The 230,686-nt window shown below is 48.3% G+C and carries 49 protein-coding genes (2 of these 49 cut by a window edge); 3 read left to right on the top strand and 46 right to left on the bottom strand.

All coding sequences use genetic code 11. The features are described from left to right. Together ACO6VG_RS24115 and ACO6VG_RS24110 are read left to right on the top strand one after the other, a co-directional pair. On the top strand, positions 1-329 hold the 3' portion of the coding sequence (locus tag ACO6VG_RS24115) for an AAA family ATPase (protein ID WP_422476023.1). Its footprint begins 295 nt before the window's first position; only the last 329 of its 624 coding nucleotides appear in the window; its start codon lies beyond the left edge, outside the window; it ends in the stop codon at positions 327-329. A gap of 2 nt (positions 330-331) precedes the next feature. Then, positions 332-565 (top strand): hypothetical protein, encoded by a 234-nt coding sequence (locus ACO6VG_RS24110; protein ID WP_422476021.1) that lies wholly within the window; start codon positions 332-334, stop codon positions 563-565. Positions 566-1,289: 724 nt separating this feature from the next. Here the strand turns inward: ACO6VG_RS24110 and ACO6VG_RS24105 are convergent. From ACO6VG_RS24105 to ACO6VG_RS24085, 5 genes are all read right to left on the bottom strand, one after another. Beyond that, on the bottom strand, positions 1,290-1,523 hold the full coding sequence (locus ACO6VG_RS24105) for a hypothetical protein (protein WP_422476019.1): 234 nt from the start codon (positions 1,521-1,523) through the stop codon (positions 1,290-1,292). Positions 1,524-1,556: 33 nt separating this feature from the next. Then, positions 1,557-7,226: a hypothetical protein gene (locus tag ACO6VG_RS24100; protein ID WP_422476017.1), complete on the bottom strand. Its 5,670-nt coding sequence runs from the start codon at positions 7,224-7,226 to the stop codon at positions 1,557-1,559. A 97-nt stretch (positions 7,227-7,323) separates the two neighbouring features. Next, positions 7,324-13,128 carry a hypothetical protein gene (locus ACO6VG_RS24095; RefSeq protein WP_422476015.1) on the bottom strand — a complete coding sequence of 1,935 codons (5,805 nt, stop codon included), beginning with the start codon at positions 13,126-13,128 and terminating at the stop codon, positions 7,324-7,326. Further along, positions 13,125-18,020 carry a hypothetical protein gene (locus tag ACO6VG_RS24090; RefSeq protein WP_422476013.1) on the bottom strand — a complete coding sequence of 1,632 codons (4,896 nt, stop codon included), beginning with the start codon at positions 18,018-18,020 and terminating at the stop codon, positions 13,125-13,127. Before ACO6VG_RS24090 ends, ACO6VG_RS24095 begins: the two co-directional genes overlap by 4 nt. A 272-nt stretch (positions 18,021-18,292) precedes the next feature. Continuing rightward, a complete protein-coding gene (locus ACO6VG_RS24085; RefSeq protein ID WP_422476011.1) occupies positions 18,293-22,690 on the bottom strand; it encodes a hypothetical protein in 4,398 nt (1,465 codons plus the stop codon). Between the two features lie 68 nt (positions 22,691-22,758). Here ACO6VG_RS24085 and ACO6VG_RS24080 point away from each other — a divergent pair, with 68 nt between their 5' ends. Beyond that, entirely contained in the window at positions 22,759-22,965 is a 207-nt protein-coding gene (locus tag ACO6VG_RS24080) for a hypothetical protein (protein ID WP_422441918.1), read from the top strand. A gap of 127 nt (positions 22,966-23,092) precedes the next feature. Here the strand turns inward: ACO6VG_RS24080 and ACO6VG_RS24075 are convergent, their stop codons facing one another. The 41 genes from ACO6VG_RS24075 to argF all read right to left on the bottom strand — a co-directional run. Continuing rightward, on the bottom strand, positions 23,093-28,876 hold the full coding sequence (locus tag ACO6VG_RS24075) for a hypothetical protein (RefSeq protein WP_422476009.1): 5,784 nt from the start codon (positions 28,874-28,876) through the stop codon (positions 23,093-23,095). A 71-nt stretch (positions 28,877-28,947) separates the two neighbouring features. After that, on the bottom strand, positions 28,948-35,076 hold the full coding sequence (locus tag ACO6VG_RS24070; RefSeq protein WP_422476007.1) for a hypothetical protein: 6,129 nt from the start codon (positions 35,074-35,076) through the stop codon (positions 28,948-28,950). Positions 35,077-35,381: 305 nt separating this feature from the next. Further along, positions 35,382-41,633 (bottom strand): hypothetical protein, encoded by a 6,252-nt coding sequence (locus tag ACO6VG_RS24065; protein ID WP_422476005.1) that lies wholly within the window; start codon positions 41,631-41,633, stop codon positions 35,382-35,384. A 78-nt stretch (positions 41,634-41,711) separates the two neighbouring features. Further along, positions 41,712-48,554: a hypothetical protein gene (locus tag ACO6VG_RS24060; RefSeq protein ID WP_422476003.1), complete on the bottom strand. Its 6,843-nt coding sequence runs from the start codon at positions 48,552-48,554 to the stop codon at positions 41,712-41,714. 293 nt (positions 48,555-48,847) lie between these two features. Further along, positions 48,848-55,663 carry a hypothetical protein gene (locus ACO6VG_RS24055; RefSeq protein ID WP_422476001.1) on the bottom strand — a complete coding sequence of 2,272 codons (6,816 nt, stop codon included), beginning with the start codon at positions 55,661-55,663 and terminating at the stop codon, positions 48,848-48,850. Positions 55,664-55,751: 88 nt separating this feature from the next. After that, entirely contained in the window at positions 55,752-61,211 is a 5,460-nt protein-coding gene (locus ACO6VG_RS24050; protein ID WP_422475999.1) for a hypothetical protein, read from the bottom strand. Between the two features lie 63 nt (positions 61,212-61,274). Beyond that, on the bottom strand, positions 61,275-69,050 hold the full coding sequence (locus tag ACO6VG_RS24045) for a hypothetical protein (protein WP_422475997.1): 7,776 nt from the start codon (positions 69,048-69,050) through the stop codon (positions 61,275-61,277). Between the two features lie 116 nt (positions 69,051-69,166). Beyond that, a complete protein-coding gene (locus tag ACO6VG_RS24040) occupies positions 69,167-75,976 on the bottom strand; it encodes a hypothetical protein (protein ID WP_422475995.1) in 6,810 nt (2,269 codons plus the stop codon). 169 nt (positions 75,977-76,145) lie between these two features. Beyond that, a complete protein-coding gene (locus ACO6VG_RS24035; RefSeq protein WP_422475993.1) occupies positions 76,146-81,659 on the bottom strand; it encodes a hypothetical protein in 5,514 nt (1,837 codons plus the stop codon). 123 nt (positions 81,660-81,782) lie between these two features. Then, positions 81,783-87,098: a hypothetical protein gene (locus tag ACO6VG_RS24030; protein WP_422475991.1), complete on the bottom strand. Its 5,316-nt coding sequence runs from the start codon at positions 87,096-87,098 to the stop codon at positions 81,783-81,785. A gap of 87 nt (positions 87,099-87,185) precedes the next feature. Further along, a complete protein-coding gene (locus ACO6VG_RS24025; protein ID WP_422475989.1) occupies positions 87,186-93,662 on the bottom strand; it encodes a hypothetical protein in 6,477 nt (2,158 codons plus the stop codon). 266 nt (positions 93,663-93,928) lie between these two features. Further along, positions 93,929-97,306 carry a hypothetical protein gene (locus tag ACO6VG_RS24020; RefSeq protein ID WP_422475987.1) on the bottom strand — a complete coding sequence of 1,126 codons (3,378 nt, stop codon included), beginning with the start codon at positions 97,304-97,306 and terminating at the stop codon, positions 93,929-93,931. A gap of 83 nt (positions 97,307-97,389) precedes the next feature. Next, a complete protein-coding gene (locus ACO6VG_RS24015) occupies positions 97,390-103,512 on the bottom strand; it encodes a hypothetical protein (RefSeq protein ID WP_422475985.1) in 6,123 nt (2,040 codons plus the stop codon). A 98-nt stretch (positions 103,513-103,610) separates the two neighbouring features. Further along, positions 103,611-109,442 carry a hypothetical protein gene (locus ACO6VG_RS24010; RefSeq protein ID WP_422475983.1) on the bottom strand — a complete coding sequence of 1,944 codons (5,832 nt, stop codon included), beginning with the start codon at positions 109,440-109,442 and terminating at the stop codon, positions 103,611-103,613. Between the two features lie 124 nt (positions 109,443-109,566). Further along, complete coding sequence (locus tag ACO6VG_RS24005; RefSeq protein ID WP_422475981.1) at positions 109,567-115,992, bottom strand: hypothetical protein; 6,426 nt, start codon at positions 115,990-115,992, stop codon at positions 109,567-109,569. Between the two features lie 86 nt (positions 115,993-116,078). Then, positions 116,079-121,838: a hypothetical protein gene (locus ACO6VG_RS24000; protein ID WP_422475979.1), complete on the bottom strand. Its 5,760-nt coding sequence runs from the start codon at positions 121,836-121,838 to the stop codon at positions 116,079-116,081. Between the two features lie 262 nt (positions 121,839-122,100). Further along, positions 122,101-128,739 carry a hypothetical protein gene (locus ACO6VG_RS23995; RefSeq protein WP_422475977.1) on the bottom strand — a complete coding sequence of 2,213 codons (6,639 nt, stop codon included), beginning with the start codon at positions 128,737-128,739 and terminating at the stop codon, positions 122,101-122,103. 88 nt (positions 128,740-128,827) lie between these two features. Then, positions 128,828-133,837 carry a hypothetical protein gene (locus ACO6VG_RS23990; RefSeq protein WP_422475975.1) on the bottom strand — a complete coding sequence of 1,670 codons (5,010 nt, stop codon included), beginning with the start codon at positions 133,835-133,837 and terminating at the stop codon, positions 128,828-128,830. An 86-nt stretch (positions 133,838-133,923) separates the two neighbouring features. Next, the gene (locus ACO6VG_RS23985) at positions 133,924-140,238 is read right to left on the bottom strand and encodes a hypothetical protein (RefSeq protein ID WP_422475973.1); all 6,315 of its coding nucleotides are present in this window, start codon (positions 140,236-140,238) and stop codon (positions 133,924-133,926) included. Positions 140,239-140,319: 81 nt separating this feature from the next. Next, positions 140,320-146,637, bottom strand: a complete 6,318-nt coding sequence (locus tag ACO6VG_RS23980; RefSeq protein WP_422475971.1) for a hypothetical protein — start codon at positions 146,635-146,637, stop codon at positions 140,320-140,322. 168 nt (positions 146,638-146,805) lie between these two features. Then, positions 146,806-151,206 carry a hypothetical protein gene (locus ACO6VG_RS23975; protein WP_422475969.1) on the bottom strand — a complete coding sequence of 1,467 codons (4,401 nt, stop codon included), beginning with the start codon at positions 151,204-151,206 and terminating at the stop codon, positions 146,806-146,808. Positions 151,207-151,215: 9 nt separating this feature from the next. Continuing rightward, positions 151,216-156,480, bottom strand: coding sequence for a hypothetical protein (locus ACO6VG_RS23970; RefSeq protein WP_422475967.1), 5,265 nt, complete (start codon positions 156,478-156,480; stop codon positions 151,216-151,218). Positions 156,481-156,489: 9 nt separating this feature from the next. Then, positions 156,490-161,820 (bottom strand): hypothetical protein, encoded by a 5,331-nt coding sequence (locus ACO6VG_RS23965; RefSeq protein ID WP_422475965.1) that lies wholly within the window; start codon positions 161,818-161,820, stop codon positions 156,490-156,492. 248 nt (positions 161,821-162,068) lie between these two features. Beyond that, entirely contained in the window at positions 162,069-168,677 is a 6,609-nt protein-coding gene (locus ACO6VG_RS23960; protein WP_422475963.1) for a hypothetical protein, read from the bottom strand. An 87-nt stretch (positions 168,678-168,764) separates the two neighbouring features. Continuing rightward, positions 168,765-174,128 carry a hypothetical protein gene (locus tag ACO6VG_RS23955; protein WP_422475961.1) on the bottom strand — a complete coding sequence of 1,788 codons (5,364 nt, stop codon included), beginning with the start codon at positions 174,126-174,128 and terminating at the stop codon, positions 168,765-168,767. 88 nt (positions 174,129-174,216) lie between these two features. Continuing rightward, the gene (locus tag ACO6VG_RS23950) at positions 174,217-180,126 is read right to left on the bottom strand and encodes a hypothetical protein (RefSeq protein ID WP_422134612.1); all 5,910 of its coding nucleotides are present in this window, start codon (positions 180,124-180,126) and stop codon (positions 174,217-174,219) included. An 89-nt stretch (positions 180,127-180,215) separates the two neighbouring features. Continuing rightward, the gene (locus ACO6VG_RS23945; protein WP_422475958.1) at positions 180,216-186,452 is read right to left on the bottom strand and encodes a hypothetical protein; all 6,237 of its coding nucleotides are present in this window, start codon (positions 186,450-186,452) and stop codon (positions 180,216-180,218) included. Between the two features lie 290 nt (positions 186,453-186,742). Then, positions 186,743-193,639 (bottom strand): hypothetical protein, encoded by a 6,897-nt coding sequence (locus ACO6VG_RS23940; protein WP_422475956.1) that lies wholly within the window; start codon positions 193,637-193,639, stop codon positions 186,743-186,745. A 71-nt stretch (positions 193,640-193,710) separates the two neighbouring features. Next, positions 193,711-198,492 (bottom strand): hypothetical protein, encoded by a 4,782-nt coding sequence (locus ACO6VG_RS23935; protein ID WP_422475954.1) that lies wholly within the window; start codon positions 198,490-198,492, stop codon positions 193,711-193,713. A 180-nt stretch (positions 198,493-198,672) separates the two neighbouring features. Then, complete coding sequence (locus ACO6VG_RS23930) at positions 198,673-199,053, bottom strand: hypothetical protein (protein ID WP_422134608.1); 381 nt, start codon at positions 199,051-199,053, stop codon at positions 198,673-198,675. 121 nt (positions 199,054-199,174) lie between these two features. Beyond that, on the bottom strand, positions 199,175-207,649 hold the full coding sequence (locus ACO6VG_RS23925) for a hypothetical protein (RefSeq protein ID WP_422475952.1): 8,475 nt from the start codon (positions 207,647-207,649) through the stop codon (positions 199,175-199,177). Positions 207,650-207,973: 324 nt separating this feature from the next. Then, positions 207,974-213,736: a hypothetical protein gene (locus ACO6VG_RS23920; RefSeq protein WP_422475950.1), complete on the bottom strand. Its 5,763-nt coding sequence runs from the start codon at positions 213,734-213,736 to the stop codon at positions 207,974-207,976. A gap of 152 nt (positions 213,737-213,888) precedes the next feature. Then, positions 213,889-221,769 (bottom strand): hypothetical protein, encoded by a 7,881-nt coding sequence (locus ACO6VG_RS23915; RefSeq protein ID WP_422475948.1) that lies wholly within the window; start codon positions 221,767-221,769, stop codon positions 213,889-213,891. Positions 221,770-222,246: 477 nt separating this feature from the next. Continuing rightward, the gene (locus ACO6VG_RS23910) at positions 222,247-224,106 is read right to left on the bottom strand and encodes a V-type ATP synthase subunit A (protein WP_422134604.1); all 1,860 of its coding nucleotides are present in this window, start codon (positions 224,104-224,106) and stop codon (positions 222,247-222,249) included. A 90-nt stretch (positions 224,107-224,196) separates the two neighbouring features. After that, entirely contained in the window at positions 224,197-224,898 is a 702-nt protein-coding gene (locus ACO6VG_RS23905; protein ID WP_422134603.1) for a DUF2764 family protein, read from the bottom strand. A gap of 62 nt (positions 224,899-224,960) precedes the next feature. Beyond that, positions 224,961-225,647 carry an ATPase gene (locus ACO6VG_RS23900; RefSeq protein ID WP_422134602.1) on the bottom strand — a complete coding sequence of 229 codons (687 nt, stop codon included), beginning with the start codon at positions 225,645-225,647 and terminating at the stop codon, positions 224,961-224,963. Between the two features lie 51 nt (positions 225,648-225,698). After that, positions 225,699-226,148, bottom strand: a complete 450-nt coding sequence (locus ACO6VG_RS23895; RefSeq protein WP_317145793.1) for an ATP synthase subunit C — start codon at positions 226,146-226,148, stop codon at positions 225,699-225,701. A gap of 2 nt (positions 226,149-226,150) precedes the next feature. Beyond that, the gene (locus ACO6VG_RS23890) at positions 226,151-227,959 is read right to left on the bottom strand and encodes a V-type ATP synthase subunit I (RefSeq protein ID WP_422134601.1); all 1,809 of its coding nucleotides are present in this window, start codon (positions 227,957-227,959) and stop codon (positions 226,151-226,153) included. Next, a complete protein-coding gene (locus ACO6VG_RS23885) occupies positions 227,949-228,605 on the bottom strand; it encodes a V-type ATP synthase subunit D (RefSeq protein ID WP_422451436.1) in 657 nt (218 codons plus the stop codon). The genes ACO6VG_RS23890 and ACO6VG_RS23885 overlap by 11 nt, the downstream gene beginning before the upstream one ends. A 3-nt stretch (positions 228,606-228,608) precedes the next feature. Further along, positions 228,609-230,012 carry a V-type ATP synthase subunit B gene (locus ACO6VG_RS23880; protein WP_422475946.1) on the bottom strand — a complete coding sequence of 468 codons (1,404 nt, stop codon included), beginning with the start codon at positions 230,010-230,012 and terminating at the stop codon, positions 228,609-228,611. A 537-nt stretch (positions 230,013-230,549) separates the two neighbouring features. After that, on the bottom strand, positions 230,550-230,686 hold the 3' portion of the coding sequence (gene argF / locus ACO6VG_RS23875; RefSeq protein ID WP_422475944.1) for an ornithine carbamoyltransferase. The gene runs 865 nt beyond the window's last position; only the last 137 of its 1,002 coding nucleotides appear in the window; the start codon falls outside the window, past its right edge; it ends in the stop codon at positions 230,550-230,552.

Below are 230,686 nucleotides of genomic sequence, written 5' to 3'. Positions count from 1 at the left end.
ATACTTTAATCCGCAACGGATTCCTCACAGAAAATTCCATAATCTTTATCGACGAACCTGAGTCAGCATTGCACCCGACAGCCATTACCAAGCTGTTTAATATTATTGATGCCCTTGCCAGACTGGGCGTACAGTTTTTCATCGCCAGCCACTCCTATTTTGTGGTGAAAAAGCTTTACATCATGGCGCAGCGGGAAGAGATGGACATCCCGGTCATGATTTGCAACGATGGGCAGTGGCAGCAAACCTCTCTGAATGAGGGTATGCCGGATAACGAAATCATCAACGAATCCATCCGACTGTTTGAGCAGGAAATAGGGGTAGCCTGATCTTGGAGTTTACAGAATCCGGTTTGTCGTTCCATTTTGAGGATGACCGTTGTTACCGTATTGAGAACGCTCAGGGAGCCATTGGCGTTGGTGAAGGGATAAAAAAGGCCGAGTTTCTTTACATCGACGCTGGTAATAACTTATGGGTGTTGGAAGAAGTGAAACAGGACATCCATATAACCGCCTTTCACCACCCCTATCATGAAAGAGTGAAACAGGACATCCAAGAAGAGTGAAACAGGACATCCAAGTAAAACAGGACATCCATATAAAAAATAAAATACAGCCCATAAACCGTGACCCCATGACTCAGCTGGTCAGCAGCAAGTTAACTCTGAACATGAAGCGGGCCTGTGAACAAGCATGTCCAGCGTTCAAGGACTTCATCACGCGTTCACTCCTGGGCAGGTTGCTGGTTGATATGCAATACAACTTGGCAGTAGTTCGACATAACGGCATAGGCACAGACTTCAATTGAAAAGACAGAGATTAGCTCCCTCAACTTGTCTACTACCCACTGACGACGATGCTCGTATTTTTTGCCAGTCAGATTAACTTCACCACATAGATGAGCCCTGCGAACACACCATGCCACACAGTGTCATTAAAGCGACGAGCCGTTGATCTATCAGGCAGCTTTGAGCTCGGGTCATAACTCCTCCTGTTTGAAAAACTCAGGGACAGGAAGAAAGATCGTAGCTGAACTCGTCGATTAGTCGAATTTTATGGATGTCCTTATTTTTCTCCCATCAAGCTTCGATGCCAGGGTGCTTGTTCTTCTACATAGTTTTTGATCCGCTGGGTTTTTTTCTCTCTCCGAGCCTGGACATCATTGCTCACTGCGCTAATCGCCAGTTCAGCGGCAGACACTTCAATCTCTGACTGGGCAATCCCAAAGTCTAAGTCACTGTCTTTCTTTTCCTTTTGAAAATCAAAACCACCACGCTCCAGGGAAACGTGTTAGTCAAGATACTCACCAGAAACATAGACTTTGATAATAAAGTTTCTGTCTGTTTTTTCCTTACCCATCGCTTTTTGATAGAACTCATCAATAAATTCTGGAATATAGTTGTGTAAAGAGTTCACTGTAACTTCGCGACGATGTGCAACCAGACTGACTTTACTGGTTTTTTCCCTTGGAGAGTAAAGGGACCCACAGGGCCTGAAAGCATGGGAACCAGAGTTTTGCAACACCCTCCATCATGAAGGCACTTCAGCCAAGTAATCTCACTTCTGCTCAGTTTCAGACTGAGCGCCTGAGTCTACAGTCAGAAAGCTTGGTTGAGAGATACCTCTGTTATCATGAACAGGAACTATCTGATCATAACCCTGTCGCCACTTGTAGAAGGCTCCCAGAGTGTAGGAGTAAGGAATGCTTTCTGCATGGGAAAATGACCATTCAGGCACATTTTCCCTGAAGTATTTCTCCCAGCTATTCTCGAATAGCTTCATGGTGCGATCCCGGCGTTCACGGAACTGCAGGTAATTTTCGTGTCGGGTCCAGCCGTGCGTACTGTTGCTTGCTTTAACACGGTTTGCATAGTCTTCATCGGTTTCAGTGAAGCGTTGAGGCGAAGCAACAGCGGTACGTTTCCCATATTCATCGTCTGTTTCGCCCATGCCTATCCAGCGATTAATTTTGTCCAGACTGCGACCCAAAGGTCCACCCAGCCATTGAGTGAGCATCTTGTTGTCGTTCATAAAGAAGTCGAAAGTAAGACTCGACGCCAGCGCGAATGCGAATGTTTGGGTATAGGTAAACCCTGATAAAAGGCTATGGACGTATGCACCGGCAGTGGTTACCGGACCCAGCACCAGACCGGCTGCGGCGGAGGCCAGCGTTTTCACTGTTTGTGGTGTCACCCTGTGCAGCAGCGGTACCTGAATCCCTTGTCGGGAACCCATGGATTTCACTATTTCCGGCACCAGACGGAAAATGCTGCGATACATTTGAGGGTTGGCGTTGTGCTGTCTGGCAAACAACATAGAGCCGGTTCTCAGCAGAATGACTGCAGAAGCGGCCTTGCCCAGTGGCATGGCCAGTCCGCCCAATTCAGAGATTTGTTCAATTCTGCTGTGGTAGGCATATTGGCTGGTTCGGTCAAGATCAGCACCGTAGCCTTGCAACCAGTGCTGGAAAGGTGTGAGCATTCTGTGCAAATAATCGCCCCTGTTGGTCAGGTCCAGAAGATAAAGAAACGACATGTTTGACAGGGACAGCCCGGCAGCCTGCCAGGCGCTACGATCTACCAGAAGCGGTTTGTAGCTGGAGTAGTACCAGGTGACAGCCTGTACCAGAAAGGCTGAAGGTTTGACCCAGTAATCCTTTAGCTGCTGCTCAACCGCTGCGGCATGGGCCTGCATCAATGTGTCATGGATAGCCTTGATCAGTTCTGATTCAGATATTCCAACAGCATTGGCATAAGGTGTCAGGGTATCCTGAACGTTGGCCAGGAATGCTGCTGTTCTACGGCCATTGTCAAAGGCAATATCGTCAAGCACATAATTGGCGATAACAGCAACTGCATACTCTTTCATGCCAGCAACCGACTCTTTCATACCTGTCGGACCATTGGCAGTCAGGGTCTCAGGAGTCAAGACAGCCTGCATGAACTCCTCAACACCCTTGTCGGACAGCATTTGTACAACCCTTTTGAACTCAGGCACCCTGATGCCGTGTTTATAATCAAGGAAGTGCTCAAATTCATCCACTGTCTGATAACCGTCGACCCCTCTGACGGCTTTCATGTAGTTCTCAAGTTCAACCTTACTGATCAGACCTTCACGCAGCAGAGCTATGATCTTGTTGCCACTGGCAGAATGGGCAGCGAAATATTCCGAGAAGCCTTTCTGGTCCTTTGGTTCATGCTCGACGAAGTGAAGGGCTGTTTTACCCATGCTGTAAATTTCGTCGTCGTATTCTTGTGCTCCGGTTTTTATCTCGTTTCTGGCTCTGTGCACCAGAATCTGAACTTCTTCCAGGGCCGTCAGAGAACTCGTTTTCAGGCGCTTGAAGAGTTCCACAAGTCGACTGGCCTGGGCAAACGTCAGTTCGTCACCCACCAGTGCCTGCATGCGAATCGGTGCAAATTCGTTGTCAAAATCGAAACTTGTAAGACTGGGTATTGTGTTACCGCTTTTTACTGCTGATTCTGCCAGAGCAAATGCGGCTTCCAGAGCTTGTTTATTGAGAGCGTGCTGCTGCGCGAATGTCTGGATAGCGTCCCGAACTTCTGCCTGTTTCGGCGTGCACTGGAAGGGACCAGGATTATTTTCGACGGCTTTCCCGGCATTACTCAGGACTTCCTTCATTTTCTCAATGTCTGATTCCCTGGTTCTAATCTCACCTTCCAGACAGGCCTGTTCCCGTACCGTCAGCTTACGTTCAGCTTCTTCTAATACTCGTTTCGCGATGGCCAGCTCACGCTCGAGAACGTATCGGGGTTTAGGTCCCAGGCGCGCTATTTGCCTGTCAAGCTCATTCTCAATGAATGAGATACGCTCATTAACATCAGGCCGACCCCCTCTGAAAGCAGCTTCATTAAGCTGTAAGAGTTTTTCTGTAATCAGACTGTTCTGTTCCTCAACAGAGGCATGAACTTTAAAGTCTTCGATGTTGAGTTGATGAGCCAGTTCATTGTTTCTGAGTCTTTTGACACTTTCATCTTCATAGTTTTCGTTTACCTTATCCATCAGTACAAAAGTTTTGATACATAGATCACGCCTGCGCTGAAACAGGCTGAGATCCTTTTCAAATTCTACCCCCAGATCATCGGCCAGCTTAGCCGTTAAAGCCATGCCTTTTTCCATAGCAGTAAAGCTTTTATAAGGGTCGATTTTTAGCTCTTCTTCTATAGTCATTAGATAAAATGCCTGTTTTACTTCGGCTCGCTTATCCGACTCTTCGACTTTAAAGGTAAGACGCTCACGAATATTGTCGAGTCTGACCCTGGCCACCATCTTCTCCGAAGCTGTGCTGCCATCTTCCCAAAGGACTTTATCCATCTGATCCAGCATGTATTCCGAAATCGCATCGCCAGCAAGTTTTATACGAACCAGGTCTAATCTTGCAGTTTTGTCATCACCTTCATTGATTTTGATGTTGAATAATTCTTCGAAGGTTTCCAGTATCTTCAGGGCCTCTTCCTCCGACCTTTGTCTGGCTTCTTTGATGTGGGTCTGCATAACATCAGAAATCGCCCGGCGTCGGAGATAGGCATCGTCCTCTACAGAGAAGAGATCCATCTTCAGGGCTCTTTCCACGGTTTTGAGTTTCTCAAGTACTTCAGGCATGGCTTTGGGGGGGGCGGGGTTTCTGATGTCATCCAGTTCTTTTTTCAGCTCTACAAGCTCGAAGAGCTTGGCATTGACTGTTGATTCCAGAAGGTCACGGCTTTCTGGTGTGTTGTCTGGACTCAGCTCTTTACCAAGTACCGCTGCCAGAGCATCTTTTCTGGCCCTGGTGTAAGAATTCTCCAAATATTGTTGATTGCTCAATTTCTGAGTTTTCTCAGCCAAAGACTCATGATTCTCGTACATGATGTCTTCGTAACTCTCCATTGTCTTAAGTTTTTGAAGCAGAAATTGTTCTTGGACAGCCATTGTCTTAATTCTTTGGAGCAAGCATTTTTGCTGAAAGTCAATATCTGCATCGACATCAAAATCCTCAACATTTAAATGTACGGCAAAGGTTTTATATTGGCTTTTTATTGCAGCCACTGTGCTGGTGGCCAGAAGATGCCGTTGTAACCGATCAAGAATGGCCTGGCGACGTGCTACCAGATCAGCTTCGTTATCTGGTGCCAGATTGAGCTGACTTTCAATGCGCGCCAGTTTCAGGCAGACTGCGTCATCAGAAGGGTCTGGCATTTGTTGCATATGCTGTTGAATGGTCTGATAGCGGGTATCCGGATCGTTTTCATCCACCGGGGTAATACCGAACTGGCCTTCAATGACGGCCAGTTCTGCAGTCAGAGTTTCCTGACTGGATCTTCCTGCTGCCATCCATTGTTTGATTTCATGAATTTTCTTTCTGATGAGCCTGGCTTGTTCTTCTGGTGGCTGGGCATCATCCCAGTTATCAATACCAAGCTCTGCGGCCATTTGAGTGTTAACTGCGTTTGTGGCTTCTGACCTGATATTACGAACTTGTTTTTCCAGCTCCGGGATTCGTTGAACTTGCTGCAGAATTTTCAGTTCCTGATTTTCCAGATCTTCCAGCTCGATTTGAACCCTTGCAAGCTCCTCCTCAACTTCCCGATAGCGCCGCTGTGCTCTCAGTTTTTCCTTCTGACTGACATTCGCTCTCTGGGTTGTGCGCCGTAAGTTGTTATGAAGTTGGACGAGTTCCTCTTCTTCTGCCTGTAGCTCCTCCAGTTTTTCAAGCAGCTGTCTGGTCATATCTCTTATGACTTTGGCAGCAAACTTTTTGTCGTTTCCACGAGAACCGGTCTGCACCTGGTTGATATCGTTGATAACGGGTACAGAATTCTGAATATTCCTAGCAAAATGAGGGTTAATCAGAAGGTTTCTGAGTACAGGTTTGAAACCGAAGTGTTTTACCAGTTGAGTATGCACCCAGGGTGAGGTGATGACCGACGAAGCGACTCTTATGTGTTCCAGTGTGAATTCAAATTCACTGGCAAAAATCGTATAATCGGGAGTCGCACTGGCTAATGCCTGCTGGAGATATTCGTAGTAAACAAGCGCATGCATTGCCGGTTTGTCTTCGTTTGTGAGCGTCGTCGGCAGCTCAGCACCGTGTCGCGCAACAAACTCCTCCAGTATTGCCATCTGCATGCTTCGAATGGCGTACCGGTAGCTTTTGGCCTTATATTTTTTAACCTGTGTTACCAATGCGGCGGCGTGGGTATGACCCTCAACTTCATTCCATAGCTCATAGAGGTTTTCTACATAAACGATTTCATGGGGGTCCAGCTTCTGTCCATGGAAAACAATCATCTTCCCCGGAACTTCTGCGACTTCCAGCTTTGGATAACCCGCAGGCACAGGATAAACCTGCTTGTCATCCACGACATGTACAACGTAGCCGACGGGTTTGCTGTGTGCTAACAGTTTATTAAGAGCCTGCTGTTGTAACTCCTCTCCCAGGACATGAACCTGGATATAGGCAGAGGTGGCAGCTGCCAGGAGAACATCGTCATTGACAAAGAGTGATTGACCCAGGCGCCGCAGTTCAGGGGGCTGATCTTTCGAAGCGATATGACGCATGAAGGTGCGCCCGTTCACTGCAACTTTTTCTACTTCAATGGTGGCAAGGGCAACATAGTGATCGCTGGTGCCGAGATTTCCTGTTCTGTCATAGACAGTATTCAGCAAATCATTGAGTCGAAAGGGGTTGGCGATTTTCGTTAAGGGCTCTAAAGATTGGGCTCCGTGAAGTGGCCAGGGAAATCCAGCACGAACCGCCTCAACGGAATCCTGATCGGTCATTCCGGCCCTGACTTCAATGACCAGTTCCTTTCCTTCAAGGTTATGGGTGAACCTGAAGACTCCCTCATCACCTACCTTCAGTACTTTGGTGTATTTCTGAGCCACGTCATTCTCGTCTGTTTCAAACAGATCAACAATGGACATGACGCCATCAACAAAAGAAAGAACTTGTGTAAAGCTTACAGCAGGAAGGACCTGGTTCTCCTTGTCTGCAGCCAGGGCAATGTAGGTGGTTGTACAGGATTTGGGTATTGGCTGCTGGTCAGGGTCTAAAGTTGGCCGAACCATGGCTTCACTATGGGTAAACTCCATATGTCCATTGACCAGAATATTGATAGATTTTGTCCGCAGCTTCCGATCGGCCAGTGTCTGTGTGGCAATGATCGAAGAGCTGATTACAATAGCTACTGCAAGGCTTAATGCCCTGGGGCGAGCATTCGTCATTCCAATACCTCAGAGGTCTGTGGGCTCAGAAGGAGAGGCTTGATTGCGGGGCATTTGTTTTTTCATGAACAGGCGCTTTCTCATTATCGCTCTTTTATCATTGGTAAAAGGCTCCAGGAGTGTAAGAGTATGGAATGCTTTCTGCGTGGGAAAACGACCATTTAGGTACATTTTCCTTAAAGTATTTCTCCCAGCCATTCTCAGACATCTTCATGGTGCGATCACGGCGTTCACGAAACTGCAGGTAATTTTCATGTAGAGTCCAGCCATACATCATGTTGCCTGCTTTAACACGGTTGGCATAGGCCTCATCGGTTTCATTGAAGCGTTGAGGCGTGGCAATAACCGTACGTTTCACATATTCATCCTGCGTTTCACCGATGCCTCGCCAGCGATTAATCCTGTCAAGAGTGCGGCCCATAGGACCACCCAGCCATTGAGTGAGCATCTTGTTGTCGTTCATAAAGAAGTCGAAAGTGAGACTCGACGCCAGGGCGAATCCGAAGGTTTGAGCATAGGTAAAACCGGATAAAAAACCATGGGCGTATGTTCCGAAGGTGGCTACCGGTCCCAGCACAAGACCGACCGTGGCAGAAGCCAGAGTTTTTACTTTTTGTGGTGTCACCTTATGCAGCACAGGTACCTGAACCCCTTTCCCGGAACCCATGGAATTGACTAGTTCGGGCACCAGACGGGAAATGCTGCGATACATCTGCGGGTTGGCGTTGTACTGTCGGGCAAACAACATGGAGCCGGTTTTCAGCAAAATGACGGAGGAAGCGGCTTTACCCAATGGCATGGCCAGCCCACCCACTTCAGAGATTGTTTCAATTTCGCTGTGATAGGCATATTGCCCGGTTCGGTCGAGATCAACACCGTAGTCTTCCAGCCAGTGCTGAAAAGGTATGAGCATTCTGTGCGCGTAATCCCCCCTGTTGGTCAGATCCAGAAGATAGAGGAACGCCATGTTTGACAGGGACAGCGCGGAAGCCTGCCCGGCGGTACGAGTCGCCAGTAGTGGTTTGTAGCTGGAGAAGTACCAGGTGACAGCCTGTACCAGAAAGGCCGAAGGTTTGACCCAGTAATCATTGAGCTGCTGTACGACCGCTGTGGCATGAGCCTGCATCAATGTGTCATGGACAGCTTTGATCAGTTCTGATTCAGAGAGTCCGGCAGCATTGGCGTAAGGTGTCAGGGTATCCTGAACATCGGCCAGAAACGCTGCCGTCCTGCGGCCATTGTCAAAGGCAATATCGTCAAGAACATAGTTGGCGATGACAGCAACTGCGTACTCTTTCATGTCGGCAACAGAAGCTTTTATACCCGCCGCGCCAGCCACCGTCACAGGGTTAAAGGCACTTTCCAGGAATTCATCAATCCCCCTGTCGGACAGCATCCGGATGACCTTCCTGAACTTAGGCACCTTGACGCCGTGTTGGTAACCAAGGAAATGTTCAAATTCGTCCACTGTCTGATAACCGTCGGCGCCTTTGACGGCCTTTATGTAGTTCTCAAGTTCAATCTTGCTGATCACGCCTTCACGCAGCAGAGTTATGATCTTGTTACCACTGGCAGAATGGGTAGCGAAGTATTCCGAGAAATCTTTCGGTTTCCCTGGTGCATCTTTGACTAAGTGAATGGCTGTTTTGGCCATGTCGTTAATTTCGTTGTTGTATTGTTGAGACCCGGTTTTCATCTCTTTTCTGGCCCTGTTTGCCAGAGTCTGGACTTCTTCCAGAACATTCAAAGGCCAATCTGCAACAGGTTCGGAAGGGCATTCCGGGAAGTTTGTTTTCAAACTCGTGAAGAATTCCACAATTCGACTGGCCTGACCGAACGTCAGATCATCTCCAGCCAACGCCTGCAAGCGAATTGGCGCAAATTCATCGTCAAAATTGAGCTTTTTAAGGAGGTGTATTTTCTCAGGGTTTTTTGCTGCTAATTCTGCCAGACCCAATGCGGCTTGCAGAGCTTGTTTCTTGAGAGGGTGCTGCTGCATGAAGGTGTGCATATCGGTCAGAACTTTTAACTGCCCCGGCGTGTACTGGCAGTGACTACCCTCATTTTCGAGAGCTTTCTCTGTAGCCCCCAGGGCTTCCTTTAACCTCTCAATATCTGCTTGCCTGGTTTCAATCTCCTCTTCCAGGCGGGCCTGTTCCTGAGTCAGTTGTTGGATATAGCCGCCAGTACCATCATCACCGCCCAGCTCTGCCTGCCTGTTTCTCAGGGCATTAACCCGGTATTCATTGGTGTCAGTGGCGTCTGGTTTAAGACCGATGAGTCTTTCCATCGAGTCAAGACGGGCTTCAAGATCCGTCAGGTCCTCTTCTGCTTTTGCTACAGCCTTACTTTTCTGCTCCAGGGCTTTATTCAGCTGAACTATTTCTTTCTTGTATACGATTTCAGTCTTCTCATCGGTGTTTTCAAAACGCTTAATTTCCTCTTTCTTAAGTTCCAGATTCTCTCGTGCATTCCTCTCTTCAAGCAGTGCACTGGTCACCTGCCTGTTTTTCTTGTCGTGACGACGCAGGAATTGTTTGACTTGAATGTACTTTGCCTTGGCCAGAGGCAGTTCACCCAATGGTTCAGCAACTTTATCATCTTGGTCTTGATCATTATTATCTGGATTGCTCCGAAAGATAAAAAAGTAATCATCATCTTCCCGAAAACTTTCGACATCTCCTTTCATCTCGAGGTTCGTATTTGTTTTGGCTCCCAGTTGCTCAATGATTTCATTCCGTGTCGCTTTACTGTATCTCCCCAGGAAATGCATGATGTCCTCAATTCGCCCAGCAGGTCTTTGTTCATCACCTGCAGCCAGGCCAAGGCCGGTCTGCAATTGTTTCATTGCCTTAGTTAAAAGCGTGTCGTCTTCATCGGAGATATGTTGGACGTCAGCACGGTTCCCCGCAAATAACACATTTTTGCCACGAATTTCATTCAGTTTGCGATGAACATCATTCAGCTCGCTTTCAGCTTCTTTTAATGCTTGACTGGCCATGGCCAGATCACGATCAAGGACGAATCGAGGCTTAGGTCCCAGGCGCGCCATTTGCCTGTCAAGCTCTTCATTAATGGCTGCGATACGCTCATGAACGTCGGGCTGATCTACTTTTAAAACGATTTCATGCAGATATTGGAGAGTTTCTTTAATGAGATTGGACTGAACATCCACAGCGGCATCGTCTTTATAGTTCCCAATGCCAAGGCGATGTGCAATCTCGTTATTTCTGGTTCTTATAATACCTTCGTTATCGTAGAGTTCGTCTAGCTGATAAATCAGTGCCTGAATTTTGGCTGCCATAACTTCCTTCTGTTCATTCAGGCTGGCATCTTTTTCAAATTCTATTTCTAGAGCATCGGCCAGTGTAGCAATGAAAGTCTGGCTTGCTTTTTTAGCAGCAACGTTTTTACTTGTGTCGATACCCAGCTCGTCTTCTAGAGTTTCAAGCATCCTTGTCTGTTGATGTAAGGCTCGATGACCGGCGCCTTCGATATAAAAGACAAGACGCTTACCAAGCCTCCGAATTTTATCTTTCCAGTATTCGTTCTCAGGTATGAAGTCTTCTTGCCTGAAGGCATGCTCTATATGATCCAGTTTTTTTTCGGTGATGTCATCGCTGACAAGTTTTGTAAGAATTCTGTGAAGTCGTTTTTCGTTGTGATCGCCTTCATTGACCTCGATCCCGAGGATTCCTTCGGCGTTTTTCAGTAACTCCAGTGCCTCTTCCTCTGTCCGCTGTCTGGCTTTTGTGATGAATGTCTGAATTTCTTCAGAAATGGCCTGACGACGACTGTACTCATCGTCTTCTCTATCGAGGACATCCATGTCCAGGGCTGCTTCCAGAGCACTCAGTTTATGAAGTACTTCAGGCTTTAATTCGGGGGGATTTTCCACACCTGCAAGTCTGTCGACCCCGCGCCTAGTGTCTTCTGACAGTACCTGACGGTCTTCTAACGTGTTGCGTTCACTCAGTGCAAGACTAAGAACCTCCCTCACGGAATCTTTCCTTAATTTGACGAAAGCTTCGTCCTCAGTGACTTGAGCATTCAGGGTCTGAATGCTCTGAATCAGGCGCTCTTGTTGAGCGTCAATATCTGCATTGCTATCAAAATCCTGAATGTTTAAATGTTCGGCAAGAGCTGCAAAGCGGGCTCTGATTTCAGCTGATTTTTCAGTCTCTGTGCTGGTGCTTTGTTGCCTCTCTGTCACCAGTGCCAGTTTCTCCGGGTCGGACAGGTCTGTCTGTTGTTGCCGATACTGTTGAATGGAGTGAGCGTTGGCAACCGCTCTGTGCATGTCGTTAATTTTCTCCAGGAGACGAATGGCTTGCTCATCCGGTGACCAGGTATCATCCCAGTCATCTATGCCAAGCAGTATTGCCATTTCAGAGTTGTAAACACTTCTGGCATCACGGACTAGTTGTTCCGGCTGGTCGTCGACCTCAGTCAGCTGTCGGTCCATGTTGTTGGCGGAACTGACGACAGTGGGTATATAGCTCAGCATCTTCTGAACAGAATGCTGATCAGTCAGAAGATCTCTGAGTACAGGTTTGAAGCTGAAGTATTTTAAGAGTTGGTCCTGCATCCAGGCTGGCGTGATCACTGACGAAGCAGCTTTGATGTGTTCCAGTGTGAACTCAAATTTATGTGTTTGATCCGGAGTCGCACTGCTCAATGCCTGCTGCAGAGATTCATAGTTGGCAAGCGCAAGCGCCGTCAATTTATCTTCCTGTGCAAGCGTCATTTGATCTTTGTTAACTCCGGCTTCGTGCCGTACAACAAACTCTTCCAGTACTGCCAACTGCCTGCTTCGAATGACGTATCGGTAGCTATTGACCTTATGTTCTTGAATCTCTGTTGTTACTTTATGAACGGGGTCATTACCCTCAGCTTCTTTCAGGAGGTTATTGAAGGTTTCTACAAAAGCGATATCGGTCGCGCTCTGTTTCTGACCATGGAAAACAATAACCTCTCCGGGGGCCTCGGTCACTTCGAGTTTTGGATAACCGGCAGGCACAGAGTAAGTCTGCATGTTATCCTCGACGTGTACTATATATCCGACGGGTTTATGGTATGACAGCAGCTTGTTGAGAGCTTCCTGTTGTAACTCTCCTGCCAGTATATGAACCTGTATATAGGCAGAGGTGGCCGCCGCTAGGAGAACCTCATCATTGACAAAGAGCGATTGTCCCAGACGCTCCGGTTCTGGAGGCCGTTCACCCCCCGAGATAAGCCGCATGAAGGTACGCCCACTGACATCAACCTTGTCTACTTCAATAGTGGCAAGGGCAACATAGTGATCACTCGAGCCGAGGTTTCCTGCCCTCTCATCAACGCTTTCCAGCACTGCTAACATCTGTGTGGGTCTGGCGATTTTCGTTAAAGGTTCCAGGGATTTCATGTCAGCCCATTGAGAAAGAACCATCTCAACAGAGTCCTGATCGGTCATTCCGCCTCTGACTTCAATGACCAGTTTCTTTTCTTCAAGGTTATGGCTGAACCTGAAGACTCCCTCATCTCCCACCTTGAGGACTTTGGTGTATTTCTGAGCAACGTCATTCTCGCCGGTTTCAAACAGATCAACACTGGAAACATGACAATCGAAATCAGAAAGAATGTCTGTAAAGCCTCCGGCAGGGCTGACATAGCCCACTCTGAGTCCAGAGAAATCAGGATCAGGGTAGGTAGTTGTAAAGGATTTAGGTATTGGCTGCTGGTTATCATCTAAAGTTGGCCGAACTATGACCTCACTTTGGGTAAACTCCACATGTCGGTCGCCCTGAATATCAACAGATTTTGTCTGCAACCTGCGGTCGGCCAGTGCCTGTGTAGCAATGATGGAAGAATTGATTGCAATCGCCATTGCGAGGCTTAATGCACTGGGGTAAGCATTTGTCATTCTACTACCTCTAACAAAGCATCCAAAGTGTAGGAGTAAGGAATACTTTCTGCATGGGAGAATGACCATTTCGGCACATTTTCCCTGAAGTATTTCTCCCAGCCATTGTCAAACGGCTTCATGGTGCGATCCCGGCGTTCTCGGAACTGCAAATAGTTTTCGTGTCGAGTCCAGCCATGCATCGTGTTGTTTGCTTTAACACGGTTTGCATATTCTTCATCGGTTTCATTGAAGCGTTGAGGCGTGGCAATAGCCGAACGTTTCACATATTCATCGTCGGTTTCGCCGATGCCTCGCCAGCGATTTATCCTGTCAATACTCCGGCCCAGAGGTCCGCCCAGCCATTGAGTGAGCATCTTGTTGTCGTTCATAAAGAAGTCGAAAGTAAGACTCGATGCCAGTGCGAATCCGAATGTTTGAGCATAGGTAAACCCGGATACAAGGCCGTGAACGTATGCTCCGATAGTGGCTACTGGACCGAGCACCAGACCGGCTGTAGCAGAGGCCAGTTGTTTTACTTTTTGCGGTGTCAGCCTGTGCACCAGTGGCACCTGAACCCCTTGCCCGGAACCCATGGATTTCACTGTTTCGGGTACCAGGCGGGAAATGCTGCGATATCTGTAAGGATTGGCGTTGCGCTGTCTGGCAAAGAGCATGGAGCCGGTTCTTAGCAGAATGACTGAGGAAGCGGCTTTAGCCAATGGCATGGCCAGTCCGCCCACTTCAGAGACTTGTTCAACTGCACTGTGGCAGGCATATTGAACGGTTCGGTCAAGATCAACACCATAGCGTTCCAGCCAATGCTGGAAAGGTGTCAATATCCTGTGCGTATAATCGCCCCTGTTGGTCAGATCCAGAAGATAGAGGAACGACATATTCAAGAGGTGCAGTTCGGCAGCCTGCCGGGCACTGTAGGTCACCAGCAGGGGTTTGTAGTTGGAAAAGTACCAGGTCACAGCCTGTATCAGGAAGGCTGAAGGTTTGACCCAGTAATCCTTTAGCTGCTGCTCAACCGCTGCGACATGAGCCTGCATCAAGTTGTCATGGATAGTCTGGATCAGTTCTGATTCAGATATTCCGGCAGCATTGGCATAAGGTGTCAGGGTATCCTGAACATGAGTCAGGAAAGCTGCCGTCCTGCGGCCATTGTCAAAGGCAATATCGTCAAGAACATAGTTGGCGATGACTGCAGCAGCGTACTCTTTCATGCCGGTAACAGACTCTTTCAGAGCCGTCGGGTCAGCCCCGGTCACAGGAGTAATGGCACTCTCTATGAATTTCTCAACGTCTTTGTCAGACAGCATCCGTAAGGCGGCCTTGAAGTGAGTCAACTGGACGCCGTGTTTGTAGCCAAGGAAGTGTTCAAATTCATCCACTGTCTTATAATTATCGACTCTCCTGATGGCCTTTATGTAGTTCTCAAGTTCAACCTTGCTGATCAGTCCTTCATGCAGCAGAGCCATGATCTTTTTACCGCTGGCAGAATGTCTGGCGAAGTATTCCGTGAAGCTATTCAGGTCACCTGATTTATGATCAACGTAGTGAATGGCGGTTTTGCCCATGTTGTGAATTTCTTCGTCGTATTGTTCAGGCCCTTTCTGTATCTCATTCCTGGCCCTTTGCACCAGCGACCGGATTTTTTCCAGAACATTCTGTGACTGATCCTCCATAAGCTCGGGAGAAGGTTCCGGGAAGCTGGTTTTAAAGCTCCTGAAAACGGCCACAATCCGGCTGGCCTGGGCAAACGTCAGTTCATCGCCGACCAGTCCCTGCAAGCGAACCGGTGCCAATTCATTGTCAAAATCGAAACTCGTAAGGCAGGGTATTGCCTTACCGCTTTTTGCTGCTGATTGTGCCAGACCCATTGCGGCTTCCAGAGCCTGTTTCCTGAGAGAGTGCTGCTGCACGAAGGCGTGCATATCGGCCCGAACTTTTTCCTGTCTTGGCGTGAACTGGAAGGGGCCGCCGTCATTTTCGATGGCTTCCACTGCAGACTTCAGGACTTCTTTCATTCTCTCAACGTCTGCTTTTCTGGCTTCAACTTCAGCTTCCAGGCGGGTCTTTTCCTGAGTCAGTTGCTGGCTCATCTTGCTGCCAGTACCACCATTACCGCCCGCTTGTGTCTGTCTTTTTCCCGGGGCCTTAACCGGTTGTTCACTGCTATCAGTAGTGTCCAGTTCAAGATCCACGGCTTCTTCAATGGTGCTAAGAGTGGGTTGTTGCGAGATACGTCGGAGGTAGGCACGGGTCCCGGTAAATACAAGTTGTTTGATGCGCATAACATCCAGTTTTTGATGAGCAGTTTTCAGCTCATTTTCAGCTTCTTCCAATAAGCGCCTGGCTGTGGCTAACTCACGATCAAGAGCGTATCGGGGTTTAGATCCCAGGCGAGCCATTTGCTTGTCAAGCTCGTCCTCTATAGCCGCAATGCGCTCATTAACATCAAGCTTGCCCGCCCCGAGAACTTCTTTACGCAGCTGTGTGAGTTTTTCTTTAATAAGACTGATCTGGTCGTCAATAGTGGCATGATCCTGATAGTCTTCAATGTTGAGTTGATGGGCTATTTCATTGTTTCTGTCTCTTTTGATACTTTCATTTTCATAGACATCTGAGACTTCATCAGTGAGTGCCCAAACTTTGGCTAATAGAATATGCTTCTTGTCAGAGAGGTTGATATCCTTTTCAAACTCCACCTGCAGATCATTGGCCAGTCTGGCAGTCAGAGTTTTGCCTTTTTCTATAGCGGCATCGCTTTTATAAGGGTAGATCTCCAGCTCATCTTCTACAGACGAAAGATAATAGGTCTGTTGTTCTTTGGCTCGTTGTTCCCATTCTTCGACTTTAAAAGTAAGACGCCCATGAATCGAGTTGAGTCTGACATCCCTTCCTTCCAGATCTTCCGGGGCTGTGCTGAAATCCTCCCAGAGGATTTTGTCCATCTTATCCAGGTCGTCAGCTGAGACATCTCCGCTATCAAGCTTTTTATAAACCCTCTCAAGTCTTGCTGCTTGGTCATCACCTTCATTGATTTCGATGTTGAACATTTTTTCTATGCTTGCCAGTATGTTCAGGGCCTTTTCCTCTGAACGCTCTCTGGCTTCTCTGATGTATTTCTGTATGTCTTCAGAAATGATCTGTTGATGGAGATACTCATCGTCTTCACAACTGAGGCGGTCGTCCTCAAGGGCTCTTACCACGGCTTTCAGTTTATTGAGTACTTCAGGCCTGGCTTTGCGGTGGCCTGGGGTTTGGGTTATTGTTTCTTCCGGCTTTTCAAGCTCATTCCCGTCTTCCCAACAGGGACTTCGTGCTTTCTGTTTTTCCTTATCACCGGCGTCGGCTCTTTCCGTTTCGTGCTGCAACTGACTTTTAAGCTGGGAGAGCCTGGCCTCTGAGATCTGTAGCTGTTCTCGCCTGCTGTCCAGTTTAATATGCTCTTTGGCCATGTCACTCAGGACTTTGGCAGCAAACTGTTCGTCTTCGTAAAAAAAATCGGCCATTAAATGGGAGTAGACAGGTATGGTATTGAGAATATTCTGAACAAAATGCTGGTTAGTCAGAAGATTTCTAAGTGCGGGTTTGAAACTGAAGTGCTCTGAGAGTTGAATCTTCAACCAGGTTGGCGTCATGACCGACGAAGCAATTCTGAAGTGTTCCAGTGCGAACTGAAATCCCTCTGCCTGATCTGAAGTAGCACTGGTCAATGCCTGCTGGAGAGATTCGTAGTAGGCCAGCGTAATCAGTTGACTTTCGTCAAGGTCGGCAGCAGCCAACTGAGCAGCAATCTTTTCCAGCACTGCTATCTGCCTGCTTCGAATGACGTACTGATAGCTTTTGACTTTATGTTTATTAACCCGGGCTGTTGCAGGAGCCGGGTGATTAGCCCCAGTTTGTGCCTGGGGTTTATAGAGGTTTTCTACAAAAGCGACATCATCCGGACTCTGCATCTGACCATGAAAAACAATCACTTCCCCCGGAGCTTCTGTCACTTCCAACTTTGGATAACCGGCAGGCACAGGATAAACCTGTGTGTCATCCTCGACGTGTACAACATATCCGACGGGTTTGCTGTGTGCCAGCAGTTCATTAAGCGCCTCCTGTTGTAAATCCTCCTGCAGGACATGAACCTGAATATAGGCAGAGGTAGCTGCTGCCAGGAGAACATCATCATTGACAAAGAGTGATTGACCCAGACGTTGCAGTTCAGGAGGCTTATTACCTGCGACGAGAGGACGCATGAAGGTACGCCTGTTCACTTCAACTTCTTCTACTTCGATGGTGGCAAGGGGTACGTAGTGATCACTCGCGCCGAGCTTTCCTGCCCTGATACTGGCTGCTTCGAGCACATTAGCCAGTCTTCCGGGCCCGGCAATTTTCGTCAGCGGTTCTAATGGTTCGATGCCAGGAAAACGATCACGCACAGTCTCAAGGGTGTCCTGATCGGTCATTCCGCCTCTGACTTCAATGACCAGTTCTTTTTCGTTAAGGCTATGGGTGAACTTGAAGACTTCCTCATCACCTACCTTCAGGACTTTGGTGTATTTCTGAGCAACATCATTCTCGCCTGTTGCAAACAGGTCGACGCTGGAAACGTCAGCACTGATGGCAGAAAGAATGTTTGTAAAGCCATCAGAAGGAACGATATAGCCCTCTCTGGCTGGCGTCAGATCCGGGTAGGTGGTGGTAAAGGATTTGGGTATTGGCTGCCGGTCTTCAGCTAAAGTTGGCTGAACCCTGACCTCACTCCGGGTAAACTCCACTTGTCCATCTTTCACAATATCGATAGATTTTGTCAGCAGCCTGCGCTCGGCCATTGCCTGTGTAACGATAATGGAAGAGCTGACTGCAAGGGCCACAGCAAGACTGAATGCATTACGGCGGGCATCTGTCATTCTATTACCTCAGAGCTGAGTACCGTGAAAAGCGATTTTCACACCGGGAGAGGTAGCGATTTTTAATCGCTCAAGGCTGTCAATCGCTCAAGGCTGTCAATCCTTCATGGTTGTGGCGGTAAGCTGTTGAGTGAATTTAGTTCACAGTGGCAAATACGTTAAGCTGGTGAGTGAATTTAGCCGATAGCCCATTCTGAAAGAAACCAGTATGTAGTCCCTGATACTGGTTCCATTTGGATAGTTATGAAGGGGGCATCCACTGGTTTCTGATATCAAAGTTCGTCGCGGGTATTCTTGTCATGATCGAACTTCTCAACCTTGTGATCAGTCAGCGCTGCTTTTGGCTCGAAGAAGGCACCCAGCGTGTAAGAGTAAGGAATACTTTCTGAGTGGGAGAATGACCATTTAGGCACATTTTCCCTGAAGTATTTCTCCCAGCCATCGGCAAACAGCTTCATGGTACGATCCCGGCGTTCACGGAACTGCAGGTAATTTTCGTAACGCGTCCAGCCATGCATTCTGTTGCTCGCTTTAACACGATTTGTATAGGCGGCATCGGTTTCATTGAAGTGCTGAGGCGAGGCAATAGCGGTACGTTGCACATATTCATCCTGCGTTTCACCCAGGCCTGTCCATCGATTCATCTTGTCAAGACTACGACCCAGAGGCCCACCCAGCCATTGACTAAGCATCTTGTTGTCGTTCATAAAAAAGTCGAAAGTCAGACTCGACGCCAGCGTGAGTCCGAAGGTTTGGGCGAAGGTAAACCCGGATACAAGGCCGTGGACGTATGCACCGACAGTGGCTACCGGACCCAGCACCAGACCGGCGGTGGCAGAAGCCAGAGTTTTTACTTTTTGTGGTGTCGCTCTGTGTAGCAGCGGAATCTGAACTCCCTGTCCTGAGCCCATGGATTTCACTATTTCAGGCACCAGACGGGAAATACTGCGATACCTATGAGGATTGGCATTGTGCTGTCGGGCAAATAACATGGAGCCGGTTTTCAGCAGAATGACTGAGGCTGCGGCTTTACCCAATGGCATGGCCAGTCCGCCCACTTCAGAGATTTTTTCAATCCTGCCGTGGCAGGCATATTGTCCGGTTCGGTCAAGATCTACACCGTATCGTTCCAACCAGTGCTGGAAAGGTGTGAGCATTCTGTGCAGATAATCACCCCTGTTGGTCAGGTCCAGCAGATAGAGGAATGACATGTTTGCAAGGGACTGCGTGGTAGCCTGCGAGGCGGGATGAGTCACCAGTAGTGGTTTGTAGCTGGAGTAGTACCAGGTCACTGCCTGCAGCAGGAAGGCTGAAGGCTTGAGCCAGTAATCATTGAACTGCTGCTCAACTGCGGCAGCATGAGCCTGCATCAATGTGCCATGGATAGTCTGGATCAGTTCTGATTCAGATATTCCGGCCGCATTGGCGTGAGGTGTCAGGGTATCCTGAAGATGGGTCAGGAAAGCTGCTGTCCTGCGGCCATTGTCAAAGGCAATATCGTCAAGAATGTAGTTGGCAATGACCGCAGCTGCGTACTCCTTCGTGCCGGTAACAGACTCTTTCATACCTGCCGGAGCGGTTGCGGTCACAGGAGTGAGGGCAGTCTGTATGAATTCCTCGATACCTTTTTCTGACAGCATCTGGATAACGGATTTGAACTCAGCCACCCCCATGTCGTGTTTATGGCCAAGGAAGTGCTCAAATTCCTGCTCAATCTCGTAACCGCCGACATCTCTGGCGGCCTTCATGTAGTTTTCAAGTTCAACCTTGCTGATCAGTCCTTCATGGAGCAAAGTGATGATCTTGTTGCCACTGGCAGAACGGGCAGAGAAGTATTCCATGAAGCTTTTCAGATCTTCTGGCTCATGTTCAACGTAATGAATGGCTGCTGAGTTCATGTCCAGAATTTCATCGTCGTATAGCTGTGTGTCTTTTCTGGCATGGCTGAAAGAATCTGTCTGAGCATCAAAATCCTGCATGCCTGAGTGTGCGGCAACCGGTGTTGGGGTAACCGGTGTTGCGACAACCGGTGTTGGGGCAATCGATGTTGGGGCAATCGATGCCGGGGTAACAGGTTGACTGATTTCATGAATGTTCTGGTGGCTGAGTCTGGCTTGTTTTTCTGGTGGCTGGGTACCATCCCGGTTATTAATACCAAGCTTTGCCGCCATTTGATTGATGTAATCTTGACTGATTTCTTCTACAGCGACACTAATTACTCTTTTCATAGGTGGGATTCGATCGGTTTGCTCCTGAAGACTCTTTAACCAGTTTCTCCGTTCTGTCATTTCTTTTGCCATCTGAAGGCCCTGTAACCTGATGTGTTGATGAATGGCCTGGCAACGGATTTCCGGGGCCTTTTCGATATCCGGAACCAGACCGAGCTGAACTTCAATGTGAGCCAGCTTCTTATGGATTATCCGATCGGTTAGTTCTTTCTTTTGTTGCAGGTATTGTTTAAAGGACTGAAGGATACGCAGGTCACCTTTATTGACCGAAGCTATATCTCGCTTGCCTTCTGTGGCCGGTGTTTTTGCTTTTACAGCTTCTTCATCAGGCTTAACTTCAAAGACAGCCAGTCTTTTCGGGACTTTCTCATTGGTTACTTGTATGTCTTGTTGCAGCAGTTGTCGAATGAACTGAAGGTAACCCAGACCGTTTTCATCGATCGAAACAATACTGCACTCGCCTTCAGTGGCTACCGCTTTTGCTTTGACAGCTTCTTCATCAGACTGCCCTGTTACGGTAAATAGTGCGGCAACCAATTGGTTGATTTTGAGCACTTTTTTTTTGATGAGTCGGTCTTGTTCTCTAAATGGCTGGATATCATCCCAGTCATCAATACCAAGCTCTGCCGCCATTTGAGCGTTGCGAGCTGTTGTCAGGTCAAAACGCATTTGTTGTTTCTGCTCTGGAAATCGTTCAACTTCCGGCTGAAGTTTCTGTAACAGGTTGTTCTGTTGTTGCTGCTCATAACGAAGCTGCATAAGCTCTTCATCAATTCGTTTTTTGAGTTGAGCTATTCTGAGATGTTCTTTTTCACTGGTAGTGGTTTTTTCTATTTTAAACAGCACTTGCCGTCTAAGATGGGTGAGACCGTATTCTTTTAACAGCAACATTTTCTGATTATTTTCCGTCTCAATTATCTGTCTGGTAGTCTCGCTTCCGACCTTGAAAACAAGCTTTTTTTTAGTCTCAGGAGTATCACCCAGCTCTTGGTTGATACGATTACAAGCAGGCATCAGGTCATGAATGTCCTGAATAAAGCGCTGGTTATTCAGAAGATTTTCAATTGCAGGTTTAAAGTTGAAGTTTTTTTCGAGTTGATTAAACATCAAGGCAGGCGTGAAGGCCGACGAAGCGACTCTAATCTGTCCTATTGAGAGGTCGAATTCATCTGCTCTATCTTGCGTAGCAACGATCAACGCTTCCTGAAGATATTCATAGTATAAAAGCGTCGTCAGTTGCTGCTCGTATGAAAGCATTGACAGTTGCTTTTTGATGGCAAGTGTCGTTTTTCCACCTTTGGCATATTCAGGATTGTGCTGTTCAGCTATCCTCTCCAGCAGAGCCATTTGCTTGCTTCGAATGATTTTTTCGTAGCTTTTGACTTTGTCTTTTTTAACTCGTGTTATTGCTTCAGAAGGGGGGCAATTGCAGTCATACCATTGCAACCAGATGTCATATAGAAGCTCTACAAAAGCGACATCAGCCGGGTTCTGCTTCTGACCATGGAAAACAATAACCTCTCCCTGAGCCTCAGTCACTTCCAGTTTTGGACAATTCTCAGGCACAGCATAAGCCTGTGTGTCATCCTCGACGTGTATAACGTATCCGACGGGTTTATGGAATGATAACAGATCGTTCAGAGCTTCCTGTTGTAATTCTTTTCCCAGAACATGAACCTGGGTATAGGCAGAGGAAGCTGCTGCTAAAAGTGCTTCATCATTGATAAAGAGCGTTTGACCCAGACGCTGCAGCCCGGGAGGTTGATCGCCGACAGCGACAAGACGCATGAAGGTACGCCCATTCACTTCAACCCGGTCTACTTCAACTGTGGCAAGGGCAACATAGTCATCAACTTCGCCAAGCTTTCCTGCTCTTCCATGGGCCCCCTTCAGCACTGCAGCCAGTTGTTCGGGGCTGGCGATTTTTGTTAACGGATCTAATGGTTGAATGTCACCTGACTGAGTTCGAACAGCCTCAATTGAGCCCTGATCGGTCATTCCGTTTCTGACTTCAATGACCAGTTTCTTTTCTGCAAGGTTGTGGATGAACCTGAAGACCCCCTCATCACCCACCTTCAGGACTTTGGTGTATTTCCGGGCAGCGTCATTCTTGCCTGTTTCAAACTGATCAACGCTGGAAACGCCGCCATCAATGCCGGGAAGAACATCCGTGAAGCACTCATAAGGAAAATGATAGCCCGTTACGGTCTGAGTCTGGTAAGGGTAGATGGTTGTGAAAGATTTGGGTATTGGTTGCCGGTCGTCACCTACCGTTGGCTGAACTATGACCTCGCGCTGGGTAAACTCCACAGGTATTTTGGCATAAATACCGACAGATCTTGTCTGCAGTCGGCGTTCGGCCATTGCCTGTGCAGTAATGATGGAAGAGCTGATTGCAACGGCCACTGCAAGTCTTAACGCATTGGGGCGAACATTTGTCATTCTACTACCTCAGAGCTGCCAAACGCTCATGGCTGTTCTGTTAAACTGTTGAGTGAATTTAGTTCAGGATGGCAAAGTTGGATATTCCCGGTTTTACTCCCGTCATTCCCGGTTTCACTCCCGTCATTCCCGGTTTCACTCCCGTCATTCCCGCGAAGGCGGGAATCCACACTGACTCACCACCAGAACCATACTGCCTGGTTCCCCTGGCCTCGTCATTCCCGAGAAGGCAGAGATTCACCGTTGGCGCTGGATTCCCGCCTTCGCGGGAATGACGACCTTAGAGCATGAGAACGAGCTGTTGGAGTTTTGCGACACCCGCCTTCGCGGGAATGACGACCTTAGAGCATGAGAACGAGCTGTTGGAGTTTTGCGACACCCGCCTTCGCGGGAATGACGACCTCAGAGTGACTCGAAGAAGACACCCAGAGTGTAGGAGTAAGGAATACTTTCTGTATGAGAGAACGACCATTTAGGTACATTTTCCCTGAGGTATTTCTCCCAGCCATCCGCAAACAGTTTTATGGTGCGATCACGGCGTTCACGAAATTGCAGATAATTTTCGTGTCGCGTCCAGCCATACATCCTGTTGTTTGCTTTAACGCGGCTTGCATACTCTTCATCGGTTTCACTGAAGCCTTGAGGTGATGCAATAGCGGTACGTTTTAAATACGCATTGTCCGTTTCGCCAAGACCCCGCCAGCGATTAATTTTGTCAAGACTGCGTCCAAGAGGTCCAGCCAGCCATTGAGTGAGCATCTTGTTGTCGTTCATAAAAAAGTCGAAAGTGAGACTCGACGCCAGGGCGAATCCGAAGGTTTGGGCATAGGTGAACCCGGATATAAGACCATGGGCGTATGCTCCGACAGTGGCTACCGGACCCAGCACAAGCCCGGCGGTGGCAGAAGCCAGAGTTTTTACTTTTTGTGGTTTCACTCTGTGTAGCAGCGGTACCTGAACCCCTTGTCCGGAACCCATGGATTTCACTATTTCGGGCACCAGACGGGAAATACTGCGATACCTCCGGGGGTTGGCGTTGTGCTGTCTGGCAAACAGCATAGAGCCGGTTTTCAGCAGAATGACTGAGGATGCAGCTTTACCTAATGGCATGGCCAGTCCGCCCACTTCAGAGATTTGTTCAATGCTACTGTGATAGGCATATTGGCCGGTTCGGTCAAGATCAACTCGGTAGCGTTCCAGCCAGTACTGGAAAGGTGTGAGCATTCTGTGCAGATAATCCCCCCTGTTGGTCAGGTCCAGCAAATAGAGGAACGCCATGTTTGAGAGGGACAGCGTGGTAGCCTGTGAGGCGGTATGAGTCGCCAGTAACGGTTTGTAGCTGGAGAAGTACCAGGCGACAGCCTGTACCAGGAAGGCAGAAGGTTTGACCCAGTAATCCTTTAGCTGCTGCTCAACCGCTGCGGCATGGGCCTGCATCAATGCGTTATGGATAACCTTGATCAGGTCTGATTCAGACAGGTCGGCAGCATTGGCATAAGGTGTCAGGGTATCCTGAACATGGCTCAGGAAAGCTGCTGTCCTGCGGCCATTATCAAAGGCAATATCGTCAAGCACGTAGTTGGCGATGACTGCCGCTGCGTACTCTTGCATGCCGACAACCGATTCTTTCATTCCCGCCGGACCGGATGCCATTACGGTCACAGGCATAAAGGCACGCTGCATAAGTGCCTCAGCACCCTCATCGGACAGTTTCCAGACATGGCTCTCGAACTCAGACAATCTGACGCCATGTTGGTAACCAAGAAAGTGTTTAAATTCATCCACTGTCTGATAACTGTCGATTCTTTTGACGGCTTTTATGTAGTTCTCAAGTTCAACCTTGCTGATCAGACCTTCACGCAGCAGAGTGATGATCTTGTTACCAGTGGCAGAATGGCTGGCGAAGTATTCCGAGAAGCCTTTCAGGTCAACCGGTTCATGCTCGACGGAGTGAATACCTGCTGAGCCTGTTCTTTTAATCAGGTCGTCGTATTGTTGAGCCCCTGTTTTTATCTCATTCCGTGCTCTTTGAACCAGATTCTGAATTTCTTCCAGGATATTCACGTGCCGATCTTCTGAAGGCTCTGAGGGGTTTACCGGAAAGTTCCTCTTCAGACTTTTGAAGAATTCCACTACCCGGCTGGCCTGGTCAAACGTCAGATCTTTGCCAACCTCTGCCTGCAAGAGGATGGTTGCAAATTCATCGTCAAAATCGAAACCCTTGAGATATACCAGCCTCTTGCTGTTTGCTGCAAATATTTCCAGGCCTATTGCGACTTCCAGAGCCTGCTTCCTGAGAGGGTGCTGCTGCATGAATGTGTGGATGGCGTCCAGAACTTTTACCTGTTTCGGTGTGTACTGGAAGGGGCCACCGTCATTTTCGACCGTTTTCTCCGCAATCGCCAGGACTACTTTCAGTCTGTCAATGTCTGCTTTCCTGGTTTCAATCTCAGCTTCCAGCTGAACCTGAAGGTCAGTGCGGCTCCCTTCACACAACTTCTGATCGCGACGAAGAATAGCCAGTTTTAACTTCAGCACACTTTCAACCCATTCTATTTCCTCTCTGGCGCTGGCCACCTCACGATCAAGAACATATCGGGGCTTAGGTCCCAGGCGGGCCATTTGCCTGTCAAGCTCATTCTCAATGACGGCTACACGCTCATAAACGTCAGGCTCACCCGCCTTAAAAACTTCAACATCCAACTGTCGGAGTTTTTCATCAATCAGATCGGTCTGGAGGTCGATAATGGCATCATCTTGATAGTCTTTAATGTTGAGTTGATGAGCCATTTCATTATTCCAGGCTCTTTTGGCAACTTCATCATCATAGTCTTTGTGAACTTCATTCAGTAATTCACGGATTTTTTCTCTCAGAACAGACTTCTGACGACGCAGGCTGATATGGTTTTCTGCAAAGGTTACCTCCAGGTCACTGGCTAGTTTTGCAGTCAATGCCAGACCTCTTTCTTTAGCTGCAACGTTTTGATCAGAGCAGATTTTCAGTTTGCGTTCTGCATCGGTAAGATCAGGATAATAGCCATATCCTTCAATGGCTCGCTTATCGACCTCTTCGACTTTATAGGTAAGACACCTGCGAAGCATATCAAGCCATTTTGGCCGCCTTTGCTTCCCACGAGAAAAGGTAATATGAGCATCAGGGCTTTCAGGTTCGGGATCCTCTTTGAAGTACACAAGTTCAAAGGCCACACGCAGGTTGTCTGTCTGCCAGATATTTTGTAGTTTATCCCGCATGTACTCCGGGATATTATCGTCATTGAGCCTTGCACGAACCCTGGCAAGTCTTGCTGCATTGTCATCATCTTCATCGATTTCGATGTTAAATACTTCTTCTATGGCTTCCAGCAGGTCCTCAGCTTTTTCCTCTGCCCACTCTCTTGATTTTGTGATGAGTTCCTGCATTTCTTCAGAAATAGACTGGCGACGGAGATACACATCGTCGTTTTGATTGGGGTCATGTATCTCCATGGCTTCTTCTACGTCACTCAATATCTTGAGTACTTCAGGCATGGCTCTGGGGTGGCCTGGTGTTCTGATGTCTTCCAGTTGTTCTTCCAGCTCTTTAATTCTGGAGAGCTTGTCTCTTATTGTCGACTCCAGGATGGCGCGGTTGTCCAGTGTGGTGTCTTCCCCAGAGTGTGCTGTTGCAGCAGTTGATGTTGCGGCAACCATCGTTGCGGCAACCGCTGTTGAGCTAACCGGCGCTGTGCTAGCCGGGGTTGGGGCAATTGATGTTGTGGTAACCGGTTGCCTGATTTCATGAATTTTCTGGTTGATAAGCCTGGCTTTTTTTTCTGGTGGCCTGGTATTGTCCTGGTCATCAATACCGGGGTCCTCTGTCGTTTGAGCATTGAGAGCTTTTATGGCATCTGCTCTGGCATCATGAGTTTGTTGTTTCGGCGCTGTAATTCGATCGGTTATCTGCTGAAGTTTTTGTAACGGGTTTTTCTGTTCTTCCTGCTCTTGTCGATTCTGATCCGGTTGTTGAATGAGCTTAATCGCCTTCTCGTGAAGGTACTGCAGAATTTCCTGGTGACGGGCTTCCAGGTCGTTTTCGCTTTTCGGAGTCAGACCGAACTCTTCTTCAATTTCAGCCAGCCGAATCTCTTCATCGATGGGGTCTGTATTCCGTTGCAGATGTCGTTGCATGTACTGAAAGAGGGCTCCCTGATCGATTTCATCGCTCAGGATAGGACCAAAACGGCCTTTAATGGCTGCATATGTTACTTTTACAGCTTCTTCATAAAACGGTCCTTTTCCAGTAATTGCTGCGACCCCCGTCTGATGGATTTGATCAATTCTTTTTTCGATGCATCTGGCTTGTTCTTCGAGTGGTTGGGTATCATCCCAGTCATCAATACCCAGTTCTACTGCCCTTCGGCTGTTGTAAGTTTTTCTGGCCTCTTCTCTGGCATCACAAAGTTGTTGTTCCAGCTTTGGCGTTCGTTTGATTTCCTGCTGAAGTTTATTTAACTGGTTTTGCAGTTCTCCTATCGCTTTTCGGGTCTCTGCAAGCCCATTCTCAATTCCCTGATTGAGCACAATTGCTAAGGGTTTTTCCGTTTCGGTGGCAGCGTCTTTCTCCGTGGCGTGTTTTAAGTGGACTCTAAGCTGGATCATTTGTCTTTCTTGTGTCTGCTGGGCTTCCAGTTGGCTTTCCACCTCAATCAGCTGTCTGGAAATATCTCTCATGACTTTGGAAGTAAACTTTTCCAAGTCCCCGGGAACATCGGTCTGTGCCTGATCGGTATGACTGCCATCCGGTATCACTTTCAGAATATTCTGAATAAATAACGGGTTAGTCAGAAGATTTCCAAGTGCAGGCTTGAAGCTGAAGTGTTTTTCGAGTTGATTATGAATCCAGGTTGGCGTGACGACCGATGAAGTGACCTCGATGTGTCCTATTGTGAGTTCAAATTCATCCACTCCATCCGAACTAGCACTGGTTAACAATGCCTGCTGGAGATATTCATAGTATGACAGTGTTCTCAGTTCATCTTCGTAAGCAAGCGTCGTTTGTCCACCTCCGTCAGGTTTAGCATTGTGCCCTGCAGCTAACTCTTCCAGCAGTGCCATCTGCCTGCTTCGAATGGTGTACTGGTAGCTTTTGACCTTGTCTTTTTTAACCTTTACTGCTGTTTCAGAGGAGGAGGTGCAGGCAAATCCTTTCGCCCAGGTGTCGTAAAGGCCATCCACAAATGCGATATCGGCCGGATTATGTTTCTGACCATGGAACACAATAGTTTCACCCGGAGCCTCAGTCACTTCCAGTTTCGGATAACCAGCAGGCACCGGATAAACCTTTGTGTCATCCTCAACGTTGACAACATAGCCGACGGGTGGATGATATGAAAACAGATCATTCAGGGCTTCCTGTTGTAAATCTTTCCCCAGAACATGAACCTGGGTATAAGCAGAGGTGGCTGCCGCGAAAAGTGCCTCATCATTGACAAAGAGCGATTGACCCAGGCGCTGCAACCCGGGAGGCTCATCGCCCGCTGCGATAAGACGCATGAAGGTGCGCCCGTTCACTTTCACGTCATCTACTTCAATGGTGGCAAGGGCAACATAATGATTAACTTCGCCAAGGTTTCCTGCTCTTTCATTCGCGCCTCTGAGTAATCCGGTCAGTTGTTGTGGGCTGGCGATTTTTGTTAACGGTTCTAATGGTTGGATATCACCTGATTGCGCACGAACAGCCGCAATTGAATCCAGAAGGGTCATTCCGTTTCTGACTTCAATGACCAGTTTGTCGTCTTCAAGGTTATGGCTGAACCTGAATACCCCCTCATTGCCAACCTTCAGGACTTTGGTGTACTTCAGAGCAGCATAATTTTCGTCTGTTTCAAACTCGTCAACACTGGAAACGCTGCCCTCAATGCCAGAAAGCACATCCGTGAAACCTTCAGAAGGAACCCTATAGCCTGCTCTTGCCCGAGTCAGATCAGGGTAGGTGGTTGTAAAGGATTTGGGTATAGGCTGCTGGTCATTCCCCAAAGTTGGCTTAACTATGATCTCACTCTGGGTAAATTCCACATGTCCAGTGCCCTGAATATCGACAGACCTGACTTGTAACCTGCGATCGGCCACTGCCTGTGTAGCAGCAATGGAAGAGCTGATTGCAATTGCCACTGCAAGTCTTAATGAATTGGGGCGGGCATTTGTCATTCTGCTGCCTCAGAGCTGGGTACTCTTATTACCGTGAAAAGTGATTGCCACAACCGGAGTGAAAGCAGCTTTCAATCAGGGTGGTCTGCCGGGGCGGCAAGTGGAAAGCTTGATTGAGGAGCATTTCTCTTGTCATGACCCTGAACTTTCTGATCATCGCCCTGTTGCTGCTCATAGAAGGCACCCAGAGTGTAGGAGTAGGGAATACTTTCTGCATGGGAAAATGACCATTTAGGCACTTTTTCCCTGAAGTATTTCTCCCAGCCATTCTCAAACAGTTTCATGGTGCGATCACGGCGTTCACGGAACTGCAGATAATTTTCGTGCAGAGTCCAGCCATACATGGTGTTATTTGCCTTGACTCGGCTTGCGTACTCTTCATCGGTTTCAACATAGCGCTGAGGTGTGGCAATGGCCGTACGTTTCACATAATCGTCCTGCGTTTCACCGACGCCTCGCCAGCGATTAATCCTGTCAAGGCTACGACCCAGAGGTCCACCCAGCCATTGAGTGAGCATCTTGTTGTCGTTCATAAAAAAGTCGTAAGTGAGACTCGATGCCAGAGCGAAGCCGAAGGTTTGAGCGTAGGTAAACCCGGATACCAGACCGTGAACGTATGCCCCGACAGTGGCTACCGGACCCAGCACCAGACCGGCTGTGGCAGAGGCCAGAGTTTTCACTTTTTGTGGTGTCACCCTGTTCAGCAGCGGCACCTGAAACCCTTGTCCGGAGCCCATGGATTTCACTATTTCGGGTACCAGACGGGAAAGGCTGCGATACATGAGGGGGTTGGCGTTGTACTGTCTGGCAAACAGCATAGAGCCGGTTCTCAGCAGAATGACTGAGGAAGCGGCCTTGCCCAATGGCATTGTCAGCCCTGCGACTTCAGAGACTTGTTCAATGTCATTGTGTTCGGAATATTGGAAGGTTCGGTCAAGATCAATACCGTAGTGTTGCAACCAGTGCTGGAAAGGTGTCAGCATCCTGTGCAGGTAATCCCCCCTGTTGGTCAGATCCAGAAGATAGAGTAACGACATGTTTGAGAGGGAGAGTAAGTTAGCCTGCCAGGCGTTATGGGCTACCAGTAGCGGTTTGTAGCTCGAGAAGTACCAGGTAAAAGCCTGTACCAGAGCGGCTGAAGGTTTGACCCAGTAATCATTGAGTTGCTGTTCAACCGCTGCAGCATGAGCCTGCTTCAAGGTGCCATGAATAACCCGGATCAGTTCTGATTCAGATATTCCGGCAGCATTGGCGTAAGGTGTCAGGGTGTCCTTAACATTGGTCAGGAAAGCTGTCGTCCTGCGGCCATTGTCAAAAGCAATATCGTCAAGAACATAGTTGGCGATGACTGCAGCAGCGTACTCTGTCATGTCGGCAACCGACGCTTTCATAGCCACCGGGCCAGTTGCTGTCACAGGCGTAAAGGCATCCCGCATGAATTCCCTGGCAGCCGTGTCGGACAGCATCTGGACGGCATCTTTGAAGTGAGGCACATTGATGCCGTGCTTGTAGCCAAGGAAGTGCTCAAATTCTGCCACTGTCTGATAACCATAGGCGCCCCTGATGGCCTTGAAGTAGTTCTCAAGTTCAACCTGACTGATCAGACCTTCACGCAGCAGAGCTATGATCTTGTTACCGGTGGCAGAATGGGTAGCGAAGTATTCCGAGAAGCTGCTTTTCAGGTCTTCTGGTTCACGCTCGACGAAGTGAATGCTTGCTAAGCCGATGGCGTAAATATCGTCATCGTATTCTGGTGCTCCTGTTTCCATCTCATGCTTGGCCCTGTGTACCAGATTCTGGACTTCTTCCAGAATATTCACAGGCTGATCTTCCGCAGGCTCGGAAGGGTAGGCCGGGTAATCCCTCTTCAGGGCCTTGAAGACTTCCACAATCCGACTGGCTTGTTTAAACGTTAAGTCTCCGACCAGTGTCTGCAAGTGAATGGGCGCCAATTCATCGTCAAAATTGAAATCCGGAAGATGGGGTATTGTCTTACCGTTTATTACTGCCAGACCCATTGCGGCTTGCAGAGCTTGTCGTTTGAGAGGTTGTTGCCACGTGAATGTCTGGATAGCGTCCAGAACTTTTGCCTGCTTCGGCGTGTACTGGAAGGGACCGCCTTGATTTTTGACGGCTTTCCGGGCAGCCTCCAGGGCAGCCTTCGCTCTTTCAATGTCTGCTTTCCTGGTTGCAATTTCATCATTCAGGGAGGCCCTTTTCTGAATCAGTTGCCAGACCTTGCCGCTGATAACGTTTTCACTGCCCAGTTGTAACTGTCTGTTTCTCAGGGCATCAATCCGTTGTTCCAGGGGGGCAGTAGCGTCTGGTTTAAGACCCACGGCTTCTTCGACGGTTTCAAGAGCTGTTTTATGATAATCCGTTAGAGCGACTTCTGCTTTTGATACAGCTTCACTTTTCTGCTTCAGGGCTGAACCTGGATCCATGTCTCCAGAATGGATAATCTCCTGTCTTTTAGCAACCAGACCCTCCTGCGCATTCCCCTCTTCAAGCCGGGCATTGGTCAATTCCATACTTTTCCTGTCGTGCTCATTCAGGAATACTGTGACATCATCGTACTTTTTCCTGATTAAACTCTGTTCATCAAATACCTCATCGATTTCATCGATTGCTTTGTGAATAATCCTGTCTCTATAATTGCTGTCAGAATGAATGGAGGAATAAGCTTGTTTCAGTAAAATGGTGTCATCTGTTGTCTGAGTTTCATGATCTATTCTGGCTTTCACTTTCTGAGCGATTTCATCTCGACTTCCTTTGAAACTCCGCAGGAAATGTTTTACGGTTTTTTTTCGCTCTAACAGGAAGTGCTTGAAGTCCTTTGCTCGCTCTTCAAGGGTTTGCTCATCACTTGTAGTCTGACCCCACTCGACCTGAAGTTGTTTTATTGCCTGATTGAGAGCTTCTTTTTCTTCATCCAAGATTCCTTGGCGGACAACAGGGTTCAAGCTAAGCAAAAGCTGTGTGACATCAATAGCATCCCGTTTTTGATAAGCAGACCCCAGCTCACTTTTAGCTTTTTCTACTGCTTGCTCGGCTCTGGCTACCGCACGATCAAGAACGTGTCGGGGTTTTGGTCCCAGCCGGGCCATTTGCCTGTCAAGCTCATTCTCAATGGCCGTGATATGCTCATTAACCTCAGCAAAACCTGCCTGGTATACTTTTTGATCCAGCTGTTGCAGTTTTTTACTGATTAGAACGTTTTGGTCTTCTATGGTGGCGTCATCTTTATAGTCGTCAATGTTGAGTTGATGAGCAATTTCATTGTTTCTGTTTCTTCTGACATCCCCATGGACATAGGCTTCGTCAACTTCGTCCATTAATGCCATAATTTTTTCGCTAATTTGATACTTGTTGTAAGTCATGTGAGCATCGTTTTCATATTTCACCCCCAGATCATTGGCCAGCCTGGCAAGGAAGGCTTTACCCTTTTCTATAGCCTCATTTTTTACAACGGAGTCGACCTGCAGTTTCTCTTCTATTGCTATAAGCAGCTTTTTCTGTTGTCTTCTGGCTTGCCTGTCCGGCTCCTGGACATGAAAAGTAAGACGCCGATGAAGCTTCTCGCGTTGCAGATCCCTTTGGTCGGCAGGTGTGATGTCTTCTTTGCAGAGGGTTTGCTCTATGGTATCCAGAGTGGCTTGCGAAACACCATTGTTGTCAAGTTTTGTACAAACCCTTTCAAGTCGGATTGCTTTGTCATCAGCTTCGTTGACATTGATCTTGAGTATTTCTTCTGCGGTTTTCAGAGCAACCAGCGCTTGTTGCTCTGCCCTCTGGCTGGTTTCTGCAATGTATGTCTGAATTTTCTCAGAAATGGCATCACGACGGAGGTACTCACCATCGTTTTCATCAACGTCATTTATCTCAAGGACATTTTCTACGGATCTCAGTGTCTCGAGTACTTCAGGCCTGGCTCTGGGGTGGCCAGGGGTTATGATGTCTTGCAGTTCTGCTTCCAGTTCTGCAAGCCTGTGGAGCTCGAAGTTTACCCTTGATTCCAGTGTCTTGCGGTGGTCTTCTGGCGTGCTGTCTTCACTCAGCTCAATACCAGAAACGGCTACCAGAGCAGCTTTTCTGGCCCTGGTGTAAGAATTCTCTATATCCAATTGATCATTCAATGTCTCAACTATTTGCAGCAGGCTTTTTTGTTGCGCAGCCATTGTCTCGATTTTATCAAGCAGGCATTCCAGCTGAACGTCAATATCTGCATTGCCATCAAAATCCTGAATGTTTAAATGTTCGGCAAGGGTTGCAAAGCGAGCTTTGGTTGCCGCTATTTTTTCGGCTTCAGCCGCCAGACTGGGTTCTACAGTTTCTTGCTGACGCGGTTCTGTTGCGACAACTGCTGCGAAGATGTCATTAATTCTTTCTATGATGCGTCTGGTTTGCTCTTCTAGTGGCAGGGAATCATCCCAGTCACCTATGCCAAGCTTTGCTGCTTTTTCAGAATTGTAAACATTTCTGGCATTATGAAATTGTTGTTCCAGGGCTGGAAGTCGTTTACTTTCCTGCCGAAGTTTCTGTTCCTGGTCTTTCAGGGATGCCAGTTTGAAACGGAGCTTTTCAAGCTCATCATTGATTCGTACCTTGATTTCCAGTGCTTCGAATTTTTCCTTTACTCCAGCAACCTGCGTATCCACTGCATGCTGCAACTCATTGTTGATCTCCAGGATTTTGGCTTCTTTTATATGTAGCTCCTCCATTAAGTTGTACATTTCAGGCAGCTGTCTGGCCATGTCGCTAATGACTTTGGTAGCAAACGGGTCGTCACCTGGAATATCAAGCTGCTCTTTGTTAATCACGTTGACAACAGGTATTAACGTCCAAAAAGAGAGATGATCAGCCAGAAGATTTTTAAGTACGGGCTTGAAGCCGAAGTGTTTTTCGAGTTGAAAATGCAACCAGGATGACGTGATGACAGACGAAGCGGCTGTGATCTGTTCTAATGCGAATTCAAATTGAGAGGCACTATCGGGAGTAGCACTGGTTAATGCCTGCTGGAGATATTCATAGTATGCAAGCATCGCCATTGGATACCGGCTAAATTCACCATCGTGATGTTCGTATTTTGCAGCCATCTCCTCCAGCACTGCCATCTGCCTGCTCCGAATGATGTACTGGTAGTATCTGGTTTCATAGCTTTTAACCTGTGCTTTTATTGCATCAGGCAGGTTTTTACCATCAGCTTCTCGCCAGAATTTAAGGAGGGTTTCTATAAAAGCGACATTGGTCGGATACTGTGAATAACTCTTGAACACAATAACCTCCCCCGGCGCTTCTGTTACTTCCAGCTTTGGATAGCCGACAGGTACAGGGTAAGCCCGCGTGTCATCTTCGACGTGCACAACATATCCGACCGGTTTGCTGTGTGCTAACAGTTCATTAAGAGCCTGCTGTTGTATATCCCGTTCCAGTACATGAACCTGAAAATAGGCAGAGGTGGCGGCTGCCAGCAAAACATCATCATTGACAAAGAGTGACTGACCCAGACGCTGCAGATCAGGAGGGGAATCGCCTGCAGCGACAAGACGCATGAAGGTGCGCCCATTCACTGCAACCTTGTCTACTTCAATGGTGGCAAGGGCAACATAATGATCACTTGTGCCGAGTTTTCCTGCCCTGTTTCCGGCAGCTACGAGCACTTCGTCCAGTATGTAGGGTGAGGCAGTTTTTGTTAAGGGTTCCAGTGATTCGAAGCCTTCCATTTGCTCAAGCACAGCGGCAACTGAATCCCGATCGGTCATTCCGGCCCTGACTTCAATGACCAGTTCTTCTTCTTCAAGGTTATGGGTGAACCTGAAGACGCCCTCATCACCCACCTTCAGGGTTCTGGTGTATTTCTGAGCAACGCTATTCTTATCTGTTTCAAACAGATCAACAATGGAAACGCCCTCGTTGATGCCAGGAAGAACGCCTATAAAAGTAGGAAAGATATAGTCGTCACTGAAATGAGACATATCAGGGTAGGTGGTGGTAAAGGATTTAGGTATTGGCTGCTGGTTATCATCAAGAGTTGGTTTAACTATGACATTACTCCGGTAGAGCTGCACTTGTCCATTGTCCTGAATACCGACAAACTTTGTCTGAAGTCTGCGTGTCGCCAGTGCCTGTGTTGCCATGATGGAAGAGCCGATGGCAATGGCCACTGCAAGGGTTAATGCACGGGGGCGGGCATTTGTCATCCGGATACCTCAGCGCTGGGTAGAAAGTTTGATTGAGGGGGCGTTTCTCTCATTACCCTGTCGCCATTCGCAGAAGGCTCCAAGAGTGTAGAAGCAAGGAATACTTTCTGCATGGATGAACGACCATTCAGGCACATTTTCCCTGAAGTATTTCTCTCAGCCATTGGCAAACAGTTTTATAGTTAGGGAACTTCAGATAATTTTCGTGCCGGGTCCAGCCAGCCATTGAGTGAGTATTTTTTTTTACTGTGAAAAGTGCATATCAGGCGAGGAAGCCACTGTTCTGTTACTTGTGCCCATGGCTGTCAATTGTCCATGGCTGCTGGTGGAAAGCCTGATTGAGGGGCGTTTCTCTTATCATGATTGTGAAATTTTTGATCATCGCTCTTTTGCGATTCGTAAAAGGCTCCGAGAGTGTAGAAGTAAGGAATACTTTCTGCATGGGAAAACGACCACTTAGGTACATTTTCCCGGAAGTATTTCTCCCAGCCATTTTCAAACAGTTTCATGGTGCGATCACGGCGTTCACGGAACTGCAGGTAATTTTCGTGCCGCATCCAGCCATACATGGTGTTGTTGCCTTTAACACGGCGTGCATATTCTTCATCGGTTTCACTGAAGCCCTGTGGTGAGGCAATAGCGGTACGCTGCAAATACTCATTGTACGTTTCACCCAGGCCGCACCAGCGATTAATTTTGTCAAGACTACGTCCAAGAGGTCCACCCAGCCATTGAGTGAGCATCTTGTTGTCGTTCATAAAAAAGTCGAAAGTGAGGCTTGACGCCAATACGAATCCGAAGGTTTGTGCATAGGTGATTCCGGATAAAAGTCTATGAACGTATGCTCCGAAAGTGGCTACCGGACCCAGCACCAGACCAGCTGTGGCCGAGGCCAGAGTCTTTATTTTTTGAGGTGTCGCCCGGTGCAGCAGAGGTACCTGAACCCCTTGCCTGGAACCCATGGATTTTACTATTTCGGGCACCAGACGGGTAATACTGCGATACATATGCGGGTTAGCATGGTCTTGTCTGGTAAACAGTATAGCGCCGGTTGCCTGCAGTATGAGTGAGGATTCGGTCCTGCCAAAGGGCATGGCCAGCCCAAGCATTTCAGAGACTTGTTCAACTCCGCCGTGATAGACATATTGGCCGGTTCGGTCAAGATCAATACCATAGTGTTCCAACCAGTGCTGAAAAGGTATGATCATTCTGTGCATGTAGTCCCCCCTGTTGGTGAGATCCAGAATGTAGATGCACAGAGTTTTTAACAGGGACACTTCGACAGCATCCCAGGTCTTGGTCGATGCCAGCAGTGGTTTGTAGCTGATGTAGTACCAGGTGACAGCCTGTACCAGAGAGGCTGAAGGTTTGACCCAGTAATCCTTTAGCTGAAGCTCAACTGCGGTGGCCTGAGACTTCATCAATCTGTCATGGATAACCTTGATCGGTTCTGATTCCAATATTCCGGCAGCATTGGCGTAAGGTGTCAGGGTATCCTGAATATTGGCCAGAAATGCTGCTGTCCTGCGGCCATTGTCAAAGGCAATATCATCCAGCACGTAGTTGGCGATAACAGCTGTTGCGTACTCCTTCATACCGGCAACAGACTCTTTCATACCTGTCGACCCGGTTGCAGTCACGGTCACGGGAATAAAGGCGCTGTGCATAAACTCTTCAGCGCCTTTTTCGGACAGCGTCCTGACAGCCCTCCAGAAGTGGTGCGTGTCGACGCCGTGTTTGTGGCTCATATAGTAACCAAGTTCGCCCTGTGCCGGATAACCGGGGGCACCTCCCTTGACGGGCTTTATAATTCTGATGATCTTTATGTAGTTCTCAAGTTCAACCTTGCTAATTAAACCTTCACGGAGCAAAGTCATAATCTTGTTACCACTGGCAGAATGGCTGGCGAAGTATTCCGGGAAGCTTTTCAGGTCCCCCGGTTCATGCTCTACGAAGTGAATGGCCGCTTTGCCCATGTCGCTAATGACATCGTCGTATTGTTGGGCCCCTGTTTTTTTCTGATGGATGGCCCAAGACGACAGAGATTCGACATGTTCGATGGCACTCTGAGGTCGAAATGAAATAGGCTTGAGAGTTGATTTCGGGAAGGTCTTCAGGCTCTTTAAAGCTTCCACAATCCGACCGGCTTGTGCAAACGTAATTTTGTCTCCGACCATTCCCTGCATGCGAATCGCTGCAAAATCATCGTCAAAATTGAAAGTCGAAAGCATCACTGTCAACTTACCGCTTTCTCTTGCCGCTTCTTCCAGGCCAATTGCGGCTTCCAGAGCCTGTTTTTTGAGAGGGTGCTGCTGCGTGAATTTACGGATAGTGTCCAAAACTTTTACCTGTTTCGGCGTGTACTGGAAGGGACCAGAGTCACTGTCGACAGCTTGCTCTGCAGCCTTAAGGACTCCTTTTATTCTCTCAATGTCTGCTTTCCTTAATTCAATCTTGCCTTGCAGATCAGCCTGTTCCTGAATCAGGTGTCGGACAGTGCCACCATAACCATCATTTCCTCCATACTCTACCTTTCTGTTTCTCAGGGCATTAAGCCTTTGTTCAAGGGTGTCAGCAGGGGCTGGTTCAAGACCCACGTCTTTTTCAGTGGTTTCAAGAACCGCTTTATGAAAATCCGTCAGAGCGGTTTCTGCTTTTGATACCGCATCACTGGATTGCTCAAGGGCTAAATTCAGCCAGGCCATTTCGTTTTCCCGTTCGGCTTTAGCCTGCTCATCGAAGTCTCCTGGATCGATAACCTCGCATTTTTTACGCTCCAGATACTCTTGTGCATTCTTTGCATCGGCCACTTTCATACTTTTCCTGTCGTGTTCACGCAGGAAGTCTGTGAGCTGAGTGTACCTTTTCCTGTTATAAAGCAGTTGACCCAAGGCTTCATCGTCTTCGTTCTGACCATGAGAATCTGCATAGGATGCGGTGGCAATCAAATAATCAGATGCTTCCTCTAAACCGGGGTCACCTGTTGTCTGGATGTCCAGACCTGATTTGATTCTCAGTTCCCCAAGGATTTCATCTCGTTTTTCTGCACTGCATTCCTGCAGGAAATGCCTGATGTCTTTTAGTCGTTCTTTAGTGGTTTGCTCGTCACTTGCAGCCAGACCCAACTCGATCTGAACTTCTTTCATTCTCTGGTTGAGAGCCAGGTTTTCTGTATCCGGGATATGTTGGAGATCAGCAAGGTTCCCCGCAAATACCAGGTTTTTGCCACGAAGCTTATTCAGTTTGTGATGAAAAGCTGCCAGATCATTTTCAGCTCCTTTAATTTCTCGTTTGGCCAAGGCGACATCACGATCAAGGACGAATCGGGGCTTGGGTCCCAGGCGAGCCATTTGTCTGTCAAGCTCATTCTCGATGGCTGCGATACGCTCATTAACCTCAGGCTGACCCGCTTTGAACACTTCTTTATCCCGATGTTGAGGTGAGATATTTAGCGCGTCTTCCAAAGCGATAAGCTGATTTGCCTGTCGTTTTCTGGCTCGCTGATCCGATTCGTTGATCAATAAGTTGAGACAGTCACGAATATCGGAGAGTAAGGCATCCACTGGCACCGGATCACCCTCCAGATCTGGCCTGTCAGTTGCCATCCGGAGAAGCTGGTCTATGTCAGCCAATTGGTCATTTGAGACATCACCGCCATCAAGTTTTGTACGAACCCTTGCCAGTTTTGCTTCTGTGCTATCACTTTCACTGACTCTGTGACCGATGCCGAGTTTGTCTTCCAGGAGTTGCAATATGATCCAGGCCCCTGACTCTTCCCGCTGTCTGGCCTCAGTGATGTATCGACGTATGTCTTCAGAAATGATCTGACGATTGTAATATATATCTTCCCTTTCATTGATGTGACTCTGCTGCAGAATTCTTTCTGCGGCACGAAGTGTCTCAAGAACTTCAGGCGTGGCTCTGGACTGGCCTGGTGTGATGATGTCTTTCAGTTGCTCTTCCAGTGCTGCATTCCTGAGAAGCGTGGAATGCATTGTTGACCTCAGAGCATTGAGTTCTTCTGTCGTGATGACTTCATTCAGCTCACTCTGGTCTTGGCCAGGGGGCGCTGCCAGAGCAGATTTTTCGGGCCTGGTGTAAGAATTCTCTGAGTCCTGTTGTTTATTGATTGTTTGAGTACTGTGATGCAGGCGTTCTGGTTGGACATTCATTGTCTTGATTTTTTCGAGCAGGCATTCTTGTTGAGTCTCAATATCTGCATCGCTATCAAAATCCTGAATGTCTAAACGTGCGGCAATGGTTGCGAAGCGGGTTTTGATTTCAGCTGCTTTTGCAGTATCTGTTCTGGTGCAATGTTGCTGAAGATGTTGAAACACCTCCGATCCCTGCTGCCGAATGCGCTGCTGAATGGCCCAGTGACGGGCTTCAAGGTCAGCGTCGTTATCCGGGCTCAGACCGAGCTGACCTTCAATGGTAGCCAGTCTGCGCCGGGTTCTCTCATTGGCCAGTGTTGCCTGATGTTGCATATGCTGTTGAATAGACTGAAAGCGGGCATCCAGATTGTTTTCATCGACCGGGGTGATACTGAGCTCGCTTTCAATGGCTGCCAGTTTTGCTTTTACAGTTTCTTTATCAGGCTGTCCACTTGCAGTAAATGTTGCGGCTTTGGCCTGATTGTTTTCATGGATTTTATTTTTGATGAGTCTGGTTTGTTCTTCGGGTGGCTGAGTATCATCCCAGTCAGCCATGCCAAGCTCTATTGCCAGTTCTGTGTTGCGAGCCCTTATGGTTTTTGCTGCAACGTCAAGCACCTCTTGTTTCAGGTATGGAATTCGATCGACTTCCTGCTGAAGCATCTGATTCTGATTTTTCAGATCTTTCAGTTTGGTACAATGCAGTTCAATATTATCCTCAAGTCTCTGTTCGAGCTCCTCTACTCTGAGCTTTATCTCATTATGTTCAATGGCAATAGCCCTTCTTTCAACGGCTTCCGACATTGCGTGAAGTGATTTTTTGTTTTGCTCGTTGAGTTCGGCCGTTTTTGCCAGCTGCTCTTTCAGCGTGTCCAGCTCGGCGAGTTGGGCCTCTTTTGCCCGCCGCTCTTCCGGCGTGTTTTCTAACTCAAGATGCTGACGGGCCATATTACCCATCACTTTTTTAACAAATGTTGTATCTTCTCCAATAGCAAATTGCTGCATCAGTTTGTTGACAAAGTCTGTACCTTTTTGAACGTTGTGAAGAAAATGTCGACTCGTCAGAAGATCCTTGAATGCGGGTTTGAAACTGAAGCGTTTTTCGAGTTGAAACAACATCCAGCCCGGCGCAATAGCCGATGACGCAGCACCGACATGTCCTACTTTGAGTTCAAATTCATCGGTTCCGTATGAAGTAGCAATGGTTAATGCCTGCTGAACAGATTCATAGTACGCAAGCAATACCATTTTATCCTCTTCAAGTTCAGCATCGTGCTGTATAGCTAAATCAGCAGCAAACTTCTCCAGCAGCTCCATCTGCCTGCTTCGAATGACGTATTGGTAGCTTTTGACCTTACCTTTTTTAAACTGTGCAATGTGGTCATTATCATTAAGGTCGAATCCATCCAAGGGGGCATAGAGGCTTTCCACAAAAGTGAGATCGGTCGGATTCTGCTTCTGACCACGGAAAACAATAACCTTTCCCGTAGCCTCAGTCAGTTCCAGTTTTGGATAACCCCAAGGCACAGGATAAGCCTGAGTGTCATCCTCGACAGTGACAACATAGCCAAGAGGCTGATTGTAGTAGAAGAGCTTATCCAGAGCTCGCTGTTGTAAATCTTCTCCGAGAAGATAAACCTGGGTATAGGCAGAGGTGGCTGCTGCGAAAAGCGCCTCATCATTGACAAAGAGCGATTCACCCAAACGCTCCGGTTCAGGAGGCTGATCGCCTGCAGCGATAAGACGCATAAAAGTGCGCCCGTTCACTTCAATCTCACCTACTGTAAGGGCGGCAAGGGTGACATAGTGATCAGCTTCGCCAAGATTTCCCGCTTTTTCATGCGCGCCTTTCAGCACCCCGGCCAGTTGCTCGGGACTGGCGACTTTTGTTAACGGTTCCAATGGTCGGATACCACCTGGTTGAGTGCGAACAGCCTCAATTGAATCCTGACGGGTCATTCCGTCTCTGACTTCAATGACCAGTTTGCTGTCTTCAAGGTTATGGGTGAACCTGAATATCCCCTCATTACCCACCTTCAGGATTTTGGTGTACTTCTGAGCAACGTCATTGTCGTCTGTTTCAAACTGATCAACAGTTGAAACGCCACCCTGGATGTCAGAAAGAACGTCTGTGAAGCCTTCGGAAGGAACGTCATAGCCTGCTCTGACTTGAGTCTGATCAGGGTAAGTGGTGGTAAAGGATTTGGCTATTGGCTGCTGGTCATGATCCAAAGTTGGCTTAACCATGACCTCACTCTGGATAAAATCCACATGTTTATTGCCCTGAATATCGACAGATTTTATCTGTAGCCTGCGATCAGCGAGTGCCTCTGTTCCAATAACAGAAGAACTGATTGCAATGGCCACTGCAAGGCTTAATGCATTGGGGCCGACATTTGTCATTCTGCTGCCTCAGAGTAGGGTGCTTTTATTGCTGTGAAAAATATTGCTGTGAAAAATGATTGGACGGACAAGCAGCTTTTAATCAAGACTGTATGCCGCCGAGGTTGCAGGTAAAAAGCCTGATTGAGGGGCATTTCTCTTATCATGATTGTGAAACTTCTGATCATCGCCCTTTTGCGATTGGTAAAAGGCGCCAAGAGTATAGGAGTAAGGGATACTTTCTGCATGGGAAAACGACCATTTAGGTGCATTTTCCCGGAAGTATTTCTCCCAGCCATTCTCAAATAGTCTCATGGTGCGATCACGGCGTTCACGGAACTGCAGGTAATTTTCGTGTCGAGTCCAGCCATACATCGTGTTGTTGGCTTTAACACGGCTTGCATATTCTTCATCGGTCTCACTGAAGCCCTGAGGCGAAGCAACAGCGGTGCGTTGCAAATACTCATCGTTTGTTTCACCCAGGCCCCACCAGCGATCAATCCTGTCAAGACTTCGCCCCAGAGGTCCACCCAGCCAATGAGTAAGCATCTTGTTGTCGTTCATGAAGAAATCAAAAGCGAGACTCGACGCCAGAGCGAATCCAAAGGTTTGAGCATAGGTGAACCCAGATAGAAGTCCGTGGGCGTATGATCCGACTGTGGCTACCGGACCTAATACGACACCGGCTGCGGCAGAGGCAAGCGTTTTCACTTTTTGTGGGGTCACCCTGTGCAGCAGCGGCACCTGAACCCCCTGTCCGGAACCCATGGATTTCACTATTTCGGGTACCAGACGGGAAATGCTGCGATACATCCGGGGGTTGGCATGGTGCTGTCTGGCAAACAACATGGAGCCGGTTCTGAGCAGAATGACTGAAGAAGCAGCCTTACCCAGCGGCATTGCAAGCCCGCCCAGTTCAGAGAGTTTTTCAAGTTCAGTGTGCCGGAAATATTGGCCAGTTCGGTCAAGATCAACACGGTAGCGCTCCATCCAGTGCTGGAAAGGTGTCAGCATCCTGTGCGTGTAATCACCCCTGTTGGTCAGGTCCAGGAGATAGAGGAAAGACATGTTTGTGAGCGATAGTACTGCAGCCTGCCAGGCGTCAGCCAACACCAGTAGAGGTTTGTAGCTGGAGTAGTACCAGGTGACAGCCTGTACCAGAAAGGCTGAAGGCTTAACCCAGTAATCCTTTAGCTGGCGCTCAACCGCTGCAGCATGAGCCTGCATCAATGTGTCATGAATAGCCTTGATCAGTTCTGATTCCGATAGTCCGGCAGCATTGGCGTAAGGTGTCAGGGTATCCTGAGTATTGGCCAGAAATGCTGCTGTCCTGCGGCCATTTTCAAAGGCAATATCGTCAAGCACGTAGTTGGCGATGACAGCCGCTGCATAATCTTTCATACCGGCAACAGACTCCTTCATACCTGCCGGGCTAGGGGCAGTCACGGTCACAGGAATAAAGGCACTCTGCATAAACTCCTCAGCACCCTTGTCGGACAGCATCCTGACAACCTTGCAGAAGTGAAGAATGTCGGCACCGTGTCTGCAGGCAATAAAGTGTCCAAATTCACCCTCTACCTCATAACCATCGACACCTCTGACGGCCTTCATAAAGTTCTCAAGTTCAACCTTGCTGATCAAACCTTCACGGAGCAAAGTGATGAGCTTGTTACCACTGGCAGAATGGCTGGCGAAGTATTCCGGGAAGCTTTTCTGGTCCCCTGGTTCATGCGCTACGTAATGAATGGCTGCTGAGCCCATGCCAAAGATTTCATCGTCGTATAGCTGTGTGCCTTTTTTCAACTCCATTCTGGCACTGTCCATCAGACGCTGGACTTCTTCCAGAGCACTTAGAGGCTGATCTTCCAGTGGGGTTGCCGGGGATTGAGTCTTCAGACTCCTGAAGATTTCCACAATCCGTCCGGCCTGATCAAACGTCAGGTCGTCTCCGACCATAGCCCGCAAGCGAATCGGTGCAAATTCACCGTCAAAATTAAAAGTCGCAAGGTAGGGTACTAACTTACCATTCCTTTCTGCAGACTCTGCCAAACCCATTGCGGCTTCCAGAGCCTGCTTCTTGAGAGAGTGCTGCTGCATGAACAGGAGCATAGCTTTGCGGGCTTTTTCCTGCTTCAGTGTAAACTGAGAGGGGCCACCCTCATTCTGGACGGCGTTTTCTGCAGTCTTAAGAGTTTCCTTCATTCTTTCAATGTTTACTTTCCCGGCTTCAATCTTGGCTTCCAGACGAGCCTGTTCCTGAATCAGTTGCTGGATCTTGCCACCAGTACCATCAATCCCGCCCAGTTCTATCTGTTTGTTCATCAGGGCAATAAGCCGTTGTGCTCTGGTGTCAGAAGCACCTGGCTTGAGGCCCAGGGCTTTTTCAGTGACCTCAAGAGCCTCTTCATTCTCCGACAGAATTTTTTTCGCTCTTGAAAAAAATTCACTTTTCTTCCTCGGGGTGGGAATCAGCTGCTCTATTTCGTTCTTATTTCTGGTTTCAGCCTTCTCATCAATGCTTCCAAAATCGGTAGTCTTCTGCTTTTCAGGATCCGGATTCTCTTGTGCAGAATTCACTCCAATCAGTTCAGAGGCCAGACCGATAATTTTCCTGTCGTAATCACGCAGGAATTGCGTGATCAGAGAGTACTTTTTCCTGGTTAAAGGCAGTTCCCCCAATGCCTCATCGACGGTATTGATTTCGTCAGGCGTATGAGAACTTGTGGAGACTTTAATGAGATAACCAGATGCTTTCAGTGATCCGAAGTCATCTTTTATCTGGATGTTCAGATCTTTTGCGGCAGCTTCCAGTGTATCAATGGCCTGATCTTGTAATTTGGCATCGATCATCTCAATTAAACGTGTTAGGTAGTCTAAACGTTCTTCGAGGTTTTTCTTATTATCTGTATACAGAACCAATTTGCTCTGAGTTCGTTTCGTTACCTGATTGAGAGCCCTGCCGTCCTCATTCGAGACAGGCTGGACATCATCGTGAATCTCAGACAACCATGGTTTGCGATGAGGAGTCAGAGTCGCCAGTTTACGATGATCATCTGTCAGTTCACTTTCAGCTTCATTTATTGCTCGCCTGACGGTGGCCAGTTCACGATCAAGAACGTATCGGGGTTTAGGTCCCAGGCCTGCCATTAGCCTGTCAAGCTCATCATCAATGGCGGCGATACGCTCATCGACATCAGGCTCAGCCGTTTTTTTAACTTCGACATCCAGCTGGTACAGTTTTTGCCCAATCAGACTGTTCTGTTCGTCGATGCCGGCATCGTCCTTATAGTCTTCAACGTTGAGTTGACGAGCCATTGCATTATTTCTGTCTCTTCTGACACTTTCATCTTCATAGACTTCGTTTACTTCATCCAATAATGCGTAAATTCTGGCTTTCAGAACATCCTTCTGGTCAGACAGGTTGGTATCTTTTTCTAATTCCACCTCCAGATCCCTGGCCAGTCTAAAAACCAATACCTCGTCTCTTTCTTTGGCAAAAGCGTTTTCATCCGGTTTGATGTTCAACTTTTCCTCTATTGCTTTAAGCCATTTTGTCTGTTGATCTCTGGCTCGCTCCTCCCAACTCTCGACTTTATAGTCAAGACGCACTCGAAGCCAATCGAGTTTCATAGCCTTCTCATCCAGTAGTGTTCTGACTTCTACTCCGAGGGCATTATGTATCTGATCCAGCAGGTCTTCTGAAACATCTTCGCCGTCAAGTTTTAAGCGCACGTTGCAAAGCCTTGCTGCTTTGTCATCATCTTCATTGACTTTGATGTTGAGTATTTCCTCCATTGTTTCCAGTATTTCCAGAGCCTCTTCCTCTGCCCGCTGGGCAGCTTCTTTGATGTATGTCTGCATGTCATCAGCAATAGCCTGACGACGGTGGTAGACATCGTCCTCTTCATTGAGGTCTTTCATCTTCAGAGCTTTTTCTACAGCACCCAGTTTCCGGAGGACTTCCGGTTTGGCTCTGGGGTGCCCCGGAGTTCTGATGTCTTTCAGTTTTTCTTGCAAATCTGCAAACTCGATAACCTTGCTATAGGCTGCATCTATCAGGGCGCTTCGATCCTCTAATGTGCGCTCTTCATTCATCTCTATACCGAGAATGTTCGCCAGAGCATTTTCCCTGACCTTGAGGGAAGCTTCTTTCATCCCGTCCTGAACATTGATTGCCTCAAGTTTCTTAAGCCTGTGTTTTTGATGAACATTGATGGTCTGTAGTTTCATAAGCAGGCGATCCTGCTGCGCAAAAATTTCGGCATTGCCGTCAAAATCCTCAATGTTTAGTTGCGCAGCAATGGTTAAATAGCGGGCTTTGACTGCAGTCAGTTCTTCAGTATATGTTCCGGTGCTCTGAAGAAGTTCCTTATCGACCTGAGCCAACTTCAGCTTCTGCTTCAATTGTTTTTGAATGGTCTGGCAACGGACTTCCGGCTCATTGTCGTTATTCGGGATCAGTCCGAGCTGATCTTCAATGGTAGCCAGTCTGTTGTCGATTGCCTTATCAGTGAGTTCTAACTTTTCTTGCAGGTGCTCTTGAATAAAATGGTAGCGGGCATCCAGATCGTTTTCACTGGCTGGATTAATCTCAAGCTCGTTTTCAATGGCTGCCAGTTTTGCTTTTACAGCGTCTCCCCGAGGCTGTTCTGTCGGGGCATCTGTTGTCGCAACAGGTCGGCTGATTTCATTAATTTTCTGTCTGATGAGTCTGGCTTGCTCTTCTGGTGGTTCAGTATTATCCCAGTTCTCAATACCAAGCTCTTTTGCCATTTGAGTGTTGTAATCTTCTCTTTCTGTCAGTATTGAGTCACGAAATTCTTTTTGCAGCGCTGGAATTCGACTGACTTCTTCCTGAAGATCCTTTAACCATAATCGGTTTTCCAGTTGTTGATGCTGAAAAACTTGATGACCTGCCTGAGCTACCCGTTGCTCAAGTTGCTGATTAATGGCCTGATGACGAGCTTCCAGATCATCCTGGTTATCCGGATCCAGACCCAGCAGATCCTCAATAGCCGCGAGTTTTGTTTTAACTGTCTTTTCCTTAGACTTTTCTGTTACGGCAGCTGTTGAGGCAACTGCTCTGATGATTTCATCAATCCTCTCTATGATGAGTCTCTCTTGCTCATTGTCGGGCTGGGTATCATCCCAGTCATCAATGCCAAGTTCTGCTGCCAGTTGAGAGTTGCGAAATTTTGTGGCTTTCGCTCTGGCGACACGAACTTGTTGTTCCAGCTCCGGGATTTGATCGGCTTCCTGGCGAAGTTTATCGACCCATTTTTTCACGTGTTTCCAATCTTGAAAAAGCCATTCCAGCTGCTCGTCAATTAGCCTCTTGAGTTCTTGTGCTCTCTGCTTTTTCGCTACGCTGATATTGGCTATTTCACTTAAATACTGTAAGAAGTTTTTAAGCTCGCCGAGTTTGCCTGCTTTTAAACTCAGCCCCTCCAGCTTGTCTTCCATCTCAAGCAGCTGTCTGGTCATGTCGCCAAAGACTCGGGTAGCAAACCTGGCGTCGTCTCCAAAAGTATCGGCAGACAATTCCGTTGCAACGGGTATAACTTTCTGAACTTGTTGAACAAATTGCTCGCTGGTCAGAAGATCTCTCAGTAACGGTTTGAAGTTGAAGTGCTTTTCGAGTTGCACCTGTATCCAGATTGGCGTCATGACCGAGGAAGCGACTTTGATATGTGCTGGTGTGAATTCAAATTCATCTGCATTATCGGGATTAGCACTGGTCAATGCCTGCTGAAGCGCTTCATAGCGTGCAAGCATCAACAGTTTATTTTCTTTAAATTCAACACCGAAATAGGCAGCCAGATCCGTAGCAAACTCCTCAAGCATTGCCATCTGCCTGCTTCGGATGATGTACTGATAGCTTTTGAGCCTGTCTTTTTTAACCTTTACCCTGACTGCTGGAGCGGGGGTATCAGCGATATCTTCCTCTCTCAGGTTTAAGAGGCCTTGTACAAAAGCAATATCGGTCGGATTCTGCTTCTGACCCCGGAAAACAATAATCTCCCCCGGAGTCTGTGTCACTTCCAGTCTTGGATGACCATCAGGCACATAATAAGCCTCTGTTTCATCCTCAGCGTGTACAACATATCCGACAGGTTTCTGGTATGCCAAAAGTTCATTCAGAGCTTCCTGTTGTAAAATCTCTCCCAGAACATAAACCTGGGTATAGGCTGAGGTGGCTGCGGCTAAAAGAACCTCATCATTGATATAGAGCGATTTATCCAGCCGCTGCAGTTCAGGAGGCTGATCGCCTGAAGCGACGAGACGCATGAAGGTGCGCCGGTTCACTTCAACGTCGTCTACTTTAATGGAGGCAAGAACAGTGTACTTATCCGCTGCGCCAAGGCTTCCTGCTCTTTCACTGGCGGCTTTCAATACTCCGGCCAGTTGTTCGGGGTCGGCAATTTTTGTCAGAGGTTCTAAACGTTCGGTGTCGGCCAATTGAGCGCGAACAGCCCTGATTGAATTCCGGGATGTCATCCTGTCTCTGACTTCAATGATCAGTTCCTTTTCTGCAAGGTTATGGGTAAACCTGAAGATCCCCTCATTACCAACCTTCAGAACTTTGGTGTATTTCTGAGCAACGTCATTGTCACCTGTTTCAAACTGATCAACACTGGAAACACCACCCTCGATGCCAGAAAGAACGTCCGTGAAACCTTCAGAAGGAACGTTATAGCCTGCTCTGGCCAGAGTCTGATCAGGGTAGGTAGTTGTGAAGGATTTGGGTATGGGTTGCTGGTCATCACCTAAAGTTGGCTGAATCCTGACCTCGCTGTGGGTAAACTCTACATGTTTATTGTCGGAAATATCGACAGATTTTGTCTGCAGCCTGCGATCGGCCAGTGCCTGGGTAGCAATAATGAAAGAGCTGATTGCAACGGCCACTGCAAGGCTCAGCGCATTGGGGCGAGCATTTGTCATTCTACCACCTCAGAGCTAAGTATTTTCAGTACTGTGAAAATCGATTGCCACAAATTGCCACAACCAATGAGGAAGCGGCTTTTAATCGCTTGTTTGATTGGCTTCAGACTTTGCTGGCTCAGAAGTCGGGCTCAGAAGGAAAGGTGACACTTGACGTTAGCGTCTTAGCGGTCATTGCAGGTCGTTGCCTGTTGCCTGATTAATTCAACAGGACTTTTCCGCTTATGCGACTTTTCCTGCTTGCCCCACTTGTCATCAGTTTCGAGCTCGCCTGAGGTGGTCGATATAAAGCTTTATTGAGATGCGTTTCTCTTACCATGAACAGGCGCCTTCTTGTCATCGCCCTGTTGCCAATTGTAGAAGGTGCCCAGAGTGTAGGAGTAAGGAATACTTTCTGCATGGGAAAACGACCATTTAGGCACATTTTCCCTGAAGTATTTCTCCCAGCCATTCTCAAACAGTTTCATGGTGCGATCACGGCGTTCACGAAACTGCAGATAATTTTCATGTCGAGTCCAGCCGAACATCGTGTTGTTTGCTTTAACACGGTTTGCGTATTCTTCATCGGTTTCAGTGAAGCGTTGAGGAGAGGCAACAGCCGTACGTTGCAAATATTCATCGTGCGTTTCACCCACGCCCCGCCAGCGATTAATCTTGTCGAGACCTCGGCCCAAGGGTCCACCCAGCCATTGAGTGAGCATCTTGTTGTCGTTCATAAAGAAGTCGAAAGTGAGACTCGACGCCAGTGCAATTCCTAACGCTTGAACGTAGGTAATTCCGAATATAAGACCATGAGCGTATGCTCCAACAGTGGAAACCGGGCCCAGAACCAGACCGGCTGTGGCGGAGGCCAGCGTTTTCACTGTTTGTGGTGTTACCCTGTGCAGCAGGGGTACCTGAACCCCCTGTCCGGAACCTATGGATTTCACTATTTCGGGCACCAGACGGGAAATACTGCGATACATATGCGGGTTGGCATGGCACTGTCTGGTGAACAACCTGGAGCCGATTGTCAACAGTATGACTGAAGAAGCAGTCCTGCCATACGGCATGTACAGCCCGCCGAGCACTTCAGAGACTTTTTCAACTCCGCCGTGGTAGGCATATTGGCCGGTTCGGTCAAGATCAATACCGTAGTGTTCCAACCAGTGCTGAAAAGGTATGATCATTCTGTGCGTGTAATCACCCCTGTTAGTGAGATCCAGAATGTAGAGATCCACCGTGCTTAACAAGGACGCTTTGGCAGCTTTCCAGGCCCCAGTCACTGCCAGTAGTGGTTTGTAGCTGGTGTAGTACCAGGTGACAGCTTGTACCAGAGAGGCTGAAGGTTTGACCCAGTAATCCATTAGCTGGTACTCAACCGCAGCGGCGTGAGCCTGCATCAATACGCTATGGATAATCTTTATCAGGTCTGACTCAAACAGGTCAGCAGCATTGACGTAAGGTGTCAGGGTATCCTGAATATTGGCCAGATAGGCTGCCGTCCTGCGGCCATTTTCAAAGGCAATATCATCAAGTATGTAGTTGGCGACGACAGCGGTGGCATACTCTTTCATGCCGGCAACAGACTCTTTCATCGCTACCGGACCAGTTGCGATCGTGGGCACAGGTGTAAAGGCACTTTTCATAAATTCCTCAACACCCTTGTCGGACAGCATCCGGACAACCATTTTAAACTGATGCACATGGACGCCTTGTCTACAGCCAATGAAGTGTTCAAATTCGTTCCCTGTCAGATAACCATCAATACTTCTGCTGATCTTCATATAGTTCTCAAGTTCAACCTTGCTGATCAGACCCTCCCGTAGCAGAGCTATGATCTTGTTACCACTGACCGAATGGCTGGCGAAGTATTCCGAGAAGCCTTTCAAATTCTCTGTTTCGTACCCGAAGTGTTGAATGCCTGTTGAGCCTATGCGTTTAATGACATCGTCGTAATGTTGAGCCCCTGTTTCCATCTCATTCCTGGCTCTGAAAACCAGATACTCGAGTTCTTCCAGCGCATCCACAGGCTGATTTTCCAGAGGCTTGTAAAGGCTTACCGGGAAGTCCCTCTGCAAAATCCTGAAGACTTCTACAATCTGACTGGCCTGCTCAAACGTCAGTCTGTCTCCGACCAATGCCTGTAAGCGAATGGGTGCAAATTCATCGTCAAAATGGAAAGTTGTAAGGAAAGGTGTTCCGTACTCTATTGCTGCTTCTGTCAGGCCAAATGCAGCCTCCAGGGCTTGTTTTTTGAGAGGGTGCTGCTGCATGAATTCGAGGATAGCGTCCAAAACTTTTACTTGTCTCGGCGTGTGTTGGAAGGGAGCGCGATAATTTTCGACGGCTTCCTGAGCAGTCTTCAGGTTTTCCGTCATTTTCTTAATGTCTGCTTTCCAGGCTTCTCTCTCAAATGTCAGACGGGCCTTTTCCTGAATCAGTTGCTGAATCTTGCAGCCATGACCATCATTACCACCCAGTTCTACCCTTTTGATTCTAAGGGCATTAACCCTTTTTCTGATGTCACTGGTGCCTGGTTTGAGACCCACGGCTTCTTCAGTGGTTTTAATATCCGCTTCATGAGCCTCCAGAACTTCCAAAGCTTTTGCTGCAGCGTCACTTTTCTTCTTCAGGACTGCATTCAGCGGTTCAATTTCGTTCTCAGTCTCCTCACTACTATGATCCGTATTCTTCAACGCAATACTCTTTTGAAATTCTGCTAATGCCGCGTCCATACTTTCTCGGTCATGCTTATCCAGGAATTCCCTGACCTGAGGTTTGTTTCTCAGGGCATTAACCCGTTTTCTGTTCTCAGTAAAGTCTGGTTCAGGACCCTGTGCATCTTCAGTGGCTTTAATCTCTGCCTCATGAGCCTCCGGGGTTTTCAATGTTTCTGGTTCAGTGTCACTTTTTTGTTCCGGGGCTGTCTTCGGCAGTGCCATTTTGTTTTCAAGTCCGGTTTTAGCCTTTTGATCTGCGTCTCCGAAACGGTTAATCCCCTCCTTTTTAAGATCCAGATTCTCTTGTGCACTAATTTTTTGCAACAATGCAAATGCTGCGTCCTTAGCTTTTCTGTCATGCTCATGGAGGAATTCTTTGGCCTGAGAATATTTTTTCCTGGTTAAAGGCAGTTCACCCAATGCTTCATCGGCTGCATTGATTTCGTCCCAATCATGAGCCTCTGCAGAGGCGGAAATGGCAATAATGTAGTCAGCTTTTAGCGGTGATCCCGGGCCGCCTTTTATCCGGATGTTCAGAGCTTTTGCGACAGCTCCCAGTTGCTCAACGATTTCATCTCGTCTATCTGCACCTTGCTCCCCCATGAAATGTCTGATGTCGTCTACTCGTTCTTCAGGGGTTTGCTCATCACCCACAGGCAGACCCAGTTCGGTCTGAATATGTTTCATTGCCTGATTGAAAGCTCTGTCGTCTTCATCCGAGATGGGTTCAACGTCATCACGACTCACAAAAACGACTTGTTTGTGACCAATAGCATTCAGTTTGCGATTAACATCTGCCAGTTCACTTTCAGCTTCTTCCAGTCCTCGTCTGGCTTTAGCCAGACAACGATCAAGCACGAATCGGGGCTTGGAACCCTGAGGAGCCATTCGCCTGTCAAGCTCATCTTCAATGGCGGCGATACGTTCATCAATATCAGGCTGGCCCGCTACAATGACGTCTTTGTCCAGCTGTTGGAGTTTTGCATCAATCAGACTGTTTTGGTCGGCTATAGTGGCATCATCCTGATAGTCTTCAATGTTAAGTCGATGAGCAATTCTGTTGTTATAGACTCTCTTGATAGATTCATCATTTTTATCTTTAACGGCTGTGTTTACTTTATTCCGTACTACCTTAATTCTGCGTCTCAGATCATACTGATGGTCAGACAGGCTGGCACCTGTAGCAAACTTTACCTCTAGAATACTGGCCAGTTTAGTTGTCAAAGTTCTTCCTCTTTCTTTAGCGGCAGGGTTTTCATAAGGATCGATATTTAGCTCATCCTCCACAGTGGCAAGATATTCTGCCTGTTTTTCTCTGGCTCGTTGCTGCGATTCTTCGACTTTAAAGGTAAGACGCTCACGAAACCTGCCGAGTCTGATATCCCTCTCTGCCGGATCCTCCTGAGCAGTGCTGTCAGCTTCCCAAAACAGGATCTTGTCCATCTCGTCCAGCTCATAGGGCGTGATATCACCACCATCATCAAGCCTTGTACGAAGCCTTTGAAGTCTTACTGCTTTGTCATCCCCTTCATTGATTTTGATGTTGAATAAACTTTCCAGGTTTTCCAGTACGATCAGGGCTTCTTCCTCTGAATGCTTTCTGGCTTCTCTGATGTATTTCTTGATGTCTTCAGAAATGACCATGCTATGGAAATACAAATCTTTTTCTTCACCGAGGCGCTTCTGCAAAGCCATTTTTAAAGCTCCCAGCTCTCTGATGACTTCAGGCCTGGCTTTGGAAGGGGGCGGTCTCCTGGTGTCGTCCAGTTGTTCTTTAGAATTTGTAGGACTGTAGGAACGGCCATGTATTCCTTCTATCAGCGTGTCGCGTTGTTCTATTGTGCTTTCTTCATCCATTGGAACGGGTAAATCTTTTGCCACAGCATCTTGCTTGACTTTGACGTCATCTTCTTGCGAACTGTATTTGGTATCGGGTTTCCGAATACTCCAAAGCAGCTTTTCCAGATATTCGTCGATTGCAGCATTCATTGATTGAAATCTGTTAAACAGTTGATCTTGTTCAACATTCATTTCATCAAGACGCTTTAATGCAGCATTCAGTGACTTAAATCTGTGAAACAGCCGCTTTTGTTGAGAGTCAATGTCTGCATTGCTATCAAAATCCTTAATGTTTAAATGTCTGGCAGTGGCTGCATTGAAGGCTTTGATTTCAGCTTCTTTTTTAGCATCTGTTCTGGCGCCCTGTTGCGGAAAAGAATGTTCCTGGTCGAGCGGAACTGTCGACTGCTTGAGGCACTGCTCAATGGCCTGATAAATGGCATATTGACGGCCTATCAGGTCATCATTGTTTTTCGGAGCCAGACCCAGCACTCTTTCAACGATACCCATTTTCTCAAGGAGCACCTCATGGTTCTGTTCTGCGTATTTATGAAATTGTCTTTGAATGAACTCAAAGTGGGCAGCCGGATCCTTTTCAGTGACCAGAAAAATACCAAGCCGTAATTCCAGGGCCGCCAGTATTTCTTTGGGAGAATCTCCCACAGGCGGATCCATTGAGGCCGTCAGCCTGAAGACTTCATCAATTTTTTTTCTGATCAGTCTGACTTGTTCTTTGAGTGGCTTGCTAGTATCCCAGTCATCAATACCAAGATCGTCTGCCAGTTCAGCGTTGAATGCTTTTTTGGCATTTGCTCTGACAGCTGCGATATCTGCTCTGGTATCACGTACGCGTTGTTCCAGCTTTGGAATTCCTCTGACTTCCTGCTGAAGTTTCTGTGACTGGTTTTGCAGTCCTCTCATCAGGTTACGAACCTCTAAAAACTCATCCTCAACTTGTTTCCTGCGTTGAAGAAGTCTGACTTTACTCTTTACATCATCAGAGACTCTGTTCCTTATGAGCATTAACTCCTTTTCAAGCTGGATGAGTCTGACTTCTTTTACCTGCTGCTGCTCTTCCAGCTCGCTTTCTATCTTATTCAGCTGTCTGGCCATGTCGTCTGTGACTTTGGAAGCAAACTTTCTGTTGTCTTCAAAGACATCGGCCTGCACTTCGTTGATACGGCTTATAATGGTTGTTACTTCCTGAATATTCTGAATAAAGAGCTGACTGGTCAGAAAATTTTTAATGGCGGGTTTGAAACCGAAGTGTTTTACGAGTTGACTGTGCATCCAGGTTGGCGTGACCATTGACGAAGCCAATCTGATGTGTCCTGATGCGAATTCAAAGTTATCTGTTTTTTCCGGAGTAGCACTGCTTAATGCCTGCTGGAGAGATTCATAGTATGCAAGCGTAATCAGTTTTGCTCTGCCAGGCTCACTATTGAGCTGAACAGCTATCTCCTCCAGCAATGCCATTTGCCTGCTTCGAATGACGTACTGGTAACTTTTGACCTTATCTTTTTCTACCTGAGCTGTTGCCGGAGGAATGCTGTTGTCAGTGATGTCTTTTTGAAGGAGGTTATAGAGGCTTTCCACAAAAGCGATGTCAGTCGGATTCTGCTTCTGACTATGGAAAACAATAGCTTCCCCCGGAGCCTGTTTCACTTCCAGCTTTGGATAACCAGCGGGCACAGGATAAGCCTGTGAGTCATCCTCAATGTATACAACGTAGCCGATGGGTTTATGGTAGGACAACAGATCATTCAGGGCTTCCTGTTGTAAATCCTTCCCCAGAAGATGAACCTGGGTATAGGCAGATGTGGCGGCTGCGAAAAGAGCTTCATCATTGACAAAGAGCGATTGACCCAGGCGTTGCAGATCCGGGGGCTGATCGTCGGTTGCGATAAGACGCATGAAGGTACGCCCGTCAACTTTAACTTCGTCTACTTCAATAGTGGCAAGGGCAACGTAATTATCAACTTCGCCAAGGTTTCCTATACTTCCACTGACGCCTTTCAGTACTGCGGTTAGTAGTTCGGGGCTGGCAACTTTTGTTAAGGGTTCTAATGGTTGGGTGTCGCCTGATTGAGTTAAAATAGCTTCAATTAAATTCTGATCGGTCATTTCGTTTCTGACTTCAATGACCAGTTCCTTTTTGGCAAGGTTATGGGTAAACCTGAAGACCCCCTCATTACCTACCTTGAGGACTTTGGTGTATTTGCGGGCAACGTCATTCTCGTCTGTTTCAAACAGATCAACACTGGAAACACCTCCCTCGATGCCAGAAAGGACGTCCGTGAAGCCTTGAGAAGGAACCTCGTAGCCTGCTCTGGTTTGAGTCAGATAAGTGTAGGTGGTTGTGAAGGATTTGGGTATGGGTTGTCGGTCATCACCTAAGGTTGGCTGAACCATGACCTCGCTCTGGGTATACTCTACGTGTACACTGTCCAGAATATCGACAGACTTTATTAGCAGCCTGCGATCACCCAGTGCCTGGCTGGCAATGATGGAAGAGCTGATTGCAACGGCCACAGCCAGGCTTAATACATTGAGGCGAGCACTTGTCATTCTACTACCTCAGAGCTAAGTATTTTTAGCACTGTGAAAAGTGACTGGCACAACAGGTGGGGAAGCGGCTGCTAATCCCTTATGGCTGTCAATCGCTTATTTTCTGTTCATCGCCCTGTTGCAAATTGTAGAAGGCACCCAGAGTGTAGGAGTAAGGAATACTTTCTGCATGGGAAAACGACCATTTAGGCACATTTTTCTTGAAGTAATTCTCCCAGCCATTCTCAAACAGTTTCATGGTACGATCACGACGTTCACGGAACTGCAGGTAATTTTCGTGTCGAGTCCAGCCATGCATCATGTCATTTTCTTTAACACGGTTTGCGTACTCTTCATCGTTTTCACTGAAACCTTGAGGTGAGGCAATAGCCGTACGTTTCAAATATTCAGCGTCCGTTTCACCCACGCCCCGCCAGCGGTTAATCTTGTCGAGACCTCGGCCCAGAGGTCCACCCAGCCATTGAGTAAGCATCCTGTTGTCGTTCATGAAGAAGTCGAAAGTGAGACTCGACGCCAGAGCAAACCCGAATGTCTGAGCATAGGTGAACCAGGAGACAAGACCATGAGCGTATGCTCCGAAAGTGGCTACCGGACCCATCACCAGACCGGCAGTAGCCGAGGCCAGAGTTTTTACTTTTTGTGGTGTCAGACTGTGCAGCAGCGGTACCTGAACCCCTTGTCCGGAACCCATGGATTTCATTATTTCCGGTACCAGACGGGAAATGCTGCGATACCTGTGCGGGCTGGCGTTGTATTGTCTGGCAAACAGCATGGAGCCGGTTTTCAGCAGAATGACTGAGGAAGCCGCCTTGCCCAATGGCATGGCCAGCCGCCCGGCCGCTTCAGAGAATTTTTCAATTCCGCTGTGGTAGGCATATTGCCCGGTTCGATCAGGATCAACACCGTAAAGTTCCAACCAGTGCTGAAAAGGTGTGAGCATTCTGTGGGCGTAATCACCCCTGTTGGTCAGATCCAGAAGATAGAGTAACAACATGTTTGAGAAGGACAGCTCGGCAGCCTGCCATACGTCATGGGTCACCAATAGTGGCTTGTGGCTGGAGTAGTACCAGGTCACAGCCTGTACCAGAAAGGCTGAAGGTTTGAGCCAGTAATCATTGAGCTGTTGCTCGACCGCTGTGGCATGAGCCTGTAACAATGTGCCATGAATGGCTTTGATCAGTTCTGATTCAGATATTCCGACAGCATGGGCATAAGGTGTCAGGGTATCCTGAGCATTGGCCAGAAATGCTGCCGTCCTGCGGCCATTTTCAAAGGCAATATCGTCAAGAACATAGTTGGTGATGACAGCAGCGGCATACTCTTTCATGCCGACAACCGACTCTTTCATAGCGGCCGGGCCAGTTGCAGTCACGGACGCTGGTGTAAAGGCACTCAGCATGAATTTCTCAGCACCCTGGTCGGACAGCATCCGGACAGCGGCTTTGAAGTGAGGCACATTGACGCCGTGTCTGTAGCCAAGGAAATGTTCAAATTCGTCCACTGTCTGATAACCATCGAGACCTCTGACTACCTTCATGTAGTTCTCAAGTTCAGCCTTGCTGATCAGACCTTCATGTAGCAAAGTGATTATCTTGTTGCCACTGGCAGAATGGCTAGCGAAGTATTCCGGGAAGCTTTTCAGATCCTCCGGTTCAGGATCTTCGCTGTGAATACCTGCTAAGCCTATACCGTGAATTTCGTTGTCGTATTCTTGTGCCCCATTTCCTGTCTCATCCCATGCCCGGTGCGCCAGAGAGTTGACTTCTTTGATGGCATTCCGGGGTTGCTCGAGAGTGGGGGCTGGGAAGCTTGTCGTCTTCAGTCTCTTGAAAATTTCTACAATCCGGCTGGCCTGTTTAAACGTCAGTTTGTCTCCGACCCCTGCCTGCAAGCGAATCGGTGCAAACTCATCGTCAAAATCGAAAGTGACAAGGCCAGGTAATGCCTTACCGCTTTCTTTTGCTGCTTTTCTCAGGCCAATAGCGGCTTCCAGAGCCTGTTTTATGAGAGGGTGCTGCTGTGTGAGTTTGTGAATGTCCTTCAGAACTTTTGCCTGTTCCAGCGTGAACTGGAAGGGACCGCCGTCACTTTCGATGGCTTTCTCTGTCGCCATCAGGACTCCTTTCATTCTCTCAATATCTGCTTTCCTGGTTTCAATCTCGTCCTCCAGACGGGCCTGTTCCCGCTCTGGGAGGGTTTGCAATTTACCAGACAGATTCAACTCGCTCTGAAGTGCCTTAATGCTTCGTATACTGTCATTGTCGTCTTTATTGTTACTAAGCCTGTTTAGTCTGCAATGAACATCTGCCAGCTCGCTTTCGGCTTTTGCTATCATTCGTCTGGCTCTGCCTGCATCACTGTCAAGAATGTATCGGGGTTTAGGTCCCAGACGAGCCACTTGCCTGTCAAGCTCTTCATCAATGGCTGCCAGACGCTCATTAACGTCAGGCTGACCGGCTTTGAAAACTTCTTCATCCAGCTGTTGGAGCTTTGCTCTAATTAAACGGTTCTGGTCGTCGATGCTGGCATCATCCTCATAATCTATAACCTTGAGTTGATGTGCAATGTTATTGTTCCAGGCTCTCCTGGCATCTTCATCTTCATGGACTTCAAGCAGTTCATCCCGTAATTCCTGAATTCTGCCTCCCAGAGCATACTGCCGGTCAGTCAGTTGTGCATCGTCTTCAAATCCTATATTCAGATCACTGGCCAGTTTGTCTGTTAAACTTTTGCCTCTCCCTCTGGCAGCAGGGTTTTCATAAGGGGCGATATTTAACTGGTCCTCCAGAACGATAAGATGACCTGCCTGTCGTATTCTGGCCCGCTGATCCGGTTCTTCAACAACATACCTGAGGCGATGACGAATGCTGTTGAGCTTGATTTTTATCTCTTCTGGATTCCCCTCCAGATCTCTCCAGCCTGGCCCGCCAGCTTCCCAGAGTATCCTTCGCATTTCATCCAGCTCAAAATTTGAAACATGACGGGCATCAAGTCTTGCAAGAAGCCTTTCCATTCTTGCTGCTTTGTAATCACTTACATTGACTTTGATGTTGAGTAATATTTCCAGGCCGTGCAGTGCGTTCAGGGCCTCTTCCTCTGACCGCTTTCTGGCTTCTCTGATGTGTAGATGCATTTTTTCAGAAAGGGACTGACGAAGGTCATAGACATTCTCCTTTTCTCTGAAATGGAAATAATTCTTTCCCTCCAGACCTGTTAACGTCGCAAGAAGTGTCTCCAATACTTCAGGCATGACTTCGGGATGGCCTGGTGTTTTGATGTCTTCCAGTTCTGTTTCCAGCTCTGAAAGCTCGAAGAGCATGTCATTTACCTTTGATTCCAGGCTGGCACGGTCCTCCAGGAGGGGATCTTCACCCGGATTGATCCCAAGAACCTCTGCCAGAGCGTCTTTTCTGGCCCTGGTGTAAAAAGCTTCCCTATGGAGTAGGTTTCCCATTGCGCTAAGTTGTTCGCGCAGACTTTCTTCCTGAGCACTCATTGCCTTAAGTTGCTGACGCAGAGTTTCTCCCTGAACATTCATTGTCTTAAGTTTTTGAATCAGGCGTTCTTGTTGAACTTCAACATCTGCATCGCTATCAAAATCCTGAATGTTTAAATACCTGGCAACGGTTGCACAGAGGGCTTTGATGTCAGCGTCATTTTCAGACTCTGTAATGCTGCTCACTTGCGTGTCCATTTTGTTATCAGGGACCAGACCAAGCTGACCTTCAAAAAAGATAGCCAGTTTATGCTGGACTGGCCCATGGATTAGTCCTTCATTTTGATGCAGGTATTGTTGGATACCCTGATAGCGTAAATCCAGATCGTTTTCATTGTCAGGAGTGATTTCGAGTGTGTTCTCAAGATCCGTCAGTATTTCTTTTATAGCTTTTTTCCGAGACTTTCCTGTTGCAGGAACCGGTCGCATTTTCTTTCTGATGAGCCTGGCTTTTTCTTCGGGGGGTTGGATATCGTTCCAGTCATCAATACCAGGCTCTGCTGCCATTGCGCGAAGCAATTTTTTGTTTGGCTTACGTATTTCGGGTTGTTTTGCCCTAAGCTCCTCCAGTTTGTTGTAAATTTCAAGCAGCTGTCTGTCCTTGTTGTTCATGACTTCGGAAGTAAACTCTTCGTATTCCTCGGGAATCCTTGTTCGATTGATATCGGCGAGAAAGGTTGTGATCTCCTGAATTTTCTCAACAAAGTGCGGATTATTCAGAAGATTTCTGAGTCTGGGTTTGAAGCGGAAGTGTTTTGCGAGTTGAATTTGCAGCCAGCTTGGCGTGGTGACCGAGGCAGCGACTCTGATATGTCCTAATGTCAATTCAAATTCATCTGCCTTGTCTGGAGTAGCAATGATCAATGCCTGCAGAAGAGATTCATAGTACGCAAGCATCTCCGGTTGATATGCATCAAATTTAATATCCTGATATGCAGCTAATTCCTCCAGCATTTGCATCTGCCTGCTTCGAATGGAGTACTGGTAGCTTCTGAGCTTGTCTTTTTTAACCAGTGTTGTTATCGCAGGATCGGGGTCATCGCCGAGATATTTCTCCCAGGTGTAAAAGAGAGTTTCCGCAAGAGCTATGTCGGCTGGATTCTGTTTCTGACCACGGAAAACAATCATCTTTTCCGAAATCTCAGCCACTTCCAGTGTTGGATAAAGTTCAGGTACATGATATGCCTGAGTGTCATCCTCAACGTATACAACATAGCCGACGGGTTTATGATCAAACAACAGATCCTGCAGGACCTGCTGTTGTATATCTCCCCCCAGAACATGAACCTGGGTATAGGCAGAGGTGGCTGCTGCAAAAAGCGCCTCATCATTGACAAAGAGCGATTGTCCCAGGCGTTTAAGTTCAGGAGGCTGATCGCCTGCAGCAATAAGACGCATGAAGGTGCGCCCGTTTACTGCAACCTTTTTTACTTCAACGGTGGCAAGGGCAACATAGTGATCAGCTTCGCCAAGACTTCCTGCTCTTTCGTTGGCACCTTTGAGCACTCCGGCCAGTTGTTCGGGATTGGCAATATTTGTAAAAGGGTCTAATGGTTGAATGTCACCTGATTGAGCACGAACAGCCGCAATTGAATTCTGATCGGTCATTCCTTTTCTGACTTCAATGACCAGTTTATCCTCTGCAAGGTTATGGGAGAACCTGAAGACACCCTCATCGCCGACCTTGAGAACTTTGGTGTACTTCTGAGCAACGTCATTCTCGCCGGTTGCAAACAGGTCAACGCTGGTAACGCCACCCTCGATGCCAGAAAGAATGTCTGTGAAGCCTTCAGAAGGTACGTCGAAGCCCGCTCTGACTTCTGTCTGATCAGGGTAGGTGGTGGTAAAGGATTTGGGAATGGGCTGCTGGTCATCACCTGGAGTTGGCTGAACCAGGACCTCACTCTGGATAAACTCCACATGTTCACTGCCCGAAATATCCACAGATCTTGTCTGCAGCCTGCGATCGGCCAGTGTCTGTGTACTAACGATGGAAGAGCTGATTGCAACGGCCACTGTAAGGCTTAATGCATTGGGGCGAGCATTTGTCATTCTAAAACCATAGAGCTGAGTATTTTTATTACCGTGAAGAGTGATTGTCACACCCGGCGGGTTTTAATTAAGTGAGTCTGCTGAGGCAGCAGGTAGAAAGCTTGATTGAGGGGCATTTGTCTTTTCACCAGCAGGTGCTTTCTTATTATTGCCCTGTTGCCAGTCGTAGAAGGTTCCGAGAGTGTAAATGTAAGGAATACTTTCTGCATGGGAGAATGACCATTTGGGCAAATTTTCCCTGAAGTATTTCTCCCAGCCATTCTCAAACAGTTTCATGGTGCGATCCCGGCGTTCACGGAACTGCAGGTAATTTTCATGTCGAGTCCAGCCATACAGGGTGTTATTTGCTTTAACGAGGTTTGCATAGGCTTCATCGGTTTCATCGGAGTGTTGGGGTCTGGCAATAGTCGTACGTTTCACATAGTCGTCTGTCGTTTCCCCAACGCCTGTCCAGCGATTAATCTTGTCAAGACTGCGGCCCAGAGGACCACCCAGCCATTGAGTGAGCATCTTGTTGTCGTTCATAAAGAAGTCGAAAGTGAGGCTCGACGCCAGAGCGAATCCGAAGCTCTGAGCGTAGGTAAACCCGGATATCAGACCCTGGGCGTATGCTCCGACAGTGGCTACCGGACCCAGCACCAGACTGGCTGTGACAGAGGCCAGAGTTTTCACTTTTTGTGGTGTCACCCTGTGCAGCAGCGGCACCTGAACTCCCTGTCCTGAACCCATGGATTTCACTATTTCCGGCACCAGACGGGAAATGCTGCGATACATTTGAGGATTAGCGCTGTGCTGCCGGGCAAATAACATAGAGCCGGTTCTCAGCAGAATGACTGAGGAAGCGGCCTTGCCCAATGGCATGGCCAGCCCGCCCACTTCAGAGATTTGTTCAATGCCACTGTGATAGGCATATTGGCCGGTTCGCTCAGGATCAATGCCGTAATGTTGCAACCAGCGCTGGAAAGGTATGAGCATTCTGTGCAGGTAATCACCCCGGTTGGTCAGATCCAGAAGGTAGAGGTACGACATACCTGAGAGAGACAGTTTGGCAGCATTCCGGCTGTCAGTGGTGGTCAGCAGCGGTTTGTAGCTGGAGTAGTACCAGGTGACAGCCTGTACCAGGGAGGCAGAAGGTTTGACCCAGAAATCCGACAGTTGCCGTTCAACTGCGGCGGCATGAGCCTGCTTCAACGTACCATGGACCACCTTGATCAGGTCTGATTCAGACAGGCCAGCAGCATTGGCATAAGGTGTCAGTGTGTCCTGAACATTGGTCAGGAATGCTGCCGTCCTGCGGCCGTTGTCAAAGGCAATATCATCAAGCACGTAATTGGCGATGACAGCAGCGGCGTATTCTTTCATGCCGGCAACAGATTCTTTCATACCCGCCGGACCAGTTGCTGTTATGCTCACAGGAGTAATGGCACTCTGCATGAATTTCTCAACCCCCTTGTCAGACAGCATCTGGACAACGGCTTTGAAGTGGGGCACATTGACGCCGTGTTTGTAGCCGAGGAAGTGTTCAAATTCAGCCACTGTCGGATAACCTTCGACAAATCTGACGGCTTTTATATAGTTCTCAAGTTCAACTTTACTGATCAGACCTTCCTGTAGCAGGGCTATGATCTTGTTGCCACTGGCAGAACGGGTATTGAGGTATTCCGAGAAGCCTTTCAGGTCCCCTGATTCATGTTGGACGTAGTGACTATCTGCTGAGCCCATGTCACGAATTTCTTCGTCGTATTCCTGTGCTCCTGTTTCTATCTCTTGCCTGGACAATTGCACAAGCCTGTGGACTTCTTCCAGGACATTCAGGGTCCGATATCCTGCAGGCTCGTCAGGGCTTTGCGGAAAGCTGGTTTTCAGATTCCTGAAGACCTCCACAATCTGGCGGGTCTCATCAAAGGTCAGAGCGTCTCCGGCCATTGCCTGCAAACGAATGGATGCAAATTCATCGTCAAAATCGAAAGCCGTAAGGAGTGGCATTGGTTTACCGCTCAGGGTTGTTGCCTCTGCCAGAACCATTGCAGCTTCCAGGGCTTGTTTTTTGAGAGGGTTTTGCGTGAATCTTTGGATAGCGTCCAGAACTTTTACCTGTTCCGGCGTGTATTGAAAGGGCCCGTCATCATTGTTGACGGCTTCTTCGGCAGCCTCCAGGACTTTTTTCAGTCTCTCTATGTCTGCTTTCCTAACTTTAATCTCAGCTTTCAGACGACCATGACGGACCAGTTCCTGAATCGGTTGTCGGATCCTGCGGTCGTTAACGCCCAGTTGTCTCTGTGTGTTTCTGAGGGCATTAATCCGTTGTTCATGGGTGCCAGAGGGGGCTGGTTTAAGGCCCAGGGCTTCTTCAGTGGCGTCAAGAGTCGCTTCATGATGATCTGCCAGAGCTTTTTCTGCTTCTGATACAGCTTCTCTTTTCTGATCCAGGGCTGAACTCAGCAGATCCCACTCGAGCTTATTTGAGCTTGTCGATTGCTCATTAATGTTTTCAGATTCGAACATCTCCGGTTCTTTAGGAACGGTATTCGCTCGCGCAAAAATCTCCTGCTCTTTACGAACCAGATTCTTTCGCGCAACAGCTTCTTCAGTGATTGCCTCGGCTAAATCCTTACTTTTCCTGTCGTGCTCACGCAGGAATTCTGTGACCTGGGCGAACTTTTTCCCGGTTAAAGGCAATCCATCCCGCGCTTCATCGATTTCATCGGTTGTGTCCCGGCCATGACTATCTGAATTGTATTCAATAGACATAATGCATTCACCTTCTCCCACTGATTCGGGGTTGGGATGCATCTGGATGTTCAGATGGGTTCTGACTCTCAGTTCCTTCAGGACTTCATCTCGTATTTCTGCACTCTGTTCCAGCAGGAAATTCTCGATCATGAGTAATCGATCTGCATCGGTTTGCTCGTCACCTGCAGGCAGACCCAGCTCAATCTGAATCTTTTTTACCGGCTGATTGTCAGCCGGGTCATCTTCATCCGAGGGATGTTGGAGGTCTGCAGGGCTCTGTGCAGATAGCCATTGTTTGCGACCCATAGCATCCAGTTTGCGATGAGCTGTCTCCAGCTCACTTTCGGCTGCTTTCAGTGCTCGCCTGGCTCCGGCTACTTCACGATCAAGAACGTATCGGGGCTTGGGCCCCAGGCGGGCCATTTGCCTGTCAAGCTCATCCTCAATGGCGGAGATACGCTCATTAACATCAGGTTGACCCGCTTTGAAAACTTCTTCATCCAGCCATTGAAGTTTTGCATTAATCAGGCCGTTCTGGTCGTCGATTCTTTCATGCCCTTTATAGTCCCAGATGTTGAGTTGATGAGCTATTTGATTGTTCCGGATTCTTTTCACAGCTTCATCGTCATAGACTTCGTTGACTTCATCCCGAATTGCCTGAATTCTGGCTGTTAAAGCATCCTTCAGGTCAGACAGGCTGACGTCGTGTTCAAACTTTACCTGCAGAACACTGGCCAGTTCAGTAGTAAAAACCTTGCCCCTTTCTCTGGCAGCAATGTATACAGAAGGGTATATCTCCAGATTGTACTCTACGGCTGCAAGCAAACGATTTTGTTGTTCCCTGGCACGCTGATCCACTTCTTCGACTTTATAGGTCAGACGCCTGGCAATCAGATCAAGCCATTCTTGCCTTCCTTTTTTCTCATCAGGAAGAGTAATACTTTTGTGAGGGCTCTCGACCACGGGTTTGAAGTTTTTCATCATCACCAATGTGTCGTCTTGCCAGAGAATGTTAACGATCTCATCCAGCATCTGTTTTGAGACGTCATCGCCACCAAGTCTTGCACGAACCCTGACAAGTCTTGCTACTCTGTCATCATCTTCATTGACATTGATGTCGAAAACCTGTTCTATGGCTGCCAGTAGGCTCAGAGCCTTTTCCTCTGCCCGCTGTCTGGCGTCTGCGATCTGTGACTTGATGTCGTCAGAAATGGCCTGGCGGCGTTGATACTGATCCTGCTCTTCACTGGGGGGATTCATCTCCAGGGCTTTTTCCACGGCAAGCAGCTTCCCAAGCACCACAGGCGTGGCTTTGGGGTGGCCTGGTGTTCTGATGTCATCCAGTTCTTTTTCCAGATCTCTAAGCCTGAAGAGTTTGGAGCGTATTGTTAACTCCAGGCCGGCGCGATCTTTCAGTGTCTTGTCTTCAGTCAGATCAACATCAGGAACCGCTGCCAGAGCATTTTTTCTGGCCATAGTATAGGAATTCTCTGAATCCTGTTCCAAGGCCATTATATAAAGTTGTTGACGCTGCCGTTGCAGTTGAGCCTCCATTGTATTAAGCCGTTGAATCAGGCGTTCGTGTTGAGCGTCTTTATCTGTATTGCTATCAAAATTCTCAATGTTTAAATGTGCGGCAATGATTGCATAGCGGGCTTTTATTTCAGCGTCTTTTCCAGTCTCTTTGCTGGTGCTCCCTGGCTGCGGGTGCTGTTGAAGGAACTGATGGCGGGCATCCGGATTGTTTTCATTGTTTGGGGTAATACCGTGTTCGCTTTCAATGGCTACCAGTTTTGCTTTTACGGCGTCTTCGTCGGGTGTTGCGGCTAAGAACGGGTTGACTTCAGCAATTCTTTCTCTGATCAGCCTGGCTTGTTCTTCGGGTGGCTGGGCATCATCCCAGTCATCAATACCAAGCTCTGCTGCCAGTTGCGCGTTGCGGGCTTTTATGGCATCTGCTCTGGCATCTTGAACGAGTTGTTCCAGCTCTGGAGTTTGTCTGGCTTCCTGTTGTTGATCCTGGAAAGGTTGTTGAACAATTTCGGTCGCCTGCTGCTTCAGGTGCTGCGCAATGGCTTGGTGACGGGCATTAAGGTCATCTTTATTTTCCGGAACCAGACCGAGATAATTCTCAAAGATAGTCAGCCTTTCCAATACTTCCTGCTCGGGTCGTATAATGTTTTGTTGCAGCCGTTGTTGAATGAACAGAAGGGTGCGCGGATTGATTTTATTGACCGGAGCAATGCCTCGCCAGCCACCAATAGCCGTTGGTTCTGCGGCTAGAGTTTCTTCATCAGGCTGCCCTGTTGCGGCCATCGATCTGTAAATTTCATTAATTATCTTTTGTATGAGTGTGAATTGTTCGTCCAGTGGCAGGGTATCATCCCAGTCATCAATACCCAGCTTGGCTGCTGTATAAGCGTAGTGAGTTTTTCTGGCAATTTTCCTGACGGTAAGAAGTATCCTTTCCAGGTCGGGAACCTGATCGGCTTGCTGCTGAAGTTTCTGTAACCGGTTTTTCAGTTCTGCGTGCTGCTCAAAGTTTTCCAGAAGCCTCTCGTGACGAGCTTTCAGGTCATCTTCTTTATCCGGGACAATGCCCAGCTGAGCTTCCAAGGCCGCCAGCTCATCTTCATTGACCAAAATAAAGCAATCCTTGTTTCCAATGCCCGCCGTTTTTGCTTTTACAGTTTCTTCTTCAGACTGTTCGGTAACCGATGGATTTATTTCCTGGATTTTATTTCTGATGAGTCTGGCCTGTTCTTCGAGTGGCAGGGCATCATCCCAGTCATCAATACCAAGCTCTGCTGCCAGTTGAGCGTTGCGGGCTTTTATGGCACCTGCTCTGGTATCCCGAACGAGTTGTTCCAGCTCTGGAGTTTGTCTGGCTTCCTGTTGTTGATCCTGGAAGGGTTGTTGAACGATTTCGGTCGCCTGCTGCCTCAGGTGCCGATGAATGGCTTGGTGTCGGGCATTAAGGTCATCTTTGTTTTCCGGAACCAGACCGAGATAATTCTCAAAGATAGTCAGCCTTTCCGATACTTCCTGCTCGGGTCGTATAATGTTTTGTTGCAGCCGTTTTTGAATGAACAGAAGGGTGCGCGGATTGATTTTATTGATCGGAGCAATGCCTCGCCAGCTAGCAATGGCCGTTGGTTCTGCTGTTAGAGTTTCTTCATCAGGCTGTTCTGTTGCGGCCATCGATCTGTATATTTCATTAATTTTCTTTTCTATGAGTGTGAATTGTTCGTTGAGTGGCAGGGTATCATCCCAGTTGTCAATACCAAGCTCTGCAGCCATTTGAGCGTTAATCGCTTTTGTGGGCTCTGTTCTGATAATATGAACTTTTGTTTCCGGATTCGGGACTTGTCGAACTTCCAGCAGACGTTTCAGCTTCAGATTTTCCAGATCTTCCAGTTCGACATGAAGCTTTGCAAGCTTATCCTCAATTTTCCGATACTGGCATTGTGCTTTCAGTTTTTCCTTTCGACTGACATAGACTTGCTCCAAAGTGTCCTTTAAGTTGTTTCGAATTCCGAGGAGTTTATTTTCTTCTTCCTGCAGCTTGTCCAGTTTCTTTAACAGCTGTTTGGCCATGTCTCCTATGACTTGGGCAGCAAACTTTTTGTCCTTCTCAAGAGGACCCGTCTGCGCATAGTTTATATCTTTGAAAAAGGGTATAAGATTCTGAAGATTCTGAACAAAATGCAGGTTAATCAGAAGATTTCTAAATGCGGGTCTGAAGCCGAAGTGCTCTACCAGTTGAGTTTGCATCCAGGGCGGCGTGATAACCGCCGAAGCAACTCTGATGTGTTCCATTGTGAATTCAAATTTACTGAGATCCGTCGAGCGAGCTGCACCAGCACTCGCTAATGCCTGCTGGAGATATTCGTAGTCAACAAGCGCACGCATTGCCAGTTTATCTTCGTTTGTGAGCGTCATCGGTTGATCTTCGTGAACTTCAGCCTCGTGCCGCGCAACAAACTCCTCCAATATTGTCATTTGCCTGCTTCGAATGACGTACCGGTAGCTTTTGACATCATGTCTTACTACTTTTGCTGCCACTGCAGGGGCGAGGGCGAGGTCATTAGCCTCAGCTTCTTTCCAGAGGTTATAGAGGCTTTCTACAAAAGCGATATCATCCGGTTTCGGCATCTGACCATGAAAAACGATGACCTCTCCCGGAGCTTCTGTAACTTCCAGCTTTGGATAACCCGCAGGCACGGGATAAACCTTTGCATCATCGTCGGCGTGTACAACATAGCCGACGGGTTTGCTGTGTGCCAAGAGTTCATTAAGCGCCTGCTGTTGTAAATCCTTTCCCGCAACATGAACCTGGTAATAGGCTGAGGTGGCTGCTGCCAGGAGGGCATCGTCGTTGATAAAGAGTGATTGATCCAGCCGCTGTAATTCAGGGGGGTGATCGCCCGAAGCGATAAGACGCATGAAGGTACGTCCGTTCACTGCAACTTTTTCTACCTCAATGGTTGCAAGGGCAACATAGTGATTGCTTGCGCCCAGGTTTCCTGTTCTCTCATAGACAGCTTCCAGTAATCCAACCAGTCCTAAGGGGGCGGCGCTTTTCGTCAAGGGTTCTAATGCTTCAGCATCATCTACCCAATGATATGCACTAACAGCATCAACTGAATCCTGATCGGTCATTCCGGCCCTGACTTCAATGACCAGTTCCGTTTCTTCAAGGTTATGGGTGAACCTGAAGACTCCCTCATTACCTACCTTCAGGATTTTGGTGTATTTCTGAGCAACGTTATTCTCGTCAGTTTCAAACAGATCAACAATGGAAGCGTCGCCATTTAGACCAGAAAGAATTTGTGTAAATGTTAACGAAGGACGGTCAGGGTTTATGCTTATTCTGTCTACAGCAGGGTAGGTGGTCGTAACGGACTTGGGTATTGGCTGCTTGTCATGACCTAAAGTCGGTCGAACCATGATTTCACTATTGGTAAACTCCTTATGCCCATTGACCAGAATATCGATAGATCTGGTCTGCAGCTTCCGATCGGCCAGTGCCTGTGTGCCAATGATGCAAGAGCTGATTACAGCGATTACAGCAAGGCTTAATGCATTGGGGCAAGCATTTGTCATTCGACTACCTCAGGGCTGGTAGATTGATTACCGTGAAAAGTGATTTTCACAGCAGGCAAAGAAGCAACTTAGAATAGACCATGGCTGGCAACCCATACCTTATCTCGCGTGTAAAATCAGTTTTTCACCTGGGGGTATGCATTCCCACGCAGAGCGTGGGAACGAGTTGTATGACCGTGGACTTTTTTATCATCGCCTCGTCGCCATTCGTAGAAAGTTCCGAGGGTATAGAAGTAAGGAACACTTTCTGCATGGGAAAACGACCATTTAGGTACATTTTCCCTGAAGTATTTTTCCCAGCCATTCTCAAACAGTTTCATGGTGCGATCACGGCGCTCACGGAACTGCAGATAATTTTCCTGTCGAGTCCAGCCATACATCGTGCTATTTGCTTTGATCTGATTTGCATAGGCTTCATCGGTCTCACTAAAACCCTGAGGCGAGGCAATAGCCGTACGTTTCAAATACTCATCGTCCGTTTCACCTTCGCCCCACCAGCGATTAATTTTGTCAAGACTACGTCCAAGAGGTCCGCCCAGCCATTGAGTAAGCATCTTGTTGTCGTTCATAAAAAAGTCGAAAGTGAGACTCGATGCCAGAGCAAACCCGAAGGTTTGTGCATAGGTGAATCCGGATATAAGACTATGAGCGTATGCTCCGATAGTGGCTACCGGTCCCAGCACAAGACCAGTGGTGGCAGAAGCCAGAGTTTTCACTTTCTGTGGCGTCGCCCTGTGCAGCAGCGGTACCTGAATCCCTTGTCCGGACCCCATGGACTTCACTATTTCGGGCGCCAGGCGGAGAATGCTGCGATACATCTGCGGGTTGGCGTTGTGCTGTCTGGTAAACAGCGCAGAGCCGGTTTTCAACAGAATGACTGAGGACGCGGTTTTACCCAATGGCATGGCCAGTCCGCCCACTTCAGAGATTTGTTCAATGCCACTGTGGCAGGCATATTGCCCGGTTCGGTCAAGATCAACACCATAGCGTTCCAGCCAGTGCTGGAAAGGTGTCAGCATCCGGTGCAGGTAATCCCCTCTGTTGGTCAGATCCAGAAGATACAGGAACGACATGTTTGAGAGGGAGAGCGCTCTGGCCTGCCAGGCAGTATGGCTTACCAGTAGCGGTTTGTAGCTGGAGAAGTACCAGGTGACAGCCTGTACCAGAAAAGCTGAAGGTTTGACCCAGTCATCATTGAGCTGCCGCTCAACCGCTGCGGCGTGAGCCTGTATCAACGTGCCATGGATAGCCTTGATCAGTTCTGATTCAGAAAGTCCGGCCGCATTGGCATAAGGTGTCAGGGTATCCTGAACATTGGCCAGAAACGCTGCCGTCCTGCGGCCATTATCAAAGGCAATATCGTCAAGAACATAGTTGGCGATGACCGCAACTGCGTACTCTTTCATACCGGCAACCGACTCTTTCATTGCTGCCGGGCCAATCGCAGTCACGGACACTGGTGTAAAGGCACTGTGCATGAATTCCTCAGCACCTTTGTCGGACAGCATCCGGACAACAGCCTTGAAGTGAGGGACATTGACGCCCTGTTTGTAGCCAAGGAAATGTTCAAATTCGTCCACTGTCTGATAACCATCAATTCCTCTGACGGCCTTTATGTAGTTTCCAAGTTCAATCTTGCTGATCAGTCCTTCACGCAGCAGAGCCATGATCTTGTTGCCACTGGCAGAACGGGCGGCGAAGTATTCCGAGAAGCCTTTCAAATCCCCTGGTTCATGCCCGACAAAGTGAATGGCTCTTTCGCCCATGCCGCGTATTTCGTCGTCGTATTGTTGAGCCCCGGTTTTCATCTCATTCCTGGCCCTGGCTGCCAGAGTCTGGACTTGTTCAATGAGATTCCGGGGCTGACCTTCCAGAGGCTCGACAGGGGAGGGCGGTAAGCTCGCCTTCAGGTTTTTGAAGACTTCCACAATCCGGCTGGCCTGGTTAAACGTCAGATCGTCTCCGACCTTTGCCTGCAAGCGCATCGGTGCAAATTCATCGTCAAAATCGAAAGTTGCAAGGTCTGGTATCAGCTTACCGCTGTTTACTGCTGATTCTGTCAGGCCGATTGCAGCATCCAGCGCTTGTTGCCGGAGAGACTGCTGCTGCGTGAAGGTGTTTATAGCGGCCAGAACATTGACCTGTCCCGGTGAGAACTGGAAGGGGCCACCATCATTTTCGACAGCTTCCTGTGCAGCCTTCAGGGTTTCCTTCATTCTCTCAAGGTCTGCTTGTCTGTTTTTAATCTCCCTTTCCAGACGAACCTGTTCCTTGGTCAGTTGCTCGATTTTTCCGCCGGTGCCATCATGTCCACCCAGTTGTATCTGTTTGTTTCTCAGGGCATTAATCCGTTGTTCATTGGTGTCAGCAGGATCTGGTGTAAGACCCACGGCTTTTTCAGCAGCGCCAAGAAGTGCTTCCTGATTCGCCAGAGCCTTTTTCGCAACGGATACATCTTCACTTTTCTGATCCAGAACTGAATCCAGCATAGCTATTTCGTTCTTATGGACGGTTTTAGCCTGCTTAGCGGTGTTTTCAGGGTTGCTAAACAGCTTTTTTTTTCGATCCAGATTCTCCTGTGCAACAGCTTCTTCAAGCAGTGCAAGAGCCACTTCTGCACTTTTCCTGTCGTGTTCATGGAGGAATTTTGTGACCCGATTGTAGTTTTTCCTGGTCAAAGGCAGTTCACCCTCAACTGCATGGGTTTCATCACGACCACAGGTTTTTTCAGAGGCTGTATTGGCACTAAAGTAATCAGCTTCTTCCGGTAAACCGAGCTCACCTTTTATTCGCAGGTTCATGGCTTTTGTGGTTTTCTCAATGACTTCATCGCGTTTTTCTGCACTGCATCCACTCAGGAAGTATTTGATGTCGTCTACTCGCTCTTTGAAGGTTTGCTCATTATCTGTAGCCAGTCCCAACTCAGTCTGAATATCCTTCATTGCCTGATTGAGGGATGTGTCGCCTTCATCCGGAACAGTTTGGAGGTCAGTATGGCTCTGGGCGAATACCCAATTTGTGCTACGAATAGCATCCAGTTTTTGACGAGCAGCTTCCTGCTCACTTTCAGCGTCTTGTACTGCTTGTCTGGCTACTGCAAGCTCACGATCAAGAACGTATCTTGGTTTAGGTCCCAGGCGAGCTATTTGCCTGTCAAGCTCATTTTCAATGGCTTCTGTACGATCATAAATATTAGGCCAACTCATCATGCAAATTTCTTCATCCAGCTCCCGAAGTCTGTCTTCAATGAGGCAAGCCTGTTCATCCTCAGAGGCATCATCTTTATAGTCCTCGATGCACAGAAGACGAGCAATTTCATTGTGTGTCTCTCTTGTGAGATCCTCATTGTCGAAGAGGTTGTTTAGTTCTTCCTTTAATGCCAGAATTTTGCCTCTCAGGGCATCCTTCTGGTCATTCAGGCTGGCTCCTTCTTCAAATTCCACTTTTAGATCCGAAGCCAGTTCAGCAATAAAATCCATGTCTCTTCTTCTGGCAGCAGGATTTTCACTTGTGTCAATGTTCAGCTCTTCCTCTATGGCTTCAAGCATCTTTCTCTCTTCTCTTATGGTGCGTTCATCCAGATCCGGGATTTCGATATAAAAGGAAAGACGCCCTTTAAGTTTCTCGAGTTTTCTTTCCCATTTTTCCCTCACAGGTGGGATGTCTTCTTGCCAGAGGGTATCTTCTATCTCATCCACCATGGATTCTGAGAAATCACCTGTGTCCAGTTTTGTAAAAATCCTCTCAAGCCTTGCTGCTGTGTGATCATCTTTGTTGACATCGATTTTGAATATTTCTTCTACTTTTTCCAGTATTGCCAGAGCCTCTTTCTCTGCCTTCTGCCTGAATTTTGCCATGTACAACTCCATTTCCATAGGAATGGCGTTACGACGTTTATACACATCGTCCTCGCCATTGAGGTCATCCATCTTCAGGGCTTTTTCCAGGGCAGCCAGTTTAGCAAGTACTTCAGGCTTGACTCCGGGGTGGCCCGGGGGCTGACCTATTTCTTCTTCCAGGTCAGCAAGCCTGAGCAGCCTGGAATGTACTGCCAATTCCAGGGCTTTGAGACCTTCTGGTGTGATGTCATCACTCAGCTCAACACCGGGCATCGCTGCCAGAACACCTTTTTTGGCCCGATTGTAAACATCCTCTGGGTCTGGTTGCTCACTCGTTGACGGAACTTTCTGAAGCAGGAGCTCATATTGAGCATACATTGTCTTAATTTGTTGACGCTGACGTTCATCCCGGGCTTTCATTGTCGTAAGTTTTTTAAGCAGTTGTTCCTGTTGAGCGTCAACATTTGTATCGCTGTCAAAATCCTGAATGTTTAAATGTGCGGCAATAGTTCTATAACGGGCTTTGATTTCAGCATCTGTTCTGGTGCCCTGCTGCTGACGAAGGTGTTGAGCGACCAATGCTTGCTGTTGCCCGAGCTGTTGCTTAATGATCTGTCGACGGACTTCGGGGTCCTTTTCGTTGTCTGAGGCCAGACCGAGCTTACTTTCCAAGTCAGTCAGTGATTTCTGAATGGCCACATTGTTCAGTTTTTCCTTTTGTTGCAGCTGTTGTTGAATGGACTGATAGTAGGTATCCAGATCATCTTCATTGTTCAAAGTAATGTCTAACCTGCTTTTAATGGGCGCCAGTCTTGCTTTTACAGCTTCTTCCCATGGCTGTCCTGTTGCGGCATTTCTTTCGTCAGGAGATGTTTTGATTTCAAGAATTTTCTCCCTGATGATTCTTTCTTGTTCCTCCAGTGGCCGGGTATCGTCCCAGTGATCAGTACCCAGCTCTGCTGCCAGTTGAGTGTTGATATCTACTCTTGCTTTTGCTGCGGCATCACGAAGGTTTTTGTCAATCGTTGGAAGTAGATTGACCAGGTGCTGAAGTTGCTGTAGATGACTTTTCTTTGCTTCCAGTTTTTGTTGATATTGACGCTGAAAATGTGGCTGTTGACCCACCTTGGCCAGTCTTAGCAGAAGGTGCATTCGAATGATCTTTTGACGGGCCGCCGGGTCATCTTTCTTAGTTGGAGCCAGACCGAGCTGACCTTCGATTATCGTCAGTTTATCCCCGAATAACTCACCAGTCTGGTCTGGATGTTGTTGCAGATGCTTCAGAATGAGATCAGTGCGACCACCCAGATCGTCTTCATTGTCTGAAACAATGCCGAGCTGGCCTTCAATCGCTGCCAGTGTTTTTTTTGCAGCTTGCTCCGGAGTCAATTCTGTGCCGATAAATGTTGCCGCCACCGACTGGTTTATTTCATCAATTTTCTTGCTGAGGAGTCTGGCTTGTTCTTCTGATGACCAGATATCATCCCAGTCATCAACACCCAGTGCTGCAGCTATATGAGCGTGGCGAGCTTTTGTGACATCTGCTGAAGAATCAGTGACTTGTTCTGCGGTCAGTTCGGCCTCTTTTGCCCGCAGCTTTTCCAGCGTTCTTACCGTCTCAAGCATCTGTGTGGCAATGTCGCCCACAACTTTTTGGGAAAATTTTGTGCCTTTGCCAAGCGCAACCGCGTTTATCATTTCGGTGACATAGGGCATCAGGCTCTGAATATTCTGAATAAAATTATGGTGAGTCAGAAGATTTTTAAGGACGGGTTTGAAGCTGAAGTTTTTTATGAGTTGAAACTGCACCCAGGTGGGCGTGATGACTGATGAAGCCTCCCTGATGTGCCCTGTTGCGAATTCAAATTCATCGGTTTCATCTGGAGTAGCACTGGTTAATGCCTGCTGAAGAGATTCGTAGTAGGTAAGCTTCGACAGTTTATCCAGGTCAAGTCCGGCATCTTGCTGTGTGGCCAACCCGGCAGCAAGCTCTTCCAGCAGCGCCATCTGCCTGCTTCTGATCACGTACTGGTAGTTTTTGATTCTGGCTTTTTTAACTTCTGCAGTGAGTTCTTGAACACTATATACATCCCATAATTCATAGTGGCTTTCGACAAAAGCGATATCGGTCGGATTCTGTTTCTGACCACGGAAAATAATGATCTCCTCCGAAGCCTGTTCCACTTCCAGCTTTGGATAATCAGCAGGCACAGGATAAGCCTTTGTGTCATCCTCGACGTGGACAACATAGCCGACAGGTTTATGGTATGACAATAGTTCATTCAGAGCTTCATACTGTAATTCTTCCCCCAGAACATGAACCTGGGTATAGGCAGTGGTGGCTGCTGCGAAAAGCGCCTCATCATTGACAAAGAGCGATTGACCCAGGTGCTGCAGTTCAGGAGATTGGTCGCCTGCAGCGACAAGACGCATAAAGGTGCGCCCGTCCACTTTCACTTGCTCGACTTCAATACTGGCAAGATGAACGAAGTCATTACTTGCGCCAAGGTTTCCCGCTCTTTCATTGGCGCCTTTCAGCACTCCGGCCAGGTGTTCGGGACGGGCGATTTTTGTCAAAGGTTCTAAATGCAGGTCGTTACCTGATTGAGCACGAACAGTTGCAACTGAGTCAGGATCGATCATCCCGATTCTGACTTCAATGAGCAGTAGGTTGCTTTCAAGGCAATGAGTGAACCTGAAGACTTCCTCATTAGCGACCTTCAGAACTTTGGTGTATTTCTGAGCAACGCTATTCTCGTCTGTTTCAAATTGATCAACACTGGAAACGCTGCCTTCGATGCCGGAAAGAACGTCTGTGAAGCCCCTGGAAGGAACGTCGTAGCCAGCCCTGGCCTGATCCTGATCGGGGTAAGTGGTTGTAAAGGACTTGGGTATTGGCTGCTGGTCATCACCTAAAGTTGGCCGAACCATAACCTCGCTCTGGATAAACTTCACATGTCCATTGTCCGGAAAATCGACAGATTTTGTCTGTAGCCTGCGATCGGCCAGTGCCTGTGTAGCAATGATCGAAGAACTGATTGCAATGGCCGCTGCAAGGCTCAATGCATCGGGGCGAGCAGTTGTCATTCTTCTACCTCAGAGCTGAGTATTTTTATCACCGTGAAAAGAGATTGCTGGCAGGCGAGGAAGTAATTTTTAAAATCGCTCATTCCTGTTCCGGCATGAAACGTTCACCAGACCTGTCATGTTGGTCTGCCAGGGTTGCAGGTGGAAGGCTTAATTGAGAGGCACTTCTCTAATTATGACCGTGAACTCTCTGATCATCGCCCTTTTGCAAACCGTAAAAAGCTCCAAGAGTGTAGAAGTAAGGAATACTTTCTGCATGGGAGAATGACCATCTGGGGACATTTTCCATGAAGTATTGCTCCCAGCCATTGTCAAACAGTTTCATGGTGCGATCACGGCGTTCGCGGAACTGCAGATAATTTTCCTGTCGAGTCCAGCCAGGTATCGTGTTGTTGGTCTTTACACGGTTTGCATAGGCTTCATCGGTTTCACTGAAGCCTTGAGGTGAAGCAATAGCCGTACGTTGCAAATATCTATCTTGCGTCTCCCCCAGGCCTGTCCAGCGATTAATCTTGTCAAGACTCCGGCCCAGAGGCCCGCCCAGCCATTGAGTGAGCATTTTGTTGTCGTTCATAAAAAAGTCGAAAGTGAGACTAGACGCCAGGGCGAATCCGAAGGTTTGTGCATAGGTGAACCCAGATATAAGTCCGTGGACGTATGCTCCGACAGTGGCGACCGGACCCAGTACCAGGCCGGTGGTGGCTGAAGCCAGGGTTTTCACTTTTTGTGGAGTCATCCTGTGCAGCAGCGGTATCTGAACTCCCTGTCCTGAACCCATGGATTTCACTATTTCCGGCACCAGCCGGGAAATGCTGCGATAACTATGAGGATTGGCATTGTGCTGTCGGGCAAATAACATAGAGCCGGTTTTCAATAGAATGACTGAGGACGCGGCTTTACCCAATGGCATGGCCAGCCCGCCCACTTCAGCGATTTGTTCAATGCCATTGTGGCAGGCATATTGCCCGGTTCGGTCAGGATCAACACTGAAGTGTTCTAGCCACTGCCGGAAAGGTGTCAGCATCCGGTGCAGGTAATCACCCCTGTTGGTCAGATCCAGAAGATAGAGGAACGACATGTTTGAAAGAGACTGCTCGGCAGCCTGCAAGGTTGTATGGGTCGCCAGTAGCGGTTTGTAGCTGGAGTAATACCAGGTCACAGCCTGTACCAGGAAGGCGGACGGTTTGACCCAGTAATCCGACAGCTGTCGTTCAACTGCTGTGGTGTGAGCCTGTATTAATGTGTTGTGGATAGCTTTGATCAGGTCTGACTCAGGCAGGCCAGCGGCATTGGCGTAAGGTGTCAGGGTTTCCTGAATATTGCCCAGAAATGCTGCCGTTCTGCGGCCATTGTCAAAAGCAATATCATCAAGAACATAGTTGGCGATGACTGCAGCTGCATACTCTTTCATGTCGGCAACAGATTCTTTCATACCCGCCGGGCCAGTGGCAGTGAGGGGCACAGGGTTAAAGGCCATCTGCATGAATTCCTCAGCACCTCTGTCGGACAGCATCTGGATAATGCTATTGAAGTGAGGCAAATTGATGCGGTGTTTGTAGCCCAGGAAATGTTCAAATTCATCCACTGTCTGATAACCATCGACACCTCTGACGGCCTTCATGTAGTTCTCGAGTTCAACCTTGCTGATCAGACCTTCACGCAGCAGAGCGATGATCCTGTTAGCACTGGCATAGCGGGCAGCCAGGTAGTCCGGGAAGCTGTTCAGGTCTCCCGGTTCATAGTTGACGTAGTGAATGGCTGTTTTGGCCATGCCGTGAATTTCGTCGTCGTATTGTTTAGCTCCGCTTTGCAGCTCATGCCTGGCGCTGTTTACCAGCTGCTGGATTATTTTCAGGACATTCGAAGGCTGATTTTCCAAAGGCTCAAAAAGGGGGGCCGGGAAGGTCTTCTTCAGACTCTTGAAAATTTTCACAATCCGATTGGCCTGATCAAAGGTCAGAGCGTCTCCGACCAATGCCCGCAGGTGAACCGGCGCAAATTCTTCGCCAAAATCGAAAGTCGTAAAGTCGGGTATGGCCTCACCGCTTTGCAGGGCTAATTCTGCCAGACCCATGGCGGCTTCCAGGGCCTGTTTCTTGAGTGAGTGCTGCTGCGTGAAGGTGTGGATAGCGTCCAGAACTTCTGCCTGCTCCGGCGTGTACTGGAAGGGGCCGTCATCATTTTCGACGGCTCTCCCGGCTGCCTCAAGGGCATCTTTCATTCTCTCAATGTCTGCTTTCCTGACTTCAATCTCAGCTTTCAGACGGGCCTGTTCCCGGGTCTTGCTGCCAGTACTGTCATCACCGTCCGGTTGTAACATAGCCTCCAGTTTTTGATGAGCAGTTTCCAGCTCACTTTCAGCTTCTTCTATTACCCGACTGGCTCTGGCTAGCTCACGATCAAGAACGAATCGGGGTTTAGGTCCCAGGTGAGCCATGTGCTTGTCAAGCTCATCTTCTATGGCTGCGATACGCTCATTAACGGTAGGCTGACCGGCAAGGTAAACTTCATCATTCAGCTCTCGGAGTTTTAGTCCAATCAGACTTTGCTGGTAGATGAGATCTTCATCTTCTTCATAACCCTCGATGTTGAGTGGACGAGCAATTTCATTGTTTGTATCTTTTCTGGAACCTCTATTGTCACAGAAGCCTTCTACTATGTCCCTTAATGCCCGGATTTTTTCTCTCACGGCATTCTTCTGGTCATCCAGGCTGGTATCTTTTTTTAATTCCAGTTTCAGATCATCGGCCAGTTTAGCAACGAAATGCTTGCCTCTTTCTATAGCAGCAGTGTTTTCCCTGATGTCGATGTTCAGCTTGTTCTCTACAGCTCTAAGTATCTCTTTCTGTTCTTCTATGGCTCGCTCATCCACTTCTTCGACAAAAAAGGCGAGAGTCCCATCAATTCCCTCGACTTTTACTCCTCTTATTTGGTACATAGCATCTTCCCAGATGGAATTACCTTTCAGCGTTTTTTCAGTGATTTCATCGTCCTTAAGCCTGGCACGAATCCTGTCAACTCTTTCTGTGTTGTCATCACCTTCATTGGCTTTTATGTTGACTGCTTCTTCTAATTCTTCCAGTATCTCCAGGGCCTCTTTCTCTGCCGCCTGCCTGGCCTTTGTGATAGATGTCTGAATTGCCTCGGAAATGGCGCCACGACGGTAATAGACATCGCCCTTGCTATTGAGGTCATCCATCTCCAGGGCTTTTTCCACGGCAGCCAGTTTCTCAAGGACTAACGGCATGGCTCTGGGGTGGCCTGGTGTTCTGATGTCTTCCAGTTCCTGTTTCAAATCTGCAAGACTCTGATGCATTGCTTCTATCTGTGGAATGTGTTTTGCCAATGAGTCGTCTTTACTCATTACGATACGCAAAATCGCTGCGATACCGTCTTGCATGAATTTGACGTCAGGTTTTTTCATATCGCCATCATCATTCAGTGTCTGGATTTTCTGAAGCAAACTTTCTTGAATGGGGTTGAGTTGAGCATTCGTTGACTGCAGTTTGTTAAGCAGGTGTTTTTGTTCGTCATTCAGTCTATAAGCATGCTGTATTTCAGCAGTCAGTGACTCAATTCTCTGAAGCAGATGGTCTTCCTGAACGTCAATGTCTGCGTTGTTATCAAAATCCTTAATGTTTAAATGAATAGCGAGGGTTGCATAACGGGCTTTTATTTCAGCTTCGCTGTCAGCCTCTTTTCTGGTGCTCTGTTGCTGAAGGTGTTGGGTCTGGTGGCGGGCTTGCAGATCAGCTTTGTTGATTGGGGCGAGCTGACTTTTAATGGAAGCCGGATCGCAGATATCATCAATTTTCTTCAAGAGGTTTTCGACTTGTTCAACTTCTGGTTGGGTGTCATCCCAGTCATCCATGCCAAGTTTTTTTGCTATTTTAGAATGGCGAGCATTTATGGCTTTTAAATTGGCATTAGAAACTTGTTGTTCCAGCAGAGGGAATTGCCTGACCTCCTGCATAAGTGTCTTTACCAGAGTTTTCTGATCTTGCAGCTTAGCAAGAGTCCATGCATGTTTAGCCTTAACTTTCTGATAAATTTGTTGCCATTCCAGTTTTTTCTCATCACTGGCATCGGCTCTATCCGATTCAATCTCTAATTTATATTTGAGCACGAGGAGCTCGGCTTCTGCACTATATAGTTCATCCAGCTTGCTGAACATCTCAGCCATCTGTCTGGCCCTTTCACCCAGAACTTTGGAAACAAACTGTTCGTCGTCGTATAAACCGTCAGTCTTTAATTTGACGACAACGGGTATATGATCGACAATCTTCTGAACAAAATTCTGATTAGTCAGAAGATCTCTGAGTACGGGTTTGAAGCCGAAATGTTTTTCAAGTTGATTGTGCATCCAGATGGGTGTAATGAACGACGAAGCGACTCTGAGGTCTTCCAGTGTGACTTCAAACTCCCTTATTCTATGTTTTTTATCTGGAGTGGCACTGACCAATGCCTGATCGAGAGATTCATAGAATGCAAGCGCACGCATCGCCCGTTTATCATTGTTTGAAAGTGTCGTCGGTTGATCCTGATTGAATACAGCATTCTGCCGTGCAGCAAACTCCTCCAGCACTGTCATCTGCCTGCTTCGAATGACGTACTGGTAGGCTCTGACCTGATGGGTTTTAACTTTTGTTAATACTGCAGGGGAGGGTAGGGGACCCTCAGCTTCCTGCCATAGGTCATAGAGCTTTTCTACAAAAACGACATCATCCGGATTCAGCCTCTGACCATGGAAAACAATCACCTCCCCCGGAGCTTCTGCTACTTCCAGCTTCGGATAACCCACAGGCACAGGATAAGCCCGTGAGCCATCCTTGACGTGTACAACGTAGCCAACGGGTTTGTTGTGTGCCAGCAGTTCATTAAGAGCTTGCTGTTGTAACGCTTCTCCCAGGACATGAACCTGGATATAGGCAGAAGTCGCTGCTGCCAGGAGAGCATCATCATTGACAAAGAGTGAATGGCCCAGACGCTTCAGTTCAGGTGGCCGATCACCCCCTGAGACAAGACGCATGAAGGTACGCCCACCCACTAAAACCTTGTCTACTTCAATGCTGGCCAGGGTAACATAGTGATCACTTTTGCCCAGGTTTCCCGCTCTCTTCTCAGCACCTTCCAGCAGCCAGAGCAGTTGCGCGGATCTGGCGATTTTCGTTAACGGTTCCAATGATTCCATGCCAGTCAATTGAAAACGGACAGCCGCAACTGAATCCGGATCGGTCATTCCGCTTCTGACTTCAATGACCAGTTCTTTTTCTTCAAGATTATGGGTAAACCTGAAGATTTCCTCATCACCCAGCTTCAGGACTTTGGTGTATTTCTGAGCAACGTCATTTTCGCCTGTTTCAAACAGATCAACACTGGAAACACCCCCACAGAAATGAGAAGCAAAACCTATAAAACTTTTAGCCGGCATGGCATAGCCTGCACTGACATCAGTGTAATAAGAGTAGGTGGTCGTAAAAGATCCGGGTATTGGCTGCTGGTCATCACCTAACGTTGGCCGAACAATGATCTCACTCTGGGTAAACTCCACATGTTCATTGTCTTTAATATCGACAGCTTTTGTCTGCAGCCTGCGATCGGCCAGTGTCTGGGTACTAATGATGAAAGAACTGATCGCAACAGCCACTGCAAGGCTTAATGCATTGGGACAAAACTTACTCATTCTACTACCTCAGAGCTGAGAATTTTTATAACGGTGAGCTGTGATTGCCATTGCAGGCGAAGAAGCGACTTTTAATCGCTCGTGGCCGTCAGAGGGCCACGATTGCAGGTAGAAATATTTCTCTTAATGATCATGAACTTTCTGAATATCGCCCTTTTGCCACTCATAGAAGGCACCCAGAGTGTAGGAGTAAGTGACGCTTTCTGCATGGGAGAACGACCATTTAGGTACATTTTCCCTGAAGTATTTTTCCCAACCATTGTCAAACAGTTTCATGGTGCGATCACGGCGTTCACGAAACTGCAGATAATTTTCGTGTCGAGTCCAGCCATACATACTGTTGTTTGCTTTAACACGACTAGCGTATTCTTCATCCGTTTCACTAAAGCCTTGTGGCAAAGCAATAGCGGTACGTTGCAAATACTCATCGTCCGTTTCACCCACGCCCCGCCAGCGATTAATTTTGTCAAGACTACGTCCAAGAGGTCCACCCAGCCATTGAGTGAGCATCTTGTTGTCGTTCATAAAAAAGTCGAAAGCGAGACTCGACGCCAGTGCGAATCCGAAGGTTTGAGCGTAGGTGAATCCAGATATAAGACTATGAGCGTATGCTCCAACAGTAGCTACCGGACCCAGCACGAGTCCGGCGGTGGCAGAAGCCAGAGTTTTCACTTTTTGTGGCGTCGCCCTGTGCAGCAGCGCTACCTGAATCCCTTGTCCGGACCCCATGGACTTCACTATTTCGGGCACCAGACGGACAATGCTGCGATACCTGTGTGGGTTGGCGTTGACCTGTCTGGCAAACAGCATAGAGCCGGTTTTCAGCAGAATGACTGAGGACGCGGCTTTGCCCAATGGCATGGCCAGTCCGCCCACTTCAGAGATTTGTTCAATACCCCTGTGGTAGGCATATTGCCCGGTTCGGTCAAGATCAACACTATAGCGTTCCAGCCAGTGCTGGAAAGGTGTCAGCATTCTGTGCAGATAATCCCCCCTGTTGGTAAGGTCCAGCAGATAGAGGTACGACATGTTCGAGAGGGACAGCGCGTTAGCCTGCGAGACAGTGTGAGTCGCCAGTAGCGGTTTGTAGCTGGAAAAGTACCAGGTGACAGCCTGTACCAGGAAGGCTGAAGGTTTGACCCAGTATTCCTTTAGCTGCCACTCAACTGTTGCGGCATGAGCCTGCATCAGGGTGTCATGGATAGCCTTGATCAGGTCTGATTCAGACAGGCCGGCAGCACTGGCATAAGGTGTGAGGGTGTCCTGAATATTAGTCAGGAAGGCTGCCGTCCTGCGGCCATTTTCAAAGGCAATATCGTCAAGCACGTAGTTGGCGACGACTGCGGCTGCGTACTCCTTCATGCCGACAATCGACTCTTTCATACCCGCCGGGCCTGTTGCCGTTACGGTCACAGGAGCAAAGACACTTTGCATGAATGCCTCGGCACTCTCATCGGACAGCATCTGGACAACCTTCCTGAATTCAGGCACCTTGACGCCGTGTTTATTACCAAGGAAGTGCTCAAATTCAGCCACTGTCTGATAACCGCCGACACCTCTGACGGTCTTCATATAGTTTTCAAGTTCAACCTTGCTGATCAGGCCTTCACGAAGCAAAACCATGATTTTGTTACCACTGGCAGAACGGGTAGCGAAGTATTCAGAGAAGCTTTTGAGGTCCTCCGGTTCATGCTCAATGAAGTGAATGGCTCTTTTTCCCATACCACGAATTTCGTCGTCGTATTGTTGAGCGCCTTTGCCGATCTCATTTCTGGCCTTGTACACCAGTCTCTGGATTTCTATCAGGGCACCCTGATGCCAATCGACTTTCGTCCTCAGGCTCTTGAAGATTGCCACAATCCGACTGGCCTGATTAAACATCAGATTGTCTCCGGCCATTGCCTGCAAGCGAATCGGTGCAAATTCATCGCCAAAATCGAAAGTTGTAATGTCGCGTATTACCTTACCGCTTTTTGCCGCTGACTCTGCCAGAGCTATTCCGGCTTCCAGAGCTTGTTGCATGAAAGGGTGCTGCTGTATGAAGGCTTCCATAGCGGCCCGAACTTCTGCCTGTTCCGGCGTGTACTGGAAGGAACCGCCGTCATTTTCGACGGCTTTCTCTGCAGCCCTGAGGACTTCCCTCATTCTCTCAATGTTTGCTTTTCTGGTTTCAATCTCACCTTTCAGACGGGTTGATTCCTGATTTGCTGGTGCAGCAGCCCCTCCAGGTATTGCATCGGTTTCATCCATACCTTCCCTGTCGTGCTCACGCAGGAATTCTGAGATCTGAACGTATTTTTTTCTGGCTAACGGCAGTTCACCCGATGCGTTATCGACTTCATTGTGACCATGAGCAGCCAGCCTGCGATAAACTGTCTCTAGCTCAGCTATAGCGTCTTCTATCTCCCGTTTGGCAGTGGCTACCTCTCGATCAAGAACGTATCTGGGTTTAGGACCCATTTGAGCCATTTGCCAGTCAAGCTCATTCTCAATGGCTGCAATGCGCTCGTTAACGTCAGGCAGACCTGCATTCATAACTGCTTCATCCAGCTGTCCGAGTTTTTTTTCAATCAGACTGTTCTGGTCGTCGATAATGGCATCTTCTTCATAATCCTCAATGTTGAGTTGATAAGCCATGTCATTGTTTCTGGCTCTTCTGACACCTTCGTCGTCGCCGGTCTGGTATAGCTCTTCTATTAATGCCTCAATTTTTTCTCTTAGTGCCTCACTCTGTTCAGCAAGGCTGTCATCCTCTGCAAATGCTACATTCAGATCTCGGGCCAGTTTAGCAGTGAAAGCCTTGCCTCTTTCCCAGGCAGCAAGATTTTCACGAGGATGGATGTACAGCTTTTTCTCTACAGCTTGAAGCAGACCTGTCTGTCGTTTTTTGACTTGCTTATCAAGGTACGAATCTTCGACTTTATAGTTAAGAATTGCACAAAGCTTCCTGATTCTGAGATCCTTCTTGTTCAGGGCTGTGCTTTCTTCTTGCCACAGGGCCTGATCTATCTGATCCAGCAAGTGTTCAGGAAGATCTTCGCTGTCAAGTATTGCATGAACCCGGGCAAGTCTTGCTATCTGGCCGTCCTCTTCATAGCTTTTTAGGTTGAGTGCTTTTTCTGCGGCTTCCAGCAGGTCGGCCCGTTGTTTTCTGGCAGGCTTATTCGGGTCGGGGTTTTCGGCTTTATAGTGAAGGTTCGCATGAAGCTTGATGAGTTTGAGATCCTTCATGTCCAGCATTCTGCGTTCACGGTACAAGATAATGGTTTCTATCCCAAACAAAATTCTGTCCAGTATCCTGTTTGAGAGATCACCCTTGTTAAGTACTTTAACAATCCTGGTGAGTCTTGTTTTACTGTAATCCTCTTCATTGGCTTTGATGTTGAGTTCTTTTTCAACCACATCCAGCATGTCCCGGGCCTCTTCCTCTGCCCTCTGTCTGGCGTCTTTGATATATTTCTGGATGTCTTCAGAAATGTACTGACGATGAAGATAGACATCGTCGTTTTGATCAAAATCAGGCATTTTCAGAGCTTTGTGCACGGCACTCAGTGTCTCAATGACTTCAGACCTGATCCTGGGATAGTCTGGTGTTCTGATGTCATCCAGTTCTTTTTTCAGAGCAACTTTTCTGGCACTGATTTGAGAATCTACTAAATTGATCTGAGCCTTCGCTGCCTGAAGACTGCGAATCAGTTGTCCTTCTTGCTCATTCAATGCCTTGTATTTCAGAAGCAGAAGCTCTTGCGGAACGTCAATATCCTCATTGCTATCAAAATTCTCAATGTTTGCAAATCGGGCTTTGCCTGCAACTTCTTTTTCAGCCACTTCGTCAAACTGTTCTGTTACGGCCTCCGCCTGGTGGGTGTCATGAATTTTTAATTTTTCGTTTAGCTCGGCGAGTTGTGCCTCTTTTGCCTGTTTTTCTGCCAGTGCGCAGTCAAATTCAACCCGCTGCCTGAGTGACATGTCGTTGATGACTTTTGAGGCAAACTGTTCGTCTTCACCGGGATTAGCGACCTGCGCCCGGTAGTTATCGCTGATATCGGGGATCTCTTTCTGAATATTCTTAACTAAGTGCGGGTTACTCAGAATATTTCTGAGTATGGGGTTGAAGCCGAAGTTTTTCAGGAGATGATCATAGATCCAGAATGGCGTGATGAGCGACGAAGCGACTCTGATGTGTCCTAACGTTAATTCAAATTCATCGCCATTATCCGGACTGGCACTGATCAATGCCTGCTGGAGAGATTCATAGTATGCAAGCATACACAGTTGAAGCTCCAGCACTATTTCGTTAAATTCAGCACCGGGATTTGCAGCCATGGCCTCGAGCAATTCCATCTGCCTGTTTCGAGTGACGTACAGGTAGCTTTTGACCTTGTCTTTTTTTACCTGTGTTGATACATCAGGGGGAGGGTCGGCATAAAAAACAGGTTCATACCAGTGCTCATAGAGTCCTCTTACAACGGCGATCTCGGTCGGATTCTCCTTCTGACCACGGAAAACAATCTTCTCCCCCGAAGCTTCAGTCACTTCCAGTTTTGGATAACCGATAGGCACCGGGTAAACCTGCCTGTCATCCTCAACGTGTACGATATAGCCGACGGGTTTATGGTACGACAACAGTTTGTTGAGAGCTTTATGTTGTAAATCTTCCCCCAGAATATGAACCTGAGCATAAGCAGAAGTGGCTGCTGCCAAAAGCGCCTCATCATTGACAAACAGCGATTGCCCCAGACGCTGGAGTTCAGGGGGCTGATCGCCCGAAGCAATAAGACGCATGAAGGTGCGCCCGTTCACTGCAACTTTTTTTACTTCAATGGTGGCAAGGGAAACATAGTTATCGCTTGCGCCAAGGTTTCCAGCTCTGCCATGGGCAGCTCTCAGCACTGCGGCCAATTGCTCGGGACTGGCGACTTTCGTTAAGGGTTCTAATGGTTGGATATTGCCTGATTGAGAACGAACTGCCGCAATTGAATCCTGGTCGGTCATACCGCCTCTGACTTCAATGACCAGTTCATATTCTTCAAGGTTATGGGTGAACCTGAAGATCCCTTCATCAACCACCTTCAGGATTTTGGTGTATTTCTGAGCAACGTCATTTTCGTCGGTTTCAAACAGATCAACACTGGAAACACCACCCTCAATGCCGGAAAGAACATCCGTAAAGCCTTCAGAAGGAACCTCATAGCCCGCTCTTGCCTGAGTCTGATCGGGGTAAGTGGTTGTAAAGGATTTAGGTATTGGCTGCTGGTCATGACCTAAAGTTGGCCGAACCATAACCTCACTATGAGTAAACTCCTCATGACTGATGCTCGAAACATCGACAGATTTTGTCTGCAGCCTGCGATCGGCCAGCGCCTGTGTAGCAAGGATGGAAGAGCTGATTGCTACGGCCACTGCCAGGCTAAATGCATTGAGGGGAGCAGTTGTCATTCTACTACCTCAGAGCTGAGTGTTTTTATTGCCGTGAAAAGAGGTTGCTTCACCGTGCGGGGAAGCAACTTTTAAAATCGCTCATGGCTATTCCGGCAAGCTGAAAGGTTCACCAGCCACAGTGGTCTGCTGAGGTTGCAGTGGAAAGCTTGATTGAGAGGCATTTCTCGTATCATGACCGTGAACGTTTTGATCATCGCTCTTTTGCGATTCGTAAAGGGCTCCAAGAGTGTAGAAGTAAGGAATACTTTCTGCGTGGGAGAATGACCATTTGGGCAGTTTTTCCCTGAAGTATTTCTCCCAGCCATTCTCAAACAGCTTTATGGTGCGATCACGGCGTTCACGGAACTGCAGATAATTTTCGTGTCGAGTCCAGCCATACAGGGTGTTGTTTGCTTTAACACGACTAGCGTATTCTTCATCGGTTTCACTGAAGCCCTGAGGCGAAGCAATGGCGGTACGTTGCAAATACTCATCGTCCGTTTCCCCCACGCCTGTCCAGCGATTAATCTTGTCAAGACTCCGGCCCAGAGGTCCACCCAGCCACTGAGTGAGCATCTTGTTGTCGTTCATAAAAAAGTCGAAAGTGAGACTTGACGCCAGTGCGAATCCGAAGGTTTGAGCATAGGTGAACCCGGATATAAGGCCGTGGGCGTATGCTCCAACAGTAGCTACCGGCCCCAGCACCAGACCGGCGGTGGCAGAAGCCAGAGTTTTCACTTTTTGTGGCGTCGCTCTGTGCAGCAGCGGTACTTGAATCCCTTGTCCGGACCCCATGGACTTCACCAATTCGGGCACCAGACGAACAATGCTGCGATACTTATGTGGGTTAGCATTGTGCTGTCTGGCAAACAGCGCAGAGCCGGTTTTCAACAGAATGACAGAGGACGCAGCTTTACCCAATGGCATGGCCAGTCCGCCCACTTCAGAGATTTGTTCAATGCCACTGTGGTAGGCATATTGCCCGGTTCGCTCAAGATCAACACGGTAGCGTTCCAGCCAGTGCTGAAAAGGTGTGAGCATTCTGTGCAGATAATCCCCCCTGTTGGTCAGGTCCAGCAGATAGAGGTACGACATATTCGAGAGGGACTGAGCGGTGGCCTGCGAGACGGTGTGAGTCGCCAGTAGCGGTTTGTAGCTGGAGAAGTACCAGGTGACCGCCTGTACCAGGAAGGCTGAAGGTTTGACCCAGTATTCCTTTAGCTGCCACTCAACTGCTGCGGCATGAGCCTGCATCAGGGTGTCATGGACAGCCTTGATCAGTTCTGATTCAGACAGACCGACAGCACTGGCATAGGGTGTCAGGGTGTCCTGAATATTAGTCAGGAAGGCTGCCGTCCTGCGGCCGTTTTCAAAGGCAATATCGTCAAGCACGTAGTTGGCGATGACTGCGGCTGCATATTCCTTCATGCCGACGACCGACTCTTTCATACCCGCCGGGCCTGTTGCCGTTACTGTCACAGGAGCAAAGACACTGTACATGAATGCCTCGGCACTCTCATCGGACAGCATCTGGACAACCTTCCTGAACTCAGGCACCCTGACCCCGTGTTTATAACCAAGGAAGTACTCAAATTCAGCCACTGTCTCATAACCGTCGACACCTCTGACAGCCTTCATGTAGTTTTCAAGTTCAACCTTGCTGATCAGGCCATCACGGAGCAAAGCCATGATTTTGTTAGCACTGGCAGAATGGCTGGCGAAGTATTCCGGTAAGCTTTTCAGGTGCCACGGCTGATGCTCGGAAATGCCTGCCGTCCCGGTCACTGAAGCAAAGATATTCTTGATGAACGCCTCAGCATCCTCATTGGTCAGCATCCGGACAACATGCCTGAATTCAAACAGCCCTACGCCCAGTTTATAACCAAGGAAGTACTCAAATTTATCCGATATCTGATAACCTTTGACACCTCTGACGGCCTTTATGTAGTTTTCAAGTTCAACATTTTTGATCAGGCCTTCACGCAGCATAGCTCTGATCTTTTTAGCACCGGCAAAACCGGTAGCGCAGAATTTCGAGAAGCTTTTCTGGTTCTCGGATACATGCTCGACAAAGAGAACGCCCGCTGAGCTTATGCCATGAATTTCGTCGTCGTATTGCTGAGATGCGGTTTTTATCTCATTCCTGGCCCTTTGCACCAGAATCTGAACTTTTTCAATGGCTTTCCGAAATTGATACTCCGCAAGCTTGAAGGGACGTTTCCGGAAGATCGTCTCCAGGCTCTTGAAAACTTCCACAATATGACTGGCCTGCTTAAACGTCAGTTGGTCTCCGGCCAATGCCTGCAAGCGAATCGGTGCAAATTCATCGTTAAAATCGAAAGTCTTGAGGCAGGGTATTGTGTTACCGCTTTCTACTGCTGATTCTGCCAGACCCATCGCTGCTTCCAGGGCTTGTTTTTTAAGGAAGTGCTGATCAGTGAATGTGTGTATAGCTTTCAGAACTTTTGCCTGTTTCGGTGTGTACTGGAAGGGTTCGCCAGAATTTTTGACGGCTTCTTCGGCAGCCTTCAGGACTTTTTCCATTCTCTCAACCTCTGCTCTGGAGGCTGCAATTTTTGCTATCCAGTCTGCATTTTCAGCTGCCTCTCGGGCTTCTTGCTGAAGCAGTTGCCCGATTTTTCCGCCAGTGCCATCATTACCGCCCAGTTGTAACTGTTTGTCTCTCAGGGCATTAATCCGTTGCTCTCTGCTGTCAGAAGTGCCTGGTTTAAGACCGAGGGATATTTCAGTGGGTTCAAGAAGCGCGTCATGATCCTCCAGGTATTGTTTTGCATTTGATACCGTTTCACTTTTATCATTCAGGTCTGAATTCAGCGGATCCATGTCGATCTTGTTTGAGGTTGCAGACTTCTCATTGACGTCTCCTGATTCGAACAGCTCCTGTTCTTTACGAGCCAGAGTCTCTCGTGCAATAACCTCTGCAGTCATCGCATTGGCTAAATCCGTAGCTTTCTTGTCGTGCTCAAGCAGGAATTCCGTGACCTGACTGTACTTTTCACGGGTAAAAGGCAGCCCACCCCACGCTCTATCGTCTTCAACCGTTGCGTCCCGACCAGGCACTGGATAGGTTTGAATAGAAAAAGTTGCTTCCACCGAATCGGGGTAGCATTGTATCCAGACATTCAGATTTGTTTTGGCTTCCAGTTCCTTAATGATTTCAGCTCGTGCTTCTACACTGTATTCCAGCAGGTTATTTACGATGTCCCTTTTTCGCTCCTGATCGGTTTGCTTGTCACCTGCAGACAGACCCAGGCCGATCTGAAATTGTTTCAATGCCAGATTGAGGGGCGTTTCTTCATCCGGGATATACCGGAGATCAGAAAGGCTACCCACTTTTTTTTGAAAAATAGCTTCGTGCTCAGTTTCAGCTTCTTCTAATGCTCGCCTGGCTGTGGCTACCTCACGATCAAGAACGTATCGGGGTTTAGGTTCCAGGCGAGCCATTTGCCTGTCAAGCTCATTCTCAATGGCTGCAATACGCTCATTAAGGTCAGGCAGACCTGCTCTGAAAAGTTCATCATCCAGCTGTTCAAGTTTTGCCTTAATCAGACTGTTCTGTTCGTCTGTGCCGACATGATCCTCATAGTCCTTCATATTGAGTTGACCTGCAATCTGATGGTTTAAGGTTCTTTTGACGGCTTCATCGCTATATTTTGCGACTACTTTTATCCGTAATTCCTGAATTTTGTTTCTCAGAACCTTCTTCTGGTGAGACAGGTCGGCATCGTCTTCAAACCCTACCTGCAGATCACTGGCCAGTTTAGTTATGAAAGTTTTGCCTCTTTCTTTAGCAGCAGGGTTTTTATAAAGGTCGATATTTAGCTTCTGCTCCAGAGCAATAAGATACTCTTCCTGTCGTATTCTGGCGCGCTGATCCGATTGTTCGATTTTAAAGGTAATACCGTGACGAATACCTGAGAGCACCTGATCCGTCTCCAGCAGACCTCTCTCCAGATCTTCTTTCAGATCTCGCACCACGTCTGGTCTTTCACCTTCCCATAACAGGATCTTGTCCATCTGATCCAGCACGTGATTCGAGATATCACCGCCATCAAATCTGGCACGAACCCTATTCAGTCTTGCTGCTTTGTTATCACCTTGATTGATTTCGATGTTGAGTAATCGTTCCAGGGATTGCAGTATGGCCAGGGCTTCTTCCTCTGACTGCTCTCCGATTGCTCCGATGTGTGCCCGCATTTTTTCAGAAATGGCCTGACGATGGAAATACACATCTTCCTCTTCGGGGAGGGGGTCTTCCTCCAGAGCGCTTTCCACGGCAAGAAGTGTCTCGAATACTTCAGGCAAGACTTTGGGGTGGCCTGGTGTTCTGATGTCTTTCAGTTCATTTTCCAGCTTTGAAAGATCGAAGAGTTTGTTATGCAGCATTGATTCCAGGTTGGTTAGGTCTTCCAGATCTATACCAAGAGTCTCAGCCAGAACGGCTTTTGTCGCCTTGATGAAAGCCTGCTGTATATCGAGTTGATCACCCATTGTCTTAATTTGTTGACGTTGAACTGCCTGTTGAGCGTGCATTGCCATAAGTTTTTCAAGCAGGCATTTTTCCTGATCGTCGACAGCTGCATTGATATCAAAATCCGGAATGTTCAAATGTAAGGCCATGTTTGCATAACGGGCTTTGATGTGTGCTGTTTTTTTGGCCTCTGAGCTGGTGCTTTGTTGCGATTCTTCCAGAGCTTGTTTTTGAAACTCTGTTGTTGCGGCGACCAATCCGTAAATTTCATTAATTCTTTTGCTGATGAGTCTGGCTTGCTCTTCCAGAGGCTGGGTATCATCCCAGTTATCAATACCAAGCTCTGTTGCCGTTTGCGTGTTGCGAGCTTTTGTGGCATCTGTTCTGGCATCATGAACTTGTTTTTTTAGCAATGGAATTTGATCGACATCCCGTTGCAGCGTCTCTATCTGGGTTACCAGAGCATTTATCTTGCCATGAACCTCCGCAAGCTGATCCTCAACATACTGATTTAGTTCCTCCATTCTCAATTCACTTTGTTTTACCAGCACGGCCTCTATTGTCCTGAGCTTCTCCAGCTCGCTTTCCATCTCCAGCAGCTGCCCGATAAAGTCGCCAATGACTTTGGGTTCAAAGCCTTCGTCATGGCCAGAAGAGTCACTAAAAGGTTCATTGTTGGGAGCACCATAATGACTGTTGGGAAAGAGTGAAGTTTCATGAATATCCTGAACAAAGTGCTGGTTAGTCAGAAGATTTCTAAGTACAGGTCTGAAGCCGAAGTGTCTTAACAGTTGAATATGCACCCAGGTTGGCGAGATGTACGCCGAAGTGAATTCAACGTGTTTGAATTTGAATTCAACTTCCTCTGATCCATATGAAGTAGCACTGGCCAGTGCATGCAGAAGATTTTCATAGTATTCAAGCTCGACCACACTATCATCGTACTCTTCACCGAAGTTGAGTCCGGTATCGTGTTTTGCAGCTAAATCCTCCAGTATTGTCATCTGAATGTTTCGAATGATGTGCCGGTAGCTTTTGACCTTGTCTTTTTTAACCCGTGCAGTTGTCTTATGATCATCACCGCCTCCTCCCCAAAAGACCATATAGAGGCGTTCCACAAGAGCCATATCGCTGGGGTTCTGTTTCTGACCACGGAAAACAACAACATCCCCCGGAGTGTCAGTCACTTCCAGTTTTGGATAACCATCAGGGACAGGATAAACCTGTGTCTCATCCTCGACGTGTACAACATAGCCGATGGGTTTATGGTCTGACAGCAGATCTTCCAGGTTTCTCTGTTGTATATCTTTCCCGAGAACATGCACCCGGGTATAGGCAGTGGTGGCCGCTACCAAAAGCGGCTCTTCATCAACAAAAAGTGACTGACCCAGACGCTGCAGCTCAGGAGGCCGGTCGCCTGCGGCGATAAGGCGCATGAAGGTGCGCCCGTCCACCTCAATCTTGTCTACTTCAAGGGTGGCAAGGGCAACATAGTTATCGGCTTCGCCTGGGTTTCCTGCTCTTTCATGCGCACCTCTCAGCACTCCCACCAGATGACCGGGGCTGGCCATTCCGGTAAAGGGTTCCAATGCCCAGGCGACCCCTGATTGACTGCGAACAGCCTGAATTGAATCCTGACGGGTCATACTGTCTCTGACTTCGATGAGCAGTTTCTCTTCTGCAAGGTTATGGGTAAACCTGAAGACCCCCTTATTACCCACCTTGAGGATTTTGGTGTACTTCCGGGCAACGTCATTCTCGTCTGTCTCAAACTGATCAACAATGGCAACGCCACCCTCGATGCCGGAAAGAACGTCTGTGAAGCCTTCAGAAGGAATGTCATAGCCCGCTCTGATTTCAGTCTGATCAGGGAAGGTGGTGGTAAAGGATTTGGGTATTGGCTGCGAGTCATCATCCAACGTTGGCTTAACAATGACCTCGCTACGGATAAACTCCACCTGTTCACTGTCCGAAATATCAACAGATCTTGTCTGCAGCCTGCGATTGGCCAGTGCCTCTGTAGCAATGATGGAAGAGCTGATGGCAACGGCCACGGCTAGGCTTAATGCATTGGGGCGGATATTTCTCATTCTATTACCTCGAAGCTGAGTATTTTTATTACTGTAAAAAGTGATTGCTACGGCAAACGAAATGACAACTCCCAATCGCTTATGGCTGTCAATCACTTATTCGAGTGGCTTCAAGGCTCTTTTACGTTAACGGAGAAATGTCTGTGGGCTCAGAAGGTAAGCTTACACATGTCTCCATAACCGGTGTTTTGTCACTGCTGTGACAATGCTGGTGGTTGTTTGTTGTCTGATTTATTCACCGGCGCTTTCTTATTATTGCCCTGTTGCTACTCGTAGAAGGCTCCAAGAGTGTAGAAGTAAGGAATGCTTTCTGCATGGGAGAATGACCATTTGGGCAAATTTTCCCTGAAGTATTTCTCCCAGCCATCCTCATACAGTTTCATGGTGCGATCCCGGCGTTCGCGGAACTGCAGGTAATTTTCGTGTCGAGTCCAGCCATACAGAGTGTTGTTTGCTTTAACACCGTTTGCATAGTCTGTATCGGTTTCATCGAAGCTTTGAGGCCTGGCAATAGTCGTACGTTTCACATATTCATCTGTCGTTTCCCCCACGCCTGTCCAGCGATTAATCCTGTCAAGACTGCGGCCCAGTGGCCCACCCAGCCATTGAGTGAGCATCTTGTTGTCGTTCATAAAGAAGTCGAAAGTGAGGCTCGACGCCAGCGCGAATCCGAAGGTTTGGGCATAGGTGAATCCTGATAAAAGGCCATGGGCGTATGTTCCGACCGTGGCTACCGGACCCAATACGAGACCGGCTGTGGCCGAAGCCAGGGTTTTCACTTTTTGTGGTGTCACCCTTTGAAGCAGCGGTATCTGAACTCCCTGACCGGAACCCATGGATTTGACTATTTCCGGCACCAGACGGGAAATGCTTCGATACATTTGCGGGTTGGTGTTGTACTGTCGGGCAAACAGCGTGGTGCCGGTTTTCAGCAGAATGACTGAAGACGCGGCTTTGCCCAATGGCATGGCCAGCCCGCCCAGCTCAGAGATTTGTTCAATGCCACGGTGATAGGCATATTGACCGGTTCGGTCAAGATCAACACCGTAGCCTTCCAGCCAGTGCTGGAAAGGTGTCAGCATCCGGTGCAGGTAATCACCTCTGTTGGTCAGATCCAGAAGATAGAGGAATGCTATGTTTGAGAGAGATAGCCCGGCAGCCTGCCTGCTGGTATGGGTCGCCAGCAGGGGTTTGTAGCTGGAGTAGTACCAGGTTACAGCCTGTAACAGGAAGGCTGAGGGTTTGATCCAGTAATCCAGTAACTGTCGTGCAACCGTTACGGCACGGGCCTGCATTAATGTGCCATGGATAATCTTGATGAAGTCTGATTCAGATAGTCCGGCAACATTGGCATAAGGTGTCAGGGTATCCTGAATATTGGTCAGGAATGTTGCCGCCCTGTGGCCATTGTCAAAAGCAATATCATCAAGAACGTAGTTGGCGATCACTGCAGCTGCGAACTCTTTCATGCCGGTAACAGACTCTTTCATACCTGCCGGGCGCGGGGCAGTATCACCCTCGCCCGGCTCTGCCTGCCTGTTTCTCGGGGCATTAATCCGTTGTTTATTGGTTTCAGAAGCGTCTGATTTTAGTCCCACAGACTCTTCAGTCGCTGCTTTTTCAGCGTCTGTAACGGTTGTCTGAAGGTGTCGCTTGACCAGGGCTTCCTGCTGTTCGAGGTGTTTCAGAATGGCCTGTTGACGAGCCTCCGGGGCATCTTCTTCGTCAGAGATCAGGCCGAGCTCAGTTTCCATGTTGTCCAGTCTCTGCGGAGCCTCCTCGTCGTCCAGTTCTGTCTTATACCTTATATGCTGTTGAACAGACTGAAGGCGGGCAACAAGATTATTTTCATTGTCCGGAGTAATACCGAACAGGTCTTCAAGGCCTTCCAGTTTTGTAGTGATAATTTCATAGTCAGGCTGTTCTGTTGCAGCAAGGGTTGTGGCCAACGTCCGCTTGATTTCCTGAATTTTCTTGCTGATGGTTCTGACTTGTTCTCTGGGCAGAAGGTTAGCCCAGTTCTCAATACCAAGCTCTTCTGCCGTTACGCGAAGTAATTTTCTGTTCAGATTCTTGAATTTGGTCTTTTTTGCCCGTTGCTGCTCCAGGTTGTTGTGTAACTCAAGCAGCTGTCTGGCCATGTCAATCATGACTTTGGAAGTAAACTCTTCGTCTTTTCCGGAATCGATCTGCGCTTCATTGATATCGCCGATGATGGGTATCGCCTTGCGAATAATCTGAAAAAAGTGCGGGTTCTTAAGAAGATTTCTAAGTACGGGTTTGAAGTCAAACTGTTTTGCGAGTTGATTACACATCTGGGTTGGCGTGATGACTAATGAAGCGATTCTGATGTGCTCCAGTGTGAACTCAAATTCTTCTGTTCCATATGTTTTATCTGGAGTAGCCAGTGCCAATGCCTGCTGGAGAGATTCATAGAATGCAAGTGAACGCGCCGCCAGTTTATCTTCGCGGGAAAGGATCGTCGGTTGAACTTTGTTAACGCCAGCATTGCGCCGCGCAACAAACTTCTCCAGCAGTGCCATCTGCCTGTTTCGAATGACGAACTCGTAACTTCTGATCTTATATCTTCTAAGCATTGTGATTACTGCAGGGGCGGGGTTATTACCTCCGGACTGTACCCAGAGTTTATAGAGGTTTTCTACAAAAGCGACATCATGGGGATTCAACATCTGACCATGAAAAACAATACCCTCCCCCAGAGCTTCTGTTATCTCCAACTTTGGATAGCCCGCAGGCACAGGATAAACCTGTGTGTTATCCCCGAAGTGCTCAACATAGCCGACGGGTTTGTTGTTTGCCAATAGTTCGTTCAGAGCCTGCTGTTGTATATCCTCTCCCAGGATATGAACCTGGATGTAGGCAGAGGCGGCAGCTGCCAGAAGAGCCTCATCATTGACAAAGAGTGATTGACCCAGACGATGCCGCTCAGGGGGCTGGTCGCCCGAAGCGATAAGGCGCATGAAGGTGCGTCCATCCACTGCAACTTTTTCGACTTCGATGGTAGCAAGGGCAAGATAGTGATCACTTGAGCTGAGGATTCCTGTCCTGGTACTGGCAGCTTCCAACAGATCAGCCAGTTGCATGGGGGTGGCGATTTTCGTTAAGGGTTCAAATGGTGGCCTGATATCTAAATGTTCACGAACAAACGCAACTGAATCCTGCTCGGTCATTCCGCCTCTGACTTCAATGACCAGTTCCTCTTCTGCAAGGTTATGGGTGAACCTGAAGATTCCCTCACCATCTACCTTAAGGACTTTGGTATATTTCTGAGCAACGTCATTCTCGCCTGTTTCAAACTGATCAACACTGGCAACGCCCTCATTACCGATACCATAAAGAGCTTCTGTAAAACTTATACCTATAGCGGGACGAGAATAGTCGTCATTTTCTGAAGGCGCATAGGGATAGGTGGTGGTAAAAGATTTGAGTACTAGTTGCTGGTCATCACCTAAAGTTGGCTGAACCATGACCTCACTGCGGGTATCCTCAGAACCGCCATTGTCCAGAAGCCAGGCATATTTTGTCTGCAGTTTGCGAGCGGCCAGTACCTCTGTATTGATGATGCAAGAGCTGATTGCAACGGCCACTGCAAGGCTTAATACATTGTGACGGGTATTGCTCATCGATTTTCCTACTTGTCCCACTTCTCATCAGTTTCAAGCTGATCGCCTGAGGTGGCAGTTCGAAAGCTCGATTGATGGGCATTTCACTTCTCAGGAACAGGCACTTTTTTATTATTGTCCTGTTGCCACTTGTAGAAGGCTCCAAAAGTGTAGAAGTAAGGAATGCTTTGTGCATGGGAGAAGGACCATTTAGGCACATTTTCCCTAAAGTATTTCTCCCAGCCATTCTCAAACAGTTTCATGGTGCGATCGCGGCGTTCGCGAAAATGCAGGTAATTTTCGTGCCGCGTCCAGCCATACAGGGTGTTATTTGTTGTAACAAGGTTTGCGTAGGCTTCATCGTTTTCATCGAAGCGTTGGGGCCTGGCAATAGTTGTACGTTTTACATATTCATCTGTCGCTTCCCCCACGCCTGTCCAGCGATTAATCTTGTCAAGACTGCGGCCCAGGGGCCCACCCAGCCATTGAGTGAGCATCTTGTTGTCGTTCATAAAGAAGTCGAAAGTCAGGCTCGACGCCAGCGCGAATCCGAAGGTTTGGGCATAGGTGAATCCTGATAAAAGACCATGGGCGTATGTTCCGGCAGTGGCTACCGGACCCAATACGAGACCGGCTGTGGCAGAGGCCAGGGTTTTCACTTTTTGTGGTGTCAGCCTGTGCAGCAGCGGTATCTGAACTCCCTGTCCGGAACTCATGGATTGCACTATTTCCGGCACCAGACGGGAAATACTGCGATACATCTGCGGGTTGGCGTTGTACTGTCTGGCAAACAGCATAGAGCCGGTTCTCAGCAGAATGACTGAAGACGCGGCCTTGCCCAATGGCATGGCGAGCCCACCCAGTTCAGAGATTTGTTCAATGCCGCTGTGATAGGCATATTGGCCAGTTCGATCAGGATCAACACCGTAGCCTTCCAGCCAGTGCTGGAAAGGTGTCAGCATCCGGTGCAGGTAATCACCCCTGTTGGTCAGATCGAGAAGATAGAGGAACGACATGTTCGAGAGGGACAGCGCGGTGGCCTGCCCGGCGGTATGGGCCGCCAGCAGGGGTTTGTAGCTGCAGAAGTACCAGGTGACAGCCTGTACCAGAAAGGCTGAAGGCTTGATCCAGTAATCCAGTAGCTGTCGTTCAACCGCTGCGGCATGGGCCTGAATTAATGTGCCATGTACAGTTTCGATCAGGACTGACTCAGATATTCCGGCAGCATGGGCATAAGGTGTCAGGGTATCCTGAACATTGGCCAGGAGGGCTGCCATCCTGCGGCCATTGTCAAAGGCAATATCGTCAAGAACGTAGTTGGCGATGACTGCAGCTGCATACTCTTTCATGCCGGAAACAGACTCTTTCATACCTGCCGGGCCTGAGGCGGTAGAGGGCACAGGAGTAAAGGCACTTTGCATGAATTCATCAGCACCCCGATCGGACAGCATCTGGACAACCTTCCTGAACTCAGGCACCCTGACGCCGTGTTGGTAGCCAAGGAAGTGTTCAAACTCAGCCACTGTCTGATAACCGTCGACATTTCTGACGGCTTTTATATAGTTCTCAAGTTCAACCTTGCTGATCAAACCTTCACGCAGCAGACTTATGATCTTGTTACCGCTGGCAGAATGGGTAGCGAAGTATTCCGGGAAGCTTTTCAGGTACCCTGATTGATGCTTAATGAAGTGAACGGCTGCTTTGCCCATGCTGCGAATTTCGTCGTCGTATTCCAGAGCCCCTTTTTTCATTTCGTGCCTGGCCCGGCGAACAAGCCTGTAGACTTCTTGCAGGTCATTCCCGGGCAGATCTCCAGCAGACTGGAAAGAGGATTCCGGGAAGGCCTTCTTCAGGCTCTTGAAAACTTCCACAATCCCACCGGCCTGTTTAAACGTCAGTTTGTCTCCGACCAGTGCCTGCAAGTGAATCGGTGCAAATTCATCGTCAAAATCGAAAGTCGAAAGGTGTGGTATTTTCTTATCGCTTTCCAGTGCTAACTGTGCCAGACCCATTGTCGTTTCCAGAGCTTGCTTTTTGAGAGAGTGCTGCTCTGCGAAAGCGTTTATAGCGGTCCGAACTTTTACCTGTCCCGGCGAATACTGGAAGGGACCTCCGTCATTTTCGACGGCCTGTTCTGCAGTCTCAAGGACCTCCTTCAATCGCTCAATGTCTGCTTTTCTGATTTCAATTTCATCTTCCAGATAGGCCTGTTCCTGAACCGGATGCCGGACCTTGCCGACAGTACCCTCATTCCTGCCCGTGACTTGAGAGGACTTTTCCCCGGTTAAAATGAGTTCATCCTCGACTTCATGGGATTCGCTCCGACCATGGGCATTTGCGCAGTCTTGATTGCTACGAAGCCTATTCAGTCTGCGATGAAAAACATCCAGCTCACTTTCAGCTTCTGCTAATAACCACCTGGCTCTGGCCGCATCACGGTCAAGCAGGTATCGTGGTTTGGGTCCCAGGCGAGCGAGTTGCCTGTCAAGCTCATTATCAATGGCTGCGATACGCGCATTAACGTCAGGCTGACCCGCTTTGAAAACTTCTTCATCCAGCTGTTGGAGTTTTGCTGTGAAACTTTTGCCTCTCTCTTTAGCAGCAGGGTTTTCACGGGGGTGGATATTTAGCTTGTTCTCCAGAACGATAAGGTGACTTTCCTGTTGTTTTCTGGCTCGCTGATCCGATGCTTCGACGATATGATTAAGACGATCACGAATCGTCGTGCGTTTGATATCCACCTCCAAAGGGTTTCCCTCCAGATCTTCCCAGTCTGGCCTGTTATCCCACCAGAGCACCTTGCGCATCTCGTCCAGCTCGTAATTGGAGATATCATCGGCATCAAGCCTTGTTAGAATCCTTTCCAGTCTTACTGTTTTGTAATCAGCTTCATTAATTTTGATGTTGAGTAATCTTTCCACATGGTCCAGTCTGACCCGGACCTCTTCCTCCGACTGCCGTCTGGCCTCTCTGATGTAAAACCGAATATGTTCAGAAATATACTGACGAAGGACATACACACTGTCCATTTGGTCGAAGTAAATGTGTCCCTGGAGGGCCCTTAATGTGTCACGAAGTGTCGCCAATACCTCAGGCATGAGTTTGGGATGGCCTGGTGTTTTGATGTCTTCCAGTTCAATTTTCAGCTTTGAAAGCTCAAAGAGCCTGTCATTTACCTTTGATTCCAGACTGGTGCGGTCTTGCAGACGGGTGTCTTCGGACGGATCAATACCGAGAACCACTGGCAGAGTGTCTTTTCTGGCTTTGGTGTAAGAATCCTCCCTATTGAGCTTATGACTCATTGCCTTAAGTTGCTGACGCAGACTGTCTTGTTGAGCGTTGATTGCCTCAAGATTTTGAATCAGTTGTTCTTGGAGAACGTCAGGATCTGCATTGCTATCAAAATCCTGAATGTTTAAATATGCGGCAATGTTTGAATAGCGGATTTGCTTTTCTGCGTCTCTTTCAGCATTTGTTCTGGTGTTCTGTTGTTGAATAAGTTGTTGAGCGATCAGGGCCTGGCGTTGATTAAGCTGTTGCTGAATGGTCTGGTGACGGTCTTCCAGATCCTTGCCATTGTCCTGGGGCAGACTGAGCTGACTTTCAATGCTGGTCAGTACACTCTGGATTACCACATTGTTCAGTTCTGCCTTTTGTTGCAGCTGCTGTTGCATGGACTGATAGTAAGCATACAGATCGTTTTCATTGTTCAGTGTAATACCGAGCATGCTTTCCATGGGCGCCAGTCTGGCTTTTACCGCTTCTTCCCATGGCTGCACTGCTGCGGCATCTGTTGCGCCATCTGTTGCAGCAACCGATCTCTTGATTTCAAGAATTTTCTCTCTGATGGCGCTGGCTTGTTTATCCAGGGGCTGGGTATCGTCCCAGTTATCAATACCAAGCTCTGCTGCCACTTGAGTGTTGATATCTGCTCTTTTTTCTGCTTCGGCATCACGAACGTTTTTGTTCATCGTTGTAATCAGATTGATCATCTGCTGCAGTTTCTGTAAGTGGTTTTTCTGTGCTTTCAGGTTTTGTTGATATTGACGCCGAGGTTGTTGTTGACTGACCCGAGGCAATTCCAATCGCAGAAAAAGTTCCTCCAGAATGATCTTTTGACGGGCTTCGGGGTCATCATTGCTATTCGTAACCAAACCGAGTTGACCTTCAACGAAAGCCAGTTGATTCAGGAATACCTCACTGGACTGATCTGCCTGTTGCTGCAGATGATCCAGAATGGACTGAGAGCGGCCACCCAGATTGTTTTCATTGTCCGGAACAATGCCGAGCTGGCCTTCAATTGCTGCCAGTGTTGCTTTCAAATCCTGTTCCCAAGGCTGACCTGATGCAATATAATAGGTTGATTGGCCGGTTTCATGAATTTTTTTTTCCAGAAGTCCGGCTTGTTCTTCTGGTGCCAGAGTATCATCCCAGCCATCAATACCAAGCTTTGCTGCCGCATGGGCGCTGCGAACTTTTGCGACTTCTGCCAGGGCATCTCTGACCTGTTTTTGCAGTTCAGGGATTCGTTTGAGCTCCTGCCGAAGCTGATCTATCATGTTTTTCGTCGTCAGGAAATCTTGACGAAGCCGTTCAGACTCATGCTCAAGTGTCTGTTCGGTTCGCTTCAGTTTCTGTTTTTCCTCATCGCTGGCAATGATCATTGCCGTCAGCCTGTCTTCTAATTTTTTGGCCCTCAGGATGAGTTCGGTCTTACTTGCCTTCAGCTCTTCCTGCGTACTTACTATCTCAAGCATCTGTTCGCTAATGTCGGCCAGGACTTTAGAGGAAAAGGAAGAAAACCTTGTTTCTTCGGCATCAGCAAAGAGATTCATCATTCTGTTGGCGAAGGATATAAAGTTGTGCAAATTCTGAAAAAAATTATAGTTAGTCAGAAGATTTTTAAGTACGGGTTTGAAGCTGAAGTTTTTTATGAGTTGCAACTGCATCCAGATTGGCGTGATGAGCGATGTAGTGATTCTGATGTATCCTGTTGTGAACTCAAATTCATCGGTTCCATCCGGAGTAGCAGCGGTTAAAGCCTGCTGAAAGGCTTCATAGTAGGCAAGCTTAGCCAGTTTATCTTCGTTAAGTTTGACATCGTGCTGTGCAGCCAAATCAGCAGCAAACTCTTCCAACAGGGCCATTTGACTGCTTCTGATGACGTGCCTGTAGCTTCTGATGCTGGCTTTTTTAACCTCGGCAGTGAGCTCCAGAAACTGATGCTGTTCCCAGGGGATATGCTGGCTTTCCACAAAAGCGATATTGGTTGGATTCTGTTTCTGACCACGGAAAACAACTACCTCTTCCGAAGCCTGATCCACTTCCAGCTTTGGATAACCAGCAGGCGCAGGATAAGCCTGTGTGTGATCCTCGACGTGTACAACATAGCCGACGGGTTTATGGTACGACAAGAGTTTGTCGAGCGCTTCCTGTTGTATATCTTCCCCCAGAACATGAACCTGGGCGTAAGCAGAGGTGGCGGCTGCCAGAAGCGCCTCATCGTTAATAAAGAGCGATTGACCCAGACGCTGCATTTCAGGGGGCCGATCGCCCGAAACGATATGACGCATAAAGCTGCGCCCGTTCACTGCAACTTTGTCTACTTTAATAGTGGCAAGGGCAACATAGTGATCAGCTTCGCCAAGACTTCCTGCTCTTTCGCTGGCACCTTTGAGTACTCCGGTCAGTTGTTCGCGATTGGCGATTTTTGTTAAGGGTTCTAATGGTTGAATGTCACCTGATTGAGCACGAACAGCCGCAATTGAATTCTGATCGGTCATTCCTTTTCTGACTTCAATGACCAGTTCCTCCTCTGCAAGGTTATGAGTGAACCTGAAGACACCCTCATCGCCGACCTTGAGAACTTTAGTGTACTTCTGAGCAACGTCATTGTCGTCGGTTTCAAACAGATCAACACTGGCAACGCCAGCCCCGATGCCAGAGAGAACGTCTGTGAAGCCTTCAGAAGGAACCTCATAACCTGCTCTGATTTCAGTTTGATCAGGGTAGCTAGTGGTAAAGGATTTCGGGATAGGCTGCTGATCATGACCTAAGGTTGGCTGAACCATGACTTCACTTTGGGTAAACTCCACCTGTTCATTGACCTGAATATCGACAGACTTTATTTGCAGCCTGCGATCGGCCAGCGTCTGTGTAGCAATGATGGAGGAGCTGATTGTAACGGCCATTGCAAGGCTTAATGCATCGGGGCGGGCATTTGTCATTCTGCTACCTCAAAGTCGAGTACTTTTATTACCGTTGTTACCGTTATTACCGTGAAAGGTGATTGCAACGACAGGCGAGGATGCAGCTTTTGGTTAAGTTAGTTTGCTGGGGCCGCAGGTAGAAAGTTTGCTTGAGGGGCATTTCTCTTATCATGACCGTGAACTTTCTGATCATCGCCCTTTTGCCATTCGTAGAAGGCTCCAAGAGTGTAGAAGTAAGGAATGCTTTCTGCATGGGAGAAGGACCATTTAGGCACATTTTCCCTGAAGTATTTCTCCCAGCCATTCTCAAACAGTTTCATGGTGCGATCGCGGCGTTCACGGAACTGCAGGTAATTTTCGTGTCGGGTCCAGCCATGCATCCTGTCACTTGCTTTAACGCGGTTTGCATAGGCTGCATCGGTTTCACTGAAGCCTTGAGGCGAAGCAATAGCCGTACGTTGCACATATGCATCCCGGGTTTCACCCACGGCTATCCAGCGATTAATCCTGTCAAGGCTTCGGCCCAGAGGTCCACCCAGCCATTGAGTGAGCATCTTGTTGTCGTTCATAAAGAAGTCAAAAGTGAGGCTCGACGCCAGGGCAAATCCGAACGTCTGAGCATAGGTAAACCCGGATATAAGGCTGTGGGCGTATACACCGGCAGTGGCAATAGGGCCCAGTACGAAACCGGCTGTAACAGAAGCCAGGGTTTTCACTTTTTGTGGTGTCACCCGGTTCAGCAGTGGTACCTGAATCCCTTGTCCGGAACCCATGGATTTCATTATTTCGGGCGCCAGACGGGAAATACTGCGATACCTGTGGGGATTGGCATAGTGCTGTCTGGCAAACAGCATAGAGCCGGTTTTCAACAGAATGCCTGAGGAAGCGGCTTTACCCAGTGGCATGGTCAGTCCGCCCACTTCGGAGATTCGTTCAATGCCACTGTGGTAGGCATATTGTCCGGTTCGGTCAAGATCAACACTATAGCGTTCCAGCCAGTGCTGGAAAGGTGTGAGCATTCTGTGCAGATAATCACCCCTGTTGGTCAGGTCCAGCAGATAGAGGAATGACATGTTTGAGAGGGACAGTCTGGCAGCCTGCGAGAGGGTGTGAGTCACCAGGAGAGGTTTGTAGCTGGAGTAGTACCAGGTCACAGCCTGTACCAGAAAGGCTGAAGGTTTGAACCAGTAATCACTTAACTGATGCTCAACCGCTGCGGTATGGGCCTGTATTAATGTGTTATGGATAGCCTTGATCAGGTCTGATTCGTGCAGGCCAGCAGCAGCGGCATAAGGCGTCAGGGCATCTTGAATATTGGCCAGAAACGCTGCTGTCCTGCGGCCATTTTCAAAGGCAATATCGTCAAGAACATAGTTGGCGATGATAGCAACTGCATACTCTTTCATGCCGGCAACAGACTCTTTCATACCTGCCGGGCCGGTGGCAGTCACGGTTACAGAATTAAAGGCACATTGTATGAATTCCTCAGCACCCTTGTCGGACAGTAACTGGACAACCTTCCTGAACTCAGGCACCTTGATACCCTGTTTGTAGCCAAGTAAGTGCTCAAATTCATCCACTGTATGGTAATCGTCGACCCCTCTGACGGCCTTTATGTAGTTCTCGAGTTCGTCCTTGCTGATCAGACCTTCACGAAGCAAAGCCGTGATTTTGTTACCACTGGCAGAACGGGCAGCGAAGTATTCCGGGAAGCTTTTCAGGCTACCCGGTTCATGTTCGATAAAGTGAATGGCTCTTTTGCCCATGCCATGAATTTCGTCGTCGTATTGTTGAGCCCCACTTCCCATCTCATTTCTGGCCCTGGACACAAGTCTGTAGACTTCTTCCAGGACATTCAGAGGCTGATCTTCTGAAGCCTTGAGAACGGGTTCCGGGAAGCTCGTCTTCAGCCTTGTGAAGATTTCCACAATCCGACTGGCCTGATTAAAAGTCAGGTTGTCTCCAACCATCGCCCGCAAATAAATGGGGGCCAATTCATCGTCAAAATCGAAAGTCGTAATCCAGTGCACTGTCTTACCGCTTTCTGATGCTAATTGTGCCAGACCCAGGGCAGCATCCAGTGCCTGTTGTTTGAGAGAGTGCTGTTCTGTGAAAGCATCCATAGTGGCCCGAACTTTTGCCTGTTCCGGCGTGTACTGGAATGGACCACCGTCATTTTCGACAGCTTCCCTTGCAGCCTTCAGGACTTGCTTTATTTTCTTAATGTCTGCTTCCCTGACATCCATCTCAGCTTCCAGACGGGCCTGTTGAATCAGTTGCCAGATCTTGCCGCCATTACCATCATCACCACCCAGTTTTAGCTGTTTTTTTCTCAGGGCATTAACCCGGTCTTTATAGCTGTCAGATGCCTCTGGTTTGAGACCTGCGGCTTCTTCAGCGGCGTCAAGAGCCGCTCTATGATAATCCCTCAGAGCGTTTTCTGCTTTTGAGACAGCCTGACTTTTCTGCTCAAGGACTAAATCCGGCAGATCGCTGCCTCCAACATTGATCATCTCTTGTCTTTTTCGGTCCAGATCCTCTTGTGCATTCGTCTGTTCAAGCCGGGCATTGGTGAATTCCATACTTCTCCTGTCGTGCTCATGCAGGAATTCCGTGATCTGAGTGTATTTTTTTCTGGTTACAGACAGTTCATCCTCAACTTCATTGGTTTTGTCCAGGGCATGGGTATCCGCATAGGCTGAAATGGCAATATAGTAATCATCTTCTTCCAGTAAACCGAGGTCACTTTTAATCCGAATGTTATGAGCTTTTACGACAGCATGCAGTTTATCAAAGATTTCTTTTCGTCTATTTGCACTGTCTCGTCGCAGAATGCGTTTAATGTCGTCTATTTGCTCTCGAATGGTTTGCTCGCTATCTGCAGGCAGGCCTAATTCAAGCTGAATTTCTTTTATTGCCTGAATGAGAAGCTTTGCGTCTTCATCCACGCTAGCAGTACCGACGTCAGGATGAGCCAGAATTACCATTTTTTTTCGGCAAAGAACGCTCAGTTTGCTGCGAACACCTGCCAGCATTCTTTCAGCTTCTTTTAATATCTTTCTGGCATAGGCAACATTACGATCAAGGACGTATCGGGGTTCAGGGCCCAGACGAGCCATTAGCTTGTCAAGCTCAATTTCAATGGCTTCAATACGCTCATCAACGTCAGGCCAGCCTGCATTGAAAACTTCGTTATCCAGCTGTTGGAGTTTTGTTCCAATCAGATTGTTCTGGTCGTCTATAGTGGCGTCTTCTTCATAATCCTTAATATCGAGTTGATGAGCCATTTCATTGTTTATGGCTCTTTTGATACCTTCATCAAAAACATTGTGTAGCTTATCCATGGATGTCTGAATTTCGGTTCTTAGAACCTCCTTCTGATCTGACAGGTTATCATTCTCTTCAAATACTATATTCAGATCTTTGGCCAGTTTGGCAATGGAAGCCCGGCCTCTTTTTTTGGCGGCAACGTTTTCATGAGGACAGATACCCAGCTCGAACTCTATAGCGTCGAGCAGATTTATCTGATTTTCTTTGGCTTGTTCATCCAGGTACAAATCTTCAACATTATAGGCAAGACTCGCATGAAGCATCTTTAGTTTGAGACCCCTGTCGTCCAGAGTTGTCCTGGCTTCTTTCCAGAGGGTTTGATGTATCTGATCCAGAATGGATTCCGGTATATTATCGTCATCAATTGCTGCAAGAATCCAGGTAAGTCTTGCTGCCTGGTCATTCTCTTCATTGAACCTGATGTTGAGTATTTCTTCTATTGCTTCCAGCAGTTCCGGTTGTTCTATGGCTCGCTCACCCGGGCCCGATTTTCCAAATTTGTAGCGAAGATGTGCGACAAGCTTTATGAATTTGAGGTCCTTCTCGTCCATAGCTTCGCTTTGATAGGTCCAGAGGGTATTATCTATCTCATCCAGGATGTCATCGGAGAGGTCATCGCCGTCAAGTATTCTACGAACCTTGGTCAATCTTGTTATTTTGTCATCCTCTTCACTGATTTTGATGTTGAGTACTTCTGCTGTGGCTTTCAGAAGGTCCAGAGCAAATTCCTCTAACCGCTGTCTGGCGTTACTGATGAATCTATGCATGTCTTCAGAAATCCCATGGCGACGGATATAAACATCGTTGTTTTCATCAAGATCACTCATCTCAAGGGCTTTTTCCACGTCACTCAGTGTTTCAAGTACCTCCGGCATGGCTTTGGGGTGGCCTGGTGTTCTGATGTCATCCAGCTCTTTCTCCAGCTCTGCAAGTCTGAAGAGCCTGGAATGTAAGGTTGACTCCAGGGCGACGCGTTCTTCTGGTGTGTTATCTTCATTCAGTTCAATACCCAGAGCCGCTGTCAGAACAGATTTTGTGGCTCCGATGAAAGAATCCTCTGTTGCGATCCTGGCCTCTATTGTCTTCAGCTTTTCCAGCTTGCTTTCCATCTCAAGCAGCTCCCCGGCAAAATCGCCAATGAGCCTGGAGGCAAATCTATCGCCTTTGTCAAAAGAATCGCTGGACGGCTCATTATAAAAATAATCGCTATTGGCTTTGTTGAAAACGGGTATTACTTCGTGAGTATCCTGAACAAAATGCTGACTGGTCAGAAAATTTCTAAGCGCAGGTTTGAAGCCGAAGTGTTTAGCGAACTGAATATGCATCCAGGTTGGCATGATGTACAGCGAGGTGAATCCGACGTGTGGCATTGTTAATTCAAATTCATCTGCTCCAATTGAAGTAGCACTGGTCAGTGCCTGCTGAAGATATTCGAAGAATGCAAGCGTCCCCAGTTTCTCATCGTATCCTTCACCCGAGTCAAGTCCGGCATTGTACCGTTCAGCGAACTCCTCCAGCATTGCCATCTGCCTGCTTCGAATAACGTACTGGTAGCTTTTGGCCTTGTCTTTTTTAACCCGTACTGTTGTTTGAGGAGTGGGGGCATTGCAGTCATATTTATCCCAGATGTCATAGAGACCTTCCACAAAAGCGACATCGGTCGGGTTTTGTTTCTGACCTCGGAAAACAATAATCTTTCCCGGAGTCTCAGTCACTTCCAGTTTTGGATAACCAGCAGGCACAGGATAAACCTGTGTCTCATCCTCGACATGTACGACATAGCCTACGGGTTTCTGGTATGACAACAGAGCGTCCAGAGTATCCTGTTGTAAATCATTCCCCAGAACATGGACCTGGATATAAGCAGAGGTGGTAGCTGCTAAAAGCGCTTCATCATTGACAAAGAGCGATTGGCCCAGACGCTGCAGTTTGGGAGGCTGATTGCCTCCGGCGATAAGGCGCATGAAGGAACGCCCGCTCACATCAACTTCGCCTACTTCAATAGTGACGAGGTCAATATAGTTATCAGCTTCGCCAAGGTTTCCCGCTCTTTCATGTGCACCTCTGAGCACTCCGGCCAGTTGTTCGGGACTGGCGATTTTTGTCAGGGGTTCTAATTGCAGGTTGTCACCCAGTTGAGCACGAACCGCCGCAATTGAATCCTGATCGGTCATTCCTTTTCTGACTGCAATGACCAGTTTCTTTTCTGCAAGACTATGGGTGATCCTGAAGACTTCCTCATCAGAGACCTTCAGGACTTTGGTGTACTTCTGAGCAACGTTATTCTCACCTGTTGCAAACAGATCAACGCTGGAAACGCCACCATCAATACCGGGAAAAACGTCCGTGAAACCTTCAGAGGGAACGACATAGCCCGCTCTGGCCTGAGTCTGATCAGGGTAGGTGGTTGTGAAGGATTTGGGTATTGGCTGCCGGTTATGACCTAAAGTGGGTCCAACCATGACCTCACTCTGGGTAAACTCCACATGTCCATTGTCCGAAATATCGACAGATTTTGTCTGCAGTCTGCGACCAGCCACTGCGTCTGCAGCAATGATCGAAGAGCTGATTACAACGGCTACAGCAAGGCCTAACGCATTGAGGTGAGCATTTGTCATTCTACAACCATAGAGCTGAGTACTTTTATTAACGTGAAAAGTGATTGTCACACACACAGAGGAATCAGCTTTTAAGTACTTAATTAAGGTAGTCTGCTGAGGTTGCAGGTGGAAATGAACTTTCTCATCGCCAGTCGCAGAAGGCACTCAGAGTGTAGGAGTATGGAATACTTTCTGCGTGGGAAAATGACCATTTAGGCACATTTTCCCTGAAGTATTTTTCCCAGCCATTCTCAAACAGTTTCGTGGTGCGATCCCGGCGTTCACGGAACTGCAGATAATTTTCGTGCCGGGTCCAGCCATGCATCATGTCACTTGCTTCAACGCGGCCTGCATACTCTGCGTCGGTTTCATTGAAGCGTTGAGGTGTAGCAACAGACGCACGTTTCACATATTCATCGTCCGTTTCACCCAGGCCTGCCCAGCGACTGATCTTGTCAAGAGTTCGGCCCAGAGGCCCACCCAGCCATTGAGTGAGCATCTTGTTGTCGTTCATAAAGAAGTCGTAAGTAAGACTCGACGCCAGAGCGAAGCCGAAGGTTTGAGCATAGCTAAATCCGGATACCAGACCCTGGGCGTATGCTCCAACAGTGGCAATCGGGCCCAGAGCGAGAGCAGCTGTGGCAGAAGTCAGCGTTTTCACTTTTTGTGGTGTTACCCGGTGCAACAGTGTTACCTGAACCCCTTGACCGGAAGCCATGGACTTCACTATTTCGGGCACCAGACGGAGAATACTGTGATACATATGCGGGTTAGCGTTGTACTGTCTGGCAAACAACATGGAGCCGGTTCTCAGCAGAATGACTGAGGAAGCGGCTTTACCCAATGGCATGGCCAGCCCGCCCACTTCAGAGACTCGTTCAATGCCAATGTGGTTTGCGTATTGGCTGGTTCGGTTAAGATCAATACCATAGCCTTCCAGCCAGTGCTGGAAAGGTGTGAGCATCCGGTGCAGGCAATCACCCCTGTTGGTCAGATCCAGAAGATAGAGAAATGAAACGTTCGAGAGGGATAGCTCGACAGCCTGCCAGGTGGTGTGGGTCGCCAGCAGGGGGGTGTAGCTGGAGAAGTACCAGGTGACAGCCTGTACCAGAAAAGCTGAAGGTTTGACCCAGTAATCATTCAGTTGGTGCTCAACTGCTGCGGCATGGGCCTGCATCAAGGTGCTATCGATAGCTTTGACCAGGTCTGATTCAGCCAGGCCGACAGCATGAGCATAAGGTGTCAGGGTATCCTGAACTTTGCTCAGGAAGGCTGCCATTTTGTGGCCGTTTTCAAAGGCAATATCGTCGAGAACATAGTTGGCGATGACCGCAGCAGCGTAGTCTTTCATGCCAGCAACAGACTCTTTTATACCCGCCGGATCAGAAGCAGTCACGGTCACAGGAGTAAAGGCACTCTGCATGAATTCATCAACCCCTTCATCGGAGAGCACCTGGACAATGGCTCTGAAGCGAGGCAGGTTGACGCCGTGTTTGTAGCCAAGGAAGTGTTCAAATTCATTCACTGTCTGATAACCTTCAACACCTCTGACAGCCTTAATGTGGTTCTCAAGTTCAATCTTGCTGATCAGACCCTCACGCAGCAAAGCTATGATTTTGTTACCACTGGCAGAATGGACAGATAAGTATTCCGAAAAGTCTTTCAGGTCCCGCTCGACATAGTGAATACCTGCCAAGCCCAAGCCGCGAATTTCGTCGTCGTATTCTTGTGCCCCATTTTCTATCTCAGACAATGCCTGGTGCGTCAGAATCCGGACTTCTTCGAAGGCATTCAGGGGTTGACCTTCTTCAGGCTCGGGAGAGGATTCCGGAAAGGTCGTCTTCAGGCTCCTGAAAACTTCCACAATCCGGCTGGCCTGCATAAACGTCAGTTTGTCTCCGGTCAGTGCCTGCAAGCGAATCGGTGCATATTCATTGTCAAAATCGAAAGTCGCAAGAGATGGTGTTGCCTTACCGTTTTCTTTTGCTGCTTTTGTCAGGCCAATGGCGGCTTCCAGAGCTTGTTTTTTGAGAGGATGCTGCTGCGAAAATCTGTGGATAGAATTCAGAACTTTTGCCTGCTTTGGCGAGTACTGGAAGGGGCTACCATCATTTTCGACGGTTTTCTCTGCCGCCTTCAGGACTTCCTTTATTCTCTCAATGTCTGCTTTCCTGGCTTCAATCTCATCTTCCAGACGGACCTGTTCCTGAGTCAGTTGCCGGATCTTGCCGCCGTTACCGTCATGTCCGCCCAGCTGTACCAGTTTGCTTCTCAGGGCATTAACCCGGTGTTCACTGGTGTCAGTGGGGTCTGGTTTAAGACCCACTGCTTTTTCTAAAGGGTCAAGAAACGCTTTATGAAAATCTATCAGGTCTTCTTCTGCTTTTGATAACGCTTTACTTTTCTGCTCCAGGGCTAAATTCAGCAGGGCTATTTCGTTCTTATGGAGGGTTTCAGCGGACTCATCGGTGTTAAGCTCCTCCTTTTTAAGGTCCAGCCTCTGTTGTGTATTCCTCTCGTCAAGCCGTGCATTGCTCACCTTCATGCTTTCTCTGTCGTGAATACGAAGAAATTGCAAAATCTGAGCGTACTTGTCCCGGGTTAAAGGCAGTTCACCCAATGCTTCATACAGTTCATCGTTATTGTCCAGGCTACCAGTATGTTTATTGTCTGCAACGACAGCAGAGTAATCAGCTTCTGCCAGTAAACTGAGGTCGTCTCCATCTGTCAGGATATTGGCATTGGTCAGGGTTTTCAGTTGCTCAAGGATTTCATCTCGTTTTTCTTCGCTGTATTCCCGCAGGTAATGTTTGACGTCCTCCATCCGCTCTTCGGGAACTTGTGCGTCATTTGCAGTCAGACCCAGGTCGGTCTGAAGTTTTTTCATTGCCTGATTGACAATCGTGTTGTCTTCATCAGGGATAGGTTGCAGCTCAGCACGGCTCCCTGCAAATACCACGCGTTTGCCACGCAGCCTGTTCAGTTTGCGATGAACATTTGTCAGCTCACTTTCAGCCTCTTTCAGTGCCCGTCTGGCCCTGGCTGCATCACGATCAAGAACGAATCGTGGCTTAGCTCCCAGACGAGCCATTTGCCTGTCAAGTTCATGATCAATGGCGGCGATACGCTCATTGACGTCAGGCAGGCCGACATTGACAACTTCTTCGTCCAGCCGCTGGAGTTTTGTTTCAATCAGACTGTTCTGGTCTTCGAGGGTGGCATCATCTTTATAGTCCTCAATGTTGAGTCGAAAAGCTATTTCATTGTTCCAGACTCTTCTGGCGGCTTCATCGTCGTAAAGTGCGTTTGATTTTGCGATTAATTCCTGAATTTTGGTTCTCAGGGTATCCTTTCGGTCAGACAGGTTGACATCCATGTCAAATGCTATATCCAGATCTTTGGCCAGTTTGACAGTGAAAACCTGACCTCTTTTTTGAGCGGCAGAGTTTTCGCTAATGTCGATGTTTAGCTTGTCCTCTATAGTTTTTAGCATAGAAGTCTGTTGTCTTATGGCTCGTTCATACGCATCTTCGAAAAAAAAGTTAAGACATCTCTGAAGCCTCCCGGGTCTTGTTTCTCTTTGTTCGTAAGCAGGTGAAATGTCTCTTTTCCAGTAAGGGGAGTCTATGTCATCCAGCATTTTTTCGGTGATATCTTCGTCCTCAAGTCTGGTAAGAATCCTGCCGAGTCTTTCCTGGTTGTCATCATCGTCAATGGCATCGATCTTGAGTATTTCTTCCAGGGTTTCCAGTACGTCCAGCGCCTCTTCTTCTACCTGCTGTCTGACTTGTTCAATGTATGACCGAATTTCCCTGGCAATAGCGTCACGACGATAATACACATCGTCCTCACTACCCTGAATATTCATCGCCAGGGCGTTTTCCAGATCAGTGAGTTTCCTGAGCACTTCAGGCATGGCTATGGGGTGCCCTGGTGTTCTGATGTCTTCCAGTTCTGTTTCCAAATCTGCGAGACTGAATAACCTGTTACGTGTTGCTTCTATCTGTGTGTTGCGTTGTTCTATTGTGCTGCCTTCTTCCATAGGGTCATAAAAGTCTGTCACATAATCTCCAATGAGTTTGGCGTCAATGTCTTCTATGCCCCTTTGAGCAGGCAGTGCCCGGATACTCTGAAAGATATATTCCTGGTGTTCGTCTGGTGAATTGTCCTGATTATCAAGTCTGTCAGGCAGGTCTGCCTGCCGAAGATTCAGTCTGTTAATCTTCCCTAGTTCAGTGTTCAGTGACTGAATTCTCCGAACCAGGCGTTTTTGTTGAACGGCAATATCTGCATTGCTATCAAAATCCTTAATATTTAAATGTACGGCAATGGCGGCATAATGGGCTTTCATTGCAGCTCTTTTTCCAGCCTCTGTACTGGTCTTCTGAAGATGCTGTCGGAATAGAGTTCCCTGCTGATTAAGGTGCTTCAGAATGGCCTGGTGACGAGCTTCCGGTCTAGCTTCACTGACGCGCACCAGACCGAGCTGACTTTCAACGATAGCCAGCTTGTGGCGGGCCTCGACATTGGTGGCTGCTGCATTTTGTTGCATACAATGTTGAATGGACTGAAAGCGTGCACTCAGATCGTTTTCATTGATCGGAATGATATCGAGCGGGCCTTCCATCGCTGCCAGTTTTACTTTTGCTGCTTCTTCGTCAAACTGTTCTGTTGCGGCCATCACCTGGTTGATTTCATCCAGTTTTATTGAGATGAGTCTGGCTTGTTCTTTTGCTGGTCGGGTATCATCCCAGTTATCAATACCAAGTTTTTCTGCCAGTTGAGCTTTGTAAGCCTTGTTGGCTTCTGCTCTGACATCACGGGCATGTCGTTCCAGGTGCGGGATTCGTCTGACTTCGTGTTGAAGTTTCCGAAGCAGGTTTTCCAGTTCTTCCTGCTCGGCATGAAAATGTAAAAGCTTATTCTCAAGTTGCCGATGGAGATAGATTGCTCTCTGTTTCTCCCTTTCACTGATAGTGACTTCTTCTGATACCAGCCTTAGCAGGCTTACAACCCGGGCGAGTTCGGCTTCTGTTGCCAGATGATCTTCCAGCATGAGTTCCCTCTCAATCAGTTGTCTGGCCATATCGCTCAGGACTTTGGAAACAAACGGGTCGTCGCGAAAAATATCGGTCAGTGGTTCGGAGACACCGGTTATAAGGTTCAGCATGCTCTGAACAAAACGCTGTTTAGTCAGGAGATCTCTCAGCTGGGGTCTGAAGCTGAAATGTTTTGTGAGTTGAATCTGCAGCCAGGTCGGTGTGATGGCTGTCAAAACCACTCTGATGTGTTCCAGTGTAAGCTCAAATTCATCGTTTCCATAAATGCCATAGGGAGTAGCACTGGCTAATGCCTGCTGGAGAGATTCATAGTATGTAAGTGCATGTATCATCCGTTGATCTTCGTCTGCAAGTGTCTTCGGTTGCTCTTTGTTAGCGGTAGCACCATGTCTCGCAACAAACCTCTCCAGCACTGTCATCTGCATGCTTCGAATGACGTACTGGTAGCTTTTGACCTTATATTTTTTAACCTTTGTTACCACTCCGGGGGAGGGGGGATTAACTTCAGCTTTTTTCCAGAGGTCATAGAGGTTTTCTACAAAAGCGATATCATGGGGGTTCAGCCTCTGACCATGAAAAACAATCACCTCCCCCGTAGCTTCTGTCACTTCCAGCTTTGGATAACCCGCAGGCACAGGATAAACCTGTGTGTCATCCTCGACGTTGACAACGTAGCCGACGGGTTTGCTGTGTGCCAGAAGTTCATTAAGGGCCTTTTGTTGTAAGTCCTCTTCCAGCACGTGAACCTGGATATAGGCAGATGCGGCTGCTGCCAGGAGAACATCATCATTGACAAAGAGTGATTGTCCCAGACGTTGTCGGTCAGGAGGCTGATCGCCAGCAGCGAGAAGACGCATGAAAGTACGCCCATTCACTTCAACTTCTTCTACTTGAAGGGTGGCAAGGGGAACATAGTGATGATTTGCGCCGAGGTTTCCTGCCACATAATTGACAGCTTTAAGCAAATTAGCCAGTTGTCCGGGGCTGGCGATTTTTGTTAACGGTTCTAATTCGCTGTTAACTAATTGGTAACGAACAGCCTCAACTGAATACTGATCGGTCATTCCACCTCTGACTTCAATGACCAGATTCTTTTCTTTAAGATTATGGGTGAACCTGAAGGCTGCCTCATTACCCACTTTCAGGACTTTGGTGTATTTTTGAGCAACGCCATTTTCGCCTGTTTCAAACAGATCAACACTGGAAACGCAGCCATCAACATCAGCAAGAACTTCTGTGAAGCCTTTAGAAGGAAAGGCATAGATTGCCCTGTAATCAGTCTTGTCACGATAGGTGGTTGTATAGGATTTGGGTATTGGCTGCTGGTCCTGATCCAGGGTTGGCCGAACCATGACCTCACTGTGGGTAAACTTCACATGTCCATTATTTATAATATCGACGGACTTTGTCTGCAGCTTGCGATCGGCCAGTGCCTGTGGAGCAATGATGGAAGAACTGATTGCAAAAGTCAGAGCAAGGCTTAACGTATTGGGGCGAGCTTTTGTCATTCTACTACCTCAGAGCTGAGTACTGTTTACCGTGAAAAGTGATTTTTACCTCAAGTGGAGAAACGGTTTCTAATCGCTCATGGCTGTCAGTTGCTCATGAAGGCACCCAGGGTGTAAGAGTAAGGAATACTTTCTGCGTGAGAGAACGACCATTTAGGTACATTTTCCCTGAAGTATTTCTCCCAGCCATTCTCGAATAGCATCATGGTGCGATCACGGCGTTCACGGAACTGCAGATAATTTTCGTGTCGAGTCCAGCCATACAGGGTGTTGTTTGCTTTAACACGGCTTGCATATTCTTCATCGGTCTCACTGAAGCCCTGAGGTGAAGCAATAGCGTCAGGTTGCAAATACTCATCGTCCGTTTCCCCCGCGCCTGTCCAGCGATTAATCTTGTCAAGACTTCGGCCCAGAGGTCCACCCAGCCATTGAGTGAGCATCTTGTTGTCGTTCATAAAAAAGTCGAAAGTGAGACTTGACGCCAGTGCGAATCCGAAGGTTTGTGCATAGGTGAATCCGGATATAAGGCTATTAGCGTATGCTCCGAAAGTGGCTACCGGACCCAGCACAAGTCCGACAGTGGCAGAAGCCAGAGTTTTTACTTTTTGTGGTGTCATTCTGTGCAGCAGCGGTACCTGAACCCCTTGTCCGGAACCCATGGACTTCATCATTTCGGGCACCAGACGGACAATGCTGCGATACTTGTGGGGGTTGGCGTTGTGCTGTCTGGCAAAGAGCGCAGAGCCGGTTTTCAACAGAATGACTGAGGACGCTGCTTTACCCAATGGCATGGCCAGTCCGCCCAGTTCAGAGATTTGTTCAATGCCACTGTGGTAGGCATATTGTCCGGTTCGGTCAAGATCAATACGGTAGCGTTCCAGCCAGTGCTGGAAAGGTGTGAGCATTCTGTGCAGATAATCCCCTCTGTTGGTCAGGTCCAGCAGATAGAGGAACGCCATGTTTGAGAGGGACAGTGCCTTAGCCTGCGAGACGGTATGAGTCGCCAGTAGCGGTTTGTAGCTGGAGAAGTACCAGGTGACAGCCTGTACCAGGAAGGCTGAAGGTTTGACCCAGTATTCCTTCAGCTGCCACTCAACCGCTGTGGCATGAGCCTGCATCAAGGTGTCATGGATAGCCTTGATCAGGTCTGATTCAGACAGGCCGACAGCATTGGCATAAGGTGTCAGGGTATCCTGAACATTGTCCAGGAAAGCCGCTGTCCTGTGGCCATTATCAAAGGCAATATCATCAAGCACGTAATTGGCGATGACTGCGGCTGCATACTCCTTCATGCCGACAACCGACTCTTTCATAGCCGCCGGACCCGTTGCCGTTAGAGTCACTGGAGCAAAGACACTCTGCATGAAAGCCTCGGTACTCTCATCGGACAGCATCTGGACAACCTTCCTGAACTCAGGCACCCTGACGCCGTGTTTATAACCAAGGACGTGTTCAAATTCAGCCACTGTCTGATAACCGTCGACACCTCTGACGGCCTTCATGTAGTTTTCAAGTTCAACCTTGCTGATCAGCCCTTCACTCAGCAAAGCCATGATCTTGTTAGCACTGGCAGAACGGGCAGCGAAGTATTCCGGGAAGCTTTTCAGGTCCCCGGGAACATGCTCGATAAAGTGAATGCCCGTTGAGCCTATGTCACGAATTTCGTTGTCGTATTGTTGAGACGCGGTTTTTATTTCATTCCTGGCTCTTCGCACCAGAATCTGAGCTTCTTCAATGGCATTCCGAAAATGATACTCCGCAGGCTTGAAGGGATAATCCCGGAAGATCGTCTTCAGACTCTTGAAAACTTCCACAATCCGACTGGCCTGTGTAAACGTCAGTTCGTCTCCGGCCATTGCCTGTAAGCGAATTGGTGCAAATTCATCATTAAAATCGAAAGTCTTGAGGCAGGGTATTGTCTTACCGCTTTCTACTGCAGATTCTGCCAGACTCATCGCGACTCCCAGAGCTTGTTTTTTCAGAAGGTGCTGCTGAGTGAATGTGTGTATAGCGTCCAGAACCTTTGCCTGTTTCGGTGTGTACTGGAAGGGACCAGCATCATTTTTGACAGCTTCTTCGGCAGCCTTCAGGACTTTTTTCAGTCTCTCAATATCTGCTCCGGAGGCTTCAATTCCAGCTTTCGGGCGGGCCTGTTCCTGAATCAGTTGTTGGATCTTGTTGCCCAATCCTGCATCGACTTCATCAGTTGCGTCCCGGGCATAAGTATCTGAATGGTCTTTAATAGCAATAGTGTAATGAGCTGCTTCCAGCGAAGCGGGGTCGCCAGATATCCGGACGTCCAGATTTGTTTTGGTTCTCAGTTCCGCAACGATTTGATCTCGTATTTCGACACTGAATTCCAGCAGGAAATTTATAATGTCCTCTGCTCGCTCTCTATTAGTTTGCTCCTCACCTGCAGACAGACCCAGTTCGGTCTGATAATGTTTCATTGCCCGATTGAACGTCGTATCGTCTTTTTCTGAAGTATCTTTGAAGTCAGTATGGCTACCCAAAGGTACCAACTGTTTGCGACGAATAGCATCCAGATTGTGATTAGCAGCCTCCAGCTCACTTCCAGCTTCTTCGACTGCCCGCCTGGCTGTCGCTAACTCACGATCAAGAACGTATCGGGGTTTGGGTCCCAGGCGAGCCATTTGCCTGTCAAGAGCATTCTCAATGGCTGCAATACGCTCATTGATGTCAGGCTGACCCACTTTGAAAACTTCTTCATTCAGCTGTTGAAGCTTTTCTCTAATCAGGCTCTTTTGTTCGTTTATGCTGGCATCATTTCTGTAGCCATTAATGTTGAGTTGATCAGCAATTTTATTGTTACTGACCCTTTTAACACCTTTATTGTTATAAGTTTTCTCTACTTCTTTCATTAATTCCTGAAGTCTTTCTCTCAGGGTATCCTTCTGGTCAGACAGGTCGGCATCGTCTTCAAACCCTACACGCAGTTCATTGGCCAGTTTAGCTATGAAAGTTTTTTCTCTTTCCTGAGCAGCAGGGTTTTCATGAGGGTCAATATCCAGCTTGTCCTCCAGAGCGATAAGGTAATCTGCCTGTCGTTCTCTGGCCTGCAGATCCGATTCTTCGACTTTGAAGGTAAGGCCATCACGAATACTGTGGAGTACCACATCCATCCGCACCAGACCCCGCTCCAGATCTTTCTCCAGATCTCCCATCAGATCTGGCCCTTTACCTTCCCACCCGAGGATCTTGTCCATCTGACCCAGCTCGTGATTTGAGATATCACCGCCATCAAGCCTCGAGAGAACCCTTGCCAGTCGTGCTGCTTTGTCATCACCTTCATTGATGTGGATGCTGAGTAACCCTTCCATAGATTTCAGTACGGTCAGGGCCTCTTCCTCTGACCGCTGTCGGGCTTCTCTGATGTATATCCGGATAGCTTCAGAAATGACCTGACGATGGTAATACACATCGTTCTCTTCACGGAGGTTTTCTTTCTCAAAAACGCTTTCCACGGCAAGAAGGGTCCTGGATACTTCAGGCATGACTTTGGGGTGGCCCGGTGTTCTGATGTCTTCCAGTTCGTCTTCCAGCTTTGAAAGCTCGAAGAGCTTGTCATGTACCATTAACTCCAGGTTGGTGCGGTCTTCCAGACTTCTGTCTTCATTCAGATCAATACCCAGAACTGCTGCCAGAGAAATTTGTCTGAGCCCGGTGTAATAATCCTCCATATTGAGCTGCTCACCCATTTTCATAAGTGTTTGAATCAGATGTTCTTGCTGATCGTCAATATCTGCATGGCTATCAAAATCCCTGATGTTTAAATATGCGGCAATAGTCGTAAAGCGTTTTTTTATTTCTGCTACTTTTTTAGCCTCTGAGCTGGTGATTTGTTGCCGGAAGGCTTGCTGATGAGGCTCCAGGTCGTCTTCATTAAGTGGAACAATAATCAGCTTGGCGCCAATTGCCGCCAGATGTTCCTCCAGAGCCTGTTTTTGTGACTGTGCTGTTGCGGCTACCAATCTGAAGATTTCATTAATTTTTCTGCTGATCAGCCTGGCTTGCTCTTCCAGTGGTTGGGTATCATCCCAGTCCTCAATACCAAGCTCTGCTGCTGTTTGAGCGTTGCGAGATTTTGTGGCATCTGTTCTGGCATCATGAACTTGTTTTTTTAGCAATGGAATTTGATTGGCTTCCCGTTGCAGCGTCACTATCCGGTTTGTCAGAGCATCTACCCTGCCATGAATCTTCGCAAGCTCATCCACAAGTTGCTGATTTAACTCCTCCATTCTCAAGTTTTGCCCGATACCTTGAGCGGCTGATGCCAAAAAGCGATCGGTTAATTCACTTTGTTTTGCCAGCAAGGCCTCTATTGTCCTGAGCTTCTTCAACGCGCTTTCCATCTCAAGCAGTTGCCCGACAAAGTCACCAATGACTCTGGCAGTAAAGCCTTCGCCCAGGTCAGGAGAATCATCAGAAAAATCATGCGAACTGGCGAGAAAGATTAAATCATTATGAATATTCTGAACAAATAGCCCGTTAGCCAGAAAATTTCTAAGTACAGGTTTGAAGCCGAAGTGTCTTAACAGTTGAATATGCACCCAGGTTGGCGTGATCAACGGCGAAGTGAATTTGACGTGTTGTGAAGTGAATTCAACTTCATCTGCTCCATCTGAAGTAGCACTGGCCAATGCCTGCTGAAGCCCTTCAAAGTCTGCAAGCTCCTCCACCTCATCATCGACTTCTTCAACGAAGTTGAGTCCGGCATGGTGCTTTGCGGCCAAATCCTCCAGTGTTGTCATCTGCCTGCTTCGAATGATGTACCGGTAGCTTTTGACTTTGTCTTTTTTAACCTGTGCAGTGTCCTTGTTAAAATAATCGGTAAAGCGATAGAGATTTTGCACAAGGGCGATATCGGTGGGGTTCTGTTTCTGACCATGGAAGACAATAATCTCCCCCGGAGTCTCAGTTACTTCCAGTTTTGGATAACCAGCAGGGACAGGATAAGCCCGAGTCTCATCCTCGACATGCACAACATAGCCGACGGGTTTATGGTATGACAGCAGATTTTCCAGGGCATCCTGTTGTATCTCTTTCCCAAGAACATGCACCTGGGTATAGGCAGAGGTGGCTGCTGCCAAAAGCACCTCATCATTGACAAAAAGTGACTGACCCAGACGTTGCAGCTCAGGGGGCTGATCACCCGCAGCGACAAGGCGCATGAAGGTGCGCCCGTCCACCTCAACCTCGTCTACTTCAAGGGTGGCAAGGGCAACATAGTTATCGGCTTCGCCCAGGTTTCCTGCTCTTTCGTGCGCACCTTTCAGTACCCTCACCAGATGATCGGGGCTGGCCATTTCAGTAGAGGGTTCCAATGTCCAGGCGACCCCTGATTGAGCGCGAACAGCCCGAATTAAATCCTGATGGGTCATACTGTCTCTGACTTCGATAAGCAGTTTCTCTTCTGCAAGGTTATGGGTGAACCTGAAGATCCCCTCATTACCCACCTTCAGCACTTTGGTGTACTTCTGAGCAACGTTATTCTCGTCTGTCTCAAACTGATCAACACTGGAAACGCCACCCTCGATGCCAGAAAGAACGTCTGTGAAGCCTTCAGAAGGAATGTCATAGCCCGATCTGACTTCAGTCTGATCAGGGTAGGTGGTGGTGAAGGATTTGGGTATTGGCTGCGAGTCATCATCCAACGTTGGCTTAACGATGACCTCGCTCTGGGTAAACTCCACTTGTTCATTGCCCGAAATATCAACAGATTTTGTCTGCAGCCTGCGATTGGCCAGTGCGTCTGTAGCAATGATGGAAGAGCTGATGGCAACGGCCACGGCAAGGCTTAATGCATTGGGGCGGATATTTCTCATTCAACTACCTCGAAGCTGAGTATTTTTATTACTGTAAAAAGTGATTGTTACGCCAAACGGGATGGCAACTTCCAATCGCTTATGGCTGTAATCACTTATTCGAGTGGCTTCAAGGCTTTTTTACTTTAACGGAGAAATGTCTGTGGGCTGAGAAGGAGAACTCACAGACGGCACCATCACCGATGTTTTGTCACCGGTGTGGTTCTTATGGTAGTTGCTTGTTGCGTGATTAATTCACCGGCACTTTCTTATTGCCCCGTTGCTACTCGTAGAAGGCTCCAAGAGTGTAGAAGTAAGGAATACTTTCTGCATGGGAGAACGACCATTTGGGCACATTCTCCCTGAAGTATTTCTCCCAGCCATTCTCATACAGTTTCATAGTGCGATCCCGGCGTTCGCGGAACTGCAGGTAATTTTCGTGTCGTGTCCAGCCATACATAGTGTTGTTTGCTTTAACACGTTTTGCATAGTCTGTATCGGTTTCACTGAAGCGTTGAGGCTTGGCAATAGCCGTACGCTTTACATATTCAGCTGACGTTTCCCCCACGCCTGTCCAGCGATTAATCCTGTCAAGACTGCGGCCCAGCGGTCCAGCCAGCCATTGAGTGAGCATCTTGTTGTCGTTCATAAAGAAGTCGAAAGTGAGGCTCGACGCCAGCGCGAACCCGAAGGTTTGGGCATAGGTGAATCCTGATAAAAGGCCATGGGCGTATGTTCCGACAGTGGCTATCGGACCCAATACGAGACCGGCTGTGGCCGAGGCCAGTGTTTTCACTTTTTGTGGTGTCACCCTGTGCAGCAGCGGTATCTGAACTCCCTGTCCGGAACCCATGGATTTCAGTATCTCCGGCACCAGACGGGAAATGCTGCGATACATCTGCGGGTTGGCGTTGTACTGTCGGGCAAACAGCATAGAGCCGGTTTTCAGCATAATGACGGAGGAAGCGGCTTTACCCAATGGCATGGCCAGCCCGCCCACCTCAGAGATTTGTTCAATTTCATGGTGATAGGCATATTGCCCGGTTCGATCAGGATCAACACCATAAGATTCCAGCCAATGCTGGAAAGGTGTCAGCATCCGATGCAGGTAATCACCTCTGTTGGTCAGATCCAGAAGATAGAGGAATGACATGTTCGAGAGGGATAGCTCAGCAGCCTGCCAGGTGGTGTGAGCAGCCAGCAGGGGTTTGTAGCTGGAGAAGTACCAGTTGACAGCCTGTACCAGAAAGGCCGAAGGCTTGACCCAGTAATCCGGTAGCTGTCGTTCAACCGCTGAGGCATGGGCCTGCATTAATGTGCCATGAACAGTTTCGATCAGGTCTGATTCAGATATTCCGGCAGCCTGGGCATAAGGTGTCAGGGTATCCCGAACATTGCTCAGGAAGGCTGCCGTCCTGCGGCCATTGTCAAAGGCAATATCATCAAGAACGTAGTTGGCGATGACCGCAGCTGCATACTCTTTCATGCCGACAACAGATTCTTTCATACCCGTCGGGCCAGTGGCTGTGACAGCTACAGGGTCAAAGGCACTTTGCATGAATTCCTCAACAGCCTTGTCGGACAACATCCGGACAACCTCCTTGAAGTTGAGTATATGGACGCCGTGTTTGTAGCCAAGGAAGTGTCCAAATTCATCCACTGTCTGATAACCGTCGACACCTCTGACGGCCTTCATGTAGTTCTCAAGCTCGATTTTGCTGATCAGTCCTTCCCGCAGCAGGGCCATGATCTTGTTGCCACTGGCAGAATGGCTGGCAAAGTATTCCGAGAAGCCTTTCAGATCCTCTGATTCATGTTCGACGAAGTAAATGGCTTTTTTGCCCATGCCGTGTATTCCATCGTCGTATTGTTGAGCCCCGGTTGCCATCTCATTCCGGGCCCTGCCTGCCAGAGCCTGGACTTGTTCAATGACATTCTGAGGCTGATCTTCTGCGGACTCGACAGGGGAGGGCGGGATGTTCGTCTTCAGGCTTTTGAAGACTTCCACCATCTGACTGGCCTGATAAAACGTCAGATCGTCTCCGACCGCCTGCAGGCGAATCGTTGCAAATTCATCGTTAAAATCGAAAGTCGCAAGGCAGGGTATTGGTTTACCGTTTTTGACTGCCGATTCTGCCAGGCCCACTGCGGCATCCAGAGCCTGTTGCCTGAGAGGGTGCTGCCGTATGAAGGTGTCCATATCGGTCAGAACTTTTGCCTGTCTCGGCGTGAGCTGGAAGGGGCCGCCATTATTTTCGACGGCTTCTTCTGCTGCCTTCAGGACTTTCTTCATGCTCCCAATGTCTGTTTTCCTGGCTTCAATCTCACTTCTCAGGTCAGCCCATTCCTGGATCAGTTGATTGATCTTGCCGCCACTACCATCATGCCCGCCCAGTTCTATCTTTTTTATTCTCAGGGCGCAAATCCGCTGTTCAAAGGTGTCAGTGGCGTCTGGTTTGAGACCCGCAGCCTCTTCAGCGGCGTCAAGCGCCGCTTGATGATCCACCAGAGCTTTTTGTGCTTTTGATACAGCATCATTTGCCTGCTTCAATATTAAGCCCAGCCTGTCCATTTCGTTCATATACAGGGTTTTAGCTGTCTGATCGATGTCGCCAGCATCAATCATCTCCTTTTCTTTACGATCCAGCTTCTCTTTTGCACTCCACTCTCTAATCAGTGCATTCCCCAATTCAGTGCTTTTTATGAGTTCCTGATTCACGTATTTGTCGATTTGAAGGTACTTTTTCCTGGTTAAAAGCAGTTCACCCAATACTTCATTGTCTTCGTCCTGACCAAGAGAATCTACAGAGGCTGCAATGCCAATAAAGTCATCAGCATCTGCCACTGAACCGAAGTCATCCTTTATCTGGATGACCAGACCTGTTTTGGCCTTCAGCTCATTAAAGATTTCATCCCGTCGTTCTCTACTGCATCCCCTCAGGAAATGCCTGAAGTCCTTTAATTGCTCCTCGGTGGTCTGTTCGTCACCAGCAGCCAGATCCAACTCGATCTGAACTTGTTTCATTGCCTGATTGAGAGCCATGTTCTCTTCATCCGAGAGATCCTGGATGTCAGCAGTGTGTCCCGCAAAAAATATCCGTTTACCACGAAGAGTCATCAGCCTGCAACGAGCGGCTGCCAGTTCACTTTCAGTTTTTTGTATTGTTTGCCTGGCCCTGGCTAGCTCGCGATCAAGAACATATCGGGGTTTAGGCCCCAGCCGGGCCATTTGCCTGTCAAGCTCACTCTCAATGACTGTGATACGCTCATAAATGGTAGGCCGACCTGCTATGCAGAATCCTTCATCTATCTCCCGGAGTTTTTCTTTAATCAGGTTTTTCTGCTCATCCAAAGAAACAGTAACCTTATATTCACCAATATTAAGTTGATGAGCCATTTCATTGTTTGTAGCCACTGTGAAATCTTCACTGTCAAGGAAGTCGCCTACATTTACTCTTAATGCCTGAATTTTGTCTCTTAGTGCATTCTTCTGGTCATTGAGGCTGACACCTTTTTCAAATTCAACTTTTAGATCCCTGGCTCTTGCGGCAATATAATTCTTGAGTCTTTCTCTGGCAGAAGGGTTTTCACTCGTGTAGATGTTCAGCTCCTGCTCTACAGCTTCAAGCATCTTCCTCTGTTGGCCTGAGATACGGGCATCCAAATCCGGGGTGTGGATATGAATGGCAAGACGCTCCATAAGTTTCAAGATTCTGGTTGCACTTTTTTTGCCTGCAGGCGAGACGTTTTCTTTCCAGAGGGTATTTTCCATCTCATCCAGCATGGATTCTGAGAAATCTCCGTCCTTCAGTTTTGCATAAACATTCCCATACCTTGTTGCTTTGTGAAGATCTTTGTTGACCTCGATTTTGAATATTTTTTCTACCGTTTCCAGTATTTTCAGGGCTTCTCTCTCTGCCTCCTGTCTCGCGTTTGTGATGTATGCCTGAATCTCCTCAGAAATGGCGTTACGACGGTAATACAGATCTTCCTCGCTACTGAGTTCATCCATCTTCAGGGCTTTTTCTACGGCAGTCAGTTTCTCAATGACTTCAGGCTCGGCGCCGGAGTGGCCTGATGTTTTGATGTGATGGATTTCTTTTTCCAGCTCTGCAAGCTTGAGGAGCTTGATATGTAATTCAAATTCCAGGTCGCTGAGGATTTCTGGTGAGGTGTCATCACTCAGCTCAATATCGAGCATTGTTGCCAGAAGCTCTTTTTTGGCCCTGTTGTAAGAGTCCTCTGTATCCTGTTGATTAATCGTTGTCTGAACTCTCTGAAGCAGGAGTTCATGTTGAGCAGTGATTGTTCTAAGTTGTTGTTGCAGGCGTTCATTCTGTTCACTCATTGTCTTCAGTTTTTGGAGCAGGTGTTCTTGTTGAAGGTCAGCATCTGTTCTGGTGCTCTGTTGCTGAAGAAGTTGTTTATCAATCTCGGTTTGCTGTTGAATCAGGTGTTGCTGTATGGCCTGACGACGGACTTCCGGGTCCTTTGCGTTATCTGAGACCAGACCGAGCTTACTTTCAATGTCAGTCAGAAAATTCTGGATGACTACATTGTTCGGTTCTGCTTTTTTTTGCAGGTGTCGTTGAGTGTGCTGATAGAAAGCATCCAGATCCTTGCCATTGTTCAGAGTAATACCGAATATGCTTTCAAGGGCGGCCAGTTTTGCTTTTATAGCTTTTTCCCGTGACTGTCCTGTTGTGGCAACTGTTGAGTCATCTTCTGCAGCAACCGGTTTGTCCATTTCAAGAATCTTCTCTCTGATAATTCTGGCTTGTTTTTCCAGTGGCCGGGTATCGTCCCAGCCATCAATAACCAGCTCTGCTGCGAGCCTGGTATTGAAAGCGGCTCTTTCTTTTGCGACGGCATCACGAACCTGTTTGTCAATCATTGGCATTTGATTGATGAGGTGCTGAAAGTTCAGAATGGAGTTTTTCTGTGCTTCGAGGTTTTGTTGATGTTGACGCTGAAATCTTTCTTGCAGAATGACCCCGGCAAACATCGTCCAAAGGTGTTTCCGGATGGTCTTTTGACGGTGTTCCGGAGTATCTTCTTTATTTGCAACCAGACCGAGCTGACCTTCAACGATAGCCAGTTTTTCCCATAAGACCTCATCGGTCTGGTCTGCCTGTTGACCGAGATGCTGCATAATCAACTCATAGCGGCCACCCAGACTGATTTCATTGTATGAAGTAATCCCGAGCCGGCCTTCAATTGTTGCCAGTGTTTCTTTTATAGCCTTTTCCCGAGACAGTCCTGTTGCGGTCACGGATTGTTGCAATTCATGAGTTTTTTCTCTGAGGATTATGGCTTGTTCTTCCAGTGACCGGGTATCATCCCATTTAGCAATACCAAGTATTGCTGGCGCGTGAGCGTAGCGTGCTTTTGTGGTATCGGCACCGGGATCTGATGTTTTCACTGTCTCGACGAGTTCGGCCTCTCTTGCTTTCAGCTTTTCCAGCGTGCATACCATCTCAAGCATCTGTTCGGCAATGTCGGCCATGACTTTGGAGGCAAACTCTGTGTCTTTGCCAACAGCAAAAGCCTTCATCGCATTGTGGAGTAAAAAATTCTCAATATTCTGAACAAAATTATGGTGGATCAGAAGATTTTTAAGTACAGGTTTGAAGTTGAAGTTTTTTATCAGTTGAAACTGCATCCAGGTTGGCGTGATGACTGACGAAGCGTCTCTGATATAACCCGTTGTGAACTCAAATTCATCGGTTTCATCTGGAGTGGCACTGGTTAATGCCTGCTGAAGAGATTCATAGTATCTAAGCTTCGACAGTGTATCTTGGTTCAGCTCAGCATCATTTTGTGCAGTCAACTCCTCCAGCAGCATCATTTGCCTGCTTCTGATAACGTACTGATAGCTTTTAACCTTGTCTTTTTTAATCTGTGTACTCTGGTCTTCAAATTTATTCCAGAGATCATAGTGGCTTTCCACAAAGGCGATATCGGTGGGATTCTGTTTCTGACCACGGAAAACAATAATCTCCCCCGAAACCTGATCCACTTCCAGCTTTGGATAACCCGCAGGCACAGGATAAACCTGTGTCTCATCTTCGACGTGAACAACATAGCCGACGGGTTTATGGTAAGACAACAGATGATTCAGAGCTTCCTGCTGTAAATCGTCTTTGAGAATATGAACCTGGGTATAGGCAGAGGTGGCTGCTGCCAGAAGCGCTTCATCATTGATAAAGAGCGATTGACCAAGGCGCTGCAACTCAGGAGGCTCAACACCGGCAGCGACAAGACGCATGAAGGTGCGCCCATTCACTTCAACTTCGTCTACTGCAACGGTGGCCAGAGCAACATAGTTATCAACTTCACCAAGGTTTCCTGCTCTTTCATTGGCACCCTTTAGCAATCCTGCCAGTTGTTCGGGACTGGCGATCTTTGTTAACGGATCTAATGGCTGGATGTCACCAGATTGATTTCGAATAGCCTCAATGGAGTCCAGATCGGTCATTCCGTCTCTGACTTCAATGACCAGTTTTTTTTCTGCAAGGTTATGGGTGAACCTGAAGATCCCTTCATTACCGACTTTCAGGACTTTGGTGTACTTCCGGGCAATGTCACTGTCGTCGGTTTCAAACAGATCAACACTGGAGACGCCACCCTCGATGCCAGAAAGAATGTCTGTAAAGCCTTTCGAAGGAACCTCATGCTCGGCCCTGATTTCAGTCCGGTCAGGGTAGGTGGTGGTAAAAGATTTCGGTACTGGCTGCAGGTCATCACCTAAAGTTGGCTGAACCATGACCTCACCATGGGTAAACTCCACATGCTCATTGCCCTGAATATCGAAAGACTTTGTCTGCAGCCTGCGATCCGCCAGAGTCTGTGTAGCAATGATGGAGGAGCTGATTGCAACAACTACAGCAAGGCTTAATGTATTGGGACGAGCATTTGTCATTCTACTACCTCGGAGCTGAGTACTTTTAATACCCTGAAAAGTGATGGCCACGCCAGACGAGGAAGCAGCTTTTAATGGTTCATAGCTGTCAGTGGGTCATGGTTGCAGATAGAGATCCCGATTGAGGGGCATTGCTCTTGTCATGACCGTGAACTTTCTGATCATCGCCCTTTTGCCATCTGTAAAAGGCTCCAAGAGTGTAGAAGTAAGGAATACTTTCTGCATGGGAGAACGACCATCCAGGCAAATTTTCCCTGAAGTATTTCTCCCAGCCATTCTCAAACAGTTTCATGGTGCGATCCCGGCGTTCGCGGAACTGCAGGTAATTTTCGTGTCGCGTCCAGCCATACAGGGTGTTGTTTGCTTTAACATGGCTTGCATAGGCTGCATCGGTTTCATCGAAGCGTTGGGGTCTGGCAATCGTTGTACGTTTCACATAGTTATCTGTCGTTTCCCCGACACCTGTCCAGCGATTAATCTTGTCAAGACTGCGACCCAGAGGTCCGCCCAGCCATTGAGTGAGCATCTTGTTGTCGTTCATAAAGAAGTCGAAAGCGAGACTCGACGCCAGCGCGAATCCGAAGGTTTGGGCATAAGTGAATCCGGATATAAGACCGTAGGCGTATGCTCCGACCGTGGCTACCGGACCTAGCATCAGACTGGCTGTGGCCGAGGTCAGCGTTTTCAATTTTTGTGGCGTCGCCCGGTGCAGCAGCGGTACCTGAACCCCTTGTCCGGAAACCATGGATTTCACTAGTTCGGGCAACAGACGGGAAATGCTGCGATACATTTGAGGGTTGGCGTTGTGTTGTCTTGCAAAGAGCATGGCGCCGGTTCTCAGCAGAATGACTGAAGAAGCGGCCTTGCCCAATGGCATGGCCAGTCCGCCCACTTCAGACACTTTTTCAATTCCGCTGTGGTAGGCATATTGCCCGGTTCGGTCAGGATCAACACCGAAGCCTTCCAGCCAGTGCTGGAAAGGTATGAGCATCCGGTGCAGGTAATCACCCCGGTTGGTCAGATCCAGAAGATAAAGGAAGGACATGTTCAAGAGAGACTGCTCGGCAGCCTGCAGTGTGGTGTGGGTTACCAGCAGAGGTTTGTAGCTGGAGAAGTACCAGGTGACAGCCTGTACCAGAAAGGCTGAAGGTTTGCCCCAGTAGTCATTGAGCTGCTGCTCAACCGCTGCGGCATGAGCCTGCATCAAGGTGCCATGGATAGCCTTGATCAGTTCTGATTCAGAGAGTCCGGCAGCATTGGCATAAGGTGTCAGGGTATCCTGAATATTGGTCAGAAAGGCTGCCGTCCTGCGGCCACTGTCAAAGGCAATATCGTCAAGAAAATAGTTGGCGATGACCGCTGCTGCGTATTCTTTCATGCCGACAACCGACTCTTTCATAGCTGCCGGGCCAGAAGCGGTTACGGGCACAGGAGTAAAGACACTCTGCATGAATTCATCAGCCCCCTTATCGGACAGCGTCTGGACAACCTTCCTGAACTCGGGCAACCTGACGCCGTGTTCGTAGCCAAGAAAGTGCTCAAATTCATCCACTGTCTGATAACCTTCAGCACCTCTGACAGCCTTTATGTAGTTCTCAAGTTCAACCTTGCTGATCAGGCCTTCACGCAGCAGACTTATGATCTTGTTACCAATGGCAGAATGGGTAGCGAAGTATTCCGGGAAGCTTTTCAGGTCCTCTGATTGATGCTGAATGAAGTGAACGGCTGTTTTGCTCATGCTGCGAATTTCGTCGTCGTATTGTCGGGCCCCTTTTTTCATCCCATGCCTGGCCTTGCGCACAAGCCTGAAGATTTCTTTCAGATCATTTCCGAGCAGAGCTTCGACAGGCTCTACAGAGGATTCCGGGAAGGTCGTCTTCAGGCTCTTGAAAACTTCCACAATCCGACTGGCCTGTTTAAGCGTCAGTTTGTCTCCGACCATTGCCTGCAAGTGATTCGGTGCAAATTCATCGTCAAAATCGAAAATCGGAAGGTAGGATATTGTCTTACCGTTTTCTGCTGCTAATTCTGCCAGACCCATCGCCGTTTCCAGAGCTTGTTTTCTGAGAGAGTTTTGCTTTACAAAGGCGTCCATATCGGTCCGAACTTTTGCCTGTTGCGGCGAATACTGGAAGGGACCCCCGTCATGTTTGACGGCCCGCTCAGCCGCCTTCAGGACTTCCTTCAGTCTCTCAATGTCTGCTTTCTTGATTTCAATTTCATCTTCCAGATAGGCCTGTTCCTGAACCAGATGCCGGATCTTGCCGTCAGTACCATCACCCCCACCCGTGACTTGAGTGTATTTTTTCCTGGTTAAGAGCAGTTCACCCTCGACTTCATGGGATTCGTCCCGACCATGGGCATTTGTGTAATCTTCACTGCTACGAAGCCTGTTCAGCCGACGATGAAAACCTGCCAGCTCACTTTCAGCTTTTGCTATTAAGAACCTGGCTGTGGCTGCTTCACGGTCAAGTACGTGTCGTGGTTTTGGTCCCAGGCGAGCGATCTGCCTCTCAAGCTCATCATCAATGGCTGCAATACGCTCATTAACGTCAGGCTGACCCGCTTTGAGAATTTCATCATCCAGCTGTTGGAGTTTTGCTGCAATAAGACAGTCCTGGTCGTCGATCCTGGCATCATCTTCATAATCTTTAATGTTGAGTTGATGAGCAATTTTATTGTTACAGATTCTCCTGGCACTCTCATCTTCATAGAGTTCCTCTACTCTATTCCATAATTCCTCAATTCTGTTGCTTAGAGCATATTGCCGGACAGACAGGCTGGCATCGTCTTCAAACTCTACCTCCAGATCACTGGCCAGTTTAGCTGTGAAACTTTTGCCTCTCTCTATAGTATGAGGGTTTTCATGAGGGTCGATATCCAGCTCGTTCTCCAGAACGATAAGACGACTTGCTTGTTGTTCTCTGGCTCGCTGATCCGATTCTTCGATTATATAGTTGAGACGATCACGAACTGTCATGCGTTTGATATCCATTTCCGAAGAGTTCCCTTCCAGATCCTCCCAGTCTGGACAGTCTTCCCGGCAGATCGTCTCGTGCATCCCATCCAGCTCGTCTTTTGAGATATCACCGGCATCAAGCTTTGTAAGAATCCTTTCGAGTCTTGCTGTTTTATAATCACCTTCATTGATCTCGATGTTGAGTAATCTTTCCACACGGTCCAGCATGGAATGGGCCTTTTCTTCTGACTGCTTTCTGGCCTCTCTGATGTCATGATTTATGCCTATAGAAATGAACTGACGAAGGACATACACACTCTGCTTTTGTTTGAAGTATCTACCCCCTTCCAGAGCTATTAATACCCTACGAATTGTCTCCAGTACCTCGGGCATCAGTTTGGGATGGCCGGGTGTTTTGATGTCTTCCAGTTCAATTTTCAGTTTTGAAAGCTCGGAGAGCTTGTCAATTACCTTTGATTCCATACTGGCGCGGTCTTCAAGACGGGTATCTTTGGCTGGATCAATACCAAGAACCACTGCCAGAGTGTCTTTTCTGAGTTGGGTGTAAACATCCTCTATATCGAGCTGATAACTCATTGCCTTAAGTTGTTGACGCAGACCTTCTTCCCAGGCTTTCATTGTCTTAAATGTTTGCAGCAGGTGTTCCTGTTGAGCGTCAACATTGGTATTGCTATCAAAATCCTGAATGTTTAAATGCATGGCAATGGTTGCATAACGAGCTTTTATTTCAGCATCTGTTCTGGAGTCCTCGTGCTGATAGAGTAAAAAATTTTGAACAAAATTATAGTGGGTCAGAAGATTTTTAAGTACAGGTTTGAAGCTAAAGTTTTTTATGAGTTGACACTGCACCCAGATAGGTTTGATGACTGAGGAGGCGTCTCTGATATGCCTTGTCGTGAACTCAAATTCATCGGTTTCATCTGGAGTGGCACTGGCTAGTGCCTGCTGAAGAGATTCATAGTAGGTAAGCTTCGACAGTTTATCTTCGTTCAGCTCAGCATCATTTTGTGCAGCCAAATCAGCAGCAAACTCCTCCAGCAGCTCCATTTGCCTGTTTCTAATAACGTACTGATAGCTTTTAACCTTGTCTTTTTTAACCTGTGTACTCTGGTCTTTAAATTTATTCCAGAGATCATAGTGGCTTTCCACAAAGGCAATATCGCTGGGATTCTGTTTCTGACCACGGAAAACAATAATTTCCCCCGAAACCTGATCCACTTCCAGCTTTGGATAACCCGCAGGCAGAGGATAAACCTGTGTCTCATCCTCGACGTGAACAACATAGCCGACGGGTTTTTGATAGGACAACAGCTCGTTCAGAGCTTCCTGTTGTAAATCGTCTTTCAGAACATGAACCTGAGTGTAGGCAGAGGTGGCTGCTGCCAGAAGCGCTTCATCGTTGATAAAGAGCGATTGCTCAAGACGCTGCAACTCGGGAGGCTCATCGCCAGCAGCGACAAGACGCATGAAGGTGCGCCCATTGACTTCAACTTCGTCTACTGCAACGGTGGCCAGGGCGACATAGTTATCAACTTCACCAAGGTTTCCTGCCCTTTCATTGGCACCCTTCAGCAATCTTGCCAGTTGTTCGGGACTGGCGATTTTTGTTAACGTATCTAATAGCGGGATGTCATCAGATTGATTTCGAATAGCTTCAACCGAATCCTGATCGGTCATTCCGTCTCTGACTTCAATGACCAGTTTTTTTTCTGCAAGGTTATGGGTGAACCTGAAGATTCCTTCATTACCGACTTTCAGGATTTTGGTGTACTTCCGGGCAATGTCATTGTCGTTGGTTTCAAACAGATCAACACTGGAAACGCCACCCTCGATGCCAGAAAGAATGTCTGTAAAGCCTTCAGAAGGAATGTCATAGTCCGTCCTGACTTGAGTACGATCAGGGTAAGTGGTTGTAAAAGATTTCGGTATTGGCTGCTGGTCATCACCTAAAGTTGGCTGAACCATGACTTCACCCCGGGTAAACTCCACGGGTTTATTGCCATGAATATCGAAAGACTTTGTCTGTAGCCTGCGATCCGCCAGAGCCTGAGTAGTGATGGCGGAGCTGATTGCAACGACTACAACAAGTCTTAATGCATTGGGGCGAGCATTTATCATTCTACTACCTTGGAGCTGAGTACTTCTATTACCCCGAATTGATAACCAAGCCAAATGAGGAAGCGGCTTTTAATGGCTCATAGCTGTCAGCGAGTCGTGGTTGCAGACAGAGACCCCGATTGAGGGGCATTGCTCCGATCATTACCGTGAACTTTCTGATCATTGTCCTTTGGCCATTTGTTAAAGGCTCCAAAAGTGTAGAAGTAAGGAATACTTTCTGCATGGGAGAACGACCATTTAGGCACATTTTCCCTGAAGTATTTCTCCCAGCTATTCTCAAACAGTTTCATGGTGCGATCCCGGCGTTCGCGAAACTGCAGGTAATTTTCGTGCCGCGTCCAGCCATACAGGGTGCTGTTTGCTTTAACACGGTTTGCGTAGGCTTCATCGTTTTCATTGAAGCGTTGAGGTGTAGCAACTGTCGTACGTTTTACATAGTTATCTTGCGTTTCACCCACGCCCAACCAGCGATTCATCTTGTCAAGACTGCGACCCAGAGGGCCACCCAGCCATTGAGTGAGTATCTTGTTGTCGTTCATAAAAAAGTCGAAAGCGAGACTCGACGCCAGCGCGAATCCGAAGGTTTGGGCATAAGTGAATCCTGATATAAGACCGTGGGCGTATGCTCCGACCGTGGTTACCGGACCCAGCACCAGACCTGCTGTGGCCGAGGCCAGAGTTTTTACTTTTTGTGGTGTCACTCTGTGTAGCAGCGGTACCTGAACCCCTTGTCCGGAACCCATGGATTTCACTATTTCTGGCACCAGACGGGAAATGCTGCGATACATCTGCGGGTTGGCGTTGTGTTGTCTGGCAAAGAGCATGGCGCCGGTTCTCAGCAGAATGACTGAAGAAGCGGCCTTGCCCAATGGCATGGCCAGCCCGCCCACTTCAGAAACTCTTTCAATTCCGCTATGGTAGGCATATTGCCCGTTTCGGTCCGGATCAACACCATAGCCTTCCAGCCAGTGCTGAAAAGGTATGAGCACCCGGTGCAGGTAATCCCCCCGGTTGGTCAGATCCAGAAGATAGAGGAACGACATATTTGCGAGGGACAGCGCCTTAGCCTGCCGGACGGTATGGGTTGCCAGTAGCGGTTTGTAGCTGGAGTAGTACCAGGTGACAGCCTGTACCAGAGAGGCTGAAGGTTTGACCCAGTACTCATTCAGCTGCTGCTCAACCGCTGCGGCATGAGCCTGCATCAAGGTGCCATGGATAGCCTTGATCAGTTCTGATTCAGAGAGCCCGGCAGCATTGGCATAAGGTGTCAGGGTATCCTGAACATTGACCAGAAACGCTGCTGTCCTGCGGCCATTGTCAAAGGCAATATCGTCAAGAACATAGTTGGCGATGACCGCTGCTGCATACTCTTTCATGCCGACAACCGACTCTTTCATAGCTGCCGGGCCAGTTGCAGTCAAAGTCACAGGAATAAAGGCACTTTGCACGAATTCATCAACACCTTTGTCGGACAGCAGCTGGATAACGGCTTTGAAGTGAGGCAGATTGACGCCGTGTTTGTCGCCAAGGAAATGCTCAAATTCGTCCACTGTCTGATAACCATCAATTCCTCTGACGGCGTTTATGTAATTCCCAAGTTCAATCTTGCTGATCAGTCCTTCACGCAGCAGAGCTATGATCTTGTTGCCACTGGCAGAATGGGTTGCGAAGTATTTCGAGAAGCCTTTCAGATCCCCGGGTTCATATTCGACGAAGTGAATGGCTCTTTTGCCCATGCCGCGTATTTCATCGTCGTATTGTTGAGCCCCGGTTTTCATCTCATTTCTGACCCTGTCTGCCAGAGCCTGGACTTGTTCAATGACATTCTGAGGCTGATCTTCTCCAGGCTCAAAAGGGAAGGGTGGGATGCTCGTTTTCAGGCTTTTGAAGACTTCTACAATCCGACTGGCCTGGTTAAACGTCAGATCGTCTCCGATCAGAGCCTGCAAGCGAATTGCTGCAAATTCATCGTTAAAATCGAACGTCGCAAGGCATGGTACTGTTTTACCGCTTTTGACTGCTGATTCTGCCAGGCCCAGTGCAGCATCCAGAGCCTGTTGCCTGAGAGGGTGCTGCTCTGTGAAGGTGTTCATATCGGCCAGAACTTTTACCTGTCTCGGCGTGAACTGGAAGGGGCCGCCGTCATTTTCGACCGCTTCCTCTGCGGCTCTCAGGACTTCCTTCATTCTCTCAATGTCTGCTTTCCTGGCTGCAATCTCATCTTTCAGGTGAATCCATTCCTGAACCAGTTGATGCTGCTGGCCGCCTTTACCATCACGCCCGCCCAGTTGCAGCTTTCTGTTTCTCAGGGCATTAATCCGATGTTCACGGGTGTCAGAAGAGTCTGGTTTGAGGCCCGCAGTTTCTTCAGTGGCGTCAAGAGTCGCTTTATGATGATCCAACAGAGCCTTTTCTGCTTTTGATACTGCAGCATTTGCTCGCTTCAATATTAAGCTCAGCCTGTCCATTTCGTTCATATGCAGGGTTTTAGCTTTCTGATCGATGTTGCCAGAATCGATCATCTCCTTTTCTTTACGATCCAGATTCTCTTTTGCATTCCTCTGTTGACGCCGTGCTTCCCCCAATTTAATGCCTTTTCTGTAGTGCTCATTCAGGAATTCCGCGATTTGACAGTACTTTTTCCTGTTCACAAACACTTCACCCAATGCTTCATTGTCTTCATCCTGACCATCAGAATCTGGAAAGGCTGCAAGGCTGAAAAAGTCAACAGCGTCTTCCACTGAGTCGAAGTCACCCTTTACCTGGATGCTCAGACCTGTTTTGGCCTTCAGTTCATTAAGGATTTCATCCCGTCTCACTTTTGTATTGTATCCCCGCAGGAAATGCCTGAAGTCCCTTAGTCGCTCCTCAGGGGTTTGTTCGTCAACAGCAGTCAGATCCAACTCTATCTGAACTTGTTTCATTGCCTGATTGAGGGCCATGTTCTCTTCATTCGAGAGATCTTGTAGCTCAGCGGGATGCCCCGCAAACAATATGTGTTTGCCACGTATAGTATTCAGCCTGCGTTGAGCGGCTGCCAGTTCACTTTCAGCTTTTTGTATTGTTTGTCTGGCGCTGGCCAGCTCGCGATCAAGAACATATCGGGGTTTAGGTCCCAGCCGGGCCATTTGCCAGTCAAGCTCAGCATTAATGGCTGTGATATGCTCATCAACGGTGGCAAAACCTGATTTGGGAACTTCTTCACAAAGCTGTAGGAGTTTTTGTTCAATTAAAATATTCTGGTCGTCTATGCTGGCATCATCTTTATAGGACTCAATGTTGAGTTGATGAGCGATTTCATTGTTTCTGCTTCTTCTGACATCCTCATTATCAAAGGCTTCGTCTACTTCTGCCAGTATTGCCAAAATTTTGTTTTCAAGAACATACTTGTTTTCAGACAGCTGGGCTTTTCTTCTAAGTATTACCCCCAGATCATTGGCCAGTTTAGCAACGAAAGCCGTGCCTCTTTCATTGGCCTCATCGCCTACGAACCCGTAGATGTGCAGTCTGTCCTCTACAATTTTGAGTATCTTTTTCTGTTCTATTATGGTTACTCTTTCTACTTTTTCGACATAAAAGTCAAGACTCCTCTGAAGGTCCTGGAGTTTTGTATTCCCCATTCTGCTCCAGAATGTGATGTCTTCTTTGCGGAGTGAATGCTCTATCTCATCCACCATGGCTTCTGAGACATCACCGCCGTCAAGTTTTGTTCGAACCCTGGCAAGCCTTGCTGTTTTGTCATCTTCATTATTGACTTCGATTTTGAGCATGTCTTCTACTGTTTTCAGCACCTTCAGAGCCACTTCCTCCTGCTGCTGCCTGGCTTTTTTCATACTTGCCTGAATTGCCTCAGAAATGGCGTTACGACGGTAATACACATCTTCCTGACTAATGAGGTCATCCATATCAAGGGCTTTTTCCACGTCAGACAGTTTCTCCAGTACTTCAGGCATGGCTTTGAGGTGGCCTGGTGTTCTGATGTCTTTCAGTTCTTCATCCAAATATTCAAGACTGCGGAACCTCTTATATATTGCTGTTTTCAGGGCCGGGTGTTCTTCCATCGCGCCGTCATCCAGCCTGATACGTAAAATCAGTGCCAGACCATCTTGCTCAACTTTGACGTCAGGTTCTTCCGCACAGCATTGAGCATTCAGTGCCCGGATTTTCTGAAGTAAATGTTGTTGATCTTCGTTGCGGGTATTGCCCTGGGTATTCAGTGACTGAAATCTGTCAAACAGGCTTTTTTGTTGAAGGTTCAGTATATGTTCACCTTGTAATTGAGCGTTAAGTACCTCAATTCTCCGAAGCAGGTGATCGAGTTGAACATCAATATCTGCATTGCTATCAAAATTCTGAAGGTTTAAATGTGCGGCAAGGGTTGCATAGCTGGCTTTGATTTCAGCCTCTGTTCTGGTGTTCTGGTGCTGAAGAGCCAACGGTGTTGTTTCTATAGAGTCTCCCTCAGGCTGTCCTGTTGCCGGTCCTCTTGCCGGTTCTCTTGCCAACACTGCCTGGTTGATTTCATGAATTTTTATACTGATGAGCCTGGTTTGTTTTTCCGGCGGCTGGCTATCATCCCAGTTTTCAATGCCAAGCTCTTCTGCCAGTCGGGCATTGCGGGCTTTTGTGGCTTCCGCTCTGGCATTTCGAAGTTGTTTTTCCAGCTCCGGGATTCGTTCGACTTTCTGCCGATATTCCCGTAACAGGCTTTGCCCTCTTTCCGTTGCGCCACGAAGCTCTCGAAGATCATGCTCAGCCTGATGCTTAAGCTGAAGTACTATGAGCTTTTGCTTTTCAGTGGTACTGGCTTTCCCCAACATGATCTTTAAGTGGTTGTTTACCTGGGTGAGTTTCCATTCTCTTTTCAGCTGGACTGTCAGTTTCTTTTCCCTCTCAATCAGCTGCCTGGCCATATCGCTCAGGACTTTGAAAGTAAAGCGGTCGTTGTCGTAAGAAAGATCGAGCTGTGATTCGTCGACAACGGGTACAAGACCCATAATACCCTCAACAACATTCTGATTACTCAGAAGGTCTCTCAGTTCGGGTTTGAAGCTGAAATGTTTTGTCAGTTGAATCTGCAGCCAGGTTGGCGTGATGGCAGACGAGGCGGCTCTGATGTTTTCCAGTGTGAATTCAAAATCTACTGTCGTAGTTGCCCGATCTTGGCTGGCACTGGCCAATGCCTGCTGGAGATATTCGTAGAATGCAAGCGCAGATGCCGACCGTTTATCTTCGTTTGTCAGCGTCGGCGGTTGACTTTCGCTCACTTCAGCAGCGTGCCGTGCGGCAAGCTCCTCTAACACGGCCATTTGCCTGCTTCGAATAATGTGCTGATAGCTGTTGACCTTAAATCTATTAATCTTTGCTACCAATGCAGGGGCCAGGTTATTGCCCTCAGCTTCTTGCCAGAGGTTGTGGAGCTTTTCTACAAAAGCGCTATCACGGGGATTGAGCTTCTGACCACGAAAAACAATAACCTCTCCCGAAGCTTCTGCGACTTCGAGCTTTGGATAACCCGCAGGTACAGGAGAAACCTGTGCGCCATCCCCGACGTGTACAACGTAGCCGACGGGCTTGCTGTGTGCCAAGAGGTCATTAAGAGCCTGCTGTTGTATATCCTTTCCGAAAACATGAACCTGGAAATAGGCAGAGGTGGCCGCTGCCAGAAGAGCCTCGTCATTGACAAACAGTGATTGACCCAGGCTATGCAGTTCAGGGGGCTGGTCGCCTGATGCGATAAGACGCATGAAGGTGCGTCCGTTTACTGCAACTTTTTCTACTTCAATGGTGGCAAGGGCGACGTAGTGGTCACTGGTGCCGAGGTTTCCTGCCATGTCATTCGCCGCTATCAGCAAGTCAGCCAGTTGATGAGGGGTGGCGATTTTCGTTAACGGCTCCATGCCAAATAGCCCGGGATGTTGTGCTTGAACAGCCTTAACTGAATCCTGATCGGTCATTCCGGCTCTGACTTCAATGAACAGTTCCTTTTCTTGAAGGTTATGGGTAAATCTGAAGACTCTCTCATCACCCACTTTCAGGACTTTGGTGTATTTCTGAGCAAGGTTATTTGCGTCTGTTTCAAACAGATCAACAGTGGCAACGCCACCATCAATATTATGAAGAACTTCTGTAAAACTTATAGTGGGAAGGTGCTGGTCCACTCTGTCTCGAACCTGATAAGGGTAGGTGGTTGTAAAGCATTTCGGTATTGGCTGCTGGTCAAGACCTGGAGTTGGTCGAACCATGACGTCACTCTGTGTATATTCGGTATGTTCATCCACCAGAATCTTGACAGATTTTGTCTGCAGCCTGCGATCGGCCAGCGCCTGTGTGCTAACAATGGAAGAGCTGATTGCAATGGCCACTGTAAGAGTTAATACCTTGGGATGAGCATTTGTCATTCCACTACCTCAGAGCTGAGTACTTTTATTACCCTGGAAAGTGATTGCCGTACCGGGCGAGGAAGCAACTTTTAAAATCGCTCATGGTGATCTTGAGGTTTCAGATGGAAAGCTTGATTGATGGTAATTTCTCTTATCATGACCGTCTTTCTGATCATCGCCCTTTTGCCATTCGTAAAAGACTCCAAGAGTGTAGAAGTAAGGAATACTTTCTGCATGGGAGAACGACCATTTAGGCACATTCTCCCTGAAGTATTTCTCCCAGCCATTCTCAAACAGTTTCATGGTGCGATCACGGCGTTCACGGAACTGCAGGTAATTTTCATGTCGAGTCCAGCCATACAGGGTGCTGTTTGCTTTAATACGGTTTGCGTAGGCTTCATCGTTTTCATTGAAGCGTTGAGGTGTAGAAACTGTCGTACGTTTTACATAGTTATCTTGCCTTTCACCGACGCCCAGCCAGCGATTAATCTTGTCAAGACTGCGACCCAGAGGTCCACCCAGCCATTGAGTGAGCATCTTGTTGTCGTTCATAAAGAAATCGAAAGTGAGACCCGACGCCAGCGCGAACCCGAAGGTTTGGGCATAGGTAAACCCTGATATAAGACCGTGAGCGTATGCTCCGACCGTGGCTACCGGGCCCAGCACCAGACCGGCGGTGGCCGAGGCCAGGGTTTTTACTTTTTGTGGTGTCGCCCTGTGCAGCAGGGGTACTTGAACCCCTTGTCCGGAACCTATGGATTTCACTAGTTCGGGCACCAGACGAGAAATGCTGCGATACCTCTGCGGGTTGGCGTTGTACTGTCGGGCAAACAGCATAGAGCCGGTTCTCAGCAGAATGACGGAGGAAGCGGCTTTACCCAATGGCATGGCCAGCCCGCCCACTTCAGTGACTTGTTCAAGGTCGCTGTGGTAGGCATATTGCCCGGTTCGGCCAAGATCAACACCATAGCCTTCCAGCCAGTGCTGGAAAGGTGTCAGCACCCGATGCAGGTAATCCCCCCGGTTGGTCAGATCCAGAAGATAGAGGAACGACATATTTGCCAGGGACAGCGCGGCAGCCTGCCAGGCGGTACGGGTTGCCAGTAGCGGTTTGTAGCTGGAGAAGTACCAGGTGACAGCCTGTACCAGAGAGGTTGAAGGTTTGACCCAGTACTCATTGAGCTGCTGCTCAACTGCTGCGGCATGAGCCTGTTTCAATGTGCCATGGATAGCCTTGATCAGTTCTGATTCAGAGAGTCCGGCAGCATTGGCATAAGGTGTCAGGGTCTCCTGAACATTGGCCAGAAACGCTGCTGTCCTGCGGCCATTGTCAAAGGCAATATCGTCAAGAACATAGTTGGCGATGACCGCAACGGCGTACTCTTTCATGTCGGCAACCGACTCTTTCATAGCTGCCGGGCCAGTCGCAGTCAAAGTCACAGGAGTAAAGGTACTTTGCACGAATTCATCAACACCCTTGTCGGAAAGCATCTGGATAACGGCTTTGAAGTGAGGCAGATTGATGCCGTGTTTGTAGCCAAGGAAATGTTCAAATTCGTCCACTGTCTGATAACCATCAATTCCTCTGACGGCCTTTATGTAGTTCTCAAGTTCAATCTTGCTGATCAGTCCCTCACGCAGCAGAGCTATGATCTTGTTGCCACTGGTAGAATAGGTTGCCAAATATTCCGAGAAACCTTTCAGATCCCCAGATTCATGTTCGACGAAGTGAATAGCTCTTTTGCCCATGTCGCGTATTTCATCGTCGTATTCCTGAGCCCCGGTTTTCATCTCATTCCTGGCCCTGTCTGCCAGAGCCTGAACTTGTTCAATGACATTCTGAGGCTGATCTTCAACAGGCTCAAAAGGGAAGGGCGGGAAGCTCGTCTTCAGGCTTTTGAAGACTTCTACAATCCGACTGGCCTGATTAAACGTCAGATCGTCTCCGACCAGTGCCTGCAAGCGAATGGGTGCAAATTCATCGTTAAAATCGAACGTCGCAAGGCTGGGTATTGTTTTACCGTTTTTGACTGCTGATTCTGCCAGGCCCAGTGCGGCGTCCAGGGCCAGTTGCCAGAGAGGGTGCTGCTCTGTGAAGGTGTTCATATCGGCCAGAACCTTGACCTGTTTCGGTGAGAACTGGAAGGGACCGCCATCATTTTCCACAGCTTCCTCTGCAGCCCTCAGGACTTCCTTCATTCTCTCAATGTCTGCTTTCCTGGCTCCAATCTCATCTTGCAGGTGAATCCATTCCTGAACCAGTTGATGATGCTTGCCACCTTTACCATCACGCCCACCCAGTTGCAGCTTTTTGTTTCTCAGAGCATTAATCCGGTGTTCACGGGTGTCAGAAGAGTCCGGTTTGAGGCCCGCAGTTTCTTCAGTGGCGTCAAGACTCGCTTTATGATGATCCAACAGAGCCTTTACTGCTTTTGATACGGCATCATTTGCCTGCTTCGATATTAAGCCCAGCCTCTCCATTTCGTCCATATGCAGGGTTTTAGCTTTCTGATCGATGTCGCCAGAATCGATCATCTCCTTTACTTTACGATCCAGATTCTCTTTTGCATTCCTCTGTTCAAGCCGTGCTTCCCCCAGTTTAATGTTTTTTCTGTAGTGCTCATTCAGGAATTCCACGATTTGACAGTACTTTTTCCTGTTTATAAACACTTCACCCGATACTTCATTGTCTTCGTCCTGACCATCAGAATCTGGAAAGGCTGCCAGGCTGAAAAAGTCTACAGCGCCTGCCACGGAATCGAAGTCACTCTTTATCTGGATGCTCAGACCTGTTTTGGCCTTCAGTTCATTAAGGATTTCACCCCGTCTCTCTGTATTGTATCCCCGCAGGAAGTGCCTGAAGTCCCTCAGTCGCTCCTCAGGGGTTTGTTCGTCAACAGCAGCCAGATCCAACTCTATCTGAATTTGTTTCATTGCCTGATTGAGGGCCATGTTCTCTTCATTCGAGAGATCTTGTAGCTCAGCGGGACGCCCCGCAAACAATATGTGTTTGCCACGTATAGTATTCAGCCTGCGTTGAGCGGCTGCCAGTTCACTTTCAGCTCTTTGTATTGTTTGTCTGGCGCTGGTTAACTCGCGATCAAGAACATATCGGGGTTTAGGTCCCAGGCGAGCCATTTGCCTGTCAAGCTCAGCATTAATGGCTGTGATATGCTCATCATCGGTGATAACACCTGCCTTGAGAACTTCTTCATAAAGCTCCTGGAGTCTTTCTTTAATTAAAATGTTCTGGTCGTCTATAGCGGCGTCATCTTTATAGGAATCAATGCTGAGTTGATGAGCGATTTCATTGTTTCTGCTTCTTCTGGCATCCTCATTTCTTCTGACATCCGCATTGTCACAGGCTTGGTCTACTTCCGTCATTAATGCCAAAATTTTGTTTTCAAGAACATCCTTGTTTTCAGGCAGGTAGGCTTTCCTTCTAAGTAATACCCCCAAATCATTGGCCAGTTTAGTAACGAAAGCCGTGCCTCTTTCATCAGCCTCTTCGCGTACAAAGTCGAAGATGTGCAGCTTGCCCTCTACAATTTTGAGTGTACTTATCAGTCGTATTCTGGCCACGCTCTTCATCGCTTCGACATAAAAGTCAAGGCTCCTTTGAAGATCCTGAAGTTTTGTGTTCCCTGTTCTGCTCCGGAATGTGATGTCTTCTTTGCGGAGTGAATGCTCTATCTCTTCCACCATGGCTTCTGAGACATCAACGCTGTCAAGTTTTGTTCGAACCCTGGCAAGCCTTGCTGTTTTGTCATCTTCATTATTGACTTCGATGTTGAGCATTTCTTCTACTGCTTTCAGCAATTTCTGAGCCACTTCCTCCTCTCGCTGCCTGACCTTTGCCAGACGTGCCTGAATTGCCTCAGAAATGGCGTGACGACGGTAATACACATCTTCCTGACTAATGAGGTCATCCATATCAAGGGCTTTTTCCACGTCTGACAGTTTCTCAAGTATTACAGGCATGACTTTGGGGTGGCCTGGTGTTCTGATGTCTTTCAGTTCTTCATCTAAATATTCAAGACTGCGGAACCTCTTATACATGGCTGTTTTCAGGGCAGGGTGTTCTTCCATCGTGCTGTCATCCAGCCTGATACCTAAAATCAGTGCCAGACCATCCTGCCCGGTTTTGACGTCAGGTTCTTCTGGACAACATTGAGTATTCAGTGCCTGGATTTTCTGAAGCAAATGTTGTTGATCTTCGTCGAGGGGATTGCCCTGGGTATTCAGTGACTGAAATCTGTCAAACAGGCTTTTTTGTTGAAGATTCAGTCTATGTTTACCCTGTAATTGAGCATTCAGTACCTCAATTCTTCGAAGCAGGTGATCGAGCTGAACGTCAATATCCGCATTGCTATCAAAATCCTGCAGGTTTAAATGTGCGGCAATGGTTGTATAGCTGGCTTTGATTTCAGCCTCTGTACTGGTGCTCTGGTGCTCAAGAGCCGCCAGTGTTGTTTCTATAGAATCTTCCTCAGGCCTTCCTGTTGCCGGTCCTCTTGCCAACAATGCCTGGTTGATTTCATGAATTTTTATACTGATGAGTCTGGTTTGTTTTTCTAGCAGCTGACTATCATCCCAATTTTTAATGCCAAGCTCTTTTGCCAGCTGGGTGTTGCGGGCTTTTGTGGCTTCGGCTCTGGCATTTCGAATTTGTTTTTCCAGCTCCGGGATTTCGTCGACTTTCTGACTGAGTTCCCATAACAGGCTTCGCTCTTTGTCCGTTGCGTCATGATGCTCTCGAATATCATGCTCAGACTGATATTTAAGCTGAAGTACTATGAGCTTTTGCTTTTCAATGGCAGTGGCTTTGCCCAACATGATCCTTAAGTGGTTGTTAATCCGGGTGAGTTTGCGTTCCCTTTTCAGCTGGTCAGTCAGTAGGCTTTCCCTCTCAATCAGCTGCCTGGCCATGTTGCTCAGAACTTTGAAAGCAAAGCGGTCGTTGTCGTAAGAAACATCGGGCGGTGATTCGTCGACAACGGGTACAAGACCCATAATATCCTGAACAACATTCTGATTACTCAGAAGGTCTCTCAGTACGGGTTTGAAGCTGAAGTGTTTTGTCAGTTGAATCTGCAACCAGGTTGGTGTGATGACGGACGAGGCGGCTCTGATCTTTTCAAGTGTGAACTCAAATTCTATTTCCGTGATTGCCCGATCTTTACTGACACTGTGCAATGCCTGCTGGAAATATTCGTAGAATGCAAGCGCAGATGCCGACAGTTTATCTTCGTTTGTCAGCGTCGGCGGTTGACTTTCGGTCACTTCAGCACCGTGCCGTGCAGCAAACTCCTCTAACACTGCCATCTGCCTGCTTCGAATAACGTGCCGGTAGCTTGTGACCTTAAATACATTAATCTTTGTTGCCAATGCAGGAGCCAGGTTATTGCCCTCGGCTTCTTGCCAGAGGCTGCGGAGCTTTTCTACAAAGGCGGTATCATGGGGATTCAGCTTCTGACCACGAAAAACAATAACCTCCCCCGGAGCTTCTGCGACTTCCAGCTTTGGATAACCCGCAGGTACAGGAGAAACCTGTGCGCCATCCCCGACGAGTACAACATAGCCGACGGGCTTGCTGTGTGCCATCAGTTCATTAAGAGCCTGCTGTTGTAAATCCTTTCCGAAAACATGAACCTGGAAATAGGCAGAGGTGGCCGCTGCCAGAAGAGCCTCGTCATTGACAAACAGTGATTGACCCAGACTATGCAGTTCAGGGGGCTGGTCGCCTGATGCGATAAGACGCATGAAGGTGCGCCCGTTCACTTTAACTTTTTCTACTTCAATGGTGGCAAGGGCGACGTAGTGGTCACTGGTGCCGAGGTTTCCTGCCATGTCATTAGCCACTATCAGCAAGTCAGCCAGTTGATGAGGGGTGACGATTTTCGTTAACGGCCCCATGCCAGATAGCCCGGGATATTGTGCTTGAACAGCCTTAACTGAATCCTGATCGGTCATTCCGGCTCTGACTTCAATGAATAATTCCTTTTCATCAAGGCTATGGGTAAATCTGAAGATGCCCTCATCACCCATCTTAAGAACTTTGGTGTATTTCTGAGCAATGTTGTTTTCGTCTGTTTCGAACAGATCAACAGTGGCAACGCTACCATCAATCATACTAAGAACTTCTGTAAAACTTACAGTGGGAAGAGCAAGGTCCACCTTGTTTTGAACCTGATAAGGGTAGGTGGTTGTAAAGCATTTCGGTATTGGCTGCCCGTCAGGCCCGGGAGTTGGTCGAACCATGACTTCACTATGGATATACTCGGCTTGTTCATTGGCCAGAATCTTGACAGATTTTGTCTGCAGCTTACGATCGGCCAGTGCCCGTGTGCCAATAATGGAAGAGCTGATTGCAATGGCCACTGCAAGACTTAATACCTTGGGGTGAGCATTTGTCATTCCACTACCTCAGCGCTGAGTACTTTTATTACCGTGAAAAGTGATTGCCGTAAAGAGTGAGCAAGCAACTTTTAAAATTGCTCATGGTGATCTTGAGGTTTCAGATGGAAAGCTTGATTGATGGTAATTTCTCTTATCATGACCGTCTTTCTGATCATCGCCCCTTTGCTATTTGTAAAAGACTCCAAGAGTGTAGAAGTAAGGAATACTTTCTGCATGGGAGAACGACCATTTCGGCACATTTTCCCTAAAGTATTTCTCCCAGCCATTCTCAAATAGTTTCATGGTGCGATCACGGCGTTCACGGAACTGCAGGTAATTTTCGTATCGAGTCCAGCCATACAGGGTGTTGTTTGCTTTAACACGGCTTGCGTACTCTTCATCGTTTTCACCGAAACGTTGAGGTGAGGTAATAGCAGTACGTTTCAGATATTCATCTTGTGTTTCACCCACACCAATCCAGCGATTAATCCTGTCAAGACTGCGACCCAGAGGCCCACCCAGCCATTGAGTGAGCATCTTGTTGTCGTTCATAAAGAAGTCGAAAGTGAGGCTCGACGCCAGCGCGAATCCGAAGGTTTGGGCATAGCTAAACCCTGAAATAAGACCGTGGACGTATGCTCCGACTGTGGCTACCGGACCCAGCACCAGACTTGCGGTGGCCGAGGCCAGCGTTTTCACTTTTTGTGGTGTCGCCCGGTGCAGCAGTGGTACCTGAACCCCTTGTCCGGAACCTGTGGATTTCATTATTTCGGGCACCAGACGGGAAATGCTGCGATACATCTGAGGATTGGCGTTGTACTGTCTGGCAAACAGCATAGAGCCGGTTCTCAGCAGAATGACAGAGGAAGCGGCTTTACCCAATGGCATGGCCAGCCCGCCCACTTCAGAAACTTTTTCAATTCCGCTGTGGTAGACATATTGCCCGGTTCGGTCAAGATCAACACTGTAGCCTTCCAACCAGTGCTGGAAAGGTGCGAGCATCCGGTGCAGGTAATCACCCCGGTTGGTCAGATCCAGAAGATAAAGGAATGACATGTTCAAGAGAGACTGCTCAGCAGCCTGTCCGGCGGTACGGGTCGCCAGCATGGGTTTGTAGCTGGAGAAGTACCAGGTGACAGCCTGTACCAGAAAGGCTGAAGGTTTGACCCAGTACTCATTGATCTGCTGCTCAACCGCTGTGGTATGAACCTGCATCAATGTGCCATGGACAGCCTTGATCAGTTCTGATTCAGAGAGTCCGGCAGCATGCGCATAAGACGTCAGGGTATTCTGAATATTGGCCAGAAATGCTGCCGTCCTGCGGCCATTGTCAAAGGCAATATCGTCAAGAACATAGTTGGCGATAACAGCAGCTGCGTACTCTTTCATGCCGACAACAGACTCTTTCATAGCCACCGGGCCAGTTGCAGTCACAGCAGGAAAAGCACTCAGAATGAATTTCTCAACACCCTTGTCGGACAGCAGCCGGACAGCGGCCCTGAAGTGAGGCACATTGACACCCTGTTTGTAGCCAAGGAAGTGTTCAAATTCAGCCACTGTCTGATAACCATCAATTCCTCTGACGGTCTTTATGTAGTTCCAAAGTTCAACCTTATTGATCAGGCCTTCATGCAGCAGAGTTATGATCCTGTTAACGCTGGCAGAATGGGTAGTGAAGTCTTCCGGGAAGGTTTTCAGGTCATCCGGATCACGCCCGAGGTAGTGAATCGCTGATTTGCCCATGCCGAAAATTTCTTTGTCGTATTCTCGAGCCCCGGATCCCATCTCATTTCTGGCCCTGTGCACCAGCTTCTGGACTTCTTCCAGAGGGCAGCGAGGCTCGTCTTCTGAAGCGGGGCATTCCGGGAAGGTCGCCTTCATGTCCCTGAAGATTTGCACGATCCGACTGGTCTGATCAAACGTCAGTTTGTCTCCGACCAGTACCTGCAATCGAAGCGCTGCAAATTCCTCGTCAAAATCGTAAGTCGGAAGGTTGGGTATTGCCTTACCGTTCATTACGGCTAATTCGGCCAGACCAGTTGCAACTTGCAGGGCCTGTCGTTTGAGAGGGTGCTGCTGCATGAATGTTTGGATAGCGTGCAAAACTTCGGCCTGTTCCGGCGTGTACTGGAAGGAACCATCTTCAAGCAGCATGTATTTTGGGATGTCACAGTGAAATCTATCGCGAACTCTGGCCAGTCTTGTTGCTTTGTTATCCTCTTTGTTGACTTCGATTTTTAATATTTCTTCCAGTGTTTCCAGTACATCCAGAGCCTCCTGCTCTGCCTCCTCTACGGCTTTTGTTGTGTATGAATGAATTTTCTCAGAAATGGCGTTACGACGATGATACACATCGTCCTCGCTCTTAAGTCCATCCATTTTCAGGTTTTTTTCTACGGCAGTGAGTTTCTCAAGGGCTTCAGACATGATTTCAGGATGGGCTGGTCTTCGATCAATTTCTTCTTCCAGGTCTGCAATTGCCTTAAGTTGTTGATGCAGACCTTTTTTCTCGGCAGTTATTGTCTTGATTTTTTGAACCAGGCATTCCTGTTGAACGTCAATGTCTGCACTGCTATCAAAATCCTGAATCTCTAAATGTGCGGCAAGGGTTGCATAGCGGGCTTTTATTTCAGCCTCTGTTCTGGTGTGCTCTTGCTGAAGATGTGGTTGAACGAGCTGAGTTTTAACGACTGCCTGTCTGCATGTGTCATCAGTTTTCTCCAGGAGACGCCTGATTTGCTCATCCAGTGGCTGGGTTTCATCCAGGTCGTCTATGCCAGGTTCTATTGCCATTTTAGAGTGGCGAGCATTTATGGTCTTTATTCTGGCCTTAATAACTCTTTTCTCCAACGGAGGAATCCGTCTGACATCCTGCATAAGTTCCCGATGGAGGTTTCCCTGATCTCTCTGCTCATCAAGAACCCTTGCATATTTATCCTTGATTTCCTGGTAGAGTCGTCCCACTTCCAGTTTTTTCTCATCACTGGCATCAGCTTTATTCGATTCAATCTCCAACTTACGTTTGAAACGCAAGAGTATGGCTTTCTCGCTATCTAGTTCATCCAGCTTGCTGAACAACTTAATCATCTGTCTGTTTCTTTCGCCCAGGAGTTTGGAAAAAAAATGTGCGTCGTCGTATAAAGTGTTGAACTTTAATTTGGCGCCAACGGGTATATAATTCATAATCTTCCGAACAAAATGCTTGTTAATCAGAAGATCTCCAAGTGCGGGTTTGAAGCTGAAGTGTTTTGCGAGTTCATTGTGCATCCAGTTTGGTGTGACGACTGACAGAGCGACCCTGATGTGTTCCTGCGTGACTTGAAATTCGTTGATTCCATGTATTTCATCTGGAGTAGCGGTGGCTAATGCCAGATGGAGAGATTCATAGTATGCAAGCGCATGCATCGCCCGTTTATCTTTTTTTGAAAACGTCGTCGGTTGATCCTCGCTTTCTCCAGCATCGTGCTGCGCAGCAAACTCCTCCAGCATCGCCATTTGCCTGCTTCGAATGACGTACTGGTAGCTTTTGACCTTATAGGTTTTAACTGCTGTTAATATTGCAGAGGAGGGGGGAGTACCCTTAGCTTCTTGCCACAGGTCATAGAGGTTTTCTACAAAAGCGATATCATCGGGATTCAGCCTCTGAGTATGGAAAACTATCACCTCTCCCGGGGCTTCCGCTACTTCCAGTTTCGGATAACCCGCAGGCACAGGATAAGCCCGTGAGTGACCCTCGACGTGTACAACATATCCGACGGGTTTGCTGTCTGCCAACAGTTTATTAAGAGCCTGCTGCTGTAACTCTCCTCCCAGGACATGAACTTTGATATAAGCAGAGGTGGCTGCTGCCAGGAGAACATCATCATTGACAAAGAGTGACTGACTCAGGCGCTCCAGTTCAGGAGGCTGATCACCCCCTGAGACAAGACGCATAAAGGTACGCCCATTGACTTCAACCTTGTCTACTTCAATGGTGGCAAGGGTAGTATAGTCATCACTGGTGCCGAGGTTTCCTGCTCTCTCTTCGACAGCTTTCAGCAGTGCGAACAGTTGTCTGGGGCTGGCGATTTTCGTTATCGGTTCCAATGATTCCATGTCAGTCCATTGAGAACGAACGGCCCTGACTGAATCCCGATCGGTCATTCCGCCTCTGACTTCAATGACCAGTTCCTTTTCCTGGAGGTTATGGGTGAACCTGAAGATTCCCTCATCAACCAGCTTCAGGACTTTGGTGTATTTCAGGGCAGCGTTATTTTCATCTGTTTCAAACTGGTCAACGCTGGAAACGCGCCCGTCGAAATCAGAAAGAACGTCTGTAAAGCCTATAGCAGGAACAATATAGCCTGCGCTGACTCCAAACTGGTCAGGGTAGGTGGTGGTAAAAGATCCGGGTATTGGCTGCTGGTCATCACCTAAAGTTGGCCGGACCATGACCTCACTCTGGATAAACTCCACCTGTTCATTGGCTTGAATATCGACAGACCTTATTTGCAGCCTGCGATCGGCCAGTGCCTTTGGAGCAATGATGGAGGAGCTGACGGCAACGGCCACCAGAAGGCTGAATGCACTGGGGCAGGCATTTTTCATTCTACTGCCTCAGAGCTGGCTGGAAAGCCTGATTGGGGAGGTGTTTCTTTTCTCATGAAGGTGAACTTTTTTGTCATCGCCCTGTCGCCATTTGTAGAAGGCACCCAGAGTGTAGGAGTAAGGAATACTCTCTGCATGGGAGAACGACCATTTCGGCACATTCTTCCTGAAGTATTTCTCCCAGCCATTCTCGAACAGCTTCATGGTGCGATCACGGCGTTCACGGAACTGCAGATAATTTTCGTGTCGCGTCCAGCCATAAATCATGTCACTTGTCTTAAAACGATTTGCATATTCTTCATCGGTTTCATTAAAGCGTTGAGGCTTGGCAATAGCTGTACGTTTTACATATTCATCTGTCGTTTCACCCACGCCTCGCCAGCGATTAATCCTGTCAAGACTACGTCCCAGAGGCCCACCCAGCCATTGAGTGAGCATCTTGTTGTCGTTCATAAAGAAGTCGAAAGTGAGACTCGACGCCAGCGCGAATCCGAAGGTTTGGGCATAGGTGAATCCGTATACCAGACCATGGGCGTATGCTCCGACAGTGGCTACCGGACCCAGTACGAGTCCGGAAGCGGCAGAGGCCAGAGTTTTCACTTTTTGCGGTGTCACAGTTTGTAGCAGCGGTACCCGAACCCCTTGTCCGGAACCCATAGAATTGACTAGTTCGGGCACCAGACGAGAAATGCCGCGATACATCTGCGGGTTGGCGTTGTACTGACGGGCAAACAACATGGAGCCGGTTCTCAGCAGAATGACGGAGGAAGCGGCTTTACCCAATGGCATGGCCAGCCCGCCCACTTCAGAAATTTTTTCAATTTCGCTGTGGTAGGCATGTTGCCCGGTTCGGTCGAGATCAACACCATGGTGTTCCAGCCAGTGCTGGAAAGGTATGAGCATTCTGTGCGGGTAATCCCCCCGGTTGGTCAGATCCAGAAGATAGAGGAACGCCATGTTTGACAGGGACAGCGCGGTAGCCTGCCCGGCGGTTTGGGTCGCCAGCAGAGGTTTGTAGCTGGAGAAGTACCAGGTGACAGCCTGTACCAGAAAGGCTGAAGGTTTGACCCAGTAATCATCGATCTGATGCTCAACCGCTGCGGTATAAACCTGCATCAATGTGCCATGGATAGCCTTGATCAGTTCTGTTTCAGAGAGTCCGGCAGCATTGACATAAGGTGTCAGGGTATCCTGAACATTGCTCAGGAAAGCTGTCGTCCTGCGGCCATTGTCAAAGGCAATATCGTCAAGAACATAGTTGGCGATGACCGCAGCTGCGTACTCTTTCATGCCGGCAACCGTCTCTTTCACACCTGCCGGACCAGTTGCATGCACAGGAGCTAAGGCAATTAGTGCGAATTCATCAATACCCTTGTCGGAAAGCATCTGGACAACGGCCTTGAAGTGAGGCAGATTGACGTCGTGTTTGTAGCCAAGGAAATGTTCAAATTCGTCCACTGTCTGATAACCATCAATTCCTCTGACGGCCTTTATGTAGTTCCAAAGTTCAATCTTGCTGATCAGTCCTTCATGCAGCAGAGTCATGATCTTGTTACCACTGGCAGAATGGCTAGCGAAGTATTTTGGGAAGGTTTCCAGGTCATCCGTTTCACGCCCGAGGAAGTGAAGCGCTGATTTGCCCATGCCGAAAATTTCTTTGTCGTATTCTCGAGCCCCGGATCCCATCTCATTTCTGGCCCTGTGCACCAGTTTCTGGACTTCTTCCAGAGGGCAGCGAGGCTCGTCTTGTGAAGCGGGATATTCCGGGAAAGTCGTCTTCAGGTCCCTGAAGATTTGTACGATCTGACTGGTCTGATCAAACGTCAGTTTGTCTCCGACCATTAACTGCAAGCGAATCGCTGCAAATGCATCGTCAAAATCGTAAGTCGGAAGGTTGAGTATTGCCTTACCGTTCATTACGGCCAATTCGGCCAGACCATTTGCGATTTGCAGGGCCTGTCGTTTGAGAGGGTGCTGCTGCATGAATGTTTGGATAGCGTGCAAAACTTCTGCCTGTGCCGACGTGTACTGGAAGGAACCATCGTCATTTTTGACCTCTTCCACTGCAGCCTTCGGGGCTCGTTCTTCAGTGGCTACCTCTGGATCAGGAATGTATCGGGGTTCAGCTCCCGGAGCGATTTGTCTGTCAAGCTCATTCTCAATGACGGCAATACGCTCCTCAACCTCAGGCTGACCCAGCAGATCAACATTTCTATCCAGCCACCGGAGTTCTGTTTCAATGGGCTTTATGATTTCATCACCAAAGTAGTACTTGGTGTTCTTAATGTCGAGTTGACGAGCAATTTTATCGTATCCCTCTCTCGCGAGATCTTCATCGTGACAATAGTGGTCGAGGTGGTATACTTCTTCCTCTAATGCCCGAATACTGGCTTTTAGAGCATTCTTCTGGTCATTCAGGCTGGCACCTTTTTCAAATTCTACTTTTAGAGGCAAAGCCAGCTCAGCAGCAGCCTCCCTGCCTCTTTTTATAGCAGCAGGGTTTTCACTCTTGTCGATGTTCAGCTCGTTCTCTAAAGCTTCAAGCATCCTTATCTGTTGTTTTAAGACACGCTCATCCGGATCCGGGGTTTCGACATTAATGTCAAGAAAATCTACAAGGTTCCAGACTCTTACTTTCTCTACTTTGCTCCAGGTCATGCGTATTTTCCAGATGAAACCTTCCACCTCACGCAGCAAGTATTTTGGGATGCAGCTACGAAGCACACTCTGAACTTCGGCAAGTCTTGTTGCTTTGTTATCATCTCTGTTGGCTTTGATTTTTAATATTTCTTCCAGTGTTTCCACTATATGCAGAGCCTCCTCCTCTGCCACCTCTATGGCTTTTGTTGTGTATGAGTGAATTTTCTCAGAAATGGCGTTACGACGCTGATACACATTCTCCTCGCTGTTGTCCTCGCCCTTCAGGTCGTCCATCTTCAGGGTTTTTTCCACGGCTCTCAGTTTCATGAGTACTTCAGGCCTGACCCTGGGGTGGTCTGGTGTTCGATCTCTTTCAGCGCCTGCGCTGGTGCTCTGTTGCTGAAGAAGTTGTTCGGCGATCTCAGTTTTTTGTTGTTTAATGTGTAGATGTTGAAGTTGATGCTCGAGATCTTGTTCCTGGGCCCAGGCACATTTCAGCCAAAGGAGCTTCCGAATGTTACCCTGGCGGGCCTGGGGTCCATCTTTTTCATCTGGAACCAGACCGAGCTGACCTTCAACGACAGCCAGTTTATCCCGAAATATCTCATCGCTCTGGCCTGCCTGTTTTTGCAGATGCTTTAGAATGAACTCAGAGCGGCCACTCAGGTCGTTTTCATCGTATGGAACAATGTCGAGCTGGCTCTCAATCGCTGCCAGCGTTTCTTTATAAGGCTGTTCCCGAAACGGTTTTTTTGCCGCCACCGAATGGAGCTCAAACCATCTCTTGCTGAACAGTCTGACTTTTTCTTCCATTCGCCGGGTATCATCCCAGATATCAGTATCCAGTATTGCTGCGGCAAGGGCGTGGCGTGCTTTTGTGGTATCTGCTATGGCATCACTGAACTGTTCTTCCAGCCACGGGATTTGCTTGATATCCTGCCGAAATTCATGAACCGTGTTTTTCAACACCCGGAACAATTTACGAAGCTCTTTAAACTCAGCCGCAAATTTCTGTCTGATCAGTTCTACTTTCAGTTTATCCTCACCACTGTCAGTGGCACTTGCCATTGTAATGTCATCTGATGTTTTGACTGCTCTGGCGAATTCGGGCACGTTTGCCAGCCGTTTTTCTTGCGTGTTAACCATCTCAAGCAACTGTTCGCTGATGTCATCCTTGACTTTGGAGGAAAACTTTGTTTTTTCGCCAGCACCAAAGTCATCTATCACGTCGGTGTCGTAGGGTATGAGTTTCTGAATATTCCGAATACTCTGAACAAAATTATGGTTAGTCAGAAGATTATTAAGTAAGGGTTTAAAGCTGAAGTTTTTTATCAGTTGAAACTGCAGCCAGGTGGGCGTGATGACTGATGTAGCGGCTCTGATGTGATCTGTTGTGAACTCAAATTCACAGGTTTTATCTGGAGCAGCACTGGTTAATGCCTGCAGAAGAGATTCATAGTAGCCAAGTTTCAGCAGCTTATCATCACCAAGCCTGGCATCGTGCTGTGCAGCCAGGTCAGCAGCGAACTCCTCCAGCAGCGCCATCTGCCTGCTTCTGATGATGTGCTGGTAGTCTTTGACCTTGTATGTTATCACCTTTGCAGGGAGTTCTTTAAATCGATATTCTTCCCGGATGCCAGAGTAGTGGCCTTCCACAAAAGCGATATCGGTTGGATTCTGTTTCTGACCACGGAAAACAATAATCTCTTCCGAAGCCTGTTCCACTTCCAGCTTTGGATAATCAGTAGGCACAGGATAAGCCAGTGTGTCATCTTCGACGTGTACAACGTAGCCGACGGGTCTATGGTATGACAACAGACTGGCCAGGGCTGCGTGGTGTGCTTTTTTCCCCAGAACATGAACCTGGGTGTAGGCAGAGGTGGCTGCTGCCAGAAGCACCTCATCATTGACAAAGAGCGATTGCCCCAGGCGCTGGAGATCAGGAGGTTGATCGCCTGCAGCGATAAGACGCATAAAGGTGCGCCCTTTCACTTCAACCGGGTCTACTTCAATGGTAACGAGGTCAACATAGTCATCAGTTTCACCAAGGTTTCCTGCTTTTTTATATGCACCTTTCATTATTCCGACGAATTGTTTGGTAGTGGCAATTTTCGTTGCAGGTTCTAATGGTTGGATGTCACCTGATTGGGCACGAACAGCTTCAATTGAAGCCTGATCGGTCATTCCTTCCCTGACTTCAATGACCAGCTTACTTTCTGCAAGGTTATGGATGAACCTGAAGACGCTCTCATCACCCACTTTCAGGATTTTGGTGTATTTTTGAGCAACGCCATTGTCGTCTGTTTCAAAAATATCAACACTGTAAACGCTGCCACCAATGTCGGCAATAACGTCGGTGAAGCCTTCGTGAATAACCTTGATGCCATCCATGATCTGAACCTCAATCTGGTCAAGGTAAGTGGTTGTACAGGATTTGGGTATGGGTTGCCGGTCATGACCTGAAGTTGGCTGAACTATGACCTCAGTCTGGGTAAACCCTGTTTGTCCATTGCCCGGAATATCAATAGATCTTGTCAGCAGCCTGCGATCGGCCAGTGCCTGTGTACTCATGATGGAAGCGCTGATTGCAAAGGCCACTGCAAGGCTCAATGCATTGGGACAGGCATTTTTCATTCTACTGCCTCAGAGCTGGCTGGAAAGCCTGATTGGGGAGGCGCTTCTTTTATCATGAACGTGAGATTTTTTATCATCACCCTGTCGCCATTTGTAAAAAGCTCCCAAAGTGTAGGAGTATGGGATACTTTCTGCATGGGAAAACGACCATTTCGGCACATTTTCCCTGAAGTATTTCTCCCAGCCATTGTCAAATAGTTTCATGGTGCGATCACGGCGTTCACGGAACTGCAGATAATGTTCGTGTCGAGTCCAGCCATACATTGTGTTGTTTGCTTTAACACGGTTTGTGTAGGCTTCATCGTTTTCACTGAAACCTTGAGGTGTGGCAATCGTCGTACGTTTCAGATATTCATCTTGCGTTTCACCGGCACCCATCCAGCGATTCATCTTGTCAAGACTGCGACCCAGAGGTCCACCCAGCCATTGAGTGAGCAGCTTGTTGTCGTTCATCAAGAAGTCGAAAGTGAGACCCGACGCCAGAGCGAATCCGAAGCTTTGGGCATAAGTAAATCCGGATATAAGGCCGTGGGCGTACGCTCCGAACGTGGCTACCGGTCCCAGCACCAGACCGGCTGTGGCCGAGGCCAGCGTTTTCACTTTTTGTGGTGTCGCCCGGTGCAGCAGCGGTACCTGAACCCCTTGCCCGGAACCCATGGATTTCACTATTTCGGGCACCAGACGGGAAATGCTGCGATACATCTGCGGGTTGGCGTTGTACTGTCTGGCAAACAGCATGGAGCCGGTTCTCAGCAGAATGACAGAGGAAGCGGCTTTACCTAATGGCATGGCCAGCCCGCCCACTTCAGAAACTTTTTCAATTCCGCTGTGGTAGGCATATTGCCCGGTTCGGTCAGGATCAACACCGTAGCCTTCCAACCAGTGCTGGAAAGGTGTGAGCATCCGGTGCAGGTAATCACCCCGGTTGGTCAGATCCAGAAGATAGAGGAACGACATGTTCAAGAGAGACTGCTCGGCGGCCTGCAGTGAAGTGTGGGTCACCAGCAGAGGTTTGTAGCTGGAGTAATACCAGGTGACGGCCTGTACGAGAAAGGCTGAAGGTTTGCCCCAGTATTCATTGAACTGATACTCAACCACTGCAGCATGCGCCTGCATCAAAGTGCCATGGACAGCCTTGAGCAGTTCTGATTCAGAGAGTCCGGCAGCATTGGCATAAGGTGTCAGGGTCTCCTGAGCATTGGCCAGAAAGGCTGCCGTCCTGTGGCCATTGTCAAAGGCAATATCGTCAAGAACATAGTTGGCGATGACCGCTGCTGCGTACTCCTTCATGCCGGCAAGCGACTCTTTCATAGCTGCCGGGTCGGTCGCAGTCACGGTCACAGGAGTAAAGGCACTCTGCATGAATTCCTCAGCTCCCTTGTCGGACAGCATCCGGACAGCACTCTTGAAGTGAGGCACATTGACACCCTGTTTGTAGCCAAGAAAGTGCTCAAATTCATCCACTGTCTGATAACCGTCGACACCTCTGACGGCCTTCATGTAGTTCCCAAGTTCAGCCTTGCTGATCAGTCCTTCACGCAGCAAAGCGATGATCTTGTTGCCACTGGCAGAATGGCTGGCGAAGTATTCCGGGAAGCTTTTCAGAACGCCTCGCAGATGCTCGACAAAGTCAATGCCTGCTGAGCCCATGCTGCGAATTCTGTTGTCGTATTCTTTTGCCCCTCTTCCTATCCCGTGACTGGCCCAGCAAGTCAGCCGCAGGACTTTATAAGTGACACTCAGAGGCAGATGATTTTCCGGAGGCTCGAAAGGAGGTTCAGGAAAGGTCGTTTTCAGATTTTTGAAAACTTCCACAACCCAACTGGCCTGTGCAAACGTCAGCTTGTCCCCGACCATTGCTCGCAAGCCAATGGGAGCAAATTCGTCGTCAAAATCGATAATTGGAAAGTAGGGTATTTCCTTACCGTTTTCTAATGCTAATTCTGCCAGGCCATTTGCGACTTGCAGAGCCAGTTGTTTGAGAGGGTGCTGTTGCGCGAATATGTGAAGATCGTTGAGAGTTTCTGCCTGTATCGGCGTGTACTGGAAGGGACCGCCATCATCTTCGACGGCTTTTTCGGCAGCCTTCAGGGCTGTTTTCATTTTCTTAATGTCTGCTTTACTGCCTTCATCCTGAGCCTCAGGACTGACCTGTTCCTTAGCCGCCAACAGTTCACTTTCAGCTTCTTTTATTTTTCGCCTGGCTATGGCTACCTCACGGTCAAGAGCGTATCGGGGCTTGGGTTTCGGGAGCAGAGCCATGTACCTGTCAAGCTCATTTTCAATAGCTGTGATACGCTCATTAACGGTAGAGCTGCCCGCCTTGAACACTTCTTCATCCAGCTGCAGGAGTTTTGCTTCAATCAAACTGTTCTGGTCGCGGATAGTGGCATCTTCTTTGTAATCCTTAATAGCGAGCTGACAGGCCATTTCATTGTTCCTGGCTCTTTTGATACTTTCATCCTGATAGACTTCGTTGAGTTCATCAATTAATCCCCAAATTTTGCCTGTCAGGGCATCCTTCTGTTCAAGCAGGAAGGCATCTTCTTCAAATGCCACATCCAGATCACTGGCCAGTCTGGCAGTGAAGGCCTTGCCCCTTTTGTTGGCAGCATGGCTTTCACAACGGAAGAAGATATTCAGCTCATGCTCTATGGCTGCAAGCAGTTTTTTCTGTTGTTCATTGCTATGTATATCCAGATACCAATCTTCAACTTTATAGGCCAGACTCGCACCGAGCTTCCTGAGTTTGAGAGCCCTCTCGTCCAGCACTGCGCTGTCTTGTTTCCAGAGGGTTTGATCTATCAGATCCAGAGTCTCCTCTGAGGGATCACCGCCCTCAAGTATGCTATGAACCAGAGCCACTCTTGCTGCTCTGCCGTGCCCTTCATTCAATGTGAGGGTCAGTATTGATTCTACAGCTTCCAGCAGCTGGATCTGTTGCTCTGTGGCTAGCTTATTCGGAGCCGGGGCTTCGATTTTATAATGAAGATGTGCAAGGACTCTTCTGAGTTTGATATCCCTCTCGTCACGAGCTTTGCCATTGTACGTCCAAAGGCTAATGTCTATATCATTCAGAATGTCATCTGAGTGATTTTCGGTGTCAAGTTTCCTGAAAACCCTGATGAATCTTGCCATTTTGTCATCGTCTTTGTTGACGTTGAGGTTGAGTGTTTGTTCTGCGAATTCCAGTAGATCCAGGGCTTCTTTCTCTGCCTGATATCTGGCTTTTCTGATAAGTCTGTCCATGTCTTGAGAAATATCACTGCGACGGAGATAGATATCGAACTCTTTTTTATTACAGGGGAAAGCTATCTCTAATTCCAGAGCTTCTTCCACGTCACTCACTGTCTTCAGGACCAGGGCTTCACGCATGGCTTTGGGATGGCCTGTTCCTGCTTGGGCAGCCGCTGTGCCGATTTCATGAATTTTCTGTCTAATGAGTCTGAATTGTTCTTCTGTTGGCTGGTCATCATCCCGGTTATCAATACCAAGATCTTCTGCCAGTTGAGCGTTGTAAGCTTTTCTGGCGTTTTCTCCGGCATCAATAACTTCTTGCTCCAGCTCTGAAATTCGTGCAAGTTCCCGCTGAAGTTTCTGTGACTGGTCTTGCAGTGTTTTCGTCATTGTACGCATCTGGGCAATCTCATCCTCAAACCGTTGTTTGAGTTGAAGGCTATCGGTATAAGCTCTCTCGACTTTGAGCTTTAACTGGTCTCGAACCTCAATGAGTTTGCCTTCTGTTGCCAGATTGAGCTTTAACTGGTCTCGAACCTCAATGAGTTTGCCTTCTGTTGCCAGATGCTTTTCCAGCAGGAGCTCCCTTTCAACCAACTGCCCGGCCATGTCGCTCAGAATTTTGGCCATAAACGGGTCATCGTGAAACATTTTGGTCAGTGGTTCAGCGAGATTGGGTACAAGATTCAGCATACCCTGAACATAAAGCTGTTTAGTCAGAAAATGTCTCAGTACGGGTTTGAAACTGAAGTGTTTTGCCAGCTGAATCTGCTGCCAGGTTGGCGTGATGGCGTACGAAGCGACTCTGATGTGTTCCAGTGTGAGTTCAAATGTATCGCTTCCATACATTTCATCAGGAGTAGCACTGGCCAATGCCTGCATGAGATATTCATAGTATGAAAGCGCATGCATCTCCCGTCTATCTTTGTCTGCCAGTATCGTTGATGGGTATTTGCTGGTGCCAGGGTACCTCACAATAAGCCCCTCCAGCACTGTCATCTGTTTGCTTCGAAGGACGTACTGGTAGCTTTTGACTTTATGTTTCATAACCTTTGTTGCTGCTGCCGATGCCGCCGCCGGCGTGGGGTTATTAAGCTCAGCTTCTTTCCAGAGGTTATGGAGGCTTTCTACAAAAACGACATCTTGCGGATCCTGCATCTGACCATGAAAAACAATAACCTCCCCAGGAGTTTCTTTAACTTCCAGCCTTGAATAACCCGGAGGCACATGAAAAATCTGTTTGTCATCCTCGACGTGGACAACAAACCCGACGGGTTTGCTGAGTGCCAAGAGTTCATTAAGCGCCTGCTGTTGTAACTCCTCTCCCAGGACATGAACCCGGATATAGGCAGAGGTGGCTGCTGCCAGGAGAACATCATCATTGACAAAGACTGTTTGACCCAGACGTTGCAAGTCAGGGGGCTGGTCGCCTGCAGCGATAAGACGCATGAAGGTACGTCCTTCCACTGCAACTTTTTCTACTTCAACGGTGGCAAGGGGAACATAGTGATCACTTTCGCCGAGCTGTCCTTTCAGGGTATCGACACTGTTCAGCACCTCAGCCAGTTCTCTGGAGCTGGCGATTTTCGTCAGCGGTTCTAATGACAGGCTGCAAGATGATTGACTGCGAACCACCTCAATGGAATCCTGATCGGTCATTCTGCTTCTGACTTCAATGGCCAGTTTCTCTTGTTTAAGGTCATGGGTGAACCTGAAGAGTCCCTCATCACCCACTTTCAGGACTTTGGTGTATTTTCGGGCAACACCATTTTTGCCTGTTTCAAACACATCAATAATGGAAACGTCACCATCGGCATCAGCAAGAGCTTCCGAAAAGCCCACAGAATTAAAGTGATGGCTCAGCCTGTCACGAGGCTGAGCAGGGTAGGTGGTCGTGAAGGATTTGGGTACGGGTTGCTGATCATTCCCCAATGTTGGCTGGACGTTGACCTCACTCAGGGTAATCTCCACATGTCCATTACCCGGAATATCGGCAGCTTTTATCTGCAACTTTCGATCGGCTAGTGCCTGAGCACCAATAAGGGTAGAGCTGATTGCAACAGCCACTGCGAGGCTTAATGCATTGGGACGGGCATTTGTCATTCTACTGCCTCAGAGCTGGGTAGAAAGCCTGATTAAGGGGTTTTCTCTTATAAGTACCTAACCAGTTGGTTTCGCATATTCTGGACGGCGGCTTTTTCCATCCTTCTGCGTTCCAACTCTGGTTGCGTAGCTATGGCTACGCGCCCGCCGTTGCGCCTTGAAGGATGAAAAAATCCACTCGCCAGAATATGCGAAACCAACTGGCCAGGTACTTAGTGACTCTTAACTTTTCCATTGTCGCTCATTTGTTATTTGTAGAAGGCTCCCAGAGTGTAGGAGTAAGGAATGCTTTCTGCATGGGAAAACGACCATTTCGGCACATTTTCCCTGAAGTATTTCTCCCAGCTATTCTCAAATAGTTTCATGGTGCGATCACGACGTTCACGAAACTGCAGATAATGTTCGTGTCGAGTCCAGCCATAGATTGTGTTGTTTGCCTTAACACGGCTTGAGTAGTCTTCATCGTTTTCACTGAAACCTTGAGGTGTGGCAATAGTCGTACGTTTTAGATATTCATCTTGCTTTTCACCCGCACCAATCCAGCGATTCATCTTGTCAAGATTACGACCCAGAGGCCCACCCAGCCATTGAGTGAGCAGCTTGTTGTCGTTCATGAAGAAGTCGAAAGTGAGACCCGATGCCAGAGCGAATCCGAAGCTTTGGGCATAGGTAAACCCAGATATAAGGCCATGGGCGTATGCTCCGGCGGTGGCTACCGGACCCAGCACCAGACCGGCTGTGGCCGAGGCCAGCGTTTTCACTTTTTGTGGTGTCGCCCGGTGCAGCAGCGGTACCTGAATCCCTTGCCCGGAACCCATGGATTTCACCATTTCGGGCAGCAGACGGGAAATGCTGCGATACATCTGAGGATTGGCGTTGTACTGTCTGGCAAACAACATGCAGCCGGTTCTCAGCAGAATGACGGAGGAAGCGGCTTTACCCAATGGCATGGCCAGCCCGCCCACTTCAGAAACTTTTTCAATTCCCCTGTGGTAGGCATATTGCCGGGTTCGGTCAGGATCAGGACCAAAGCGTTCCAGCCAGTGCTGGAAAGGTGTGAGCATTCTGTGTAGATAATCACCCCTGTTGGTCAGATCCAGGAGATAGAGAAATGACATGTTGGTGAGGGAAAGCCCGGCAGCCTGTGCGGCGGTATGGGTCGTCAGCAGAGGTTTGTAACTGGAGAAGTACCAAGTGACAGCCTGTGCCAGAAAGGCTGAAGGCTTGACCCAGTATGCATTGAGCTGATACTCAACCACTGCAGCATGAGCCTGCATCAATGTGCCATGGATAGCCCTGATCAGTTCTGATTCAGAGAGTCCGGCAGCGACGGTATAAGGTGTCAGGGTATCCTGAACATTGGTCAGAAAGGCTGCCGTCCTGTGGCCATTGTCAAAGGCAATATCGTCAAGAACGAAGTTGGCAATGACCGCAGCTCCATACTCTTTCATGCCGACAATGGACTCCTTCATAGCTGTCGGGCCAGTTGCAGTCACGGACACTGGTGCAAAGGCACTCTGGAAGAATTCCTCAACACCCTTGTCAGACAGCATCCTTACAACAGCTTTGAAATGAGGCACATTGACGCCGTGTTTGTAGCCAAGGAAATGTTCAAATTGATCTACTGTCTGATAACCGTCGACATCTCTGAAGACTTTTATGTAATTCTCAAGTTCAATCTTGCTGACCAGATCTTCACGCAGCAAAGCGATGATCTTGTTACCACTGGCAGAACGGCTAGCGAAGTATTCCGGGAAGCTTTTCAGGTCCCTCGATTCAAGCTCGACGAAGTGCATGGCTGTTTTGCCCATGCTGAGAATTTCGTCGTCGTATTGAAGTGCCCCTTTTTTCATCTCATTCCTGGCCTTGTGCACAAGCCTGAGGATTTTTTTCAGGTTGCTCCGAGGCAGACCTTCTGGAGGCTCGAAAGGGGGTTCCGGGAAGGTCTTTCTGAGTCTCTTGAAAACCTCCACAACCGGACTGGCCTGTTTAAACGTCAGTGTGTCTCCGACCATTGCCTGCATGCGAATCGATGCAAATTCATCGTCAAAATCCAAACCCGGAAGGCAGGAGATTGTGTTACCGCTTTCTACTGCCAATTCTGCCAGACCCAGCGTGACTTCCAGAGCTTGTTTTTTGAGAGAGTGCTGCTGAACGAAGGCGACCATCTCTTCCCTGACTATTGCCTGTCTCGGTGTGTACTGGAAGGGACCTCCGTCATTTTTTACAGCTTGCTCTGCAGCATCCAGGACCAGCTTTATCCTCTCAATGCCTGCTTCCCTGGTTTCAATTTCACCTTCCAGTCGGGTCCGCTCCTGAAGCAGTTGCTGGATCTTGCCGCCATTACCATCATCCCCGCCGAGGCTGGTCTGACACTCTTCCATTACCTCATTGAGAGCCGTGCCCTGTTCATCCGGGCTATGTTGGAGGTCAGCGCGTCTTTCCGTAAACAACAAGTGTTGGCCTTGAAGCCTATTCAGTTTGCGATGAAAACCTGTCAGCTCACTTTCAGCTTCTGCCAATGCTTGTCTGGCCCTGGCCAGCTCACGATCAAGAACGTATCGGGGTTTAGGTCCCAGGCGTGCCAGTAGCTTGTCCAGCTCATTCTCAATGACTGCAATATGCTCACTAACGTCAGGCTGATCCGTATTGAAAACTTCTTCATCAGCAGTAGAGCTTTCGCTCATGCCAATGTTCAGCTTGTGCCTTACAAATTTTAGCACCGCTTTTTGTTGTTCTATGGCTCGCTCATCTACATCTTCGACGTAAAAAGTTAGACGCTCCTGAAGCCTCTCAAGTTTTAATTCCCTACTTTCGTACGTAGGTGAGATATCATGTTTCCAGAGGCAATAGTCTATATCATGCAGCATTTTTTCGGTGACATCATCGCCCTCAAGTTTGCTACGAACCCTGTCAAGTCTTTCTGCGTTGCCATCACCTTCATTGACCTTGATCTTGATTATTTCTTCTACGGTTTGCAACATATGCAGCGCTTCTTCCTCTTCATTCAGCCTCACTTCTGTGATGTATATTTGAATTCTTTCAGAAGTTGCGTGACGAAGGTAATACACGTCGTCCTCTCTATAAATATCGTCCATCTTTTTACAGCGGTAGTGTTTTTGCATCTTGTGATAGAGGTAGAGGTTAAACATCTTCAGGGCTTTTTCCACGGCAGCCAGTCTTTGAAGCACCACAGGCATGGCTTTGGGGTGGCCGGGTGTTCTGATGTCTTCCAGTAATTCTTTCAAATCTGCAAGACGGTCGTTTTGCTGAACGTCAGTGTCTGCTTTCCTGTCTTCAATCTCACCTTCCAGACGGTACTTTTCCTGAATCAGTGGCTGGACCTTGCCGCCAGTATCATCATGACTGCCCATTTGTAACTGTCTGTTTCTCAGGGCATCAACCCGTTGTTCATCAGTGTCGGTGGGTTCTGGCTTCAGATCCGCAGCTTTTTTTGGTCCCAGGGGTGCCATTTGCCTGTCAAGCTCATCCTCGATGGCTTGGATACGCCCACTAACATCAAGCTGGCCTGCTTTGTAAATCTCAGAACCGACCCGTATGAGTTTATCTATAAGTAGACGGACCTGTTCGTCAATAGTGGCATCATTCTGATAGCCCTCAATTTTGAATCGACGGGCTATTTCATTGTTTATTTCTCTTTTGATACTTTCATCTTCATAGGTTCCGCGTACTACAGCCAATAATTCCCAGGCTACGGTTTTCAGAATTTGCTGCTTCTCAGACAGGCTGATATCTTTTTCAAACTCTACCTGCAGATCATTGGCCAGTTCAGTAGTAAAAGCTTTGCTTTTTTCTATAGCGGCAAGGCTTCTACGAGGGTCGATCTCCAGCTCCCATTCTACGTTCGCAAGATAAGATGACTGTAATTCCTTGACTCGCTCTTCCGATACCTCAACCAGAGACCTGAGGCGCGGATGGATCGATTTGAGTCTGAAATCCCTTCCTCTCTGGTCATCCCGGGTTGTGCCGTAATCCCCCCAGAGGATCTTCTCCATCTCATCCAGGTCGTAAGCTGAGATATCATCGCCATCAAGTCTTTTATGAATCCTCTCAAGTCTTGCTGCTTTGCCATCACCTTCATTGCTGTCGATGTTGAATAATTTTTCTGAGGCTTCCAGTACCATCAGCGCGTTTTCCTCCAGGCGTTCTCTGGCTGCTATGATGTATTTCTGAATGCCTTCGGAGATGATCTGGCGATGAAGACAAACGTCGTCCTCCTCATTGAGGCGGTCGTCCTCAAGGACTCTTTCCACTTTTTTCAGTAAGCTGAGTATTTCTGGCCTGGTTTTGGGAGCCAGTGTTCGATCCATTATTTTTTTCAGCCTTGTAAGCTCGTAAAGCGTCATATTTATTGCCAGTTCCATGGCGTCGAGCTCTTCAGCTGTGGTGTTATCATTCAGCTCAACACCAAGAGTAGCTACCAGAACATCTTCATCGCCAGAGTTATAGATGTTGCGATGATCGCTGCTTCTCTGAACTCTCTGAGGCGGCTGTTCCTGCTGAGCATTCATTGTCTCAAGTTGTTGACGCAGACGTGCTTTTTCATCATTCATCGTCTTGATTTTTTGAATCAGGCTTTCATGTTGAACGAAAACATCCGCATCCTTGTCAAAATCCTGAATGTGTAAACGTGCGGCAATGGTCGCATGCTGGGATTTGATTTCAGCTTCTCTTGTAGTATCTGTTCTGAAGCTTCGTTGCTGAAAATTTTGTTGGGCGACCTGAGCTTCTTCTTCCGCAGGGTGTTGTTGAATGGCTTGGTCAGGGGCTTCCAGATCAGCTTCGTTGACGGGGTCCTGACTGATCTGTTCAGCTCTGTGCTGGTCCAACACAGCGGATGATTCTGCTTTTTCTTGCAGATGCTTTTGAATGGACTTAAAGCGGTCAAACAGATCGTTTTCATTGACCGGAGTAATACCGAGCTGGTCTTCAATGGTGGTCAGTTTTGCTTTTACGACGTCTATATTTGACTCTTCTCTTGTCCCGGATGACGTTACCACTGCCTGCAGCAGTTCATAAAATTCTTTTACGTTGACTCTGGCTTTTTCTCCTTCTGTTTTGGCAACATCAACCTCTTGTTTCAGCCATATAACTTGACTGACTTCACGCCGAATTATCTGATTCTGATTTTCCAGATGTTTCAGCCGTATTCTGAGCAGTTCAAGCCTGTCGTCAAAACGGTGCTTTTCTCTCAGCTTTTCCTGACCATTATGAACAGCAATAGCCATTGTTTCTTTGACTTGTTCATTTGCGCGAAGTAATTTTTCATTTAGCTCGCCGAGTTTAGCCTCTTTTGCCCGCAGCTTCGCCAGATTGTTGTAAAACTCAAGCAGCTGTCTGGTCATCATATCGCTCATGACTTTGGAAGCAAACTTTTCGTTTCCCTCAGAAGTATCGATCTGCGCCTGGTTGATATTGCTGATAGTGGGTATCACATTATGAATGTTCTGCATAAATTGCGCGTTAATCAGAAGGTTCCTGAATACGGGTTGGAAACCGAAGTTTTTTACCAGTTGATTATGCATCCAGGTCGGCGTGATGACTGACGAAACGATTCTGATGTGTTTCAGGGTGAACTCAACTTCGTCTGTTCCATGTGCTCTATTTGTAATGACAGTGTTCAATGCCTGTTGCAGAGATTCATAATATAAAAGCGCAAACGTCGACATTTTATCTTCAATTGAAATGGTCGTCGGTTGATCCGTGTTAACGCCGGAATCGAGCCGCGCAATAAACTTCTCCAGCAGTTCCATCTGCCTGCTTCGAATGATGTACAGGTAGCTTTTGAAATTATCTTTTTTAACTTGTGTTGTTAATGCCGGGGCGGGGCTCTTAATTTCTAACCAGCGTTTATGGAGGCTCTCTACAAAAGCAATATCATGGGGATTCTGCACCTGACCATAGAAAACAATAATCTCTCCCGGAGCTTCCTTTACTTTCAGCATTGGATAACCCGCAGGCACAGGATAAACCTGTTTGTTATCCTCGACATTGACAACATATCCGACGGGTTTGCTGTATGCCAATAGCTCATTAAGAGCCTGCTGTTGTATATCTTGTCCCAGGATATGAACCTGAATATAGGCAGAGGTGGCTGCTGCCAGGAGAGCCTCATCATTGACAAAGAGTGATTGACCCAGACGTTGCAGTTCAGGGGGCTGTTCGCTTGAAGCGATAAGGCTCATGAAGGTACGTCCATTCACTTCAACTTTTTCTATTTCAATGGTGGCAAGGGCTACATAGTGATCACTTGTTCCGAGGTTTCCTGCTCTGTTACTGGCAGCTTTCAGTACTCCAGCCAGTTGTCGGGGGCTGGCGACTTTCGTTAACGGTTCCAGTGATTGAATGCCAACTAATTGATCACGAACAGCCGCAACTGAATCCTGATCGGTCATTCCGCCTCTGATTTCAATGACCAGTTCCTTTTCTTCAAGGTTATGAGTGAACCTGAAAACACCCTCATCTGCCACCTTCAGGACTTTAGTGTATTTCACAGCAACGTCCTTCTCACCTGTTTCAAACAGCTCAACACTGGAAACGCCACCATCAACACCAGCAAGAGCGTTAGTAAAGCCCCTGGTATGAGCGAAAGAACTCATTTTGACTGTCTGATCAGGGTAGGTGGTTGTAAAGGAATTGGGTACTGGCTGCTGGTCATCGCCTAACGTTGGCTGAACTATGACTTCACTCTGGGTAAATTCCACTTGTCCACTGCAACGAATATCGATAGATTTTGTCTGCAGTTTGCGATCTGTCACAGCCTGTGTGCCAAGGATGGAAGAGCAGATTGCAACGGCCACCGCAAGGCGTAATGCATTCGGGCGAGCATTTGTCATTCTACTACCTCAGAGCTGAGTACTTTTATGACTATGAAAAGCGATGGCCACACCCGGCGGGAAGCAGCTTTTAATTACTTATGGCTGTCAGTGGGTCATGGTTGCAGATTGAAATCCTGATTGAGGGGCATTGCTCTTATCAGGACCGTGAACTTTCTGATTATCGCCCTGTTGCAACTTATAAAAGGCACCCAGAGTGTAGGAGTAAGGAATACTTTTTGCGTGGGAAAACGACCATTTCGGTACATTTTCCCTGAAGTATTTCTCCCAGCCATTCTCAAACAGTTTCATAGTGCGATCCCGGCGTTCACGGAACTGCAGATAATGTTCGTGTCGAGTCCAGCCATACATCGTGTTGTTTGCTTTAACACGGCTTGAGTAGTCTTCATCGTTTTCACTGAAGCGTTGAGGTGTGGCAACAGTTGTACGTTTCACATATTCATCTTGCGTTTCACCCACACCAATCCAGCGATTAATCTTGTCAAGACTGCGACCCAGAGGCCCACCCAACCACTGAGTAAGCAGTTTGTTGTCGTTCATGAAAAAGTCGAAAGTGAGGCTGGATGCCAGAGCGAATCCGAAGGTTTGAGCGTAGGTAAACCCTGATATAAGACCATGAGCGTATGCTCCGACAGTGGCTACCGGACCCAGCACCAGACCGGCTGTGGCCGAGGCCAGAGTTTTCACTTTTTGTGGTGTTACCCTGTGCAGCAGCGGTACCTGAACCCCCTGCCCGGAACCCATGGATTTCACTATTTCGGGCACCAGGCGGGAAATGCTGCGATACATCTGAGGATTGGCGTGGTACTGTCTGGCAAACAACATGGAGCCGGTTCTGAGTAGAATGACTGCAGAAGCGGCCTTGCCCAATGGCATGGTCAGCCCGCCCACTTCAGAGATTTGTTCAATGCCAGTGTGGTAGGTATATTGCCCGGTTCTGTCAGGATCATCACCGCAGTTTTCCAGCCAGTGCCGGAAAGGTGTGAGTATTCTGTGCAGGTAATCACCCCGGTTGGTCAGATCCAGAAGATAGAGAAACGCCATGTTTGACAGGGACAGATCGGCAGCCTGCCAGGCGCTGTGGGTCGCCAGCAGGGGTTTGTAACTGGAGTAGTACCAGGTGACAGCCTGTACCAGGAAGGCTGAAGGTTTGACCCAGTGATCATTGAGCTGCTGCTCAACCGCTGCGATATGAGCCTGCATTAATGTGTTATGGATAGCCTTGATCAGGTCTGATTCAGACAGGCCGACAGCATTGGCATAAGGCGTCAGGGTATCCTGGAGATGGGTCAGGAAGGCTGCCGTCCTGTGGCCATTGTCAAAGGCAATATCGTCAAGAACATAGTTGGCGATGACAGCGGCAGCGTACTCTTTCATGCCGTCAACAGATTCTTTCATACCTGCCGGGCCAGACGCAGTGACGGTCACGGGCGTAAAGGCACTTTGCATGAATTCCTCAACACCCTTCTCGGACAGCATCCGGACATCGGCTTTGAAGTCAGGCACATTGACCCCGTGTTTGTAGCCAAGAAAGTGTTCAAAGTCAGCCACTGTCTGATGACCATCGACGTCTCTGACGGCCTTCATGTAGTTCTCAAGTTCAACCTTGCTGATCAATCCTTGACGCAGCAGAGTTATGATCTTGTTACCAGTGGCAGAATGGCTGGCGAAGTATTCCGAGAAGCTTTTCAGGTCCTCTGTCTCATACTCGACGAAGTGAATGGCTGTTTTGCCCATGCTGTGAATGGCTTCGTCGTATTGTTGAGCCCCGGTTTGCAGCTCACCCCTGACCCAGTTCACCAGCAGCTGAACTTCTGCCAGGGCAATCATAGGCATTAATTTTATTCGCCCGGGAGACAGGTGCGCGCAGTTCGTCATCAGGCTCTTGAAGACTTTCACTATCCGACTGGCCCGGGCAAACGTCAGGCCGTCTCCGACCATTGCCCTCAGGCGAATCGGTGCAAATTCATTGTCAAAATCGAAATCCACAAGCGAGGGGCTTGCCTTACCGTTTTCCAGGGCTAATTCTGTCAGACCTATTGCAGCTTCCAGAGCTTGTTTATTGACAGAGTGATGTTTCATGTAGTTTTGCATATCGCTCAGAAGTTTTACCTGCTTCGGCGTGTACTGGAAGGGGCCGCCGTCATTTTCGACGGCTTTCTCTGCAGTCTTCAGGACTTCCTTCATTCTTTCAATGTCGACTTTCCTGTTTGCTATCTCAGCTGTCAGTTGGACCCTTTCCCGATTCAGTTGCTGGATCTTGCCGCCAGTTCCATCATGTCCGCCCAGTTGTACCTGTCTGTTTCTCAGGGCATTAATCCGGTCTTCACAGGTCTGAGTAGAGTCAGGTGTAAGCCCCTCAGCTTCTTCAGTGGCATCAAGATCCGCTGCCACTTGTTTGTTACTAATAGCATTCAGTCTTTGATTAGCAGTCTTGAGCTCACTTTCAGCTTTTTGTATTGCCTGTCTGGCCTGAGCCACCTCACGATCAAGAACGTATCGGGGCCTGGGCCCCAGGCGAGCCATTTGCCGGTCAAGCTCATTCTCGATGGCTGCAATACGCTCATTAGCGTCAGGCTGACCGACATTGAAAACTTCTTTATCCAGCTTTTGGAGTTTTTTTCCAATCAGACGGTTCTGGTCGTCGATAGTGGCGTCTTCTTTATAATCCCGGATGTTGAGTTGATGAGCTATTTCATTGTTCCAGGCTCTTCTGGCAGCTTCATCATCATAGAGTGCCGCTACTTTTTCGATTAATTCCTGAATTTTGGTTCTCAGGGTAGCCTTCTGATCAGACAGGTCGTCATCCTGATCAAAGGCGACATCAAGCTCTTTGGCCAGTTTAACAGTGAAAGCCTTGCCTCTTTCTTTAGCCGCATCGTTGTCATCAGGGTAGATGCTCAGCTCGTTCTCTATAGCTCCAAGCAAACCTGTCTGTTGTTTTCTGATTTGCATATCCAGGTACGAATCGTCGATTTTATAGTTGAGAATCGCGCGAATCTTGGTGAGTTTGAGACTGCTCTCGTCCAGAATTGTGCTGTCTTCTTTACAGAGGGTTTGATGTATCTGATCCAGGGTATTTTCATAGCTATCATCGCCGTCAAGTGTTGTATAAACCCGGGCAAGTCTTGCTGCTTTGTCATTCTCTTTATTGAATTTGATGTTGAGTGTTTTTTCTGAGGCTTCCAGCCGGTCGGTCTGTTGTTCAGTGGCTTGCTTATTCGGGTCAGGGGCTTCGAGTTTATAGACCCACCCCCAGGCCCACGAGATGTCACTTATCCCATTCTCTATCTCATCCAGTATCTCATCTGAGAGAAGATCACTGTTAAGTACTATAAAAACTCTGTTGAGTCTTGTTGCTTTGTCATCCTCTTCGCTGACTTTGAGGTTGAGTTCTTTTTCTACGACTTCCAGTATGTCCCGGGCCCTTTTCTCAGCCAGCCGTCTGGTATTTCTGATGTATTCCTGTATGCCTTTAGAAATGTCCTGGCGACGGAGATACACATCGTCGTCTTGATCAGGGTCACCCCGGTGAAGGACTTTTTCTAAGGCACTCAGCTTCTCAAGTACTTCAGGCCAGGCTTTGGGGTGGCCTGGTGTTCTGATGTCTTCCAGTGCTTCTTCCAGTGCCTTGAGCCTGAAGTGTTTGGTATATAACATTGCTTCCAGGGCAGTGTCATCGGGTGTGCCTGGTGGGCTGTATTCGCTCAGCTCAGTGCCAAGGACCGTAGTGAGAGCGCTGGTTTTGACCCTGGTGTAAGAATCCTCAGCAAACTCTTGATCGTGCATTGTCTGAACTTCCTGAAGCAGGCGTTGCTTTTGAGCATTCAATGTATTGATTTCTTCAAGCAGGCTTTCTTGCTGAGCATCAACATCTGCATTGCTATCAAAATTCTGAATGTTTAAATGTGCGGCAATGGTTGCATAGTGGGCTTTGATTTTTGCCTGCAGCTCTGCCTGCGTGTTGTCCAACTCAAGGTCCTTACGGACCATGTTAGCAATGACTTTTTTAACTAAGTTTGTGTCTTCGACAAGGGCAAAGCCCCTCATCAGCAGTTCGTTGAGAATGTCTGTACCTCTTTGAACATTGAGAAAAAAATGCCGACTGTTCAGGAGGTCTCTGAGTAGGGGTTTAAAGCTGAAGATTTTTTCGAGTTGAACCAGCATCCAGCCCGGCGTGATGACCGATGTCGTGACTACGATCTGTCCTGCTGTCAATTCGAATTCATCGGTTGCATCCTGACTAACAATGGTTAATACCTGCTGTATAGATTCATAGTATGCAAGTATCGCAAGTTTATCCTGGTCCACTTCAGCATCCTGTTGTACAGCTAAATTGTCAGCAAACTCCTCCAGCAGCGCCATCTGCGTACTTCGAATGACGTACTGGTAGCTTTTGACCTTGTCTTTTTTAACCCGTGCAATCTTGTCATTGTCATTAGCGTCAGATTGTTCAAATAGGTTATAGAGACATTCCACAAAAGCGACATCGGCCGGATTTTGCTTCTGACCACGGAAAACAATCCTGTCCGCCGTAGCTTCAGTCACCTCCAGTTTCAGATAACCCTCAGGCACAGAGTATACCTGTGTGTTGTCCTCAGCGTGGACAACATAGCCGACGGGCTGCTGGTATGACAGCAAATCCTCCAGAATATCCTGCTGTAAATGTTCCCCAAGAATATGAACCTGGATATAGGCAGAGGTGGCTGCAGCTAAAAGAACCTCATCATTGACAAAGATCGACTGCCCCAGGCGCTGCAGTTCCGGAGGTTGATCGCCTGCAGCGATAAGACGCATGAAGGTGCGCCCGTTCACTTCAAATTCGTCCACATCAATGGTGACCAGGTCAACATAGTGATCAGCCTCGCCAAGGTTGCCTGCTCTTTCGTACGCACCCTTGAGCACTCCGGCCAGGTGTGAGGGGCTGGCGATTTTTGTTAACGGTTCCAATGATGGGAGGTCATCTGATTGAGCACGAACAGCCGTAATTGAATCCTGATGAGTCATTCCCTCCCTTACCTCAATGACCAGTTTCTCTTCTGCAAGGTTATGGGTGAACCTGAAGACCCCTTCATCACCGACCTTCAGGACTTTGGTGTATTTCTGAGCAGCGTTGTTGTTGTCTGTTGTAAACAGGTCAACGCTGGAAACGCCACCGCTGATACCTGAGAGAACATCTGTGAAGCCTTCGGAAGGAACCTTATAGCCCCTTCTGATCTGAGTCTGATCAGGGTAGGTGGTTGTAAAGGATTTGGGTAATGGCTGCTGGTCATGACCTAAAGTTGGCTTAACGATGACCTCGCTCTGGACGAACTCCACCTGTTCATTGCCCGGAATATCGATAGATTTTATCTGCAGCCTGCGATCGGCCAGTGCGTCCGTGACAGAGATGGAAGAGCTGATTGCAGCGGCCACTGTCAGGCTCAAGGCATTGGGGCGGACTCTTGTCATTCTACTACCTCAGAGCAGAGTACTTTATTACCCTGAAAAAGTGATGGCTACGCCGGACAGGGAAGCAGCTTTTAATGACCCATAGCCTTCAGTGGCTCATGGTTACAGATAGAGATTTTGATTGGGGGGCATTGCTCTTATCATGACCCTGAATTTTTGGATCATCGCCCTGTCGCAACTCATAGAAGGCTCCCAGAGTGTAGGAGTAAGGAATACTTTCTGCATGGGAAAACGACCATTTAGGTACATTTTCTCTGAAGTATTTCTCCCAGCCATTCTCGAATAGTTTCATGGTGCGATCCCGGCGTTCACGGAACTGCAGATAGTTTTCGTGTCGAGTCCAGCCATACAAGGCGTTGTTTGCTTTAACTCGTTTTGCGTAGGCTTCATCGTTTTCATTGAAGCGCTGAGGTGAGGCAATAGCCGACCTTTTTATATATTCATCGTCCGTTTCACCCACGCTCAGCCAGCGATTAATCCTGTCAAGACTTCGACCCAGAGGGCCACCCAGCCATTGAGTGAGCATTTTGTTGTCGTTCATAAAAAAGTCGAAAGTGAGACTCGACGCCAGAGCGAATCCGAAGGTCTGGCCATAAGTGAATCCGGATATAAGGCCATAGGCGTATGCTCCGACCGTGGCTACCGGGCCCAGCACCAGTCCCGCTGTGGCAGAGGCCAGAGTTTTCACTTTTTGTGGTGTCACCCTGGGCAGCAGTGGCACCTGAATCCCTGGTTCGGTAATCATGGATTTGATTATTTCGAATGTTTGGGCATGGGTAAACCTGGATAAAAGGCCGTGGGCTTGCATTCCCAAGGTGGCTGCCGGGCCGAGCACCAGGCCGGCTGTTGAGGTCAGAGTTTTCACTGCTTGTGGTGTCACCCTGTGCAGCTGCGGCAACTGAATCCTTTGTCCGGAACTCATGGATTTGACCATTTCTGGCAACAGACGGGAAATGCTGCGATACATTTGCGGGTTAGCGTTGTACTGTCTGGCAAAGAGCATGGAGCCGGTTCTCAGCAGAATGACTGAAGAAGCGGCCTTACCCAATGGCATGGCCAGCCCGCCCACTTCAGAAACTTTTTCAATTCCGCTGTGGTAGGCATATTGCACGGTTCGGTCAGAATCAACACCGACGCGTTCCAGCCAGTGCTGGAAAGGTATGAGCATCCGGTGCAGATAATCACCCCGGTTGGTCAGATCCAGAAGATAGAGGAATGACATGTTCAAGAGAGACTGCTCGGCAGCCTGCACTGTGGTATGGGTCACCAGCAGAGGTTTGAAGCTGGAGTAGTACCAGGTGACGGCCTGTACCAGAAAGGCTGAAGGTTTGCCCCAGTACTTGTTGAGCTGATACTCAACCGCTGCGGCATGAGCCTCCTTCAATGTGCCATGGATAGCCTTGATCAATTCGGTTTCAGAGAGTCCGGCAGCATTGGCATAAGGAGTCAGGGTATCCTGAACATTGGTCAGAAAGGCTGCCGTTCTGCGGCCATTGTCAAAGGCAATATCGTCAAGAACATAGTTGGCGATGACAGCAGCGGCATACTCTTTCATGCCGTCAACAGACTCTTTAATGCCCGTCGGGCCAGTCCTGGTCACGGTCACAGGGGTCAAGACGCTTTGCATGAATTCCTCTGCACCCTTGTCGGACAGCATATGGACAATGCTGTTGAACCGAGGCAAATTGACACGGTGTCTGTAGTAAAGGAAGAATTCAAACTCAGCCACTCTCTGAAAACCTCTGGCGGCCCCCATATCGGCACTTCTGACGGCCTTTACGTAGTTTTCAAGTTCAACCTTGCTGATCAGACCTTCACGCAGCAGAGTTATGATCTTGTTACAATTGGCGGAATGGGCAGCCATGTATTGCGAAAAGTCTTTCAGGTCACCTGGTATGTGCTCGACGTAGTGAATGGCTCTTTGGCCCATGCCATGCACTTCGTCGTCGTACTCTTGGGCCCCTTTTCCCAACTGATTCCTGACCACGTAAACAAGTGCGTGGATTTGTTCTACGATATTCAGAGGCCGGTCTTCTTCAGACCAGAAAGGGGGTTCCGGGAAGCTCGTCTTCAGGCTCTTGAAGACTTCCAGAATCCGACTGGCCTGATTAAAAGACAGATTGTCGCCAATCAGCATCTGCAAATGAATGGGTGCCATTTCATCGTCAAAATCGAAAGTCGTAATCCAGAAGATTTCATTACCGCTCTTCACTGCCAGTTCTGCCAAACCCAGCGCGGCTTCCAGAGCTTGTTGTTTGAGAGCGTTATGCTGCGTGAAGTCGTCTATGAAGGCCCGTACTCTTGCCTGTTCCGGCGTGTACTGGAAGGGACCGCCGTCATTTTCGACGGCTGTCTCTGCCGTCTTCAGGGCTTTCTTCATTGACTCAATGTCAGCTTTCCTGGTTTCAATCTGAGCTTCCAGATGGTCTCTTTCCTGAACCAGTTGCCCAATCTTGCCGCCAGTACCATCATTCCCGCCCAGTTTTAGCTGCCTGTTTCTCAGGGCATCAACCCGGTCTTGACAGGTGTCAGAGGAGTCTGGTGTCAGACCCATGGCTTCTTCAGCGGCTTCAAGAAGCGCCTCATGCTCCGGGTCTTGTTTTACATTGGCTACATCTTTACTTTTCCTGTCATGCTCACGCAGGAATTCTGTGACCTGATTATAATTTTTCCTTGCCAGAGGCAGTTCACCCTGTGTTCCCTCGGTGATATCGCTTTCGTCCAGACCCTTAATCGCCTGATTGAGGACCCTGTTGTCATCCTCCGAGGTAGGCTGGAGGTCAGCACGGTTCCCCGCAAATGCCACAGGTTTGCCACGAAGCATATTCAGTTGCTTATAAAGACCCGTCAGCCCAATTTCAGCTTCTTTCAGCTCTTCCCTGGCAGTGGCTAGCTCACGATCAAGAACGAATCGGGGTTTGGGACCCAGGCGAGCCATTTGCCTGTCAAGTTCATTCTCAATGTCTGCAATGCGCTCAATAATGTCGGGCTGATCGGCATTGAAAACGTCTTCATCAAGCTGTTGGAGTGTTGTTTCAATCAGACTGTTCTGGTCGTCGATAGTGGCATCTTCTTTATAATCCTCAATGTTGAGTTGATGAGCCACTTCATTGTTTCTGGCTCTTCTGACAGCTTCATCGTCGCAGGCTTCATGTAGCTCATCCATTAATGCCTGAATTTTGCCTCTCAGAGCATCCTTCCGGGCAGGCAGGTTGTCATCCTCTGCAAATGCTACCTTCAGATCACTGGCCAGTTTAGTAGTGAAAGCCTTGCCTCTTTCTTTGGCAGCAAGGTTTTCATGAGGATTGATACTCAGCTTGAACTCTATAGCATCAAGCATACTTGCCTGTTGATCTCTGGCTTGCTTATCCAGGCACGAATCTTTGGTTTTATAGGTAAGAATCGCACTAAACTTCTTGAGTTTCAGGTCCCTCTCGCTCAGATCTATGCTGTCTTCTTGCCAGAGAGTATCTGCTATTTCTTGCAGAATATCTTTGTAGATATAGTCGTCGTCAATGACTGTTCGAACCCAGGCAAGTCTTGCTGCCAGGTCTTTCTCTTCTTCCCATGGGATGCGGAGTATTGTTTCTACTTCTTTCAGCAGATCGAGCTGTTGTTTTCCGGTCGGGTTATCCGGGTCGGAGTCTTCGAATTTATGATGAAGGTAAGCATGAAGCTTGATGCGTATGAGATCATCCCAATCCAGAGCCCTGCTTTCATAGGCCCAGAGGGTGCCATCTAACTCACCCAGTATCTCAGTCAGTGTGTTATCTGAAAGATCAGCGTTGTTAAGTATTTTAAGAATCCGGGTGAGTCTTGTTGTTTTGTTATCCTCTTCATTGAGGTTGATACTGAGTTCTGCTTCTACGTCTTCCAGTATCCTATATGCTACAAACTCTGCATACTCTCTGGCGTCTCTGATGAATGCCCGCATGTGATCAGAAATGTACCAGCGTTGTTGGTACAGGTCTTCGTTCCGATTATTTTGACTTTGCCGCAGAACTTTTAGTACGGCATTCAGAGTCTTAATTACTTCAGGCCTGATTTTGGGGTGGCCGGGTGTTTTGATGTCAGCCAGTTCTTCTTCCAGCTCTGCAAGCCTGAAGAGCCTGGTGTATACCATTTTTTCCAGGACATCGTCTTCTGGTATGCTGCCGTCACCTGGCTCAATACCAAGAACTGCTGCCAGAGCACCTTTTTTGGCCCTGGCGTGAGCATTCTCTGTATTAAGTTCAACATCCACCGTCTGAGGCTTCTGAAAAAGACTTTCCTGTTCACGAATCAGTTGTTTTTTTTGATCATCCAATGCCTTAATTTTCTGAAGCAAATGTTTTTCCTGATTATTGATATCATCATTGCTATCAAAATCCTGAATGTTTAAATATGAGGCAATGGTTGCATAGCGGGCTTTGATCGCAGCTGCGGTTGCGCGATCTGATGATCTGCTTATCCCGGTGAGTTCGGCCTCTTTATGCTGTAGCTTTTCCCGCAGGCTTTCTATCTCAAGCAGCTTCCCGGTAAGGTCAGCAACGACTTTGGAAGTAAAGCTTTTGTCTTTGCTAAAAGTATCGCTAAACGTTTTGGTGACAATGGGTATAACCTGGTGAAGATTCTGAACAAAATGCCGGTTAGTCAGGAGATTTCTAAGTACGGGTTTGAAGCCGAAGTATTCTGCGAGTTGAAGATGGATCCAGGTTGGCGTGATAAACGACGAAGCGAATCTGAGGTGGGGTATTGTCAATTCAAATTCATCTGCTCCGTCCAAAGTAGCAGAGGTCAAAGCCTGCTGAAGATATTCATAGTATGCAAGCATCGACAGCTTACCATCGTATTCAAACGTCGTTTGTCCGGCATTGTCAGGTCCGTAATTGTGCTGTGCAGCCAGCTCCTCAAGGAGAGCCATCTGCTTGCTCCGAATGATGTACCGGTAGCTTTCGATCCTGTCTTTTTTAACCTGCGCTGTTGCTTCAGGAGGGGGGGCATTGTTATTAAATTCTCTCTTCCAGATGTCAGAGAGAGCTTTCACAAAAGTGACATCGGCCGGGTTCTGCTTCTGACCACGGAAAACAATAGTGTCTCCCGTGGCCTCAGTCACTTCCAGTATTGGATAATTCTCAGGCACAGGATAAGCCTGTGTGTCTTCCTCGACGTGTACAACATAGCCGACGGGTTTGTTGTGTGCTAATAGTTCATTAAGAGCCTGCTGTTGTAAGTTCTCTCCCAGGATATGAACCTGGATATAGGCAGAAGCGGCTGCTGTCAGGAGAACATCGTCGTTGACAAAGAGTGATTGACCCATACTTTGCAGTTCAGGGGGGCGGTCGCCCGAAGCGATAAGACGCATGAAGGTACGCCCATTTACTTCAACTTTTTCTACTTCGATGGTGGCAAGGGCAACATAGTGATCACTGGTGCCGAGGCTTCCTTCTCTGTCGTCGACACCTTCCAGTAAAAGAGCCAGCTGTATGGGGCTGGCGATTTTCGTTAACGGTTCTAATGATCGCAGGCCGCCCAATTGATCACGAACAGCCTTGACTGAACCCTGATCGGTCATTCCGGCTCTGACTTCAATGACCAGCTTCCTTCCTTCAAGGTTATGGGTGAACCTGAAGACTCCTTCATCACCTACCTCCAGGACTTTGGTGTATTTCTGAGCAACATTATTCTCGTCTGTTTCAAACTGATCAACACTGTAGACGCCACTACCAATGCCAGAAAGAACTGTTGTTAAGCTTAAGCAGGGATGGACATAGTCTTCACTTTCCTGAGGCTGATAAGGATAGATGGTGGTAAAAGATTTGGGTATTGGCTGTTCGTCATGACCTATAGTTGGCAGAACAATAACCTCACTCTGGGTAAACTCCACATGACCATTACCCGTAACATCGACAGATTTTGTCAGCAGCCTGCGATCGGCCAGTACCTGTGGACCAACGAGAGACGAGCTGATTGCAACGGCCACTGCAAGGCTTAACGCATTGTGATGAGCATTTGTCATTCTGCTACCTCAGAGGTGAGTACTTTTTATTAGCGCGAAAAATGATTGCCACACCAGGCGAGGGAGCAAGTTACAAACGCTCATTGCTCTCAGTCGCTAATGGATGTCAATTGCCTTGTGTCAATTGCCTTGATTTGCTTCAGGCTCTTTGAGGTCTTTGTGGGCTGAGAAGAAAAGGTTGCATCCGGTGCCAACTTCTGATTATCGCCCCGTTGCCATTCGTACAAGGCTCCAAGAGTGTAGAAGTAAGGAAAACTTTCTGCATGGGAGAATGACCATTTAGGCACATATTCCCTGAAGTATTTCTCCCAGCTGTTCTCGAACATCTTCATGGTGCGATCACGGCGTTCACGGAATTGCAGATAATTTTCGTGTCGCGTCCAGCCCAACATATTGTTGCTTGCTTTAACACGGGTTGCATACTCTTCATCGGATTCACTGAAGCCCTGAGGTGAAACGACAGCGGTCCTTTTCACATATTCATCGTCTGTTTCACCCACGCCTTGCCAGCGATTAATTTTGTCAAGACTACGTCCCAGGGGGCCAGCCAGCCATTGGGTGAGCATCTTGTTGTCGTTCATAAAAAAGTCGTAAGTGAGACTGGTTACCAGAGCGAAACCGAATGTCTGGGCATAGGTAAATCCAGATATAAGGCCGTGGGCGTATGATCCGACAGTGGCTACCGGACCCAACACCAGACCGGCGGTGGCAGAGGCCAGAGTTTTCACTTTTTGTGGTGTTACCCGGTGCAACAGTGGTACCTGTATCCCTCCGGAATCCATGGATTTCAGCATTTCAGGCACCAGGCGGTTAATGCTGCGATAGCTATGAGGATTGGCGTTGTACTGTCTGGCAAACAGCATGGAGCTGGTTCTCAGCAGAATGACTGAGGAAGCGGCCTTGCCCAATGGCATGGCCAGTCCGCCTACTTCAGAGATTTGTTCAATTCCATTGTGGTAGGCAGATTGGCCGGTCCGGTCAGGATCAATACCGTAGCCTTCTATCCAGTTTTGAAAAGGTGTCAGCATCCGGTGCAGGTAATCTCCCCTGTTGGTCAGATCCAGAAGATAAAGGTACGACATGTTTGAGAGTGACAGCCCGACAGCCTGCCAGGCAGTATTGGCAACCAGTAAGGGTTTATAGCTGGAGTAGTACCATGTGACAACCTGCGCCAGGGAGGCTGAAGGTTTGATCCAGTAATCCTTTAGCTGCTGCTCAACCGCAGCGGCATGAGCCTGCATCAATGTGTCATGGACAACCTTGATCAGGTCTGATTCAGACAGGTCGGCAGCATTGGCATAAGGTGTCAGGGTATCCTGAACATAGGTCAGGAATGCTGCCGTCTTTCGGCCATTTTCAAAAGCAATATCGTCAAGAACATAGTTGGCGATAACAGCTGCAGTGTAATCTGTTACGCCGGCAACTGACTCTTTTATACCTGTCGGGCCCGTTGCAGCCACAACCACAGGAGTAAAGACACTTTGTATAAGTTCTTCAGCATCCTTGTCGGGCAGCATCCGGATAGTCTTCCGGAATTCTCTTGCTTCAACGCCGTGTTTATAACCAAGGAAATGTTCAAATTCAGCCACTGTCTGATAACCATCAACACCTCTGGCGGCTTTGATATAATTCTCTAATTCAATCTTGCTGATCAGTCCTTCACGCAGCAGACTTATCATCTTTTTGCCACTGGCGGTGTCGGTTGAGAAGTACTCCGAGATGCTTTTCTGGTCCTCTGCTGAATGCTCAACGAAGTGAGTAACCGTTGAGCCTAAGGCGTGAATTACGTCGTCGTATTGTTGGGACCCTTTTCCCATCTCATTGGTGACCTTCTGCGTCAGAGTCTGAATTTCTTTCAGGGTATTCAGAAGTTGAAGTTGATTTGCGAACAAAGAATCGTGAGGGTATTCCAACAAGGTTGTCTTCAGACTCTTGAAGACTTCCGCAATACGACGAGCCTGATTCAGATCGTATCCGAACATTGCGTACAAGCGAATCGGTGCAAATTCATCGTACAACATGAAACCCGACAGGCAGGGGATTGGCTTACCTCTTGCTAATGCTGATTGTTCCAGACTCAATGCGGCTTCCAGCGCTTGTTTTTTGAGAGGGTGCTGCCGACTGAATTTGTGGAGAGCTTCCAGAGCTTCTGCCTGACCTGGCGTGTACTGGAAGGGACTGTACCGGAAGGGACAGCCATCATTTTCGGCGGCTTTCTCGTCGGCCTTCAGCGCTTCCTCCATTCCCTCAATATCTGCTTTTCCGGATTCAATCTCACCTGCCTGACGGGCTATTTCGTACTCATATAAGGTTTTACTCTTCTCATCAATGTCACCGTTCATTACCTGATAGAGAGCCGTGTCGTCTTCATTGTCAGGAAGGGTATTGAGTTTGTGATGAACATCTGCCAGCTCACTTTCAGTTTCTTTTACTACTCGTCTGGCTGTGGCTAAGCCATGATCAGGAACGTATTGGGTTTTACCCAGGCAAGCCATTTGCCTGTCAAGTTCATTTTCAATGGCTGCGATACGGTCATAAATTTTAGGCCGACCCACTATGTCAACTTCTTCATCCAGCTCCTGAAGTGTTTTTTCAATAAGACTGATCTGATCCTCCAAAGGGGCATCGTTCTTATAGCCCTCAATGTTAAGTTGCCGAGCCATTTCATTGTTTGCATCTCTGGTGAGCTCTTCAGTGTCATAATGGTCGTTTACTTTTTCCCTTAATGCTTGAATTTTGTTACTCAGAGCATACTTCTGGTCATTCAGACTGGCGCCTTTTTCAAATTCTACTTCCAGATCCAATGCCAGTTCAGCGGCAAAACCCTTGCCTCTTTCTTTCGCAGAAGGGTTTTCACTGGTGTCGATGTTCAGCTCGTCTTCTACAGCTTCAAGCATCTTTCTCTGTTGCTTTGTGACCTGCCAATCGACATCCGGGGTTTCGACATGAAAGGTAATAAATTTTTGAAGTATCTGAATTTTTTTTGCGATTTGGTATCCAAGTGAGCTTTCAATTTTCCAGATATCAGCGTCTATCTCATTCAGCATGGATTCTGAGACATCACCGCTTTTTAGCTTTCTGCGAACCCTCTCAAGCCTCGTTGTTTTGTGATCATCCTGGTTGACTTCGAGTTTGAATATTTCTTCTACTGTTTCCAGTATTTCAAGAGCCTCCTTCTCTGCATTCTTCCCGGCTTCTGCAATGTATGTGTGAATTTCTTCAGAAATGGCGTTACGGCGGTAATAGACATCGTCCTCGCGATCCAGGTGATCCAACTCCAGGGCTTTTTCTATGGCCGCAAGTTTTTCTTTGAAAGCTTCTTCTTCGGGCTGTCCTGTTGCGACAATACCAGGCACCGCTGTCATTCGAGTGTTGTAATCCTGTCTGGCGGCGGCTATGACTTCACGAACTTCTTTTCTCACAATTTGAGCTCGTTCAATCTCAATCTCAAGGCGCAGTATCGAGTTTTCCCGTTTTTTCAGCTCTAATTCGGTCCGAGCGTCCTGCATCCTGATGTGTTCACGAACAGCCCGGCAACGAAATTTCAGGTTCTTTTCACTATCCGGGACCAGACCGAGCTGACGTTCAATGCCACTCAGACTATCCTGGATTTCCTGATCGGTTCGTTCTTCTTTTCTCTCAACTTGAGCTCGTTCAATCTCCTTCTGAAGGCTCCGTATCGATTTTTTCCGTTTTGCCAGCTCTATTTCGGTCTGAGCGTCCTGCATCCTGATGTGTTCACGAACAGCCCGGCAACGAAATTCCAGGGTCTTTTCACTATCCGGGACCAGACCGAGCCGACGTTCAATGTCGCTCAGACTATTCTGGAATTCCCGGTCGGTTCGTTCTTCTTTTTGTTGCAGGTGTTGTTGAATGGACTGAAGGATAACCGGATCGTCTTCATTAACGGAAATAATATCTCGCTTGCCTGTAATGGCCGTCGGTTTTACGTTTGCAGCTTCTTTATCAGGCTGCTCTGTTGCTGCTACCCATTGCTTGAGTTCAACAATTTTATTTCTGATGAGTCTGGCTTGTTCTTCGACTGGCTGGGCATCATCCCAGTTGTCAATACCAAGCTCTGCTGCCATTTGAGCATTGCGAACCTTTATGGAACCTGTTCTGGCATCATGGACTTGTTGTGCCAGCGCTGGAACTTGTTCTGCTTCCTGCTGAAGTTTCCGTAACCAGTCTTTCTGTAACCAGCTTTTCTGTGCTTCCCGCTGAAGTTTCGCAGTGGTGCTCTGTTGTTTACTTTCAACGATAGCCAGTCTTTTCCGGACTTGTTCATCGGTGACTTCTCTGTTTTGTCGCAGCAGCTGTTGAATGTACTGAAGGTAACCCAGACTGAATTCTTTGACCGAATCAACACCTCGCTCACGTTCAGTGACCGCCGGTTTTGCTTTTACAGTTTTGTCATCAGACTGACCTGTTGCGGTAAATATTGCGACAACCAATCGATTGATTTTACCAATTTCTTTTGCAATGATCCTGAGTTGTTCTTCGTTTGGCTTGGTATCATCCCAGTTATCGATACCAAGTTCTTTTGCCATTTGAGCACTGCGAGCTATTCTGGCTCTTATTCTGGCGCCATGAGTTTTTATTGACTGCTCTGGATTACATTCGACTTCCTGTTCAAGCTTCTGCATCAATTCTTTCTCTTGTGCCCGCTCCTGACGAAGTTGTATAAGCTCCTTGTTAATTTGTTGTTTGAGTTGATCTGCTCTGAGTCTCCCTCTTTCACTGATAGTGTCTTTCTGCGTTTCGAGATTTATCTCTTTTCTAAGATGCCTGAGACTGAGTTCTTTTATTAGCAAGAATACCTGCTTATCATCCATCTCATTCATCTGTCTGGATATGTCGCTTATGGGTTTGGAAGTAAGCTTTTCTATGACCTCAAGAGTATCGTCCTGCAGCTGATTAAGATAACTGTCATCCACTATCTCTTCCTGAATAGTCTGAATAAAGAGTGGGTTAGTCAGAAGATTTCTAAGTGCAGGTTTGAAGCTGAAGCGTTTTTCGAGCCGATTAAGCACCCAGGTCGATGTGAGGACCGGGAAAGCGTCTTCGATCTGTTCTACTGTGAGTTCAAATTCATCTGCTCCATCTGAAGTTGCACTGGTCAATGCCTGCTCAAGATATTCATAGTGTATCAGTGTCCACAGATCCTCTTCGTATTGAAGCGTCGCTTGGCTATCTTCTTCAGTATGTAGCTCTACAGCCAAATTCTCCAGCAGTGCCATCTGCCTGCTTCGGATGGTGTGCTGGTAGCCTTTGACCTTATCTTTTTTGATTTGTGTTTTTGCTGCAGAGGGGGGATTACGGGCCTCTTCCGCCCACATGTTATAGAGCCCCTCCACAAAAGCGACATCGGCCGGGTTTTGCTTCTGACCACGGAAAACAATAACTTCTCCCGGAGTCTCAGTCACTTCCAGTCTTGGGTAGCCTACAGGCACAGGATAAGCTTGTGCATCATCCTCGACGTGGACAACATAGCCAACGGGTTGATGACAGTGCAATAGATCGTTCAGGGCTTCCTGTTGTAAATCTTCCTCCATTACATGAACCTGGGTATAGGCAGAGGTAGCTGCTGCGAAAAGCACTTCATCATTGACAAAGAGCGATTGACCCAGGCGCACTAAATCAGGAGGCTGATCGTTGGCAGCGATAAGACGCATGAAAGTACGCCCTTTCACATTCACTTCATCTACTTCAATAGTGGCAAGGGCAACATAGTTATCCATTTCGCCAAGTTGTCCCGCTCTTTCGTGTGCACCTTTCAGCACTCTGGTCAGTTGTTCGGGGCTGGCAACTTTCGTTAAGGGTTCTAATGACTGGAGGTCGCCTACTTGATTTCGAACTGCTGCAATTGAATCCTGATCGGTCATTCCGTTTCTGACTTCAATGACCAGTGCCTTTTCTGCCAGGTTATGGGTGAACCTGAATATCCCCTCATTACCTATCTTGAGAACTTTGGTGTATTTCTGAGCAACGTCCTTCTCGTCTGTTTCAAACAGATCAACACTGGAAGCGCCGCCAATGCCAGACAGAGTGTCTGTGAAGCCTTCAGAAGGCAGTTCGTAGTCTGCTCTGACCTGAGTCTGATCAGGGTAGGTGGTTGTGCAGGATTTGGGTATTGGCTGCTGGTCATTGTCCAAAGTTTGCTTAACTATGACTTCGCTCCGGGTATACTCTGTATGTCCTTTGTTCAGAATATCAGCGGATTTTGTCTGCAGTTTGCGCTCGGCCATTGCGTCTGTGGCCATGATGGAAGAGCTGATTGCAACGGCCACTGCAAAGCTTAATGCATTGGGGCGAGTATTTGCCATTCTACTACCTCAGAGCTGAGTACTTTTATCGCCGTGAAAGGTGACGCACACCCGGAGCGGGGAAACCTTTTCTAATCGCTTATGGTCAGTCGCTCATCGCTGTTTCGATAAGCCGTTGAGAGAATCTAGTTCACAGTGGCAAATCTGGTAAGCTGCTTGGTAGAATTGATTGGTTTTTTCAGGGAAGGAATACCTCCATACTTTCTGACAGGGTTTACTCGATAGTTTGATCCGAAACAATCCAGTCTGTATTTCTTTGTGCTGATTTCTTTTGGTTGGCTATGAAGGTGTCATTTCCTGACCTTGAGACCAGCTGATGCTGTTTTCACGGCTGTGGAAGGGGGCTCAGGCGCTGCAGCCCCTGACTCGAAAAGGGCACCCAGGGTATAAGAGTAAGGAATACTATCTGCGTGGGAAAATGACCATTTAGGCACATTTTCCCTGAAGTATTTCTCCCAGCTATTCTCGAACAGCTTCATGGTGCGATCCCGGCGTTCACGAAACTGCAGGTAATTTTCGTGTCGGGTCCAGCCATACATCGTGTCGTCTGCTTTAATACGGTTCGCATAGGCTTCATCGGTTTCGGTCAAGCGTTGAGGCAAAGCAACAGCAGTACGTTTCACATATTCACCGTCCGTTTCACCCATGCCTATCCAGCGATTAATTTTGTCCAGGCTGCGGCCCAAAGGTCCACCCAGCCATTGAGTGAGCATCTTGTTGTCATTCATAAAGAAGTCGAAAGTGAGACTCGACGCCAGAGCGAATCCGAAAGTTTGAGCGTAAGTAAACCCGGATAAAAGGCCATGGGCGTATGATCCGGCTGTGGCTACCGGACCCAATACGAGACCGGCTGTGGCTGAGGCCAGCGTTTTTACTTTTTGTGGCGTCACCCTGTGCAGCAACGGAACCTGAACCCCCTGGCGGGAACCCATGGATTTCACTATTTCGGGCATCAGACGGGAAAGGCTGCGATAGCTCTGTGGGTTGGCATTGTACTGTCTGGCAAACAGCGCAGAGCCGGTTCTTAACAGAATGACCGATGAGGCGGCTTTGCCCAGTGGCATGGCCAGTCCGCCCACTTCAGAGATTTGTTCAATGCCGCTGTGGTAGGCATATTGGCCGGTTCGGTCAAGATCAACAGCGTAGCGTTCCAACCAGTGCTGGAAAGGTGTGAGCATTCTATGCAGGTAATCACCTCTGTTGGTCAGATCCAGAAGATAGAGGAATGACATGTTTGCAAGGGACAGTTTGGCAGCCTGCCAGTGGGTATGAGCGACCAGAAGAGGTTTGTAACTGGAGTAGTACCAGGTGACAGCTTGTACCAGAAAGGCGGAAGGTTTCAGCCAGTAATCCTGTAGCTGCTGCTCAACCATAGCGGCATGAGCCTGCATCAATGTGTCATGGATAGCCCTGATCAGTTCTGATTCGGATAGTCCGGCAACATTGGCATAAGGTGTCAGGGTTTCGTTAATATTGGCCAGAAACGCTGCCGTCCTGCGGCCATTGTCAAAGGCAATATCGTCAAGAACATAGTTGGCGACGACCGCAGCTGAGTACTCTTTCATGCCGGCAACCGACTCTTTCATACCTGCCGGGCCAGTTGCGGTGACGGTCACAGGAGTAAAAGCACTCTTTATGAATTCCTCTGCACCCTTGTCGGACAGCATCCGGACAAGGGCTTTGAGGTCAGGATTGACACCGTTTTTGTAGCCAAGGAAGTGTTCAAATTCAGCCACTGTCTGATAACCATTGACACCTCTGACGGCCTTCATGTAGTTCTCAAGTTCAACCTGGCTGATCAAACCTTCACGCAGCAGAGCCATGATCTTGTTACCACTGGCAGAGTGGGCAGCGAAGTAATCCGAGAAGCTTTTCAGGTCCCCTGGTTGATGCTCGACGAAGTGAATGGCTGTTTTGCCCATGGTGTGAATTTCGTTGTCGTATTGTTGTGCACCGGTTTTCATCCCATCTCTGGCTATGAGCACCAGAAAATGGAGTTCTTCCACGACAGTCATAGGGTCATATTCTTCAGGCCGGAGGGGCGGGAAGTTCGCTTTAAGGTTTTTGAAGATTTCTACAATCCGACTGGCCTGAGCAGACGTCAGTTCGTCTCCAACCATTGCCTGCAGGCGAATCGGTGCAAATTCATCGTCAAAATCGAAATGGGGAAGGCAGGGTATTTCCTTACCGTTTTCTACTGCTGATTGTGCCAGACCCAGTGCCGCTTCAAGAGCTTGTTTCTTGAGAGAGTGCTGCTGCACGAAGTCTTCGATTGCGGCCCGAACCTCCGCCTGTATCGGCGTGTACTGGAAGGGACCATCGTCCATTTCGACGGCTTTCCGGGCAGTCTGCAGGGCTTCCTTCCTTCTCTCAAGGTTTGCTTGTCTGGTTTCAACCTCAGCTTCCAGACGAGCCTGTTCCTGAAGCAGTTGCCGGATCTTGCCGCCAGTCCCATCTTCCCCGCCCAGTAGTAGCTTATGGTTTCTCAGGGCGTTAACCCGTTGTTTATCGGTATCAGCAGGTTCTGGTTTGAGACCCAGGGCATCTTCAGTGGCGTCAAGAATCGATTGGTGATGAATGCCGAGAGCGTCTGCTGCTTCCGATAAAGCTGCTTTTTTATCCATAAGCTCTGAATTCAGCCGAGCTATTTCGTGCTCATGTAAGGTTTTAGTCTTTTCATCGATCTCTCCAGATTCAAGAATCTCCTCTTCTCTGACATACAGATTAATTTGTGCAATGTCCTCTTGGACCACTGCATTGCTCAGTTCCAAACTTTTTCTGTCGTGCTCACGCAGAAATCTTGTGACCAGATTGTACTTTTTCCTGGTTAAAGGCAGTTCACCCTCGACTTTATCGGTTTCGTAACGACCACGAGTGATTGCATAGATTGCAATGCGAGTAAAGTAATCCGATGCTTCCAGTAAATTGAGGTCACTAAACGTCGCGATCCGGAAAGCTTTCGTGGCAGCTCCCATTTCATCAAGAGCTTCTTCCATAGAATCAATGTTCGCGGTGCTGAGAGTTTTTGTGGCAGCTCTCAGTTTCTCAAGGGCTTCATCCTCTGTTACTGCAGAGTTCCGGCGCAGGAAATGTCTGATGTCGTCTAATCGCTCTTCAGGGGTTTGCTCATCATCTGTGGTAAGACCAAACCTGATCTGAATTTTTTTTATTGCCTGATTGAAAACCTTTTCGTGTTCTTCCATGGCAACAGGGGTATTGTCAGTTGTGCGCAAAAATAACGGTTGTTTGTGACGGATAGCATCCAGGTTGTGATTAGTCATCTCCAGCTCACCTTCAGCGTCTTTTACCGCCTGCCTGGCTATGGCTAGCTCACGATCAAGAACGTATCGGGGTTTGGGTCCCAGCCGAGCCATTTGCCTGTCAAGCGCATTCTCAATGGCTGCAATACGCTCAGCAACGTCAGGCTGAGGCACTTTGAAAACTTCTTCATCCAGCTGTTCGAGTTTTGTTTTAATCAGACGGCTTTGGACGTCTAAAGTGGCGTCGTCTTTATAATCTTCAACGTTGAGTTGATGAGCAATTTTATTGTTCCACGCTCTCCTGTGATCTTCATCTTCATAAATTTCGCCTGCTTCTTTAACCCGTAATTCCTGAATTATGTCTCCTAGAGTATGCTGCCGGTCAGAAAGGCTGACATCGTCTTCAAACCTAACCTGCAGATCACTGGCCAGTTTAGCTATGAAAGCTTTGCGCTTTTCCATGGCTGCAGGGTTTTTATGAGGGTCAATATTCATCTCGTGTTCTACAGCTAAAAGATATTCTGCCTGTTTTTCCCTGGCTCGCTGATCCGATTCTTCGACTATCAGGGCAAGACGGGCACGGATTCTGTCGCGTCTGATATCACTCCCCTCTGGGGTCTCCAGAGATGCACTTTCATCTTTCCAGAGGAACTTATCCATCTCATTGAGCAGGTATTCCGAGATATCCTCGCCATCACGCTGTATAGTAACCCTGTCAAGTCTTGTGAGGACCCTGTCAAGTCTTGCTGCTTTGTCGTCCTCTTCATTGATTTCGAGTTTCAGTAATCCTTCCAGGGTTTTCAGTATTTTCAGGGCCTCTTCCTCTGAACGTTGTCTGGCTTGTGTGATGTATTTCTGCATGTGCGTGGAAATGTGCTGGCGACGGAGATACTCATCGTGCTCTCCAGGACAGGTAGCCATCTTCAGAGCTTTTTCCACGTTGGTCAGTTTCACAAATACTACAGGCCCGGTCATGGGGTGGCCCGGTGTTCTGATGTCTTCCAGTTCCTGTTCCAGCTTTGAAAGCTCGAACAGTTTGTCATATACCGTTGATTCCAGTCTGGCGCGGTTATCAGGACCGGGGTTTTCGCTCAGGTCAATACCAAGAACCAATGCCAGAGCTTCTTTTCTGGCCCTGGTGTAAGAATCTTCCATATCGATCTGACGACTCATTGCCTTGAGTTGTTGACGAAGACTTTCTTGATGCGTACTTATTTCCCTGAGCTTTTGAATTAGGCGTCCTTGTTGAACGCCAATGTCTTCATGACTGTCAAAATCCCGGATGTTTAAATAGGTGGCAATGGTTGCATAGATGGATCTGATTTCAGCTTCTTGTTTAGCATCCATTCTGATGTCTTGTTTTTGAAACTGTTTCAGAGCAATCTGAGCTTCATGACTCTTAAGGTGTTGTTGAACGGCCTTGCAACGGGCTTCCAGGTCGTTTTTATTATGTACGACCAGGCCAAATTCTTCTTCATAGTGGGTCAGTTGGTTCAGTCTTATCTGATTAGCCCGTTCCAGCTCTTGATACAGGTACTGTTGAATAGACTGAAAGCGGAAATCCAGATCGTTTTCATTGTATGGAGTGATATCGAGCTTTTTTTCAATGGCCGCCAGCTTTTCTTTTATAGCTTCTACCGGAGGCTGTTCTGTTCCGGCATCCAGGCTGTTGATTTCAAGAAGTTTGTCTCTGATGAGTCTGACCTGTTCTTCCATTGGTCTGGTGTTATCCCAGTTATCAATGCCAAGGTATTCTGCCAGTTGAGCGTTGTGATCCCTTCTGGCTGCATCTACGGATTCAAGAACCTCTTTTTTAAGCATTGGCATTTGAGCGATGTTATACCTAACTCTTCGCACATAGTTTTTGTGTTTTTGCAGCTCCACTTCCCGCTCTTTATTCTGCTGAAGACGATGTTCGCCGATCAGAGTCTCCAGTTTCTTGAGCTGTTGAGGGACTTCCTGGTTATCTTTTTCATCGGAAGCCAGAACGAACTGACGTTCAGTAGTCGCTAGCTTTGCCTGTGCAGTCGCAACCCTGAGCCGTCCTGTTTCGACAACCGCTTTGTTCATTTCATGAATTTTCTGTCGGATGAGTCTGACCTGTTCTTCTGGTGGCCGGGTATCATCCCAGTGATCAATACCCAGATCCTTTGCCAGTTCAGTGTTGTAAGCTTTTCTGGCTTCTTCTCTGGCGTCACGAAATTGTTGTTTTAGCGCCGGAATTCGATCGACTTCCTGTTGCAGTTTCCGTGACTGGTCTTGCAGTCTGAACAGCTCTTTAAGAGCCTTTGAAAGTTCATCCTCAGCCTCTTGTTTGAGTTGAAGTGCTCTGAGTTTTTTTTCCTTTTCGCTGGTGATAGCTTTATTCGATGTGATCTGTAAATGGTTTATAACCCGGATGAGTTCGAATTCTTTTCTCTGCAGCTTGTCCAGTTTGCTATACACCTCAATGAGCTGTGTGATGATGTCGCTCTTGACCTTGGAAGCAAACTGTTCGTTGTCCCCAAGAGCAGCGCCCTGCGCCCCGTTGATACTGCTTAAAATGATTGTCGTTTTCTGAATCTTCTGAATAAACAGCTCGTTAGTCAGAAGATTTCTGATTATGGGTTTGAAGCTGAAGTGTTTTATGAGTTGCTCATGCACCCAGGTTGGTGTGGCGACCGACAAAGCACTCCGGATGTGTCCTATCACGAATTCGAATTCCTCTGCCTGATCCGGAGTGGAGCTGGTCAATGCCTGCTGCAGAGATTCATAATACGCAAGCATAACCATTTTATCCTGGTCAGGTTCAGCATCCTGCTGTTCGGCTAACTCCTGCAATAGTGCCATTTGCCTGCTTTGAATGATGTACTGGTAGCTTTTTAGCTTATCTTTTTTTACCGGTATGGTTAATTCAAGGTTGGGGTAATCGGCGTCACCGCCTGCATAGAGACTATAAAGGCCTTCCACAAAAGCGCTGTCGGCTGGATTCTGTATCTGACCATGAAAAACAATCGTCTCCCCCGGAGCCTGTGTCACTTCCATTCTCGGATAACCATCAGGTACAGGACGGGCTTGTGTATCATCCTCAACGTAGACAACATATCCGATGGGCTTCTGATGTGATAAGAGTTTATTCAGCGCCTCCTGTTTTAAACTCTCTCCCTGGATATGGACCTGAGCATAGGCAGAGGTGGCTGCTGCAAAAAGAGCCTCATCATTGATAAAGAGCGATTGACCCAGACTTTGCAGTTCAGGAGGCTGATCGCTCGCTGCGATAAGACGCATGAAGGTGCGCCCGTTCACTTCAACTTTGTCTACTTTAATGGTGGCAAGGGCAACGTAGTCATCAACTTCGCCGAGGTTGCCTGCTCTTTTATTCGCACCGTTCAGTATTGCAGCCAGTTGTTCGGGACAGGCAACTTTCGTCAACTGTTGTAATGATTGTGATTCAGTGCCTTCAGGCCGGGCGCGAACAGCCCTGATAGAATCCTGATCGGTCATTCCTTTTCTGACTTCAATGACCATTTGCTTTTCTGCAAGGTTATGGGTGAACCTGAAGACTCCCTCATCACCTGCCTTCAGTACTTTTGTGTACCTCTGAGCAACATTACTCTCGTCGGTTTCAAATACATCAACACTGGAAGCGCCACCATCAACATCAGAAAGAATTTCTGTAAAGCCTGCTGAATGAACGCGGTAGCTTGCCCTGTCATGAGCCTCATCAGGGTAGATGGTTGTGAAGGATTTGGGTATTGGCTGCTGGTCATCACCTAAAGTTGGCTGAACGATGACTTCACTATGGGTAAACTCCGCATGTCCACTGTCATGAATATCGAAAGATTTTATCTGCAGCCTGCGGTCGGCCAGTGCCTGTGTACTGATGATGGAAGAACCGATCGCAACGGTCACTGCAAGGCTTAATGCATTGTGGCGGACATTTGTCATTCTACTACCTCAGAGCAGGGTACTTGTATTACCGTGAGAAGTGACTGCAGCACCAGGCGAGGAAGTAGCTTTTATTTAAGGCTGTCTGCTGAAGCTGCAGGTCGAAAACTCGATTGGGGGGCATACCTCTTTTCATGACCGTGAATTGTCTGATCACCACCCTTTTGCCATTTGTAAAAGGCTCCAAGAGTGTAGGAGTATGGAATGCTTTCTGCATGGGAAAACGACCATTTAGGTACATTTTCCTTAAAGTATTTCTCCCAGCCATTCGCAGACATCTTCATGGTGCGATCACGGCGTTCACGGAAATGCAGGTAATTTTCGTGCCGCGTCCAGCCATGCATCATGTCACTTGCTTTAATACGGTTTGCATAGGCTTCATCGTTTTCACTGAAGCGCTGAGGCGTAGCAATGGCCGTACGTTTGAAATATTCATCCTGGGTTTCACCCATGCCCAGCCAGCGATTAATCCTGTCAAGGCTTCGACCCAGAGGTCCACCCAGCCATTGAGTTAGCATCTTGTTGTCGTTCATAAAGAAGTCGAAAGTGAGACTCGATGCCAGGGCGAATCCGAGGGTTTGAGCGTAGGTAAAACCGGATAAAAGACCGTGGGCGTATGTTCCGAAGTTGGCTACCGGACCCAGCACCAGACCGGCTGTGGCAGAGGCCAGAGTTTTTACTTTTTGTGGTGTCACCCTGTGCAGCAGGGGTACCTGAACCCCTTGCCCGGAACCCATGGATTTGACTATTTCGGGTACCAGGCGGGACATGCCGCGATACATCTGCAGGTTGGCGTTGTGCTGTCGGGTAAACAGCATGGAGCCGGTTTTCAGCAAAATGACGGAGGAAGCGGCTTTACCCAATGGCATGGCCAACCCACCCAGTTCAGAGATTTGTTCAATTCCACTGTGGTAGGCATATTGACCGGTTCGGTCAAGATCAACACCATAGTGCCCCAACCAATGCTGGAAAGGTATCAGCATCCTGTGGGTGTAATCACCTCTGTTGGTCAGATCCAGAAGATAGAGGAATGCCATGTTTGAGAGGGACAGTTTGGCAGCCTGAAAGGTGCTAAGGACTACCAGCAGGGGTTTGTAGCTGGAGAAGTACCAGGTGACAGCCTGTACCAGACAGGCTGAAGGTTTGACCCAGTAATCATTGAGCTGCTGCTCAACCGCTGCGGCATGAGCCAGCATCACTGTGTCATGGATAGCCTTGATCAGTTCTGATTCAGAGAGTCCGGCAGCATTGGCGTAAGGTGTCAGGGTATCCTGAACGTTGGCCAGAAACGCAACTGTCCTGCGGCCATTGTCAAAGGCAATATCGTCTAGAGCATAATTTGCGATGACAGCAATTGCGTACTCTTTCATGCCGGCAACAGACTCTTTCATACCCGTCGGGCCAGTCACCGCCACAGCTGCTTTTTTATCTTTCAGGTCTAAATTCAGTCGAGATACTTCGTGCTCATGGAAGGTTTTAGTCTTTTCATCGATCTCTCCAGAATCAGGAATCTCCTTTTTTCTGAGATCCAGATTATTTTGTGCAATATTTTCTTCGACCACTGCCTTGGTCAGTTCCGTACTTTCTCTGTCGTGCTCAGCCAGAAGTTTTGCGACCGGAGTGTACTTTTTCCAGGTTAAAGTCAGCTCGCCCTCGACTTCATTGGTTTTGTCACGGCCATAAGCATCTAAATAGGCTTTAAGTGCAGTAGAGAAAGACGATAAATCGTTGCCATTTTCCACCCAGGTGTCCATAGCTTTTATGACAGCTTCGAGTTTTTCAAGCGCCTGACCGATTTCTACAGTGTCAAATTGCTCTTCAGGGGCAGGGGCAGGGGCATCGCCTGCAGGCAGACCCAATGTTCTGGTGCTCTCTTGCTGAAGCTGTTGCTTTTGTTCAGTGATCTGAGCGACCTGCTCATTAAGGTGTTGCCTGATGGCCTGACAACGGATTTCCGGGTCCTTTTCGTTATCCGGGATCAGACCCAGCTGACCTTCAATGTCAGCCAAATGATTCTCAGCTGCCTGTACCCGATCGGCCTGTTCTGCTTTTAGTCGCTCCAGGTGCTGTTGAAGAGACTGATAGCGGTCATTCAGATCGTTTTCATTGTCTGGAGTAATATCGTGTTTGCTTTCAATGGCCGCCAGTTTTTCTTTTAAAGCTTCTTCCCGAGGCTGTCCCGTTGCAGCAACCGATGTTGAGGCCATTGATGCCGCAGCAGTCGATGTTGGTGCAATTGATGTTGGTGCAATTGATGTTGGTGCAATTGATGATGGTGCAATTGATGATGGTGCAATTGATGTTGGTGCAATTGATGATGGTGTAATTGATGCTGCGGAAATCGTTGTTGGGGTAATCGATGTTGCGGCAACCGTTGTTGGGGTAATCAATGTTGTGATAACCGGTTGCTTGATTTCATGAATTTTCTGACTGATGAGTCTGGCTTGTTTTTCTGGTGGCTGGGTATCATCCCAGTTATCAATACCAAGTTCTGCTGCTATTTGAATGTTGTAATCTCGCCTGGCTGCTGCTGTTGCTTCAAGAACTTTTTTTTTCAGGATTGGAATTCGATCGACTTCCTCCTGAAGATTCTGAATCCAGTTATTCCGTTCTGCCAGCTCTTTTTCGATCTCAGCGTCCTGCTCCCAGATGTGTTGCTGAATGGTCTGGCAACGGACTTCCAGATCCCTGCCTTCAACCGGGATAAGGCCGAGCTGACCTTCAATGTAAGCCATATTATTCAGGATTATCCGATCGGTTAATTCTTCCGGGAGCACACCTTGCTGACAATCAATGTAAGCCAGATTATTCTGGATTATCCGATCAGTTAGCTCTCTCTTTCGTTGCAGGTGCTGTTTAATGGACTGAAGGATACCCAGATCCTCTTCATTAACCGAAGTAATATCTCGCTTGCGGCCAATGACCTCCGGTTTTGCTTTTTCAGCTTCTTCATCAGGCTGTCTTGTTACGGTAATCCGTTGCTTGATCTCATCAATTTTATCTATGATGAGTCTGGTTTGTTCTTCGGGTGGCCGGGTATCATCCCAGTCATCAATACCAAGCCCTGCTGCCATTTGAGCGTTGCGAACTTTTGTGGCTTCTGCTGCGACATCATCGGCTTTTTTTTCCAGCTCCGGGATTCGTTTGGCATCCTCCCGAAGTTCATAAACCGTGTTTTTGATCACCTCGAACGTTTGACGAAGCTCTTTAAGCCCAGCCTCAAATTTCTCACTGAGTCGTTCTGGTTTCATTTTTTCCTCACCGTTGGCAGCGGCCATTGCCATTGTGCCGTGGCCTAATGTTTTGGCTGTACCGGCGAGTTGCCCGGCGAGTTCGGCCTCTCCTGCCCGCAGCACTTCCGTCGTGCTTGCCATCTCGAGCATCTGTTGGTTAATGTCACCCATAACTTTGGGGGAAAAGGAGGAAAACTTTTTGCCTTCGCCATCAGCAAAGCGCTTCATCGCTGTGTTAATAGAGGATATAAATTTTTGAATATTGTGATTAAAATTATGGCTAATCAGAAGATTTTTAAGTACGGGTTTGAAGCTGAAGTTTTTTATGAGTTGAAACTGCATCCAGATTGGCGTGATGACCAATGAAGCGATTCTGATGTGTCCTGTTGTGAACTCAAATTCATCGGTTCCATCGGCAATAGCACTGTTTAATGCCTGTTGAAAAGACTCATAATAGGTAAGCTCTGACAGGTTATCTTCGTTAAGTTTGGCATCGTAGTTTTCAGCCAACTCTGCAGCCAACTCCTCCAGCAGTGCCATCTGCCTGCTTCTAATAATGTACTGGTAGCTTTTGATCTTGTCTTTTTTAACCTCTGCAGTGAGTTCTTTAACTGTATATTCTTCCCAGATGTCAAGCTGGCTTTTCACAAAAGCAATATCGGTCGGGTTCTGTTTCTGACCACGAAAAACAATTATCTCCTCCGAGGCTTGATCCACTTCCAGCTTTGGATAACCCTCGGGCACAGGATAAGCCTGTGTGTCATCCTCGACGTGGACAACATAGCCAACAGGTCTATGGTACGACAGTAGTTTGTGGAGAACTCTCCGTTGTAGTTTTTCCCCCAGAACATGAACCTGGGCATAGGCAGAGTTGGCTGCTGCTAAAAGAGCTTCATCATTAACAAAGAGCGATTGCCCCAGGCGCTGCAATTCAGGGAGTTGATCGCCCGCAACCACTGGACGCATAAAAGTGCGTCCGTTCACTTCAACTTTTTTTACTCTAATGGTGGCAAGGGCAACATAGTCATCCCTTGCACCAAGGTTTCCCGCTCTTAGTTGGGCACCTTTCAGTGTTGCGGCCAGCTGTTCGGGGCCGGCGACTTTTGTTAACGGATCTATTGGTTGGATGTCACCTGACTGAGCTCGAACGGCGTCAATTGAGTTCTGATCGGTCATCCCTTTTCTGACTTCAATGACCAGTTTTTTTTCTGCAAGATTATGGGTGAACTTGAAGACTCCTTCATCACCTACCTTCAGGACTCTGGTATATTTCTGAGCAACGTCATTCTCGTCTGTTTCAAACAGATCTACACTGGCAACGCCACCCTCTATGCCAGAAAGTACGTCTGTGAAGCCTTCAGAAGGAACGTCATAGCCCGCTCTGACTTCAGTCTGATCAGGGTAGGTGGTTGTAAAGGATTTAGGTATGGGTTGCTGGTCATCACCTAAAGTTGGCTGAACTATGATCTCACTCTGGATAAACTCCACGTGTCCACTGCCCAGAATATCGACAGATTTTGTCTGCAGCCTGCGATCGGCCAACGCCTGTGTACCAAAGATGGAAGAACCGATTGCAACGGCCACAGCAAGGTGCAATGCATTGGGACGAGCATTTGTCATTCTGTTACCTCAGGACTGATTACTTTAATTACCGTGAAAAGTGTTTGCCACATGTGGCAAGGAAGCGACTTTTAATCGCTCGTGGCTGTCGTTTTCCAGAAAGCGACAATGTGTTTCTACCCTCGTCGGGATAAATGGTGGTTTTTAGTTCTTTTAAAAATCTCCGAGTCAGAGCACGAGCTAATCTGCCTCATCGGGATCATAACCTTCCAACTCTCCCTGATCTTCCATTTCATCAAGATTCGGTTCATAGGGAGCCGGTTCCGGAGTACCGGAGTCATCATCATCAAGCATGAACTGTTCAGTGTCGGGTTGATCATCGTCGTCCTCTAGTCCGCTCAAGTCTGCATGGTTCACAGAGGCAAAGCCCAATGCCAATAGAATGGTCAGGAACGAGGCCCCCGAAATTGCAAAAGCCCGGAGCCTTTTGACAGAAAGCCAGTTTATTGGCTCGGGTTTCCCGGGAGCGAAGGAAGCATAAGCCTTGCAATTAAATGTCTCTTTTTCTGAATTGACCCGGGGGGCATTCATTTGAGCTGTTTTTTCAGGAATGGAATACATTGTTTCGTACCTCTTCATAGGGGTGAATCGGTAGCCCAATCAGAGAGAGAAAGCAGTATGAATTTCTTTATACCGGCTTCTTCTTGATGGCTATGAAGTGAGCATCTGCTGGTTTCTGATATCAGAGTTCGTCGCGGGGATTTTTATCGTCTCCCCGATCTTCATCAAGATTGAACGCAAGACCAGCCATTGCTGGATTTACAGCTGCCGGGGATTTCTCAGGCGCTGCAGTGGGTGTCGCGGTTGTTATCGGCACAGGTTCAGAGCTTTCCCTGAATTCATCCAGTATAATGGGTGGAATAACTTCAGTCTTTGTCACCGGAGAAGTCTTCGTGGACTCGGAAAGAAGCGCTTCCACTGAAGTCATCACCGGTGTTTCACGGGGCACTGGCGTGGCACTGCCGGTGGTTGCTTGTTGCCTGGTTGATTCACCGACCTTTTGCCATTCATAGAAGACACCTAAAGTGTAAGAGTAAGGAACACTTTCTGCATGGGAGAATGACCATTTAGGTACATTTTCCCTGAAGTATTTCTCCCAGCCATTCTCAAACATCTTCATGGTGCGATCCCGGCGTTCACGGAAATGCAGATAATTTTCATGACGCGTCCAGCCAGGCATGCTGTTGCTTGCCTTAACACGGTTTACATAATCCTCACCGGTTTCATTGAAGCGTTGTGGCGTGGCAACAGCCGTGCGTTTCACATATTCAGCGTCCGTTTCACCCACACCTCGCCAGCGATTAATCCTGTCAATACCACGCCCCAGAGGACCACCCAGCCATTGAGTGAGCATCTTGTTGTCGTTCATGAAGAAGTCGAAAGCAAGGCTCGATGCCAGAGCGAACCCAAAGGTTTGAGCATAGGTAAATCCTGATAACAGACCCTGGGCGTATGCTCCGGCAGTGGAAATCGGCCCCAGCACGAGGCCGACTGTGACAGAGGCCAGACCTTTCACTGCTTGTGGTGTCACCCGGTGCAGCAGCGGCACCTGAACGCCTTGTCCGGAACCCATGGATTTTACTATCTCAGGCATCAGGCGATAAATGCTGCGATACCTATGGGGGTTGGCGTTGTACTGTCTGGCAAAGAGCATGGAGCCGGTTCTGAGCAGAATGGCTGAGGAAGTGGCCTTGCCCAATGGCATTGCCAGCCCGCCTACTTCAGAGAATTTTTCAATTTCTCTGTGGTAGGCATATTGCCCGATTCGGTCAAGATCAACACCGTAGCGTTCCAACCAGTGCTGGAAAGGGGTGAGCATCCTGTGCGTGTAATCACCTCTGTTGGTCAGATCCATAAGATAGAGGAACGAAATACTTGAGAGGGCCAGGTCGGCTGCATGCCAGGCAGTGTAGGTCATCAGTAGAGGTTTGTAGCTGGTGTAGTACCAGGTGACAGCCTGAACCAGATAGGCTGAAGGTTTGAGCCAGTATTCATTTAGCTGCTGTTCAACCGCTGCAGCATGTGCCAGCACCAATGTGCTATTGATAATCTTGATCAGCTCTGATTCAGCCAGGCCAGCTGCATTGGCATAAGGTGTCAGGGTATCCTGAACATTGGCCAGGAATGCGGTCGTTTTGCGGCCGTTTTCAAAGGCAATATCGTCAAGAACATAGTTGGCGATAACTGCAGCGGCGTACTCTTTCATGCCGACAACAGACTCTGTCATACCTGTCGGGCCAGCGGCAGTCACAGCCACATTAGCAAAGGCACTCTGCATGAATTCCTCAGCAACCTCATTGTCCAGCCTTTGGACAACAGCTCTGAAGCGGGGCACATTGACTTTGTGCCTGTAGCCAAGAGCGTGTTCAAATTCATCTGCTGGCAGATAGCCATCGATACCTCTGACAGCTTTCATGTAGTTCTCAAGTTCAACCTTGTTGATCAGACCATCACGCAGCAAAGCTATGATCTTGCCACCACTGGCAGAGTGGGCAGCGAAGTATTCCGAGAAGTCTTTCAAGTCCCTTTGCTGGTGTTCGATGCAGTGAATAACCGCTGAGCCTATGCTACGAATTTCGTCGCCGAATTCTTTTGCTCCAATGTTTCTCTCAATCCATGCCCTGGTCGTGAGTGTTTGGATTTTCCTGAGAACATTTCGAGATCGATCTTCTGAAAGCAGGGGGAGCGGGAAAGCTGTTTTCAGGCTTCTGAACATTTCCACAATCTGACCGGCCTGTTGAATCCTCAGTTTGTTTCCGACTTTTGCCCGCAAGCGAATCGGTGCAAATTCATCGTCAAAATCGAAACCTATAAAGTCGGGGGGGGTCTTACCGCTATAGGCTGCTGCTTCCTGCAGGCCAATGGCGGCCTGAATAGCTTGTTTTTTGAGAGGGTGTTCCTTCGAGAATTTGTGGATAGCGTCCAGAGCCTTTACCTGTCTCGGCGTGTACTGGAAGGGACCGTCCTCTTCTTCGACGGCTTTCTCTGCAGTCTTCAGGATTTCCTTCCTTCTCTCAATTTTTGCCTTCCCGGCTTTAATCTCGCCTTTGAGACGGGCCTGTTCCTGAATCAGTTGCCGGATCCTGCCGCCGGTGCCGTCGTGCCCGCCAAGTTGTACCTGTTTGTGTCTCAGGGCATTAACCCGGTGTTCACTGGTGTCAGTGGCGTCTGGTTTAAGTCCCACCGTTTTTTCCAAGGGGGCAAGAGACGTTTTATGAAAATCCGTCAGGTCCTCTTCTGCTTTTGATACCTCTTTACTTTTCAGTTTCAGGGCCAAATTCAGCCGCGCTATTTCGTTCTTATGTATGGTTTCAGCCATGTCATCAGTGTTTCTACAACGCTTGATCTCCTCTTTTTTAAGGTCCAGCTTCTGTTGTGCATTCCTCTTTTCAAACCACGCATTGGTCACTTTTAAGTTTTTCCTGTCGTGATCAACCAGAAATTGCCTGACCAGAGAGTTCTTTATCCGGGTTGAAGCCAGTTCACCCAATGATCCACCGAATTTACCGGTCCCGTACAAACCAGGAATTTTTTTGTGCAGATCGACAATAAACTCTTCATGTTCTTCCGTAAAACTGAGGACATTTCCTTTTATCTCAATGTTCCTGTTTGTTTTGGCTCTCAGTTCCTTAACGATGTTATCCCGTTGTTCCTGACTGCATCCCCGCAGGTAATGTTTGACGTTCTCCATTCGTTCTTGAGGGGGCTGTGAGTCACCCGAATCCAGACCCAGATGGGTATGGAATTCTTTCATTGCCCGGTTTATAACCGTTTTTTCTTCATCCGAAAGGTGTTGCTGGCTGGCAAGGCTCCACGCAAATACCAGGTGTTTGTCACCAATCTTATGTAGCTTGCGATGAGCTGAGTCCAGGTCATTCTCGGCTAACTTTATTGCCCATCTGGCCCTGGCAACATCACGATCAAGAACGTATCGGGGTTTAGGTCCCAGACGAGCCATTTGCTTGTCAAGCTCATTTTCAATAGTTGCGATACGCTCATTAACGCCAGACTGACCCGCTTTGAAAACTTCTTCATCCAGCTGATCAAGTTTTGCGCCAATTAGACTCTTTTGTTCGTTTATACTGGCGTGATATCCATAGTTCTCAATGTTAAGTCGATCAGCAATTTGATTGTTACTGATTCTTTTGCCGCCTTCATCGTGATAGATTTCGTTTACTTCTTCTCTTAATGCCTGAATTTTGTCTTTTAGAGCATCCTTCTGGTCAGACAGGTTGTCATCCTGTTCAAACTCTAACTGCAGATCACCGGCCAGTTTAGCCGTGAAAGCTTTGCCTCTTTCTATAGCAGCAGGGTTTTTATGAGGGTTGATCGCCAGCTGGTCTTCTATAGCCAAAAGGTATTCTGCCTGCTTTTCTATGGCTCGCTGATCAGACTCTTCGATTGCAAAGGCAAGACGCTCACGAATTGTGAAGAGTTTGAGATTCGTCTCTGGCAGATCCCCCTTCAGTGCCTCCAGGTCATGTCTGTCCAGCTCACACCAGAGGAGCTCGATCATTTCAACCAGCTTGTAATTTGATATATCACCGCCATCAAGCCTTGTACGAACCCTTTCCAGTCTTGCTGCTTTGTCATCACCTTCATTGCTTTGGAGGTCTAATATTTTTTCCAGGAAATACAGTGATATCAGGGCATTTTCCTCTGACCGCTCTTTGGCTTCTGTGATGAACATCCGTATACCTTCAGAAACAGCCAGACGATGGAAGTATACATCGTCCTCTTTACGGTAAATCACCTCCTGCTCCAGGACTCTTTCCACGGCGCGAAGTGTCCCAAATACTTCAGGCATGGCTCTGGGGTGGCCTGGTGTTCTGATGTCTTCCAGCTCTGTTTGCAGTTCTTTTTCCAACTCTGAAAGCCTTAAGAGCCGGTCTTGTAATGTTGACTGCGGTTTGGCACGATTTTCCAGTGCGGTGTCTTTATTCAGGATTGCCTGATCGGTTAGTTTCAGCATATTCTGCAGGTGCGGTTGAAGGAGCCGATAGCGGGCATCCGGATCGTTTTCATCCTCTGGAGTCATAGCTTGCTTTCTTTCAATGGCCGCTGGTTTTTCCTTTAAAGTTTCTTCCCGAGAATGTAGTGCTGCGGCTCCTGTTGCGATAACCGGTGTTGTGGCAAGAGGCGTTGCGCTAACCGGTGTTGGGGCAATTGATGCTGTTGCAAGAGGCGTTGCGCTAAGCGGTGTAGTGGCAATGGATATTGCGCTAACCGATTGCTTGATTTTATGAATTTTATGGCTGATAAGTCTGGTTTTTTTTTCTAGTGCCTGGGTATCATCCCGATCATCGGTACCTGGTTCTGATGCCCGTCGGGTGTTGTCAGTTTTTCCGACCTCTTCGCCGGTATCACCAGTAACCGGTGTTGGGGCAATTGATGTTGCGGTAACCGGTTGCTTGATTTCTTGAATTTTCTCTCTGATGAGCCTGAATTGTTCTTCGATTGGCTGGGTATCATCCCAGCCATCGATACCAAGCACTGCTGCCAGTTGAGCGTTGTATTTTTGAGTTTTTATTGGAACTGCTGCACGAGCTTCTTTTTTCAGAATTGGAATTCGATCGACTTGCTTCTTAATAAGCTGTAACCATGTTTTGCGTCCATCGTGCTCATCTAGAAAGTTCATAAATTGTTGTTCGATCTCAAGTGACTGCTCCTGAATGCGCTGCTGAAGACCCCGGTGACGGGTTTCAAGGTCATCTTCATTGTCCGGAACCAGGCCGAGCTTGCCTTCACAAAAAGAGAGGTTTTCCCGTATTTCCTGATCGGTTAGTCCTTCGTTTTGTGGCAGTAGCTCTCGCTGTTGAACGAACTCAAGGGTATCCAGATCGTCTCCATTGATCGTAGTCATACTGCGTTTGCCGCCAATAGCGGCCGGTTTTGCTGTTGCAGCTGCTTCATCAGGCTTTCCTGTTGCCGCAACCGATGGTTTCATTTCAGCAATTTTTTTTCTAATAAGTCTGGCTTGTTCTTCGGGTGGCTGAGAATCATCCCAGTCATCAATGGCAAGCTCCGCTGCCAGTTGAGCGTTACGAGCTTTTGTGGCATCTGCTCTGGCATCACGAACTTGTTGTTCCAGCTCTTGAATTCGATCGGTTTCATGCTCAAGTTGATTTTGAACAGGCTGTCGAGCGATCTCGGCTGCCTGCTGCTTAAGGTGCTGGTGAATGGCCTGATGTCGGGCTTCAAGATCATCTTTGTTTTCCGGAACCAGACCAAGATAATTCTCAAAGATAGTCAGCTTTTTCCGTACTTCCGATTTGGGTAGTGTTATTTCATTTTGTTGTAGCCGTTGTTGAATGAACAGAAGGGTGTTCGGATTGTATTGATTGACCGAAGCAATACCGCGCCAGCCACCAATGGCGGCTGGTTCTGCTGTTAGAGCTCCTTCATCAGACTGCCCTGCTGCCGCCATCGATGCGTATATTTCACTAAATTTTTTTACTATGAGTCCGAATTGTTTATCGAGTGGCAGGTTATCATCCCAGTCATCAATACCAAGATTTAATGCTGAAAGAGCGTACTTAGCTTTTCTGCCATTTCTACTGAGAGTATGAACCAGCTTTTTCAGCAATGGAACCAGATCGGCTTTCTTCTGAAGTTTCTCTATCCAGTCTTTCTGTTCATTCTGCTCGAAGTGTTCAGGAATGCTCTGCTGACGGGTTTCCAGCTGGTCTTCATTGGCCGAAATAAGACGACGCTTGTTTCCAATGCCCGCCAGTTGTGCTTTGACCGTTTTTTCATCAGTCTGTTCTGTTACGAAGTCCGGTGGTTTGATTTCCTGAATTTTTTTTCTGATGAGTCTGGCTTGTTGTTCGAGTGGCAGAGTATCGTCCCAGTTATCAATACCAAGTTCTGCTGCCGTTTGAGCGTTGCGATCTTTTGTGGCGTCTGCTCTGGCATCATATACTTGTTCTTCCAGTGGCTGGCTATCGTCCCGGTTATCAATACCAGGCTTTGCTGCCTCTTTAGTGTTGTGTTCTTCTACAATGGCTCTGGCAATACCAACATTTTTTTCCAGCTGCTGAATTCGTTTGGCTTCCTGCTGAAGTTTCTCTAACCAGTTTTTCAGTTCTTCCTGCTCTTGTTGATTCTGACCATGTTGTTTTACGGCCTCAAGTCTCTGCTCCTGAAGGTGCTGTAGAATGGCCTGGTAGCGGGCTTGAAGGTCATCTTCATTGTTCGTAACCAGACCGAGTTGAACTTCAAAGATTGCCAGATTTTTTCGGAATTCCTCACTGTTTTTTTTCAGCTGCTGTTGAACGAATTGCAGGGCACTCAGATTGTCCTCATCCACTGAAGCTATATTGGGCTCGCCACCAATGGCCCCCGGTTCTGCTTTTAAAGCTTCTTCGTAAGACTTTGCTGTTGCAGCGAACGGTCTGTAGATTGCGCGAATTTTTTCTTTAATGAGTCGTTCTTCTATTGGCAGGGCACCTGCTCTGGCATTACGAATTTGTTGCTCCAGGCTGAGAACTCCTTTGACCTCCTGCTGAATTTCTCCTGACGGGTTTTGCAGTTCATCCCTCAATTTACGATTTTCTGCAAGCGCATCCTCAACTTGTCGCTTGAGTTGAAGTGCTCTGAGTTGTTTCTCTACACTGGTAGTGGCCTTCAATGTGAGCTTTAACTGGTCTCTAAGCCGGGTGAGTCTCCTTGCTTCTGTTTGCAGCTCTTCCTGCATGCTTTCTATCTTAACCAGCTGTTTGGAAATGCTGCTGGCAAACTTTCCCTCGACCCCGGGAGCACCGTTGTGGGCCTGGTTGATAGCGGTTACCACTTTCTGAATATCCTGAATAAAGAGCTGATTAGCCAGAAGATCTTTAACTATGGGTTTAAAGCCGAAGTGTTTTTCGAGTTGATTCTGCACCCAGGTTGTCGTCACCCCTGACGAAGCCTGTCTGATGTCTTCTATCGTTAATTCAAAGTCATCGGCTTGATCCGGGCTGGCATTGGTCAACGCCTGCTGGAGAGATTCATAGTATGTAAGCGTAATCAGTTCAGCTCTGCCAACTACAGTATCGTACTGTTCAGCCAACTCCTCCAGCAGTTCCATTTGCCTGTTTCGGATGACGTACTGGTAGCTTTTGACCTTATCTTTTTTTACCTTTGCTGTTACTGGAGTGGGGTTGTTAGCGTCATCTTCTCGCCAGAGGTTGTAGAGGCTTTCCACAAAAGCGATGTCGGCCGGATTTTGTTTCTGAGATCGGAAAACAATAACGCCCCCCCGGACCTCTTCCACTTCCAGCTTTGGATAACCGGCTGGCAAACGATAAGACTGTGATTCGTCCTCAAAATGGAGAACGTAGCCGACGGGTTGATGGTATGACAACAGATCATTCAGGGCTTCCTTTTGTAAGTCTTCCCCCAGAACATGAACCTGGGTATAGGCAGAGGTGGCTGCTGCAAAAAGCGCCTCATCATTAACAAAGAGCGATAGACCCAGGCGCTGAAGCTTAGTAGGCTGATCGCCTGCTGCGATAAGTCGCATGAAGGTGCGCCCTTCTACGTCCACTTCGTCTACTTCAATGGTGGCAAGGGCAACGAAGTTATCAACTTCGCCAAGGTTTCCCGATCTTTCATTGGCGCCTTTCAGTATTGCGGTTAACTGTTCTGGGCCTGCAACTTTCGTTAATGGTTCTAATGGTTGGGTGTCGTCTAATTGAGTTCGAACAGCTGCAATTGAATTCTGATCAGTCATTCCTTCTCTGACTTCAATGAGCAGCTCCTTTTCTGCAAGATTATGGGTGAATCTGAAGACTCCTTCATTGCCAACCTTGAGGACTTTTGTGTATTTTTGGGCAATGTCATTCTCGTCTGTTTCAAACAGATCAATATTGGAAACGCCACCCTCGATGCCGGAAAGAACCTCTGTGAAGCCTTCAGAAGGAACGTCGAAGCCTCCTCTGACCTGAGCCTGATCAGGGTAGGTGGTAGTAAAGGAATTGGGGATTGGCTGCAGGTCATCATCTAACGTTGGCTGAACTATAACCTCGCTACGCGTGAATTCCGCATGTCCATTGTCTGGTATATCGATCGATTTCGTTTGTAGCTTGCGTTCGGCGAATGCCTGTGTACCAACGATGGAAGAACTGATTGCAACGGCCACTGCAAGGCTTAATGCATTGGGGCGAGTCTTTGTCATTCTACTACCTCAGAGTTGAATGCTTTGATTACCGTGAAAATTGACTGCCAAACCGGGCGAGGGGGGTAACTTTCAATCGCTCATGGCAGTTTCGGTAAGCTGTTGAGAGAATTTAGTTCACAGTGGCTAATCCGGTTAGCTGCTGAGCAAATTTAGTTCACAGTGATAAAGGGCAGTGGCAGTATAATTGAGTGATTTTTCAGGGAAGGAATGCATTAATACCTTTTAGCAGAACTTAATCGACAGACGGGTGTCAAAGAAACCAGTACGTATCGCTTTATACTGGTTTCTTTTGGATGGCTATGAAGGGTTCAGCTGAAGGTTTCACGGCTGCAGTTTTTTTCCAGACGCTGCACTACTTTCGGGAGTTGATGTGGCTTGAAGAGCATTTCTCTTATCATAAAAAGTAGCTGTCTTGCTATCGTCTTGTTGCAATGCATAGAAGGCACCCAGAGTGTAAGAGTAAGGAATGCTTTCTGCGTGGGAGAATGACCATCTAGGCACATTTTCCCTGAAGTATTTCTCCCAGCCATTCTCGAATAGCTTCATGGTGCGATCCCGACGCTCACGGAACTGAAGGTAATTTTCGTGTCGTGTCCAGCCATACAGGGTGCCGTTGGCTTTAACACGGTTTGTATAGTCTTTATCGGTTTCACTGACGCGTTGAGGTGAAGCAACAGTCGTACGTTTCACATAGTTATCTTGCGTTTCACCCACGCCCAGCCAGCGATTAATTTTGTCAAGACTACGGCCCAAAGGTCCACCCAGCCATTGAGTGAGCATCTTGTTGTCGTTCATAAAGAAGTCGTAAGTGAGGCTGGACGCCAGCGCGAATCCGAATGTTTGGGCGTAGGTAAACCCGGATAAAAGACCGTGGGCGTATGTTCCGAAGGTGGCTACCGGGTCCAGCAGCAGACCGGTTGTGGTAGAGGCCAGGGTTTTCACTTTTTGTGGTGTCACCCTGTGCAGCAGCGGTATCTGAACTCCCTGTCCGGAGCCCATGGATTGCACTATTTCCGGCACCAGACGGGAAATGCTGCGATACATCTGCGGGTTGGCGTTGTACTGTCGGGCAAACAGCATAGAGCCGGTTTTCAGCAGAATGACCGAGGAAGCGGCTTTACCCCATGGCATGGCCAGCCCGCCCAATTCGGAGATTTGTTCAATGCCACGGTGATAAGCATATTGCCCGGTTCGATCAGGATCAACACCATAAGATTCCAGCCAGTGCTGGAAAGGTATCAGCATCCGATGCAGGTAATCTCCTCTGCTGGTCAGATCCAGAAGATAGAGGAACGACAGGTTCGAGAGGGATAGCTCAGCAGCCTGCCAGGTGGTGTGGGTAGCCAGCAGGGGTTTGTAGCTGGAGAAGTACCAGGTGACAGCCTGTACCAGAAAGGCTGAAGGCTTGACCCAGTAATTCAGTAGCTGTCGTTCAACCGCTGCGGCATGAGCCTGCATTAATGTGCCATGAACAGTTTCGATCAGGTCTGATTCAGATATTCCGGCAGCACGGGCATAAGGTGCCAGGGTATCCTGAACATTGGCCAGGAATGCTGCTGTCCTACGACCATTGTCAAAGGCAATATCATCAAGAACGTAGTTGGCGATGACCGCAGCTGCGTACTCTTTCATGCCAGTAACAGACTCTTTCATACCCGTCGGGCCAGTGGCTGTGACAGCTACTGGATCAAAGGCACTTTGCATGAATTCCTCAACAGCCTTGTCGGACAGCATCCGGGCAACCTTCTTGAAGTTGGGTATATGGACGTCGTGTTTGTAGCCGAGGAAGTGTTCAAATTCATCCACAGTCTGATAACCATCGACACCTCTGATGGCCTTCATGTAGTTTCCAAGCTCGATCTTGCTGATCAGTCCTTCCCGCAGCAAAGCAATGATCCTGCCACCACTGACAGAGTGGGCAGCGAAGTATTCCGAAAAGTCTTTCAGGTCCCCTGGTTTATGCTCGACGAAGTGAGTGGCTCTTTTGCCCATGCCGCGTATTCCATCGTCGTATTGTTGAGCCCCGGTTTTTATCTCATTCCTGGCCCTTAGCGCCAGATTCTGGACTTCCTCAATGACATTCTGAGATTGATCTTCTGAATGCCCGAAAGGCAAGCTCGTCTTCAGGCTCTTGAAGACCTCCACCATCCGACTGGCCTGATCAAAGGGCAGATCGTCTCCGACCATTGCCTGCAGGCGAATCGGTGCAAATTCATCGTTAAAATCAAACGTCGCAAGGCCGGGTATTGTTTTACCGTTTTTGACGGCTGATTCTGCCAGGTCCAGTGCGGCATCCAGAGCCTGTTGCCTGAGAGGGTGCTGCTCTGTGAAGGTGTCCATATCGGTCAGAACTTTTGCCTGTCTAGGTGTGAACTGGAAGGGACCGCCGTCATTTTCGACGGCTTCCTCTGCGGCCCTCAGGACTTCCTTCATTCTCTCAATGTTTGCTTTCCTGACTTCAATCTCTCTTTCCAGACGGGCCTGCTCCTGACTCAGTTGCTGAATCCTGCCGCCAGAACCATCATCACCGCCCAGTTTTACCAGCCTGTTTCTCAGGGCATTAACCCGGTGTTCATTGGTGTCAGTGGCGTCTGGTTCAAGACCCATGGTTTTTTCCATGGGGTCAAGAAACGTTTTATGAAAATCGATCAGGTCCTCTTCTGCTTTTGATACCGCTTCACTTCTCTGCTCCAGGGCTGTGTTCAGGCGGGTTATTTCGTTCTTCTGTTCGGTTTCGGCCTTTTCACCGGTGTTTCCAAAACGCTTGATCTCCTCTTTTTTAAGATCAAGACTCTCTTGTGCGTTCCTCTCTTCAAGCCGTGCATTGGTCAACTCCCTATTTTTCTTGTCGTGAATACGCAGTAGTTGCCTGACCCGAAAGTACTTTTTCCTGGCTGAAGGCAGTTCACCCAATAGTTCATCGAATTCATGGGTTTTGTCTTGATCGTGATTATCTCTTCTGCTCCGAATGACAATAAAGTAATCAGCCTCTTCCGGTAAAATTTCGTCATTTTCTTTTATCTGGATGTTGGTATTTGTTTTGCCTACCCGTTGCTCAACGATTAAATCCTGCTTCTCTTTGCTGTGTCCCGACAGGAAATCTTTGACATCCTCCATTATCTCTTGAGGGTGTTGTTCGTTACCTGCATCCAGCGCCAAGTCGGTCTGAGATTCTTTCATTACCTGATTGATTGCTGTGTCGTATTTATCTGAGATATGTCGGAGGTCAGCACGACTCCCGGCAAATAACACGTTTTTGCCACTAAGCCTGTTCAGTTTTCGATGAACATCTGTTAGCTCTGTTTCAGCTTTTTGTATTGCTTGTCTGGCTCTGGCTAGCTCACGATCAAGAACGTATCGGGGTTTGGGTCCCAGGCAGGCCAATTGCCTGTCAAGCTCTGTATCAATGGCTGTGATATGCTCATTAATGCTGACAATACCTGCTTTGGAAACTTCTTCATTCAGCTGTTGGAGTGTTCTTTTAATTAGAAAGTTCTGGTCGTCAATGCTGGCATCATCTTTATAGGCCGCAATGTTGAGTTGAGAAGCCATTTCATTGTTTCTGCGTCTTCTGACATCTTCATCGCCATTGGCTTCGTTTACTTCTGTTATTAATGCCTGAATTTTGTCTCCAACAACATACTTGCTGTTGTACAGGTAGTCATCGTTTTCAATAGTTAATCCCAGCTCATTGGCCAGCTTGGCAACGAAAGCTTTGCCTCTTTCTATAGCTCCATGGTTTATATCGGAGGAGATAAGCAGAACGTGCTCTATCATTTCAAGCAGGTCTTTCTGATGATTAAAGACTCGCGCATCCGTGTTTTCGACATGGTAGGTAAGATACCCTTGAATCTTCCTGAGTTTTGATGCCTTTTTTACGCTCGCAGGTATCATCTTTTCTTTTGAGAGGGCATCTTCTATCGTATTCAGCATGTCTTCTGAGACATCATTGCTGACAAGTTTTGTACGAACCCTTTCAAGCCTTGCTGTTTTGTAATCGTCTTTGTTAACTTGGATTTTGAATATTTCTTCTACTGTTTGCAGTATTTTTAGAGCATCTTCCTCTGCCTGCTGTCTGATTTTTATGATGTATGTCTGAATTTCATCAGAAATGGCTTGACGACGGTGATACACGTCATCAACGCTATCGGGGTCATCCATGTACAGGGTTCTTTCCACGGCGGTCAGTTTCCCAAGCACTCCATCTTTATTGCTATCAAAATTCATGGTGTTTAAATGACTGGCAATGGTTGCATGGTGTGCTTTGACTTCTGCTTCTCTTTCAGCGTTAAGGGCTTTTGTGACATCTGTTCTGATAGTACGAACTTGTGTTTCCAGCTCCGGGATTCGTTGAGCATCCAGCAGAAGTTTCAGTTCCATATTTTCCAGGTATTCCAGTTCGACATGAATCTTTACAAGCTCATCCTTAACTTCCCAATAGCGTTGTTGCAGCTCACCCAGCTTTTCCTTGCGACTGGGACTGGCTACTCCGATTCTGGACTTTAAGTAGTCATGAAGTCCTAAGAGGTCACTTTCTTTTGCATACAGCTTGTCCAGTTTTTTAAGCAGCTGTCTGTTCATGTCTCCTATGACTCTGGCAGCAAACTTTTTGTCCTTCTCATGATGACCGGTTTGCACCTGGCTGTCATGGTTGTTAATGGGTATAACATTCTGAATATCCTGGACAAAATGCGGGTTAATCAGAAGATTTCTGAATACGGGTTTGAAATTGAAGTGTTCTATGAGTTGAGAATGCAGCCATTCTGGCGTGATGACCGACGAAGCAACCCTGATGTGTTCCAGGGTGAATTCAAATTCAGGGACCTGAATCGAACGAGCTGGAGCATTACTGGCCAACGCCTGCTGGAGATATTCATAGTGAGCAAGTGCATCTATTGCCAGTTTATCTTCGTTTGTGAGCGTCGTCGGTTGATCTTCGTGAACGACAGCATCGTGCCGCGCAACATACTCCTCAAGTATTGCCATCTGCCTGCTTCGAATGACGTGCTGGTAGTTTTTGACCTTATGTTTTTCAACCTTTGCTAACACTGCAGGGACGGGGTTATTACCCTCAACTTCTTCCCAGAGGTAATAGAGGTTAGAGAGCTTTTCTACAAAGGCTATATCATTCGGACTCAGCCTCTGACCATGGAAAACAATCTCTTTCCCCGAAGCTTCTGCTACTTCAAGTTTTGGATAACCCGCAGGCACAGGATAAAACTTTGTGTCATCGTCGACGTGTACAACGTAACCGACGGGTTTGCTGTGGGCCATGAGTTCATTAAGAGCCTGCTGTTGTAAGTCCTCTCCCAGGACATGAACCTGGATATAGGCAGAGGTGGCTGCTGCCAGAAGAGCCTCCTCATTGATAAAGAGTGATTGACCCAGACGCTGCAGTTCAGGGGGCTGATCCCCCGAAGCGATAAGACGCATGAAAGTACGTCCATCCACTTCAACTTTTTCTACTTCAAGGGTGGCAAGGGCAATAAAGTGATCATTGGCGCCCAGCTTTCCTTTTCTGTCGTAGACAGCTGCCAGTAACTCATCCAGTTGCTGGGGGGCGGCGATTTTCGTCAATGGTTCTAATGGCTTCTCGTCATGAAATGCACGAAAAGCATTAATTGAATCCTCATCGGTCATTCCGGCTCTGACTTCAATGAACAGTTTCGTTTCTTCAAGGTTATGGGTGAACCTGAAGACTTCCTCATCATCTAACTTCAGGACTTTGGTGTATTTTTGAGCAACGCCATTGTCGCCTGTTTGAAACAGGTCAACACTGGAAACTTTGCCACCAACATTAGAAATTCTTTGTGTAAAGCTTGCAGAAGGAAGGTGATAGTAGTGTTCTCTGTCGATAGTATAAGGGTAGGTGGTTGTAAAGGAGTTGGGTATTGGCTGCTGGTCAGGACCTGGAGTTGGTCGAATCATAACGTCACTGTGGGGAAACTCCTCATGTCCACTGGCCTGAATATGGATAGATTTGGTATGCAGCCATCGATTAGCCAGTGCCTGTGTGCCAGTGAAGGACGAGCCGATCACAGCGATTACAGCAAGGCTTAAAGCATTGGGGCAAGCATTTGTCATTCTACTTCCTCGGAGATGAGTACCCGATTAGTGTGGAAAGTGGTTTCTTACAGGTGTTAATCGGTAGCCCAATCAGAAAGAAACCGGTATGTATCCTTTTATGCCGGTTTCTTTTGGGTGGCTATGAAGAGGTCATCCACTGGTTTCTGATATTAAAGTTCGTCGCGGGGATTTTTATTGTCACCCCAATCTTCATCAAGTTCGAAATCCTTAATCACAGCCTCAATATCAAGATTGTCTTCAGGATCAGCCTTGGCTGCCAAGGTGTCATCAGGCGCTAAAGTCCCTGTGGTGGCCGGTGTGGAGGAAGCAGCTGGAGTTGCTTCAGGCTCTGGCAGGGGAGTTGCCTCCACGGTGTCAGAAGCAACCGTTACACCCGCAGTGACCACCAGCGTCGCACTGGTTGGTGATGTTGTAGTGGTCGGCATTATTGGTACTTCAGCGGTTGTGGTTGTAGTTGTGGCTGCAGGAGTTACCAGTGCAGATTCAGTATTTTTCCATGTATCGTCTTTTTCGAGGTCGTCCATTTCAGCAGCTTGATCAGGCTCTTTCACCGAACTGGTCTCTGTGGGCTCAGAAAGCAGCTCTGCATCGGGAGTCATATACCACTCCTCATTACCATCAAGCTGATCGCCCACGGCTCCGGGCAGAAAGCTTGATTGAGAGGAGGGGCTATCGTGGGCAGAAAGTTGCTTATCATCGCGCTTTTGCCCTTCGAAGAAGGTACCCAGAGTGTAAGAGTAGGGCACACTCTCTGAATGGGAGAATGACCATTTGGGCACATTTTCTTTGAAGTATTTCTCCCAGCCATGCTCAAAGAGTTTTATGGTGCGATCACGGCGTTCGCGGAACTGCAGATAATTTTCATGTCTTGTCCAGCCAAGCATCATGTTGCCCGTTTTAACACGATTTGCATACTCCCCGTCGCTTTCACCGGAGCGTTGAGGTGTGGCAATGGCCGTACGTCTCACATATTCATGGTCCGATTCGCCCACGCCTCGCCAGCGATTAATTTTGTCAAGACTTCGGCCCAGGGGGCCACCGAGCCACTGAGTGAGTATTTTATTGTCGTTCATAAAGAAGTCGAAAGTGAGGCTCGACGCCAGGGCAAATCCAAATGTTTGAGCATAGGTAAAACCGGAGATCAGCCCATGGGCGTAGGCTCCAACAGTAGCTACCGGACCTAGCATGAGGCCGGCGGTGGCAGAGGCCAGACTTTTCACTTTTTGTGGTGTCACCCGGCGCAGCAGCGGTACCTGAACCCCTTGCGCGGAACCCATGGATTTCACTATTTCGGGCACCAGACGGGAAATACTGCGATACATATGGGGGTTGGCATTGTGCTGCCGGGCAAACAGCATGGAGCCGGTTTTCAGCAGAATGACGGAGGAAGCAGCTTTACCCAATGGCATGGCCAGCCCGCCCACTTCGGAGACTTGCTCAATTTGATTATGGTAGGCGTATTGGCCGGCTCGTTGAGAATCAACACCATAGCGTTCCAGCCAGTGCTCGAAAGGTGTGATCATTCTGTGTGCGTAATCACCCCTGTTGGTCAGGTCCAGCAGATAGAGGAATGACATGTTTGAGAGTGACAGCCTGGCAGCCTGGCAGGCGGTATGGGCCACCAGTAGTGGTTTGTAGCTTGAGAAGTACCAGGTGACAGCCTGTACCAGGAAGGCTGAAGGTCTGACCCAGTACTCATTGAGCTGTTGCTCAACCGCTGCAGCATGAGCCTGCATCAATGTGCTGTTGATAATCTTGATCAGGTCGGATTCAGGCAGGCCAGCAATGTGGGCATAAGGTGTCAGGGTATCCTGAACATTAGCCAGAAATGCCGCCGTCTTGCGGCCGTTTTCAAAGGCAATATCGTCAAGAACGTAATTGGCGATGACCGCAGCTGCGTAGTCTTTCATGCCGGCAACAGACTCTTTCATACCGGCTGGGCCAGAGCCGGTGACGGCCACAGGAGTAAAGGCACTGCGCATAAGTTCCTCAGCCCCCTTGTCGGACAGCATCTGAACAACCTTCCTGAACTCAGGCACCTTGACGCCCTGGTTGTAGCCAAGGAAGTGTTCAAACTCATCCACTGTCTGATAACCGTCGACACCTCTGACGGCCTTTATGTAGTTCTCAAGTTCAACCTTGCTGATCAGACCTTCACGCAGCAGTGTTATGATCTTGTTACCACTGGCAGAATGGATCTCGAAGTATTCCGAGAAGCTTTTCAGGTGCCCTGATTCATGTTCGACGAAGTAAATGGCTGTTTCACCCATGCCGTTAATGATTTCGTCGTAATATTTAGCACCTCTTCCTATCTCATTCCTGGCTCGGTGCGCCAGAATCTGGACTTGTTCAATGAGGGTCTGGGGCTGATCTCTCTCAGGCTCGAAAGGAGGAGGGGGGGAGGGGAAGTCTGCCTTGAGGCTTCTGAAAACTTCCAGCATCCGACCGGCCTGATCAAACGTCAGATCTTGTCCGGCCATTGCCTGTAAGCGAATGGGCGCAAACTCATCGTCAAAATCGAAGGTCGCAAGGCAAGGTATTGCCTTTCTGCTCTTTTCTGAAGAGGCTGCCAGACCTATTGCGGCTTCCAGAGCTTGTTTCCAGAGAGAGTGCTGCTGCGTGAAATCGTAAATATCAGCCAGAACTTTTACCTGTCTCGGTGTGTACTGGAAGGGGCCGCCGTCGTTTTCGGCGGTTTGCTCTGCAGTCTTCAGGTTCTCCTTCATTCTCTCAATGTCTGCTTTTCTGGTTTCTATCTCACCTTCCAGGCGGCCCTGTTCCTGAATCAGTCGCTCGATCCTGCCGCCAGTGCCATCTTCCCCGCCCAGTTGCAGCTGTTTTTTTCTAAGGGCATCAATCCGTTGTTCATTGGTTTCAGAAGCGTCTGGTTTGAGACCCACAGCTTCTTCAGTGGCCTCAAGAGCCGTTTTGTGATGTTCCATCAGAGCGATTTCTGCTTTTGATAAAGCATCACTTTTCTGCTTCAGGGCCAGATCCAGCAGCTCTATCTCGTTTTCTATCGCCTCTTTTCTTCGATCCAGGTTCTCTTGCACAGCAAGCCGACGAACCACTTCCGATTCATCGTTGGCGATCAAACATCTCAGGGCATCCCGTTTCTCGATATCGGTAGAGTCTGGTTCAGGACCTGTGGCTTTCTCAGTGGCTGCAATAGCCTCTTTTCTTCGATCCAGGTTCTCTTGCACAGCAAGCCGACGAGCCACTACCGATGCATCGTTGGCGATCAAACATCTCAGGGCATCCCGTTTCTCGATATCGGTAGAGTCTGGTTCAGGACCTGTGGCTTTCTCAGTGGCTTCAATATTCGCTTTATGAGCCTCCTGAACTTTCGATGCTTCTGATTCAGCGTCACTTTTCTGCTCCGGGGTTTGCTTCAGGTCGGTCTGCTCAGGGTCTGTAATCTGCGATTCAAATTCGTTCTCATGTTCGGTTTTAACTTTTTGTTCGATGCCTCCGGCTTTGTTAATCTCCTCTTTTTTACGATCCAGATTCTCTTGTGCAAGCGCCTTTTGATGCCGTGCAGATTCTATGTCCATGCCTTTTCTGTCGTGTACACTCAGGAATTCCGTGACCTGAGTGTATTTTTTTCTGGTTAAAGGCAGTTCACCTAATGTTTCATCGACTTCATTGATTTCGTCCCGGCCATGAATTTTTGCGAAGGCTGTAATGGCAAAATAATCAGCTTGTTTCGGTAATCGGAGGTGATCTTTTATCTGGATGTTCAGGTTTTTTGTGGCAGCCTCCAGTTTATCAATGATTTCATCTCGTCTCTCTGCACCGTCTCTCTGCATAAAGCGGTTGATGTCGTCTACTCGTTCTTCAGTGGTTTGTTCGTCACCTGCAGGCAGACCCAGTTCGGTCTGTATTTTTTCCATTGCCTGATTGAGAGCGCTGTTATCTTCATCCGAGATAGGTTCAATACCATCGCGATTTACCAGCACTAATTGTTTGCGACGAAGATCATTCAGCTTGCGATGAGCACCTGCCAGCTCAGTGTTAGCTCTTTCTATGACTTGCCTGGCTGTGGCGACATCACGTTCAAGAACGAATCGGGGTTTAGGTCCAAGGCGGCCCAATTGCCTGTCAAGCTCATCTTCAATGGCTGCGACACGCTCTTCAACTTCAGGCTGACCTGCATTCATCGATTCTTGATCCAGTTGCTGTGTCAGTTGCTGGAGTTTGCCGTTAATCAGCTCGATCTGGTCGTGGATAGCGGCATCATCTTTATACTCCTTAACGTTGAGTTTACGAGCCAATCGATTGTTAAAGGTTCTTTTGGCAGCTTCATCCCTATAGCCTTTGTGTAATTCATCCATCATTTTGTGAAGTACGGCACCCAGAGCATACATCCGGTCAGACAGGCTGAGATCCTTTTCAAACTCTAACTTCATATCACTGGCCAGCTTGTCAGTGAAAGCCTCGTGTCTTTTATTAGCAGCAGGGTTTTTCTGAGGGTTGATACCCAGCTTTTTCTCAATAGCAGTAAGATAATTAAGCTGGTGTTCTCTGGCTCGCAGATCGGATTCTTCGACTCGAGAGGTCAGATGCTCACGAAGCCTGTCGAGCCGTATATCTCCTTTCTCCGGATCCACCAGCGTTATGTCGTCCGTGAGGATCTTAACCATCTCGTCCAGCTGGTATTCTGATATATCATCACCGTTAAACTTTGAACGAACTGTTTCAAGTCTTGCTTCTTTGCCAGCATATTTGTCGATTTCGAGGTGGAATATTTCTTCCAGTGCTTCCAGTATGTTCAGAGCCTCTTCCTCTGACCTTTTTTCGGCTTCCATGATGTATGTCTTTATGTCATCAGAAATAGCCTCGCGCCGGAGATAAACGTCTTCCTCTCCACCGGGGAGAGTCATCTCCATGGCATTTTCCACGGCACTCAGTTTCTCAATTACTTCAGGCTTGGCTTTGGGATGACCCGGAGTTCTGACGTCTTCCAGTTCTTGTTCCAGTTCTGCAAGTCTGGAGAGCTTCTCATGGACGGTTGACTCCAGAGTGACGGGGTCTTCCTCATTCAGCTTAATACCAAGAACCGCTTCTAAAGCGCCTTTTCTGGCCTCGGTGTAAGAATTCTCTGCATCCTGTCGATCAGCCTCAACTTTATGATGCAGCCGTTCCGGATGGTCTTCCAGTGCCGAAAGTCTTTGAATCAGGTACTGTTTTGAATTCTCCATCATCTTGATTTTTTTAAGCAGGCTTTCTTGCTGTTCATCAATATCTGCATCGCTATCAAAATTCTGAATGTTCAGATGTGCGGCAATGGTTGCATAGCGAGGTTTGATTTCAGCGACTACTTTCGAATCTTTTCTGATGTTCTGCTGCAGAAAGCGTTCTCGATCTATCTGAGCTGCCTGCTGTTTCAGGTGCAGCTGAACAGTCTGGAAACGGGCTTCCAGATTTTTATCGTCAACCGGGAAAAGGCCGAGCTGTATTTCAATGTCTGTCAGCCTGTTTTTTACGACATCATCGGTTACTTCTATCTGCAGTTGCTTGAAGTATTGGGCGGCCTTGTGAATGGACTCAAAGCGGCTAATCAGATCGTTTTCATTGTCTGGAGTCAGTTTGAGCCCTTTTTCAATCTCCGCCATTTTTACTTTTAAAGCTTCAGCCCGCTGTTGTTCTGTTGCGGCAGCTGAACTCTCGATTTCGTTAATTTTCTCTCTGATGAGTCTGGCTTGCTCTTCTGATGGCGTGCTATCAATACCAAGCTCTTCTGCCAGCTGGATGTTATATTTGTCTATGTGTGCTGTTAATGTTATGTGATAGTCTTTTCTCTTATTCAGAGTTTGATCGACTTCCTTCCGAAGATCTGTCAACTGTTTTTTCTGTATTTCCAGCCCCTGCTGATGCTCAAGATGTTTCTGAATGGCCTGGTGACGGGCCTTCAGGTCATCTTTGTTAATCGGCATCAGCCCGAGTTGATCTTCTATAACAGCCAGCGCTTCTTCTTCGGCGAGTTCTGCCCGTTGCTCCATATACTCTTGAATAAACGCAAAGCGGGAACCCAGATCGCTTTCATCGTCCGGAGTAATTCCTAACACGCTTTCAATCGCCGCCAGTTTTGCCTCTGGAGCTTCTTCATAAGACTCTCCTGTTGCAGCGAATGTTGCGGCCACCGCCAGGTTCATTTTATGAATTTTTTTTATAATGAGTCTGATTTGTTCTTCGGATGGCTGGGTATTATCCCAGTTGTCAATACCCAGTTCTGCTGCCAGTTGAGTGTTGTAATTTTTTATGGCCTCTTCTCTGGCATGACTAACTTGTTGTTCCAGCTCTGGAATTCGTTTGACTTCCTGCTTAAGTTGATCTGAATGCTCTTGCAGCTGTTCAATCACTTCACGATTCTCTGCAAGCTGACTCTCAACTTTTTGCTTGAGTTGAACTGCATAGAGTTTTTCTTCCTCACTGATAGCGGCTTTCTCCGACAGGAGTTTCAGCTCGTTTGTAATCTGAGCCAGCTTACCCTCTAAGGCCATATGCTTTGTCAGCTTCATTTCCATCTGAACCATTTGGTTGGCGATGTCGCTCAAGACTCTGGAAGCAAACTCTTCGTTGTGAGCTAAAGCATCGAGCATTAATGAGTCGGCGGTGAGTAGATTACTCAAAATACCCTTAGCAAAACTCTTAATGATTAGATGGTGTCTTAGTGCGGGTTTGAAACTGAAGTGTCTGGCGAGTTGAATCTGCATCCAGGTTGGCGTGATGACAGACGAAGCAACTCTGACCTGTTCCATTGAGAATTCAAATTCATCTGCTGGAGCTGCTGCAGCAGCACTGGCCAATGCCTGCTGGAGATATTCGTAGTGTGAAAGCGCACGAAACGCCTGCAGATCTTCGTCTGTATACGTCACCGGTTGATCTTTGTCAGCTCCGGTAGAGTGCGTCGCTACAAGCTCCTCCAGCAGTGCCATCTGCCTGCATCGAATGGCGAACTGGTAGCTTCCGACCTTATGTTTATTGACCACTGTTGCTGGAGCGGGTTTGTTTGCCTCTGTTTCTACCCAGAGTTTATGGAGGTTTTCTACAAAAGCGACATCTTGCGGATTCAGCCTCTGGCCATGGAAAACAATCACTCCCTCCGAAGCTTCTGATACTTCCAGCTTCGGATAGCCCGCAGGCACAGGATAAACCTCTGTGTCATCTTCGGCCTTTACAACGTAGCCGACGGGTTTGCTGTGTGCCAGGAGTTCATTAAGAGCCTGCTGTTGTAAATCCTCTTCCAGAACATGAACCTGAATATAGGCAGAGGCGGCGGCTGCCAGGAGAGCATCGTCATTGACAAAGAGCGATTGCCCCAGACGATCCAGTTCAGGGGGCTGAACGCCCGAAGCGACAAGACGCATGAAGGTGCGCCCATTGACCTCAACTTTTTCTACTTCTATGGTGGCAAGGGCAACATAGTGATCACTTGAGCCGAGGTTTCCTGCTCTGTCGTTGGCGGCGTCCAGCACATCAGCCAGTTGTATGGGGGTGGCGATTTTTGTTGACGGTTCCAGTGATTTGATGCCATGCGATTGCCATCCTTTACGAATAACCTCAATTGAATCCTGATCGGTCATTCCGCCTCTGACTTCAATGAGCAGTTCGTTTTCTTCAAGGTTATGGGTGATCCTGAATACGCCCTCATTACCCGCCTTCAGGACTTTGGTGTATTTCCTGGCAACATTATTCTCGTCTGTCTCAAACTGATCAACACTGGAAACTGTGCAACGAGTATTATAAAAAATTTCTGAAAAGCTTATAGAAGGATAGAGAAGGTCCTCATTTACTGCAGGCTCATAAGGGTAGGTGGTTGTAATGGATTTGGGTATTGGCTGTTGGTCATCACCTGAAGTTGGCTGAACCCTGACCACACTCTGAGTGAACTCCACATGTCCATTGCCCAGAATATCGGCAGATTTTGTCTGCAGCTTGCGATCGGCCAGTGCCTGTGTGCCAGTGATGGAAGAGCAGATTGCAAAGGTCACAGCAAGGCTTAGTGCATTGGGGTGAGTATTTGTCATTCTAATACCTCAGAGCGGAGTACTTCTGATACTGCGAAAAGTGATTTCCATACCAGCCAAGGATGCAGATTCCGGTCAGTAGCTCATGGCTGTTAATCGCGTATGGCTGTTAATCGCTCATGGCTGTCAATCGCTCATGGCTGTCCCGGTAAGCGGTTGAGAGAATTTGTAAGTACCCAAAACTTTTAGCAGTTAAATGGAGAGCTGCAAGTTCAAGTGTCTAAATATCCAAATTCTGGCCAATGAGCAGGTAAAGATATGAGACCTGTTTCAGCTGTTTCAGAAGATCATTATTGGGAAGGTCTGATGGGAGCCAGTCACGGTTTGTTGTGTTCTCTGAGCAACGAACTGCGAAACAGGAACCTGTCAGGTGACTAACAGTAATCCCCGTCGTCTGGTGGGTGTCAAAAGGGAAAGTGTCAAAAGGGAAAGTGGGCTGAGGCGGTAGCCTCAGCCTAACTGGTGAGCCACTCAGAATCAGGCTGCGGCTGCGGTACTAATGTACTGACTCCTTAACTCTTCGATCTTCTGCAGATAGCCGTTGTATTCAGGGGAACCGTCGTGTGAATAGTTCAGGTTCTTGAGCAGGCCGGTCAGCTTGACGAAGTAGTCACGGGCAACTTCTTTATCCTTGAAGGCGTACTGCTGACTGATCAGGCTCACAACCAGCTCGAAGCAGGCCTGCTGGCGACTCAGTGGGCAACTGCTGTCGACGTCATCAAAGGCGTCCTGCTGGAGGTAAACCATATCCAGGAAGAAAGACTTCTGGAAAGTAACGTAATCTTCCAGAGTAATACCTTCTTCACCGGTCACCTGCATCATCTGGTTAATGCTGTCACCTTTGACAAGCAGAGCCTGCATTGCCTTGACGGTATCGACCCAGTCAGGGGACAGGTTTTTGCTGTACCAATCGGACAACTGATCAAGATAACGGGACCAGGAGATCAGTGGATCTATGGCAGGGTAGAAACGCTTGTAGGCGCGGTCGTAAGACAGCCCCAGAAAAGTTTTGACCGTACTCAGAGTGGCCTGGGTGACAGGCTCCTCGAAGTTACCACCGGCAGGAGATACGGAGCCTACCAGAGTCAGGGAACCTTCGTTTCCTTCTTCGTTACGAATCACACCACAACGCTCGTATACACCTTTAATGGCGGAGTCCATGTAAGCAGGGAAGCCTTCTTCACCCGGAATTTCTTCCAGACGGTTGGAGGTCTCACGCATGGCCTGGGCCCAGCGGGAAGTTGAGTCTGCCAGAGCGAGGACGTTGTATCCCATCTGACGATAGTACTCACCCAGTGTCAGACCCGTGTAGATAGAAGCCTCACGGGCAGCTACCGGCATGGATGAGGTATTACAGATGATGACGGTGCGGTCGATGAGAGAGCCGCCTGTTGTTGGATCTTGCAGGTGCGGGAATTCTTCAATGGTTTCCACCACCTCACCGGCACGTTCACCACAGGCTGTTACAATGACGATGTCGGCATCGCAGTAACGGGAGAAAGAGTGCTGGAGTACCGTTTTTCCGGAACCGAATGGACCGGGGATACAACCGGTGCCACCACGGGCAATGGGGAAGAAAGTGTCCACGATTCTCTGGGTGGTGACCAGGGGAGTATCAGGATACTGACGTTCAGTTTTACCTTTTCTGGACAGGGTTTCAGAAATGGAGTGACGCACTGGCCACTTTTGAACCATGGTCAGGGCAACCTCGTCTCCCATCTGATTGCGCACTTTGGCAACAACGGTATCAACGCTGAAGGAGCCTTCCTGAATCCAGATCACTTCCACTTCACCTTCGGTGTTGAAAGGAATCATGATTTTGTGGGTAAAGCGACCTTCCGGGACCGTACCAAAGGTTTCACCCGCGTGAAGTTTGTCGCCAATCTTGGCCACAGCTGTGAATGCCCATGTCTGACTGCGATCAAGCGCATCAATCTGAACACCACGCTGCAAGAACTTGCCGTGCAGAGACGCCAGTCTTTCCAGAGGGTTCTGCAGACCATCGTAGATCATGGAAAGAATGCCGGGACCCAGTTCCAGTGAGAGCAGCTGCCCCGTTTGGATGATAGCATCACCTACCGCGACACCCCGGGTGTCTTCGTAAACCTGAATATCTGCGATATCACCGCGAACCCTCAGGACTTCCGCCATCAGTTGCTCTTCAACCTGTTCATTGGAACGACGGCCGGGCATCACATAGACGACTTCGTTTTTGGTCAGTGGCTTACTGCCCAGACTCTTGATGGTGATGATATCACCCATTACGGCAACGACTTGGGCAGAGGCTCCGTGGGCCAGTGCCTGCTGTTCCGGTTCTGTGTTTGTCTGTTCACTCATTGGCGTTTTCCAAAAGCTGTTTACTGCTTGCCATGACGATAGAGTCCTCAGGCATCAGAGGGATGCTGTATCTTTTCATGGCTGCTTATATCAGGCTGTCCCCCAGGTACTGGTTCCAGATAGTGGGTGGACAAATTCGCCCAGCGCCAGGTCGGTCAATTCGTTAAAACGTTCCACTGCCTGGTCACCGTCGTAGGCTGTCCAGCGGGCGACCAGGTTCCAGCGCAGAAGATAGATCACAACCGCTTCAAAGTCGAAGCTGTGTTGTCTGCCAGCGTCGTCCAGTCGGCGCCACACGGCTTCCAGCAGGGTTTTCTCCAGTGTCAGATAGTCCTGCTTGTTCAGGCAATCAATAGCCTGTGGAATCCATGGGAAGGCATGCTGAAGGCCCAGTGTCGGGTTGCTCCAGTTGCGACGAATGTAAGCATAGCGGGTACCGAAGCTCCACTGGGGATCGCCCGGTGCCTGCTTGCCCTGCATTTTACGACGCAGTGCTGCCATGACCGTTCTCATGTCCAGCCGCCAGTTGATCAGATCACGCAGAGTCTGGCTGGGAAGTTCTCCATGCAGACGGGCAGCCAGCTTGATCAGGGCTGCCTCGTCTACATCTTCACCCAGGTGGCTCCAGTGCATAAGCTGCTCGACCTTGATCAGGGTATCCTTGTCTTCCTGATTCAACATGGAGAGGCGTCGATCCAGTTGCAGACGGGAGATCGGAGTGATCTTGCTGTCAAACAGTGAATCGATGTGAGGCAGCGAAGTCACCAGGGTGTAATAGGCGTTTTCTGCCATTTCATGCTCCCAAAAAGTCCGGCGTTTTCAGTCTTGACTGTCAACTTCCGACTCTTAACTCATTATTTGACGATACCTTCCAGCAGCGCCCGGAAACGAGGCTGTAGGTGCCTCAGTAAGACAGCAGTGACGGTTTGGTCACTCAGTTCTACTTCGATCTCCTTGTCCTGAAGACGGAATTTGATACCGCTCTGACTGGTCTTGCCTACCGAGAAAGTCACCCCCTCCTGAAGCATTTCAGCAGCCTGACCAGTGACGAAGTCCAACAGAGGACCTTTTTTAACCAGGTCCGGGTTTTTGCGCAGCTCATCAAGACCAATGACCTTGCGAGGCAGGACCACTTCCAGGTTTTTCTCGCCATGCAGGTTATTTTCGCCCGCCACTTCAAGAATCATCTGCTTGAGCACTTCTTCTTTCTCGAGGGAGCCGCTGACCAGGGCGCTGATCTGTCCGGAGAATTTTTCCAACAGGTAATCTTTCAGCTCCAGAACGGCATTACGCTCCGCGAGTTGCAGGGCTTCCTGACCGGATTGGGTGATAAAGTCCGCCTCTTCACGGGCTTTGCTGACAATCATGTCGGCTTTCGCCTGAGCTTCCCGGACCAGCTCGGCGGCATGGCTCTGGGCCTCGCTGACAATCCGGTCAGCCCGCTCACGACCGTCCTGTACGCCCTGATTGCGCAGTTTTTCGATCAGCTCCTGGACGCCAACAGAGACGTTCTGGCCGCCAGGATTCATTGCTGCTGTCATAATTTATTCCTCTGGTTAACAGTCCACCGTCTATTGTTCACAGTCTTCTGATCAGGCCGTGATCTGCTGACCCAGCACCAGAGCAAATACGAATGCGAATACCGAAAAGCCCTCAACAATTGCAGCAGGCGCAATGGAAAGGCCAAAGACTTCCGGTTTGTTCTTGGAGGCATTGATACAAGCGGCAACTGCCTGACCCTGGTAGATAGCAGAGTACATCAGGGCAATACCGGTCAGCAGACCAATACCCAGCAGGCCCGGGGCGCTGTTATCGGAAACACCGATACCGCTGAGGGTGAACATGATTACAATGCCGTATATAACCTGTGATGAAGGCATTGCCGACAGGCCGATAAATTTACCGTAGCCACTTTCAACATCCAGCATGGCACCACAGGCCGCCTGACCAGCGACTGAACAGCCAATGGCTGAACCCACTGCCCCCAGTGCAACCGGTGCAAATACGCCTATCCAGCCCAGGGCCAAGATCAGATTTTCCATGTTTAATCCTCTTGTTTTCTAAAAGATTTGAATGGGTAGCCCTCGTCGGACAGTCCCCAGTTAACGAATTCAATCACGTTGAGACGCATGCCATGTACGACACCGCTCATGATGCAAAGGGAAAAGTTGAGTATGTGTCCCAGCAGCAGAATCAGGCCGCTGAACAGCACGCCAATGACCGGACTGGAATCCAGGGCGTCCATAGCCAGGGTGTTGAAGGTCATTGCCAGGGAGGCACCGGAAAGACCCAAGGCAAACAGACGCATGTAACTCAGCACGTCACCGAAAGCGGAGGTGATGTTATAAATACCTTTCAGGCCGTCCAGACCTCTGAGGCAAAGACTGCCGATGGAGCGAACCGGACGGGTGCTGGTAAACAGGAACACCAGTAAAGCACCTGTGATCAGCCCGGCAGGTCCAACCTTGTCGGCAAAAACAGTCGGCAGAGTACCAGTCGTGCCCAGCCACATTGACAAACCCGAGGCCATAATAATTGCCCAGCCAACCGGGGCGAGCGCATGACTGCTACCCCGGTTGACCACTGCCGTCATGATGTTGGCAATGATCAAATGTGTCACACCGACAAAGACCGACAGTTTCATCATGGCACTGTAGTTGTTCAGGTTGATGACGGCCAGATGACCGAGAATCCCCCCCGATTCTGGTGCCACACCAAAGTAACTGCCAATCAGAACACCCCAGACAACGCCGGCCGCTGACATGAAGTAAGCCAGATTCATCAGGCGTGAACCGGCCTCGGTTTTTTTCAGGTTCTTGCGGAACATGAACACGATGCCACCAAACAGCAGGCTGTACATGGCGTCACTCATGATCATGGCGAAGAACAGTGAAAACGAGTAAAAGACCAGATTGCCCGGGTCCCAGGTACGATAGTTGGGTGTCTGGAAGAAGCCCAATGCATCTGAGCCACCGCCAATGCTGTCGGATTTTGCCAGCAGGGTAGGCGGATTGTCTTCTTCAGAGGGCTCCTCGAAGATCGCCGCAACGCCGTTTTCCAGACAAAAAGCCTCCACCGCTTTTTTCTCCGATACCGCTACCCAGCCCTGAACCAGGAAGAAAGTTCCCTCATCCTGAGTGCCACTGCTGGCTTCTTCCAGGGCAGCCTGGTCCAATCTGGCTGCCACCGTCTGACCCAGCAGATAGTGCCAGCGGGTCAGAGCTTCACGCTCTGCCAGCAGTTCTTCCAGCAGATGCTCAGACTCTTCCAGTTCCGTTTCAAGTCTGGAAAGAGGCACCATACCTACATGGGAGCGTGGTACTGGCAGCAGGTCTTCTGCCGGTTCACTGGTAGAAATGACAATCACATAGGCCTGGCGATGGTCCCTGTGAATTTCCTCCCAGGGCAGGTCATCTTCCTTCAGGACTTCGGAGAGAGCCTCCATTTCACCCAAAGGAACGACATAAAACCAGAAGCGCTGGCCATTCAGGTCGGACAGGCTGGGCAAGCTGAACTCTCCCCACTGACGAACTTCACGGATTCGCTCAACCAGTTTGTCACGGGCATCGGACACTTCCCGAACAGAGGTCTTGTTGTCCAGAACCTCGGCAACGACCTGATCAATGCAGACATGGTTTTTGTCTTTGAGCTGTCGACGTGTTCGTGGTGAGCGCTCCAGCCAGGCTATAGCTTCACTGGCCTGTGCCGGTTGCATGCGCAGGCTCTGATCCACGTTGTTATCGGACAGTGGAATCAGGTGCATGCATCCCAGAGTCTGGAGTCCCTGAAGAATCCGGCTTTTGTCTTCTCCGGGCCCGTATAGGGTAATTTTATTCAGCCGTTTAATGGCCATTGACGTCTGCCTCCAGTGATTCCAGTTCACGGGCTCTGGCCAACCTGGCTTCCTGAGCCAGCACTTTACCCTTGGAGAGCTTGGCGTTCATGACGTTGGCACGATCCTGGTCAGACAGGTAGATCTGGATTTTCTGGATACTCTTGCGGGTTTGCGGAATCAGTACCTTGGAAAACAGATTTACCCTTTGGGATGTTGTCCGGGTGGCCTTGTCGAGCTCTTTATGACGCAGCTCGCGCACCTGGTACTCAATGCGCAGACGCACCATCTGCTGAAGCAGTTCAACCAGAAAGTCGACCCAGACTGGCTTGGCCAGGTCACTGTAGGCTTTCAGGCTAATGGCGATGTTCTCTACCCTGGGTACTGCCGTACCCACGATATTCTCATCGATCAATTTGACTCTGGTTACCTTGACCAATCCTTCCAGAGGCACATCTTCCCGGGCCAGCATCGGGAGCTGTTCCCTGACCAGACGCTCAACGTCCGCCAGATGAGACCGGGTTTCTGCCAGCGCCTCTTCAGCCTTTTTCCGTTCAACCATCAACTGTTGGCGCTTCAATTCCAGTGCCGGCAGATAACGGTTGTAGGTTTTGAGGCTGCGTTTTTCTTTGTTCAGCGAGCTTTTATTGAGGGCTACCTTGGCCATGGTTTAAGCCTCTGTTGCAGCTGTTTCCGAGCCAGACTTTTCAGTGGCCCCGGCGGATTCTCTGGCTTCGTCAAGACCAGGCCAGTACTTGTCCAGCAGGGTCTGTTTGAGCAGGGTTTCTTCGGGTTCAAAACATTCAGCCAGTGTCTGCCAGCAAAGATCCAGGGCTTCTTCCAGACCCATCCGGGCTTCAAGAACCATGAAGCGACTTTTGAATTTTTCACCGAAGGCGATCGCTTTCAGGTCGTAGCTGGACAATTCAAAGGCCATGGCCTGTTTCTGCTGGGCATTCACAGAGTCGGAGTAGAAACGGATCATGGTGTTCATGATGTGAGCATGGTCGTCGCGGGTTTCTTTGCCCTGAATCATCTGTTTCAAACGGGACAGAGAACCGAATGGATCAATGACGCCATTGTGCAGGTAGAACTGACCTTCGGTGATGTAACCGGTGTTATCCGGCACCGGGTGAGTGACATCGTTGCCCGGCATGGTGGTTACCGCGAGGATGGTGACAGAGCCTGCACCCTTGTAATCACAGGCTTTTTCATAACGCTTGGCCAGCTGGGAGTAGAGGTCACCCATGTAACCCCGGTTAGCCGGGATCTTGTCCATTGCTACGCCGATCTCTTTCATGGCGTCAGCGTAGGAGGTCATATCGGTTAGCAGAACCAGAACCTTCTTGCTTTCGTTCACGGCAAAGTGCTCTGCCACTGCCAGCGCCATATCAGGCGTCAGAAGACGTTCAACGGTCGGATCAGAGGCCTGGTTGGTAAACATGACGGTTCGGGAAGATACACCGGCTTCTTCAAAGGTTGTACGGAAGAAGTGGTAATCGTCGAAGATCAGGCCCATGCCAGCAAACACGACCACGTCAGCTTCAGCCTGAATGGCAATACGGGCGAGGAACCGGTTGTAAGGTTCACCGGCCACCGAGAAAATGGGGATCTTCTGTGATTCAACCAGGGTGTTGAATACGTCAATCATTGGAACATTGGTTCGTACCATTCTTGACGCCAGTACACGACGGACTGGGTTTACCGACGGGCCGTCAATTTCAACCTTGGGGTCTTGCTCCAGAGCCGGACCACCATCAATAGGTTCACCGGCACCGTTAAAAATGCGGCCCAGGATGTTGGGAGAATAGGTGGCTTTCATAGGCTCGCCCAGGAAGCAGACGGAGGCATCAGTAGAGAGACCCTTGGTGCCGGCAAATACCTGCAGGGAAACTTCTTCGTGATCAATCTTGATGATCTGGGCCAGGGAATAAACCTGTCCGTTTTGTTCGATCATCGCCAGATCGCCATAGCTGGCCCGGGAATTGCCTGCCGTCAGGTTAGGCACTTGAACGCGAATCAAGTCACCAACAATGCTGAGAATGTTGGTGTATCGCAATAGACTCTGGGGCATTTCTGCTCCTCTATACGGCTTGGGAACTGAAAAATCAGGACGATTGACCGGAAAGCCGGAACTTAATCACCATGTGCCTCTCTTAACCTAAAAAAAGAAACTCATGGTCATGGCGGTTCAGGTCAGGATCAAAGGGCCTCTGGTTAATCATAAGTTATCTGTCGCCTATAAACTTGAGGGGCTGGCGATCAGATACTACCGGGCTGCAGAAGGTTTTGGAGTGATAGCTCCGCAGTCTCTGCAGCAGCCGGGTTGCATTGCAAAATTTACTCAATAGTAGACAATTCCGGACGTTTCAGTCTCGAGACTTTGTCAGGTTCACTCTTGGCACAATAAATATCTCTCTTCGATTACCGTCGTTTTGCTCTGACCGGTCAGGCTCCTAGGAGCCTGACCGAGAATAGACTGCCCTACTGCGGCGGCAGAAAATTGGTCTGAAAATCCGCTTTTGTTCGTCAAATAGCTCGCTATTCTCCTCACAAAACCGAATTTTCATCCTCAATTTTCTGCCGTCCTCGCTACGGGCGCTATTCTCGGTCAGCCTCCTAGTGTAGCCACCATAACGGCCTTGATGGTGTGCATACGGTTTTCTGCCTGATCAAAAACGATGGAGTGTTCAGACTCAAAAACATCTTCCGTTACTTCCAGGCCCGACATGCCGTATTTACTGGCAA

The sequence above is a fragment of the Endozoicomonas sp. ALB032 genome (assembly GCF_049310125.1).
GTDB lineage: Bacteria > Pseudomonadota > Gammaproteobacteria > Pseudomonadales > Endozoicomonadaceae > Endozoicomonas_A.
This window is presented reverse-complemented; position numbering and strand designations above follow the sequence as displayed.

What these genes read in the sequence shown, in the direction of transcription:
- ACO6VG_RS23995 (WP_422475977.1), bottom strand. Translation starts at nt 128,739, where the DNA reads ATGACAAATGCTCGTCCCAATACATTAAGCCTTGCTGTAGTTGTTGCA.
- ACO6VG_RS23880 (WP_422475946.1), bottom strand. Translation starts at nt 230,012, where the DNA reads ATGCCCCAGAGTCTATTGCGATACACCAACATTCTCAGCATTGTTGGT.
- ACO6VG_RS23930 (WP_422134608.1), bottom strand. Translation starts at nt 199,053, where the DNA reads ATGTATTCCATTCCTGAAAAAACAGCTCAAATGAATGCCCCCCGGGTC.
- ACO6VG_RS23910 (WP_422134604.1), bottom strand. Translation starts at nt 224,106, where the DNA reads ATGAGTGAACAGACAAACACAGAACCGGAACAGCAGGCACTGGCCCAC.
- ACO6VG_RS23985 (WP_422475973.1), bottom strand. Translation starts at nt 140,238, where the DNA reads ATGACAAATGCTCATCCCAAGGTATTAACTCTTACAGTGGCCATTGCA.
- ACO6VG_RS24025 (WP_422475989.1), bottom strand. Translation starts at nt 93,662, where the DNA reads ATGAGAAATATCCGCCCCAATGCATTAAGCCTAGCCGTGGCCGTTGCC.
- ACO6VG_RS23925 (WP_422475952.1), bottom strand. Translation starts at nt 207,649, where the DNA reads ATGACAAAGACTCGCCCCAATGCATTAAGCCTTGCAGTGGCCGTTGCA.
- ACO6VG_RS23905 (WP_422134603.1), bottom strand. Translation starts at nt 224,898, where the DNA reads ATGGCAGAAAACGCCTATTACACCCTGGTGACTTCGCTGCCTCACATC.
- ACO6VG_RS23950 (WP_422134612.1), bottom strand. Translation starts at nt 180,126, where the DNA reads ATGACAAATGCTCATCACAATGCGTTAAGCCTTGCAGTGGCCGTTGCA.
- ACO6VG_RS24015 (WP_422475985.1), bottom strand. Translation starts at nt 103,512, where the DNA reads ATGACAAATGCCCGCCCCGATGCATTAAGCCTTGCAATGGCCGTTACA.
- ACO6VG_RS24085 (WP_422476011.1), bottom strand. Translation starts at nt 22,690, where the DNA reads ATGACAAATGTTCGCCCCAATGCGTTAAGACTTGCAGTGGCCGTTGCA.
- ACO6VG_RS24095 (WP_422476015.1), bottom strand. Translation starts at nt 13,128, where the DNA reads ATGACAAATGCTTACCCCAGTGCATTAAGCCTCGCAATGGCGATTGCA.
- ACO6VG_RS24035 (WP_422475993.1), bottom strand. Translation starts at nt 81,659, where the DNA reads ATGAGTAAGTTTTGTCCCAATGCATTAAGCCTTGCAGTGGCTGTTGCG.
- ACO6VG_RS23935 (WP_422475954.1), bottom strand. Translation starts at nt 198,492, where the DNA reads ATGACAAATGCTCGTCCCAATGCATTGCACCTTGCTGTGGCCGTTGCA.
- ACO6VG_RS23945 (WP_422475958.1), bottom strand. Translation starts at nt 186,452, where the DNA reads ATGGCAAATACTCGCCCCAATGCATTAAGCTTTGCAGTGGCCGTTGCA.
- ACO6VG_RS23885 (WP_422451436.1), bottom strand. Translation starts at nt 228,605, where the DNA reads ATGGCCAAGGTAGCCCTCAATAAAAGCTCGCTGAACAAAGAAAAACGC.
- ACO6VG_RS23890 (WP_422134601.1), bottom strand. Translation starts at nt 227,959, where the DNA reads ATGGCCATTAAACGGCTGAATAAAATTACCCTATACGGGCCCGGAGAA.
- ACO6VG_RS24005 (WP_422475981.1), bottom strand. Translation starts at nt 115,992, where the DNA reads ATGACAAAAGCTCGCCCCAATACGTTAAGCCTTGCTCTGACTTTTGCA.
- ACO6VG_RS24050 (WP_422475999.1), bottom strand. Translation starts at nt 61,211, where the DNA reads ATGACAAATGCTCGCCCCAATGCATTAAGCCTTACAGTGGCCGTTGCA.
- ACO6VG_RS24100 (WP_422476017.1), bottom strand. Translation starts at nt 7,226, where the DNA reads ATGACGAATGCTCGCCCCAGGGCATTAAGCCTTGCAGTAGCTATTGTA.
- ACO6VG_RS24065 (WP_422476005.1), bottom strand. Translation starts at nt 41,633, where the DNA reads ATGACAAATGTCGGCCCCAATGCATTAAGCCTTGCAGTGGCCATTGCA.
- ACO6VG_RS23900 (WP_422134602.1), bottom strand. Translation starts at nt 225,647, where the DNA reads ATGACAGCAGCAATGAATCCTGGCGGCCAGAACGTCTCTGTTGGCGTC.
- ACO6VG_RS23965 (WP_422475965.1), bottom strand. Translation starts at nt 161,820, where the DNA reads ATGACAAATGCCCGTCCCAATGCATTAAGCCTCGCAGTGGCTGTTGCA.
- ACO6VG_RS23980 (WP_422475971.1), bottom strand. Translation starts at nt 146,637, where the DNA reads ATGACAAATGCTCACCCCAAGGTATTAAGTCTTGCAGTGGCCATTGCA.
- ACO6VG_RS23940 (WP_422475956.1), bottom strand. Translation starts at nt 193,639, where the DNA reads ATGACAAATGTCCGCCACAATGCATTAAGCCTTGCAGTGACCGTTGCG.
- ACO6VG_RS23915 (WP_422475948.1), bottom strand. Translation starts at nt 221,769, where the DNA reads ATGACAAATACTCACCCCAATGCACTAAGCCTTGCTGTGACCTTTGCA.
- ACO6VG_RS23970 (WP_422475967.1), bottom strand. Translation starts at nt 156,480, where the DNA reads ATGAAAAATGCCTGTCCCAATGCATTGAGCCTTGCAGTGGCCTTTGCA.
- ACO6VG_RS24020 (WP_422475987.1), bottom strand. Translation starts at nt 97,306, where the DNA reads ATGAGCAATACCCGTCACAATGTATTAAGCCTTGCAGTGGCCGTTGCA.
- ACO6VG_RS23955 (WP_422475961.1), bottom strand. Translation starts at nt 174,128, where the DNA reads ATGACAAGAGTCCGCCCCAATGCCTTGAGCCTGACAGTGGCCGCTGCA.
- ACO6VG_RS24070 (WP_422476007.1), bottom strand. Translation starts at nt 35,076, where the DNA reads ATGACAAATGCCCGCCCCCGTGCATTAACCCTTGCAGTGGCCATTGCC.
- ACO6VG_RS24090 (WP_422476013.1), bottom strand. Translation starts at nt 18,020, where the DNA reads ATGACAGATGCCCGCCGTAATGCATTCAGTCTTGCTGTGGCCCTTGCA.
- ACO6VG_RS23990 (WP_422475975.1), bottom strand. Translation starts at nt 133,837, where the DNA reads ATGATAAATGCTCGCCCCAATGCATTAAGACTTGTTGTAGTCGTTGCA.
- ACO6VG_RS24045 (WP_422475997.1), bottom strand. Translation starts at nt 69,050, where the DNA reads ATGACAAATGCTTGCCCCAATGCATTAAGCCTTGCTGTAATCGCTGTA.
- ACO6VG_RS24000 (WP_422475979.1), bottom strand. Translation starts at nt 121,838, where the DNA reads ATGAGAAATATCCGCCCCAATGCATTAAGCCTTGCCGTGGCCGTTGCC.
- ACO6VG_RS24040 (WP_422475995.1), bottom strand. Translation starts at nt 75,976, where the DNA reads ATGACAACTGCTCGCCCCGATGCATTGAGCCTTGCAGCGGCCATTGCA.
- ACO6VG_RS24010 (WP_422475983.1), bottom strand. Translation starts at nt 109,442, where the DNA reads ATGACAAATGCTCACCTCAATGCGTTAGGCCTTGCTGTAGCCGTTGTA.
- ACO6VG_RS24055 (WP_422476001.1), bottom strand. Translation starts at nt 55,663, where the DNA reads ATGACAAGTGCTCGCCTCAATGTATTAAGCCTGGCTGTGGCCGTTGCA.
- ACO6VG_RS23960 (WP_422475963.1), bottom strand. Translation starts at nt 168,677, where the DNA reads ATGACAAATGCTCGCCCGAATGCATTACGCCTTGCGGTGGCCGTTGCA.
- ACO6VG_RS24060 (WP_422476003.1), bottom strand. Translation starts at nt 48,554, where the DNA reads ATGACAAATGCTCGCCCCAATGCGCTGAGCCTTGCAGTGGCCGTTGCA.
- ACO6VG_RS23895 (WP_317145793.1), bottom strand. Translation starts at nt 226,148, where the DNA reads ATGGAAAATCTGATCTTGGCCCTGGGCTGGATAGGCGTATTTGCACCG.
- ACO6VG_RS24030 (WP_422475991.1), bottom strand. Translation starts at nt 87,098, where the DNA reads ATGACAACTGCTCCCCTCAATGCATTTAGCCTGGCAGTGGCCGTAGCA.
- ACO6VG_RS24075 (WP_422476009.1), bottom strand. Translation starts at nt 28,876, where the DNA reads ATGACAAATGCCCGCCCCAATTCATTAAGACTTGCAGTGGCAATTGCA.
- ACO6VG_RS23975 (WP_422475969.1), bottom strand. Translation starts at nt 151,206, where the DNA reads ATGAAAAATGCCTGCCCCAGTGCATTCAGCCTTCTGGTGGCCGTTGCC.
- ACO6VG_RS23920 (WP_422475950.1), bottom strand. Translation starts at nt 213,736, where the DNA reads ATGACAAATGCTTGCCCCAATGCTTTAAGCCTTGCTGTAATCGCTGTG.
- ACO6VG_RS24080 (WP_422441918.1), top strand. Translation starts at nt 22,759, where the DNA reads ATGGCAAAGTTGGATATTCCCGGTTTTACTCCCGTCATTCCCGGTTTC.